Consider the following 230686-nt stretch of genomic DNA (forward strand, 5'->3'; position numbering starts at 1 on the left):
TTCATATATTAAAATCAGACGAACAATCGAGCTAAATCAACAGAAATATATTAAAACTGAATATTGTATCAGTCTATACGAAAATAAAATTACAACCTCAAGTAATCAATTTAAACTGGAAAGTGTATTTGATGTTTCTTACAGACCATTTTCCGACAAATTTGGTTTTCTATATTTACATACAAGTCAAGGAGTGTTCGCTTTTGAGATAAGCTCTGATCCATACTATTTTATGGAAAAGGTAAGACAGCTTATAAAAAGGATGGACTAGTTCAAAAGCCAATTAATTTTAGATAAACTCGTAAAATACGTTAAGAAACGACTTGTTTAATCAAACAGAAAAGATCAAGTAAAGTGACTAATCATAAACAACCATGCTCCGATAAAAATATCGATGCATGGTTGTTTAGTTTTTAATAGAGGGGAAGTTTCTAAAGTCAGAGAGTATCTACATTATTTCTTGTGTGATAAATCGTCTTGTACACTTCGCTCTGACATTTTTACACCTGTATGGTATGCCGCCCTGCTAATTAAATGACCAGCAACAGGGGCGGTAATAAAAATGAATATGATACCAAGGATGATCCTAGCATTGAATTCACCATCATTTGAATAAAAATAGATCAATGTTCCAAGAAGAGTAAATAATACACCGAGTGTAGTAGATTTAGATGCCGCATGGTTTCTTGTATACACATCAGGCAGTCTTATAAGTCCGATAGCAGCGACTATACTTAAGAAAGTGCCAATTAATATACAAATCGCGATAGTCCATTCAGCTATGGCGCTCATATTCGATGATCTCTCCTTTCTGTAAAAACTTAGAAAAAGCAACCGTTCCAATAAAGGAAAGAATCCCAAATAATAATATGACATCTAAGAAGGCTTTTGTGTGGAATATCATAGACATAAGTCCTGTAATAGCAGCTAAATTGATTCCCATTGCATCAAGAGCAACAATTCTATCAGGTGTAGAAGGACCTTTTATCACTCTAATTAATATGATCACAGACGAAATAGAGAATCCGATCAGGGCAATTTTTAATACAATATCCAACATTAGCGGCTCACCTCCATAATCGCTTTTTCAAAAGAAAGTCTAATACTATCTACAGCTTCATCTGCATCTTCAATATCCATGGCGTGGATGTAAAGAGTTTTATTATCTTTAGACAAATCGACAACAAGTGTACCAGGGGTTAATGTAATTAGATTTGCCAAAAGAGTAATTTCCCAATCAGATTCGAGGTCTGTTTCAAAAGCGAAAATTCCTGGGCGAATCGTTAATTTTGGATTCAAAACAACTTTTAAAACTGCCAGATTGGAAAGGAGTAATTCTTTTAGAAAAAGAAGAACGAGCCATATTACTGCAAAAACCCTATATAAATAAAACCTAGATGAGAAAAATCTACGCATCACAAAAATAATGAGCAATCCTAATACATAACCAATAATAAACGTAGACAATGTGACAGAGCTCTCAAAAAACATCCATAACGATGCCATGAAAACATTTAACAATATTTGAAAAGCCATCATGTATTCCTCCTTTGCTCCGCCAGAAAATTTGCATAAGCATGTTTACTTGTTTAAAACAGCCTCGATGTAAAGAGACGGATCAATGAGCACATCTACAGCCTGGGTAATATACATATTGACGTATTCGGAGAAAACTCCATAAGAAATGGAGGCGACCATTAGCATGATAATAGGAATAAGCAACTTGCCAACGGCAATATCATGGTTCACTTTACTACCACTCGCATCTCCCCAAAAGCTATTGATGAACACCCTCATCAACGAATACAACACGAAAAGACTGGAGAACAGAATGATCAGTGCACCAACAACGTCACCTTCCGCAAAACCTCCTCTTGCAATCAAAATTTTTCCGATAAAACCACTTAAAGGAGGGATACCTGCAAGTGCAAGAATCGATAGAAAGAAGGTCCAGCCAAGCAAAGGGTAATGCCGAATCAACCCGCTAAATTTCTGATAATTGCCCGTGCCAGTGATTGCAATGATGACACCTGCAATCATGAACAATGCCGCTTTGATGATCATGTCGTGGATTAAATAGAAGACAGACCCACTCAAAGAGTCAGCGTTCATCGTACCGATTCCATACGTAATGATTCCGATCGCAACAACAATATTATAAATGATAATCTTCTTCATATCTTTATATGCGATCGCAGCGATTGCACCAAGAACGATCGTTATGAGTGATAAGATAATGAGAAGCTCATGTGTAAATCCTTGATCATGATAGAAGAATAGTGTGTATGTCCTTAATATCGAATATACACCTACTTTTGTTAACAAGGCTCCGAATAACGCCATAATGGGTGCAGGTGGTGCATAATAAGAACCCGGAAGCCAAAAGAAGAGTGGAAATATACCTCCTTTTAATCCAAAAACAATCAAAAAGAGCACTGCAACGACTGTCATGATCCCTGGTTGGCCAGCTTCCGCAATTCTTTCGGAAATATGGGCCATATTTAATGTTCCTACCATCGAATATAAATACGCGACTGCAATAACAAATAATGCAGATGACGTCACATTCACAAGCAGATATTTAATGGATTCACGCAACTGAATTTTCGTGCCGCCTATGACAATAAGCACGTACGAGGACATAAGCATCACTTCGAAAAATACGAACATGTTAAAAATATCACCCGTAGTAAATGCTCCGTTCACACCTACCATTAAAAATTGAACGATGGAATAGTAATAAAATTTTTCACGTGCTTTTCCAATTGTGCCAAAGGAGTAAAGAATGCAGCAAAGTGCGATAAAAGAACCTGTAGCAACAAGCAAAGCGGACAGCATGTCAGATACGAGTGTAATGCCGAAAGGCGCAGGCCAGCTTCCAAGATCGAGCGTTTGAATGCCACGTTGATCGATTTTATGAATCAAAATTAATGAAGCAATGAATGTTCCAGCCATTGAGAAAGCGGAAATCCACCGCTGGATAGCGACCTTTTTTGCGAAAAACATTAAAATAACTGCAGTGATAAGTGGAATTCCAATTGGCAATATTAATAAATTAATCATCAGTTTCAGTACCTCTCATCTCATCAATATTGTCAGTGCCAAGTTCTTGATAAGCTCGATAGGCCACGACCAAGAAAAAAGCTGTTACACCAAAACTGATGACGATTGCTGTTAAAACAAGCGCTTGGGGAATAGGGTCTGTATATGCTTCAGCATTTTCTCCAAGTAGTGGCACAGAACCCCGCTTCAATCCAGCCATTGTCAATAGCATCAGATGGGCTCCATGACTTAAGAGTCCTGTGCCAATAATAATCCTTAGCAAGCTTTTTGAAAGCATTAAGTAAACGGCACTTGCAAACAGAAGGCCAATTAATACGGACATTAAAATTTCCATTATTCGCTCTCTCCAATCGTTTGAATAATGGTCATCGTGGCACCAACGACAACTAAGTACACACCGATATCAAATAATACAGCAGTATGCAGGGAAGTTTTTCCAAGAATAGGTAGTGTGAAATATCCAAAGGCATGGGTGAGAAAAGGAACATTAAATAACAGTGATCCGATTCCAGTTCCGATTGCAAATAACATTCCAACTGCGATCATAATTCTATAATTAACAGGCAAACTATTCGCCACCGTCTTTATGTCATAAGCAAGTAATAGCAACACAATGGCACCGGATGTTAGAAGTCCACCAACAAAGCCACCACCTGGATTGTAATGACCTGCAAAAAATATATGAAGGGAGAACAGCAGAATAATAAATGAAACGATTTTAGTAACGGTTTGTAAAATAAGATCATTTGTATTCATTCACTCTTCCTCCTTGAAAGCCTTAATCTAATCATTCCATAAATACCTAGAGCGGCTATACCTAATACGGCTATTTCAAACATCGTATCAAACCCGCGGAAGTCAACGAGAATGACGTTTACCATATTTCCTCCAGCAGCTTTATCTGCCGTATTTTCAATATAATATTGTGCAATCGAATCAAAAATCTTCGTACTATGTGCCGAGAGGGCGATTAAAGTTACAACAATACCCACACCAGCAGCAACAATCGCATTTGTTAGTTTAAATTTAATCCGTTCTTCTTTCCTGCTCAATTTCGGTAAATGAAAGAAGCAAAGAAGAAATAATGCAACAGATATCGTTTCAATAACGAGCTGGGTGAGAACAAGATCTGGTGCTCTGAACAACATGAAGAATAGTGCGACAGTGTATCCAATCGCTCCTAGTGCAACAATCGATGTTAGGCGTGACTTTGCCATTAAAATGGTGATTGACGCTCCGACAATAATCAGTGTAAGTACAACTTCATAAACACCAATTGGTGCTACATTGGTCGTGTCTAACAAAAAAGCATCTTTCTTAAACATTGAAAAACTAAGAATGCCGATAATGGCAATAAAGATATAAATCATATATGTCCTGATTGAACCCGTCATATAACGATTTGTCGCGTTCTTAGATCCCGATTCTATTTTAATTAATCCATTGTCATACATGTTATTTAACGTAAATTGATTAGAAAGTAGTCCATAAACTCTCTTCCATTTAGGCAAAGTGATGTAAAGTAATATACCAATTAAAATAATACCAATTGTCATAAATAGAGCGGGAGAGAAACCATGCCAAAATGAAATATTTACATTAATAACTTGTCCTGCATCTATAAGGCCAGGAACGATAGATGCTACAGCTGGTTCAATAATAGACGTAGAAAGTACATTAGGGAACAAGCCAAAACCGATCACAAGCGTAGCTAAGATGATTGGAGAAATAAGCATACCAATCGGTGCTTCGTGTGGCTTTTGCGGTAAATTTTCTACCTTGGACTTACCTGTGAATGTTTTGAAGAAGAGAATCATGCTGTAAATGAACGTGAAAACACTCGCAACCCAGGCAACTACAGGAAAAAGGACGCCCCAAGTTCCAAGTTGGAATATATTCAACGATAGCACGTCAACCATGCTTTCAAGAAACATTTCTTTACTTAAAAATCCATTAAAAGGAGGTAAGCCCGCCATTGAAAATGTACCAATTAAAGCAATAGTGAACGTAATTGGCATCATCTGCATAAGTCCGCCAAGTTTACGGATATCTCTTGTACCTGTTTCGTGGTCTACAATTCCTGCGACCATGAACAAACTCCCTTTAAAAGTAGCGTGGTTAATTAAATGGAAAACAGCGGCGACAGTTGCGGCCATGTAAATATTATTATCCATTTCCGTAAAGTGAAGGGCGGCAGCGCCAACACCGAGCAAAGACATAATTAAGCCGAGCTGACTTATTGTAGAAAATGCAAGAATCGCTTTTAAATCCGTTTGTTTTACAGCGTTGATTGAACCCCATAGCAGAGTCAATACTCCTATACCGCCAACGAGCCAAAACCAAGTGCCTTGTTCAGCAAAAATCGGACTCATGCGGGCAACCATATAAATTCCTGCTTTGACCATTGTGGCAGAGTGCAAATATGCGCTAACAGGAGTAGGTGCTTCCATTGCATCGGGAAGCCAAATGTGAAAGGGGAATTGCGCGGATTTCGTAAAAGCCCCAAGTAATACTAGCACTAATGCTGTAATGAACAGCGGTTCTGAACTAATGTCGCTAGTCATTGTAATGATTTCTCTTACACTAAAGGAACCTGTCATTACATGAAGAAGGAGGAAGCCGCCGAGCATAGCAAGTCCACCAAACACAGTTATGAGCATCGATTTTTGAGCACCGTAGCGTGAACGTTCGCGTTCATACCAAAAACCAATTAGTAAGAATGATGAAAAAGATGTCAGTTCCCAAAAGGCATACAGGACAATCAAGTTGTCTGAAAGCACAACTCCGAGCATGGCTCCCATGAACATGAGCAGATAAACATAAAAAGAACCGATCTTTTCTTTTTCTTTTGATAAATAAAAAATCGAATAAAGCACAACTAATGCACCAATTCCGGTAATCAGCAAAGCGAATAACAATCCAAGTCCGTCTACATAGGCTGTAAAATTAATGCCGAGCGAAGGAATCCAGTTAACGGTTTCTTGAATCGATCCTTGATTTTTCATGGCTGGAATAAGCCGAAGAAAATAAATGAACAACGCCGCGGGAAGTATGAGAACAAACCAGCCTGTATGAAGACCTGGTAATTTCTTATGTAGAAAAGGAACAAGAAATGCCAAAAGTAGTGGCGCTATAATAACAACATGCAAAACAGACAATAAAATTCCTCCTTAACATCTTCCTTTCAACAATACTTAGCACAGGATAAAGGTAAATGAGCCATTTGTGAAAGAACATTGAATAAATGTAAATCTCCGATTAACTAGCATTATATCTTAGTTTATGTTTATTTCATTCATAACGCAAAGGGATTGTAAAGTTACTTTGAAGTTAATAAATAAGAAGGAAGAGATCAATAAATTTAAATTTGTAATAATTTATTCACAATTGAGTTTAAATATTTATCAAAAAACGTCAGTAAATATGATTGATACTGTTCTTTAAAAACGACATTGATAAATTTAAATCTACAATATAATGAAGCATGTAAGTATAGTTACAAATACTAATGTGTTCATTATAATTGTTATTTTGTAACTATGATCTTACTGTGCCCATAATAAGACTATTTAAAGAAGCGTCATCTTCAAATAATGAGTTTGAATAAAATGCAGAAAAAAGCAGTGAATTGCCCACTGTGCTGGCATATAAACTTAAGGATCCAGTTCTCCTAGAGTAAGCATACAAAATAAGAAAAATATATAAAACTGTAACATTATCCAGACATATGCATTTTAAGTAAGGAGGGGTGAGGGCGAAGGTGAATAAAAAGAGAAATGATGACTTAGAAACGATTTATGTAGCTTTCGCTGAGCCTCTTTATTTTTATTTATTGAAATTAACAGGATCACATATAATGGCTGAGGAACTTGTGCAAGAAACATTTTATCGTGCCACTTTATCATTGGAATTATACGAAAACAGCCAGGTGAAAAGCTGGTTATTCAAAGTAGCCCGCCATACATATATGGATGAGTGGCGCAAAAGGCAAAGGTGGAAATGGGTGCCGTTTTATGATTATCTCTCAAATTCAACGGATTTCGAGAGTCCGTATGGAGTCCCGGAGGAAGCATTAGCTGAAAAAGAAATGAAGATAGAAATTGTTGATATTATGAAGCTATTACCTGAGAATTATCGCACACTTATTTATTTAAGAGAATATGAGCAATTTTCGTATGAAGAAATTTCGGAAACGATGGATATTTCACTTAATCAAGTAAAAGTAAGTTTGCACAGGGCGAGGCAACGATTTAAACGATTAGCTGAGCGATTAGGGAAAAACTTTGAAAGAGGTGTAGACGATGGAATGGAATGAACAGAAAGCACAGGAAATTATAAAAAAACATAAAAATCGTTTTTCGTTAAGATTAACTTTTAAAATAGTGCGTGTGCTTATTACGATATTCATTTTATATGCAATTTATATGATCGTACTATCGATTTCATATGACTTTAGTAAAGTTGGGGTACGAACGGAATTTTATCAAAAATTAGCTATTGACTGGACATATCCCGAATTAACGAGTGATCTTTCATTGGATTCTCCGAAAGAAATCACGCCTTTCCTAACACAGAAAATAGAAATTCCTTTAATTAGAAAAATTGGAAAGGAGGATTATGTCGTATCACAATTAAACTTAAATAAACCGATTTTGTCCGCATTTACTCATATAGATATAGCTGAAAGTTATCTCTATGATTCAGATGACCAAGGGTTTTGGTTTGGTTTACCTTATGATCCAGAGTCTGGCCGGAAATTGGCTGGTGATGAGGATCCGGGTGTGTGGGATACGCTGGATATGATTCACGAAGGTAATGTTGCTGACTTAGCATTTTCCACAGAGGAATATCAATCTCCGAAAGAAATACTAGAGCTCGTAGCTCCATATGATTTAACTGTTCTCTGGATGCCCTTGTATATGGGAGAATGGGAACAATTCAATGAAGGAGGCCTTAGTAGCGGAGGAGATTCGATGTCATTGATTCAACCATGGGGACTTTCTGGCGCTAGGCTGATTAATGAAGATTATAGAGGTGGCTCCTTGGTAAATGGGTTAGATAAAGGCACGATAGAAGAGAGTCAAGTAGCGATGCTGGATAATATGCAAACAATGTTAAAAGAAAATGAACGATTAGCAGAAAGATTACTAAAAACGGAACATCTGCAAGAAAGATATGATTACTTAAATGAGAAGGGATTCCAAGCATATGGTGCAATTGTCACTGGCCCAGTCAAAGAATTATTAAAGCTGCAAGAACTAGAAGGCATTCACAGTGTTACTTTAGGAAAAATAAAATATTGGAATTGGAATGAATAAATCTAATTTTATGAGCGTTTCTACCTAAGTGTAGAGGCGCTATTTTTATATGTAAAAATGGTTTGAAACCTTTGATCATATTTTAACGTAAATAATAGGAAGTGATAATATGGAGAGAGCTATCAGTCAATAAACTATTCTATTCCACCGTCGAATACAAATATTAAAGAGGGATAAGTATGAGCGTTTTCACATTTAAAAATGCAGTATTTACAGGTAGTACAAAGGTTTTGGACATATTCGATAATAAGCAGGAAAAAGTAGGATCTATCCAGAGAATTTTTCGCAATAAGTTCCAAAAAATAAGCGATGTTATTTTCGGAAATGATTTTATCATTAATGTTCATGCGTATGACGTTGATAATGATTTAGTTTGTGAAATTAATGAGGTATTAGGAATGAAAACGTTAGTGAAGTCAAAATGGGAAGGAAAATCGAATAATATAGGCGATTTTACCTTATATGACAAAACAAAAATAAAAACTAACCCTAGATGGGAAGTGCAGACTAGTGGAAGGACTTATAAGATTAAAAAAAATTTAGGGAATAAAAAGGTTATTATTAATGATGATGACAAGAACATCGCGGAGATTAGTTATGATAATCTATTCCAGCCATTAAATATCACGATCCAATCTTATTCAGAACAATTGACGTATCTTGAAATTGCTGCACTATACCTGTTAGTTACTATTAGATATAAGTAAAATATTGGAGGAAATTCGATGTTTAGTAGATTAAAAGCTTATTTTAAAAGTAAAGACTACAAAATTAATGAAAGTTATTTTTCTGATGGATTTGAGGTTAAAATACAAGAAGATGAAGAAGGGCAGCGAATTATTAGCTTGAGAACAAGTGTGCCTAACAGATTAATAAAAGTGAGCAAAGGTGAATCTAAGATAAAGCATGTAATAAATGATTCGTCTAATGGAACGATGGAAATTGAAATCCCCATACATGTTTATGAGAAACTATTTGCGGCGGAAAATGTAGCATCAAATGATGATACCACTGACTCTAACATGTAAATGAAGATTAAAGGGGGCGAAGAAATGAATAGTCACGTAATTTTGAAGAAGCATTTATATCAATAAGGAAGATGGCAAATGTTTTTCACCAAGGAACGATTATAAAACAATAAATATGTATATATGTCTATGAATATGGATGATTAAAAGGTAAGATTTAATATATATATATGTTTACATCATACTTTAAAGGAGCTTGTCAATGAAAGAACATACAAGGCGGGAAGTCTACTCTTGGATTAAATCATTCGCATTTGCCTTTATACTAGCGTTTCTATGCCGCCATTTCTTATTTTCTCCTACAACTGTGTTTGGTGAGTCCATGGAGCCTACGTTCCAAGATAAAGATAGGGTTTTGATAAGTAAAATTTCTGATGTTCAACGATTTGATATGATTGTTTTCCAAGCGCCAGATGCAGATGAAAAATATATTAAAAGAGTGATAGGTCTACCCGGAGATAGCGTAGTAATGAAAAATGACATCCTATATATAAATGGGAAAGCAGTTGACGAACCTTATTTAAAAGAAAATAAGGAAGAGGCATTCGGTAATCTGACTGGTGACTTTTCATTGAAGGAGCTTACAGGGGAAACGAGGGTGCCAAAACGGTTGCTTTTTGTTATGGGCGATAATCGTTTGCGTAGTAAGGATAGTAGGATCTTTGGATTTATATCTGATGATTCAATAATTGGAGAAGTGAAGTTTCAATTCTTTCCCTTGCAAGGAATAGGATTACCCAAATAATATATTTCTAGGAAAGAGAAATACCTTTTCACGGTTATACATGACATTCCGATAAAGATATAGTGAAAGGAATCAGCATGGGAAAGAAAAAAGTAAGTAAAGAGCGAGCAATAATAGTAAAAATAATGTTAGCGATCATCATGTTAATTGCTCCAATTTCTAATACATTTGGGTATTTTACTGGCCAATTGCCTGTCTTATATATCATTAGTATTGTCTGTGTCATTGGCTTTTTTATAGTGGAATATATTGCTGAAAAATAGAGATTCATTAGCGAGTGTCTCTATCTGGAGGAGCGGTTTATTATAGGAGTCAAACCGTTGATACATCAATATTTATAGAGGGAGGGTAACAATGGGTGAATATTGAAAAAGCAACATTGAATGACCTTGACTCTTTAACAGAACTTTTTGATTTGTACAGGGTTTTCTACCATCAAACGTCCGATCTTTAGCAGTGCAAGGATGTTTTTGAAAGAAAGATTAATTATTGAGGAATCAGTAGTTTTCATGGCCTATGATGGAGATAAACCTATAGGATTTGTTCAGTTATATCCATCATTCTCATCCGTTAGTATGAGGCAGGTATGGGTGTTAAATGATTTGTATGTGGAAGCCAGTGTTCGTAAAAAAAGGAATTGGGAAAAAGTTATTGGAAAAGGCAATTGCTTTTGTCGAAGAAACAGGTGCTAAAGGTGTTTTATTAGAGACGGACCAAGATAATCTATCTGCGCAAAGTCTATATGAAAAGACTGGTTTTATTAGGGAATCAAATTACTTTTACTTTTTCTCTATCTGAAACTGATAAAAAGGGAGTGAAAACAGGATGAATAAAATTATTGGTATTGATGCTGGCTGTACTAAAATGTTAATGACTGCAAAGTGGGATGGTAAATACATTGATAAAACGGTGCCAACAGGTTTGGAAGTAACTCCAGAATACTTAAAAGATGAAATTTTTGCATTTATTGATAGTCTACCTTTTGTACCTGAGGCAATTGGTATGGGCGTTGTGGGACTCGTTGAGGATAACACTTTAAAAATAAGTCATTTAAGACATTTATGCGGTATGAAAGCAGCATATTTTAATACTGAAAATTATAAGGCATATTTTATCAATGATGTTAAAGCCGCTATGGTTTATGAGGAACAGTTTTATAAAGAAGACATTACTTTTGCCCTGATAATGGCAGGTTCGGGGTTTGCGATGTCAGTTAGAACAGAAGGTGTGAATGTATTAGGTCAGAATGGCTGGGCGGGAGAACTTGGCTCCAACCCTTATCCTATTAATGGTGGCGTGGAAGGGTTAAATGAGATATCAGGTGGAAATGGGATTCTTAATAAGGCGGGGTGCGGTATTGGGGAGCTATTAACAGCTCTTGATAATAATGAAAAGTTTGCAATAGATGTCATAGAACAAGCAGGGTTTTATTTTGGCTTAGCACTCAGCGATGTGATTCATACATTTAATCCAGAATATATTGTTGTGGGTGGTAGTACTGCTACATTTAAAGGATATATGGATAAAGCGATAGCCGTAGCAAAACAGTACACATTAACAGCAATGTTTAATAATTGTAAAATTGTTACCCCGCGTGATGCGAAAAGGATTGTTGCATTAGGTGCGATTAAATTTGCCCAAATCCAAGCTGCATCACTAAGTAATGGTAAATGTCATGAAACTACTAGTGTAAAGAATTAATGAATGCAGATCCGTTAGCTTGCTTTGATGTTTTAGTTATAGGGATATAAAAATCGTAGCCGAATGCCGGTTATGAAATAAAGTTCCATAAAAATGAAACTATTTTGCTGATATAGCCGTATGAATAGATAAGTAGTAAAATAGAATGTAAGGGGTGGTTGTAATATTGAGTGAAAATTTATTGTAAAGGGATTGATGACCATGACATTATTTGGCATGTCAATTGAAACAATCTATTTTAGCCTGCTCATTATATCTGGAAGTTTGACGATTTTATATTTGTTTTTTGGTGATGTGCTTGAAGCTATAGGTGAAGCAACTGGATTATTAAACCCAGTATTGATATTGGCTTTTATTACATTTTTTTCTGCAGGCGGATTTATCCTCGAAAAAATAACATCTCTCAATAGTATAATTATTATCGTTATAGCCGCAATAGGGAGCTTTTTGCTAGACCTTTTATTAAATGTCTTTATTTTAATCCCGATGGCTTCTGCTGAACAATCGCTTAGTTATACGGAGAAATCCTTGGAGGGCCGAGTTGGAAAAGTAATTCTTACGATACCTGATAAAGGATTTGGTGAAGTATTTATTGAAAGTTATAGCGGAATGATTTCGAAGCCCGCCGCTAGCTTTGAAGATATACCGATTTTAGAAGGAACTGAAGTGCTCGTAATTGAAGTGAAAGAAGGCGTACTATATGTTTCGCCATATCAAAAAAGTTTTGTATAATTAAATTTATTATAGGGGGAAATTAAATGATTGAATATGGAGTTTGGATTGTTGTCGCTATTGTTGCTTTTATTCTACTTGCTTTGTTTGGTATATTTGTTACAAAATATCGGACATCGGGACCAGATGAAGCACTTATTGTAACAGGTAGTTATCTCGGCGGAAAAAACGTACATACAGATGATTCAGGAAATAGAATTAAAATTATTCGTGGTGGTGGTACGTTTGTACTGCCTGTTTTCCAACAGGCAGAGCCACTAAGTCTATTGTCTAGTAAACTTGAAGTAACGACACCAGAAGTTTATACAGAACAAGGTGTTCCAGTAATGGCTGATGGAACGGCAATTATTAAAATTGGCGGTTCTATTGGTGAAATTGCCACAGCTGCTGAGCAATTTTTAGGTAAAAAGAAAGAAGATAGAGAAAATGAAGCGAAAGAAGTTTTGGAAGGTCATTTACGTTCGATTTTGGGATCAATGACAGTCGAGGAAATATACAAGAATCGTGATAAGTTCTCTCAAGAAGTGCAGCGTGTTGCTTCACAAGATTTAGCAAAAATGGGCTTAATAATCGTTTCCTTTACGATTAAAGAAGTTCGTGACAAAAATGGATATCTAGATTCATTAGGTAAACCACGAATTGCGCAAGTAAAAAGAGACGCTGATATCGCAACTGCGGACGCTGATAAAGAAACTCGTATTAAGCGTGCGGAAGCTGCTAAAGATGGAAAAAAAGCCGAGCTTGAACGTGCAACTGAAATTGCTGAAGCTGAAAAAGTTAATCAATTAAAAATGGCAGAATACCGTCGTGAGCAAGATATAGCAAGAGCGACTGCCGACCAAGCATACGATTTAGAAACTGCTCGTGCCAAGCAAGAAGTAACACAACATGAGATGCAAATCAAAATAATCGAGCGTCAAAAGCAAATTGAGCTTGAAGAGAAAGAGATTTTACGTCGTGAACTTCAGTATGATTCAGAAGTGAAGAAGAAAGCGGATGCGGATCGTTATTCAGTAGAACAAGCCGCAAATGCAGAAAAGATGAAACAAATGGCAGAAGCAGATGCACATCAATATCGAGTAGAAGCGACAGCCAAAGCGGAAGCAGAACGAGTGCGATTAGATGGTGTAGCGAAAGCAGATGCACAACGTGCTCAAGGGGAGTCTGAAGCAGAAGTCATTCGCTTGAAGGGACTTGCTGAAGCAGAAGCGAAAGAAAAAGTTGCGGAAGCATTCGAGCAATTCGGTGAGGCGGCAGTTCTCGATATGGTATTAAAAATGCTTCCTGAATATGCGAAGCAAGTTGCTGCACCACTTGGTAATATTGACAAAATTACAGTTGTTGATACAGGTGGAAACAGTGAAGGCGGCGCAAATAAAGTGTCAGGTTATGCAACAAATCTCATGGCAACAATGCAAGAAACATTGAAAGCATCGTCAGGAATAGATGTAAAAGAAATGTTAGAAAACCTGTCGGGTAAACACAATGTAAAAGGAAGCATTGATGCTTTAACTTCCGAAATGCGTCAAGGAAACAAGCAAGAGGAAGTAATAGTAAATGAAGAAGATAAGAAATAAGCATGAATAAAGTGAAAATCCCTGAGGCGCTTCAAAGCGCTTCAGGGATTTTCTTGTTATCTTGCTGCTTTTTGTAGCTTATTAATAAATTTAAGTGATCTTCCAGTCCCAATTGCAACGGATTCTAATGGATTTGGAGCAATATGCACAGGAACAATAATTTCTTTGCTCAACCATTCTTGGATTCCGTTTAAAAGGGCACCCCCACCTGTTAATACAACGCCACGGTCAACAATATCACCGCTTAATTCTGCAGGGCAGTTTTCTAAAGTAGCTCTGATTGCTTCTAATATATGAAGCAATGATTCTTTTAAAGCATCTTGAATTTCTGTTGAGCTAAGTGTCACGGTTTGGGGGAGACCTGATACGAGATCACGTCCACGTATATCCATCATTTTTTCAGGATGCTCTATTAAGGCATGGCCAATTTCGATTTTTATTTGTTCGGCAGTACGTTCTCCTATAAGGAGATTATAATACTTTCTTACATGGTGGATAATATTTTCGTCTAATAGATCTCCGCCAACTCTTACCGTATTACAAGTTACAACACCACCATAAGAAATGATGGCTACTTCTGTTGTACCACCGCCAATATCGACAATTACATTCGCTACAGGCTCTTCTACTGGAAGATCCGCACCGATTGCCGCTGCAACTGGCTCTTCTATTAGATGTACATTTTTAGCGCCACAAGCTTTCACTGCGTCATGAATAGCCCTTCTTTCTACTGACGTTGCACCCGAAGGGGTACAAACAACAACATCAGGCTTGCGAAGGGTAAATCCTAGTGTTTTTCCGGCTTTTTTCATGACCTCTTTAAGAAGTTGACTTGTAATATCAAAATCGGCAATCACACCATCCCGTAAAGGGCGGACCGCAGAGACATTACCGGGGGTTTTTCCGATCATATTCTTAGCTTCTAAGCCAACTGCAAGTACTTTATTCGTATCAGTATTTATCGCTACGACAGACGGTTCATTCATAACGATTCCTTTATTTCTTGTGTAAATAAGTACGTTAGCTGTACCTAAATCAATTCCTATTTCAGTGTTCGAAAACATAAATTTCACCATACCTTTGCATTTTTTACATTAAAGATAATATAAGTTTAATCTTTAAAAAACTCTCATAGTGTCTAGCTGTATTCCTTTGAAGTTGCCAGGACGTGGCGGGTTTAGTCTAAGTCCCATTTCGCCATTACGACTCTTTCATGTCTCATCACTCAGTCTAGTCATACATCTATTTGCATTTCTTATATAAAAAATTAGAGATAGACTTTTTATAAGTATAGACAATTATGACACTGATTGCTTGTAACATAAAATGGAAGAGGGGAAATATTACAAGCAAAAGTGATAGAAATCCTTGCTAAACAATTGGTAGGATGGGCTTTATGTGAAACGGGTGATTGTTCTTGTTATGAAAACTTAACTTTCCTGTAAAAAAACAAACAATGGTGAAAATAGATAAAGAAGGCCAGATGGGATTTTTGAAGCAAAGTTAAAATCTGATGCATAGATATGAGAAAAACAGCCGTGGTAACTGGCTGTTTAGTGGTTGGAGTCATTATTTGAGAAAAAAGATACGAGGTCTTTACTTTCTTGTTTACGAATTTTTCGATGTGCAGCTCTTGTATTTGCTGTTTCATTTAACCAGCGTTCTTCATCCGTTTCAGGAACTACTTCCGGTACAGCTGTTGGCTTTCCATTCTCATCTAAAGCTACAAATGTTAAAAATGATAAAGCAGCTACAGCGCGTTTTCCAGTTAATAAATGCTCAGCCATAATTTTAACGAATACTTCCATTGAACTACGGCCTGTCCAAGTAACCATAGCTTCTAATGTTACGGCATCCCCAACCCGAATCGGTTTGATAAAGTCTACTGAATCTGTTGATGCTGTAACAACAAGATTTCTAGCAAATTTAAGAGCTGAAATCGATGCGACATCGTCAATATAGGACATAAGCTTACCGCCAAATAGAGTACCTAAATGGTTAGCATCTGGTGGGAAAACATGGCTTGTCTTAATTGTAATAGAATCTTTCATGAACTTTTTTTTAGGCTGTTCCACTACATTCACCTCTAATTAATTTAGCAATCACATTATTATAACACTTGTACCTAATAGATGCTTTTATCTGGTTTTTTCTTATTAAATTGTTTGACAGATTAGAAAGTGGGTAAATATTCAAAATAAGGGCAATTTTGCTTTGTGGCAGCAGCCAGATTTTGCGAGATTAATTTATATATTCTCAAGGAGGATGATGCTGTATGGATAAATGGACCCGGAGAATTAGATGTAACTCTGATGGTTCGTTTGTAATTAAACATGTGGATAATGCTCTAATGTTAAAAGATGGGATAAATATGGGAGAGAAAGTAGTTACCATAAAAGAGGGAGTATCCACATCAAAACAAGCAATTGCTAACGAAGAAGTATTGAATCATGGCTGGGAAACTGAAATTGAATATTATTAATTGAAAGAGCTTGGCAAAATGTATCTGCCAAGCTCTTATATTAACTACTTCCACTTTTATAATTAAAACGCCCAGTCACCTTTGCGGAAGATCGGTTCTACCTCACCTGAATTTGTTATTCCATCAATATCCATTTCTGCAGATCCAATCATGAAATCTACATGAGTGATGCTCTCATTAAGTCCATTATTCGCTAATTCTTCCTGAGTCATTTGTTTACCGCCTTCTATACAGAAAGCATATGCACTACCTATTGCAAGGTGATTTGATGCATTTTCATCAAATAAAGTGTTATAAAATAAAATATTTGATTGTGAGATCGGTGAGTTGAATGGCACTAACGCGACTTCACCTAAATAATGCGATCCCTCATCAGTTTCGACTAGCTGTTTTAAAATAGCTTCGCCTTCCTTAGCTTTCACATCGACAATTCGGCCCTCTTCAAATGTAATGGTAAATTCATCGATTATATTTCCGCCGTAGCTTAACGGTTTAGTACTTGCAACATAGCCATTTACTCCATTTTTATGTGGAACTGTAAAAACTTCTTCTGTTGGCATATTTGCCATGAATTCGTGGCCTTTTTCATTCACACTGCCAGCACCCGCCCATAGATGAGCTTGTGGCAATTCTATTGTTAAATCAGTTCCTGGTGCAGTGTAATGTAGTTTTTTATAATGCTTTTCGTTAAGATATGCGACCTTTTCATAAAGGGTTTTATCATGTTTTTTCCATACTTCAATCGGGTTTTCAGTATCCGTTCTTGTAGCTTTAAAAATAGCATTCCAAAGGTTGGAAATTTGATCTTCAGGTGTATCTTTAGGAAAAACTTTTGCTGCCCAATCTTGGGACGGTGCAGCAATGACAGTCCAGCTTACTTTGTCCGACTGCATATATTGACGATATTTAGTTAGAGCTTTCCCCGCTGCCTTTTGAAAATTAGCAATCCTTTCTGGATTTACACCTTTTAATAAATCAGGACCAGAAGAGACAACAGACATGAATGCTGCGCCGTTTTCAGATAGTTCCTCTAATTCACGTGCTCGCCAAGTTGGATATTCATGAAAAGCTTCGTCCGGTGCCAAATCATATTTTAATTTTGATACGACATCATCATTCCAATTGACGATTACATTTTTTGCGCCAGATTCATATGCTTTCTTGACAATAATTCTAATGAGTTCAGCGTTATCAAGGGTCGCATTTACAACAAGTGTTTGTCCAGTTTGAACATTCACACCGACTTTAACAGCCAACTCTGCATATTTATCGAGATTTTCTTGAAATTTGCCCATTTCTCATTCTCCTTTAAATTCAGAATCCTCACCTTCATTTTACCAATCTCCTAGGTGAATGCCAATTTTTCCAAAACATTTATTTTTATTTAATAAAGTTCCTTAAAGAAAAGAACTGTAGTATCGCAACTATTCAAATAATTAAAGAGATAATGCCGATTATTTTTCTGTATCTAGACCTAAAAGAAGGCGATAATCTTGTGGCGAGACAACTAGATCTGCTAGCGTATATTCGTCGAGAACAGATAAATAAGCCGTAAGAGCTCTATGAAGGGCATGTTTTAAACTACATACAGGTGAGATTACACATGCGTTCGACTCATCTCCAAAACACGGAACTAATTTAAAGTCTTCTTCCGTTTGTCTAACTAATAAGCCGATATTTATCTCTTCAGGAAGTTTTGATAAACGAATTCCTCCGCCTCGACCTCTAATTGTATCGATAACTCCATATTTACCAAGTTCATGAATGATCTTCGTTAAATGATTTTTAGATATCCCATATGCTTCGGAAATTTCAGTAATCGTTGATAATTCATCGGGACCTTTAGCCGCAAGATACATTAATGCACGTAATGAAAAATCGGTATAGTTAGTTAATCTCAATATAATCACCTACTTCTAAGTCATTATACCTATATCTATTTTGGAAAGAAACTAATTTGGTTAGTTTTCCAATCGTGAACAATTAAAGACGGCTTTGTGACAGCTTTTATAAACATGTATTTTAAATATTGCTTTGAAGTATTACACTCTGTAAACTAAAGGTGTATTATAAATATATGTTTAAAAGGAGAATGAATAATGACACTCTCAAAAAAAACAATGGATATTATTAAATCAACTGTACCTGTGCTTGAGGTACACGGAGTAACGATTACATCTGTATTTTATAAAAAGCTATTCGCAACTCACCCAGAGCTACTTCATATCTTTAACCATGCAAATCAAAAACAGGGTAGACAGCAAACGGCACTTGCGAATATGGTCTATACAGCAGCAAAAAATATTGATCGTTTAGAGTCTATTTTGCCAGCAGTAAAGCAAGTAGCACACAAACATCGTGGTCTTGGTGTGAAACCAGAACATTACCCAATAGTAGGAGAAAACTTACTAGAGTCGATAAAAGAAGTACTTGGCGATGCTGCTACAGAAGATATAATCTCTGCGTGGGCGAATGCTTATGGTGTTATTGCTCAAGTGTTTATTGATGTTGAAAATGAAATGTATGTAGCTAGTGAAACACAGGATAATGGTTGGGATGGATTTAAAAATTTTGAAATCATTAATAAACAGCAGGAAAGCGATGTTATTACATCTTTTTATATGAAGCCATTGGATGGAATGCAAGTACCAGTTTATAAAGCGGGTCAGTATATTACAGTTCGAGTTTACATTCCTGGAGAGGAATACGCTTTGAATAGACAATATAGTTTATCATGTGCCCCAGGGAATGATTTTTTCAGAATTAGTGTAAAAAAAGAGACGGAATTTAATCCAAACGGGAAAGTTTCCACATACTTGCATGAACAATTATCCATAGGTGATAAAATCGAAATTAGTGCACCTGCTGGAGACTTTGTATTGAATACAGAGGAATCTAATCCGGTAGCATTTATCAGTGGTGGTGTTGGTCTAACTCCAATGATGAGTATGTTAGAAACTTTGGCAAATGAAAGATCCTCCCGAACTGTCAAATTTATTCATTCAGCAAGAAATGAGTCCATACATGCCTTTGCAAATGAAGCAGCTGCAATTACTAGTCAACTTGCAAATGGTTCCGGATTTTATGGATATGAAGAGCCGGAAAATGCTAATGGGCAACATCATTTTACAGGTTATATAAACGAAGCTTTTTTAGCTGATAAAATAACAAAAGAAACGGTATGTTACGTATGCGGACCTGTATCATTTTTAAGAAGTGTGGTGGGGATGCTTACTAGTTTAGGAGTTTCTAAAAACAATATTCGTTACGAATTCTTTGGCCCAGCGATTCAGTTTGAATCAGAAGCAGTTAATTTATAAAAATTTAAAAAACGCTTTCTCTGTGTGAAGAGGGCGTTTTTTGTTTTGTCGTAGTCTAATGGCAATTGAAACTAATTATGAGAGAAGCTATACTTTTTGTGAATTATTGCATAATTTATTCGAGTTGCAATAATTTGATTTGCCATGTATGGTTTTATAGGGAAAATATGAAAGGGGAATTTGAATGTTGAAAAAAAGTAAAATAAATATAATACTTATTGGGCTCTTATTGCTATCCATTGCTTTACTTGGAGGATGTGGAGCAAAAAATGAGGAAAACAGTATAGGTAACGGAAAGCAGAAAAAAACTGCTTGGGAAAAGATTGAGGAAAAGGGGGAAATCATTGCAGGTACTTCTGGAACATTATTTCCAACATCTTATCATGAGAGTGGAACAGATGAATTAACAGGATACGATGTGGAAATTTTAAAAGAAGTGGCAGATCGATTAAATATTAAGATTACGTTTTTAGAGATGGGAATTGACGGCATGCTCACTTCACTTAATAGCGGAAAAGTAGATGTAGTAGCCAATGATATATCTATAACAAATGAGCGAAAAGAAAAGTTTTCATTATCAGAACCATATAAATATTCATTTGGAAGTGCTGTTGTTAGGAAAGATGATTTATCGGGAATTAAGTCTTTAAAAGACTTAAAAGGGAAAAAAGCAGCTGGTGAATCTACAACGATATACATGCAAATTGCTCGTGACTATGGTGCAAAAGAAGTAACTTATGACAATGTAACAAATGAGCAGTATTTGAGTGATGTTTCTATTGGTAGAACAGATATCATCTTAAATGATTATTATTTGCAAACTCTAGCATTGACGGCTTTCCCCGAATTAAATATTACGATCCATCCTGATATTCGTTATCGTCCAAGTGAGCAAGGCATTGTTGTGAAAAAAGACAATAATGATCTTCTCGAAAAAATTAACGAAACATTAAAAGGAATGCATGAGGATGGTACTATTACAGCATTATCGAAAAATTTTTATGCTGGTGCAGATGTGTCTGTGAAACAAGATTTGGATTTTGAGTAAAAGGGAGAATAAAAGATGAAAGATATCCAATGGCAACATATTTTCGATCTTCCACTAGCCATTGAATCCTTCCCATATATTTTTCAAGGTATTTGGTATACATTGCTCATATCATTTGCAGGAATGGGGATAGGTCTTATACTTGCCTTTTTTATAGCACTTGGACGCATGTCAAAGTTTGCTTTATTAAGATGGCCTGCACGGATGTACATATCATTTATGCGAGGAATACCGATGCTTGTATTCTTATTCTTATTATATTTTGGTCTTCCTAATGTTGGAATTGAATACGGCGCTCTTACTTGTGCTTTAATCGGTTTTAGTCTACATAGCGCAGCATACATGGCAGAAATAAATCGCTCTGCACTAGCTTCTGTTAATAAAGGCCAATGGGAAGCATCATCTGCTCTCGGATTGTCATATTGGCAGACAATGAGGTTGGTTATTTTGCCACAAGCAACCAGAATAGCAATACCACCGCTTTCTAATGTATTGCTAGATTTGATTAAAGCCTCATCATTAGCAGCAATGATAACCGTTCCTGATTTATTTCAACGAGCAAAAATCGTTGGCGGTAGAGAATTTGACTTCATGACCATGTATATTTTAGTAGCCTTGATTTACTGGGGAATTTGCACGATTGTAGCAGCAGGGCAGGATAGGTTAGAAAAAAAATATCAGTATACAGAATAAAAAATTTCGAGAATGCTGCTGTAAATCTTCATTTACAAATATAGAAGACATGAAATAACATACACATATGGTGTACTATTTCATGTCTTTATTGTGTTGTATATTGTTAAGTAAGAAACGTATGGATATAGGGGTGTATGATTAGAAAGGGAAGTAATGAAAACAAATTAAAATATTTGAAAATTGCTCGACTATATCACTGTGACAAAATTTATATAAGGGAGACAGTTATTTTTGATCTCGCAAGATGAACCTTGCCTTCATAGTATTCTATTAACCATAATGATAGTGATTATTGGATGGAAATAATGAAATTATTGTGAAATTTACTGAGATGCTAAATAATCGTTGAAATTTGTTTCAACTTGTCGATATATAGTTTAAGACATATATAAAGGTTTAGGGTGAAAAGAATGGATAAAACTACGCTGATTGGATTTATTTTAGGAATAGTAGCAATAGGAGTAGGAATGGTGCTAAAAGGGGTTGGTATCATTGCCTTACTTAACCCTGCTGCAATTTTGATCATTTTAGTAGGAACGGCGGCTAGTGTCATCACCGCTTTTCCAACATCGGAAATTAAAAAAGTACCTAAGCTTTTTGGTATTATTTTTAAAGACCGACAAACATTAAAGCCTAGGGAGTTAATCTATCATTTTTCGGATCTTGCACAATTAGCGAGAAAAGAAGGTTTATTGGCGTTGGAAAGTAAAATTGATGAGATAGACGAGCCGTTTATGAGACATGGCCTTAGTCTAGCTGTTGATGGTCAAAGTGCCGATTATATTAGGGATGTTTTAAATGAAGAAATTGATGCGCTGGAAGAAAGGCATGCCACAGGAGCGTCAATTTTTTCACAGGCGGGTACATATGCACCAACTTTAGGTGTTTTAGGAGCGGTAATTGGGCTAATTGCTGCTTTAGGAAACATGGATAATACGGAAGAATTAGGCAAGGCTATTTCAGCGGCATTCGTTGCTACTTTGCTCGGGATCTTCACAGGTTATGTTTGGTGGCATCCATTCGCGAATAAATTAAAACGTAAATCAAAAGAAGAAGTGCGCTTAAAGGAAATGATGGTTGAAGGTATTTTATCGATTCTAGAAGGAGAAGCACCTCGTGTAATTGAGCAAAAACTTGCTTCGTATTTACCATCTTCAGAACGCGTAGAATTATCAGAAGAAAGTGGTGAAGCTCAAGATGTCGAAGCGTAGAAGAAAAAAAAAGGAAGATAGTCATATGGATGAATCGTGGCTCCTTCCCTATGCGGATTTATTGACATTGCTTTTGGCGCTTTTTATTGTGTTGTTTTCTTCAAGTTCTGTAGATGCCCAAAAGTTTCAACAACTGTCGCAAGTGTTTAGTGGTATTTTTACTGGTGGAACAGGGCCGCTTGAATTTCAAAAACCTGCAGATAATGAAGAAGATCACAGCTCGGATCAGCCTGATAACGCACAGGGTGGAATGATGGATTCTGAAGAAATAACAGAAACAGAAAAAGAATTAGAAACAGAAAAAATAATAGATGAAATGAAAGATGCTTCTAAAGAGATATTTGAATTAGAAGATCGACAGGAATTGGAAGCCATACAAGCGAAAGTAAATACCTATATTCAGAAAAATGACATGAGCAATAAGTTTGATACAGCATTAACGAGTGAGGGGTTACTACTTACGATAAGAGATAATGTATTATTTCAATCTGGACGTGCTGAAGTAAGGGAAGCAGATAAAAAGACAGCAAGAGAGCTAGCAATATTGCTAGAAATGGATCCACCAAGAAATATTATTATTAGCGGACATACCGATAATATCCCGATTCGTAACGCTGCATTTAATTCCAATTGGGAATTAAGCGTAATGAGGGCAGTTAACTTTATGAAAATCCTCCTAGAAAACGAAGAACTCGATCCACGATTATTTAGCGCAAAAGGGTTTGGAGAATTTGATCCGATTGGAGACAATGGTACGGATGAAGGTAGGACCTTAAATCGACGAGTAGAAGTATTAGTTTTACCGCGAACAAAGGCAGATGAATGAATATAACAAGTAACGAAAAAGAAGGTGACTTAAATGAACGTCAAATGACGATCTCTTAAGTCACCTTTTTCTAATTCTTCGTTTGTGTATAAGTGTAATAGTCCCTATCATTAACCTAGTTAAAACTTGTCAGAATTCTAGATTGACTTATGTGTTGGGAATTTCTTGTTTTTTGTTTTCAATATCAGCGTGTAGATTTTGAAAGCGACCATGCAACAGATAATATAATCCGAGACACCCTAAAATGAAAAAGGCTAAGATAAAGTAAAGTTTGGCATATCCCATATTTACAGCAATCAATCCTAGAATAAATGATCCGAGGCCAATTCCGGTGTCAAAAAATGTAAAATAAGTAGACGTTGCCATTCCAATATTATGTCGAGAAGCTGTACGAATGGCAATTGTTTGTAATGCAGAAGTTATCGTTCCAAAGCCGATACCGATTAAAGCACCTGATAAAAGAAAGACAAAGGTTCCTTGCGCTTGGCTAAGAAGCAAAACTCCAATTCCAAATAAAAGAATGGCGGGATATATGATAATATTTTCACCATATTGATCGAACCATTTCCCTGTAAATGGGCGTGATGCTAGTAAAAATACGGCATATACAACAAAGAAGTAGCTTGCAGCTGATACAAGATCTAGTTCTGCTGCATAAACGGATACAAACGATAGTATACTTGCATAACCAATAGCTAGCGCACCTGCAACGATAGAAATAGGAAGTGCTCCTTTATAAATCAGTTGCTTGAATGAAAAACGTATTTTAGTTTCGGAAGCAGGTAGTTGCTCTATTTGTTTCATAGAGATAAAGGTAATGAAGAGAATGGATAAGAGTCCAAAGAACGTGCAAATGATGAATATCATTGTAAAATTTATATATTGAACCAATGTAAGTCCAATAAAGGGACCAAGTACCATAGCTAGGTTCATAAAAGTTGCGTAATAGCCCATACCTTCCCCACGACGGTTGTTGGGAATTAACATAGCAACGAGTGTATTAGTTGCCGTCGTCGCCATTCCAAAACCAATCCCATGAATGAAGCGAAAGATTAGTAGTGTGATAAGTGTGTGGGAGAAACAATATAAGATACTGGAGATAAGTATGAGAGTAAGTGCAATTGTAATCATTTTTCGTTCGCCCATACGTGCAATCCATATACCAGAAAATGGACGTACCATGATAGCTCCTATGAGAAATATAGTGACTACAAGCCCAATTTCAGCTGCACTTCCATTGAGCTGATCCATCGTATAGATTGGTAATGTCACCATTAATAAATAGAAGGTTAGAAATAAAAAGAAATTCGACATAGAAACACCTATAAAACTTTTTGTCCACAAAGATTGCTTTTTCAATTGTATATCACTCCTGAATATTCACATTGTTTAACATCTGTTGAAAACATACTTTTAAAGCGTTTTGCTCCGTTTGTGTGAAACCCTTCATAGCTGTCTTTTCAAATTGTGAAACAGCATTTTCCCATAAAGGGTAAGCAGTATATGCGGATTCTGTTAGCTCTATTAATTTTTCGCGATTATTTTTTCCGTCTTTTTTATACACCCAGCCTGCTGTTACAAGTCTCGTAATAGTTCTTGTCATTGTAGGAGCCTCTACATTTAAATACTGACAAATTTCAGCTTGAGTTGCGGAGCCGTATTGATGTAAATAATAAATAATTGTCCATTGTGAACTATATATACCAAGTTCAGATAGATGTTCATTTAAATTTTTGGATAACTGTCTAGAAGTTTGGAATAATTGATGGAAAAGTTCCTGATGCTGTGTCATAAAATTCCTCCTAACGCAAATAGTTACCTAGCTAAGTATAAGGCGTAATTATGGATATGTCTATAAAAAAACTTGATTTACCATTATTTCTTGGGAAATAACAAAAAAAATGACAGTACTCGACCGTCATCCTTCTATTTACTATGTTTTTGTCCTAATTTGCATCTGAAGTTGTAGAAACGTTTTTATTATTGGCTAGGTCCTCCATATTACATTCACGACCTTTCTAGATGCAAAAGTCAGGCATTATGCTGTTTTTCGAGTCATATACTATGGATCTTAACAATGTGAGGCGTATCATTGTTACCATATTGAAGGCGAAGCTTCAACTTTCCACTTTTAAGAATGTACAAGGAGATTGTCCTTATAAAATAGCTTTAATAAAATCGCGCGCAAAGTTATTGCATGCCTCTATATCTGAATCATCAGGTTGTAAATCAACTAATAAGCTATCTACAACGATTTCTGCACCTATACTATGAAGTTTATTTGTAAAAAGATGAATGGCGGCACCAAATGTAGATGTGTAATAAGAGTCTCCAGAACCGAAAACGGCTGCCTTTTTTCCTTTTAAGTCAAATTCGTCTAGCTCTTCATAAAAATCCATGAATTCGTCTGGTATTACGCCACCATCCCATGTATATGTTCCAATAAGTATTCCGTCATAATGAAGCAGTTCTTTAGGCTCTACATCAAATGCATCCTTAACAGAAAGGTGCAAGTTCGCTTTTTGGAGCGCAGCTATCATCATATCAGCCATTAATTCTGTATTCCCAGTGCTACTCGTATATATTAAAAGAACATTTCCCATGAATATCACTCTTTCTTAGTGTCCTTTTTATATTAACAAATATAGGACGAATAAATCACGGAACTGCTAATGGCAAATTTGTGAAATTTATGTTTTCTCAATTATAGATAGGGAAAGATAAAAAGGACTAGACATTTAGATGGAGGAGTTGGAAAAAGTTATGACAAGGAAGATTGCTACATTGATTACAGATTTATTCGAGGACACGGAGTATACGGAACCAGCCCTAGCCTTTAAAGAAGCTGGATATACTGTTGTTACGATTGAAAAAAAAGCCGGGAACAGGGTAATAGGAAAACAAGGTAATGATAAGGTGATGATCGATGTTGGTATTGATGATGTCAAACCAGCAGATTTTGATGCCTTGTTTCTTCCAGGCGGTTTTTCACCTGACCAACTAAGGGCTGATGAACGTTTTGTTAAGTTTACAAAATCATTTATGGACGAGAGAAAACCTGTTTTTGCTATATGCCATGGTCCGCAACTACTGATTACTGCAAAGTCATTAGAAGCTAGGCAAGCAACAGGATATATTTCGATTAAGGTAGATATGGAATATGCAGGTGCAGATTACAAAGATGAAGAAGTTGTTGTTTGCTCGAATCAACTTGTGACTAGTCGAAAACCTGATGATTTACCAGCATTTATAAGAGAATCATTAAAACTTTTGTAAATATATCATTTAAGCGGTGGCTCTCTCTCAAAAAAAGGGAAGCCACCTTTTTAGTTAATCCACTTTATGAAAGGCACCGCTGTTTTTTTGTATAACAATGATTATTGAAATATGTTAATATTATGTACAAATACGTGTTGTTTTAAGGAGTGCTATGAAAGAGATACTATTACTCATTGGTGCGTACGTATTCGGAAATATTTTAACAGGATACATACTTGCCAAAAACTTATATCGGAAAGATATTTATCAAGAAGGTAGTGGGAATGCCGGGGCACGTAATGCAGGTAGAATATTCGGGAAATGGGCATTCGTTTTTACCTTTTTTGGTGATGCAGGGAAAGGAGCACTTGTTGTATTGGTTGCAAGATGGCTTGGTTTTACAATGGAATGGCAATTATTAATTTTATTAGCAGTCATTATTGGGCATATATTTCCGGTCTTCCTTCACTTTCATGGTGGTAAAGGGATGTCTACGTATATTGGTGGTATGCTCGCTTTTCATCCGCTCTTATTTACTGCATTTGCAGGCGCCTTCATTTTATTTTATGTCATTTTTAAAAGCGTTACATTAGCCGGGATGGCAGCTATACTTATTTTTCCTGTTATTATGATACCTTTTACCTTTGAATGGTCATCCATACTAATCGCGTGTACTATTTCTGCACTTGTACTTTTTGCACATCGGCAAAATATTATTGAGAAAATTTTTAGTGAAAGGAAAATCAGCTAATGAGCTTTATCTATAAGATTGCTAATCAACCTGCGGAATTTGACCAAATAAAACAGTTGAATTACCGTACATTTGTAGAGGAAATTCCTCAACATGAAAAAAATGAAACACAAACATTAGTAGATAAATTCCATGAGGAGAATACATATATTATTTGTTTGAAAGAAGAACTGGTCATCGGTATGATTTGTGTACGTAGTAACCGTCCATTTTCACTTGATGGGAAAATTGGTGAAATAGAACGTCATTTGCCAGTTAAAGTGGATAATCCTTGTGAGATTAGATTGTTAGCAGTTGACCAGAAATATCGAAATGGAAGAGTATTTTTAGGAATAGCGCAAGCCTTAATTCGTTTTTGTTTAAAATTAGGCTATGATGCAGCAGTAATATCGGGGACAACAAGGGAACAAAAGCTTTATGGACAAATGGGTTTTCAGGATTTTGCTTTTATTACCGGGAATGAAGAAGCTGCCTTTCAACCAATGTATTTAACGAAATCCACCTTTGATGCTGGTATAGCTGGAAGAATTTTAAAGGAGCAAATTAATTTTCTTCCAGGGCCTGCAACAATTTCATCTGAGGTACAACTTGCTTTATCTACTACGCCACATTCACATAGGTCAAAGGAATACGAAATTTTGTTACATGATGTTCAAATGAAATTAAGAAAACTAGTGGATGCTAAATTTGTCCAGGTATTACATGGGACAGGTACTTTAGCAAATGACGTTGTAGCAGGACAATTAAGCTTAGTGGGTGGCAAAGGTTTAATACTTGTAAATGGGGAATTTGGAAAGCGTTTAGTTGATCATGCCGAACGATTTGGGCTTTTATTTGATACATTAGAAGCAGAATGGGGTACGGTATTCATAGAAGATGAGATTGAGATTAAAGTAAAGCAAGAGAAATATCGATGGATTTGGTTAGTACACTGTGAAACATCTACTGGTATTTTAAATGATTTAGAGGCATTAAAAACGATTAGCAAACATAATGGTAGTAAGCTCGCTGTTGATTGTATAAGCTCAATTGGGACACTACCGATTAATTTAAATGGTGTTGCATTTGCATCAGGTGTCAGCGGGAAAGCATTAGCGAGTTATACAGGTATTTCTTTCGTTTTTCATGAAGAAGATGTGAAGCAGGCAAGTAGCCTCCCACGTTATCTTGATCTAGGCGCATATGTAGAATCAGGTGGAATACCTTATACTCAATCCTCCAATCTAATACATGCATTAGCGGCAGCTTTAAAGAAATACGAATGTCCTGAGATAGTCTATGATCAAATGAGTCATCTGTTCAATGTGATTAGAAAAGGTGTGGAAGGAGTAGGATTTACTGTTTTAGCACAAAAGGGCTCTACTGCGCCAACGATAATGACAATAGTTCCACCCAAGGGAGAATGCGCACAGCAACTTGGCAATAATCTATATCTAAATGGGTTTAGCGTACATTATGAAAGTTCTTATCTATTAGAAAAAAACTGGCTGCAAATATCCTGTATTAATGATGTGAAGGAAAAGGAAGTATCAAGATTACTCCTAGTCATGAAAGGGTTATATCAATCTAATAGACAGCAAACTTTAAAGTAAAATAAAGCCGAATGGCCTATCACCACTGTAAATGAAATTTATTTTTAAATTAATAACAAACATTACTGAATACATTCCAAATCATGATGAGTAATGCAGAGGGGAACAATCCTTTGTGTTGCTCATCTTCATCATTTGTTCAGAATTGTTTCTAAGTTAAAATGAGCCAAGGAGACGATATGATACATGGAAATGATGAAATATAAAGCGTCAGATATCGAAGAGGTTGTTTCTTTATTCTATGAAACAGTTCATAAGGTGAATTCTAAAGATTATTCACAAGTACAATTAGATGTTTGGGCACCACTAGAAGAAAAAAATATGAAAGTTTCATCTTGGAAAGATTCATTAATTCAAAATATAACGTATGTTGTAAGGATGAATGAACAGATCATTGGATTTAGCGATTTAACCTCTAGTGGACATTTAGAAAGACTTTTTGTTCATAAAGATTTTCAAGGGAAAGGAGTAGCTTCAGCCCTAGTTGATAAACTTGAATCAGAAGCAGTAAAATTAAACATTTTAGATATTGATACAGAAGCGAGTATTACCGCTAAATCGTTTTTTGAGCGTCGGGGATACAAAATAATTTGCTCACAAACCGTTGAAAAAAACGGAGTCAAATTGATTAATTATCAAATGAATAAAAGGTTAGCATATTAATTCCATTATTTTTCTAATTTAAAAGCATGTTTAGAGTACTTTTACTCAAACAATACGAATGAGCATAAAGAAAAAATGAAATGAGTAATAATATGACCATCATACTATTAATGGTCATATTACTAAGGGTCATTTTGAACCTTACCTAATCTTGCCTACAGGCATGCCGCTCTCTTTTTCCCTAGATGCCATTGAATAAACTAGAAGCGAGACAGAGTGTTTTGTTTCTAAGATGGCAAGGTAATTTTAAAATATACCGAGTTTTGCTATTCTTTTTACAGCTTCCCGTAGGCGGTTTTCAGTAGTCAGGAGACCTACCCTAACGTATCCTTCTCCGTGCTCACCAAAACCAAATCCCGGTGCTACAGCGACATGCGCTTTTTCAAGTAATAAGTTGGCAAATGACTCAGAAGTGTATCCATTAGGTATTTTTAGCCAAGCGAAAAAAGATCCTGGTGGAGACTGGACATTCCAACCAATCTCATGCAAGCTTGAGATAAGAACATTTCTCCTATTTTCATATGTAGTATTTAATTGGATTACAGCTTCTTGCGAACCGGATAAAGCTTCAATCGCTGCATCTTGGATTGCCCCAAAAATACTTACATATAAATGGTCTTGTATTAGATTAATTGCTTCAATAACGGAAGGGTTTCCAACAGCAAAGGCAATACGCCAGCCTGCCATATTATATGTTTTTGACATTGTATATAACTCTATACCTATATCCTTTGCACCGGGAGTTTGTAAAAAGCTAATTGGCTTTTTTTCATCGAAACCGATAGCACCATAGGCAAAATCGTGAACAACACATACATCATTTTTTTTAGCGAAATCAACTGTTTTTTCAAAAAAGTCAAAGTTTGCAGTCGCTCCTGTTGGGTTATTAGGGTAATTAAGAATTAATAGTTTTGCTTTCTCTATAATATCCGCTGGGATTTTCTCGTAATCAGGAAGAAAGTGATTTTCGGCAGTGAGTGGCATCATTTCCATATGGACTTTCGCTAATGCTGCACCTGACCAATAATCCGGATAGCCTGGATCAGGGACAAGCATTGTATCTCCAGGATTTAAAAGACATTGCGGTAATTCGACGAGTCCAGCCTTTCCACCAAATAAGATAGCTACTTCTGTTTCGGAATCTAAATGTACGCCATATTCACGTTGATAAAATTGAGCCACCGCCTGTTTGAGTTCAGGCTTACCTCGAAAGGCGGGATATCGGTGATTGCTTGGCTTGTCGCCCGCTAATTTTAATCGATCTACAATATGGTTTGGAGTAGGTAAATCGGGATTGCCCTGTCCAAGATTAATTACATCATGTCCATCAGCAATCGTACGATTCACTTTTTGGACGAGTGATGCAAAAAACTGTTTTGGTAATTGTTTTAAAATATCTGAAGTATCGAATTTTTTCAATGTAGCACCTCAATAATCATGATAGGATTTCTCTTTCAATTATAGCTTAAAATGTTATAACGAAATATAATGTTTGTAAAGTACAGAATCTTTAAGGGGGAATTATGTATGAATTGGAAAATTGGCTGTATCCAAATGGACATAGCATTTGGAGAACCAAAGAAAAACTTTAAGCTTGCAGAACAATGGTTTGAGAAAGCAGCAAAGGAAAAATGTACCGTTATTGTATTGCCTGAATTATGGACAACTGGATATGATTTAGGGCGTCTTGATGAAATTGCCCATGATGATGGAGAAGATGTCATTTTATTTTTACAAGAACAAGCGAAGAAACATAACTTTCATATAGTAGGAGGTTCCGTAGCTAAACAAACGGATAATGGTGTGAAAAATACGATGTATGTCATTGATAAAGAAGGGCAACTTGTGCATGAATATAGTAAGCTTCACTTGTTCCAGCTGATGGATGAACATTTACATTTACAAGCAGGGGATGACGTACCGACCTTTACTTTAGAAGGAGAAGAGGCAGCAGGTTTTATATGTTATGATATTCGGTTTCCAGAATGGTTACGTAAACCAGTTTTAGAAGGCGCGAAAGTCTTGTTCGTAGTAGCTGAATGGCCAGCACCAAGACTAGACCATTGGCAAATACTATTAAGGGCACGTGCGATCGAAAATCAAAGTTATGTCATTGCTTGTAATCGAGCAGGGCAAGATCCGAATAATGTATTCGCTGGTCATTCGATGATTATTGACCCGTGGGGGGAAATAATTGCTGAGGGTGGAAATGAGGAAGAGCTTGTAATAGGCGACATTAATCCACAGGAAATAGAGGGAATCCGCAATCGAATTCCTGTTTTTGCTGACCGCCGTCCAAAGTATTATTGACAAGGGAGTTGTCTTCCTAGATAATAAGTATAATAAATTTAATATCTCCTACTTATCAAGAGAGACCGAGGGATCAGGCCCAATGACGTCCAGCAACCACCTATGGGAAAAGGTGCTAATTCCTGAGGAATGATATCATTCTTAGAGATAAGTCGAAACTTAATATTAATTTTCGATGCCTCTTTCAATGGAAAGAGGCATATTTATTTTGAAGTAGCAAAGAGGTGGGAATCATGATAGCAATAAGCAATTTAACGAAACAGTATCAAACAAACAAAGGAATGGTCACCGGCGTTGACAATGTTTCATTAACTGTTGATAAAGGGGAAATTTTCGGGATCGTTGGCTATTCAGGTGCAGGAAAAAGTTCCCTTATCCGTTGTATGAATTTACTAGAGACTCCAACATCGGGCTTAGTTAAGGTTGATGGCTTGGAATTAACAAAGCTTTCGTCAAATGACCTTCGTAAAGCACGATTAAAAATTGGGATGATTTTTCAGCACTTTTATTTAATTAGTTCTAAAACCATAATTGAAAACATCACTTTCGCTTTAAAAGCTGCTACATATCCAAAAGTAGATCAAAAAAAGAGAGCAGAAGAATTGCTTGAAATGGTAGGTCTTGCTGACAAGAAGGATGTATACCCAGCGCAATTAAGCGGTGGACAGAAGCAACGTGTCGGTATTGCTAGGGCACTTGCGAATAATCCTTCTGTATTATTATGTGACGAAGCAACTTCAGCGTTAGATCCAAGTACAACAAAATCTATATTGGCTTTATTGAAAAAGATAAACAAAGAACTAGGTTTAACGATTGTGCTAATTACGCATGAAATGGCGGTAGTGAAAGAGATTTGTGATCGGATGGCTGTCATGCAAGATGGACGAATTATCGAACAAGGCCAAGTATATGATATTTTTGCCACTCCTGAAACTGAACTTACTAGGCAATTTATTGGTGATGTTCTTCAACTGGATATACCTGAGAAATTGCTCAAGCAATGTACAGGCACCGTCGTTAAAATTCAGTTCAAAGGTTCAAAAGCAGGGGAAACAGTTGTTTCAGATATGCTACAGCGTCACCAAGTAAAAGGCAACTTTTTGCATGGGAACATTGAGTATATCCAAGAAGAACCTTTAGGGATTTTTATTATGGAATTGATTGGCGAGAAAAATGAAGTTGTGAATGCTATTCAATATTTACAAGAAAGAATTGGAAATGTAGAGGTGGTGACACATGGTGCTTGAGCATATGATTGAAATGTTACCAGACCTGAATAAAGCTTTCTTTGAAACGCTTTACATGGTCGCAATTTCACTTATTGTCTCGGTTATTTTTGGACTACCTTTAGGAATTCTTTTATTTATGACCGACCAAGGAATGTTGCTAGAAAAAAAGCTTGTTAATTCAATTTTAGGCTTTATCGTGAATTTAATCAGGTCTATTCCGTTTATTATTTTGCTTGTCTTACTTATTCCTTTAACAAAGCTAATTGCAGGCGGGGTAATTGGTCCTACCGCTGCGTCTGTTTCTTTGTCTGTTGCAGCTATTCCGCTTTTTGCAAGAATTGTAGAAACAGCTCTTCGAGAAATAGATAAGGGCGTGATAGAAGCTGCTATTTCTGTAGGAGCAACACCGTGGATGATCATCAAAGATGTTCTCATTACGGAAGCAAAGCCGGGTATTATTCAAGGTACGACGCTCACAGCGATTAGTTTAGTTGCATACTCAGCGATGGCTGGAACGCTTGGCGGAGGTGGAATCGGTGATTTAGCTATTCGCTATGGGTATTACCGCTATGATACAGTCATCATGTTCACAACTGTAATTGTTTTAGTTATTTTGGTTCAAATTATCCAATTTGCGGGAGATCGTTGGGCCAAGTTAGCAAATAAAAGATAAACATCAGGGGGAATATACAAATGAAAAAGTGGTTTATTGCACTTACGATTATTTTAGCAGTCGGGGTTCTTGCTGCTTGCGGCGGAAAAGATAATGCGGGGCCGAAAGAAGATACGAAAAATATTACCATTGGAGCGACAGCAGGGCCATTTACAGATATGGTAACGAAAGCAATCCAGCCAGGTCTTGAAGAGAAAGGCTATAAAGTAAAAGTAGTAGAATTCAGCGATTATATTCAGCCGAATAACGCATTATCTACCGGTGAAATCGATGCTAATGTATTTCAAAATTTAGTGTACATGGAAACATTTGCTGAACAAAATAAGCTGGAGCTTTCAGAAGTAATTACCGTGCCAACCTCACCAATGGTCATTTTTTCAAATAAATTCAATTCTCTAGATGAGATTACTGATGGTGCAACATTAGCCTTACCAAACGATCCAACAAATATGGGAAGGGCGTTATTGATTTTAGAACAAGAAGGTTTGATTACTCTTAAGGACGATGTAAGCCACTTAACAATTTCCGAGAAAGATATAAAAGACAACGTCAAAAATATTAAATTCCAGCCACTTGAAGCAGGTCAGCTTCCACGTGCGGTAGAAAGCACAGATATGGCAGCAGTTCCAGGAAACTTTGCGTTTGCAGCGAAGATGAATACTGACGAAGGTATTGCAATCGAAGATATGAAAGATGTCTTCAGAAATCGTGTAGTAATTGACACGAAAAATGTGGATGCCCAGTTTGCGAAAGATATGAAAGAAGTAGTAGAATCTAAAGGATTTGAAGATGTAATTGATAAAGAATTTGTAGGTTTCACGAAACCTGAGTGGATGGAATCTCGATAAAAAAAGCGCCCACCTATCCGAATTAGTAAAAACTAATCGAGAACAGGTGGGCATTTTTTAATCTAGAAGTTTTGATGAAAAGTAGCACGTATAAAAGAAAAGGCATTATCAGAAACATGTCCCAGAAACGGAGGCTGTTATGATAATTCCAATATTGAATTGGAATTGCGCTTTGCTTATTTTCTCAGCTGTCCAAGTTCTTCCGCAATAGCTTGCATCTCACTAGGACTGAAACTTGTTTTTTTCATAACTAATGCATAAATTTCATGAAGTTCCTCATACTTTTCTTCATTTAAACTATCAGATTTGATAGCACCTATATTTACCATCTTTAATTTTGTTACAATTTGATTGACCATATATTCAATATTTTCAAGCGTGTTTGTAGTTAAATCCAATCATCTCATCCCCCGGAGTTTTTATCATATCTCCCATAATTCCATTATTCACGTAGTTTGTCAAATTTTTTGAAAAATATAAAGGTTTATCATGGACGATGCGTAGAATCTATTAAAGAAAATACCTATTTAGAAGTTTAAGAATGTAGTTAACAATCATTTGACAAGTAGTATACCTGTTCTTTTTTCCTTGGGGGATATTATTAAAAATATCGTTTTCTTTCGATTGTGTGATGAATGATAACTTGCTGTGTTAGAGGAATAGGAATATCTCACGACATCTGATGCTATGATAGTGATAGAAGAATGAATGTTTTCCATAAGGATGGAGTTCCCCTTAAAGTGCGTGTTCAAAAAGGTGCCAAATTAGAAACAAGAAGTTCGAGGCGAGAAGGTTAAGAGGATCGGACTTGCACAGGATGTGAGATTTCTGTGTTGCTCACAGGACGTACTTGCCGACGTGCTGCTGACCTCTGTGTTGCTTACAGGACGTGAGCGATCTTAACAGAGGTTCCAGTTTTTTACTTAATAGAGGACCTTTTCCTTAGTAGAAGTACTAATTAGCAACGATGAAATTGTATATCAATTGGTGACTTTTTGAACAACCTCTTAAAGACATAGCTAAAATGTTTTACAATATGGAAGAGTGGTAAAGGATATAGAAAATCATAAAGGATTTTTAAATTAGTATGAGGTGGTTAAATGGGGAAAAGACAGTTAACAATTCTAGAAAGTTTAAAAAAAGTCATTGACTTTGTGAAGCTACTTATTAAAAAGATAACGGAAAACGATGTGCCTGGGATGGCTGCGCAATTGGCATACTTTTTTCTGCTATCGCTATTCCCTCTCCTAATTTTTATGGTCACACTATTACCATACACCCCTTTGACTCAGGAGGATATATTCAATGTCATTATAGACTATGCTCCCCAGGAGACATTGACATTGATCGAAAATACTTTAAAAGAGGTATTGGGAAATCGAAGTGGGGGGTTACTTTCCATCGGGATAATTGGCACCTTATGGTCCGCTTCTAACGGTATGAATGCGCTTATGAAATCTATAAATAGAGCATATAATGTGGAAGAAAAGCGCTCATTTATTAAAGCCCGTGGATTGGCAATATTATTAACGCTAGCTATGATATTTGTATTTATTCTAGCCTTGCTACTTCCAGTATTCGGTAAACAACTTGGAGTATTTATCTTTTCTAATTTTGGTCAATCAGAAATGTTTTTGAATATATGGGAAGTCATGCGGTGGGTGCTCAGCCCTGTTATCTTGTTCGCGGTCTTTCTTGGCATTTATTACTTAGCTCCAAGCATGAAAATTAAATGTCTAACAGCTGTTCCAGGGGCGATTTTTGCAAGTCTCGGTTGGATTATCGTTTCACTTGGATTCTCCTATTATGTAACAAATTTTGGGAATTACTCATCCACATATGGCAGTATTGGTGGAATAATCATTCTTATGCTGTGGTTTTATATATCCGCAATTATCATCATGGTTGGAGGAGAAGTGAACTCTCTGATGGGGGAACGAAATGGAGACTGTAAAGCGTAAAAAAACACCTGTTCTGGAAGAAAGAGCAGGTGTTTTTTGAGAAAGAAAGTCATGAGCGCAGCAGTCTTAATCCGTTTAAAATAACCAATATGGTGCTGCCTTCATGGCCAATTACACCAAAGGGTAGATCAATTAGTGCGAAGAAATTGGATGTAATTAGTATCAATATGACAGTAATGGAGAAAATGATGTTTTGTTTTATAATTAGGTTCATTTTTTTCGAAAGTCGAATGGCCTGCTCAATCCTTGTTAACTCGTTTTTCATTAACACAACATCAGCTGTTTCAAGAGCGATATCTGAACCTTGCCCCATGGCAATACCCACATCAGCTGTAGCTAGTGCTGGCGCATCGTTTATGCCATCTCCTACCATTGCAATTACTCCGTGCTTTTCCTTTAGTTGTTTAAGATGATTTACTTTTGTCTCAGGTAAACATTCAGCGATAAAGCTATCCAGATTGGCTTCCTTAGCTATAATACTTGCTGTATTTTCGGAATCGCCAGTTAACATGATGGTTTTTATTCCCATTTTATTAAGACTGGTAAGGGCAGTTTTTGTCTCGGAGCGAATCACATCTTTTAACCCAATCATTGCGACAATTCCGTACTTATCTTTAACAAAAACAATTGTTTTTCCTTCTTGTTCTAGTAAGTTTCCTGTTCCCGAAGCGAAAGTAGCGGCATCTTGTTCGCCAACAAAATCTTGCTTTCCAACAAGCCACTCTTCACCAGCAATCATTGCTTTAACTCCCCAACCAACTACATCTTCAAGATTATCGGGTGAGAATAGATTAAGCTCTATTTTGTCTTGCGCATAGCGGACAATCGCTTGAGCTAGTGGATGATTTGACTCATTTTCTATCGAAGCAATTATCTGTAATACCTGCCCATAATCTGTATTTTCCCTTGAAATAAAATCAGTTACTTCGGGGTGTCCTTTTGTTAATGTACCCGTTTTGTCAAAGGCGATCGCTTTTACATTACTAATATTTTCTAAATGCGCGCCTCCTTTAAACAATATACCGTTTCTTGCCCCGTTGGAGATCGCGGATAAGGAAGCGGGCATGATTGCTGCAACAAGCGCACAAGGAGAAGCTACAACGAGTAAAATCATTGCCCGATAAAATGTATCTGTCCAAGACCAGCCAAGAACAAAATGAGGAAGAAACATCATCAATAATACGATGAGTAAGACGATTTTAACGTAGATACCTTCGAATTTCTCAATAAAAAGTTGGGAAGGTGATTTTTCACTTTGTGCATTTTGTACGAGCTCAATTATTTTATGAAAAAGAGTGTCATTACTTTTTTTCTTGACCTCCGCAGTGAATGAGCCTGTTAAATTGACTGTTCCTGTGAAAATATTATCGCCGACTTTTTTATCTGCAGGTATAGATTCACCTGTTATTGTAGCCTCGTTCACTGTTGTGTGGCCTTTCGTAATTTTTCCGTCTGCAGGAATCCTTTCGCCTGCTTTAACTAAAATACGATCGCCAACTAAAAGATCAGAGATAGAAACAAGTTCTTCGATTCCATTTGTGATCTTTAAAGCATTTTCAGGTTGAATATTCATGAGGTTGGATATTTCTTTATGACTTTTATTCATCGTGTACGTTTCAAGGGCGCCACTTAAAGAAAAAATGAAAATTAATATGGCCCCTTCCGTCCAATAGCCAATTGCTGCGGATCCAATTGCTGCAAAAATCATCAGCATTTCAACATTAAGCTCTTTGTCTTTCAGTGTTTCTTCTATACCTTCTTTCGCTTTAGCAAAACCACCGATGAGGAAAGCGAAGAGAAGTATAATAATCGAAAGAGTACTATTATTGGATCTGCTAATAAGCCAACCGCATAAAATAAGTATCCCACTTGTCATAGCTGCAATTAATTCAAGATGAGGAAAAGCCTTCATTAAAAATGATGGTGGCTTTGTAGGTTGGGCTAATTTTCGTAAAATTAATGTTTTTCCTTGCGTCATAAATAAATCCCTCCTTTGTATGATTGAGAAGAATAATCATATTCAATACCCTTATTAAATGACGAAAGCTGCCGCCAAATTGGCGACAGCAAAACTAAATAGTAATTAAATATATTAATTATTATATCATAATAATTATAAACTGTGAATTAAAATTACAATTTTGTTTGTTTTTGTTTGAAAAAGATCAAGGCAAAGAAAATCATTAGCAACATTACTGAGATAATATGGAAAAAACTTTTTCCGCTTGTGAATTGTAATGCTATTCCACCTAGAACCGGACCCATCATGCTACCTAAACTAAATAAAATTCCACACATAATATTGCCAGCAGGCAGTAAATGTTTCGGTAGCAAATCTGTCATATAGCTAATACCAAGGGAGAAAGAGGAACCGACTGCCATACCTGCTATAAAGAAACAAAGAAAAATAACTAAGGTTGAATTTCCGAGGAAACCTACCGCTGCAAAACTAGCACATCCAATAAACATCGTCCATGTAAGAATATTGTGGCGCCCGTACTTGTCGCTTAATATACCTAAAGGGAGTTGAAATGCAATTCCTCCAATGGCGAAAGCTGGTAAAAGAATAGAGACAGATTCGATAGAAATTCCCATTCGTAATGCGTAAATAGGAAAGTTCCCATTTAATGATGCTTCTAAAAATCCGTAGCCAAAAGGAGGTAGAAAAGCAACCCAAGCATATGTAAATACTTGACCGAAGCGCTGAAATGTACCAAAAATGGACGTGTTTCCACTCCCGTGATCGGGATGTTCATTGTGAATAAAAAACACAGCTAACCAAGCGAGAATGGCGATGGCCGCCGAAATTTGAAATGGTAGGGCGTCATTTACATAGACAAGTCTTGTCATAAAAGGGCCGGCAGCAAAACCAAGGCCGAAGAACAATCCGTATAATGATATGTTTTTGCCTCTTTTTTCAGGTGGGGAAAAAGAGGTGATCCATGTTTGGGAAGCAAAATGTAGCATATGGTCACCAATTCCAATAAAAAAGCGAAGAGCAAACCAAAACCAGAATGATTGCCAAAGTGGAAAGAGAAATAAAGAAATAGCTACAATGAATCCACCAATTAAAATCATCGGTTTGTAACCGAGCTTTCTCAAAGGAATCTCCATTAAAGGTGATGCAAGCAAAATACCAATATATAATGCGATCGCGTTTAATCCATTTAGTGAAGAAGGTAAACCTGCCTTTTCCAAAATAATAGCAATTAATGGGAGTAGCATTCCTTGTGAAAAACCTGATATGGCTACAATCCCAATTAATATCCAAAATTGTAATTTTTGTCGTTTGTGCATCATCATTATCTCCTTCATTAACATGATTTTAGAGTAATAGCAAAAGAAGGCAATATCAAGCAAATGTGGAAGATTAAAATCGAAAATTAAGGGAAAAGTTGATATAAACATTAATAAAGGTGAAAAAAGGAAAGTATAAAGTGGAATTTAAGATGAAAGATGGCGGTTTTTATGGGGAATTTGCTTTTGGAAGACTCGATATTTCTGGGGAGGAAACGTATGGAATTAGGCCCTATCAACTACTCGTATCATCGTTAGCGGTATGTAGTGGCGGGGTGTTGCGTACAATATTAGAGAAAATGAGGATGGAAATAGAAGATATTCAGATTACAGCGGAACCGGTTAGAAATGGTGAGGCAGTTAATCGGATTGAAAAGGTATGTATTCATTTTAAAATAAAAGGTAGCTTACTGAATGAAAAACGCATTGAAAAGGCAATGAAATTAACGAGAAAAAACTGTTCGGTGGTTCAGTCAGTAATTGGATCGATTGAAGTGGTAGAAACATTTGAGATAATTGAATAGATGAAGATGTTTTGTTGGGAGGAAAAGCATGTATGATGAATAAAATATTTTTAATAATGATTGCGATTGGTTTTCCTTTATCTGTGATTGGTTCATTGCTTCATTTTCCAAGTGTTGTGATGTTTGGTGTGTATTGTTTAACTATTATTGCAATTGCTAGCATCATGGGAAGGGCTACTGAAAGTTTGACAATTGTTGCGGGACCGAGAATAGGCGGATTATTAAATGCAACTTTTGGAAATGCTGTGGAGCTGATCATTTCCATTTTTGCCTTGAAGGCGGGTTTGATCGGAGTTGTACTTGCTTCCCTAACTGGTTCCGTAATAGGTAATCTTTTACTTGTTGGTGGTTTATCCTTTTTCATAGGAGGTTTCAAGTTTAAACGCCAAACTTTTAATGTCTATGATGCTAGGCATAACTCGGGACTGCTTATGTTTGCCGTAATTGTTGGTTTTGTTATTCCGGAGATTTTTTCGCAAGGGATGAGCAATACGAAAACGATCAGTTTAAGTGTCGGTATATCTGTTATCATGATCGCACTATATTTGGCAGCATTATTTTTTAAGCTTGTTACTCATCGAGGGGTGTATCAGTCAAAAAATCAAGTGGAAAATATAAAGGATGAAGTACCGGAATGGAGTAAAACTAAAGCGATTATTATTTTGGCACTAGCAACACTTGCAGTAGCATATACATCCGAGCGACTTGTTCATACATTTGAATCAGTAGGTCAAAGATTTGGTTGGAGCGAATTGTTTATTGGAGTGATCATTGTTGCAATCGTCGGTAATGCGGCAGAACATGCTTCAGCCATTTTAATGGCTTATAAAAATAAAATGGATGTGGCAGTCGAAATTGCGATTGGCTCAACACTGCAAGTTTCCATGTTTGTTGCACCAATTCTTGTGATTGTATCCTTGTTTTTACCTACTTCGATGCCACTAGTATTTACGATGTCGGAAATCGTTGCAATGGTTACGGCTGTGCTATTAACTATCGTGATTGTAAATGATGGAGAATCAAATTGGTTTGAAGGTGCGACATTGCTTGCAGCGTATTTTATTATGGCAATTGGTTTTTATTTGCTTTAATAGGGATAATCAATCTGATTTCGGAAAATCATAAGGGTAGTAGACGGTTTATGCTGTCGTATGATGAAAGGAGTTTACCCTTATGAAGTGGCAAGTCAAAGCTTTTATGTTATGTATCATATTATTATTCGTCATTTGCTTCAGCTCTGACGCTTTTGCACAAACCAAATCGGCAAATGTAAAAATACCTGATTCAGTAGTAAATATTGAAAAAGAAAATACGATGCCACAGTCAGATGAAAATATACCTTATTTACAACCAAGTGAATTTACTAAGGAATTGCTTGAAACATCTGAAGTGACCATTGACAATCCGAATCTGATTAAAATTTTAAACGAATCCGCTATTAATAAATCCCCGTTTTCAATTGGAATGAGAGCTACGATTTATTTAGGAGAATGGCCATTGAATTATAAATCAGATGGCACGGATCCTAATTGGCAATTTCAAAAAATCAATACCAATTTTTACGATAATCGTGAAGGAACAGAAAATTATCAAATCAATTATGTGCAAGAGGCACAAAAATCGATCCAGGGCGGTCTAACAGCTAAGGTACCACAAGTAGAAGACGTACAAAAAATGATCTTACTCCATGCTATGAAAAAAACGAAATTGCCCTTGTCTTTTCAAACGGTGATTGGTAGAGGCACAAAACACCATCAAATATATAATATTGCGCAAGGTAAGCTTGGATATTTACATGCTTTTGCGCCAGCTGTCCATGAAAAAGGACAGGTCACATATGGTGAAGTATATTTAGTTATAAAGGGAACAAAAAGGAAAATTATTGTCAAAAACGTTACATCCCAACCAATAGGGGCTTGGATCCCACTTCAAGGGTATCTTAGCTTTTCATTCCAAGGATCAAACTAAATAGAAGGAGGTAAGTAAAATGTATATATGTACATATTTACTTACCTCCTATTTTTGTCAAGTATTATTTTGTGATATTGGAAAAATATAAGGAAAAGAGTGAAAGGCGGAACAAATAGATGAAAACATGGCAAATGATTATTCCTATTTTATTCCTTGTTTTATTTAAAGCAGTAAGTGTGCAGGCTGTGTCAAATCAGCCGATTCATTGGGGTTTTAATAAAGGCACTAATGAGCAACAGGCGGAAGCGGGAACTGAATATGACCAGCTACTTAATAAGTATGGTGCATTTTATAAAGGAAACAAAGATGAAAAAATATTATATTTAACATTTGATAATGGTTACGAAAATGGTTATACAGGAAAAATACTTGATATTTTGAAAAAAGAAAAGGTACCAGCTGCATTTTTTGTTACTGGCCATTATTTGAAAACTGCCCCTGACCTAGCGAAACGAATGGTTAAGGAAGGCCATATTATCGGAAACCATTCATGGAGCCATCCAGATATGACCCAAATAAGTGAGGAAAAAATAAAAATAGAACTTGCGAAGGTTAAGGATGAAACCAAAATAATAACAGGGCAAGCGGATATGATGTATTTGCGACCACCACGGGGAATATTAAGTGAAAGGTCCATGAAAATAGCACAAGAAGAAGGTTATGTTCATGTTCTCTGGTCGCTAGCGTTTAAAGATTGGCTGACTAATCAGCAAAAAGGTTGGAAGTATTCTTATGACAGTATTATGGCACAAGTCCATCCTGGCTCTGTCATGTTGCTGCACACCGTCTCCAAAGACAACGCTGATGCTTTAGAACGGGTTATTCAAGAGTTGAAAAAAAGGGGATATACCTTTAAAAGTCTAGATGATTATATGTTAAAAGAAAAAGTCAAAAGTCCATTGATATTTGACTGATATCCATGTGCAAAATGGAATAGCGTGGTGTATTCATGTATTGTCAGGAGTTGATAACAGCTCCTTTTTTTATTGATTTAAAGAAGGAAGGAGTTAGACATTATAGTAAGTGGTGGTTCATCATTAAAGTTTTTAGCATATAGGAAAAAAGCTTGACATGAAACCAAAGAGTTCTATATAATCTAAATGTGAAACTAAAAGGTTTTATATCCGTGGAGACGAAGGAGAATGATTATGGGTACAAACAACCAGAATACACTACAAGATGTTAAACAAACAGTTATATTTAAAGCATCTATTCAAAAAGTATGGAATACAGTATCGACCGCGGAAGGCATTGCATCATGGTTCATGCCAAACGATTTTGAACCAGAAGTAGGGCATGAATTCCACTTGCAATCACCATTTGGTCCATCTCCTTGTAAAGTAACAGAGATCGATGCCCCTAACCGCCTTTCTTTTACTTGGGATACAGACGGCTGGATTGTCACATTTATTTTAAAAGAGTTGGGTGATAAGACAGAATTTACACTTATCCATAGTGGTTGGAAACAACCTGACGCTATTCTTCCAAAAGCGAACGAAAAAAGCTCCGTTATTCGCGATAGAATGGCACATGGTTGGATAGATATTGTCAATGAACGTCTTAAAAAGGCTGTTGAGAACTAAGTGTCATTATCAGCAGTAAAGCATGATGTATTTCAAGCTATTGCAGACCCAACTCGCAGAGAAGTACTTAGGCTACTTACTGAAAAAGAATTATCTATAGCAGAAATAACTTCCCATTTTTCTATAAGCCGTACAGCTGTTGCGAAACATCTGTATATCCTTTCAGAAGCGGAACTAGTCAGCGGACGAAAGGTAGGTCGAGAAAAACTATATCAATTGCACCCAGAACCATTAACAGAATTAAAACAATGGCTTTCTTTTTACGAACAATTTTGGAATAACAAATTGTCCATACTCAAACATGTGGTTGAAGATAATAATGGGGAAAACGGGTTAAAATTGATGGAAACTGCACTTGATAAGCAGGATAAATAAAAAGACGTTTGTAAATGACTTTTACGTGAGATGTATGGATGTACCTTAAAAGCCGTCAATAGACGGCTTTTCTTATTGTTAATAATTACAGGATAATAGTTATAGGTCTATATGCACGTTGACACTTACTTGGAATTAACTTACACTATTCGCTATAAGTGGTGATCCAGATGTGAACCAATACTAAGCGGAGGAGGTTGTATAAATCTACATTTATTAGGCCGATATGTAAGCGATTTCAACAGAAAAGAAAGGTTTTTAGTTCAAACTTGAATAATGGGGTGAGGGTATGATAAAGAATGTGTTTCAACGAGCTGGGGTTATTTTATTTTGTTTTACTATATTGATAGGAATGCTACCAGCTTATCCGAAGCTAGCAGTTGCTGCTGATATCGATATTCCAATTGCTAATTCAAATTTTGAAGAGAGTATTCATATTCCTGGGTGGGAGGTTGAAAAAGGTAATGGGACGACCTCAGCTGATCGAAAATTAGAAGGTGAAAAGAGTTTGTCCCTAACTTCAGAGGAAGGGTCTGTTGATACAAAAAGTGTTCCATTTACTGTTTCTGAAGGGGAATATCAATTCCTTGCGAATATTTACTTAGATAATGTTAATACTGTCGATTTTAAATATGGAATGGTATTCTATGATTCTGAAGGCAAATCTCTAGGAGATGAAACGATTTGGACGGCTCCACATGAAATTGGTGAATGGATTAAATTGCAAAACGAGGTTCATGCACCAGTTGGAACGGTATCCGCTGCATTTGTGTTTAATGGTCACTCATCCTCACTGTTATCAGCTTACATTGATGACGTGAAGTTAGTGAAAAAAGATGATGGAAATGAAGTGCAAATAAAAAATAATAGTTTTGAAAGTGCTGTGGAAATTCCGGGCTGGCTATCGACAGGCTCATTGGTAACGGTTGCTTCTTATGAAAATTCTAAGCGCCTCCGCCTTCATGACTATTCTGATCAAATCCAAGCTCAGGTGAAATCAGAGCGAATTCCAGTCTTATCAGGAAAAAAGTATAAGGCGTCGGCTAAGATGAAAGTGATAAAGCAAAGTCATTCAGTTGAATTTGCCATCACATTCTTAGATAGTAAAAATAATCAGGTAGGTTTTAAAAATGAATTATATAAAGGCAAAGCTGGACTTGATTGGCTGGATATTAGCTTGGAAGAAGTTGCGCCGGCAAATGCAGTGACAATGCAAATTGCCTTTAATTCAGGAAAGATTAGTTTGACCGATGTGTATTTTGACGAGCTACTGTTGCAGGAGGGTGCAAGTTCAACGCCATCCGAGGAGATATCTGATAAGATTGTTAATCCTGGCTTTGAAAAGCCGATAAATGAAAATGGGTTGGTTCCAGGCTGGACAGCAGATAGTGGAACACCTGGGATTTCTATTAGTACATCTAATGTGAACAACGGAAGCCAGAGTTTGCATTTCAAAGATGATTCAGACCAATCTGGTTTGCGCGTTTTAAGCGATAAGATAGCAGTTGTGCCAGGGAAATCATACTTGGCGAAAGTGATGACAAATGTAGTTCATCAATCACATAACATCGTCTATGAAGTTCATTATTATGACAGTGAAGATAAAGAGATAAGTGATAAAGTGAAAATTGAACTTTTCGGTAATCTGCCTAAAAACCAATGGACAGAATTGAAAGCTTTTACAGATGTTCCGAATGAAGCGGCATATGCAAGACTTGCTTTTTATTCTGGTGGAATCAGTTTGACGGAGGCCTATTTTGATGATGTGTCTTTTGAATTGGCGGAGGAAGATATATTATTAGAACGCAAATATGCGGAACCTATTAATCTAGGAGAAATGGTTCAAGTGCAATTGGGCCAAGCGTCTGTCATCCAAGAAAATAAAATGGGAGATAATGAAATATATTATCATTCAAATGGTCTTCCAGGAACATTTTCGGTACTAGATGCGGAAACAGGAGAATTAAAATTTTCCGAAGTAATAAAAGGTACAGAAGCATTATGGGCAATGACAGTTGGTAATGATAAAAATGTGTATTTTGCCGGGACTGGCGATGGTAAACTATATCGTTATGTACCTGAACTTAAAAAAGTAGAAGAATTAGGTGTAAACCCTTCAGATGATTGGGTGTGGGATCTAGAGGCTACAGAAGATGGGAAAATTTATGGGTCTACATATCCCCATGCAAGTGTTTTTGAGTATGATATTGAAACCGGGAAGTATAGAAATTATGGAACGATAAAAGAAGGACAGCAATATGCTAGAGGAATTGCTGTTACAGATGAACATATATATGTAGGTATCGGAACAACCAAACATCTATTTAAAGTTAATAGAGTCTCTGGTGAGAAAGAAGAAGTGATGATTGAAGGTCATTCTGGAGAAGATGGCATGATTGAAAACATGTTTGTCATGAATGATAAGCTTCTTGTGTCTGTTGGTTCTATTACAATGCTTGTGATTGATCTTAAAACAAATGAGATCATCCATACATTTAAATATAGTAATATGATTTCAGAGCCATCGCCAGATAATCCTAATCTCATCTATTACAAATTTGAGAACCGTTTGTATCAATATGATTTTACCACGAATGACTCCAAGTTAATTGAAGGTATTCCTATGCTTCCAGACACCGTTCGTGTGAAGGATATGGAGTGGATCACTTTAACAAATGGAAAAAAAGCTTTGGCAATGATAACTCAATATGGTGAGTACATGCTTTACGAGCCAAAAACCAATGAGTTAACATTTATAGAATTAGATATTTCTTCGCAAGCTGTGGCTATTCAAGCACTTAAAACAGGAGAAGATGGGCAGTTATATATGGGCGGTTATCAGAGGGGGATGAGTGTTTATAATCCCTTTGCAAAAGAGCTAGAAGTGAACATCCCTTCCTTTGCGCAACCGGAAGGAATAGGATTTTTAAATAATAAAGTGTATTTTGGAACCTACGTCGGCGCTATTATGTACAGCTATGATCCACTAAAACCGGTTGATTTAAATAATAATCCTAATTTTGAATATGATATTGGGGATCAGCAGGACCGACCATTTGCTATTACATCAGGAGACGATAAATTATTTATTGGAACTGTTCCTGATTATGGTGTTTTAGGTGGCGTCCTAGCCATCTATGATGAAAAGGCGGATAAGTGGTCACAATATCGAAATATTGTACAAGATCAAAGCATCATTGGTTTGGCTTATAAGGATGGCAAACTATACGGTAGTACATCGGTCTGGGGTGGATTGGGAATAGAGCCAAAAGCAGCGGAAGCGAAAATTTTCGTATGGGATGTTGAAACAGGAAAGAAAATAGATGAATTTACGCCAGAAATTCCAGGGATAGATGAAACGCCGAAAATGATTGGTGAGCTTTCATTTGGTCCCGATGGAAACTTATGGGGAGCCGTAGATGGAACAATATTTGCAATGGATCCTGAAACAAAAGAAATAGTGAAAAGCAAAGTAATTCGCCCAAGCTTATATAATAGCAGTAAATGGTTCCCATATCGCTTGCAATGGGCTCCAGATGGCATGCTTTATACAACATTATCACGAAAGCTCATAGCTATTGATCCAGAGACTTTAGCCTATCAAGTCATTGTCGAAGATTTTATGAATAACATGACAATTGGCGAGGATGGCAGCATATTTTATGCTTTAGGAAGTGAGTTATTCCAAATAGCAATTCCAGAAACGGATGCAACATTAAAATCTATTAAGGTTGATGGGAAATTACTAACAGGTTTTTCACCTGGAATGATGAAGTATACAATTAGTTCAGCACAAAAAAATAATCTAGAAGCTGTAGCGAATCAACCAGGTGCACAAATAGAAATGGTAGATAAAGAAAATGCGACAATTATTCGTGTTACAGCAAGTGATGGAAAATCGATGAAAGAATATAAAGTAGCATGGGAAAAAGGGACTGAAGAACCTCAATATGCCATGAACGTAAAAACAGTCTTCTTAAATAAAAAAGGCAAGATGATTAATCATTTATCACCTAATGATATGGTAACTGCGGAAATCGATGTCACAAACCCGATAAATAAGAATCAAGATATTATCGTAGTGATGGAACTGTTGAACGAGCACGGTAAAGTAATAGATGTTTCCCATGCTTCAAGAACCATACCAAAAAATAAAACAAAAAAGATGTCGACAAAATTAAAACTTCCTTCCAATATAAGTGGTTATAAAATAAAAGTAACGGCATGGGAAGGCAAAAAGATGATAGAAGATATGGTACCATTATCCAATGAATTTGTGATTAAGGAGTAATTTGGAGGAAAGCCGTATGAGATGTACTCATCTTCATACGGCTTTTTCTGATTTTTAAAGAAAATTCTTATTGCTTTAGTTCAAGCGTTTTCCTTTCATGTATAATAAGGAGAAATTGGTTAAATAGGAGGTGAAGTTTATGTGGCAAGAGAAAATAGAAGTTATTGGTCCCTATCATTTTGATTTAGCGTTAAGCAGACTTGCAATTGATCCGCTTCATATTGTCGACCGCAAGGAAAGGACTGTAAAGGTTCCTATCTATGGGAAGATTCCGGAAGTCGCAACAGTACAGGCAGTTGGAACAACAGAAAAACCAGCTTTTCTTGTAAGTGGTTTTGATCATTCGACGAAAACGTATGTGCTTGAAAAAATTAGTTTTATTTTTCAGTTGCATACTTCACTTAATAAAATTCAAGAACATTTTTCAGAAACAGCGTTAAAAAATATTTTTGATATTCATCGCGGGACACCAATCGTACTTGATTTTTCTTTGTACACTACTTTAATAAAATCGATTATCCATCAACAGGTGAACTTAGCATTTGCGTTCTCACTTACCGAACAATTCGTAAAAACATTTGGCTTCCAAATCGACGGTATCCCTTTTTACCCAACAGCTAAAACAGTGTCTGGGTTACATATAGAGCAATTAAGGAAGCTAAAATTCAGCCAGCGTAAAGCGGAGTATATCATTGATTTATCGAAAAGCATTACAAACGGTGAGTTGAATCTAGAAGACTTATCGCAACAATCGGATGAATATGTAATGAAAGAATTAGTCAAGATACGTGGGATTGGTCCGTGGACCGCACAGAACTTTCTATTATTCGGACTTGGTCGACCTAATCTTTTTCCCTACGCTGATATTGGTATCCAAAACGCAATGAAGCAATTATACGGCTTAGAGCGAAAACCAACGATGGAGGAAATGCTGAATTATAGTATAGAATGGCATCCATATCTCAGCTTTGCGTCCCTTTATTTATGGAGAAGTATAGAACCCAAGAATGAAGGGTAATAAATTCCATATTTAAAGACAAAGTACTGATATTGTTTAGGTGAGATGGTTGTTACTATTATAATCTATTAAGTGAAAATGGTTTTTAACAACATTTATTTTATTCGGAATATATACTATACTTAATGGGGTTAGACAATAATAAAAGAGGTGGTTTTCTTGACAGGGATAATTACAGTTGTCATGATTTTTTCAATTCCAATTATTGCGATCATTACAGATCATATTCAAGAGAGCGCTAAGAGCAAAAGTAATATGCTTAAAGAAGAGTTGGAGCTAGAAAAACTTAAACATGAGAATTTTTTACTTGAAACAGAAAAACTTAGACTAGAACTTGAACAAATGCAGTTAGCCCATCCAACAGAAGATGCATATAAACTTATTAAATAATTATTATTTTGAAGGACGCGAGATATAGTCAGGCTTTTCTCTATGATGTGGAGAAGGCCTTTTTGAATTAATCGAGAATACAAGAAGGCAGGATATTAGCTAGATTTATGGAGATATTAATTGTATGTGTCATATTTGTGAAACTAATCACAATGTGTTGTTTTTAAATCAAAAACATAGTATATTAAGAGTGTAAAGAGAACGTGAATTAATTCACATATGCCGCAGTGAAGAACTAATATTTTTTTAATCAATCATGTGAATGAATTCACAATCGTGCAAAAACAGAATAAGGAGTGATTCAAATGATGACAAAATGGTATGAAAATCGGTGGATAGCAATTATTTGGGGAGCATTAAGAATTTGGTTAGGTGTTCAATGGCTACAAGCTGGATTGGGGAAAATGGGTACATTTGATGCAACAGGCTTTTTAACTGGAACGATTGCAAAAGCAGGTGGAGAAGCACCCGTCGTTCAAGGATGGTACGCAGGATTCGTAGAAACAGTCGCTCTACCAAACGTCAAGTTGTTTAACATTTTAATACCTTGGGGGGAAGTACTTATTGGTGTAGGATTAATTCTTGGCGCACTTACAATCCCTGCACTAATTGCAGGAGCCTTCATGAACTTAAACTTCTTAATGGCAGGCACGATCAGCACTAACCCGATGCTATTAGCAGTAGCAATTATTCTTCTATTCGTTGTAAAAGGCACAGCATATTATGGAGTGGACAGATTCCTAGTTCCAACAGCAATAAACAACTTGAAAGATAAAGGCATTTTTAAGAAAACGCGTGGAGCAACAGCACTATAAAAATACAGAGGAAACGAGAGGGGCCATTGGCTTTCTCGTTTCTTTTGTTCGTGAAACCTTGGTTTAGAACTTTACTTAAAGGAAATAGTAGACATATACCAATAAAAGGAGATGTTACATAATGGGAAATCAAAAAACAGCGGTTATTACGGGGAGTGCGCAAGGTATTGGCAAAGGCATTGCAAAACGATTAGCAAACGATGGTTTTGCAATCGTTCTAAGCGATATGAATGAAGAAGTGCTTCAAGGGACAGTTAAAGAATTCAAAGAGAAAAACATCAACGTTGCTTCATTTGTTGGGGATGTTTCCAACCCTGAGGATCAAATAGCTTTAGTTAATACAGCTGTGGAACATTTCGGTAGCGTGGACGTTTTTATTAATAATGCGGGAATTGAACAAGTTTCCCCCCTTGTTAATGTCCAGCCAGCTGAGTTAGAAAAAGTTTTTCAAGTGAATGTATTTAGTGTGCTATATGGAATTCAAGCTGCCGCTGAGCAAATGAAAAAGCAGGAATCAGGTGGTAAAATCATTAATGCATGTAGTATTGCGGGGCACCAAGCATTTTCCATGTTAGGTACTTATTCTGCTTCAAAATTTGCTGTTCGAGCATTTACACAGGCAGCCGCACAAGAGCTTGCAAAAGATAAAATCACTGTAAATGCGTATTGTCCTGGGATTGTTGGCACAGGAATGTGGGATAGGATAGATGCAGGCATGGTTGAATATATGGGTTTAAAAAAAGGAGAAGCCTTTAAAAAATTTGCTGAAGGCATAGCGTTGGGTCGTACACAAGAACCAGAAGACGTGGCAAACTTTGTTTCTTATCTTGCGTCTTCAGACTCTGACTATATGACCGGCCAATCAATTATGATTGATGGTGGTATTGTATATAATTAAACAATCGTCAGAGTATAACAAAAACGAGAGAGCATTTTCGCTTTCTCGTTTTTGTTTGTTTTATATGTAAAGGTTACTTGACGTAAAGGTAACTTTACATTATGCTGAAACTATCAATGTGAGGTGAAGAAGGTGAAGAAGTTTGCAAAATAACTTAGTCGAGTTTAGAAAAAAGTTTGGACTATCGCAAGATAAATTAGCTGAAACAGTCAAAGTTTCTAGGCAGACGATTATTTCCATTGAAAAAGGTAGATACTCACCTTCCCTACCACTTGCTTTCGAATTAGCGAAAACCTTTCACACGACGATCGAAGAATTATTCATTTATGAAGAAGAGAAATAAACAGTAATTGGAGGAGGATGGGGAATGGAAAATAAAGTAATTAAACAAATACTAGTGTTATGGATTCCAGCCATTGTTTTGATATTTTCTATTTATTTATTATTCACAGGTAAGAGCGGAATCGTAATCGGACTAGCTCTTCTTGGTATGGCATTAGATGGATTTGTTGATTATAAATTAAAAGGATTACATCTAGAAGGCGATGAAAGATATCGTTTAATCATACTAAAAGGTTCAGACTTTGCCCATCGACTTACTTTTTCAGCTATCATCATTTTAATTGTAATTCACTTTTTATATAAGCCACTCGAAACGAGTATCGTATTACTTTTATTACTCGTTATTACCTACGCAAGCTCAGCTGCAAGCACATTATTTTTGAGTTATAAAAATTAACAAGACAATATAGTTAAAGTAATGCTGAATATGTATCGATTTCCCCTACCCATTGGGAAAGTTGTTCCTGATTAGAATGGATGTGGTTGTTTAGATCGTTAGATTGACATCCTTCTTGGCAATATGCGTATATGTTTTCGAGAAGTGGCTGCATCTGTTCGGGTATCGCTTGATTTCCTAATAATGATTGAACGAGTCGCTCCAGTTGCTGACATTCAGAAACAGTTCCACAACAGTCTTCCAAATGATTATTTAAGATATCTTCTAATAATTGGACTTGATTATTATGTGTGAGGGACATTTTTATCTTCCTTTCTTGTGAACGTAATGCTAGTATGGAACAGTTGAGTAATGATTATTCGTAGATTAAATAAAGGTTTCATTTTATAAAAAAGGAGCATGAAAGATGCGTTTAAGACATAAACCATGGGCGAAAGAGAAAATTGAAACTCATCCGTATTACATTATTCCGAATCCAGAACAATATTATGGGAAATGGAGTACATTATTTGATAATGGGTTTCCAATTCATATTGAAGTGGGTACAGGGAAAGGCCAATTTATTACTGAAATGGCAAAAGCTAATCCGGAAATTAATTATATTGGAATAGAGCTACAGGAAAGTGTGATCGTTGCCGCATTAGATAGGTTGATTGAAGCGGAGCTGCCAAATGTAAAATTAATTAATACTAATGGAGAAGATTTGCGAAAGTTTTTTGCAAAAAGTGATGTGGAACGTGTCTATTTAAACTTTTCCGATCCATGGCCAAAGAAACGTCATGAGAAAAGACGGCTAACGTTTGCCGCCTTTTTAAATGTGTATGAAGACGTGCTTGTAAACGGAGGAGAAATCCATTTTAAAACAGATAATCGTGGGTTATTTGAGTACTCACTAACAAGCTTTTCAAAGTATGGTCTTTTATTAACATACGTAAGTCTCGATTTGCATAATAGTGAATGTGAAGGAAATATAATGACCGAGTATGAAGAAAAATTCTCTGCTAAGGGCCATCCAATTTATCGCTGTGAAGTAAAATATCAAAATGAGTTAACTGACGATCATTGATCGTCAGTTTTTTGCCATCTTTAGTGTTACAATCGAGAAAAGAGTTTGGAGGGTGGAAGAAGATGGAGAAATTGCAGCTTGGAAAACTAACGTTAACATGGCTAAATGGTGGAGACACTTATATGGATGGCGGTGCGATGTTTGGTGTGGTACCGAAACCTTTATGGACAAGAAAATATCCTGTAAATGAAAAGAACCAAATTGAATTAAGGTCAGATCCCATTTTGCTACAGTTGAACGGGAAAAATATTTTGATTGAAGCTGGGCTAGGGTATGGGAAATTGTCTGATAAACAAAAGCGAAATTATGGTGTGACAGAAGAATCAAAGGTGGAGCAATCTTTGGCGAAGCTTGGACTGGTACAAGAGGATATAGATATAATATGCATGACACATTTGCATTTTGATCATGCTGGTGGGCTTACGAAACGAGAAGGAGCTGGATTAGTATCGACTTTTCCTAATGCAGTTATTTTTGCATCTGAGATTGAATGGGAAGAAATGCGAAATCCAAATATTCGCTCCAGAAATACATATTGGAAAGAAAACTGGGAGCCAATTGTCGATCAAGTACAGACTTTTTCAAATGAAAAAGAAATTGAAGGCGCAATCAAGATGATTCACACTGGTGGTCATAGTGATGGCCACTGCATCATCACAATCGAAAGTAATGGAGAACGGCTCATACATATGGGAGATTTAATGCCTACACACGCACATCAGAATTCACTGTGGGTACTTGCCTATGACGATTATCCAATGGACTCCATCCGCGCAAAAGAAAAGTGGATACCTGAAACTGTAAAAGCTAGAGATTGGTTCACATTTTACCATGATGGCCATTATCGCGCGTTAAAATGGGATGAAGAAGGCAATATCATTGCGGCGGTAAAGCGGAAAAGAGCGGATACCGAGTAATGTGTTATGCAGTTCATGAGTGGCTGGTAAATCTGGTGAGTGGCATGTAAAACCGGTGAGCGGCTTATAAATCTGGTGAGTGGCTTATAAAGTTGGTGAGTGGCTTATAAAGTTGGTGAGTGGCTTATAAAGTTGGTGAGTGGCTTATAAATCTGGTGAGTGGCATGTAAAACCGGTGAGCGGCTAATAAATCTGGTGAGTGGCTAATAAAACCGGTGAGTGGCTTATAAAGTTGGTGAGTGGCTAATAAAACAGGTGAGCGGCTTATAAATCTGGTGAGTGGCTTATAAAGTTGGTGAGTGGCTCATAAAATTGCTAAGTGACCCGTAAAACAATCTAGTAGTTAGTAAAGCGCTGTGATTCTCCCGCAGTATTCGTAAAAAAACACCTAAAGTAGGTGTTTTTTCGCTATCTGTCCTTGGATGTCAGCGTTTGTCTTGAATTAGATGTGATAAACGTCAAGGACAGTTCCTGTGTATGCATCTGCAATGAATTCAAATTGCTCGCGCGTGCCGTTATTGTTCATAGTAATTCCACCACGATAGACTTTTGTTTTGATAGCATATTTTTGGTAGTGTTCTGGTTTCATTTGGAGCCAAGAGCCATCTACACGTCCCTCTTTTTTGAATGCATGTTTTACATTAGCAAGCACCTTTTCACCAGAGACAGTGATTTTTTCATTTGCTTTTGTACTAAGACAATATCCTGTAATTAACCCAGCAGCAGCTCCGCTTAGGAATGTTTTCCAATTCAAAATATACACCTCCACCGTTTCTCGGTAGGTTTAGTATACAGGAATTGCTCTATTTATTCGACTGAAATGATAGCTTTGGAGTTGAAACTTCTGTAAAATATGATCTATCAATCCCAATTTAGAAAGAGGTGGCAAGGAATGAATAAAGATACACTGGATTTATTTAAAACGCTAACAGAGTTACCTGGGACACCAGGAAATGAACATGCTGTTCGAATGTTTATGCGTGAACAACTTCAAACATATTCGGATGAAATTGTTCAGGACAAGCTAGGTAGCATTTTTGGCAAAAAGGTTGGAGATGTAAATGGTCCGACTGTGATGGTGGCTGGACATATGGATGAAGTTGGATTTATGGTAACGAATATTACAGAAAATGGCATGATTCGCTTTCAGACGCTTGGTGGTTGGTGGAGTCAAGTGCTGCTCGCCCAACGAGTACAAATTATTACAGAAAATGGTATAGTAGACGGCGTCATCGGATCAATTCCTCCTCATCTTTTAAGTGAGGGTCAACGGCAAAAGCCAATGGATGTAAAAAATATGCAGATCGATATTGGGGCAGATGATCGGGAGGATGCTTTACATATTGGTATTAAGCCTGGTCAACAAATTGTACCTATCTGTCCATTTACACCGATGGCAAATCCGAAGAAAATTATGGCGAAAGCTTGGGATAATCGTTATGGTTGCGGATTATCAATTGAATTATTAAAAGAACTCCAAGGTGAGACGCTACCAAATATTCTTTATTCTGGAGCGACTGTGATGGAGGAAGTTGGCTTACGCGGAGCTGCAACAGCTACCAAAATGATTAAACCGGACATTTTCTTTGCGCTTGATGCTAGTCCTGCAAATGATATGACAGGTGACGAGAATGAATTTGGACAGCTCGGCAAAGGTACGCTTCTGCGGATTTATGATCGCTCAATGGTGACGCATAAAGGAATGCGTGAATTTATTCTTGATACGGCTGAAACCAATAATATTCCATATCAGTATTTTGTTTCTCAAGGTGGAACAGATGCTGGTCGAGTACATATGGAAAATGAAGGCATACCAAGTGGTGTCATTGGTATTTGCTCGCGCTATATTCATACACATGCTTCGATTATTCATGTTGATGATTATGCAGCAGCGAAAGAAATGATCGTTAAACTAGTGAAGACTAGTGATCGTGCAACAGTTGATTCCATCATTCGGGGATAAAAAGTGGTTAATGACAAAGCCATATTTATTCATTTGGTTTTGGTGATTACATTATAGTACCCTTCGTCTAACATATTAGAGACCCATTTATGCTGAAGTTGCAGTACTTCACCGGTTTTCTAGATATATGTTGATTTACAGGCTTATTACTGAGTTGGTGAATTCGACTCAGTAATAGCTTAGTAACGGATCTCAAGACGAGTGGGCAGTAAGACTCAGAGTTTTTTTTCCATAGAAGGGTCACTATATTATCCGATCATAGTTGTAAGTCTACGTTTTTTATTGATTTTTGTTTATATCAAACAACGTGAAGCCAGTTCATTATTCCTCGATTAATCAATGTAAAATCCCCCCATTATACATACTAAACAACGTTATGTTAGTAAATATTTAACTATTTAGCCTTATTGAAATATTTGAAATGATCTGTTGACATCTATATTTTCGGAATGCTAGTATGGTAGTAGAGTAATCATAGTAGTAATCACTGAAAACGTGATAATCAGTAATGTAAGCGCTATATTTAGGAGCGTGGATTTAAAGGAGTGCAGTTGCTTCGTCCATATTAGACTGAAATCAATAGTATTAGGAGATTACAAATGCTTATGCAATTCATAAATAATATTTGGGGTAAGTTATTTTATGAATTTGTAAGATATAAAAATATGAAAAGGGGTATCAGTATGAAAAAGGTTGCGCTCACGATTGGTTTTCTGATATTAATTATTGGCCTAGTTGCATGCTCATCATCAGGTGAAAAGGCGAGTAAGGAAGGCTCTAAAGGGTCAAAAGATCAAATAGAATTAACAATGTGGTTATGGCCTGGAATGGGTATGGATGAATACATTAAGGAGTATCAGGAATTAAATCCCAATATTAAAATTAAAGTGCAAGAGACAGAGTATGCTGATCATCACCAAAATCTGCTTACAACACTAGCAGCAGGTTCCGGAGCACCGGATATTGCTGGTGTTGAATCAGGATATATTGAAAGGTTTAAAGAAAATAATAAACATTTTTATAATTTATTAGATTATGGTGCAGATGATATTAAAGAGGATTATCTTGATTGGCGCTGGAGGGAAGCGGCTACGAATGATGGGTCGTCTGTTTTTGGAATACCGACTGATGTAGGTCCAATGGCTATGGCTTATAGGGTAGATATTTTTGAAGAAGCTGGACTTCCAACCAAGCCGGAAGAAGTATCTGCGCAAATGAGTACATGGGAAGACTATATAGAAGCTGGTAGAAAGTTAAAAGCAGCTACAGGTAAAAATATGTTTAATCATGTTGTTGATTTATATGCTGCCGCAAGAGAACAGGGAGAAAAACAATATTTTGAAGAAGATGGAACACTAATTATTGAGGATAGTGAATTAATAAAAAACGCCTGGAATTATTCAGTCGAATCGATGGATATTCATAATAATACCGAACGAGGTACTACTGAATGGTCTGCTTCATTAGCAGCAGGTGATTTCGCTACTGTATTCCTACCACCATGGATGTTACAGAATATTAAGAATGATGCGCCTGATACAGCTGGATTATGGAATATTGCACTTATGCCTGGAGGATCGGGAAACTGGGGAGGGTCGTTATTATCTCTACCTTCGCAAGGGAAACATCCGAAAGAGGCTTATGAGTTTATTAAATGGCTAATGTCACCACAAACTCAATTGAAAATCTTTAAAGATAAAGGGAACTTCCCTTCTACTCCAGCTGTTTATGAAGAGCCTGAAGTACAAAATCTGGCTGATGAGTTTTTTAATCGTGATGATTTAGGGGCAATTTTTTCTGAGGCAGCTGAACAAGTAGAATATGTTTACCGCGGACCAGACACTGGAACGATTAATACCATTATGGGAGATGCATTAAAAACGATAGCGGACGGGCAGGCCAAAGCCGGTGAAGCATGGGATAAGGCAATGGAAGAAGTTAATAGACAGGTTGAACGTTAAAAATAACTAACAAATAAGAGGCTGTACATTACTGCCTCTTATTTGAAAAAAGTTGTTATCTGTAGAAGTTTCGTTACTTTCCGTTTTAAAGTCAGTGAATTAATACTATTAATATATCGACATTTATTGTAGGAGGTATTATGTGGAAAAAAATATAGATATTAAGGAAGGCTTTAATATAAGGGGTAGGAAATACAGTCAGAAAGCGGCGGATAGACGATCTGGCTATTTGTTTATATCTCCATTCTTTATTTTATTTGGTGTATTTGGGGTATTTCCTTTATTATTTACAGCATATTTGTCATTCCACAAATGGGATATTTTAGGATCAAAGGAGTTTATTGGTTTTCGTAATTATAAACTTTTATTTACGAATGATCCATTATTTTGGAAGGCTCTAGGTAATACATTTAGTATTTGGGCATTATCAACCATTCCGCAATTAATAGCTGCTTTAGTTATTGCATTCTTATTAAATCAAGCATCTTTAAAAGGAAAAGCATTTTTTAGGCTAGGAATATTTATGCCAAATGTAACTTCAATAGTTGCAGTAGCTATCGTTTTTTCCGCCATGTTTGGTACGAAGTATGGAATTGTTAACTATTTATTATCATTTGTAGGGATTGAGCCAATTCATTGGAGCGGCTCTTATTTCGGAACCCATATTGTTATTTCAGCAATGGTGATGTGGCGTTGGATAGGCTATAATGCGATTATTTACCTTGCTGGCTTACAAGGTATATCAAAAGATTTGTATGAGGCCGCGATTATTGACGGAGCGAATAAAATGCAGCAATTAATTTTTATTACTATCCCATTATTAAAGCCTATTATTATCTTTACTGTACTTCAATCCACGATTGGAGGAATGCAAATTTTCACCGAGCCGATGTTATTTGGTGTAGGAGGTAACAATCAGGGATTAACGGTAACGTTATATTTATACGAAGAAGCATTTACAAGATTTTCATTTGGATATGCTGCAGCAATCGCATGGTTATTGTTTATTATCATTATTATTTTCTCACTTATTAATGTTTTACTTACAAAAAGAATTAGATCAGCCTAAGATAGGGGGATGATATTGTGAAGGAAGTCGGAGAAAAAAAATTACCGAAAATATTATTGTATGTATTTATCACTATAAGTACCTTAATTTCAATCTTTCCTTTTTATTGGATGTTTGTGATAGGTTCAAATACTACGAGCGATATTAATAAATTTCCACCTATAGTCATACCAGGATCTAATTTTTTAGTGAATGCAAAACAAGTATTTGAACGAATTGACTTTTTTGGTTCTATATTGAATTCATTGATCATCTCAACTGCGATCACTTTATCTGTACTATTCTTTTGTTCTTTAGCGGGTTTTGCGTTTTCTAAGTTACATTTTAAAGGGCGCGATGGAATGTTTATATTTTTGCTTGCTACAATGATGATTCCTCCTCAATTAGGGCTTATACCTAATTTTATGCTAATCAGTTCATTGGGTTGGTTAGATGATATAAAAGCGGTTATCGTTCCGGGAATGGTATCAGCATTCGGTGTGTTTTGGATGAGACAATTTATTTCATCTGCCGTTCCGTACGAGCTTATTGAGGCATCGAGAATTGATGGATGTAGTAATTTCAGAACATATTGGAATATTGTTATACCCGCAGTTCGCCCTGGATTAGCAACACTGGGAATTGTCACTTTTATGGGAGCATGGAACGATTTTTTATGGCCCCTAATTGTCTTAAAAGATCAAAGTTCTCACACAATTCAAATAGCATTAAGAACACTTAACGATGTTTATTTTACAGATTACTCAATGATTCTTGCTGGTACATTTATGGCGACACTACCTATTTTAATTGTATTCCTTCTATTTAGTAAGCAATTTATCGCCGGTATTACAGATGGTGCTGTAAAAAGTTGAAATATCTATAAAAAATATGGAGATGTAGCTGTCGAGGAATCTCGACAGCTTTTGTCTTTTTAAAACTAGGTTATTAGTAAAACACTACATTCTACACAGAATAATAATGTTTAATTAAAGATTGTATCAATGAAGGTTTTCTCCATATGATTATCCACGGCAAAAAATAAACACATCAATTATCCTTTATTTAAGGTAAACTGTTGATAACGAATTTATAGTATATTCTATTCGATGGCATAATTTGATAAAAAATAGAGAAGGATTTTGTTATTTTCGATTGAAAGTGATCAGGGGAACAATTATTATCCAATTACAGGCAGGAATGTCCAGTAATATTTTGTGGGAAATACACATCTACATTTACGGGAGAATTGTCTCATTTCAATAATATGATCTATTAATATTCAAGAAGATAGTGTATAAAAAGGAGATTAGAAAATGAACATTGCTATAGGTTCCCGCAATACTGCAAAGGTAATGGCTGTGGAAATAACATTACTGGAAGCAGGGCATTCATCATCTATTGTACAGGTAGATGCACCATCAAATGTAAGCAACATGCCGTTTTCAGATGAAGAGACAATGCAAGGGGCTATCAATAGAGCAGAATTTTGTTTAGCAAACCCTGATATAGATATGGCGTTTGGTTTGGAAGGGGGGGTTATGGAGACCAAATTTGGCTTGTTTTTGTGCAATTGGGGAGCTGTCGCGGCAAGAGGAAAAGAGACAATCATTGCTGGAGGTGCGAGGATCAAGCTGCCCGAAGAGATTGCACAACGCTTGCGATTAGGTGAAGAATTGGGACCATTGATGGATGAATACAGTCAGCGGAAAAACGTACGGTCGAAGGAAGGAGCAATAGGAATTTTCACGAATGGAGCGGTAAATCGTTCAGATATGTTTATGCACATCATGAAAATGCTCGTTGGTCAATTGGAGAGTGTGAATCCGCAAGCTGCGGGTTACACCGGAATCGCCACAAAACGTGGCGATCTCAGCAGATGATCCTTGTTTATTCAAAAATATAAGCGAGTGCCTTAATTGCTTGGTTGACGGTTTGAACGGTTGCGTTTGCTTTTCCAGATAACTCTTTGAGCGGGTGATGTAATTCAGCTGGACGAATAAGGATGAGCGATTTACCAAGTGTAATCGCTGTACTCGCGTCCATAGCAGTATTCCATTGTTTATATTTTTCACCAAAAAAGGCGATGACAAGATCAGATTTCTTCATTAACAATTCTGTTCGCAAATTATTAAAGCTCGATGCAGCTGCATCATGAAAAATTGGATTAGGTTGTGCACCTAAAATTTCCGCTCCAATTCCATCAGAACGATCATGGTCCTCCATCGGTCCAACAAATTCTACAGGAAGTTGTAGTGTTTTCACTTTTTCTTTTATTTCAGAACGCCAAGTACTATGAATTTCACCTGCTAAATAGACTGTTAACTTCATTAAAATCTCCTCCAATCTGTAATACATTTCATTCTATCATTCGCGACAGAAAATGTCCTTTCACGCCAATTTAGGGTTGTCAAGTAGTTTTTCCGAGTAGTATGATAGGTGGGAAGTCGATAAAGGAAGGGGACACTTTTTATGAACAAAATCACTGTATGTCTAATGATTGCGATAACTGTGCTCTTCATTGCTGCATGTGGCAAGTCTTTTGAAAAAGAAAAAGTAAAAGCGGAAGATCATGCTGAACAAGCCTTTTTAAATATATCACCTATAAATGAAACTTTGGATACAATAGCATTTCATTTACCTACAGGCCTTAGCATTAAAAATGAGGAGCCAAACAATATTATTTTAGAAAAAGGAACACATCCATATATCCTTTTCTACAATCCAAATGAAGACATGAAAAGTGAAGAATTATATGAGATGGAGAAAAGTAACGCAGAAAATATTGTCGTTGATAGAACATTTAATGATGATAATCGATTTGGTTATTTGATAATTATAGAACAAGGAGAAGATCTTTATGAAGTCACTGTGGGTATAGGTGGTGTTAAGGCAACGACTGAGTCAAAATTAAACAATATTGTTACAGATACTGATGTATTGATGAAAATGGTTTCTTCAGCAAAAATAAAAGAATAAATCTTTGAATAAGTACTTCCAATTTATTACTGGGAGTGCTTATTTATTTTTAAAAAGTATAGACAAAATATACACATGTCTTTACACTAGTTAAGTAGAAGGAGATATTAAGGGGGATGAGCATGAAGGGTTTCTTAACTAGAAAAGGAGTACATGTTTCCACGAAAGCATATTTAATAGATGCGCTTAGCTATATGGCGCTTGGACTTTTTTCATCTTTAATTATTGGGTTGATTATTAAAACAGTTGGGGAACAGCTTAAATGGCCATTTTTTGTGGAGATGGGTCAGTTGGCGATGGATTTGATGGGCCCAGCGATTGGAGCTGCGATTGCTTTTGGACTAGGTGCACCTCCATTGGTAATTTTTGCTGCAGTTGCAACAGGCGCAGCAGGAGCTACATTTGGCGGTCCAGCTGGTGCTTACGTGGCTGCATTGATTTCGACGGAAATAGGAAAAATGGTGAGTAAGGAAACGAAAGTGGATATTATAGTGACTCCATTTGTGACGATCTTCACAGGCTTTGCGATTGCAAAATTTGTCGGAGCGCCAATTTCAGAATTTATGACGATATTCGGTGGATGGATTGTCTGGGGAACAGAGCAAAAACCAATTCTCATGGGAATTCTTGTTGCGACATTAATGGGGTTAGCTTTGACTGCGCCGATATCAAGTGCAGCAATTGCATTTATGCTTGATTTAAATGGGCTTGCAGCAGGAGTAGCAACAATAGGGTGCAGTGCCCAAATGATTGGCTTTGCAGTTGCAAGTTACCGGGAAAATAAATTAGGTGGTCTACTTGCGATTGGTCTTGGGACTTCAATGCTGCAAGTGCCGAATATTATTCGTTATCCTCTGATCCTAATACCGCCAACAGTTGCCGGAATGATAGTAGCACCGTTTGGGGCGACTGTTTGGAGAATGACGAGTAATGCCGCGGGCGCTGGGATGGGAACGAGTGGTTTCGTTGGGCAAATTATGACATTTACAACGATGGGGTTCTCAGGACAAATTTTATTACAAGTCATTGTACTCCATATTTTAGGCCCGGCTGTGATAAGCTTAATTATATCTGAGTTTATGAGAAAGCGTGGCTGGATTAAACCGGGCCAAATGCTAATCAACACTGGAGGGAAATAAAATGGAAAAATTGCAATCAATCGAACAATATGAGGAATTGAAAAAAGAAGAGCGAACAATATTTATGTTTTCTGCGGACTGGTGCCCGGACTGTAGAGTGATCGAACCAATTTTACCAAGACTTGAAGCAGATTATCCTGAATACACATTTATGGAAGTGGATCGCGATCGGTTCATTGATCTATGTGGTGAACTTGATATATTTGGGATTCCAAGCTTTGTAGCGTTCCATAGCGGTGAAGAAGTTGGAAGATTTGTCAGCAAAGATCGTAAGACATTGGAAGAGATAGAAGATTTTATTAATGGATTATCTGAATAAATGTATGGTAGCAGTCTGATGAGTTCTCGTTAGACTGTTTTTTTATTTTAATATATATCTTGAAGGCAAGTAGAAAAGAGTAATGGCTCAATAGAGAAATAGTAAATATTGGATGTTCAAAAAGCCAATAGGAGATTCCTTATCGTTAGTTAAAATATATTTTGACTCAAGTATATTTTAACTAAAGTCTGGCTAAATTGGTATTTTAAAAAAAGAAGAAACTCCTAGTGTTAGGCAGTTTCTTCTTGAATAGATGGTGTGAAAATTAAACAGCTACCTGTTTCCTCTTCAATACCCACTTCGTCAAATAAGCGAATATGGTTGCTGTTATTACAGATAATACTACTGCGACAATTGGATAAAGGACAGGGAATCCAAACATATTATAAGTTTCAAAGGCAATGAATTGATTTTTTACTTTCATTAAATGGTAGATTGATAGATTTAAGGTACTGCTGATCCAACCAAATTCCTCCAACCATTCAAATCCAGGTACGACATCTATCACAAACGGCAAACCGAATATGAAGCCTGAAACTAGAAGTGACATCAGTATTCTTTTGCAGATGGCGGATACAAACACTATGATTAATGCCAATGCGATCGCTGCTAGAAGATGCATGGATATCATGAGTGCATAAGACTCACCTAATGTGAAGGGATATGGTGCATTGAGATGTTCATGCATAGATTGCAAAGGCGCACTCCATCCGTGCGATCCGTAACTATAGATAGAGATAGCTGCACTATAAGCGATCCATCCAATGGCTATAGAAACGGTGAAAATAATCGCAGCAAGAAGTTTGGCAGTTACTAATTTGGAGCGCCCATATTTTGAACTAAGTAAAAATTGATCCATCCCAGAACTATATTCTTTCGAAAAAATTGGTGAGATACCGATGATTAACATAAAAGCAGTAATGACAAATCCAAACGTATAAATCATATCAATCATATTGCTAGGCCCTTTTTGATAATAAAAATTGGATGTATCGACTTTCCTTAACAAATCTGTATGTATTAGTGCATTCCTTTTTTTAAATGCAGATGGGGCATCGTTTATTAATGTAGTCAGTTTAGTAATTTCTTGCTCGCGTTCCATCATTTTTTGCTTTCGGATACTAAAGGATTCGGATATGCTGTATAAAACACTATCATCAAGGCTCATATTGTATGTTTCGTCATCCATTTTTTTCTCGATTTCTTGTTTATGAACATCTATTTGCGCTAATTTATCTGCAGTAATCTTTCCTTCCCATGGCTGATATTCCTGAAGAACTGCCTGTTCTCTTTCTCGATCAAAATTAAAGCTCAAACTAATGATCCCAATCAGAAGTGCAAACAAGATATATATACTTTTCTGCCTGTAAACTTTATATAATTCAAACTTGAGCAACCGTAGCATCATAATCCTCCTCGAAAAAATACAAATATAAATCTTCTAAATTTGCTTTTGCCGGAGCGGCGGAGCTAGATGGCTGTAAGTCGCTAATGATTCGCAATTCTGCTCCAGTTTCCGTTCGAATGATGTTTCCAACTTTAAATTCAGCCTGATATTTTACGATTTCTTGTTCACTAGCTGGTACAATCCATACCTTATCAGCTATTTCTGAAAGCAATTCTTGCGGATTGCGCTTATGTAACAGCTTTCCGGCTTTTAAAATTAAAATTTCCTTGGCAATGAATTCAATGTCTGACACGATATGGGTCGATAATAACACGATTCTATCTCCGCTTATCGATGAAAGCAGATTACGGAAACGAATTCTTTCTTTTGGATCAAGTCCAGCTGTTGGTTCATCAACTATTAATATTTTTGGGTCATTTAGAAGTGCCTGGGCGATGCCAACTCGCTGTTTCATGCCACCAGAGAATGATCCGACTTTCTTTTTTCGAACATGAGTGAGATTGACAAGTTCCAGCAATTCTTCAATTTTTATTGCAGCGCTTGTTTTATCCAGCCCTTTTAAGGCAGCGATATAATGGAGAAACTTTTCTGTAGTAAAACTTTTATAAAGTCCGATATGTTGAGGGAGATAACCAATTAAGTCCCGATAGTTATCTCCGAGTTCGAAAATGTTTTTACCATTGAGTTTGATCATACCTTCTGTAGGGGTTATGATCGTTGCGAGCATTCTCATCAATGTTGTTTTACCAGAGCCGTTCGCACCCAATATCCCGTAGACACCATTTGTGAATTGGCATGAAAAATGTTCTAGTGCAATGTGATTACCGTATTTTTTTGAAAGATTGTTAATTGTTAAATTCATGATAAGCTCCTTTATTAATCAATTTCACTGCCAAGCAAATCCCGATGATTGCACAAACAAAAAGTGCGAACGATACTTGTTCAAGTATTACTAAATCAATGTTTATAAATAGATAGACACTTGAGCCCAAGGTAAGGAATGTGGCAATTAAAATTGGTACTGCAAATATGGTTTTTAAATTAATTGATAAAAATAAGCTAAGCGCAATAATAGCTGTATAAGGTGCAGCCCAATATTGTAATAAATCAATTAAAATAAGTGGTTTAGCGAAAATATTAAAGACAATGATCAGGAATAAGGTGCAAGCTAAGTTAAAGATTCCAACAATGGTAAGCTTTGAAAGGATCAAATCAGAATGTGAGAACTTAAAAGATAATTCTAACTCGATCATACCCTCGTCCCTGCTGCGAAATATGTCTATTAGCCCAATTAAGACTGGTAAGGGAGCCAAGTAGAATAGTGTCATATAGGGGTTCGCATCGATTAAGAAAACAAAGCTCAAGCCGATTGCTAAATAAACGAGATTGCTGATCCAAAAGCTTCTTGAAAATTGTAATGAATCTATAAATGCATTCCGTAATGGTGTAGGAATGAACCGGGTTAGTGGATTCTTTTTCTTATTAGGTACATATTGGTGAAGCTGCATAATTGTTTGCTCTATTTCCTCTTCATCGGGATATTCAATGCTGAATTCGGTTAGCAAATCCTCTAGTTCATGATCTTCTAACTTCTTCAATATCATCACCTCTTTGTAATATTGCTTTCAATTTCTCCATCCCTTGCCGTAGTCGGGATTTTACTGTTGAGTCATTTGTTTGCATAATATCGGCAATTTCTGTGATTTTTAATTCATGATAGTATTTCAGAATAATCGTGGTGCTCTGGTATTCTGGCAATGATTTAATTGCTACCATGATTTCACGGCGTTTTTCTTTTTTCTCGAAAATATATGGAATATTATCATTAGAATGATAGGTATCGCCAAGTTCTTCTGTAATTTTTAATACTTGAAATGCCTTTGATCGAAAATAATCAGTACAATGGTTGACTGCTAGCGTATAAAGCCATGTTTTGAATTGAGCCTTTTCCTTATAGGAATGGATGTTTTTCATCATTTTAATAAACACTTCTTGTGTTAGGTCATATGCTGTATCTTTATTGCTAGTTCTCCGATAAATAAAGGAATAAATTTGTTTATAATAACGTTTAACGAGCACTTCCATTGCGGAACGGCTACCCGCCTTAATCTCAATGATTAAATCACTGTCAGGAATCAATATTTTCACCTCGTCTATTTAAACGGATTGGTTTATGGGAAAGTTTTAAAAGAATCAATTATTATTTATATTGTACTGGAATCTTTGAGACCTGACCTATTTTGTTGTAAAATGAAATGTAGCTTAAATGCGCCCAAGGAGGGTGAAAGATGAAGAAGAAGATGAATGAGAGTCAATTAAGAAAAGAACTCGAAAATCGTCTGGAAAAGCCAGGAAGAATATTCACATATGACAGGCAGAAAGAAAGCTTGCGTATTGAAAATGAAGAGACAGGCAAGGGAATTGATGTGGCATTGTCTGGGATTGTTGCGAAATGGCATGTTCAGAAGGAAAAAGCGATAGATGAAGTCGTATATTATGTAGAAGAAGCGATCGAAGTAATGGGGAAGGAACAAAGAGTAGCTGGAAGTGAGAGGAAAGTTTATCCTGTTATTCGCTCAACATCTTTTCCAACGGAATCTGAAGACGGAATTACACTTATGACGGATGAGCATACAGCGGAGACAAGGATTTATTATGCACTTGATCTCGGAAATACATATCGCTTGCTTGATGAAGATTTGATTAAAAAAGATGGCCTGGATCCAAAAGAAATCAGAGAAATGGCTCGCTTTAATGTTCGCTCGCTTCCTGCAGATATGAAAAAAGATACGGTGGCAGGGAATGATTTCTTCTTTTTGAACACGAATGATGGATATGATGCAAGTCGGATTTTGAATGAGAAGTTCTTGCAGGAGAAAGCGGATCAGATCGAGGGTGACATGGCTGTTGCTGTCCCACATCAAGATGTGCTAATCATTGCAGATATTCGCAACGAAACTGGATACGATATTTTGGCGCAAATGACGATGGGCTTTTTTGCTGATGGAAATGTGCCTATCACAGCCTTATCTTTTATTTACGAAAACGGCAAGCTTGATCCTATTTTTATTTTAGGGAAAAATCGCAAGAAGGACCAATGAGAGGGGAAAGAAACATGAATGTATTTTATAATGAAGAGGGAATTGGCGATACGCTAATCATTACGTTAAAGGAAATGGAAAATAAAACGTTTGATCGTAAAGGTGATGTAGCTCGTATTTATGATGAAGAAACAAATGAAACTGGTGGCTTCAACATTTTTAATGCATCGAATTATGTAAAAGTTAGTACTAAAGGTCAAGTGGAGTTAAATGAGGAAATCGTTGCGAAAATCAATGATGTGCTTGAAACAAATGGCTTTGAAGAAAAAGTGGAAGCTGATTTTACACCGAAATTTGTTATAGGTTATATTAAAGCAAAAGAAAAGCATCCAAATGCGGATAAATTGAGTGTTTGCACTGTTGATGTAGGTACGGAAGAATTACAAATCGTTTGTGGTGCACCGAATGTGGATGCAGGGCAAAAAGTTGTTGTTGCTAAGGTAGGCGCAGTTATGCCAAGCGGTATGTTGATCAAAGATGCCGAGTTACGTGGTGTACCATCTAGTGGCATGATTTGTGCAGCTCGTGAATTAGAGCTTCCAAACGCCCCACAGGAAAAAGGAATTCTTGTTTTAGAAGATGAGAAATATGAAGTTGGTCAAGCATTTACGTTTTAACTTCATTCAGCAGAAGTCCCCACTTCGTAAGTGGCGGGATGAATGTAATTTACCTTATTCAGCGGGAGTGCAAACTCTGGCTGAATGAAGTGAAAGCCATCGGCGGATGTCACAGATCTTCAGAGGAAGTTTATCGAGCGAGCTCGATAAAATCTGACGCATTCCTCCGAGGCGGAATTGATTGAAAAGTGTGAGCGGATTCCGTTCACATCTTTTTTTTTGAATATACGACGATATGTAAGGGCCTTGCACATTTCATAGAGAGCATTGGAAGAATTAATGTAATATTCTTTACAACGTATGGAATGCTTACGAAAAATATGATATAATTCTTGGGTCTTGCCTTCGATGAGAGTTCGAAGTCTATTTTATTTTTAAGGGGTGTTTTTTTGCAAGTTTTATCATTTAGAGAGCAATGGTTTGGTAATATTAGGGGCGATATTCTTTCGGGGATTGTTGTTGCATTAGCCTTAATTCCTGAAGCACTTGCATTTTCGATACTCGCGGGAGTAGATCCAATGGTCGGATTGTATGCTTCGTTTTCGATGGCTGTTGTCATTGCCTTCGTTGGAGGTAGACCAGCAATGATTTCAGCAGCTACTGGAGCGATGGCGCTCGTGTTTGTGTCGCTAGTTGCAGATCATGGTTTGCAGTATTTACTAGCTGCAACCATTTTGACTGGAATTTTTCAAGTGATTATTGGTTTATGTAAACTTGCACGGTTTATGAAATTTATTCCACGTCCGGTTATCATTGGGTTTGTGAATGCTTTAGCTATTCTGATTTTTATCGCGCAACTAGGGCATTTCGTTGATGAGAGCTGGCAGATGTATGTGATGGTAGCTGGTGCGCTTGTGATCATTTATATATTCCCTAAGATCACGAATGCTGTACCTTCACCATTAGTAGCGATTATCGTCATTACAATCATTGCGATTATGACGAATAGCGATGTGAGAACGGTTGGAGATATGGGGAAATTAAGCTCAGCTTTACCGACCTTTTTGATTCCGGATATCCCATTGAACTTTGAAACTTTGAAAATCATTTTTCCGTATTCGATTTCACTTGCGATTGTCGGTTTACTTGAATCACTTTTAACAGCATCGATTGTGGATGACATGACAGATACTACGAGTGATAAAAACGTGGAAAGCCGTGGACAGGGGATCGCGAATATCGTTACCGGTTTTTTCGGTGGAATGGCAGGGTGTGCGATGATCGGGCAGTCAGTCATAAACGTGAAATATGGTGGACGTGGCAGGTTATCTACCTTCGTCGCGGGCAGTTTCTTACTATTTTTAATTTTGGTGCTCGGGGATGTCGTCGTGCAAATTCCGATGGCAGCACTTGTCGGTGTGATGATTATGGTTTGTATTGGGATGTTTGATTGGGCATCATTAAAAAGATTACGTGTCGCGCCAATGACAGATTCGCTTGTCATGGTTATAACAATAGCAACAGTATTAGTCACTGGCGATTTATCAAAAGGCGTTCTGGCCGGTGTATTATTAAGTGCGATATTTTTTGTTTCAAAGATTTCGAAAGTAAAAGTACTTACGCATGTTGCTGGAAATAATCGGGTATATCAGGTTATAGGGCAAGTGTTTTTTGCTTCTGTTGAAGATTTTATTGCAGCCATTGATTTGAACGCTTCCGAAAAAGAAATAGAAATCGACTTCAGCCAAGCACATGTATGGGACGTTTCGGGGGTTGCAGCCATTGATAAAATCGTATTAAAATTAACTGACAATGGAGCGGAGGTCAAACTTGTGGGCTTAAATAAATCAAGCTCACAATTAGTTAATAGTTTGGCGATTAGTGGAAAAGCGCAAAGCTAGTGTTTGAGAAGAGAGGTAGGGGACGAAATGTATAATAGAATATTGATCGCCGCGGATGGTTCGAAAAATTCCATGCGTGCAGCAAGAGAAGCAATGAAACTCGCTTCGTTGTCTCAAGGGACAGTCGTGGAAATTGTTTATATTATGGATTACTCCAAAGCGAAAAAAGAAGTACTCTATAGCCAGAATTCTGAAACATTAGAGTTAGAACGACGAAAACAGCTACTACCAATCGAAAATACTTTTAAGGAAGCAAACGTAACATTTACAGTGACGATGTTACATGGAGAACCAGGCCCGACGATCGTTGATTACGCGAACAAACTAAATTGCGATATGGTGGTTATTGGTAGCCGTGGATTAAATAACCTTCAAGAAATGGTGCTTGGTAGTGTAAGTCATAAAGTAGCCAAACGAGTTAAATGCCCAGTATTAATAGTAAAATAATAGTTTATTAAAACAGCTGATTCCTTGTGGAAACTAGGGATCGGCTTTTTATCTTTAGGAAGCTGTTTTAGCAAATATTTGACACCAGTTCATATGAAATGTATTGGATGTGAGGACTTTACAAATTGAACTTTCGAAAAGTGGAAGAAAGCAGTTAATAATGGAATGCGACTGAAAATCATTTCCTACATTGCGAGGGACTCTTGTTGTTAAGTGAGCTATATTCATTTTTGCCACTGATGACATAGGGCAACAAATTTATTTCAGTGCCGCCTTATACAAAATGCAATACATCGTCGGAGTTATTCAACTGTTGTATTGCATTAATTTAGTGAATTTCTTTTTACCATTACTTTACGATGAGAACAGGACAATTCACTCTTTTCACTACTTTATGACTAACACTGCCTAATACCATTTCCTGAAATGCATTGAGACCGCGACTACCAATAACTACTAAGTTGAACTTTTCATTATTTTCGTACTCGATGATTTTTGGCCATGGCTCCCCACGTAAAATTTTAAATTCGTATGATAACTTTTTCGATTTCAATAGTTCCTCAATGTGGTAAAGTTTCTTACGTCGTGAAAGCTCCAGTTCTTCTTTTCCTTGGGAATGGAGTATTTCGTTTTTTGATTTTGAAAAGTCGGCTACATACACGACATGTATTATACATTTTGTGACTAAGGAAGCGAGCTTTACTGCTTCTTTCGTTGCTCGCAATGAGTTTTCCGAGCCATCTACAGCTAATAAAACTTTTTCGTACATTTTATCACCTCTAAAAGTAGATTAATGTGTCATTAATTTTGCACTTGATTTATTATATATGGCTAGTTTATCTACGATTTTTTTACTAGATGAATCCAAACCTCTGATAGTCACAGAATTATTGTTTTCTCGGTATTTAATAACCACTTTATCAACGGCACCCACAGCGGAATCATCCCAAATATGTGCATTCGAAAAATCGATGATAATTTTCTTATCCTCAACGTTAAAATCAAATGATTCTATAAAACTCTCTACAGATGCAAAAAATAATTGACCTTCTACTTTAAATATCATCCTTTCCTTTTCTTGCCGGTTTTCTATCTTAATCTTTGAAATTTTAGCGACGAAGAGTATGGCGCTTAGGATAACACCTGCAATAACTCCTTTTGATAAGTCATGCGTGGTCACAACAATAATGACTGTTACTAACATTACAGCAGCATCGCTCTTTGGAGCTTTTCTTAAATAAGTGAACGAAGACCAGTCAAACGTGCCAATTGATACCATGATCATAATTCCTACAAGAACAGGCATTGGGATTTGTATGACCAAATCACCTAATACAATAATTAAAAAGATCAAGAACAGTCCTGCAGTCAATGTTGACAGTCTACTGCGACCTCCCGACTTTACATTAATGACAGATTGGCCAATCATTGCACAGCCTGCCATTCCGCCAAAGAAACCTGTAATGATATTGGCTATTCCTTGTCCTCTTGATTCTTGGTTCTTATTGCTTTCTGTATCTGTCATATCATCAACAATGGAAGCTGTCAGTAAAGTTTCTAATAAACCAACAATAGCTAATGCAAATGAATAAGGAAAAATAATAGCTAAAGTTTCGAATGTAAATGGAATATTTGGAATGAAAAATTCCGGCAATGATTTTGTGATTGTTCCTAAATCGCCCACTGTCCGTAATTCAACATTTGAGAATAGAGCAACAGATGTTAATACAATAATCGCGATTAATGGTGCAGGGATGGACTTGAAAAAACGAGGCACTATATAAACAATGATTAACGTAATCCCAACAAATATATACGTCATTGTCGAAATGCCAAGGAAATGAGGCACTTGGGCCATAAATATTAATATGGCTAGAGCATTTACGAAGCCAATCATAACGGCCCGCGGAATAAATTTCATTACTTTAGCGACTTTAAAAACAGCAAAGATCACTTGTATTATTCCTGTCAGAACGGTTGCTGCTAACAAGTAATTAAGTCCATACTCTTTTACTAATGGAACCATTAACAACGCCATTGCACCGGTGGCTGCTGAAATCATTCCTGGGCGTCCACCGACAAATGCAATAATAACGGCAATACTAAAAGAAGCATATAATCCCACCATTGGATCGACTCCTGCAATGATGGAAAAAGCAATTGCTTCAGGAATTAAAGCTAATGCGACAACAATTCCAGCAAGAACATCAGATCTTACATTTGAAAACCATTCTTTTTTAATTTTTCTACCACTTTGTTCTACACCTCATTTATATGATATTTTTTGGCTTTTAACTCTCATAAAAGCCCAGCACGATTTGAGTAAAATTAGTTTATCATTAAAAGCCCCAAAATGGAACCATTTTGGGGCTTGATAAAATAAATTTATGTTATGATATAGAAAACTTCTTTATGGATAGGGGAGTCTATATGTTAATAGGTTATATGAGGCCTTATCATGAGGATCTAAATTGTGAAATACAGTTGAAAAAATTAACAGTATTTAATTGTAAAGAAATTATCACAGAAGAACATCAATCTGCAAAGAAAAGAGTGCAACTTAATAATATGATTGATAACCTCAAGCAAGGTGATAAAATAATTGTTACAAAACTATTTGCAGTAGCAGATTCAACACGTCATTTAGTTGAGCTTTTAGAATTGATTGAAGAAAAAGGGTCTTGTATTCAATCGATTAAAGAGGGAATTGATACGAGCGATGTAAGTGGATATCAATTTAGTCATATTGTGAAGCACCTTGTTTCATTCCAAAGTGATGTCATTAGTGAGAGAACTAAAAAAGGGCTACGCAGAGCACAACAAATAGGTGTCACTACAGGGCGACCGAGAAAACCGGACGAAAATGTACAACGTGCGATTATTATGTATGAAAGCAAAAAATACAGTTTGGCTGTAATTAGGGATGAGACAGGGATAAGTAAAACAACTTTATATAGATACTTGGAGAGTTAAGGGAAAGGAAATCGTATTGAGTTTGGGATATACATATCTACTTCCACATCTAAACTTGTTATTTATTACTTTACTTAACGAGTTATCAAAATGGCTACCTAAGGGTGGCCATTTAACTTTGTGGATGAAGAATAATTAAATTAGAAAAACACTCTTGCTTATATAAGTATATACTTATATGATGATATTGAAGAGGAGGTGGGATGGTATATGGTCGAAATAATATCGATTGATTTGCAGCGAGCATCACAAATATTAAAGTTGCTTGGAGATAAGACTCGTTTAACGATGATGAAATTGCTCCAATCCCATGATTGCTGTGTATGTGAGTTTGTCGAGATATTTAAAATGAGTCAACCTGCGATCAGCCAGCATTTACGTAAACTGAGAGATATTGAGTTAGTGAATGAAACGCGCAAAGGACAATGGATTTTCTATTCCATTAATGAGGAGCACGAAGATTATCCGTTGATTCAAAGTGTCCTTGAACATCTCCCAGAACAAGATGGATTAATAAAAGAACTGGAAGCGCAGGGATTGCGCATTTCTTGTTGTTAAGGAGGAGAAAGAGCGTTGGTTTCAGTTATTACAGCATCATTGATTTTTCTAATAACGCTTGTTTTTGTTATTTGGCAGCCTAAAAATTTATCTATTGGATGGTCTGCATGTATTGGTGCAATCGTCGCTTTGATAGTCGGAGTAGTTGATTTTCAAGATGTGATTGACGTTACAGGTATCGTATGGAATGCGACACTTGCTTTCGTTGCTATTATTATCATCTCATTGATTTTAGATGAAATTGGATTTTTTGAGTGGGCTGCCCTACATATGGCTAAATTAGCTAAAGGTAGCGGTATTCGCATGTTTATTTATGTGAGTATTCTAGGAGCTGTAGTTACTGCTTTGTTCGCAAACGATGGGGCTGCACTTATACTAACTCCAATCGTACTTGCAATGGTTCGAAATTTAAATTTTAATGAAAAAATGATTTTCCCTTTTATCATTGCCAGTGGTTTTATTGCGGATACGACTTCTTTACCACTAGTTGTGAGTAACTTGGTCAATATTGTATCAGCGGACTTTTTCGATATCTCCTTTGTTGAATATGCATCTCGAATGATTGTACCGAATTTATTTGCATTAGTTGCGAGTATTTTAGTGTTGTTGTTATTTTTCGGTAAAAGTATCCCTCAAAATTATGAAGTAGCAAATCTAAAAAAAACAAAGGATGCTATAAAAGATATAAAGTTGTTTCGTCTCGCTTGGGTAATATTAAGCGTATTACTTATTGGGTATTTCTCTAGTGGGTTTACGGGGTTGCCTGTATCTATTATAGCTGGGATTACAGCCATATTCTTTATGATTATGGCACAAAGAAGTCCTGTGGTTCAAACGAAACAAGTACTTAAAGGCGCACCTTGGGCCATCGTCTTCTTCTCTATCGGGATGTATGTGGTTGTCTACGGGTTGCGGAATGTTGGTTTGACGGGTGTGTTGGCAGATGTAATCCAAATGGCTGCAAATCAAGGATTATTTATAGGAACGATATCGATGGGCTTTATAGCTGCGATTTTATCGTCAGTCATGAATAATATGCCTACGGTCATGATCAATGCCCTAGCAATAGCGGATACCAATACAACAGGAACTATTCGTGAGGCTTTGATTTATGCAAATATCATCGGTTCGGATTTAGGACCGAAAATCACTCCGATCGGTTCTTTGGCCACCTTGTTGTGGCTGCATGTCCTGTCTCAAAAAGGTGTAAAAATTTCTTGGGGTACCTATTTTAAAATAGGTATCATCTTAACAATACCTACACTTCTTATTACACTAATAGGTTTATATGTATGGCTATTAATCATATAAAAAACACAGAATAGGGGATTTTCATCATGTCAAAAAAAACACTATATTTCTTATGTACAGGTAACTCATGCCGTAGTCAAATGGCGGAAGGTTGGGGTAAAAAGTATCTTGGCGAAGAGTGGCAAGTTCTTAGTGCAGGAATTGAAGCTCACGGAGTAAATCCGAATGCTTTGAAAGCCATGAATGAGGTTGGCGTTGACATCTCCAGTCAAACTTCTGATATTATTGATCCGCAAATCTTAAATAATGCAGATTTTGTCGTTACTTTATGTGGGGATGCTGCAGACAAATGTCCGATGACACCACCTCATGTAAAACGTGATCATTGGGGATTTGATGATCCTGCAAAAGTAGAAGGAACAGATGAAGAGAAATGGGCGTTCTTCCAGCGTGTACGCGATGAAATTGGTGCAAGAATTGAACGTTTTGCAGCAAAAGGAAAGTAATAGAATAAGTTGTGAGTAGGTGTTTGGTTTTATACAAGCACCAATCTCCCTTTATAATATTTTGATTATTCTTTAATTCAAAAACTTGAAAAAACAGCTGGGTTATGAGTGAATAAGGTAAGTGAGTAAATACATGAGTAAGAAAGGGCTGATTTTTTTGTTTAAGGACTTACGTATTCGTAGTAAGGTAATTAGTGAAGGTGTTAATCGTGTGCCAAATCGTTCAATGCTACGGGCAGTTGGCTTTACGGATGAGGACTTTAAAAAGCCGATGATTGGGATTGCCAGTACATGGACGGAAGTAACCCCTTGCAACGTACATATTGATGAATTAGCTAGGGAAGCAAAAGCAGGTGCCGCCAAAAATGGTGGTGCACCAATGATTTTTAATACCATTACAGTTGCTGATGGTATTGCAATGGGACATGAAGGAATGTTTTACTCTCTCCCTAGCCGTGAAATCATTGCAGACTCGATCGAAACCGTGATGAATGGGGAAAGGCTGGATGGAATTGTTGCCATTGGTGGTTGTGATAAGACAACGCCTGGGTGTGTGATGGCAATGGCGCGTTTGAACGTACCTGGAGTTTATGTGTACGGCGGGACGATTCAACCCGGAAAGTTAAATGGGGAAGACCTTGATATAGTTTCATCATTTGAGGCAGTTGGTCAGTATCAGGAAGGACTTATTGATGAAGATCGGTTGTACCAAGTCGAATGTCATGCATGTCCTGGTGCTGGTGCATGTGGTGGAATGTATACAGCAAATACAATGGCATCAGCTGTGGAAGCATTAGGGATGAGTATTCCGGGTTCCTCATCGACACCTGCCATTGCCAATTACAAGCAGCAGGAATGTAGACAAGCTGGTGAGATGGTAATTGATCTATTGGAAAAGGAAATCTATCCACGTGATATTATGACGAAAAAAGCTTTTGAAAATGCAATTACCATTGTAATGGTTCTAGGTGGTTCAACGAATGCAATTTTACACTTAATAGCAATGGCCCATTCTGCGGGCGTGGAATTAGATTTAGATGATTTTGAACGCATTCGCTTAAAAGTTCCACATCTTGCTGATATGAAGCCAAGCGGTAAGTATGTTATGCAAGATTTGTATGAAGTAGGTGGAGTCCCTGCAGTAATGAAATTATTGCTCGAACATAGGCTTTTACATGGCGACTGCTTGACTGTAACAGGAAAGACAGTGGCAGAAAATCTGGCGAACGTTCCTGATCTAAAAGAAGGACAGAAAATCATTAGACCGCTTAATGATCCACTCAAAAAGACAGGGCCACTTGTCGTTCTCCGTGGAAATCTTGCTCCAGAAGGAGCTGTTGCGAAAATGTCTGGACAAACAATCAGTCGTTTTGAAGGTCCAGCACGTGTATTTGATAGTGAAGAAGAGGCTGCAAAAGCGATCACGGATAATCAAATAAAAGCGGGCGATGTTGTAGTCTTACGTTATCTTGGGCCTAAAGGCGGACCAGGAATGCCTGAGATGCTTTCGCTTACAGCGATGATTGTTGGTAGGGGACTTGGAGGGAAAGTTGCACTTATAACAGATGGTCGTTTTTCTGGTGGCTCACATGGTTTCGTAATCGGTCATGTATCACCAGAAGCCCACGTCGGTGGACCAATCGGCTTATTACAAAACGATGACATCATTACAATTGATAGTGATACCCAAGAAATTAACTTTCATGTGACGGAAGAAGAGCTGAATAGACGTGCGGAAAAATGGACCAAACCTGCACCAAAACATAAGACAGGTATGCTTGCAAAGTATGCCCACCTCGTTTCTTCATCTTCAAAAGGAGCAGTTACTGATTTAGACCTATAATCTTTGTGACAAAAAACTGTCGAATATGTCGACAGTTTTTATATTTGGGGAAGAAGGATGGGCAAAAGTGTTTATCTTTGAGGAACAATAATGCTATATTAATAGTATTATTGCGTATGATTTTTTTGTGCGACTTCTTAGGGGTGTATATTAGTGGACAAAGATGGGATACTTTCCCAACATGAGGTTGAGAAAGATATATTATTAAAAACAGGAGATTCTCCTACTTTTATTTCTGATTTGAAGGCATTATTTAAGTTGAAAGTACTAATCCTTAATGTGTTACCTGTCTTTTGTGGATTTTGGTTAGCCCTATATTTCAATGATGTTTCTTTTAGCGTCAATTCAGTTACATTTTGGCTTACAATGATAGGAAGTACATTGGTAATGGCTGGTGCGCTTGTTCTCAATAACTGGTATGATGTCGATATTGATACAGTAATGGATAGAACGAAAAAACGACCAACTGTTACGGGGCATATCTCACTGAAAGTTACATTGTGGCTAGGAATAACCTTAAGTGTACTTGGATTAGTTTTGCTACTTTTTACTACCGTTGAGGCTGCAATATATGCATTTGTGGGGTGGTTCACCTATGTCATATTGTATACAATGTGGTCAAAGCGCAAATATACACTTAATACTGTAATTGGAAGTGTTTCCGGTGCTGTTACACCATTAATTGGCTGGGCTGCCATAGCGCCTAGTTCACATATTGTGCCAATAGTGCTAGCACTTATTATATTTATATGGCAAATGCCACATACATTTGCTATAGCGATGAAAAAGTGTGATGAATATAAACTAGCTGGGGTTGCGATGCTTCCAGTTGTACACGGATTTGCTTTTACGAAGCGACAAATAGTTGTGTATGTCGCATTCTTACTGCCATTTCCACTTTTTCTTGAACCGCTAGGTTTCATATTTATTATTACAGCTACATTGCTAAATATTGGTTGGTTAGCTTTGGCGATAAAGGGCTTTTTTACGAAAAATGACCTAAAATGGGCGCACATGATGTTTCTTTATTCTGTTAACTATTTAATGATATTGTTTATAATTATGATCGTTGTGACATCGCCAATTTTGAGGTAGTAAAAAGTACCTATCTCAAGTGAAGATGTTTTTTAAGCTATCGGGATTTCCCGGTAGCTTTATTATTGTTTAAAGCCAATGGCTCTCCGGTTCCTTTTTACAACAGGTCAACATCGAATAGTTCACGATCTCCATTCTTTCTTTATCTCAGTTCATTCACATTATAAATATTAAGCAGAAGCGCCTGGGAAACATATAAAGTTTGATTTATAATTAGTATATAAGAAACCCTAAATAGAAAGGATGATCCTAAATGACTCAGTTTGAATCAGTTAAACTTACTTCTTTATCAACGAAAGGCGGTTGCGGATGCAAGATTGGCCCCGCTGATTTATCGGAGGTGATTCGTATGCTTCCTCCTGCTGCTCCAAATCCTAATTTATTGGTAGGACTGGATACAAGTGACGATGCAGGAGTATACCGACTTAACGAAGAATTAGCGATTGTACAAACACTAGATTTCTTTACACCAATTGTAGATGACCCATACTCATTTGGACAGATAGCGGCTGCAAATGCTCTTAGTGATATATATGCGATGGGAGGTAAGCCTCTGACCGCACTTAATATTGTTGCTTTTCCCATTGCGACACTGGATAAAAAGATACTTGCGGAAATTATGCTAGGTGCTGCGGATAAGCTCCAAGAAGCAGGAGCGACACTTGTCGGAGGGCATTCCATTGATGATAAGGAGCCTAAATTTGGACTCGCTGTCACAGGTTTGGTTCATCCGCAGAAAGTAAGAACTAATGCGGGGGCAAAGCCAGGGGATAAATTAATATTGACGAAGCCTATTGGTGTTGGTATTTTGACTTCTTCCATCAAGAATAACTTGTTATTTGAAGATGAAATTACTCATGTCACAAAAATCATGGCGACATTAAATAAAACCGCAGCTGAAACAATGGAGGCATATACTGTCCATGCATGTACAGATGTTACGGGATTCGGCCTTTTAGGTCATACTTCCGAAATGGCGAAGGGCAGTGGAGTGGGGATTCGCATCATAAAAAACCAAGTACCCGTCCTTGATAGAGTGAGAGAGCTTGCCGAAAAAGGTGTAATCCCTGGTGGGACAAAAAATAATTTTGCTCATTTAACAGGTTCTGTTACTTTTCCGGAGACAATGGACCAAATCGACCGTTTGATTTTATGTGATGCAGTTACTTCAGGAGGACTTTTGATAAGTGTAGCGGGAGCTGAAGCTGATAAAATGGTAACTGAATTACAGACTGAAGGGGTAGAGGCACGGATTATTGGCGATGTGATAGAAGAGCAGCACGGTCATGTTGTCGTGGAATAAGTAAAATAAGAGAGGTGGAAAGAGACCATTGTTTAGCTCTGTAACCATTGAACATTTAGTAGCATTGGAAAACAAAAATAAAATGACTATCATTGATGTAAGGTCGCCGTCAGAATATGCGAATTCCACGATTCCAGGTAGCATTAATATTCCTATCTTTGATGATAAAGAACGGGCAGAAATTGGAACTTTATATAAACAAGTCAGTTCTGATGTAGCCCAAGAGCGTGGGCTTGAAATTGTTTCTGCCAAGCTTCCTGCTTTCGTTAAGCAATTTAAAGAAATTGAAGGAGAAAAGACCGTCTTTTGCTGGCGGGGAGGAATGCGGAGCAAGACGACTGCCACCGTGCTGGATTTAATGAATATCCATGTAAATCGCTTAGATGGTGGTGTAAGAGCATACCGGAAATGGGTCGTGGATAGGCTAACCAATCTGAATTTTACACCAAAGGTATATGTTCTTAACGGATATACAGGAACTGGAAAAACACTCATCTTGAGAAGGCTGGAGGAAGAAGGCTATCCCGTGTTGGATTTGGAGAAAATGGCCAACCATAGGGGGTCGATCTTTGGACAAATTGGCCTTGAACCGCATAACCAAAAAACATTCGATTCACTTTTAGTCGAACAGTTGCAGCAATTACAGCATTCACCTTATGTTTTGTTTGAAGGAGAGAGCAAAAGAATCGGTAAAGTGGTATTGCCTCCCTTGTTTAATGAGTTAAAGGAGGAAGGGTTCCAACTCATTATTCAAATGCCAATCGAAGAAAGAACACGCCATATTTTAGAGGATTATTGTCCTTGGGATCATCATGAAGCATGCATGGAGGCGTTCCGAAAAATAAAGCTTCGTATTCATACGCCAATTGCAGCACAAATTGAGGAGTCATTGCGATCAAAAGAATATGCTTTAGCAGTTAACTTGCTTCTTGAACACTATTATGATCCGCGTTATGAACATACTGCAGAAAAGTATTTAGAGAATCAAAAAATGAATTTGCAAGTTGAAAATGTAGAAGAAGCTATTCAAGCGATAAAAGAAGTCATTAGTCAGAGTCCTGAAAATGTAAATAATCTTAGAAAAATAAGGTCGTAATAGATTTTAAAAAGTGCAATTTAAAACTCAACAAAAAGTACTCCCTTATCCTAGGGGAGGGCACTGAAAAAGTCCCCTTAAAGTACAGGAACTGTTAAACTCAGTTGTTGATTTGCGCTTCAGGTGCTTGCTTTGCGCTTGCGGGGTCTCCCCAGCCCTGTATTCCCGCAGGAGTCTTCGCGCCTTCCTCTCCAATCAACAGTCTTATTCACTAATAATGACTTTTAACACAGTATTGTAATAAAGGTATATTCGCTCATAATTTGATTGAGTATTATACCTTTTTTTGTTGTATAATTATCGTATAAATTTAAACGGGTGGGTACTATGATACAAAACCAACAATCAATGGTTTTTAGTCCATATATGCATATTGATGTGAATTATTCCAAAGGATAATCTTTTACGTAAAATTAACGATCTAGTCGACTTCACATTTGTTTATGACTAGATTAAGAACAATTATGATAATGGTCGAAACGCTGTCGACCCTATTTACATGTTCAAATATTTATTGTTAAAAACAATCTACGACTTATCTGATGTCGACATAGTTGACCGTTCAAGATACGACATGTCTTTATATTAGTTAATGAAATCATGTCTTTTATATCGGAACAGCGGTAATGCAGATGATCATATTGCATTAAACAATAGAGTAAAGAAGGGCTGGATGATTAGGAGAATTATCCATGCAAGCAACACTGGAAATCTTATTTGCCTTTGAATTTATTTCAGAAATCATTCAATTATTAAGCGGAATATTGATATATGATTATCAAATATATATTTGCTTGCATGCAGAAGTGATGTTGTGGGGCAGAAGAAGTCTTCAACAAAATGTTCTATTTTTACATAAAAAAGCAATGACAGCGCATGATACACAAAAGGAAATGTTTTCTAAAAGTCATCCCATATGCATCTCTTTTTTTGAAAATAACCCCAAAACATTTTGTGAATTCTATTTTGAAAAAGTGTTTGGTTATAGTAAGCTAGATTGGAAAGCACCATATGAATTTAGTGAAATAATTATTTAAGTAAATAAGTACGAAGGACCAAAGTGCTGTTTATGACTTAAAATTGAGTTATTTACCTTCTAGTTGTCGCGCGACTTACTATCGGGTAGTATAATATAGAAGAAATAAGCTCAGTGCAGCCATAGTGTTGTAGCGAGCGCCTAAGCAATTTTTTAGAAAGAAATGAGGGCTTGTAAGTGAAAGAAAAATTACTCGATTTGTTTCCAGACTTTTTATTTAAATTTGATGAACCTTTGGAGCACTACACATATACAAAACTAGGTGGAAATGCAGAGTGTCTCTTTATCCCAAAAAATGAACAAGAATTAAAAGATTTATTGACTTATACACATGCGAATAAGGTTCCCGTATTTGTATTAGGTAATGGATCGAATGTAATCATTAGAGATGGTGGGATGAAGGGACTTGTCATATCTACGTCACAATTAGACAGGATCATACGAGATGGGGAAACCATCATTGCTGAAAGTGGCTCGAAAATCATTGATGTATCCTTTTTTTCGGCTGAAAATAATTTAACTGGTCTTGAATTTGCCTGTGGAATCCCCGGCTCCACAGGTGGTGCTGTATTTATGAATGCGGGTGCGTATGGAGGAGAAACGAAAGATGTCTTGGAAAAAGTTAAAGTGATGAATCTTAAAGGTGACAGTTTTTTTATGCAGGCTAGTGAGCTTCACCTAGAATATCGCCATAGTGTAATCCAAGAAAAACATTATATTGTGTTGGAGGCTTATTTTACATTACAAGCAGGGAATAAGGAAGATAGCTTAGCAAAGATGAACCATTTGAATGAGTTAAGAAAAAATTCCCAACCATTAGAATATCCTTCTTGTGGAAGTGTATTTAAACGCCCACCGGGGATGTTTGCAGGTAAGCTAATACAGGACTCAGATTTGCAAGGATGCACAATTGGCGGTGCACAGGTATCTAAGAAACATGCAGGTTTTATTGTGAATATTGAGCAATCAACTGCAACGGATTATATATCATTGATAAAACATGTTCAAAAAACAGTGAAAAATGAATATGATGTTGAGCTTGAAACAGAGGTCCGAATTATCGGAGAAATGTGATGTTTGGAAATGAAGATTGGGGAGCGAATGCTTCCCAATCTTCATTCAAACGCAGTCATGTAACTTCTTACCTTCATCATACTAATAGTGAGCAAATCAGAAAAAAGACCATCTTTGGTCTTTTTTTTATCACATAAGGAAACATGGAGAACCTATTTCGTTTGACAATTTTTACAAACTTGAATGATAGTATTTGTATCAGTTTTATGAGGGTACAACAACTTAATTCTTTTTCTTCCACATAACGGGCATTCCCCTCGTCCTTTTGAAGGGAGTTTTTTTAATGATTTTCCTCGGTTTCTTTTTGACACTTTCATCCATCCCTCAAATAAAATCTATAATTCATAAAAAGTTATGTAGTATCGTATGTTTTAGAAAAATGAAAAGTTCTTTTAATAGGTGAGTGAACTAAATTTTGGTGAGAATTATTAGTAAATGAATGAAGGAACAATCGGTTGTAATTCATCAAATTTTTCCCTTATACTTAAAAAGGATGTTCAAAAAGTCACCAAATGATAAACGGCGAATTTCTTCGAGGGTAATTAGGTACTTCTGTGGGCAACGTAGAAGTCAGCACATCCTGTGCAAGTCCGATCCTCAAAACCTTCTCGCCTCGAACTTCTTGTTTCTAATTTGGCACCTTTTTAAACACGAATTTAAAAGAAAAAGGTGGGAAATATTATGTATAAATTAAAAACAAAAGTAACGGATAGCAGTGTTACTGAGTTTATTGAAAATGTTGAAAGCCTAAAGAAGCGTGAGGACGCATATAAGTTAATAGATATCTTTTCTAAAACGACAGGATTTGAAGCGAAGATGTGGGGACCGAGTATTATAGGATTTGGTTCATATCATTATAAATATGAATCTGGTCACGAAGGCGATGCACCATTAGTTGGTTTTTCTCCGCGAAAGGCCAAAATCAGTTTGTACTTTGCGACAGGGGACGCGAAACGTGAAGAATTATTAAAGGACTTTGGAAAACATACAGCTGGAAAGGCGTGTATCTACATCAATAAAGTGGCTGATATTAATGTAGAGGTTTTAATAGCCCTAATTAACCAATCTATAACGTTTTTAAATGAAACCTATCCAAATAATTAGCTTAGTGGGAAAGTGGATGACATGAAATTTTGAGGCACCCACTTTTTTGTTTCGATCCTAACCCTATTTAATATCTATTTTTTTTCCTTTTACTTTTGGAATAGTAACTGTTAGTAAGCCATTTTCATATATTGCTGATACTTTGTGGGCGTTAATTGCCCTCGTGAGCGGTATGGTCCGAGATAATTGTTTATAGGTTTCTGCTCGATGGACTTGTTCTTTTTTATTGTTTTCATTTAATATTGTTTGGTTTTGCTGGACGGTAATAGTAATATGTTGTTGTATTACATCAATCTCAATTTGTTCTTTATTAATACCGGGTAACTTTGCTTGCACAATATATTCTCTTTCATTTTCATTCAGTTCTACTGAAAAACTACTATTAAAAGGCGTAGATGTAAACAATTCATCCATGCTATCGAGAAAGCCTTTTCCAGGACGGTGTTGAAAGAAATCATTCATCGCTTTCATCAAATGGTTAACTGGATCACGAGGACTTTTACCGGAGTCGTGCTCTGCCATCGCCGTTTTTCCTCCTTAAAAATGATACAGTATTGTATGTTTGAAAGTATTAAAAGTTCTTTGTATTGTGCCAATGGGTACATTTGTGCAGGGAATGCGGTTTGGTATGGACAGCACTCTTTAATTGGTGAATGTAGGTAAGATAGGAAAAGAGACCAAGATGAAAATATTAGCAATGTCCAAGAAATTGTTGTACACTTGCCAGAGAAAAAGTAAAGGACTGACATCACGTCAGTCCTTTACTTTGCTACATCTAAATAATATTCGACAAAAAACGAGCGATACTAAACATTTTATCGACTTTGGTTAGGGAATATGTCTTTGACAGTTCTCGTAAATTCTTCAAAGAAACCACTTACTGGATGGCCAGCGCGGATGTCATCACGGTAACTTTCCATGCGTGTATAGAAATCTGGATTTTCCGAGATGTATACATTATTGACATTTTTATCAACTTCTTTAACTTTGTGTTCAATTTTCTTTTCCACATTGTTTGTCAGTTCATTGTTCGCATTACCATTTAGTCTAACGGCAACATATGCATTATTGTCAGTGACAAGAACGTGTGCACTATCCACTTCCTTAATCTCGGTTACACGATCCGCGACATCTTCAGCTATATCAATTTTCCTATCGTCATCTTGATTTGTGTTGTTTGTCATGCCAACGCCATTTCTGTTGTCAGTGACATTACGATTATCATTGACTAAATCTGAAGTGGTATTATTAGTATTAGGTGTATAGCGGACACCAAGTGGCTCATTATTGTTTGTAATATTATCATTGTTTTTTGTTGCTCCACAACCCATGAGCATGACAGAAATCAATCCAATACAAAGAACCGGTTTTACGACATTCATTTATTTTCCTCCTTTTTAATAATCGTGATTCCCAATTAATGTTCCAAATGGCTCAATTATTATGCTTCGTTTTTTGATATAATAGGTAGATGGCAACAATTACAGTTTTTGTGAAAAGTTGATATGAAAGAAAGAGTGATAAAAATGAGTTGGTTTAAAAAGATTTTTTCAAACATAATGATGGATGATATAGAAGTAATTGAACAAAGAAAACAGGAAAAACGGCAACCAGAGCCTGATAAAATTGAAATGAAGACACGGATGACATATGAATATCCGAAAGGACAATTTCGGTTTCCACTTATTCAGGAACATAAAGACCGAGAACCTATTGAAAAGAAGATAAACAGACGATCAATAAGAGCAGAGCAACGACCGAAAATAGAGGAAAAAGATACATATGAACAGACTGAAAAGCCAAAGAAAAATACTCAGAAAATTAAACCGCAGTCGAAACGCCCATTTAAGCCAGAAGTTATTCCATCTCCTATTTATGGGTTTAAACGGCCTGAGAAATTTGCAGTTGACGAACAGGAAGAAAAAAAGATGGAATCACCATTACCTAACCTTGACGGAAGAATTGAGGAACAGAAAAAAATTAATCATCTAGCATCCATTTTGGGGTATGAAGACTTTGAGGTATTAGATCAACAAGATTCCGTTTCAGATGATATAACTCCTTTGACAAAGGTTAGTGAAACAATGGCCCCCGATGGTGATCTTGGTATAGAAGAAAATATGAGTGTAATGGATCTTAAGACGGATGAGGATAGTTCTGAAACGAATGTGGAGGAAAATAGGGAACAAGAACAGGAAGGTGGTACAGAGGAAGTACAGCAGGACGAAGTAAAATTAGAATCACAAATAGATGAACTGGTTAAGATAACTGAAGAGCATATAGATAATCCGGATCGTCTGATATTAGAACATGATGATATAGATGTAATAAATCAAAATCCTTTATCAGATGAATTTACCACGTCAGAAGCAAGTGCAAATGAAATAATCAACCATGATGGAACATGTGATGAAGAAGAACAAATGAATCAATTAGATTTAAAGTTAAATGAGGACCATGCTGAAGCAAATAAGGAAAAAGTCATAGCGCAAGAGCAGATTGCTGCTACAGTGAGCGAAGAGTTGCTGGTCGAAGAACCACCTGTTCAAAAAGCGGTTGAAGAAAGGGATATAGAAGAGGAGAAACCTATACCCAATGACACTTCTGCACAAGAAAGCAAGAAAGCTTCGCGGAAGCATATTCCTTTTAATGTATTAATGTTAAAAAAAGATCGTCAAGAGCTCGAAATACGAAATCAGAAGAATAAAGAGGAACGAAAAGAACGAGTAATACCATCCCATGAAGAAAAAGCGGAATACGTAGAGACAATAAATCAACATATATATCAATATCCGGATATTCAATTGCTTGAGCCTCCAGTATTGAAGGCGGAAAATAGCCAGTGGATTGCAGAACAAACAGCCTTACTTGATGAAACATTGACGAATTTCAATGTGAATGCGAGTGTGGTTAAAGTGAGCCAGGGTCCATCTGTTACAAGGTTTGAAGTGCAGCCGGAGCGTGGGGTAAAAGTAAGTAAAATAAAAAACCTAACCGATGATATTAAATTAAGTATGGCTGCTAAAGATATTCGGATGGAGGCACCGATTCCAGGTAAACGTTCAATTGGAATTGAGCTACCTAATCATGAAAGTAGACCCGTTCAAATCAGTGAAATAATTGGGAATGATACGTTCAAAAACCATGAATCTCCGTTGACAGCGGCACTTGGACTCGATATATCGGGGATACCTGTTGTAACAGATTTGAGTAGAATGCCCCATGGATTAATTGCTGGTGCGACGGGCTCAGGTAAAAGTGTATGTATCAACTCCATTCTTGTGAGCTTGTTATATAAAGCACGGCCGGATGAGCTGAAACTTCTACTAATTGATCCGAAAATGGTTGAGCTTACACCTTATAATGATATACCGCACCTCGTAAGTCCAGTTATCACTGATGTCAAAGCAGCAACAGCCGCTTTGAAATGGGCTGTAGACGAGATGGAGAGAAGATATGAATTATTTGCGCACGCAAGTGTTCGTGATATTAGTCGATTTAATGAACTAGTTAAGAAAAGCGGAAACCATGCAGAACTGCTTCCATTTATTGTAGTAGTCATTGATGAGTTGGCAGATCTAATGATGATGGCCCCAGCAGATGTAGAGGAATCAATTTGTCGAATCGCTCAAAAGGCAAGAGCATGTGGTATTCATTTAATCATTGCGACGCAAAGACCATCTGTTGATGTCATTACAGGCTTGATCAAAGCGAATGTACCAGCTCGAATTGCATTTTCTGTCTCTTCTCAAGTGGATTCCCGTACGATCATTGATATAAGTGGAGCAGAAAAGCTACTTGGTCGTGGCGATATGTTATTTTTGGATAGTGGAACTTCTAAACCTGTGCGTCTGCAAGGTACATTTGTGTCAGATGATGAAATTGATCGTGTCATTGCACATGCACGTAGTCAAGGAAAACCAAATTATTTATTCGAACAGGAAGAATTGTTAAAAAAAGCTCAGGTTGCAGAAGAAGAAGATGAGTTATTTATGGATGCTTGCGATTTTGTTGTGGAACAAGGATCAGCTTCAACCTCCTTATTGCAAAGACATTTCCGTATTGGATATAATCGTGCTGCAAGATTAGTTCTTATGTTAGAGCAGCGTGGAATCATTTCAGAACCCAGAGGAAGTAAACCAAGAGATGTGCTAATTGATGAGTCTGAACTCGAACAGTATAAAGATTCTCTAGTACAATGAGTGAAAAAGTGGTATTCTATTTGGGGCAATGGGATGGATATGGATGAAATATAGGTTTAACTTCATTCAGCAGAAGCGCCACTTCTATAAGTGGCGGGGTGAATGCGATTTACCTAATTCAGTGGGAGTGCAAACTCCAGCTGAATGAAGTGAAAGCCTCTGGCGGATGTCACAGATTTTCAGAGGAAGTTTATCGATCAAGCTCGATAAAATCTTTCCCGTCAAGGCGTAATTGACGTAATTGATTGTTACTAAATTCAGAATGTGATGATGGTTAAAATCTAAAACTTGAAAAGATAAGTAATTGTTGGCGAATTAGTCAGGATGAACGAAAAATGATATAATGTCTAAATATAAAAAAATATCTTAAAAAAACTATCTGGAAAAACTTTTTGTTTGGTTGACATATAAAGCGGTTTGTTGCTTATAATAATAAATACTTTTATAAGCATCTATGCAAGCGATTTGAGCAAAGCTTCGTCGACATACATATAATACAAACAGATAGAAGATTGCTGGAGGTTCTACTATGACTGTGTACCATTTCGTAGGTATAAAAGGCTCAGGAATGAGCGCACTTGCACAAATTCTTCACGATATGGGATATAAAGTGCAGGGTTCTGATGTGAGTAAGTATTTTTTCACCCAACAGGCCCTAGAAGATTCGAATATAAGGATTTTGCCTTTTCAAAAAGATAATATTAAACAAGGGATGATTGTTATTGCAGGAAATGCTTTCCCTGACACACATGAAGAAATCGAGGAAGCGATAAAGCAAGAAATCCCGGTCGTGAGGTATCACTCGTTTTTAGGTGACTTCATGAATAAGTTTACTAGTATCGCCGTAACAGGATCCCATGGGAAAACATCGACAACAGGCCTGCTGTCACATGTAATGGAGGGGGCAAAGCCAACTTCGTTCTTAATTGGTGATGGGACAGGGAAAGGGGAAAAAGACGCGGAATTTTTTGTGTTCGAAGCATGTGAATATCGTCGTCATTTCCTTTCTTATTACCCAGATTATGCAATTATGACAAACATCGATTTCGATCATCCTGATTATTTTGCAAATGTAGATGATGTTTTTGGTGCATTTCAGCAAATGGCTATGCAGGTAAAAAAAGCAATCGTTGCTTATGGAGATGACGAACAGCTACAAAAAATTCATGCGGATGTTCCTGTTTTATTTTATGGTTTTAATGAAGGAAACGACTTCCAAGCCCGTAATATTGAGAAAGCTACGACTGGGACGACATTTGATGTATATGTTAGGAACAACTTTTACGATACATTTGAAATCCCGACATATGGGGACCACAATATTTTAAATGCATTATCGGTTATTGCAATTTGTCATTATGAAGAGATCGGCTCTGCCGTGATTCAAGCCCAGTTAAAAACATTTGCCGGAGTGAAGCGTCGTTTTACCGAAAAGAAAATTGGATCACAAATTTTAGTGGATGATTACGCTCACCATCCAGTTGAAATTCAAGCTACGATAAGTGCGGCAAGACAAAAGTATCCTAATAAACCAATTATTGCTGTTTTTCAACCACATACCTTTACAAGAACTCAAACCTTCCTTCAAGAATTTGGAGAAAGTCTTGGAGAAGCAGATAAAGTATATTTATGTGAAATATTTGGATCTGCGCGTGAAAATCATGGCAAACTGACAATAGAAGATTTACAAGAAAAAATTGATGGTGCAGAAATTCTACATGAGGAGAATACAACTCCACTTTTGGATTTGCATGATTCAGTCCTTATATTTATGGGAGCGGGGGATATTCAAAAATTCCAATCGGCTTATGAAAACATATTACAACAACAACTAAAAAAGGCTCAATAGAAAACTGTCATTAGGCAGTTTTTTCTTTTGAAAACAAAATTCGGTTAAAACTGATATATTTTTCATTTTATGAAAAAATAGAAGGAGAAGTGCCATTCAATCACGAAGTAGTAAAAAGCTGTTTATGCAGCTGTGAATTAGGGAACGTTAATTGTATACATATCAGGAGGTGCTAGAAAACGTGATTATTATTCTTTATTTAAGCATTGCGCTTATTGCAATTGCTATTTTTATTCTTGTCATTGCTTTGATGAAAACTTTAAAAGCTACTACGGAAACATTGAAAAGTGTTTCGAATACGCTTGACGGATTTGAATCGCAATTACAAGGAGTAACGACAGAGACATCACTGCTTTTGCATAAAACAAATGCCCTTGCAGAAGATATTCAAGGTAAAGTAGAAAAACTTGATACTGTTGTTCTTGCAGTGCAGGATGTCGGAAAGACTATACAAGGATTGAATAACTCGCTACAAAACGTAACAACTTCTGTTTCTTCCAGTATGGTTAGAAATGAAGATAAGGTTGCTCAAATTGTTCAGTGGGCAACAGTTGTAAAAGAATTGAAAGATAAGTGGTTTAGCGATAAGCAACATAGTGAGAAAAGCAAACCAATTAATACAGACGTTACTATCCATTCATTAAGACGTGAAAGAGGATAAATAATATATTAATAATGAGGAGGATAATTATGAGTAATAATAACAATAATAATTCAGGGAATTTTTTATCAGGTGTATTATTAGGAAGCCTTGTCGGTGCTGCTACGGCATTATTGATGGCTCCTAAGTCAGGTAAGGAGCTTCGTAATGATATCAACGACCAAGTAGTAGCATTGAAAGAAAGATCAGATGACTGGACTGAAACTGTCAAGGAAAAAGGTTCGGAACTTACCTCAACTGCAATTGAAAAAACGGATCAAATTCGTCAGGTTGCCATCAATAAAGGTAGTCAACTTGCTGAATCTGTCAAAGAAAAGGCTGATCAGTTCCGTGAATCGGCGAAGGAAACTACTGAAAATGTAGCAGATACAACAAAAGAAAAAGCAGATGAATGGAAAGAAACTGTTAATGAATCAGTAGATATCGCGACAGCTCAGACGCAAGAAAAAGCGAATGAGGTACAAGCAACGGTTAAAAAGGCTGATGAAGTAACGAAATAAATTATTTGTAAAAGAAAAAAGGCAGCCATCATTGGCTGCCTTTTTTCTTTTCTATTATTAGATTAATGAGGAATATAAATTAAACACCACTGCGTCCAATGGCAACGTTGCTGCTAAATTATATTTCGAATCTCAATTTATTTTGCGTCAGTGGTGAGTGTCCACAGTAATTCAAGCTGGTCCCCATGACGAATAGGTGTGTAAAAGACCGCTTCTTCGGTATTGATTAGCAATTGGAAATTCCCTGTCGCATTTTCTGGTTTTTCTACTTCCACATATTTAAATACATCTTGGAATATAAATGGAGATACTTCTTGTGTACTCCATTTTAATTCGTCATCTGGAAATAAAAGATCCTGATTCGTTAAAACAGTATTGTCGCGGTTGAGCTCGATTCTAGCTTTTTCCAAAACGATCTCAGCACCATTAAATGTCACTGTTATTGATTTCTCAATTTGTTGTTCTTTCAAATTTAATAAATTTGTGACTGTTGGTTTGATTGTTTGTTGAATGGTAATGTTTGCATCATGTAATAAAGTATCAGTCGGTAGTGCTCGTTTACCATTCATACTAATATTGGCAGAAAAGCTTGGGATATGTACTTCTTTATTATTGAGAACAAGTCGAAATGGTTTAATCTTTTGAAGAAGTTCATGTAATTGAAGTGATTGTAGAAGATCTTCAATCGAATGAGGTACATGAACATTTATTCTATCCCGATCTTGAACAAAGTCATTAATTGTAGATTGTTGATTATTTCTAAGAATAGTCGGAACGACATCATACATTACATTATTAACTGTGACTGATATGGATGGAGACATTTTAAGTAGATCAGCAATCTTCGTAATGGATTCTTGCCCATCTTCCCCTTTTTGAACGTTTATTACATCGCCATTAATAATCGAATCTTCAATACTGCAGATTTGCCCATTTTTTTTGATTATAGGTGGCTCCCCATAACTTCCTGGTATTGTAATCATTTGTTCATTTATATGAAGCATTTTAGCCAGTCCTGGTTTACCATACAATTTTCCAATCGATATCCCAGAAGCAAGAATGCAATCACCAACAGTCAATTCCTTCGCTTCAAACATGCGCACAGTTTGCTCATTTACTGTTGCTGAGACGTAGTGAATTGGAGCATTGGTTGCAGAAATTGCGATTCCAATTGGTGTAATATATTCTGGTCCATCCGGAATACTTGCCGCCATCTTTAAACTTTGAATAGCATCCGCACCTCTAATTGCAACTCGATTATTCGGAAGCTCAAGCTTTTTCGCTAATCGACTAGGCAGCTCAGGGGTCATACTACCTCCACCAACAAGCATAACAGCGCGAGGAGATTGATGGTTGTTTAAAGCCGTAATCTCCTTGTAGATAGCTGTAGCAAGCCGTTCGATCGATGAATCAATCTCTGTTACGATGTCATTTTTGGAGAATTTATTTTCGAAACCTAGAATATCATTGGCAACTATTAAATCTTTTGTCGATAGTTCACGTTTTACCCGCTCCGCTTCTGGAAAGTCTAGTAGTAATTTATCACTTATCGCTTCAGTAATTTCATCTCCGGCAATAGGTACCATCCCATAAGCGACAACTGTTCCAGCATCGGTAATAGCGATATCTGATGTCCCAGCTCCAACGTCTACAAGTGCTACATTTAGCCTTCTAATAGAAGGAGGGACAAGAACATCGATTGCTGCAATCGGTTCAAGTGTGAGCGCCTCTAGTTCCAGCCCAGCACGTTGCAGAGTCTTCATCAATGAATCAACAACTATTCGTGGTAAGAAGGTAGCGATTATTTCCACTGCAGCTTCTTTCCCTTGTTGGTCAATTAAATTTCCTATTATCTCTCCGTCTAAATAGTAATGAAGAACAGAATAGCCCACACAATAATAAGAGTGAATATCATCAGCTGATTGTTTTTCAACTGCTGCCATCTGCGCATTTTGAACAGCAGTGAGTTCAAAATAGAGGATATCTTCTTTGGAAAGTATTGGTTTTCCAGTGATGGGAATGATGGAATTTGCTTTTTCGGTCTTTAAAGAACGACCAGCAGCTGCTACACATACTTTTTTCAGCGGTCCATGTATTTGTTCCAGTTGTTCTTTAATATTGATAATTACATCAGCAACAGCTGTTATATCATGAATTTGCCCGTCTAACATCGCTCGTTCTTGATGTTCCTTCACGATTAAATCAAGAACATGAAACTCATCCTGTATGACCTCAAGAACGATGCCAACAACGGAACGAGTACCGATGTCGAGTGCGAATATTTTTCTGTTTTTCAAGATGTTTCACCTACTTTACTATTCATGCTATAATTATGCAAAATATGTATAAGCTATAGATATCCTATATTTTAAAATGTATCATAATATGCTATTTAAAAGAAGTATTCTCCAAACTGTTTGCATTTTTTTTGTGAAAAAAGGGATATTCATTGTAAATTTGACAAAATGGTGGAGATTTTTAAATAAATATGATAAATCTTTCACAAACAAGGGGAAACGTTTGCAGATATAAGGGTTTTTATCGTATGATTATGTGAAGTAGCGAAAAGCGGAACTGTATTGTAAGACCAGATAGTTTAGGTTATTGTCGATATGCAAATATAGAATAGTTATTCTGTGTCTAGCTTTAGCATCTATAGATTAGTGTTATTTCACTTTTCTTTTAACCAGTGAATAGGAGTGTGATTTGGATGAATATTACAATATATGATGTGGCACGAGAAGCAAATGTATCTATGGCAACCGTGTCTAGGGTTGTGAACGGCAATCCGAATGTAAAACCAGCAACACGTAAAAAGGTATTGGATGTAATTGATCGCTTGGAGTATAGACCAAATGCAGTAGCACGTGGTCTAGCAAGTAAGAAAACAACAACTGTTGGTGTAATTATTCCTGATATTTCTAATATCTTTTATGCTGAATTAGCTCGTGGAATCGAAGATATTGCTACGATGTATAAATATAACATCATTCTAAGTAACTCAGATCAAAACAAAAACAAAGAGCTACATTTATTAAACACAATGCTTGGAAAACAAGTAGATGGAATCGTGTTTATGGGAGCAAATATTACAGATGAGCATGTGAAGGAATTTAAAAGATCACCAGCGCCAATCGTTTTGGCTGGATCTGTTGAACAATCAAATGAAATACCTTCCATTAATATTGATTATCGCCAAGCAGCATTTGACGCGGTAACGGATTTTATTGAAAAAGGTCATAAAAGAGTAGCTTTTGTTGTTGGACCACTTCACCATGTGATAAATAAAGAATATATGCTTGAAGGATACAAAGCTGCGTTAGAAGAAACAAATATTCCATTTGATGAAGAACTTGTCGTCGAAGGGGATGACACGTATGATTCAGGAATTGAAGCTTGGGATAAGTTAAGTAGCATAGAACAAAAACCTACAGCTGTCTTTGCAAGTAATGATGAAATGGCATTAGGAGTTATGCATGGAGCACAGGACCAAGGATTGGTCATTCCGAATGATTTAGAGGTCATTACATCGGATAACACTAGATTATCACTTATGGTAAGACCAACGCTTACTACAATTGCTCAGCCTTTATATGATCTAGGGGCAGTATCAATGAGATTGTTAACAAAGCTAATGAATAAGGAAGAAGTGGAAGAGCAATCTGTTGTTCTACCTCATAGGATAGAATATAGAGGTTCGACAAAGGAAAACTAAAATAGGACTGGCCAGGCTATTGTTGCCTGGTCAGTTTTTTATTAAACGTGACAACGCTATTTACAAATCTAATTTTCTTAAAAGGTGTTACTCTGTCTATTTTTATGTGCATTTTTAGAGAGTGAAGAAATAACTTGATTGCTCCATTAAGGCGATTGTCTATCTTTATTCCTCATCTGTTCCCGTTGTTGTCGCACAAAATATAATGCCCGATCAACTGTTTGGCGGTTTTTTTCTTCAATTTCTTTTTTTCGTGGAATAGGTTTGTACATATTAGCTGGGTCCTCCCATTGATTGGTCATTGTAACGGGGGATGAAGGCTGCCAGCGTTCTAGCCATTCAGCAGGAAGTGCACCAGATACATCTGCTTTCCCGTTCATTTCCAACCAAATAAGTGACCATGCTCTTGGTACAACGCGCCAAATATCATATCCCCCCCCACCTACTGCAATCCATTTACCTTCGCAATATTTATGAGCTAATTCGTGAGCAAGTTTTGGTATCGCTTTATATGTATCCATTGTTACCGATAAATGTGTTAAGGGATCTAAATAATGAGCATCGGCTCCATTTTGAGTAACGATAACATCAGGTCTAAATTGCTCAGCAATCTCTCTGAGAGCTGTAGAATATGCTTCTTGGAAAGATTCATCTTCAGTAAAAGCATCAAGTGGTATATTAAAAGAATATCCATAACCAGCTCCTTGACCCCATTCGTTCACATTTCCTGTACCAGGAAAAAGATATCTTCCTGTTTCATGCATGGAAAAAGTACAAGCAGTATCGTCATCATAAAAGGACCATTGAACACCATCTCCATGATGGGCATCTGTATCTATATACAAAACCCTCGCGTTATATTTTTCTTGAAGATATTTAATGGCTACGGCGCTATCGTTATAGATACAAAAACCCGAGGCTTTGCCCTTGAAACCATGATGAAGACCTCCGCCAAGATGTAGTGCATGATTGGCTTTCCCTTGCATCACGTAATCAACAGCAGTAAGTGTTCCACCGACTAAGCGTGCACTTGCCTCATGCATGTCAGGAAATATCGGTGTATCTTCTGTACCTATACCAAAACCTGCTGTTTTATCCGCTGGTAATTCACCTCGGCCTGCTTGTTTTATCGCTTCAATATAGGATGGTTCATGATTTAAAAGTAGCTCTTCGTCTGATGCAATTCGAGGTTTAATGATATCATCACTTGTAATGGCTCCCATTTCTGATAATAAGTCCAAGGTCAGTTTTAAACGCAATTGATTAAAGGGATGCTCATTTGAAAAATGATAATTTAGCAGTTCATCAGAATAGATGAAGACCGAATTTCTCTTCATGGTGTCATCCCAGGCCACAGTACATTTAGTCCTTCTTTTATCAAATTTTTGATTAGATTAAGTGGATTGATTGTGGCGACGCGAAAAACAAGAATTGTATAATTGGGATCGGTGGGGTCTGGGTAAACCAGTACACTATGTATGTTAATATAGTGCTTGTGAAAAACAGCTGTAACCTCGTAGAGAGAACCAGGCTTATTCTCTACCTTGATTTCAATTTGCGAACCAGGTTTGTTCGCACCAGTTAGCTCTACCATCGTATGAAGTAAATCTGTACTTGTAATAATTCCTACTAGTTTGCCACCACTTACGATTGGCAAGCAGCCAATTTTATGGTCATAAAAAATAACAGTTATTTCTTCGACGAAATCAAGTGGATGCCCTGTAATAATATTTTTTGTCATAACTGTTGAAAGTGGCATATCGATTATTTCATTTAATAAGTCAGCTTCTATAAGAATAGGTGTAGCAATCTTAATATCACGATCTGTTACTAGACCTATTAATTGCATTTCCTCATTTATGAGTGGAATATGTCTGATTTTTCGATCGCGCATGAGTTGCAAGGCTGTTTTAATCGAATCAGAGGGTGTAAGTGTGGCCACATCCCTAGTCATAATTTGCTCTAATATCAATTTACTCACTCCTTTTTGATGAAATTTGAAAGTATAAGTTGTTTCGCAATAGTGTGATAATAATCAATGAATTTTCCAATTAAAGATCATATGTTATTTCACCTTTATACAGAATGAAGTAATTAGTCACCTATATGCCAATTCGTTAGTATAACCAGCGATTCATAAAGCGAAGATTATCAAATTGTTCAATTGAAACAGGGCCCACACGTTTGCCGATCCGAACCATTAAACAATTAGCTGGATGAGAACTAATTTCTGGATCGTCTGTCGCATACCACTCTAATCCAGCAGAATTCATCATTTTTTCCATAATTTTCCGATATCCCCAAACATCTAAACCTGTTCCTTTCAAATCCCAATGCCAGTAATACTCCGTCGTAATGATGATATAATCTTCCATGGCATCATCCATCATAGATACTTTTAACAAACTTTTTCCAACTCCGCCACTTCGAAATTTAGGGATTACTTCAATTGCCCCAAGTTCGATTAAATTTAACATATTACCTTGGGACCATCTTTCAAGTGGGTCAGGATACACATATGTGACATAACCTACAACCACATTATTTTCACGGGCAATAATAATTCTTCCCTCCGGAAGATCAGCGATTTCTATTAAAGCTTTATGTTGCTGATGTGCTGGTCTGAAAGCAGTTAGATTTTCATGAAAATCTAGAGAAGCTAATTCAGCTGTAGGGATAGGTCCTTCAATGATTAATTCGCCATTTATAGTGTTCATTTCCAGAGAATTGTACGTTTTTTTATGTTTCACTGGATGCCCCCTCCATAAAATCTCATTCTGCTAAATGATAGAAAAAGTCTAGAACTCTGCTTCTTTTATTATACATATAAATAGAGATTGATGAAACGTTTTCATTTTTATTATAAAAAAATTGAGAATATTAATATTGTATATTATAATAGGAAATGTAATTTCTAGAAAAGTTTCTATGGATTGATCGGTTAGAGTAATCCGCTCATGGGAACTGGACGAAGAATAAAGGGGAGTTGTGAACATGAAGTTGGAAGCGTTGCCAGTCATCAAGGGAGAATATAATCTGCAAGACTATGACAAAACATACGAAAGCTTTGATTGGTCGGAAACGGAGCAACAATTTTCATGGCATCAAACCGGCCGGGTTAACATGGCGTATGAAGCAATCGATCGCCATGCAGAATCCTTCAGGGAAAATAAGATCGCCTTATATTATCGTGATGCAATCAGAGATGAGAAGTTTACTTTTCGTGAAATGAAGGAAATGTCGAATAAAGCAGGAAATGTTTTGAAATCGGTAGGGAAAGTAGAAAAGGGAGATAGGGTTTTTGTTTTCATGCCGAGAACACCTGAATTATATTTTGCTATTTTAGGAACTATTAAAATTGGTGCTATTAGTGGACCGTTATTCGAGGCTTTTATGGAAGGTGCAGTGAAAGATAGACTTGAAGACAGCGATGCTACAGTGCTAGTTACAACCCCGGAACTACTTAAAAGGGTGCCGGTAGATGAATTGCCGCATTTACAGCATATATTTCTTGTAGGGGATAATATAGAAGAGTCAGATCGCTATTTTGATTTTAATAAAAGAATGGCTGAGGCTGACAAAAATTTAGATATCGAATGGGTTGATCGAAAAGATGGGATGATTCTTCACTATACATCTGGATCAACAGGTAGACCGAAGGGAGTATTACATGTACATAATGCGATGATCCAACATTATCAAACTGCACGTTGGATTCTAGATATGCAAGAAGATGATGTCTATTGGTGTACAGCAGACCCTGGATGGGTGACAGGAACGTCCTATGGAATATTTGGTCCATGGCTAACAGGAACAACAAATGTCATTGTAGGTGGACGCTTTAAGCCAGAGACGTGGTACAAAGTATTGGAGGATTATGGAGTTACAATTTGGTATAGTGCACCAACTGCATTTAGAATGTTGATGGGGGCAGGTAATGAAGTCGTGAAAAAATTCGATTTATCTCAGTTACGACATATCGTAAGTGTAGGTGAACCGTTAAATCCTGAAGTCATTCGCTGGGGCATGGAAGTATTCAAAAAGCGGATTCATGACACATGGTGGATGACAGAAACAGGTGCATTATTAATTGCTAACTATCCTTGTTTGGAAATTCGACCGGGTTCGATGGGTAAAGCCATACCAGGTGTTGAAGTCGCGATTGTCGATGATCGAGGTAATGAGCTACCTCGAAATCGGATGGGAAATCTAGCAATAAAAAAAGGCTGGCCAGCAATGATGCACCAAATTTGGAACAATAAAGAAAAGTATGAATCATACTTTTTGCCGGGCGACTGGTATGTTTCTGGTGATTCTGCTTATATGGACGAGGATGGATACTTGTGGTTCCAAGGTCGCGTAGATGACGTAATAATGACAGCAGGTGAACGTGTCGGTCCATTTGAAGTAGAAAGTAAGTTACTTGAACATCCTGCGGTTGCCGAGGCTGGCGTTATTGGTAAGCCAGATCCAGTGCGTGGAGAAATAATTAAAGCATTTATTGCTTTGCTTGATGGCATTGAACCGACTGATGAATTGAAAGAGGATATTCGTCAATTTGTAAAAACCGGGCTTGCTGCACATGCTGCACCTCGTGAGATTGAATTTCGTGATAAACTACCAAAAACACGAAGCGGAAAAATTATGCGCCGTGTACTAAAAGCGTGGGAACTTAATCTCCCAACAGGTGACCTTTCAACAATGGAAGACTAGATTAGTAAGGAAGGTTCGAATAGAATGTAAAGCGTGACCCATATCGATGATGACCTAAGGTAAAGAGACCACTACTTGATGTGGTCTCTTTTGTGTGCCGATAATTGGGGATTAAGCAAACGTATGGATGGCAAATAGAGTGCCAGTAAAAAGATAGCATGAAATGTCAAATAAAGAAATGGGTGAGATGATTGTTAAATGATTGTCTAGAAATAAAAAAATCCCCTTAGTCACATTGTGATGAGGGGAGATTCTCTATGAATTATTGATTATCGGCCTCTTTCGAAGCTTCTTCTTGTTTTTTCTTTTCTTGTTCTTGCTTTTTTACTTCTTCCTGTTTCTTTTTTTCCTCAGCTAATTTCTTTTTCTCTTCGTCTTGTTTCATTTTTTCTTCATCCTGTTTTTGCTTTTGTTCTGCTTCTTCTTTTTTCTTTACCTCTTCTTCCTTTTTCTTATCTTCCTTTGTCTTGCCTACTTTATCAGAAGGGGATGATTCGCGGCCTGCTACATCAACTGCTACTACATAATATGCAGCATCTCCAACTTTACGAGAAAGTGTTTCACCAGATCGGATCGATGCTAATTTTTTACCATCTTCCGAATAAATACGATATCCGACCACATCATTACTCGATGATGCCGACCAATTAATAGTACTATCGGAGTGTGAAGCCTTAACGGCACTAGGCGCAGATCCATCATCCTTGAGCCTAGCATTAGCGACAAGTACATTCTTCCAAAGATCGTTATTTGGAATGAGTTGCGAAATGTCATTTACTCTACCTTGGGTAATTCGTTTAACGAAGTCTGGGTCAAGTAACATACCAGGATCCGTAAATTCTTTCGGCGTTGATTCAAGGGCCATATATTTTTTTCCATTTGCCATGACGTACCGCCCTGTTCCTAGGCTATCGTCACGTTTAGTCGGCACATATTTTGCATTGAAAATATCTGTTTTGACTAAGCCTGCTTTTGAACAAGCTTCAGATGGTAACATTCCTGAAACAGCACAAAATGATCTGCTGACAATTCCACCTGGCATTTTAAAGTTTTCATTTGGGTCAATAATATCAGGCGCTACATCATAGGCAACATTCATTAATTTGGCCCAGATTCCATAATTACGCCTACTTTCACTTCCATCACTTGAGAGAGGCTCTGGTTTACCATAACCAATCCATGTGCCAAATGTGACGTTTGGATTAGTAGCAACTAACCATGCATCATTAGGACCACTAGTTGTACCTGTTTTACCTGCCCAATCCGTGGAAAATTTAAGCATTCCAGGAAGCGCGGCAGCCGTTCCATAGCCTTTAAACACATCGCGCATCATATCAATCGTTAAGTAAGCTGTTTGTGGGCTAAATACATCGACAGGTTCCACTTTATGTTCGTAAATAATATTTCCATCATGATCGGTTATTTTATCTATCATATAAGCATCGATAAATTTCCCACCGTTTGCAAAAGTTGCGTATGCATTCGTATTTTCTTCTACTGTTACACCTTCCTGGATTCCCCCAAGTGCGGCAGAATAACTTTCATGGTCAACAGTAGTTAGGGATTGAAACCCCATTTTCTCCAAGTATTGAGTTGGTTTTTTATCTTTTATTTTCAAATAAGTATAGATGGCTGAAGCATTATAAGATCTCGCTAGTGCTTCCCTCGCTGTAACGAGACCATGATAAGTGCCCGCAAAGTTACCATTTGAATAGTTTTTAAAGGTATGTGTTCCGCTACTTCCATTCGCAACAGTGATTGGTACGTCGGCAACAATAGCACCAGGTGCGCTTAATCCAAGTTCCATCGCTGGAGCGTAAACCAAGAGTGGTTTCATTGTTGATCCATTTGGACGATGGGACTGTGTCGCATGATTCATCTCTTCCAGTTTGAAATCACGGCCACCGACAAAACTTAATATTTTTCCAGTTTTATTTTCCATAAGAAGGGCGCCAACCTGAACAGGATCATCGACAAGTTCAATTTTCCCTGTTTCTGGATTTTTCTTTTCTCTTTTTTTGGTATAACCATAATTTTGATATTCATCTTTCGCTTTATCCATCGCATCATACATTTTTTTATTGATTGTTGAATGAATTTGATAGCCGTTTTGACGAATATCACGATCAGCAAGCGTCCAATATTTACTGTATAGTTTTTTATCTTTTTTCAAATCTTCCTTAGAATGACCATCCTTTTCCGCAAGGACTTCGATCATTACTTTTACTGCTCTTTCTTCAATTTCGAAGGTAAGTGCAGGGTATTCTTCGAATGATCTAGGTTGTTTCTTAATAAAGTCAGCAGTGATATCGTAATTAACAGCTTCTTTATATTCTTTCTCAGAGATATATCCTTCACGATGCATTCTACTTAAAACTGTTCTTAATCTTTTCAAGCCAGGTTCCAACAGTTCGGGACTTTTTCTTTCGCCTTCGTTCGTAAACGGTGTATAGCCGAAGGGGCTTTGCGGTAAGCCGGCAATAAACGCTGATTGCGGTAAATTTAGATCTTTTGCATCTACACCGAAAATCCCTTGGGCTGCAGCTTGGACCCCACCAATATTTTGTCCAGAGGAATTACGACCAAATGTAGAAACATTTAAATATGCTTGTAATATCTCATCTTTTTTGAGGAATCGTTCTACTCTAAGCGCTAAGAGAACTTCTTTCGCTTTACGGTCAAATGACACTTCATTCGTCAAAATTTGGTTTTTGATTAATTGTTGTGTCAGCGTACTTCCGCCGGTTTGTACTGCAGAATTTGTAAATTCCTGAAATACCGCGCGCAGTAACGCCTTTGGTACAACACCGTTATGTTCATAAAAATATTCATCTTCAGTTGCAATTACAGCTTTTTTTAAGTTGTCGGATATTTGATCAATTTTTACTTCTTCCCGGTCAATATCTGAACGAAGTTTTCCAAGGAAAACACCATTGTCAAAGTATAGTTTAGAAGTTTCTTCAAATTGATTAATATCTTTAATCATGCTTTCTGCTGATCGGACCTTTTCACTTTTCACAAGAGACGCGAAATAACCTGCTCCAACACCGCCGGCAAAAGCACCACCAATAAGGAATACTACTAAAAGAAGGAGAACTAAATTCCAAGCTACTCCATAAGTGATACGCATTCCTTTAATGATTTTTTTGTATTTTAAAGCAGTAATGGATGACTTAATTCGACTCCATTTACTATTTTCTTGATTTGTCATATATTAAAATCCCCTCCAAAATCATTATTATTATAGCATAAATTACTAGTAATATAGACTAGTAATGGATAAAATCTAATGATATTTGACATTTCTTTTTCGATATGTGTAAAATAAAATATATCTAAAGTAAAATGAATGCGTAGATAGGAATAAGTAGTCAACTGTCCCTGTTCTTAGAGAGTCGATGCTTGCTGGAAATCGACACAAACAGTCTGATGAATTACCTCCTTGAGCTTTTGCTGTGAACAGTAAAGTAGCAGCAAACGGTGGGCTTTCACCGTTATCAATAATGAGCGGGGATTAATTTCCCAAGTTGGGTGGTAACACGGTGAATCATCGTCCCTTCGTATTATACGAAGGGGCGTTTTTTGTTTTTTATAAAAGAAAGTGAGGAATACACATGGAAAATTTAATGGATGATTTGAATTGGCGCGGAATTATATATCAGGAAACAGATGCTGAAGGAATGAAGGAAACGCTTGAGAAGGAGAAGATTTCACTATATTGTGGTGTCGACCCGACTGCAGATAGTATGCATATTGGTCATTTATTACCGTTTTTGACATTGAGGCGTTTTCAAAAGCATGGACATAGACCGATCGTCTTAGTTGGCGGGGCAACAGGGTTAATCGGTGATCCCAGTGGAAAGAAGGAAGAACGTCAGCTACAAACGACAGAGCAAGTAAACTTAAATGTGCAAGGTATTAAGAGACAACTGGAGCAAATATTTGAATTTGAAGGTGAAAATGGCGCAATCATGACGAATAATTATGATTGGGTTAGTTCTATGGACGTGATTACTTTTTTACGTGACTTTGGAAAGCATATCGGTGTAAATTATATGCTTGCAAAAGACATCGTTTCATCACGCTTGGATAATGGAATTTCCTTTACTGAGTTTTCATACACGATACTTCAAGCGATCGATTTCTTCCATTTATATACAAACTTTAATTGTAAAATGCAAATTGGTGGAAGCGATCAATGGGGGAATATTACAACCGGCTTAGAATTTATTAGGAAAATGGCTGGAGAAGGCGCTAAAGCATATGGGATGACCATTCCACTTGTGACAAAAGAAGACGGCACAAAGTTCGGTAAAACAGAAGGGGGCGCGATTTGGCTTGATCCGAAGAAGACGACTCCTTATGAATTTTATCAATTCTGGATTAATACTGCAGATGCAGATGTCGTGAAATACTTGAAAATCTTTACATTCCTTGAAAAGGAAGAAATTGAAGCATTAGAAGTATCAGTTAAGGAAGAACCACATATAAGAAAAGCACAAAAAGCATTGGCGGAAGAAATGACGCGTCTGATTCATGGAGAGGAATCTTTACAGCAAGCGATACGAATTACGCAAGCACTATTCAGTGGAGACGTAAAAAGTTTAACAGCTGAAGAAATTGAACAAGGCTTCAAGGACGTCCCTTCCTACACTCATGCTGGGGAGAATGTTGCTCTAGTCGACTTGCTAGTTACTGCGAAAATTTCTTCGTCGAAACGTCAGGCCCGAGAGGATATTCAAAACGGAGCAATTTCCATTAATGGTGAACGTGTAACAGATATTCAATATGAATTAGTAGAAAATGATAAACTAGGTGGAGCGTTTATTATTATCCGTCGCGGGAAGAAAAGATATTATTTAATTCAATATAAATAAGCAATATACAGCTAGCTTCCATGGAGGCTGGCTTTTTGTTAATTTAGAAATATTTTTAAAAATCCAAGAAAAAAGTCTCTATCAGGTAAAGACTATTCATAAAAGCATTATGAAAAAGGTCTTAACATGAAACAAACAATACCGAGAAGTTATGAGATTCCGGACCTAGCACAACGATTGAAATGCACTTTTAATAGATTTGATTTAAGTAACCGACTTCATTGACGCTGATTTAAAGTGGGACATCATAAAAAAGGAGCTGGTTGTGTGTTTGTTACGTTAAGAAAAATGGTCGTTACGGAAGGTAATGCCGATAAAGTTGTCCAACAATTTAGTAAGAAGGGCATTATCGAGGAGCAGGAAGGATTCGTTGATGTAACGGTCATGCAACAAAAAGCTAGACGTGGAGAAGAAGAGTTTGTTGTAATGATTCGCTGGGAATCAGAGGATCATTGGAAACAGTGGGAAAGAAGTGGTGCTCATTTAGCTGGACATAAAGCAAAACGTGGTCAGCCAAAGCCTGAATACTTGATTAATACAGAGGGCGGAAGATATGAAGTAAAAGCAGTCAAAAAAGTTATGGACTCCTAATCACAAAAAATGCTTTGAATACTGTTTATTCGAAGCTGGCAATCTATGATGTTCTAGTTAGAATGGAGGGCAGGAAAATGAGTAAGGTATTAGTAGTATATTGGAGCATGACAGGTAATACAGAACTGATGGCAAAAACGATGGGCGATTATCTGATCGAGAAAAAGCACAAGTAGTCACAAAGTCATTTGATTTTGATAAAGTAGAGGTTAAGGAACTTTTAGATTATGATGCTGTTTTAATTGGTACACTTACATGGGTTGAAGGTAGCCTTCCATTTGATGTTGAGGATTTTTACGAGGAATTAGAGCACGTAGATATAACAGGGAAAATTGTTGGTGTATTTGGATCTGCTGACTCACTATATGAGGTATATGGTGGAGCTGTTGACATCATTGCGGATCGTGCTGAAAGTTTGGGAGCAGACGTTATACCGAAACGACTGACCATTGATCTTAAGCCAGATGTGAATGATCTTGAGCAGTGTCTGGAGCTGGCAAAGATGGTGAATCAGGAATTGCTGGAAAAGGCTTTTTAATAAATAGATAATTAATCATTAGATTAGACTGTACAAGGTCTAGTCTATTTTTATGTCAGTATCTATTTTACTACCTGTTGGTTACTAAATCATACCATTTTGGAGTTTTCAATCTTTTACAGCTGTTATTTCAGAACTTTCACAGAGGTATCAATTAAATACTTTACTATTATAGTTTATTAAAATCTATTGAAAAGTAAGAGAAAGCATGATAGATTATAAATTGGTAAGCTTATCTACACAGTGTTCACTTATAATAGGTGGAGGACAGACTAAGTGCGCGAATGATCGAATCGCAACATCTTTTGTGTTGAAAGGTTTAAAGCTGAACCGAGTTTTCTTTATCGTGAAATTTAAAATGTATAACCTCAATAATATGGTTTGAGGGTCTCTACCAGGAACCATTAAATCCTGACTACACATCAACTTGTAGTCGGGGTTTTTTTTGTCTTTAAATTTCAGATATAGGGGATGTTAATAAATAGAAGTAAGAGAGGAGAAGATTTCGTGAACTTTAAAGTTTTTATACTTGCGGCATCTGCTGTAATTGTAGGTTTGGTGGAATTAATAGTAGGTGGCATTTTACCGATTATTGCAGATGATTTACATGTAACGATAGGAACTGCCGGACAATTGATTACTGTTTTTGCACTTGTCTATGCTATTTCTGGCCCTGTGCTTTTATCATTAACAGCAAAAATAGAACGTAAAAAGTTGTATCTTTTAGCGTTAACAGTATTTTTTTTAGGAAACCTTATGACTTATTTTAGTCCAACTTTTTCATTAGTGATGACTGCCCGGATATTTACAGCGATGAGTGCAGCTTTAGTTATTGTACTATCACTAACTATTACAACGAAAATCGTGAAGCCAACACATCGCGCAAAAGCATTAGGAGTTATTTATATGGGTATTAGTTCATCCCTTGTATTGGGGGTTCCTATTGGGATTCTTATTACAAATGCTTATGGTTGGCGTACTGTTTTTTTAGGAATTGCAATCCTTTCGATTGGTTCTATTATTCTCATTAATACATTTATAGAGCGAATTCCGACTGAGAAGGTTTTACCGCTATCTGCGCAAATAAAGGCACTTGGAAATATAAAAATTGTAGGCACTCATTTAGCAATGATGTTCATGTTAGCGGGGCATTATACCGTGTATGCTTATTTTACACCTTTTTTGGAAAATACATTACATCTAAGCCAAAATTGGATAAGCATAAGTTATTTTCTATTTGGTCTTGCCGCCGTATGCGGTGGTGCATTTGGAGGAGCCCTTGCAGATCGAATTGGTTCGACGAAAAGTATTTTAATTGTTATTGGTTCATTTGCTATTATCTTATTTGTACTTCCGTACTCAACGTTTTCATATCTCGTATTTCTTGTTGTAATGATCATATGGGGAGCGCTGAGTTGGGCTTTGGCACCACCTGTACAGAATTATCTCATCCAGACAGATCCAGATTCATCAGATATTCATCAGAGTATTAATAACTCAGCATTACAGTTAGGGATTGCATTAGGATCTGGAATTGGCGGAGTGGCCTTGGGATATACGGGATCTGTAGTAAGTACAGCTCACGTTGGTTCTGGGGTTGTGATTGTTGCATTTTTATGTGCTCTTTTTTCCTTAAAAATGCCTGCCAATGTCACTCAAGCAGAAACGCAAAAATGAAGTAGTAAAAATGAAGGTGGAAGAAGGTAGAAAAGGCTCTTTCCTGCATGATCTAACAGGTAGGATACAGCCGTTTTCGATCTTAAATGATATACAAAAAACAATTATATTATCAGATCATTATTCATCATCTGCAAAAGTTACTAATAAACCTATTTAGCACCAAAAACGGTCCAATCCTATTATAAAGTAACCGCGTTATTATATGTTATTACAAACCATAGAAACATCCCTAAACCCTTACGTATCAGATATAGGCACTTTTTAATGACTAGAAATAAATACTTGACAAGTTAGATTAAATATATTTCAGACTCTATATAAAATATGTTGATGGAGCTTTTATCGATTAATAATTGATAAAAGTTCTTTTTAATTATTCGGAAATTATTGCCCGTTCCTTGTGACACAGTTGTTTGATTGGTACTATTGTAATGACGAATTTACTCAGGGTACTTATTCTAGTCCTTCGGTAATGGTTGGTACCTAAAAATGGGGGAGAGTTAGATGAGGCATATACATAAACTATGTTTAATAGTATTTATAGCTATCTTATTAATGACAACGGGATTCGATAGTCGTAGTACCTCAGCGAAACAGTCCGATCCATTGGGGGTATTTGATTTTAGTGATAAGCTACAATCAAAAGAGCTGTATACAGCATTAGATGGAGAATGGAATTTTTTCGAAAAATTATTATTGACACCCTATGAAGTGAAAGAGCATTTAAGAACTGGAATGGGGAGAGTGGTTTCACTACCTAGCTCATTTCAGACACAAACAGGAGACATAAATTCATTTGGAACATATAGCGCAACAATCAAAGTCCCTGAAGAATATGTAGGAGAGACATTAGCAATTCATATTCCCTATCAATACAGTGCCTATACCCTTTTTGTAGATCAAATTGAGATATCTAGGAATGGCACAGTGGGGCAAGATCCCGCTTCACATGTTGCTGAGATGGCTCCGAGAACAGGTTATTTCATTGCGCAATCGGATAAGGTGAATCTTACCATCCAAGTATCGAGCTTCGACCATATTCGAGGGGGATTTGAGAACTCCATTTATTTAGGGGAATCTTCAATTGTGGCTCAAAAGTTTAATACAAATATGTTAGGCACTCTTTTTATGAATGGATGTATTTTTATCATAGGTTTGTTTATGATTTTATTTGCTTGGTACCGCAGACAGGAGCATGTGTTTTTTATATTTGGGATGTTTGCTATGCTAATATCTGTTCGTGCTTTATTTACTGTTCCCTTTTACTATACGCTCATATTTTTAGATATGTCTTGGCTCTGGGGCACTAGATTAGAATACATTTTAACAGAGGCAACTTCAATGATTTATGTTATTTTATTGTGGAAATGGCATGAAGAGGAGTTTTCCAAGAAAATAATGTACGGGCTAGTTACTATACATTTAGCACTCATTGTTACCACTTTATTTACACAACCTGTATTTTTTCAAGCTCTATTTTTCAATGTGTTTTATTTAACTATCCCTACCTTTTTCTACGTAATTTACGTTATTTCCAAGAGCATTCGCAATAACAACAGAAATGCAAAAATAAATCTAATCGGAATGGGGCTCATATTTCTGGCGTTTTTTAATGATTTTGCAATAGGGCAGAATTGGTATCAGTCATGGACGTTGATGTTGCCAGCAGTTGGGGTCTATGTAATGATTCATGTTATCCTGATGAGTAAAAGTTTTGCAGAGTCAGTTCGGAAAACAGAGCAGCAAAATAAGCAACTATTAGCTTTAAATGCCTCAAATGAAGATCTTGCTGTTCAACTTCAAAAAGAAATGAAGCAAAAGGATGATTTTCTTGCAAATACATCCCATGAACTTCGGAATCCATTACATGGCATTATTAATATCGCACAGTCTATTTTGTATAACAGACCCAATCACCTAGATAAAAAAACTCAAAATGACTTGAAACTTCAACTGACAATTGGGCATCATATGTCACGGACTTTGAAAGATTTACTAGATATTACGCGCTTAAAGGAACATAGGATTCATCTTCAAAGGGAGCGTCTTGACATACAGTCTATCTCTGCAGGTGTTGTTGATATGCTTAAAGTTCTTATTGAAAATAAAAATATTCAAATGGAAGTCCGAATCCCAAGTGACTTTCCTAGTGTAGCAGCGGATAAAAACCGGCTGATACAAATTTTGTTTAACCTTCTACATAATGCTGTGAAATATACGGATGAAGGAATTATTATGATCGATGCCGACATAAAAGATGGGTTGGCCCATATTCATATTACCGATACGGGCATAGGGATGAATGAAAAAACGGTACGTACAATTTTCGAACCATATGAACAAGGTGATTCCAGTATCACTGCAATTGGTGGTGGTCTCGGTCTAGGACTAAGTATTTGCCAACAGTTAGTGGAAATGCATGGTGGAATAATAAAAGTGAGTTCTGTCTTTGGCAAAGGTTCGGTATTTACATTTACCTTACCACTAGCAGAAGGCTCTTTTGAAGAGCAAATAGCAGCTTCAACATCCGCATATACGGATATAAGCGAACTACCTATTAAAGAAACACCGATTGCTCTGCATCATGCGATGATTGAAGCTTTTACTAAAAATATGGCATCATCATACAGACCGAGAATTTTGGCTGTCGACGATGATTCAGTGAATTTGCAAGTGTTGACTAACATTCTTTCTGAAGACCAATATGAGGTAGAAATCGTTACTAGCGGAAAAGAAGCATTAAAACAAATTGAATGGAAGGAATGGGATTTAATTATTTCGGATGTTATGATGCCTAACATGTCTGGGTATGATTTAACCCGTTCCATCAGGGAAAAATTTTCCATATCTGAACTTCCTATCCTTCTTTTAACAGCCCGAAGTAACCCGGAGGATATCTATACTGGATTTTTAGCAGGTGCAAATGATTACGTCACAAAACCAGTCGATGCGGTGGAGTTAAATGTTCGGGTGCATGCATTAACCGATTTACAAGCATCAATTAATGAACGATTAGGGATGGAAGCTGCATGGCTTCAAGCACAAATTCGTCCGCACTTTTTGTTAAACACGTTAAATGCGATTGTTTCATTAAGCGAGATAGATACATCGAGAATGGCCCTGCTTCTTGAGAAGTTCGCACATTATTTACAGAGTAGTTTCTATCTAAAAAACTTAGACAAGATCGTGCCTCTTAAAACTGAACTTGATTTACTTGAATCATATTTATATATTGAAAAGGAGCGTTTTGGGGATCGGCTACATATAAAATGGGAGATAGACGAAGTCAAAGATGTTATGATACCACCTTTATCTATCCAAACATTAGTAGAAAATGCAGTCAATCATGGGGTGTTGAAACGATTCGAAGGAGGCTTAATAACAATACGAATCCGCAAAGAAGACGGCTATACCGAAATTGCTGTTATCGATGACGGTGTCGGGATGGACGAAGAAAAGATAAAACAAATCTTTACAATCCAACCCGATCGAAAAAGAGGCATTGGACTAGTCAATACCGAACAACGTTTGAAGCGATTGTACGGCAAAGGTTTGCATGTTATAAGCACACCTGGTGTTGGAACAACAATGACATTTACTGTACCAACTAACTCATAGTTAGACGGCGGATTGCCTGGAAAGATGTAACATCCTTTACAAAAGAATAATTGGATATTCTTTACAGCACGTTATGATTTATCAAATAATAATGACTCTAAACCTAAAATTATAATGCTTTACGCTCCTCTCTTCAATGAGATGTTTATAAGTGTTCTTGAAATTTATGAGAAATATGGAGGAGAGCCTAAAGATAAACCTAATATTAATAGCCCTTTATGCGAAAAAAAACAAAGAACTCGTGCGCTTGGAATCTGAATAAACACGTTCACTTTCATGTGAATTTGATATTATGCAATAAATCAATTACGCCTTGGCGGGAATTTAGTCCAGATTTTATCGAGCTTGCTCGATAAAATTCATTCCTCTGAAAATCCGTGACATCTGCCGGAGGCTTTCACTTCATTCCGGAGTTTGCACTCCCACTGAATTAGGTGGACCGCTTTCATACCGCCACTTATAGAAGTGGGGGACTTCAGCTGAATGAAGTTAAAAGAACCCCTTCTCGATTGAGAGAGGGAATATTGTTTATGTAAAAGAGTGCGCCTGTCCACATATTTATTACCCAAAATCCTCCCCCAAATCTACCCCTAAATAGATAATTATCGATGGTTTATTCTACAAAGCACAATAAAATAGAAAAAACCCTAGAATCGTTGATATGACTCAACTTCTAGGGTTTTAAATAGTGCTATTTACTACTCAATTCAATTAACGTGAGTAGAACTCAACGATGAATGCTTCGTTAATTTCCGCAGGTAGTTCAGAACGTTCAGGTAAACGTGTGAAAGTACCTTCTAGCTTTTCAGCATCAAAAGAAACGTATTCAGGAACGAAGTTTGTCGCTTCAACTGATTCTTTGATGATGTCAAGGTTGCGGGATTTTTCACGAACACTGATTACTTGACCAGGTGCTACTTTGTAAGAAGGAATGTCAACGCGACTTTCGTCTACAAGAATATGACCGTGGTTTACTAGTTGACGTGCTTGACGGCGAGTACGTGCAAGACCAAGACGGTAAACGATGTTATCAAGGCGTTGTTCAAGAAGAACCATGAAGTTTTCACCGTGTTTACCTTTCATTTTTCCTGCTCTAACGAATAAGTTCTTGAATTGGCGTTCATTTACACCGTACATATGACGGAGTTTTTGTTTTTCTTGTAATTGAAGACCGTATTCAGAAAGTTTTTTACGTTGGTTAGGACCATGTTGTCCAGGCGCGTAAGGGCGCTTTTCTAATTCTTTACCTGTACCACTTAATGAGATGCCGAGACGACGAGAAATTTTCCAACTTGGACCAGTATAACGAGACATAAAGAGTCTCCTCCTCTGTTTTTATTTAGTTGTAAAATAAAAACCAAATATGAGATAACATAGTTGAGTATTTTATATTCATGCACCATCGCCCTAGCAGCGGCGGGTTACGCGATGCACCTCTTATAGAGGAATAAAATACGGGCAACAAGTATTCATTGAGGCTGCAATTATTTTACACAAAGATCATTGTATAATTATTGGAACACTAAGTCAAGCTCTGAATGGAAAAGTATAATTAATAGTTGTAGGTAAAAGGATTCATATATGGTATAATAATAACTAAAACTAAGTGTATTATTGTATTTTTCATGTTTTATTTAATGGTATTGGGTATTTAGTCATGTGTATAAAACATCATAAATGTGGCGGGTGCATATAAATGAACATTAATCGAACAAAACCCATTAAACATAAATCGCTTGAAGAAGTAAAATATAGAGAGTTATATAATGTTACGGAGAAGTTTCATTCGACGATGGACATTACGAGCGTGCTTGCGGAAATTATTCAAACTTTGCAAAAAGTTTTTCCCCGATATGAATATTGCTTGTTAATGTCTAATGATCATAATAATTCAGATGATCTACCGATAAAAGAGCTTGAATATAATTCGGAAAATGTAACTGCTATAGATTCCTATGTAAATGGTACTTTAAAATTGGAAAATGGCGAATGTCTTATTATATACGCACCATTAAAAGGAAAACAAGGTGTATATGGCGTATTACAAGTTCAAACGGATGGACCACAAACATTAAAAAATAGTGAAATAGATTTTATACGGCTTTTAGCTAATACAGCGGGCAGCGCATTAGAAAATGCGAAACTTTATCAGCAATCACGGAAATTGATTGATGATTTGAGGTTTATAAATGAGACGTCATACGAATTAAATACTATATCGAGCTTCAAGGAGACAATCCAATATTTAGCTACAAAGGTATCAAGCTTTTTCTCTGCATCGGCAATATGCTTTGTTTGTATCGATGAAGGAGTGAAAGTTTTGAAGCAAAGTTCAGATTACTTCCAAAAAGATGATGCAATAGCATTAATTGATTATGTTTACAACGCAGTTCAGGCAGAAAAAGACGGGATTTTTATTGGAGATACAGCTCAGCTGGATATGGACATAGCATGCCTATATGGAACAATAATGGCAGTGCCGATGGTTGACGGTGAAACAATAAAGGGAATAGCGATTGCTGTAGGTGTGGAGCCGTATAGTTTTACATTCGATATATTCAGATTATTCCAATCGCTTATTCATAGATCCTCATCAGCAGTTACTAATTCTTTATTACGGGGAAAATTAGAGAAAATGGTTGTGACGGACTATTTAACACAATTGTATGCACGAAATTATTTAAATGATGCGATTGCGCTTTCGATGAAATCGGATCGTGGAGGGACATTTATATTAATGGATCTTGATGATTTCAAGGATATTAATGATACATACGGTCATCAAGTGGGTGATGAGGTGCTAATTCAAGTTGCTAATTTAATTAAAGGTTATCTAAGATTAACTGATATTGGTGCTCGCTGGGGTGGAGAAGAAATGGCTGTGTATTTGCCTAATGTAGAACTAGCTATCGGTATTCAAATTGCTCAGCGCCTTCGTGAGGTGATTTCTAAAGCAACAAAGCCGAAAGTAACTGTGACTTTTGGTATTTCCAATTGGATATTTGGGCAAAACGATGAAGTGAAACATTTATTTAATCGAGCTGATACTGCTCTTTATGAGGCAAAACGAGCGGGGAAAAATAGAATAAATATAAAAGAAGTTCAATCTTTTAAAGAATAAAAACAGGCCTTAATCAACAATGGGCCTGTTTTTTATATTAATGTTAAATGTATTTTAGAAGTGTTTCCGTGAATTTTTCAAGCTGTACCTTATCAACATCATCGAACCGATTCTTCTCAGGGCTGTCAATATCTAAAACGCCAATTGTTTTACCGTCTATAACTAATGGGATAACAATTTCTGATTGAGATGCTGCGTCGCAAGCAATATGACCTGGAAATGCCTGAACATCAGGAACGACGATTGCCTTTTTTTGTGCTGCTGCAGTACCACAAACACCTTTGCCAAGTGGAATTCTTACACAGGCAGGTAGGCCTTGGAAAGGTCCTAGGACAAGTTCGCTTCCTTCAGTTAGGTAGAAGCCCACCCAGTTAATTCTATCTAAAAATTGACCCAATAATGCCGAAGCATTACTTAGATTAGCGATACGATTCGGTTCCCCATCAAGTAAGGCGTCTAATTGTTTAATCAAGAGATTGTAGCTTTTCACTCGGTCTTCACTATAGTCCTTTACTTCAAACAAATTTCTCATCCTCCTACAAAAATTTACAATATTCTCCTGTCTTTAAATAAACTGTCGAGAACTAAACAAAGGAATTTATCTAAACAAAGAGAAATTATTTATATATCGTTTTATTTTTGCATATAAATTTAAAATATTCAAGAAAAGAGAAGGGGAAGCAAATGACTGTACAAGGTAAAACGACAAAGCAAGCAATTATGGATGCCGCAATCGAGTTATTTAATACGAAAAGTTATCAAGGTACAACGATCAGAGATATTGCTAGTCGTGCAAATGTAAATGCCGCTAATATTTCCTATTATTTTCAAGGGAAACAAGGATTGCTAGAAAAGTGTCTTATCAGTTTTTTTGATCCTTATGTAGCATGTCTTGAGGAAGAGGCGGGAAAATTAAGAATCGATCATGCCAATGTATGTTTAAATAGAGCCCTCAAAAGAATTATTCAATTTCAAAGTGAAAATCATTTGCTAGCGCGGTTTATATGGCGGGAGGTTTCGATTGATTCACAGCTAACTCGAGAAGTCATTTCTTCCTATATGATGAAGGAACGCTTTTATTTTAAAAAAATGATCCAAATACTATTTCAAGATAAACGAATGCTATTCCCGATGGACCTATTTATAATTCAATTAAAAGGAATGCTAATGATGCCTTATTTGAACAGTCAGTATATTAGGGAAGTGTGGGGAATTATTCCGCAAGAGCGGTATTTTGCAGATAAGTATTTGGATGCAATACAAGGATGGATAGACGCTTCAATTAGCAATGCTAAGGAAATTTGCCACTTGAGTCCTGTACCTATACGGCATATGATCTAATGAAATCGTCATTCTAAAAGACGATTTTTTTCATTTATATAAATTAAATTGGACAATGATCACAACAATTCCCCCCGCAAAAGTCAGTTAGTCAGTTTATATGATGTACTGGTACTTTACCTTAAGTAATTATTTTCGTGGAATGTAAACATATATAGATCGAAAACCAATTTGGCTTTGTTAATCCTAAAAAAAACAGGAGAAAAATGCTTTTATTAGTCAAAACATGTCATTCTCATGGTATTATAGAAGAACATAACCTTAAATTAACGATTTTACTATATATTGCTGATTAGATTGATGGATGGAACAGGGGGCTTACAATGAAATACGGTGTAGAAATCATCATTGTTACGATAATTTTTTTACTTATTGTGTTTGCGGTGGGATACATATACAGGAAAAGGTATTATAAAGAAATAGATGGTCTTGAATCAAAAAAAATGGAGTTAATGCATCGTCCTGTTATCGAAGAAATGGGTAAGGTCAAAACATTAAATATGATAGGTGAAACAGAAGTATTATTCGAAGGCTGGCGGAAAACGTGGGATGATATTGTTGCGGTCAAGCTTCCGAATATTGATGAAATGTTATTTGACGCTGAAGATTATACTGATAAATATAGATTTAATAAGGCAAGGGATATATTTGAAAAAATTAGTGTAGTCAGTGATGAGATAGACCAAAAAATAGATGGAATCCTTGAAGAGGTAGCCGAGCTAGTCGCGAGTGAAGAAAAAAACCGAATAGAAATAGAAGAAATACTTAAGCAGTATCAACTGGCTAAGAAAAATATACTCGTGCATCGCTATACATATGGAATAGCTGCGGAACAATTGGAAAAGATGCTTGATACGACAGCAGAAAAGATAGCTGGTTACGAAGAGCTAACGAACCAAGGAGACTATTTATCAGCACGTGAACTAGTTCTTACATTAGCTGACGAAATGACCCAATTACAAGACAAAATGGAGAAAATACCTGATTTATTGACGGAATGCCAAACAGTAATTCCAACACAGAAAAATGAGCTTGCTGATGGATACAGGGAAATGATCCAACAAGGCTTTATATTGGAACATCTGCAACTAGAAAAGCAACTTCAAGAATTAGAAAAGCAACTAGAAACATATAGGGAATTTCTTAAGAATACAGAGGTAGAAGAAGTTGAAAATGGCCTCGACGATATGAAGGAAAAACTCGAAATGCTCTATGATATGTTAGAAAAAGAAGTGTATGAAAAACATTATGTGATGAAAGAAAATGAAAAAATCGGATTTGTTATCGAACAATTAGTGGATGTGAATAAGGAAATTGCAGCCGAAACAGATACGGTGAGAAATAGCTATCAATTACTTGATAATGATCTTGATGTTCCTAAATCATTTGAGAAAAGTTTAGGAAAACTTATGAAGCGTTATGATCTATTGAAAGCAAAAATATCTGAGGAGACATCCGCATTTTCTCTTTTAAGTGAAGATTTAAAGGAAATTGAGATGGAGTTGCAAACAATGCAGGATAAGCAATCGGAATTTACAGATCGATTGCAAAATCTACGTAAAGATGAACTAGAGGCTAGAGATAGTTTGAAATTTATTCAAAAGAAAATCAATGAAATTATCAGGATTGTACAAAAAAGTAAAATGCCAGGATTACCAAGTGATTTTGAATCTTTATATGATCAGTCTGAAGAGCAAATTGAAGATGTCTATAAAAGTTTAAATGAAAAACCTCTTAATATGAAGTCAGTTCAAAAGTATCTGACTGATGCGAAAGATACGGTTGATCACTTACATACACGTACAGTAGATCATATAGAAAATGCTCGTTTGGCGGAAAAAGTTATTCAATACGGAAATCGTTATCGCGTCCGGCATCCTGAATTGCGTTCTGGACTAGAACAAGCAGAGCAATCGTTTCGAAATTATGAGTATAAATCAGCGCTTGAACAGGCAGCCACAGCGGTTGAAGCAGTCGAACCTGGCGCATTAAAACGAATAGAAGAAATATTAAACGACGATAAAAACGTTTGATGATAAAGAAAAACGTAAGCCACCGTATGCAGGTTATGACAATGAATCCACTATAAGTAAAAAAGCAGTGAATTTCTAAACAGAAATTCACTGCTTTTTATATTAATGGCTCTGTTAAAGGTAAATGTTGATATTGTATGCCTGTCCGAACTCTTGATATAATCAATAACAGGAACAAACGTTCGAGTAAGGTTATCAAGGTGAGCAAAGCATTTAGCAACTTGTTAAAGTATATCGACAAATTACCACTTACAAAAAAGAACAAGTTTACCAATGAGTTAAACGCTATGTAGAACTTTCTTCCTTTGTTGGTGGTCGTTTAATCACCGCTTTAAAGGCGTGGCTACGAAATATCTTGATAATTAACCTTGCTTGGTTTTTTTTAACATCATTTGTATTTGAAATGAAAGACACATGTGACAGTTTGAGACTGCCAAAATTTAATGTGTAAATACTATTCAACCAACGGATGCAGGTTTGTTCAACAAGGACTCATGATAGCAATGTTCATCTACTGTAAAATATAATTAGATGTATTAATGTTCCAGAAAATCAAACAAAAATCAGAGGATTTGTACAACAAACTTATTTACCGAAATGGAGGACTATTAATGAAAACAAATACCGTTAAACAGAATAATATTGAAATTGCTGTTATAAGCAGTACCGAGATACTAATAAAAGATGTTCAGTCGGCATTGGATTTTATGGCGACAGTACAGTATGAAACTGGCTGTAACCGTATAATTTTGAATAAATCGGCAATATGTGAGGACTTTTTTCACTTAAGTACGAAACTTGCAGGGGAAATATTACAAAAGTTTATTAATTATCATGTGAAAATAGCCGTTGTAGGAGACTTTTCTGTATATTCAAGTAAGAGTTTGAAAGACTTTATCTATGAGAGTAATAAAGGGAAAGATATATTTTTCTTTCCAGATGAAAAGCAGGCAATTGAAAAATTAAGTATGGTGTAATCATTACTAATGAACATAATTCCTTTTATATATCGAAGATTGTGAAAGGTTGTACTTTAAGAGCGGAGTGCGTTAGTTGAACAAGAATGGAGGAAGCTTTTTAAATAGGGTTTCCTTTAATTTTCATCCAATTATCAACATAATATAAAGATAAGATATGATCCAAAAAAGTTGGAAAGACAAGGAAAAATTAATCTAGGGGGAGTATGTATAAAAAATGAATTGGAATATGTTTATCACGCTTGCTTTAGTCTTAGCATATATTCGCTGGGATAAAAAGAAACGGCGTTTTGGTCCGTATGTTAAGAATATTCTTATTCTACTAGTATTTGTGTATCTATATTCTATTATTAGTAAGTATTTAACGAATATGTTTAACTTTTCAATATTAAACTTTATACCGGAAACTATACCATTTTGGCTTAGTGGAATCATCTTTTATTCAATAATTTGTGCTATTTCTATTAAAGGATGGAAAAGTATACAAAGCCGAAAAGAATTTTTAGATTCTGACAGAAATTAATGAGGAATGTTGTCAGCAACGAATTCATACTTCTCAAGTAAAGCAAAAGAGTAATCATCTTTCTAAAGTAAATGTTTGTTTTCGGGGATAAAAATGTATGATATGATATAAAACTGCATAATGAATTTCACTTAGAAGGTGTTTATATTGATATATTTTGATAATAGTGCGACAACCAAGCCTCATCAAGATGTGCTGGATGCTTATATAAAGGTAAGTAGTGATATGTATGGGAATGCATCATCTCTTCATAATTTCGGTGGAAAATCAGAACAGTTGCTCACTCGCGCTCGTGAACAAATAGCGAATCTATGTGATGTAAAACCGGCAGAGATTTATTTTACATCTGGTGGAACAGAGGGAAATAATTTGGCGATCAAAGGTGCTGCTTTTATGCATAGAGGTAGAGGTAATCATATCATTACTACTGCGATTGAACATCCGTCAGTGAAAGAACCCTGTGAGCAGCTCAAATCAATGGGTTTTGATATCACTTATTTACCAGTAAATAAGAATGGTGTCGTGTCCGTTTTCGACTTAAAAGCTGCGATAACGGAACAAACGACGCTCGTATCAATCATGTATGTGAATAATGAAACGGGGTCTATACAACCGATAGGTGAAATAGGCCGACTATTAAAAAACTATCCAAAGATTCTTTTTCATGTGGATTTTGTGCAAGCTGCAGGGAAGTTACCCATTGATATATATGAATTGTTTCTGGATCTTTGTACGTTTTCAGCACATAAATTCCATGGTTTGAAAGGAACGGGCTTTTTATTTAAAAGACAAGGTGTAAAACTGGAACCACTCATTTCTGGAGGAAATCAGGAGCTAAAGATGAGAAGTGGGACAGAGAATACTGGAGGTATTGTTGCAATGGCAAAAGCATTGCGACTGGTTGAGTTAAATCGGAAAAACAAGGGAGCGGAGCTTTTACGAATTCATCGCTTCCTATATGATCGGTTACAAGCCATACCTAGCATCATTATTCATACTCCAGTAATCGCAGCTCCGCATATTATCAATTTTTCTGCTCAAGGGCTAAAAGGAGAAGTGCTCGTCCATGCTTTAGAAGAGGAAGGAATTGTTCTTTCTACAACAAGTGCATGTTCATCGAAGGATAAGCTGCCAAGCACTACATTAAAATCGATGGGAGTCAGTGGTGAATTAGCTATCGGTGCAGTACGAATCAGTCTATCGTATGGAAATACGCTAGAAGAAGCGGAGATCTTTTTCCAAGCGCTTAGCAAAATTTTACAACGATTAAATAAGGTAATGAGGCGAATATAATGAATTATGATCGAATTTTAATTAGGTATGGCGAAATGTCTTTGAAAGGGCGAAACAGAAAACATTTCGTCACTAAGTTAAAGAAAAATATTAAATTTATTTTACAAGATTTTGAAAAAATTAAAATTGAATCTGATTGGGATAGAATGTATGTGCTTTTAAATGGAGAAGAAGCGGAATCAGTCATTGTGGCTTTAAAAAAGGTATTCGGTATTCAATCATTTAGTCCAGCGATCAAAACGGAAAAGGAAATTGAAGCTATCCGGGCTGCTGCGTTACATATTATTCAGCAAGCCCATATTCCAGGAAATACATTTAAAGTCTCGGCACGCAGATCAGATAAAAAATTTGAATATGATTCAAATGGCTTAAATCATGCAGTTGGTGCACATATTCTCATCCATACAGAAGATATAAAAGTAGATGTGAAGAAACCTGATATTAACTTGATCGTAGAAGTAAGAGAAGAAGCTGCATATATTTCAGGAGAAGTGATTCAAGGTGCTGGTGGATTCCCTGTTGGCTCATCTGGGAGAGCAATGCTTATGCTATCAGGAGGTATCGATAGTCCAGTCGCAGGGTATTTGACAATGAAACGCGGTGTTATTGTAGAAGCAGTTCATTTTTATAGTCCACCTTTTACTAGCGAAAGAGCGAAGCAAAAAGTTCTGGATTTGGCTGAAAAACTTGGTCAATACAGTGGGAGCGTGAAAGTTCATATCGTTCCATTTACAGTTATTCAGGAAACAATACATAATGAAATTCCTGAAGCTTATTCAATGACTGCAACAAGAAGAATGATGTTACGCATAACAGATGAGATTAGAAAGAACCGTCAAGGACAAGCGATTGTTACGGGAGAAAGTCTTGGACAGGTAGCAAGCCAAACGATGGATAGCATGTTTGCAATTAATGACGTTACAAGTACTCCAATTATTCGTCCGCTCATTACGATGGACAAGTTAGACATAATAAAAATTGCAGAAGATATTGATACGATGGAAATTTCTAATCGCCCTTATGAAGATTGTTGTACTATTTTTACCCCACCTGCGCCAAAAACGCGTCCAAAATTAGATAAAATAACGATGTATGAAAAGAAATTTGACTGGGATCCTTTGTTGACGGAAGCGGTAGAGAAAACTGAAACGATTATTGTTAGTTGCCGAAAACGCTCGAAAATCGATTCTGAAGAAGATTTGTTTTAAGTGAATCTTAAAGAGTACAAAATCCTAAATGGCGAGTTTTTTTAAGCTTGTCATCTTTCCTTTACTTATATTGTTAAAGGATAAGGTTAATACTGAAGGGCATGGAAGAAAAATTACTAAGTGTAACGTCATCGGAAAAAATTTTCTTTTGAAGGAAGAAAAGGAAGAATTACCAACGTTTTTATTGCATGAAGGCATGTGTTTTCGCACAATCTATTTGTACAAGGAGGTGAAAACACATGCCAAACAGTAATAATCTTGTTGTACCTGGAGTTCAAAACGCTTTAGACCAAATGAAATTCGAAATCGCAACTGAGTTCGGTGTTCAATTGGGAGCAGATACAACTTCACGTGCAAATGGTTCTGTCGGTGGAGAAATCACAAAACGTCTTGTACAAATGGCTGAACAACAATTAGGTGGCCAATCACAGTAAACAAATTAATATAAATGGCTATAAGGAAGCGGGATTAATCCCGCTTCCTTTCTACGTAACATTTCCAGCTGATAATCCTTGGGTCCACACGATGTGGATCATATCGGCTTTGCCACACGACGTGGCGGTTTTGAGCCGATAATCCTTAATCATGTTCAAAGTATTCTTCCTTTTGTATAATGAAGTAATGAACGTGAAGGAGGATGAAGGATGAATACTGAAAATTTAATAGCGCCAGAAACATATAATATCATACAAGAGATAGAAAGATTCGCACAAGAACCGCAAAGACTTGCGATTAAATGGGAAGATGAACAAGGTGTTAAGAAAGAGATTACATATAAAAAACTACTAGAAAATGCGAATAAGATAGGTAATGTTTTTAAAGAAAAGGGATTTGAAAAAGGCGATACAATATTAGTTATGGTTCCACGGTTAATAGAAGCATATGAGGTATACACAGCGGCTTTGAAAATGGGGATTATAGTTATACCAAGTTCGGAAATGTTGAAGGCTAAGGATTTGGATTATAGGATATCTCATGGAGATGTAAAAGGCATTGTTTGCTATTATCCGTATATCGATCAGTTTCAAGAATTGGAAAATGCAAAGGGGCTAATAAAACTTGCTATAGGACCTTCAATTGATGGCTGGGAATCTTTGGAACAATTAGCAGAAACGGCTTCAAGCGAGTTAGAAATAGCGGATACTATGAATACTGATACTGCATTTCTTCCATATACTTCAGGAACGACAGGTAATCCAAAGGCAGTTGTTCATACACATGGTTGGGGATATGCCCATTTAAGAACAGCGGCACCAAATTGGCTATGTATTGAAGAACAAGACGTGGTTTGGGCAACATCAGGGCCAGGGTGGCAAAAGTGGATATGGAGTCCATTCCTTTCCGTATTAGGATCAGGGGCGACAAGCTTCGTCTATCATGGAAAATATGATGCTCAAAAGTATCTGACTCTTTTGGGAAAATATAATGTAAATGTTCTATGTTGTACACCTACTGAATATAGAATCATGGCAAAAGCAGATAATTTATCAGATTTTAAGCTTGATCATTTACGTAGTGCGGTATCGGCCGGCGAACCGTTAAATAGGGAAGTGATTGATACATTCCGCAAGCATTTTAATGTTGATGTTCGCGATGGTTATGGTCAAACGGAAAACACATTGCTTGTTGGGATAACTAAAGGCATGGAATTAAGACCAGGATCGATGGGAAAACCGACTCCGGGAAATCATGTGGAAATCATTAATGAATTTGGTGAACCATGCGAAATAGGTGAGGTAGGGGATATTGCTGTTCACATCAATACTCCTGCACTATTTAAAATGTACTATAAGGAACCGGAAAGGACTGCGATGCAATTTCGTGGTGATTATTATATTACAGGTGACAAAGCTAAAAAAGATGAAGAAGGTTATTTCTGGTTTGAAGGACGTGGTGATGACATTATCGTCAGCTCTGGCTACACCATTGGACCATTCGAAGTAGAAGATGCACTTGTAAAGCATCCATTTGTTCAGGAATGTGCAGTTGTCGCAAGTCCTGACGAAGTACGAGGAAATATTGTAAAAGCGTTCGTTATCTTAAAACCAGGCGTTAATAAAAATGACCTCGACATCGTATCCAATTTGCAAAACCACGTTAAAAATATGACTGCTCCATATAAGTATCCGCGGAAAATTGAATTCGTCGAAAAATTACCAAAAACTGCATCAGGCAAAATAATGAGGGTGGAATTAAGAAAAAGCGAACAGGATAGCCAATAGATAAAAAGAAAACAGACTGCTTTTTCGGTCTGTTTTTTAAAAAAACCACGTTAACGGGTAACATTATACGGCTTAACGTAACTACTTTTGTTATGTTAGTAAATAAAAAAATAGATAGATTAAATGGTAGATTAAATAGCATCTTAATAAGCTTGATTTATATAATGAATATTATTTCGAGACTCAAAATAGTAGGAGATTTTACAATGACAAATGATGAACGTAAAGGAATAATATACGCTGGGGTGGCATATTCCTTATGGGGAATATTAGCTATTTTCTGGAAGCAGTTAAGCCATATATCAGCAGGAGAAATTTTAGCAAACCGAATATTTTGGTCTTTTTGGTTCATGATCCTTGTATTAATTATAGGTAGACAATTTCCAATCTTATTAAATAATTTAAAACAAATACGTTATCATCGAAAAACATTTATTGCACTTGGTGCTGCTTCACTACTCATTAGTATTAACTGGTTTTTATTTATCTGGGCAGTAAATATGAACATGCTTGTAGAAACAAGTCTTGGTTATTATATCAATCCTCTAGTAAGTATTTTACTAGGCGTAATCGTATTAAAAGAAAAATTATCCTCCATTCAAGTCGTTTCCTTTTTTCTGGCATTAGGAGGTGTGTTAATTTTAACGATCTCATACGGCCAATTTCCGTGGGTGTCTTTTGGACTTGCATTGTCTTTTGGGGTATATGGCCTTGTGAAAAAAATGATTAAGGTAGACTCATCCATTGGACTTACACTTGAAACGCTAGTTATTATGCCTATTGCTTTTATATATATAATTATTCAAATGTTTAATGGGAGTAGTTCATTATTTTCCGGATCGATAGTGACAGATGGTTTATTAATCGCATCCGGAGCAATAACAGCTATCCCGTTACTTTATTTTGCAAAAGGTGTACAAAAAATCCCCTTATACTTAATGGGATTTATGCAATATATTGCACCCACACTTATGCTTCTTCTAGGGGTATTTCTATATGGTGAACCTTTTGGTACGATCCAGATCATTGCGTTCTCCTTTATTTGGGGTGCACTAGCTTTCATTACTTTTTCAACTATCAATTGGTCGGGAAAAAGTAAAACACAAAGCAGTAAAACAGCTTAAAATCAGGCATTAGCAATAAGAAACGAGCATCTACGCGATGCTCGTTTTGTATATTATAAAAATGTTCTTTTTACTTTTTCCCAGAATGAGTTGTTTTTTAGTTTAATGGTTTTGATGCGTTTGTCGGTTAATTGGATTTCGACTTTTTCAACATGTTGAATGCTTAAGGCATCATTGTCCATCCCCATTGTTGGATAATCATTTCCATCTTGTACAACTTTTAAAAGAAGTTTGCGTCCATCACTTAATATGAAAGATGATCCGAGCGTTCGATACAGATTGTTGTTTAACGATGCCATTTCACTCACTTGCATACAAGGGATTAGTGGATCGACGACTGCTCCTTTAACTGACTTATTATAGGCAGTACTTCCCGTTGGTGTGGAAATGACCATACCATCGCCACGGAATGTTTCAAAGTGAAAACCATCAATATAAACATCCATCACTAAGGTTTTGATAATTCCCGATCGAATCGTAAATTCATTCAAGCAGTAAAAAGATCCTTCTTCATCAATATCAACTTTGATAATTGGATATTTTCTTACTTCAATTTGCGCCATTGTCATGGCATCAACCATTTCATGCATATTATCAATATGAAAATCACAGTACAGGCCCTTTGTTCCATCAGTAGAAATACCTGCATACAGGCAATCCTGTCTAAAGCCAGTTTTCCTAACTGCTTGTAAAAAAGTGCCGTCCCCACCGATACTGGCAATAATATTTGCAGATTGTGAATTATCTACAACAGAAAACCCATGTCTTTCGGCTAATTCATGTAGGGCAGCGATTTTTTCCGCTTTAGTTGTATCATTTTTATGAAAAAAGAATATATTTTTACGTGATTCCATCTTAACTCCTCCTCGGATTAGCTTCTAATATTTGTTACAATAATATGTATGTCTTTATTTTACCATGAGTTTGAAACTTTTTAAAAGGAAGGCACGTATCTATATTAAGGTAGTATAGAAATGGAGGAGTTTTTATGAACGGGAAAAGATGGGCAGCACTTGGAATTGCTGCTGGAGTTCTATGTGTTTCACTTGTGATTAATTCAGCTAGTGCATTTTTGTTTACTGATTTTTCTAAGATAATTGAGGATAATTTTATTAGTGGTACTTCATTTGTGGAAGAAACAATTGAATCAGGAAATATGGCGAAAAAGATAGCGGTGCTTGAAGTGGATGGAGTGATCCAAGACACTGGTGAAACACCATCTATTTTTTCAAGCGGTTATATGCACAGGGAATTTATGGAGAAGCTTAATCATGTAAAGGATGATAAATCAGTTAAAGCGATTATGATTTATGTGAATTCTCCTGGAGGAGGCACAAATGAATCAGCTGAGATTCATAAGAAATTAGTAGATATTAAAAAAGAAACCAAAAAACCTATATACATATCTATGGGAGCAATGGCGGCATCAGGAGGCTATTATATTTCAGCACCCGCAGATAAAATCTATGCTAGTCCAGAAACGCTAACAGGATCTTTAGGTGTCATTATGCAAGGTGTGAATTTTAGTGAACTCGCTGATAAATATGGCGTTGATTTTATGACTATTAAAAGCGGTCCCTATAAGGATATTATGAGTTCTTATCGTGAAATGACGAAAGAGGAAAAAGTGATTTTAGAGTCAATGTTAGCAAATTCTTATGATGAATTTGTTCGAATAATCGCTGAGGGACGTGGCATGTCTGAAGCTAAAGTTCGCGAATTAGCTGACGGAAGAATTTATGATGGTCGTCAAGCAAAAGAAGTAGGCTTAATTGATGACTTCGGTTACCGCGAAGATGTTATAGCGCAATTGAAAAAAGACTATAAACCACTTAAAGATGCAGCAGTAGTAAGTTATTCATCAAGTGCTAGCGGACTTGGTTCATTATTCGGTGTGGCTGCACAAAAAATTGGCGGTAAGGAAGCAGAAATGTCTGGCATTCTGAAATTATTATCTCATCCGAATGCACCAAGATTGATGTATTTATATTCAGAATAATGGAGGTGGAATGATGACGAAGGAATATTCATTAGAAAAGAATCAGCTCGAGAATGAGGCTGTTGTAGATGTCCATGGCATGGGAGAAATCCCTATGGAATCAACATCCGTTATCGCAACACCGCATTATGCAGGATTTTGGATGCGCTTCTGGGCATATTTACTTGATTGCGTTGTTATCTTCAGTATTAATGGGATGCTCGTGAAACCGGTATTTCGGTTATTAGACATCTCCTTATCTAGGGTAGGCATTTTTTCTGCATATGCGATCATTTCGGGGCTTGTATTTTATTTATATTTTATCCTTATGACAAAATATTTAGGCCAAACCCTCGGAAAGATGGTATTTGGATTAAAAGTGATCTCGCTTAAAACACCTGGACTTTCATGGGGGACAGTTGTATTTAGAGAAGGCATCGGACGTTTTATATCAGTTACATTAAAATTTTTATATGCAATTGCCGCCTTTACTCCAAAAAAACAAGCATTGCATGATATGTTTGCTGATACCGCAGTTATTCATGATCGCATGTAAGAAAAGCGGAAGCGCCTGTTTGGGGCGACAAGCATAAAGGAATATTGGCTAACAACACAATGGTTGGTTTTGGCCAAATAACAACGAAAGATAAACTCGCTTCCTTTAGCGGGTTTATTTTTTTGAAAGTAGGAAATACTTTAATGCTGGAGGGATAATATGGTTCTTTCCGGTACAATACTTACATTAATATTGATCTTCGTTATCTTAATGACCATGGCAATTAAAGTGGAAATAAAGCTTCGTTTGGGATTTAAACATAATGATATAAAGATCCAAGTGAAAACATTGTTTAATCTTATTAAAGTAAAGAAGGAATTTTCATTAATAAATTTACAAAAAAGTGAAGATTCTCCAGAAACATATGATGATCTTCATTTTCTAAAGGAAAAAATAACTGGTATTCACACTGATATGAAACCGTTTATTAAAATTATCAGCCACTTTTTTCGAAAAGTCGTCATTAAAAAGTTAAACTGGCAAACGAAAATTGGGATGGGGAATGCATCTACTTCAGCAATTACTTCCGGTGTTGTTTGGTCTTTTAAAGGAGCAGTAAATGCTTATATTAATAGTCATTTCCGAGTGAAAAAAAGCCCCTTAATTAATGTTGTACCAGATTTTCATCAGTATGTAGTTATGACAGAACTGCACTGTATGATAACTGTAAGTGCAGGAAATACTATTAAAACAGGTTGGAAGTTATATCGAACTTGGAAGAAGCTAAATTTGTCTAATCAATTTCAACATGAAGTGGCTAAAAGGAGGACTGGCGATGAGCGAACATCCAATTAAAGGATTAATGACAACGGCAATGGAAAATTTAAAAGAGATGATTGATGTCAACACGATTATCGGAGACCCAGTTGAAATACCTGATGGAGGGGTTATCTTAACAGTGTCGAAGGTAGGCTTTGGGTTTGCTATGGGTGGAAGCGAGTTTAATGGTGGACAAAGTAGTAGTGATTCACAAGGGGAAGGTGGAGAACTTCCATTTGGCGGGGGAAGTGGCGGCGGTGTTTCGATTACGCCAATCGCTTTTTTGATCGTAAATAAAGAGGGAGTAAATATGCTCCACCTTGAACAAAACACGCATTTACTTGAAAAGTTAATCGATCTTGCTCCAGGTGCAATTGAAAAAGTGCAAAGGATGATAAGTCAAAAAAGCAGTAACAATAAAGAGAAGCACGCAGGTCAAAGTGAAAAGGATTTTGATTTTGATATTTGACCTATCGTTGAAAACTCGCTTATTTGAGCGAGTTTTTTACACTCTCGAATCATTATCCTTGCAACCTTAGTAATTATCGATAATGATAGATACATACTTATATTTAAGGAGGAATAGATTTATGGCATCAGTTACGTTTAAAGGAAACCCAATCACGCTAATTGGTAATGAAGCGACGGTGGGCGAGAGTGCGCCTGATTTTACAGTTCTTGCAAATGATCTATCCGAAGTGAAGTTAAGCGATAATAAAGGAACGGTTCGACTTATCAGTGTTGTTCCATCTGTAGATACTGGAGTTTGCGCACTGCAAACAAAACGCTTTAATGATGAAATTGGTAATCTTGGCAATGTTTCTGTTTATACAATCTCCGCCGATCTACCTTTTGCACAAGCGCGTTGGGCGAAAGAAAATGGGTTAAACGATGCAAAAATATTCTCCGACCATCGTGATCTTTCTTTTGGAGAAGCATACGGTGTTGTTATGAAAGAATTGCGACTATTAGCGCGCAGTGTTTTTGTGATTGATAGTGAAGACAAAGTTGTGTATGCTGAATATGTTGCTGAGGGAACAGATCATCCGGATTATGATAAAGCACTTGAAGCTGCTAAACAAGCAAAATAAGAAATGAATATATGCCCTGGATTACTTTCCGGGGCTATTTTTATGTCAGAATCCTTATTGAACTCTTCCGTTTTCACAGATTTATCACTGCTTCATTTGTTAATGTAGCTTATTTCTTGTTTGCAAGGGCACTGAAAGTTAAAATATAAATAAGGATAGAGATAGGAGGTTGGAACGATGATGACCCAAATAGAAATACTATATACAGTTTTTGATGAAACAGCAGAGATATTACAGGAAGAACTGGAATGTACATATTTAGAAGCACTAGCTGCAACAGGCGAAAATCTTTTTCATGAGGATATAGTGCAGGAAAATATAAATGATCTAACGAAAAAACGTCTTCGAAAAAAATATGAAGAAGTTACAATAGCTTCATTCTCTCCAGAGGAAATCCGCAAAGCTTATCAACTAGCCCTATTAAAAGGAACGAAAGATCATGTACAGCCGAATCATCAAATGACCCCAGATACGATCGGGCATATGATCAGTTACTTTACGGGGAAATTTTTAAATAACCGAACTGATTTGACGATGATGGATCCTGCTGTAGGAACAGGTAATTTACTATCAACGATTATAAATGGGTACAATAATAACATAAATATCCAAGCATACGGTGTAGATGTAGATGATCTACTGTTAAAGCTTGCATATGTTGGAGCAAGTCTTCAAGAACAGCGTATTGAACTCTTTTATCAAGATGCACTAGAATCGTTATTTATTGATCCAGTTGATGCAGTTGTTTGTGATTTGCCGGTTGGATACTATCCGAATGATGAGCAGGCAGCTTCATTTGAATTAAATGCTGAAAGTGGACACGCATATGCCCATCATTTATTGATGGAGAAAAGCATTAATCATACACTACCTGGTGGATATCTGTTTTTTTTAATTCCTAATGGATTATTTGAAACGAATGAAGCACCAAAGCTTCATAAATACTTGCAAAAAAATGTTCATATTCAAGGAATTATCCAGTTACCACTGTCCGTTTTTAAAGATGAGAATGCAGCAAAAAGCTTATTCATTCTTCAAAAAAAAATGCCGGGTTTAAAAGCGCCTAAGGAAGTCTTACTTGCGACACTCCCGAAACTATCTAATAAAAAAGCTCTAAATAAAATGTTATACGGAATGGAAAAATGGTTTAAAGAAAATAAAGAATAAAGGATGATAGTATTGGCTAAAATTTTCGCAGTAAATGCTGGGAGTTCATCAATTAAATTCCAGCTTTTTAATATGCCGAGTGAAGAAGTTATAACGAAAGGATTATTTGAACGGATTGGTTTACCTGATTCCGTGTTTACGATTTTCGTAAATGGAGAACACCATAAAGAAGTAAAGGATATAAAAAATCATGCAGAAGCAGTAGCTATTCTTCTGAATCGATTAACATCACTTGGCGTGATCGAATCCTTATCCGAAATCGAAGGAGTAGGACATCGTGTTGTACATGGTGGTGAAACCTTTAATGATTCGGTTTTGATTACAGATAAAGTGCTGGAGCAAATAGAAAACTTATCCGAGCTTGCACCCCTTCATAATCCAGCGAATGTTACGGGAATCATAGAATTCCAAAAAGCACTTCCAGATGTTCCATCCATAGCAGTTTTTGATACAGCATTTCACCAAACGATGCCAGAAAGCTCTTTTCTTTATAGTCTACCATATGACTATTATGAAACTTATGGTATCCGTAAATACGGTTTTCATGGAACGTCACATAAATATGTGTCACAGAGAGCCTCAGAACTATTGGAACGACCGCTTTCTCAACTTCGCTTGATTTCATGTCATCTTGGAAATGGAGCGAGTATTGCCGCAATTAAAGGTGGAGAATCAATTGATACATCCATGGGCTTTACCCCATTAGCTGGTGTTACAATGGGTACAAGATCCGGTAATATTGACCCTGCTTTAATTCCATATTTAATGGAAAAGACAGGGAAATCAGTCGATGAAGTATTGGATGTATTAAATAAAAAGTCTGGAATGCTCGGTGTTTCTGGATTTTCTAGTGATTTGCGTGATATCCATAATGAAGCAATAGCAGGAAATCACCGTGCGGAGTTAGCGCTCGATATTTTTGCAGATAGAATCCATAAATATATTGGATCTTATGCTGCACGTATGTCTGGTATTGATGCAATAATTTTCACAGCAGGTATCGGAGAAAACAGTGATGTTATTAGAGCGAAGGTTTTACATGGATTGGAATTTATGGGAGTTTATTGGGATCCGGATTTAAATAAAATTCGAGGAAAAGAAACATTCCTAAATTATCCTCATTCTCCTGTAAAAGTACTTGTTATCCCTACTGATGAGGAAATAATGATTGCTAGAGATGTTGTTCGCTTAGCAGAAGAACAGTAAAGGAAGAAATGAATAATGGATAACTCATAGCCCTAAAGGAGTGATTTCAATGAACTTGACAAAAAGAGATGAAAAGCTTTGGGAAGAATTACAGGATTGGCGCCAATCATTTTTTGAATATGAGTCTACGGATATAGAAAATGCATTTGATAAATGGATGGATCAAGTATTTACACTCCTTCCTCCCACATTACAAGCACAATTTTTCGAGAAAATGGATAATTGGTTTTTTCAAGTTAATTCATTGATTCGTGGAGCGCAATTTCAAAATGAAGCGAGTGCTAGAATTTTGCAATCAGCTAGATCAATGGACAGCGAAATTACAACTTTGGCAGATATGAGACAGATGCCTGTGGATCAGTTAACGTTTTTAGCTGAGCAACAGGCAGCGAAACATCGAATTTACTCCTTATTACAAGGTGGCGGAGCAGGCTCCGGACAAACACTATTAGTAGGGAGTGACTTTCTTGCCACACTTGTAATTAATCTACGGGCTGTTCAAGTTATCGCCATGTCATACGGGTATGATGTGCAAACCCCAGCTGGTTTATTAGAGACGGTCAAAGTGTATAACACTGCGACAATGCCGGATCGATTGAAAATGTTTGGTTGGGAAGATTTAATGGATGATTTGCAAAAAAGTGATGAAGAATTTTACTTCGATATTCATGAACGAATCATCGATCAAACATGGCTTGATGAACCTCTAAAACATTTATTGAAAATAAGTTTAATTTTCATGTTTTCAAAGAAGAAATTGTCCGGTGTGCCAATTCTTTCGATGGCGGTAGGAGCAGGGGTAAATTACAATACGACAAGAAAGATTACTCATTTTGCAGTGAAATATTATCAATATAAGCATTTGCTAGAAAAAAATGGTGAGTTTATATGAGTGTAGAAGCTCATAAACTGAAGCATTCATCTCAAGTATCCTGTGCCATTATCAAGCCATTATCACAGTTAGTGATGCAAGAACTGAAGTGACCGATAAAAGTGGAAAGCTAAGAAAACAGCTTCTAATGGCAGAAGGTCAATATGTTCGATGTTATTAAATTGTAGAAGATGATAGTAGAGTGATTCATTCAGCGGTTCAAACGGTCAGTAGAGAGAATAAAGGGAATGTTATTTTGCTCACAGGTGGCACAGGTATAGCTAAACGTGATGTGACAAATGAATCTGTTTCTGCTTTATTTGAAAAAGATGTAGTTGAATTTGGTGAATTGTTTAGAAATGCTTAGTTATACAGAAGACATTGGTTCTGTTGCGATGCTATCAAGGGCAGCAGCAGGAACTATGAAAATAAGGTGATTTCATCATGCCAGGTTCTGCAGGTGCAGTAAGGTTAGCATTGGAAAACTTATTCTCAGTGAGCTAGTTCATGTTGTTAGGGAAGTAATAAAAGACAAAGAGATTCGTTAGGATCTTTTTGTCTCATATAGAGAGACCCTCTTCTTCGAGATGTTCAAATTCGAGAGAGGGTTTTTGTATTTGAAATAGCAAATTTGTTGAGTATCAGCAAATTCCGTGAGTGGCTCATAAAAAAACTGATCGGCCAGTAATACATGTGAATTACAATTAGTTAAAGAATTTCAGTTGGAATTTACCCTGAGTGATCAGAATTTTACTGTGTCTTTTATCGATTTGTTAGTTATACAAATTGAGATACACTCGTAACATAAGGATGTTCTTTTCGACGTTTCTCGTCTTTGTTCTTCTCTTTAAATTAACCTTCGCATATTCCATCTACTTATTATAAGTATTTATACATTTTTATGAATAAGTATTGATATTATGAATTCTATGTGGTAATATCCTATATATTAAATGATTAAAAATAAATAATTATGTATAACTATACAATCATAAATAGGAGGCTATATTCATGAAAAAGAAAGTTGTTCTTGCATATTCCGGTGGTTTAGATACCTCTGTAGCAATTAAATGGTTCCTTGATGAAGGTTACGATGTTATCGCATGTTGTCTTGATGTTGGTGAAGGGAAAGATTTAGCGTTTATTCAATCGAAAGCATTAGAAATGGGTGCTTCGAAAAGCCACATCATTGATGCGAAAGAAGAATTTGCTAATGAATATGCATTGTTATCACTTCAGGCGCACACAATGTATGAAGGGAAATATCCACTCGTTTCTGCACTATCAAGACCATTGATTTCTAAAAAATTGGTTGAAGTGGCAGAACAAGAAAATGCAGATGCTGTTGCACATGGCTGTACTGGAAAAGGTAATGACCAAGTGCGATTTGAAGTTTCGATTAAAGCGTTGAATCCAAATTTAGAGGTATTAGCTCCTGTTCGTCAATGGAGTTGGTCACGTGAGGAAGAAATCGCATATGCGAAAGAAAAAGGGATTCCGATTCCTATCGACCTAGACAGCCCATATTCTGTAGACCAAAACTTGTGGGGAAGAGCAAATGAGTGTGGAGTTTTAGAAAACCCATGGGTTGCACCGCCAGAAGATGCGTATGATTTAACAACCGCTCTTGAAAACACACCAGATACTCCTGATGTAATCGAAATTGATTTTGTTAAAGGGGTTCCTGTATCTATTGACGGAAAAAAATATCCATTAAGTGAATTAATTTTAGAGTTGAACACAATTGCTGGAAAACATGGCGTTGGCCGTATTGACCATGTAGAAAACAGATTGGTTGGTATCAAATCTCGTGAAATTTATGAATGCCCTGGTGCTATGACTCTATTAACGGCGCATAAAGAATTAGAAGATTTAACGTTAGTAAAAGAATTAGCTCATTTTAAACCAGTAATCGAAAAGAAACTAACTGAGTTAATCTATGATGGACTATGGTTCTCAGCACTAAAACCAGCACTTACTGCATTCCTTAAAGAAACGCAACAATATGTAAATGGGACAGTAAGGGTGAAATTATTTAAAGGCCATACGATAGTTGAAGGTAGAAAATCGCCTAATTCTTTATATGATGAAAATCTTGCAACATATACATCTGCTGATGAATTCGATCAATCAGCGTCTGTAGGATTTATTAAACTTTGGGGTCTACCAACAGAAGTTCACAGTATGATTCATAAAAAGGATGGTATTAAAGCATGAAAAAAGCATGGGGAGGACGATTTTCAAAATCACCAGAGCAATGGATTGAAGAATTCGGTGCGTCTATCTCTTTTGACCAAGAGCTTGTTTTTGAAGATATTGAAGGCAGTATTGCCCATGTGAAAATGCTTGGAAAAACAAATATTATTCCGCTTCCAGAGAGTGAAATAATTGCAGAAGGTCTTGCGAGTTTGAAGATAAAAGCCGAAGCTGGTCAGCTTGAATATTCTGCCTCAGAAGAAGACATTCATTTGAATTTAGAAAAGATGCTAATTAAGGAAATTGGTGCAGTTGGTGGAAAGTTGCATACAGGAAGAAGTCGTAATGACCAAGTGGCAACAGATATGCATCTATATTTAAAAAAACAAGTTGAAGTGATTATTTCGCATATTAATGAATTACAAGTAGCGCTTGTGGAACAGGCGAAGAAAAATGTCGAGACTGTTTTTCCAGGATATACGCATTTACAGCGGGCGCAACCCGTTTCATTTGCACACCATTTACTAGCATATTTCTGGATGCTTGAACGTGATAAGGAACGTTTCACTGAAAGTTTAAAGCGTATCGACATTTCCCCACTTGGGGCAAGTGCACTTGCTGGTACAACTTTTCCAATTGATCGCCATTATGCAGCAGAGCTATTAGGATTTTCGAGCGTATACGAAAATAGTATGGATGCTGTGAGTGATCGAGATTTTATTGTGGAATTTTTAAGTAATTCCGCTTTGACGATTACCCATTTGTCCAGACTAGCGGAAGAATTCATTCTTTGGTCGAGCAGAGAGTTCAATTATATTGAACTTGATGATACATACGCCACTGGCAGTAGTATCATGCCGCAAAAGAAAAACCCAGATATGGCAGAATTAATTCGCGGTAAAAGTGGAAGAGTTGTTGGGAATTTGATGTCTATGCTCACCGTTTTAAAAGGTTTACCACTTACGTACAATAAGGATATGCAGGAAGATAAAGAAGGAATGTTTGACACAGTTCGCACGATTACTGGTTCATTGAAAATCTTTGCGGGCATGATAGAAACAATGTCAGTGAAAACAGATTCAATGGAAGTAGCTGTTCATCAAGACTTTTCCAATGCTACTGAACTAGCAGATTATTTAGCGGCTAAAGGAATTCCTTTCCGGGATGCACATGAAATTGTTGGAAAGCTCGTTCTTTCCTGTATTAATAAAAATTGTTATTTACTTGATTTAAAATTGGACGAACTTAAAGATGCATGTGCAGATATTGAAGAAGATGTATTCACAGTTCTGTCTCCGATTGAAGCAGTAAAAAGAAGAAATTCTTACGGTGGTACTGGTTTTGAGCAAGTAAAGAAACAAATAAATAAAGCACAACAATTGCTATAAGTGCGTGTTCAAAATGGTGCCAAAATAGAAACAAGAAGTTCGAGGCGAGAAGATTTTGAGGATCGGAACGTATGCTTTTAATACGTGAGAACCGGAAAAACCGAGCAAGAAGAAATTCGCCGTTTATCATTTGGTGACTTTTTGAACAACCTCTATAAAGGACACGATTAGGATGCCGATTAATTAAGTAATTTGAATCGAGTCAATCTCTATCTTTGAAGTCAAAAGCATCGACCGGTTAAATGATCGATGCTTTTTGACATTACATCAATATAAAATGCAAGTAAAAGCAGTCCAATTAAGATGCAATTGGACTGCTTTTGTTATAATTATTTAATGTTTGTACTTTTATTCTACTTTATCTTCCAGTTCAGTACGTATGACGAGAACATCGCAGTTGGCAGCTCGAGTAATATACTCAGAGACACTTCCAATTAATAATCTTTCGACGGCATTTAGCCCAGTCGCGCCACATATAATCAAGTCAGCATTTACTTGTTTTGCAGTATGCTTTGGAATGACACTTCTTGGTGAACCACGTTCAATAATCGTTTTTAAATTTTGAAGACCTTGTGTTTTGGCCTGTTGTTGATAACCATTTAGAAGGTTTTCCGCATAATTTACAGCTCGTTCTGCCATCGTTCCATCATATGATTCGATTGAAACATATGACCTCGTATCAATTACATGAACTAAAGTGAGTTGGGCATTGTTCCTTAGTGCAATTTGAACGGCCTTTTTGAATGCGCACTCGGCAGATTTAGAACCATCAACCGCAACTAATATGTTCCGATAAGCTAATTCCATTTGTAATCGCCTCCTTCTTTTTATTCTAACATGTTTACGCTAGTATTTCCGTTTTCAAATATCGAATAACAGAAAAAGGTGAAAAAAGGTAAATTATGAGTGAGTAGCTAAAGGTTCAATGAACAATCAATGAGGGTAAAAGAGATGCATACTGTTAGCATGGTGGAAGAAATAGATGAATAGTTAATCTTGATAAAAAAGTAATGTCAGGGGAGTAATTACTCGTATTATTTAACACAGCTAGTCTCTTATATTCATGAATCACTGAATTACCTCACTTTTAATGGAAAATTGCTGTTATCAATTGTCGAAAATGTTATATTGGTAAGGTAGGATTCATCGAACAGGAGGACGAAGTAATGCAGATCGGAATACCAAAAGAGATAAAGAATAATGAAAATCGTGTTGCGATGACCCCTGCTGGAGCAATGACGCTAACGGCAGCAGGCCATGAAGTTTATGTTGAAACTGAAGCCGGACTCGTTTCGGGATTCACTGATAAGGATTATAAAGAAGCGGGCGCGAAAATTGTCAACAGCGCTGACGAAGCTTGGTCATTTGAAATGGTAATGAAGGTAAAGGAACCGGCACGTGAGGAGTATCACTTTTTTCGTGAAGGAATGATTTTATTTACTTACTTACATCTTGCTGCTGAGCCAGAATTGACAAAAGCAATGATTGCTAAAAAAGTTACGGGTGTTGCTTATGAAACAGTTCAACTTGCAAATGGCAGCCTACCTTTATTAACACCAATGAGTGAAGTTGCTGGAAGAATGGCAGTGCAAGTAGGTGCGCAATACCTTGAGAAAAATTATGGTGGACAAGGCATTTTATTATCTGGGGTTCCTGGTGTCCAACGTGGAACAGTTACAATTATTGGCGGTGGAGTTGCAGGGTTAAATGCTGCTAAAATGGCAATCGGTTTTGGGGCGCAAGTGAATATTATCGACTTAAATCCGGGACGTCTACGTCAATTGGATGAGATATTTGGAAATAATGTTAGCACATTGATATCAAATCCATACAATATCGCCGCTGCTGTAAGCAAATCAGATCTTGTAATCGGTACAGTATTGATTCCGGGTGCAAAAGCACCAAAACTAGTTTCAACAGAAATGATTAAGACGATGGAACCTGGTTCAGTGGTAATTGATATTGCAATTGATCAAGGAGGCATTTTTGAAACGTCGGATAGAGTTACAACACATGATGACCCAACATATGTGAAGCATGGAGTAGTTCATTATGCGGTTGCAAATATGCCTGGAGCTGTTCCAAGAACTTCGACATTTGCTTTAACAAATGCAACTGTTCCTTATGCATTGAAAATTGCAAATAAAGGATTAAAGCTAGCTTGTTTACATGATGAGGCATTGTTAAAGGGTATAAACACGCTGAAAGGTCATGTTACTTACCGTGCAGTAGCTGAATCATTAGAACTTCCATATGAAGAAACAAAACAATTATTACAATAATGTAAAAAAAAACGAAAGCACCGATAGCACTGGTACGTCGTGGCTAGACAATAAAAAACAACCATCTAGAAAAAATTTAGATGGTTGTTTTTCTAATAGAGTTTGTTTAAACGATCTGTAGTGATTTGGGGAATTTTGTCAATATCTCTACACCGTTTTCTGTAACAAGTACATCATCTTCAATTCTAACTCCTGCCACTTCTGGTACGTAAATACCAGGTTCAATTGTAAAAACCATTCCAGATTTTATTATCAAATCATTGGTGGCAGTGATGGATGGATACTCATGTACACTGATGCCCATCCCGTGTCCTAAACGATGTGGAAAGTAGTCACCATACCCTGCTTCTTGAATAATCCCCCTTGCTATTAGATCTAAATCAGAAGCTGTGATACCAGACTTTACAGCTTCCACTGCAGCTTCTTCTGCCTGCAATACCGTATTGTAAATTTCTGCTTGTTTATCGGAAATATCGCCATAAGCGATTGTTCTAGTAATATCGGAGCAGTATCCTTCATAGACGACACCAAGATCGAATAAAACGAGATCACCTTTTTTAATTTTCGTGAGACCAGGTGTACCGTGTGGTAATGCAGCATTTGCGCCAGTTAAAACCATCGTATCAAAGGACATACCGGAAACACCCTTTTTCTTTACTTCATATTCGATCGTAGCAATCAAATCAAGTTCGGTTTTTCCAGTAGCGATTTCATTCATACCAACTTGGACAGCGAAATCAGCAAGTTCACATGCTGTTTTTATAAGGGCAATCTCATTGGGATCTTTCATCATTCTGAGTTCATGAAGAATTGCCTCTGCTCGGACGAAAGTTGCATCATTAAAACGATTAGCAAGTTCTTCGTATCTTTCCAAGTTTAAATGTTCTTTTTCAACCGCCCATTTGGTAATTTTAGTGATACGGCGTTTAATCGATTTTTCAACAAGGTCCCAGGTATTGTCTGTATCACTATAGTCCAAAATTTCGTGTTCCCAACCAGAATTCTTAGCATCAAGTGTTTCCATTGCAGGGCAAATGAGGATAGGTTCTTCCGTTTGAAAAACTGCTAGTCCTAATAGTCTTTCGTGTGGTTCACTACGGAATCCTGTTAAGTAAAAAACATTATCAGGTGAAGTGATAAATGCAGCATCAATGTTTTCTTGTTTCATCCAATTAATTAATTTATGCAATCTGTGAGTCATGAGTTCCATCTCCTAAATAATAAATTCACTTATAATCGTATCAGTTTTTATGATAAAAAAAAAGAAAAGCAGGTAAAAATCTAAAGTAGATAGAATTGATATAATAAAGGAAAAATAGCAGAAGGAGTGTTATTTCTAATGAAAGTATCTTATCACGGACATTCGGTTGTTAAAATTGAAACAAATGACAGGCAGATAATCATTGATCCATTCATTACTGGAAATGGGTTAACCGATTTACATGAGGAAAATGAAAATCCAGATGTTATTATTTTAACGCATGGGCATGGTGATCATGTAGGTGATACAGAGTCAATTGCAAGGCGTTCCGGTGCGCTTGTGATTGCACCAAATGAACTGGCAACCTATTTAGAATGGCAAGGATTACGAACACATCCGATGCATATAGGTGGTGCATATGAATTTGATTTTGGCAAAGTGAAATTAACTCCCGCTTTTCATGGCTCAGCAATCTTTACCGAGGAGAAGGAGATCATCTATTTAGGGATGCCTGCTGGTGTATTATTTATGGCGGAAGGGAAGACCGTATATCATGCTGGCGATACTGCACTTTTTTCTGATATGAAGCTGATTGGGGAACGGCATCCGATCGATATTGCTTTTTTACCAATCGGAGATAATTTTACAATGGGGCCGGAAGATGCATCGTTAGCAGCCAAATTTCTCGGAGCAAAGACAGTTGTTCCAATTCATTATAATACATTTCCGCCTATCAAGCAGAATCCGCAAATGTTTATAGATTTGTTAGAAAAAAGTATAAAAGGACAAATAATGAATCCAGGGGAGTCCATCGTGATCTGAGCCCACTGACAAAATACAGAAAAATCATCACTCCTGTGCAAGTCCTAATGGCTAGCTGCATATACTAACAAAAAGCTGTTAGGAGGCCTAATTATGCATAACCGTTATTTGATCTGTTTACTCATGTGTGCCGTCATGCTTTATTTCTTCGTGCCAGAATTACAGCCTGAATTTGCAGGGACGAAAGGAATGTTTTCAATTGTTTGGCTTATATTTGCGTTACTTGTTATAGCTGGTAATTTATCCGCTCTTTTATTTGCACCGAAAAGACAACGCAAAAAGAAGCTACCTACAAATACTGGAATGAAAAAAGAGAATAGAATTCGTGCTCGTTAAGTAGCCAGAAAATTGAAGATAGCGGCTTTTCTCGATATACTAAGAGTATGAGCTCGGTTATGAGAGAAGGGTGAAAAAGCTTGGCGACAAAGCATGAACAAATAATCCGCTATATTGATGGTTTACCTGTTGGTGAAAAAATATCCGTTCGGCAAATTGCCAGAACGTTAAATGTGAGCGATGGTACAGCGTATCGGGCAATTAAAGATGCTGAAAATAAAGGATATGTTAGTACAATCGAACGAGTTGGTACTATTCGAATTGAACGGAAGAAAAAAGAAAATATAGAAAAACTTACATTTGCAGAAATTGTAAATATTATTGATGGTCAAGTTCTTGGTGGTAAGGATGGACTACACAAGACATTAACTAAATTCGTGATCGGTGCAATGACACTGGATGCGATGATGAGGTATACAGGAGCAGGCAACTTACTAATCGTCGGTAACCGAACGAAAGCCCATGAAAATGCATTAAGAGCAGGTGCTGCTGTACTCATTACGGGTGGTTTTGATGCAGAAGAGCATGTAAAACTTTTAGCAGATGAATTGCAGTTACCAATTCTTTCAACCAGCTATGATAGTTTTACAGTGGCGACGATGATCAATCGCGCGATTTATGATCAATTGATCAAAAAAGAAATTATTCTCGTTGAAGATATTCTAACTTCTTCCGATCAAGCAGCGTGTATTAAAATAAAATCAACTGTTGCAGATTGGTATAGCATGAAAAAAGAGACGAATCATAGTCGTTTTCCAGTTCTTGATGATCGTATGAAGGTACAAGGGATGGTGACTGGAAAAGATGTGATTGGACAAGACCATTCCTTATCTATCGAAAAAGTAATGACTAAAAATCCGCTTACTGTAGGAAAAAAGACAAGTGTTGCATCTGTAGCTCATGCGATGATTTGGGAAGGAATTGAAGTGTTGCCTGTAGTAGATGAGCAGCAACGCTTTGAAGGGATTATTAGTAGACAGGATGTGCTCAAAGCTCTACAAATGATCCAACGTCAGCCGCAGGTTGGGGAAACGATTCATGATACGGTGTCAAATCAATTGACATCAAGTCAACAAAGAGGAGAAGGTTCCTTTGCCTTTGAAGTAACTCCACAAATGACAAACCAGCTGGGAACTATATCGTACGGTGTGTTTACAACGATTGTAGCTGAGGCCGCAAACAGAATGTTCCGCCAACAAAAGAAAGGCGAAGTTGCTGTTGAGAGTTTGACAATTTATTTCCTAAAACCAGTACAAATGGATAGTGTTCTGCAAATTCAGCCAAGAATACTAGAATCGGGTAGGAAATTTGGGAAAGTCGATGTAGAAGTATACATCGGAAACGAAATCGTTGGGAAAGCACTTATGATGTGTAGACTTATAGATAGATAAGAGCGCAACTCCGTTATGACTCACATCGTGCGAGCCTAAGTGCACGTTTTAGCTACGTATTAACTGTGCCCACAGGATGTGGGTGCATTCATGGCCTGGTTAGTATTCTATTCTTAATAGTAATAAGCCGCTTTACTTTGAAAGCGGCTTGTGGTCGACATGGCTTATTTTTTCATGTCTTCGGCTTCTTTTATTGCATAAGGGATATGGTAGCGGTATGCTTTGAGCCCTACCCAAGCGCTAAATCCTCCAAGTAGAATAAAAATGCTCGCAACGATATATGTAATTGTTGTGTCATTTAAAAATAGTTGATTAACACCAAACAAAGCTACAAATAATCCAAGAGCCATACTGGACTTTCCGTTTAACATTTTTCTTTCCATTGGACGTTTGCTTCTTACATATTTGATTTTATAATATACATAGAAAGACAATGAAAATACAATTAAAATCACTAGAATTTTCATGTTATATATATCCTCCGTTTCAAAAAAACTAGTTACTCTACTTATTGTAACGTAAAAACGTAGGATTACTACATTAGATAAATGTAAAATAAATGAACTTTATTAAAGAGGATGTTCAAAAAGTCACCAAATGATAAACGGCGAATTTCTTCGTTGCTCGGTTTTTCCGGTTCTTACGTATTAAGAGCATACGCTTCGATCCTCAAAACCTTCCCGCCTCGAACTTCTTGTTTCTAATTTGGCACCTTTTTGAACTCTCACTAAAAAGTAAATAAATAATTATAGAAACCTCGATAATCTTGTAGTATCACTGCAGGTTGAGAAAAGGAGTAAATTATGAAACAAGAAATATTAGAGACGATTAGTCGATTTGATACGATTATTATTCACCGCCATGTTAGACCGGATCCAGATGCTTATGGTTCACAAGGAGGACTTGCTGAAATTTTAAAAGCATCTTATCCTGAGAAAAGTATATATGCAGTTGGTGAACATGACTTCGGTCTCGACTTTTTACGAATCCCCGATGCCATTCCCGATGAATTATATAAGGGAGCACTTGTCATTGTTTGTGATACGGCTAATCAGGAGAGAGTTAGCGATGCCAGATATACCTTGGGCGAAATGACGATAAAGATAGACCATCATCCGAATGAAGATCCGTACGGTGATATTTTATGGGTAGATACAACCGTTTCCTCTACGAGTGAAATGATTTATGAGTTCTATTTGTTCGGAAAAGATCAGGGGCTTAAAATGAGTGATGAAGCAGCTCGGCTTCTTTTTGCTGGAATAGTTGGTGATACTGGACGTTTTCTTTATCCAAGCACATCACAACGTACATTTGAATTTGCAGGTGAATTAATTCGCTATTCTTTCGATCGTACAGAGCTTTTTAACCATATGTATGAACTTGAGCCAAATGTGATTAAGTTGCAAGGATATGTGTTGGAAAACTTTAAAATGAATGAGGATGGTGCAGCAATTATAGCTCTCACAAAAGAAATATTAGCTGAATGTGACGCTACACCCTCGGAAGCTTCTATACTAGTAAGTTCCCTTGGAAATATCAAGGGCATAAAAGCTTGGTGCTTTTTCATTGAAGAGGAAGATCAAATTCGAGTACGTCTACGCTCGAAAGGTCCAATAATTAACACCATTGCGATGAAACATGGCGGGGGTGGCCATCCACTTGCTGCAGGTGCATCCGTACATACATGGGAAGAGGCGATGCTTGTAAAAAGGGATGTTGAGGAAGTATGTAAGTGAACTCGTTTCAGCAAGCTGGAACATCGTGGGTTTAGGTGGGGATTATACCCACCATTGGTAAATCCTACCTTCGCTTCGAGGTGGGAGTCCTAACCCCTAAAGAAAGATCGGGATAGACACTAGTCGATGGCCCGCATATCGAAGTTGGGACAACGTGGAGCGTCTTAGCCATTTTCCATTTAATGTTTGGCTATAGCGCCTATCGCTAGCAGACTTCAGGGGTTCTCCCTATGATTGGTCAACATCAATTAGCCTTGCATGTCTAGCTCAAGTCGTAGAAGACATAAGTCAATCTATAAAGAAGGTAAAGCCCCTTCTTACAGTTTTGTTCTTATGCTTGTCGCTCCGCCTACTGCTTTTCTATTAAGCAAGTTTTATTTCTACTTCTATGCTAATGGTTGTGTAGTAATGAATTTCTTTTACAATGAGCTTATAGCGTTTTCCGTTGATAGGCATCGTCTTGTTTTCAATTGTTTTTTTGATAATGTCTTTGTTTTTATAAACTGAATCTACATCTTTGGCGAGTAGGGATTGTAAATCTTCTTTTACAGCCTCTTCGATATCAACGATACTTTGTTTATCGTTGATATTGTATTTTTCAAAATGAGTTAGTTTGACCTGGATATCTTGAATGGTAAGCAATTCTGCATTTTGTTCATTCAAATCCTGATAATCATCCTGCCATATTTTGATCTTCGCTTGCTGGTCAATAATGAGTTTAGCTTGCCTGTCCATAATGATGCTGTTTTTTTCCTGCAACGTCCCGAACATGAATAAAAAAATAATCCAACTTATGCAGCCTCCAACCGCAGCGCCAGCAAAGAAGCGTTGCCAAGTTGGCTTTCGGTAAAGAGGAGGGATTCTCATGATATATGTTCCAGTGTCAGCCAATCAATAATTAGTGCAGCTGTTTTGGCGCCACCCATTGCAGATAAAATGATTAAAAATTGTTTGAATATATCTTTTGTGCCCCCATCCAAGAATCCTCTTTCAAAACTGTAGACCGTATCAAAGGTTCCGCCAATCGCTGCAATAATGGCCCATATTCTAACCTTGCTAGCTATTTTTGAGATTTCCGTCAAAAGCGGCTCACCGGTTATAAAAGCCGCAAGACCCCCAATTAAGGAACCTCCTAGCATCACTCCGAAAGCTATAAAGAAGCTATTAAAAAAAGTTGGAAAAAAAGCTTCATTCATATTTACCATCTCCAATAATCAAGATATCTCTAATTTATATATATGGGACAAAGCTCAAATGTATGTAAGCGAACGTATGTATTTTCCTTTTCCAAGATCATAGTCCATAATAAAAAGAAAAGCGGAAGTTCTTAAATAATATAAATGAAAGGGGTGGGGTGTGTGACTTTTGTCCATTTGCAAATATCTACTGCATTTAGTTTATTATCGAGCACCATCTCTATTCCAAAGTTGGTGGAACAGGCGAAAAAATTAAATTACACCGCATTGTCCATTACAGATCGAAATACATTATATGGCGTGCTGCCATTTTATCAAGCATGTACGAAGGCAAAAATTAAGCCTATTATTGGAATGAGCGCTGATGTGGAGTCAGATAATGAAGGATTATGTCATCCAATCATTTTACTGGCGAAAAATAATGAAGGGTATAAAAACTTACTGAAAATTTCCAGCGCAATTAAAACACATCCAAAAGAAATGATCTCCTTGAAGTGGCTACGTGCATACAGCAGTGGCTTGATCGCTATGACACCGGGACTTCGAGGGGAGATTGAACAGTTCTTTTTACAAGATAAAAAGGAAGACGCAATACAAACTGCATTAAAATATAAAGAGATATTCGGAGAATCATTCTATCTTTCCTTGCAAAATCAAGGCATCGTCACGAATGTAAATGTAATAGCACAAATGAGAGAAATCTCTGAAGAACTAAACATTCCTTTAGCTGCTACAAATGATGTTCGTTATTTGGAGAAAGCAGATGCTTTTGCTTATGAATGTTTGACGGCAATCAGGGATGGAGAAAAACTTGCTGACAAAGACCAAATAGAATCTGTTCCACCCGAATTTTATTTAAAAAGTCAGGAAGAAATGTCTGTACTGTTTACTGATATACCAGAGGCTTTGTCGAATACCGTGGAAATTGTGGAAAGATGTAATGTAATGGTGGAAACTCATCAACAGCTTTTGCCGAAATACCCGCTCCCAAGTGGAGAATTATCTGTTGATACGTTGAAGAGATTATGTCTGACAGAAATAGAAAAACGATGTCCCACGGACGACAAACGTTATCTTGAACGATTACATTTCGAATTAGACGTTATTAATAAAATGGGTTTTAATGATTACTTTTTGATTGTTTGGGACTTTATGAAGTACGCAAGAGAGCAGGAGATTTTAACAGGGCCAGGACGTGGTTCGGCTGCGGGATCACTTGTTGCATATGTTCTTGGAATAACAGACGTCGATCCAATTGCCTATCATCTGTTATTCGAACGTTTTTTAAATCCAGAACGAATATCGATGCCGGATATTGATATTGATTTTCCAGATCATCGACGTGATGAAGTAATTGAATACGTGGTTAAAAAGTATGGAAAAGATAAAGTTGCGCAAATCATTACTTTTGGAACATTAGCCGCAAAAGCAGCAATGCGTGATACTGCACGTGTTTTTGGGTTTAATACAAAAGAAATGGAACAGATTTCGAAACTGATTCCTACAAAGCTTGGGATTACTTTAGCACAAGCATATAAAGAGTCTCCTGGATTACGTGAGTTTATTGCTACATCTGATCATAATAAGAAATTATATGAAACAGCTTTGAAACTTGAAGGCTTACCGCGTCATACATCTACACATGCCGCAGGGGTTGTCATGTCTGAGCAACCACTTGTTAGTCTTATCCCACTCCAAGGTGGGCATGCCGGCAGCTATTTGACACAATTTCCGATGGAGGATCTGGAGGAAATCGGACTGCTGAAAATGGACTTTCTAGGGCTTCGAAATTTAACATTGCTGGAACGGATCGTAAAAAGTATTCAAATTAGCACTGGGAAGAAATTGAATATAAAAGGAATTCCTCTTGCTGACGAAAAAACGTTTGAACTACTAAGAAGTGGTGAAACGACAGGTGTATTTCAACTTGAATCTGAAGGGATGAGGAAGGTACTTCAAGAATTAAAGCCGACTGAATTCGAAGATATAGTGGCTGTAAATGCATTATATAGGCCAGGTCCTATGGAAAATATCCCTGATTATATTGCAAGAAAGCACGGTGTAAAGCCTGTATTATTTCCACATCCTGATCTACGATCGATTTTGGAGGTAACATATGGTGTCATTGTGTATCAGGAACAAATCATGCAAATTGCTGCGAAGATGGCAGGTTATTCTCTAGGTGAAGCCGATTTATTACGTAAAGCAGTTAGTAAGAAAAGTAAAGAAGTGCTCGACCGTGAGCGTGAGCATTTTGTTACAGGAGCATTAAAAACAGGTTATGAAGAAAGCAAAGCGAATGAAACCTATGATTTAATTGTCCGATTCGCAAATTACGGATTTAATCGTAGTCATTCAGTTGCATACAGCATGATTGCTTGGCAGCTTGCATATTTAAAAGCAAATTACCCAGAACATTTTATGGCAGCATTGCTGACATCCGTTATTGGCAATGAAGATAAAATAGCGACCTATATGGCGGAAGCGAAGCAAATGGGATTGCTCATCCTCCCGCCATCCATAAACAGTAGTCATTACCCATTTAAGGTAGAAAAGGATGGAATACGTTACAGTCTTGCGGCTATAAAAGGGATTGGCGCTACTGCATTAAAAGAAATCATTCAGGTAAGAAAAACAAAATCATTTCAAGATTTATTTGGATTTTGTTTACGGGTTTCGCAAAAAGTGATCAATCGAAAAAATCTAGAGGCATTAGTGCATTCCGGCTGTTTTGATGAATTTGGAAAGGATAGGGCGGTCCTGTTGGCAACTTTAGATGTTGCTTTAGAGCATGCTGAATTGATGAAACCCTCTGAAACGGGTACAGATTTATTTGCAGAGGAAGAAATGTTTCAATTAAAACCTAGATATGTAGAGGTGGAAGCAATAGGTCTTGCAGATAAGTTGTTTTATGAAAAACAAGCGACAGGTGTCTATATTTCAGCACACCCTGTAAGTGCTTATGAAGATTATTTTCACAACCACGGCTGTCAGTCCCTGCATGTATTAAAGCCAAACCAAAGAAATGTATCAGCTGGTGTTTATATTACGTATGTAAAAACAATTAGAACAAAAAAAGGTGATGTGATGGCTTTTATACGTATGAGTGATGCGTCAGATGAAATAGAGGGAGTTGTGTTTCCTGATGTTTATCGTCGGCATAGTTCTATATGTAAAATCGGAGAAACGCTCCTAATCACGGGGAATATTGAAACTAGGGAAGAAAAGAGACAATTTCTCATACAAAAAATGCAAAAACCAGAAAAGAAAATATCGTCCTTAACGTTATTTTTGAAGATACCAAAGGAGTTACACCAGCCAGACAAACTAAATAAACTTCACGATTTATTAAAAGTTCATAGTGGAACGACCGCAGTTGTGCTTCATTACGAAGCAACGAAGCAAACTATTAGACTCTCGAGTGATTGGGTAAACCCATCTGAAATTTGCATAGATGATTTACGTAAACTTCTTGGTGCCGACTGTGTTATCTTAAAATAACTTTTTCAAACGGAACGATATATGATATATTATTTTAGAAGCTTACGTGGCCAGACCACTAACGAATACAAGAATAACTTAGCGGGTAAATGAAGGAGTGAATCTCTTTGACATTACGTGAGGAAGCATTGCATATGCATAAATTGCATAAAGGTAAGTTGGAGTCGAAATCAAAAATTGAAGTAAAAAATGCGAAAGATCTCAGCCTTGCTTATTCACCCGGTGTAGCAGAACCTTGTAAAGTTATTTATGAAAAACCTGAAACTGTATATGATTACACTATGAAAGGCAATATGGTCGCAATTGTTTCTGACGGAACAGCTGTTCTAGGATTGGGCAATATTGGTCCGGAAGCAGCCTTGCCTGTCATGGAAGGAAAAGCTGTTCTTTTTAAAAGCTTTGCTGGCGTAGATGCTTTTCCGATCTGTTTGAATACTACAGAAGTAGATAAAATAGTCGAGACGGTTAAATTACTTGAACCGACATTTGGAGGCGTGAATCTAGAAGATATCGCTGCCCCAAATTGCTTTGTTATTGAAGAACGCTTGAAAAAAGAAACGAATATTCCTGTTTTTCATGATGATCAACATGGAACCGCAATTGTGACAGTAGCTGGTCTTGTTAATGCATTAAAAATCACTAACCGAAATATGCAGGAAATAAAAGTTGTCATAAATGGTGCAGGTGCTGCAGGAATTGCTATTATAAAACTGCTCTATAGTTACGGTGTTAGGGATATTATTATGTGTGATTCAAAAGGTGCCATATACGAAGGACGCCCTAAAGGCATGAATGATGTGAAAGCTAAGGTTGCCCAATTTACGAATAGCAATAAGTTAGCAGGAAATCTATCAGATGTTATTCAAGGAGCAGATGTTTTTATTGGCGTTTCAGTAGCGGGTGCACTTACAAAAGCCATGGTTCAATCTATGAGTGTAGATCCAATTATTTTTGCGATGGCTAACCCGGAACCGGAAATACTACCGGCTGATGCGCTAGAGGCTGGAGCGAAAGTCATAGGCACAGGAAGATCAGACTATCCTAACCAAGTTAATAATGTCCTTGCCTTTCCAGGGATTTTTAGAGGAGCGCTAGATGTCCGTGCCACACATATCAATGAAAAGATGAAGCAAGCGGCAGTTGCAGCAATTGCTGGATTGATTACGGATGAGGAATTAGCCGCCGATTATGTTATTCCAGGCCCATTTGATCCACGGGTTGCACCCAATGTTGCAGCCGCTGTAGCAAAAACTGCAATGGAAACTGGAGTAGCAAGAATAAAAGTGGATCCTGAGGAAGTGCGGGAAAGGACTAAGCGGCTCGCTGTAATCGGAAAAGGCGAGTGATATTAGTATGGAAGAAAAACCAGAAAAGTCAAAGGTTTATTTGGCGATTGTTAAAGAAATCAGGCAAATTATATTAGAAGGAAAACTAGGACCAGGTGATAAAATACCTTCTGAAAGAGAGTTATCTGAACAGTTGAATGTAGGTCGTTCCTCCGTTAGGGAAGCTTTGAGGGCTTTAGAGCTATTGGGCTTGATTGAGACGCGACGAGGGGAAGGAACATTTTTACTTGATTTTAGAAACCATCATTTGTTGAAATGGTTAGGTATGTTCATATTGCAAGACCCGCAAATAAAGCAAGATGTTTTGAATACAAAGTTGATTCTGGAAAAAGATATCATAAGAAATCTTTGCGTTCATGTGGATAAAAATGATTTAACAAGATTTCAGGACCAACAATTAGTTGAACCTATATCGTTTGAAAAAGTATTAGATCTTTCGGAGAACCGTCTTTTATTTCGAATTTGGGAAATAGTGAAGAATTATTCAACAGAAGTGAAACAAGTGCATTCAGAAGATCAAATTGGCTTTATATCCGAATTACTCACTGCATTAATTGCAGGTGATGAGGTACAGGCATTATCTGTTTATAAACAATATCAAGAATTAATATAAATATTACAGTTAGGGGGGGAAAACTTGCTTAAGGATCTATTTTCTAAACCGAAAACGAAAAAAAGGAAGTATGCAGCAATACCATCTGATGCTGCGAAGCAAGATGTTCCCGAAGGGATTATGACCAAGTGTGCAGGATGCAAGAAAATAATGTATACAAAGGATTTACAAAAAAACCTAAAAGTTTGTTTGCAATGCGGTTATCATCATCCAATGACTGCGCTTGAAAGGGTAGACAGTTTGTTTGATGAAGGAACATTTCAAGCTTTTGAGGAAGGCATTACCTCTGAAAACCCATTAGGTTTTCCCGGATACTTAGAAAAACTGGAAGCTGACCGCAAAAAAACAAAGATGGACGAGGCCGTACTGACAGGGGCAGGAACCATAAAAGGGATACAAGTTGTTACGGCAATTATGGATTCTCATTTTCGAATGGGGAGTATGGGGTCTGTTGTTGGTGAAAAAATTGCACGAGCAATTGAAAAAGCGGGAGAACAACACGTTCCGTTTATTATTTTTACTGCCTCTGGGGGCGCACGGATGCAAGAAGGTGTGTTATCTTTAATGCAAATGGCGAAAACAAGCGCTGGTTTAAAGATGTTTAGCGACCAAGGTGGATTAATCATATCTGTGATGACTCACCCAACTACTGGTGGTGTTTCGGCTAGCTTTGCATCCCTCGGAGATTTCAACTTTGCTGAACCGAAAGCTTTGATTGGATTTGCTGGACGTCGGGTGATCGAGCAAACGATTCGTGAAGACTTACCAGATGATTTTCAAACGGCTGAATTTTTATTAAGTCATGGCCAACTAGATGCTGTTATCCATCGACTGGAAATGAAAGAAAAATTAGCAACGGTGCTTGAAATCCATCAGCAAGAAGGAGAAGTAGCATGGTAAATGGACTTGAATTTGAAAAACCGGTTTTAGATTTGCGAAATAAAATCCAAGAATTACGTGAGTTTACAAAGGATTCCGATGTTGATTTATCAGAAGAAATTGATCGCCTGGAATCAAGACTTGAAAAGTTAGAAAAAGATGTATATGAAAATATGTCTGCATGGGATCGGGTTCAAGTTGCTCGACATGCGAATAGACCGACGACGCTTGATTATATTAAGGAATTATTTACTGATTTTATAGAGCTACACGGTGATAGATTATTTGGTGATGACGAAGCTATTGTTGGTGGTATCGCAAGGTATAAAGGATTACCCATCACAGTTATTGGCCATCAAAGAGGTAGAGATACGAAGGAAAATATTCGCCGTAATTTTGGAATGCCACACCCGGAAGGATATCGAAAAGCATTACGACTTATGAAACAAGCAGAAAAATTTAAAAGACCGATTATATGTTTTATTGATACAAAAGGTGCATATCCTGGTAAGGCCGCGGAAGAACGTGGTCAAAGTGAAGCAATAGCAAGAAATCTTTTTGAAATGGCTGGGCTTAAGGTTCCAATTATTTGTATCGTTACTGGAGAAGGTGGTAGTGGTGGTGCACTTGCGCTAGGGGTGGGTGACCGGATGTACATGCTGGAGAACTCTACTTATTCTGTTATCACACCTGAAGGCGCAGCAACGATCTTATGGAAAGATGCGACACTAGCGAAACAAGCCGCAGAGGCAATGAAAATAACTGCACCGGATTTAAAGGAACTAGGAATAATTGATGAAATAATTCCGGAAATTAAAGGTGGGGCACATAAAAGTGTTGAAAGCCAAGCGAAAAACATTGATCTCGTATTGCAAAAGTCATTAAAGCAATTATTACCAATTGCAACAGATAAGTTAATAATGGATCGCTATTTGAAGTATAAAAAGATGGGGAAATTTACGGAGCAGAAAGAATATGAAAATAGTCATTCCTAAGGCATTACCCATATTCGGGTGATGCCTGCACTCGTTGGTAAGTGTTATCTTTCTTGTTTTGATATACATATGATCACTATTGATGCTACCTATGCCCTTGGTAATCCTGGCGCCTTTTGTTTTTAGTTAGTGGTTTCTACTTAGAATCTAGTACAGGCACAATATGATTCCATAGGTCTAAGAGAAATTCAAGTGCAATTCACCAGGTAATTGATAATTCAGAAATGTGTTTTTTTTGTTCAATATTTGAGAAGATAGCGATTAAATGGTATTTTTAATGTACCTATAGTCGCCAAAGTGTGAGGAACGGCACTGGGTTTTATATTATAATATCAATCAAAACAGCTGGGGTGAAAAGAATGAAAAAAATTGGTGTTTTAACGAGTGGTGGGGATGCTCCTGGCATGAACGCGGCAATTCGGGCTGTTGTTAGGAAATCGATTTATCACGATATTGAAGCATACGGTGTCTACCAAGGCTTCAGTGGCTTGATTTCAGGTAATATTAGCAAATTTGAGCTTGGCTCAGTTGGGGATATTATCCATCGCGGTGGAACAATGCTACGTTCTGCGCGGTGTAAAGAATTCGTAACAAAGGAAGGCCAGCAAAAAGGGATTGAACAATTACTAAAGTTTGGGCTAGACGGGCTTGTAGTAATTGGTGGAAATGGTTCCTATTTGGGTGCTAAGGCATTAACAGAGCAAGGATTTCCATGTATTGGAGTTCCCGCTACAATTGATAATGATATCCCGGGAACACAGTTTACAATCGGTTTTGATACCGCGTTAAATACAGTTCTTGACGCTGTCGATAGAATTCGTGATACAGCAACGTCACATGAGCGGACTTTTATTATTGAAGTAATGGGCCGTGATGCAGGGGATATTGCTCTTTGGGCGGGGCTTGCTGGAGGAGCTGAAACGGTTCTAGTTCCAGAAGAAGATTATGATCTAGATGATATTGCTGAAAGACTAAAAAGCGGTCAAAAACGTGGCAAGAAGCATAGTATCATCATTGTTGCAGAAGGTGTATCAAGCGGACCAAAGTTTGCCGAGGAGATATTCACGAAAACTAACATTGATACAAGGGTTTCTGTCCTAGGCCATATGCAAAGAGGTGGAACACCGACTGGATTTGATCGGGTATTAGCGAGTAGACTCGGTGCATTTGCTGTCGAACTGCTAATGGAAGGTAAGGGTGGACGTGCTGTTGGAATTGAAAAAGATATGCTTGTAGATGACGATATTTTGACTGTGCTAGAACAACCACATAATTTCCAATCTAGTATGTATAAATTATCAAAAGAATTGTCGATTTAACTTAATTCAGCAGAAGTCGCCAATTCTATAAGTGGCGATAAGAATGTAAATTTTCATTTTATTTAGTCGGGGGTTAAACCCCCGACTAAATAATAGAACGTTAAGATCGCCGCGTCCCGCGGCAACACCTGAGTAGCCAACATCCTGTTGGCCCAAGCCTCCGGCGGATGCACAGATTTTGAAGGGAGTTTCTCAATTCTCAATTTGGGGGCAATCAGCTGAAGCGCGATTGATCATGTTGTTAGATTTTTAGGAGGGTAATTTGATGAAGAAAACAAAAATAGTTTGTACAATTGGACCTGCAAGTGAAAATCCAGAAATACTAAAGCAATTAATAGAAGCAGGTATGAACGTAGCACGCTTGAATTTTTCGCATGGAGATCATGAAGAACATCGTTCGCGAATTGTTAACATTAGAAAAACAGCAAAAAAGGCTGGAAAACATGTTGGAATTTTATTAGATACAAAAGGTCCTGAAATAAGAACGCATGATATGGAAGGCGGTTCCATTGAACTTGAAGCTGGTACCGAAGTTATTATTTCAATGAATGAAGTTATCGGAACGGCTGAAAAGTTTTCCGTTTCTTATCCGGGTCTAATGAATGATATTCATACTGGTTCTACGATTTTGCTAGATGACGGATTGATAGCATTAGAAGTTATTAATACATTGATTGATAAAAGTGAAATTGTAACAAAGGTATTGAATAGTGGTACATTAAAGAATAAAAAAGGTGTAAACGTACCCGGTGTTTCTGTGAATCTTCCTGGTATGACTGAAAAAGATGCAAAAGATATTCTGTTTGGTATTGAGCAAGGTGTAGACTTTATTGCGGCTTCTTTTGTTAGAAGAGCAAGTGATGTATTAGAAATTAGAGAGTTGTTAGAGAAAAATGGCGGAATAAATATTGATATCATTCCTAAAATTGAAAATCAAGAAGGCGTAGATAATATTGATGAGATTTTACAGGTTTCTGATGGAGTAATGGTCGCACGTGGAGATCTTGGTGTAGAAATCCCGACGGAAGCTGTGCCACTTGTTCAGAAACAGCTTATTAAGAAATGTAATGAAGCTGGTAAGCCTGTAATTACTGCTACTCAAATGTTAGATTCTATGCAGCGGAATCCTCGCCCGACAAGAGCTGAAGCGAGTGATGTTGCGAATGCGATATTTGACGGATCAGACGCTGTCATGCTATCTGGTGAAACAGCTGCGGGTTCTTATCCTGTAGAAGCTGTCCAAACGATGCATAATATTGCATTAACTGCTGAACAAGCTTTGGATCATAAAGATATTCTCTCGGATTTTAGTAAGAATAGTGATCATAATATGACAGATGCGATTTGCCAGTCAGTCGCACACACAGCAATTAATCTGGAAGTTAGTGCAATTGTTACACCGACTGAAAGTGGACATACAGCAAGAATGGTTTCAAAATATCGTCCGAAAGCACCGATTGTAGCAGTAACTGCAAATGAACACGTTCTACGTAGATTAGCGTTAGTATGGGGCGTTTATCCTGAACTAGGACGCACTGTAGGTTCTACAGATGAAATGTTAGAGGATGCAGTGACAGAAAGCCTAGATACGGGTTTTGTTAAGCAAGGGGACCTTATTATCATTACTGGTGGTGTTCCAGTTGGTGAATCAGGTACAACGAATCTGATGAAGGTACATGTTGTAGGAGATGTCCTAGCAAAAGGCCAAGGTATTGGCAGAAAAACAGCTTTTGGAAGAGCAATGATCGTTACAAACGCGGCTGAGGCGAATGAAAAGGTAAAGCCAGGAGCAGTAATGGTTGCAATCGGCACGGATAAAGATATGGTCCCAGCTCTTGAGCAGTGCTCTGCATTAATAACAGAAGAAGGCGGCTTAACGAGTCATGCTGCTGTTGTTGGCATCAATCTAGGTATCCCTGTGATTGTTGGAGTGGAAGATGCATTATCATTATTTAAAGAAGGACAAGAAATAACTGTAGATGCAATTAGAGGCGTTATTTATAATGGACATGCTAGTGTCCTTTAAAGGTAAATGAAAAATTGTCTTGGACTTGCTAGCATGTCCAAGACAATTTTTTTAATATAATGATGGTTAATTGCAGGTTGTACAAACTTCGACATTATTCGCTAAGATAGATAGCAGGAACGTAGACAATTCTTCTCAGGATGTGGCAACTACTATCCTGTGGTGCAGTTTCGTTAATAATCAATGCATAAATTAGACAAAATCCATCATTTTTTTAAATATAGCTTTAGTAAAAGGATTAACGCCTATGTTATAATGAAAAAAAAGACGGGAAGTGATCCGTTTGAAATATTTATTCTTTGTTTTTATCATTGTACCAGCACTCGAAATTGGGTTATTTATTCTTGCTGGAAAATCAATTGGGGTACTTGCAACTGTGGCCCTTATTATTTTAACAGGTTTACTTGGTGCATATCTTGCGAAGCGTCAAGGTATGGAAGCATTGAAAAAAGTGCAAGAGCAATGGCGTCAAGGTCAGCCTCCGGGAAACGCAATGTTGGATGGGCTCTGTGTGTTAGTCGGTGGGATAATGCTATTAGCTCCGGGATTTATAACCGATATTATCGGTATGCTCTTACTTTTACCTATAACAAAAAACCTGATAAGACCACTATTGTTAAAAATGCTAAAAAAGCACTTTTTGCAAAAAAAACAAGTATATATATCGCTAAAAAAGAGCCAAACGGCTCTTTTTTTGCTGAGAAATTATTATGATCTTATGTATTGTAAAGTCGTTCTATTTTGAATATGAATCGAATCGAGGTGTTAGGCGCTTTTCTTAAGAACCATTAATATATGTCCATACATCACGAAAAACATTTGCTTTGTGTAAGGTAGTGATAAGCACGAGTGTAACGGGACCAACGATGAGACCGAGAAAACCAATTAACTTGAACCCGACAAATAACGCGATAAGCGTGGCGAGTGGGTTAAGTCCAATGTTGGAAGATAAAATTTTAGGTTCCATAACTTGTCGCTGTACAATGACTACCGTGTATAAAATACTAAGGCCTAATGCCAAACCATAATTACCGATGATTATTTGATAAATAATCCAAGGAATAAATACAAGTCCTGTTCCAAGATATGGCATTAAATCTACTATGCCAGTAATCAGTGCGATAGTAATGGCATAATTTATTTGCAATATCAACAATCCGACTAATACAATAACCAATGTAATGGAAATTAATGTGAGTTGAGCCTTTATGAAACCGAAAAGGGCTTTTTTCAAATCAATAAAGACTTTTCGACCACTTGTTTTTGCTTTTTCCGGTAGATAACGAGTGAATAAGTTGGAAAGTTTTTTCCAGTCTTTACTGATGAAAAACGTTGCAAGTAATGAAAAAATAATCACTGTAGCGGCATTGGGAATCCAAGATATGAGGGCAGGAAGTTTTACGAAAAAGTTTTGTAGAAACATTGTCGCGCTTTCGGTTATTTTATTTCCTGTAGATGTAATACTATTCATGATCGTATCTTGCCTGGCGCCATCCAAACCTTTTACCAAGCTTGCAAGTTTATTGTAGAATGGAATCACTTGACCGGCAAATAAATTTTCTAAATACGTAATTAAAGTACTTACTTGTTCAGGCACAACTTTAGATAAATAGGTTGTCCCATCTACAATTTCAGCAATTAATAATGTGATCAAGGCTGCAAAAATGGAGATCATCAGAAAAAGCGTTGTTACTACCGCGAGTCCACGTGGGAATTTCCATTTTTTTTCGAGAAATGTAACAGCTGGATTCAAGGCTAATGCTATGACTACAGCAATAATAAATGGATATGTTACTTTCCAAACAAAATATATGAGAATGACGGAAGTTAGTATTATTCCAACCACTAGAAAAAAACGGAATGCTTTAGCTAAATTTTCTCGTTTCATCAATTCTTCCCCACCTATTATATTCTTTTTGTATATAATAACATGATTGCTGGAACACAGTTAGTAAAAATGGGAAGGATGAGCAATTTGTTTAATCAATCACTTTTATTTTTAATTTTACTACTTACTATAGCACTTTTTGCGAAAAACCAATCGCTGATCATTGCGGTGGCAGTGCTACTTGTCCTTAAACTAGTTGGAGCAGATGAAAAAATCTTCACTACATTACAAACAAAAGGAATAAATTGGGGAGTAACTATTATTACAATTGCCGTCTTAGCGCCAATAGCAAGCGGATATATTGGATTTAAAGAACTAGGGTCTGCGATAAAATCTCCTTATGCCTGGATAGCACTCGGTGCTGGCATGGCTGTCGCAATTATTGCAAAATATGGAATCACACTGCTTTCCACAGATCCTCATATTACAACGGCGCTCGTAATAGGGACGATATTTGCTGTTGCCGTATTTAAAGGTGTCGCTGTTGGTCCATTGATAGGAGCTGGCATTGCATATATGGCCATGAGGTTGTTTGAGATATTTCGCGTTGGATAAAAATCGACGAAATTTTATCCTTTCTAAGCGTTTCCATTCCCAAAAGGTACAGAGTTGGTTATAATGGCAAGGGAAGCATTTTGCAGATGTTAAAAATAGACAAGATTTTTACCTCGTCTATAATAAATAATACATATTTATATGTATGTATTTCATGAGATTTTATATGGCAACTGCTCGATTGCTAAAAAGTTTGTATTACATAGCAATCTATTATTGCTCTGCAAATGGTGGGTGCAGTATTGGAAAAAGAATGATAAAAAGGAGAGATTTTTATTATGACAGCAACACGTGGACTGGAAGGCATAGTTGCAACTACTTCTTCTGTCAGTTCGATCATCGATGATACGCTTACATATGTTGGTTATAATATTGATGATTTAACTGAAAATGCAAGTTTTGAAGAAATCATTTATTTATTATGGCATCTTGAATTGCCAAATAAAGAACAGTTACAAGATCTAAAACAACAGCTTGCTAATAATATGGAGCTCCCAAAAGCAGTGATTGAAAGTTTTAAGACATTTCCAATCGATAAAGTTCATCCGATGGCAGCATTGCGTACTGCAGTATCTGCGCTCGGTCTTTATGATGATGAAGCTGATGTGATGGATAAAGAAGCAAACTATCGGAAGGCAATTCGTTTACAAGCAAAACTGCCTACGATTGTGGCGGCTTTTTCGCGCGTCCGCAAGGGGTTAGAACCAGTTGCTCCACGTATAGATATGGGCTTTGCAGAAAACTTTCTTTACATGATGAAAGGTGAACAACCAAAACCTATTGAAATCGAAGCTATGGACAAAGCATTGGTTCTACATGCCGACCATGAGCTTAATGCGTCTACATTCACAGCGCGTGTATGCGTAGCTACATTATCCGATGTATATTCAGGTGTTACAGCTGCAATTGGCGCGTTAAAAGGTCCTCTTCACGGTGGCGCGAATGAACAAGTAATGAAAATGCTTAGTGAAATAGGTACAGTGGAGAACGCCGAAGATTACATTCTAAATAAATTGAACAACAAAGAAAAAATTATGGGCTTTGGACATCGTGTGTACCGTAAGGGAGACCCTCGCGCGAAGCATTTGCGTGCTATGTCAAAAAAACTTACTGATATCACAGGTGAACCAGAATGGTATAATATTTCTGTAAAAGTAGAAGAGGTATTTACTTCACAAAAACCACTTCCGCCAAATGTTGATTTCTATTCGGCGTCTGTTTATCATAGCCTTGGAATGGACCATGATCTGTTTACACCGATCTTTGCAGTTAGTCGCGTATCTGGCTGGTTAGCTCATATTCTTGAACAGTATGAAAATAATCGACTTATTCGCCCGCGGGCGGAGTACACAGGCCCTGGATTGCGTAAATTTGTGCCAGTAAACGAGCGATAATAATTTAATCATTAGAAAATTTTACTTTTTTTTGATAACATATGTAGATGAGATTGAAACTGGAGGGAAAGTAATGTCACAAGGTGAAAAAATTACAGTAGAAAATGGTGTATTGAATACACCGAATAACCCAATCATTCCTTTTATTGAAGGAGACGGAATTGGTCCTGATATCTGGGCAGCTGCACAAAGAGTATTAGATGCTGCTGTTGAAAAAGCATATGCAGGAGAAAAGAAAATTGCATGGAAAGAAGTTTACGCAGGAGAAAAAGCTTTCGACAAAACTGGTGAATGGCTACCAGCAGAAACTTTAGATATCATCCGCGAATACTTTATTGCAATTAAAGGACCACTTACGACACCGATTGGCGGCGGATTCCGTTCATTGAACGTTGCACTTCGTCAAGAACTTGATTTGTTTGTATGCTTGCGTCCTGTACGCTATTTTGAAGGTGTACCTTCACCAATTAAACGCCCTGAAGATACTGACATGGTTATCTTCCGTGAAAACACAGAAGATATTTATGCGGGAATTGAGTATCAAGAAGGCTCTGCAGAAGTGAAAAAGTTAATTGAATTCTTACAAAATGAAATGGGCGCTGATAAAATCCGTTTCCCTGAAACATCCGGAATCGGCATTAAGCCTGTATCTTCAGAAGGAACGAAGCGTCTTGTTCGTGCAGCGATTAACTATGCGATTACAGAAGGACGTAAATCCGTTACACTTGTTCATAAAGGTAACATCATGAAGTTTACGGAAGGCGCGTTCAAAAACTGGGGATATGAACTTGCTGAAGAAGAATTCAGTGATAAAGTATTCACATGGAATCAATATGATAAAATTAAAGAAGAACAAGGAACAGATGCTGCAAATAAGGCACAATCAGATGCGGAAGCTGGTGGAAAAATCATCATTAAAGATGCGATTGCTGATATTTTCTTACAGCAAATCCTTACACGCCCGAAAGAGTTTGATGTTGTTGCAACAATGAACTTAAACGGTGACTATGTATCTGATGCACTTGCTGCACAAGTTGGCGGAATTGGAATTGCTCCTGGCGCAAACATCAACTACGAAACTGGACATGCAATTTTTGAAGCTACGCACGGTACAGCTCCTAAATATGCTGGACAAGATAAAGTAAACCCATCATCTGTTCTTCTTTCAGGCGTACTTATGCTTGAACATCTTGGATGGAATGAAGCAGCAGAATCTATCATCAAATCCGTTGAGAAGACAATTGAATCTAAAGTTGTTACTTACGATTTTGCACGTTTAATGGATGGTGCTACAGAAGTAAAAACATCTGAGTTTGCAACGGCATTAATTGAAAACCTATAATAACTTGAACAACGGCTAAGAACGCCACGTCGTGTGGCAAAGCCATCGTGCGAGCCTAAGCGAAAGCGCTCGTTAAGCGACGTACAAACTGCGCCCACATGATGTGGGATTGACTCCTAAGGTTTGGTAGCCGTTAAGCGTTCTAGCTGGTCAATAGAAAAACGCCTGTAGTTTAGTTTGGAGAATGATCCGCGTGTGTATGCCGTTACTTTCCGGCTGCACGCGCATCTTCATATTTTTTATCCTTTAGAAGGAAGGGAAAGTACCTATGACAATGAAACGGAAAAAGATTTCAATAATCGGCGGTGGCTTTACTGGTGCTACAACAGCATTTTTAGTAGCACAAAAAGAACTTGGAGATGTTGTACTCGTTGATATTCCACAAATGGAAAATCCGACTAAAGGAAAAGCTTTAGATATGCTTGAAGCAGGTCCAGTTCAAGGGTTTGATGCAAACATTACTGGGACATCTAACTATGAAGACACGAAAGACTCGGACGTTGTTGTCATTACAGCAGGCATTGCACGTAAACCTGGCATGAGTCGTGATGATTTGGTTCAAACAAACCAAAAAGTCATGAAAAGTGTCACAAAGGAAATTGTTAAGCATTCTCCAAACTGCTACATCATCGTTTTAACAAATCCAGTTGACGCGATGACATATACAGTATTTCAAGAGTCTGGTTTTCCAAAGAATCGTGTAATTGGACAATCAGGTGTTTTAGATTCTGCTCGTTTCCGTACTTTCGTTGCACAGGAATTAAACCTATCTGTGAAGGATATAACCGGTTTTGTACTTGGTGGACATGGTGATGATATGGTCCCTCTTGTCCGTTATTCTTACGCAGGTGGCATTCCGCTTGAGACACTTATTCCAAAAGAGCGTTTGGACGCAATCGTCGAGCGCACACGTAAAGGCGGCGGTGAAATTGTCAATTTATTAGGAAATGGCAGCGCATATTATGCACCCGCAGCATCGCTTGTCGAAATGGTTGAAGCAATTGTCAAAGACCAACGGCGTGTTATTCCTACTATTGCTTATCTTGAAGGGGAATATGGATATGATGGTATTTACCTTGGAGTACCAACAATCCTTGGAAAAGACGGCATTGAACAAATCATCGAATTAAAATTGACTGAGGAAGAAAAAGCAGCGTTGCAACAATCTGCTGACTCTGTTAAAGAAGTGATGAAAGTTTTAGCATAAAAGAAACAAGGTTAAGAAAAGTCGGCCGAATCATTCATTATAATTCGGCCGACTTTTTCTGTGTTATTATACATATATATATATAATTTGAAACCGCTTTAAAAAACATGGGGGTGCATATATTGTTATTGGGGAAAAAACGCAAGCTCGGTAGAAATCTGGAAGAAATATCTGTTGGTGAGAAATTGTCTTTAACAGAAAAAATAGAAGATAGAGACCTACTCCTGTTTTTAGGTTTAACTAATGATGCTAATCCTCTTTATATCCAGCATGATTATGCCTCACAAACAGATTATAAAAAGCCGATCGTGCCTGCCATTATGCTTACGGGAATCATTACTTCCGCTGTATCGAAATATTTACCTGGACCTGGATCGCATATTATAAAACAGGATATAGAATTTTTAAAACCAGTTTACCACTATGCTACTATCCAATTTTCATTTGAAGTAACTGAAGTACATAGAGAGAATAAAACTGTTAACGTACATGTGGAAGCGTTAGACGAAGCAGGTGATCGAGTGATCGATTCAAATTTACTTATTTGTCCGCCTCGAGCAATAGACAATAACTAGAAAAAAATAATGTTCATAATTTATTTAGGGGCCATGTTCATTTGAACTTGGCCTCTGGTATGTAAAGGTTAAACCTGAAAGAAAGATAAACATGAATATTTAAAATTAAAAGGTATTAAAGTGCGAGTTCAAAAAGGTGCCAAATTAGAAACAAGAAGTTCGAGGCGCGAAGGTTTTGAGGATCGGAGCGTATGCTTTTAATACGTGAGAACCGGAAAAACCGAGCAATGAAGAAATTCGCCGTTTATCATTTGGTGACTTTTTGAACATCCTCTTAAAGATATGAAACTTTATGATCAGTGTTTCGTATAGACATGAAGAGAGAGATTAAGAGAAAGGAAAGTGGCGTAATGAGTTTAAAAAGGGTTTATACAGTTACAGGACTTATTGTTACGATCATTGCACTCGTGATTATTTTATTTACATCTTGGTATACGCTAGATGAATCTGATCAAGCTGTCATTCTAACATTTGGTGAAGCGGAGGAAACAGTAACAGATCCAGGTCTACGCTTCAAACTTCCATGGCCAATCCAACGTGTGGAAAAGTTAGCACGTGAAACGCTTAAGCTGGAATTTGGATTTGAGGAAAGTGATGGCAGTAAAAGTGAAACGAAAATGATCACAGGCGATGAAAATATTGTATTAGCAGATCTTGTCGTCCAATGGAAAATAACCGATCCGCAAAAGTATTTGTTTAATTCTGAAGAACCAAAAAAGATCTTATCTAATGCAACGTCTGCTTCATTAAGAAGCATTATAGGTAGTTCCAAAATTGACGATGCATTAACGTCTGGTAAAGCAGAAATAGAGGGCAATGTTCGCGAACTTTTAACTACATTAATGGATAAGTATGATGTAGGAATATCGATTTTAGCAGTTACCTTGAAAGATGTTGAATTGCCAAATGAGGAAGTCCGCAGCGCCTTTACAGCCGTAACAGATGCGAGAGAAACGATGAATACAAAAATTAACGAAGCAAAAAAATACGAGAATAAAAGAATGAATGAAGCAAAAGGAGAGGAAGCAGCAATAGATTCAAAAGCGAAAGGGGAAAAAGCTGCTAGACTTGAAGCCGCACGAGGTGATGTAGCAGTTTTTAATAAGTTATATGAACAATATAAGACGAATCCTGAAATTACGAGAGAACGTTTGACGTTAGAGACGTTAGAACAAGTATTGCCTGGAGCTGAAATTTACATCATGAAAGATGATGGAAATACATTAAAATACTTCCCTATTCGTCCAGTAGAGCGAGAACAAGCTGTCGAAAAAGAAGAAGAGGGGAGCAAAGAATAATGGATAAAAAGGTAGTCAATTTAGATAGTAAAAAAACAATTGAATTGGAATGGAAAAAATACGCAAAGCTAGGTATGTTCTTCATTATCTTGATTGTATTATTCGCTCTTTTTTTGACGAGTGCTTTTATTGTAAAAGAAGGTGAATATAAAGTAGTTCGTCAATTCCAAGAAGTCGTAAGCATCAAAAGTGAGCCTGGTCTAGCTTTTAAGATCCCGTTTATTCAAACAGTATCAACATTACCTAAATATCAGATGGCATATGATGTTTCGCAAGCTGAAATTAATACAAAAGATAAAAAGCGAATGATCATTGATAATTATGCTGTTTGGAAGATTGATGACCCTGGAAAAATGATCACAAACGCAAGAACCGTGGTTAATGCAGAATCGCGTATGGAGGAATTTATTTATTCAGTTGTACGTGCTGAGCTGGGACAATTGGAATATGATGAGATTATTAACGATGAAAAGTCGTCACGTGGAAGCTTCAATGATAGAGTAACAATGAAAGTAAATGAATTACTTTCCAAAGATGAATATGGAATTATCGTTACAGATGTGCGGACGAAACGAACAGATTTACCTCAGGAAAACGAAAATTCCGTATATACAAGAATGGTTTCTGAACGAGAATCTAAAGCCCAAGAGTATTTATCAATTGGTGATGCTGAGAAAAACCGGATCACTGCAGAAACAGATCGGAAAGTCCGTGAGACTTTATCAAAAGCTCAAGCGAATGCGGAAGTCATCCGTTCTGAAGGGGAGGGAGAAGCAGCAAAAATGTATAATAACTCCTTTTCAAAAGACCGTGAATTCTACAGTTTATTTCGAACACTTGAAACATACAAGAAAACGATTGGAGAAGATACAGTTATTGTCATTCCATCTGACTCACCGTATGCTCGTTTGTTAATGGGTTATACAGAGTGAACTGGTTTCAGTACCTAAAACATCGGGAGGATCATCCTCACCTGATTGGTTAATTCTTAATGTGCCTACTGCACGGTCTTGTGACTGTGTAGTATTTTTGTTTTGAGTTCGAAGATAAGGAAATAATGGTAAGATTCCGGAATTAATAGGAAGGTCACAGAATAATTGTCTAATCTCGCGAAATGCATCACCAGTGTCACGGAATAGTAACGTTTCGTATATGTTCTAACATCATGTTTGAGCAAAAGATAGTTATTTTCACTTTAATGGTTCAACATGATAAAATAAAGATAACAAACGGATGAACGAATATGCTCCACTTGGGAGGAATATGAATGAAGAAAAAATTAATGTTAATTGACGGCAATAGTATTGCATATCGGGCTTTTTTCGCCTTACCACTTTTAAACAACGATAAAGGTATACATACAAATGCAGTGTACGGCTTCACTACGATGCTGATGAAAGTGCTTGAGGATGAAAAGCCGACACATATTCTAGTTGCGTTTGATGCGGGAAAAACAACATTCCGTCACAAAACATTTTCAGAATATAAAGGTGGCCGTCAAAAGACACCCCCAGAGTTGTCGGAACAGTTTCCGTTCATTAGGGAACTATTGGATGCATATGGAATTGAACGTTATGAACTTGAAAACTATGAAGCGGATGACATAATCGGTACACTTGCGGTGAAAGCAGCACAGGATGGCTTCGAAGTAAAGGTCATTTCTGGAGATAAGGATTTAACACAATTAAGTACGGATCAAGTTACGGTAGGTATTACGAGAAAAGGAATTACGGACATTGAAGTGTACACTCCCGCTCATATAATGGAGAAATATGGCCTTACACCTGAACAAATCATTGATATGAAAGGTTTGATGGGGGATCAGTCTGATAATATACCTGGTGTTCCTGGAGTAGGCGAAAAAACAGCTATCAAGCTTTTAAAACAATTCCCTACACTTGAGGAGTTACTTGAAAATATCGATAAAGTCGGTGGCAAGAAACTGAAAGAAAATCTAACTGAATTTAAGGAACAAGCTGTGATGAGCAAAGAGCTTGCAACGATTACAACGGAAGCACCAATTAAAGTAGATGTGGATAAGCTTCTGTTTGAAGGTTACGATACAGAAAAATTAACCGCTGTATTTAAAGAACTTGGTTTTAACTCATTGCTTGGAAAATTAGATGGAGCAGAAGATACAGAAATGATTGCTGATACAATGCTCGATGTTCCTTTTCAGACAGTAGAATCTATTACCGATGATATATTTGCAGTGGAAAATACTCTTTACGTAGAAGTTTTGGAAGATAATTATTATACAGCAGAGATCGCTGGTTTTGGTTTGTCCAATGAACATGGGCATTACTATTTACCAACAGATATAGCACTCCAATCAAATGCCTTTAAATCGTGGGCGGAAGATGTGACTAAAAAGAAACGTGTGTATGATGCTAAGCGCTCTGTAGTTGCTTTGAAAAGACATGATATAGATCTACAAGGGATTGATTTTGATTTATTACTCGTATCATACCTACTTAACCCTTCCGAAGCGACGGAGGATTTTGCTGGTGTGGCAAAACGACATCAGTATACAGATGTTCAGACAGATGAAGCTGTATACGGCAAGGGTGCAAAGAAAAAAGTGGCTGAAGGCGATATACTTGCCGAACATCTTGCACGAAAGGCAGTTGGGATTGCAGAATTATATGATCCATGTTTAGAGGAACTAGAAAAAAATGAACAGACAGATTTATTTTATGATCTGGAGCTACCCTTAGCACTGATATTAGCCAAAATGGAATATACCGGAATCAAAGTAGATGTACAGAGACTGGAAGAAATGAAAATAGAAATAGGTGGTCGCCTATCTGAAATTGAAGAGAAAATTCATCGTCTTGCGGGTGAAGAATTTAATATTAATTCACCTAAGCAGCTCGGAGTAATTTTATTTGAACATCTTGGCTTGCCGGCAATTAAAAAAACGAAAACGGGCTATTCCACTGCAGCAGATGTTTTGGAAAAATTAGAGCCTGAGCATGAAATTATTAGGGAGATTCTCGACTACCGCCAACTAGGGAAATTACAATCGACATATATTGAAGGCTTGCTGAAAGTGGTTAACCAAGACACGCATAAAGTGCATACTCGCTTTAATCAAGCATTAACTTCAACGGGAAGGCTTAGCTCCATTGATCCAAATCTCCAAAATATCCCGATTCGTCTCGAAGAAGGGCGGAAAATTCGTCAAGCCTTCATTCCGTCACAGGAAGATTGGGTATTATTCGCTGCTGACTACTCGCAAATTGAATTGCGTGTGCTCGCCGATATTGCGAAGGATGATAAATTAATTGAAGCCTTTACGAATGATATGGATATCCATACAAAAACAGCGATGGATGTGTTTCATGTAAGTCCAGATGAAGTGACATCAAATATGCGCCGGCAAGCAAAGGCAGTAAATTTCGGTATTGTTTATGGCATCAGTGATTATGGTCTATCTCAAAGCCTTGGTATTACAAGAAAAGAAGCCGGTCAATTCATCGATCGCTATTTAGACAGTTTTCCTGGGGTAAAAGATTATATGGATGACATTATTGCGGATGCAAGAGAAAAAGGGTTTGTGGAGACCCTTTTGCATAGAAGACGTTATATTCCAGAGATTACAAGCCGAAATTTCAACTTACGAAGCTTTGCAGAAAGAACAGCGATGAATACACCTATTCAAGGAAGTGCAGCGGATATCATTAAAAAGGCGATGATCGATATGGCTGCAAGGCTTGAAAAGGAAGGCTTGCAAACACGACTATTGCTTCAAGTACATGATGAATTGATTTTTGAGGCACCGAAAGATGAAATTGAGATTCTTAAAGAAATTGTTCCTGATGTAATGGAACACGCACTTAAGCTAAATGTGCCGCTTAAAGTGGAATATTCCTATGGGTCTACATGGTATGATGCGAAATAGGATTAATAGATTAGAGAGGATGTTCAAAAGGTTACCAAATGATAAACGTCGAATTTCTTCGTTGGCAATTAGGTACTTCTTCTAAGGAAAGAGGAACCTCTGTTAAGATCGCCCACGTTCTGTGAGCAACACAGAGGTCAGCACATCCTGTGCAAGTCTGATCCTCAAAACCTTCTCGCCTCGAACTAATTTGGCACCACTTTGAACATGCACTTAAAGAATATTCGGAGGTGACGGTGATGCCCGAATTACCGGAAGTGGAAGCCGTCCGCAAGTCTTTAGTTGAGCTTGTTGTCGGAAAAACAATAAAATATGTCACTATTGGTTGGCCAAAAATAGTAAAGAAACCATTGGAAATCGAACAGTTTCAAGATGCTTTACGAGGACAAACGATTCTCGATGTAAGTAGAAGAGGTAAATTTTTAATTTTATTATCAGATGATTATGCACTTGTTTCACATTTGCGAATGGAAGGTAATTATTCTGTGAGACATGAAAATGATCCTGAAGAAAAACATACACATATTGTGTTTCATTTCGTCGATGGAACAGAACTGCGTTATCGAGATGTACGTAAGTTCGGAACGATGCATCTGTTTACAAAAGGAACAGAACATACGGAGCTTCCTTTAGCTAAACTAGGACCGGAACCATTTGCTGAAGAATTTACACAATTATATTTTAAAGAGAAATTAATGAAAACGGACAGAATGATTAAGGCTGTGCTACTCGATCAAACGATCGTTACTGGTCTTGGGAATATATATGTAGATGAAGCATTGTTCAGATCAAATATTCATCCAGAACGTAGGGCGAAGTCACTTACTGATCAAGAAATCAAGCTTTTACGTGAGCAGGCTGGAGCGACATTGGTAGAATCAATCGAGGCTGGGGGCAGCTCCGTTAACACATATATGAATTCCCATGGTGAAATCGGAACATACCAGGAACGCCTTTTAGTATATGGAAAAAAAGGTGAAGGCTGTAAAGTATGCGGCATCCCACTTGAAAAAATAAGAGTAGCAGGTAGAGGAACTCATTTTTGCCCTAATTGTCAAAAAAAATAGACCTACACAATGTGGAGGCCCACGATGTGGGTTTGCTCGGTGTTGCCAAACGACGTGGCGTTCTTAACCGAACATCATTACTTTGAGCATCATTACTCTTCCACTAATTCATGCTTCATTGCTTCAGCAACCATTCAAAGAGCTTGCGCTTTTCTATTAACCACAATCAATCCTTTCTCATACAATGAGTTATCGACTTTGACTTATTTGTAAGGGAAGGGGCTTGGAAATGGGTTTTTCTTTAGCATTACTATTGCTTGCCGTCGCAATTAGTCTTGACAGCTTCAGTACTGGACTCGCATATGGACTTAGGAAAATGCGAATTCCATTGAAATCGATTTTAATTATTGCATTATGTACTGCAGTATCCTTAGGCGTGGCAATGCTAGCAGGCCAATTAGTTCAACAATTGCTCAGTGTGACATTTGCTAATCGGCTTGGAGGCAGCATTTTAATATTGATCGGTGCCTTAGTTATCTACCAGTTTTTAAAAAAAGAAAATGATTCGACTAATGTAAATGAAACCCTTGTTTTTAACTGGGAAATAAAAACACTTGGTGTCGTTATTCATATTTTAAAAAAACCGACTAGAGCAGACTTCGATAAGTCAGGAACAGTGACGGGATTAGAAGCACTTATGCTTGGAGTGGCACTGTCTCTTGATGCTTTTGGAGCCGGAATTGGTGCCGCTATGCTTGGGTTTTCTCCGATTTTATTAGCTGTTTGTGCAGCCCTCATGAGTGGAATATTTCTTGCTAGCGGATTACAAATCGGGCAAATATTTTCAAAATCAAGTTGGTTTCAAAAGTTGGCATTTCTCCCTGGGGTCTTATTAATGTTTATTGGATTATTAAAAATGTAAAATGAAAGAGGCACATTTATGGCACAAGTTATTGGACTAACTGGTGGGATTGCAAGTGGAAAAAGCACCGTTTCAAATATGTTAAATGATCTTGGTTTTACAATTGTTGATGCAGATCTGGCAGCAAGGGCTGTTATGGTACCAGGAGAAAAAGCGTACACTCAGACTGTTGATAGTTTTGGGAAAGGTCTACTTTTAAATGATGGGGAAATTAATAGGGAAAAGCTTGGATCCATCATTTTTCATGATGAGGAGAAGCGGAAATTACTGAATAGTATTGTTCATCCTGCTGTCCGGCAAAAAATGAATGAATGGAAAGAAACAGCGATCGCTAAGGGCAAGCAGACGATAATTTACGATGTTCCATTATTATTTGAAAGTAATGTAACTCATTTAGTTGGTAAAGTAATTTTGATATATGTTAATGAAGCCGTTCAGCTGGAAAGGTTGATGGATAGAAATAAATTGACCGAATTAGAAGCCAAAGCTCGGATTACATCACAGCTGCCTTTACGTGAAAAGCTAAAACTGGCAGATGCAGTTATTGATAATAATGATTCGATTGAAAAAACTAGACTTCAAATAGAAAAGTTAATTAAAAATTGGAAAATGCAACCATAAACCATTATCCTAACCGAGTGAACGCGTTTTAGCACCAGAAACATCGTGGAATCAGGAGGGGTCTTAACCCTAAAGCAAAATCGGGATAAAGATAGCATTCTTAAATCTGGAGTGAAAGTAACATGCACTCCTTTTTTTCTTGCTCATCGATGGAAAGCTTGATACGAAATTTTTCCAACTATGATGCCGAGGTCAATAGTTGCAACAGAAGATAGTGATCTTTATTCGAAAGAACCATATCGGGAATACTTATCCAACATAGGTTAATAAGTAAGAGATTTGTACTTTTGTTTTTTCTCCTTAAAGTAAGGTATAATATGAAGAAGTACTTTGAGGAACGGAGCGATTACAATGAAATGCCCTTCTTGTCATCACAATGGCACTCGAGTTGTTGATTCGAGGCCTGCTGATGAAATTAGATCCATTAGAAGAAGACGTGAATGCGAGAAATGTTCTTATCGATTTACGACATTTGAAAGAGTAGAAGAAACGCCTTTAATCGTCGTAAAAAAGGAAGGTATTCGCGAAGAGTTCAGTCGGGATAAAATATTACGCGGACTCATTCGTGCATGTGAAAAACGACCAGTTGCATTGAATCAACTTGAAAAAATCACGCATGATATTGAACGTGACCTGCGTAATCAAGGACAGGCGGAAGTAAACTCAGATAAAATTGGTGAAATGGTGATGGATAAACTAGCAAGAATTGATGAAGTTGCTTATGTAAGATTTGCATCTGTTTATCGCCAATTTAAGGATATAAATGTTTTTTTAGACGAACTAAAAGACTTGATTAAAAAAGACTAAATGAAAGTGTGATTGACATGAAGCAGCATTGGAATGAAGTTCAGCCAGTCGACTCATTTTCAGTTACAATGAATGGTACTTTGCATCAACATGACAAAAAAATTATTACGTTCTTATACCAGCCGTTGATCGGACCTATTTGTACAAGTTTCTATACTACACTTTGGCACGCAGTAGAAGAAAATAGATTGTGGTCCGAAGAATGGTCCCATTATCATTTAATGAATTTACTTGGATTAAACCTGCAAGATATTTACCATGCAAGACTGAAACTTGAGGGAATAGGCTTATTAAAAACATATATAAAAAGCGAAAGAGAAGCTAGATCGTTTGTTTATGAATTACAGTCTCCGCTTTCAGCTGAGCAATTTTTTACTGATGGTATGCTTAATATTTATTTATATCAAAAACTAGGTCAATCGCATTTTCTTAAGCTGAAAAAAACATTTACTGACAAGCAGATGGATACACAAGCATATCAAGAAGTTACCCGATCCTTTCAAGATGTATTTACCTCGTTGGGGGAACAAAGCCTTCAAAACATTGACGGTCATGAAGCAAGTGAGCTAGAACAAGGCCAAGCCTTTTTTAAAAAAGAAGAAGCAAGTCAGATTTATATTGATGGAAAAGGCTTTGATTTTGATTTATTACTTGCGGGACTTACTGAAATGATGGTTCCTAGAAAGTTTTTCACAGAGGCGGTAAAAGACTCTATTGCTAAGCTATCTTTTATATACGGAATCAATGCAATTCAAATGCAAAATATTGTACTTGCAAGTGTGACGGCTGACCATCATCTTGATATTGATGAGCTTCGTAAAGCAGCACGCGATTGGTATCAGATGGAAAATGAAGATAAACTACCACAACTAATTGATCGTCATCAACCACTTAATCATCGTGAAAGTAACACACAAAGGGATACACCAGAAAGTCGACTCGTTTATTATTTAGAGACTGTTTCTCCGCGGCAATTGCTTATTGACTTATCTGATGGTGCGACACCTGCAAAATCTGATCTTCACGCAGTTGAAGATATAATGTTTCAACAGAAGCTACTGCCAGGGGTCACTAATGTACTTATTCATTATGTAATGTTAAGAACGGATATGAAATTATCCAAAAATTATTTGGAAAAAATCGCATCCCATTGGTCAAGAAAAAAAATTACAACTGTTCAATCAGCGATGGAAATTGCCAAAAGTGAACATCGTCAATATCAAGAATGGGCAACAGGGAATAAAGACACGAAACAACGAAAAAACAAAGTTACACGTAAAGAAAAATTACCTGATTGGTTCGTCTCTAATGAGAAATCTAGTGAGACAGTAAAAAAAGTAGAATCTAAGGAATTAGAAGAGAAACGTCGACGAGCAGAAGAAATTCAAAGAAAATACAAGAAAAATGGAGGTGAAAAAGGTGGAGCGGATTAATGAGACGCTTAGCAAACTATCAAAATCACCAGGTTTTCAAGAGCGATACGAAGACTTAAAAGCAGAAGTTTTATCAAACTCGGAAATACAGTCTTTTATTAAGGCTAATCAAGGCAGTATTACAAATGAGATTATTGAAAATCATTTGATGAAACTTTATGAGTATATGACACAGACAAAAAAGTGTAAGGATTGTCCAGGCCTTGGTCATTGTGTAAATATGATGCAGGGGTATGAACCTTCTCTTGTATTGGAAGGTAATGTAATTGAAGTGCGATATCGTCCTTGTCCATCAAAACTCGTTCATGATGAACGTAAAAAAGCGGAAAAACTGATTAAAAGTATTTATGTGCCAAAAGAAATTCTGGCTGCTTCATTTGCGGATTTCTCATTGGATAGTCCTGGAAGAATACATGCATTTGAGTATGCAGAACAATTTGCATCTAAATATGATCCTGGAAGCGCGATGAAGGGATTGTATTTATATGGAAGCTTCGGTATCGGGAAATCTTATCTGCTCGGGGCAATTGCGAATCAGCTAGCTGAAAAGGAAATATCTTCTTTGATCGTATATGTCCCAGAATTTTTGCGGGAAATGAAACAATCTCTTGGGGATCAAACATTAAATTCCAAACTTGAAGCAGTGAAAAATGCCAAAATTCTTATGCTTGATGATATTGGAGCAGAAGCAATGTCAAGCTGGACAAGAGATGAAGTTTTAGGTTCCATTCTACAATTCAGAATGCATGAGCAGCTACCAACCTTTTTTACTTCTAATTTTGATTTCAACGGACTTGAGCATCATTTAACATATACGCAACGTGGAGAAGAAGAGAAAATGAAAGCAGCAAGAATTATGGAGCGTATAAAATATTTATCAACCCCTATTAAATTAGATGGGCCAAATCGAAGACATCAATGAGCACCTGCAAATTGCAGGTGTTTTTTATTTGAAATATCTGTAGTCGGGGACTTACCTTAAATTCATAGGTCTAGTCCGTCCTACCTCTCATATACATGTAACAAAGTAGTAAAAGGGGGGACGGGCTTGGAGTTGATATTTACTTCTATAAAGGATGCAATCCGTCTAAAAATATATTTATCTGCACATGGCGTAAAGGAAAAATTAAAAGAAAGCCAGAGCCAGTTTATTTATACATTTAGTAATGAAATGGAAAAAAGGGGTTTGTATGCGGAGGCATTGCTTCATTTTATAAAAGAAGCAAAAAGAAATGACTGGTTAAATGATACGTTACTGCAAACATATCATTATGAAAATGAAGATGAGCGTAGTCATATCATTGGAATTACTGCACAAATGTTTAGTGGAAAGCGCAAAGATTTATCCGATTTAGTTGGAAATGTGAATGAAGATCAGTTGCTTCATTCGGCAATTGATGATTTGCTAAGTTATGGAGGGCCGATTTTATTTGATTCTTTTTCAAGGTTTAGGCTTAAGCCTTATTACAAGCAAGTAGGTAAGTATCTTGAGGTCGCCATCGATGAATATAAAATGGAACAAGAATACCAGATGTTTGTCAGCATGCTAAGAGACTACTTGAAAAATCGTGGCTCAAGAAAAAATACGATTCATCTGCTCATGGATGATTCAAATTTATTTTTTGATGAAAATATCCAAGAAATATCTCATCAAGATATGAAGGCAATGATTGATCAACGCCTGCTCGCCAATCACCCAATTTATGTAGATTCAGGAGTCATAGCACCGCTTTTATCAATGGCCCCTAAGAAAATTTATCTTTACACTCTTAATGAAGAGCAAGCACTTGTTAGAACGTTACGTAATATATTTGAAGAACGAATCTTTATTTTGCCTCCAACTCATTTTCACATATTAAAAAAAGCTTATGTCCATAAACCTTGATTTTTTTTTCGCAACTAGATATAATAACCTACATAATCAATCAAGCAAACAGTTGCGATAAGGACATGAGTATTTTGTTACGGTTCACAGAGAGGGAAGATGGAGCTGCGAGCTTCCCAACACGGACTAGATACTTACCCCCTTTGAACTCCAATCATGAACCAGTGAGTAATGATTGGCGGGCCAAATCCGTTACAATGAATCCAAGTCAATATGCTTTTTTCGTATGTTGAAAACTAGGGTGGAACCACGTGTATATAAACTCGTCCCTTTCCAGGAGACGGGTTTTTTGTATTTTTATTTAGAAAGGTGTAAGCCACTAGTACATCATATACGCCGAAGTTAGGCAATAAAAAAAGGAGTGGAAAAATGATGTCAAATCAAATTCAAATTACTTTCCCAGATGGGTCTATAAAGGAGTTTCCAAAAGGGACAACAACAGAAGAAATTGCAGCATCCATCAGTCCAGGCTTAAGAAAGAAAGCACTTGCTGGAAAACTAAGTGGTGCACTTATTGACTTGAAAACACCGATACAACAAGATGGAGCGATTGAGATTATTACAGCAGATAGCGATGAAGCACTTGAGGTAATGCGACACAGTTCTGCTCACTTAATGGCACAAGCAATGAAAAGATTGTATCCAGATGTTCAATTTGGTGTTGGTCCAGTTATTGAAGGCGGATTTTATTATGATATGGATCTTGAACATGCAATTACACCAGAAGATTTACCTGTTATTGAAAAGGAAATGAAGAAGATCATTAATGAAAATATGGAAATCGTTCGTAAAGAAGTGTCACGCGATGAAGCGAAAGATCTGTTTGCTGCAGATAAATATAAGCAAGAACTAATTGACGCCATTCCTGAAAATGAAAAAGTAACGATTTATACACAGGGTGAGTTTTCAGATCTGTGCCGTGGCGTTCATGTCCCATCTACAGGGAAAATTAGAGAATTTAAATTGCTTAATATTGCAGGCGCATATTGGCGTGGTGACAGCAAAAATAAAATGCTTCAACGCGTATATGGAACAGCTTTTTTCAAAAAGGAAGACCTTGCAAATCATTTGAAAATGCTAGAAGAAGCGAAAGAGCGTGATCACCGCAAACTTGGTAAAGAGCTAAGCTTATTTACAAACTCACAAAAAGTAGGGCAAGGGTTGCCACTTTGGTTACCAAAAGGTGCGACAATTCGTAGAATCATCGAACGTTACATCGTTGATAAAGAAGTTGAACTAGGATATGACCATGTGTATACACCGGTTATGGGAAGTGTTGACCTGTATAAGGCAAGTGGTCATTGGGATCACTATAAAGATGATATGTTCCCTGTCATGGATATGGACAATGAACAACTTGTTTTGCGCCCAATGAATTGCCCTCATCATATGATGGTATATAAAAATGATATCCATAGTTATCGTGAATTGCCGATTCGAATTGCAGAACTTGGCACACAGCATCGATATGAAATGTCTGGCGCTCTTTCGGGCCTACAGCGTGTTAGAGGAATGACATTGAATGATGCGCATATATTTGTTCGACCAGATCAAATCAAAGACGAATTTATCCGTGTTGTGGAACTTGTTAAGGAAGTGTATAAAGATTTCAACATCGAAGATTACTCTTTTAGGCTTTCTTATCGTGATCCTGAGGATAAAGAGAAATATTTTGATGATGATGAAATGTGGGATAAAGCACAGGCGATGATTAAAGAAGCAATGGATACTTTTGGCGATGAGTATGTGGAAGCTGAAGGGGAAGCGGCATTCTACGGACCCAAATTAGACGTTCAAGTCAAAACTGCATTAGGAAAAGAAGAAACACTTTCTACTGTCCAACTGGATTTTCTTTTACCTGAAAAATTAGATTTGACATATGTTGGTGAAGATGGCAAACAGCATCGTCCAGTCGTTATCCACCGTGGTGTTGTGTCAACGATGGAACGGTTTGTAGCCTTCTTGATTGAAGAATATAAAGGCGCATTTCCGACTTGGCTTGCACCTGTTCAAGTTCAAGTTATCCCAGTTTCTCCAGATGTGCATTTTGACTATGCTAAGAAAGTTCAGGATAAGTTAAAATCACTCGGTTTCCGCGTTGAACTTGATCAACGTGAAGAAAAAATTGGTTATAAGATTCGTGAAGCGCAAATGCAAAAAGTGCCATATATGCTTGTTGTCGGTGACAATGAAATTACAGAAGAAGCTGTTAATGTAAGGAAATATGGAGAGAAGAAGTCAGAAACTATTTCCTTTAAAGAGTTTACAGAATTACTTAAAGCAGAAGTGAATAATAGAGATTAATGAATAAAACACCAAAGGGGCTTCAGTTAGCCCCGTTTGGCGTTTTATTTTTTATCTTCCAAATCTACTTTAGTTCCGTCTTTCAACATATAATCCAAATCAAATTCTGTATAATCTTTATCTAATTGAAAAATAGCTAGGACTTTTTGAATTACCTCTTCTTGTGATAATCCAGTCAGTTCAATATCTTTCAATAAAACGTATACGGTTTGAAAAGCTTCCATGCCCTGTAATATTCTATCATTTATTTCATCATCTACTATTGCTTCATACTTCCCATTGCCACTTTTTTGTTCATACTCAACAGAGTATTTTTTATTTGGACCATATTTAACTTCTAAATCAAATTCGGTATAAGGTAGTTCTTCCATTTGTTCTATCGCGTTTGTATCATCTACATTTCCATCGGAATTTACGCCACTGTTATCCTTTTGGTTGGTATCAGGCGTCCTCACCTCTTTAGGAACCACCATCCGTTCTTTCGGATGATCATCGATGGATGGATCATTAGAGCATGCTGTAAATCCAAGCATTAAGGTAATTCCAGCAATAGAGTAAAATATCTTTTTTAACATACGCGAAACCTCCAAAGTATGAGTTCTTATAACAAAGTGTTACCTTTTCCTACGTAATTAAACATTTTATCCAAAAGATTGATTGATTTATGTAACATAATTTGTTATGATAATAAGCGTTGCAAATATTACATGATTATTGACAGAGTTATCTACCTGTGATATATTAATAAGAGTTAATTGAATACTTGTTTGTGGAAGAAGAGGCTCCCGCTTCTCGCCTGATTGACGCAATAGTGCTGTTGACAGGTTATTGATTTCATTGCCATTTTTGACTATTTGTGCGTGATTTTGGTGCGGGTTGCTATATGCCTCGCACTTTTTTTGTGGCTTAAATACGGCTTTATAAAAGTGCAGCATGATTATTACTCAAACTATGTGTTCCTTATAAAACTTGGAGGTGGCTAACTATTAGCAAAGATATGATGGTAAATGAAGGCATCCGTGCCCGTGAACTTCGTCTTGTTGATCATAATGGAGAGCAGCTGGGAGTTAAATCCCGCAATGAAGCACTTGAAATTGCTGCACGTGTAAATCTAGATCTCGTTCTTGTTGCACCTAACGCAAAACCACCTGTGGCCCGAATTATGGATCATGGAAAGCATCGTTTTGAACAGCAGAAGAAAGAAAAGGAAGCGCGCAAAAACCAAAAAGTGATCAATTTGAAGGAAGTTCGATTAAGTCCTACTATTGATGAGCATGATTTCAACACTAAGCTTCGCAATGGCCGGAAATTCCTTGAAAAAGGCGATAAAGTAAAAGCTTCGATTCGTTTTAAGGGACGTGCTATTACGCATAAAGAAATTGGCCAGCGTGTATTAACTCGCTTTGCTGAAGAATGCGAAGATGTAGCGACTATTGAGTCCAGACCGAAAATGGACGGAAGAAGTATGTTTTTAGTATTAGCACCAAAAATTGAAAAGTAATGTTTTGAGGAGGAAAACTCTATGCCAAAAATGAAGACCCACCGAGGCTCAGCAAAACGCTTCAAAAGAACAGGTTCTGGTAAATTGAAACGTTCACAAGCTTATACAAGCCATTTATTTGCAAATAAATCAACAAAACAAAAACGTAAACTACGTAAGTCAGCAATGGTGTCAAAAGGTGATTTCCGCCGTATTCGCCATATGCTTGACAATGTGAAGTAATAAATCGAGATCCAACTTAGGAGGGAATTAATATGCCACGTGTAAAAGGCGGTACAGTAACCCGCAGACGTCATAAAAGAGTTATAAAATTAGCAAAAGGTTATTATGGTTCCAAACATAGATTATACAAAGTTGCTAACCAAGCAGTAATGAAATCTTATAATTATGCATATCGTGATCGCCGTAACAAAAAACGCGATTTCCGTAGACTATGGATTACACGTATCAATGCAGCAGCTCGTATAAATGGTCTTTCTTATAGCCGTTTAATGTTCGGATTGAAAGAAGCTGGAATTGAAGTAAACCGCAAAATGCTAGCTGAACTTGCTATTTCTGATGAACAAGCATTTGCAGAAATTGCAAACAAAGCAAAAGCAGCACTTTAAGAGGATGTTCAAAAAGTCACCAAATGATAAAGGACGAACTTCTTGTTTCTAATTTGGCACCTTTTTGAATACGCACTTTAATCTAGATATATTTAAAACAACGAGGCTATCCCCCCAAGTGTTAAACCCTTGGATTTTGGGATAGCCTCGTTTTGTTTTTATGGGAAGGAGTGTTAGAAATGCTTAGATTTTTGTTAATTAGCTATTTTATTGTAATAAATGTTTTTGGTATTCAAATCATGGGAAATGATAAAAAAAGAGCACAGCAAAGAAGGCAGCGTGTAAGTGAACGCAATCTGTGGCTTCTTGCTTTTGTTGGTGGGGCCCTTGGTATGACGATTGGCATGAATAAATATCGACATAAAACAAAACATTTTACATTTAAATATGGATTGCCTCTTTTACTTATTATCGATATTGTTATATTTTATCTTCTGCTTGACCGTCTGTCATAACAGCAGAGGAAGAAAATATACTAGTAGTATGGAAGGCAGGTGGCTACATGAGTGAACAAATGTTAATCATGCTTGCTTTTATGGAAGGTAGCGGAACACTGGCACCGTTTATGTTTATCATATTTCATGTCGTTAGACAGTTTATGTTCATCCCTGTAGCACTTGTTTGCATTGCTGGTGGTATACTCTTTGGAAGTTTTCTAGGGACATTGTATTCTATGGCTGGTTTATTATTATTATCTGCCCTCTTTTATTTTTGTATCGATAAAATGCCTGGTACACACGCTAAATTGATGGGGATAAAATACAAATGGTTTGGTCGCTATACAAAAATGACTGTAGGTCAAATTGCCATATTACGGCTTATCCCATTTTTTCATTATCACTTGTTGAATATCTGTTTGCTGGAAAGAAGACCTGATTTTAAGGGATTCATGAAGGGAGCTTTTGCTACAAATCTGCCTCTTGCCTTTTTTTATACGGTGTTCGGGCAGTTTATTACACGTTTCTCTCCAGGGATGGCCGCAATTATTATCCTCTCACTATGTATCTTGGTTTATGTCCTACGTGAAAAAATAACAATTGTCACATGGGATGAGTTCTTCTCACATAGACAAAAACAATCCAAAAACCCATGCTAGATTCTGTGCAAACAGTCGTAATCATGACTTTTGATCATGATTACGACTGTTTTAATTTCATAAAATTGGCTATTAAGTAGTGTTCAATTTTTATGACCACTTTTAGCACTTAACGCCCTCTAAGAATGTCTTCTTCAACCGACAGAAACTCCAATTCCTAATAATATTGTTGAGAAAGCCTCTATCACTAATCGATCATAAAAAGCTCTATATTAGTAAGGATCGGCTTCTTTTCCTTTGTCCTGGGCTTGATCGACAGCTTTGTCTGCTTCAATTGTACTCGTATGTTCTTTAGACTCTTTTTTTGCAATCTCTAAACTTTCTTTTATTCTTCTTCCGTATTCTTCGTCGGCTTTTAAAAGATGCTCGATCATTAGCTTCTGAATATGTGGTCGGCACACGGATAAAGCGTCTGTTAAGTTGGATATCAATTCATCTTTTTCCCATTCTTCGAAACTACGGTACGTATCGCCTGTTTGCCCAAAATTATTTTCGCGATCAATTCTTTCCCTTGTCAAATTTGCATTATAATGTGGTTGATGTTCTTTTCCAGACTGTTCGGCTTGTTTAAACCCACCGAGAGAGGAAGGTTCGTAATTTACATGTGGATTTTTGCCTTTCGTATACTCTGTTTGGTAGCTCATTTGCCCCCCATGTTGGTTTGAACCTACATGTTTTTTCGCCGCATTTATAGGGAGCTGTAAGTAGTTAGTTCCTACACGATGTCTCTGTGTATCTGAATAAGAGAATGTTCTACCTTGCAACATTTTATCATCAGAAAAATCAAGTCCATCGACAAGAACGCCTGTACCGAATGCCACTTGCTCCACTTCATTAAAATAGTTTTCCGGATTTTTATTCAATACCATTTTTCCAACTGGAAGGAATGGAAATTGTTCTTGTGGCCATAATTTCGTATCATCAAGAGGATCAAAATCCAGCTCTAAGTGCTCATCGTCACTCATGATTTGTACATTTAATTCCCATTCGGGATACTCGCCATTTTCGATTGCTTCATATAAATCCTGAGTTGCGTGGCTGACCGTTTTTGCTTGAATCTTTTCGGCATCTTTTTGTGTCAAATTCTTAATATCATTATTTAACGGTTCCCAATGATATTTGATTAAAACGGCTTCACCTTGCTCATTTACCCATTTATACGTATTTACACCAGATCCTTGCATTTGCCGATAGTTCGCTGGAATCCCCCACGGAGAAAAAACGAACGTAATCATGTGAAGTGTTTCAGGTGACTGCGAAACGAAGTCAAACATTCTTTCCGGATCTGGTAAATTTGTGACTGGATCAGGTTTGAAGGAATGTATCATATCTGGAAATTTGATGGCATCACGAATAAAAAATATTTTTAAATTATTACCAACTAAATCCCAGTTTCCATCTTCGGTATAGAACTTAACGGCAAATCCACGTGGGTCACGTGCTGTTTCCGGTGATTCCATACCACCTATAACAGTAGAAAATCGGACGAAGACAGGTGTTTGTTTTCCAGCTCCTTGGAATACTTTTGCCCGAGTGTAACGAGAAACATCTTCTTCTCCAGCTTTTCCATATGTTTCGAAATAGCCATGTGCGCCTGCTCCTCTAGCATGGACAACTCGTTCCGGAACACGTTCCCGGTCAAAATGGGTAATCTTTTCAATAAAGTCATAGTTCTCAAGTGTTGCAGGTCCCCTATTGCCAATTGTTCGAGTATTTTGGTTGTCTGTGATAGGATGTCCTTGTCTCGTCGTTAACATATCATTGTTTTCATCTGTATTCACATTTTCATTTGAATTATCGATACTTGTCATTTTACTTTACTCCTCCTATATATGTAAATGGAACCCTTGTATCTGTAATAGGATGAGCATATATAATCAATAATATTAAAAAAGAGTCAAAAAGTATCTTTTGACTCACTTAATGTTTATTTTTAGCGATTAATTCTTTAATTGGGCTTTTCCAATCAATAACTGCATTCGGGTATCTCAGCTTAATTTCATTTTCAATCATCATAAAATCATCGTAAGATATGCCTTGCAGTACATCTTGATTATGAGGCCAGATAAAAATAGATACGACATCAAAGGCGCGCTCAGTCGAACCCAAGTACTTTTCTCCTTCAAACATGGCTCCTTTATGTGTGACGAGAAAATTTTTGCGAATATTATCTGGAATATCATAGAAATAAAATTTATTTTGTTCATGAGCAGATTCTAGTTTGCGTTTGGGATCTAAAATAAATTTCACTATTTTGTATAAAAAGTATATGATAAGCGCAAAAATTGCAATTCTTAATAAAATGATCATCGCAAAGCCTCCAATTGGTTCATTTACTTCAGTATACGGACAAGGAATCAAAAAGTTTCATTTTTTGTTATAATTAATTTGAAGAGGATGTTCAAAAAGTCACCAAATGATAAACGGCGAATTTCTTCGTTGGCATAGGTAACGTACTTCTACTAAGGAAAAGGAACCTCTGTTAAGGAAAAGGAACCTCTGTAAGGAAAGAGGACCCTCTGTTAAGATCGCTCACGTCCTGTGAGCAACACAGAGGCCAGCACGTCGTGTGCAAGTACGTCCTGTGAGCAACACAGAGGCCAGCACGTCGTGTGCAAGTACGTCCTGTGAGCAACACAGAGGCCAGCACGTCGTGTGCAAGTACGTCCTGTGAGCAACACAGAGGCCAGCACGTCGTGTGCAAGTACGTCCTGTGAGCAACACAGAGGTCAGCACGTCGTGTGCAAGTCTGATCCTCAAAACCTTCTCGCCTCGAACTTCTTGTTTCTAATTTGGCACCTTTTTGAACACGTACTAAAAGGAGTGAAAAAATCATGACATTACAAGAATGGTTTGCAATACAAGATAAACTAGATCGTTATATTGAAGATGAACATGGACTACAAAAAGAAAACTTAGTAGAGAAAAAAATCTTAGCATTGCTTGTTGAAATTGGTGAGTTAGCGAATGAAACGCGATGCTTTAAATTTTGGAGTAAAAAAGATGCTTCCGAACAAGCGGTTATTTTAGAAGAATTTGTGGATGGTGTCCATTTTATTCTATCGCTAGGAAATGAACTTGGATTTTCAGATAGAGATATTTCTATTGTATCTTCGGAAGCAAATGAAGAATTAGTGCAGTGCTTCTTGAAAATTTATCATCTTGTAGATAAGCTAAGGCAAACAAGAGCAGGAGAAGATTTTGAAGGGTTATTACGTCAGTATTTTATACTTGGACAATCACTAGGTTTTTCAATTGATGATGTACAAACAGCGTACAAGAAGAAAAATGAAGTGAACTATAAAAGACAGCAGGAAGGTTATTAACTTCGGAAAGACTGGCAGTTGGCGTAATTTAGCCGCTGTCAGTTTTTTTAGTTTAATAAGAAGTGTTCTATGTCTAACCTTGGCACACGGGATACAGTATACTTTTTTGTTACGGCTCTTATGATATATCTACAATGAATAAGCGCACGCGCTACGTATTCATGCGTCCCATTTTTAGACTCCTTAGTATTGTGCTAATGTTCATTAGCTTTGTCTATGTTAATTTTTTTAGATAAAAATATAATTAGCATTAGTTATGAAAAAATGAAATATTCACAAGGGAGATGGAAAGATGATGAATCAAGCGCCAGTTTTATTGACAGACGAACAAATGCGAGAGTTTATTACAAAAGGTTATCTTGTGTTAAAAACTGACTTTTCACCAGAGTTTCATGAGGAACTGATGGAACAGCTAAATCAAGTTTACGAGAAAGAAGGAAATCCAGGTAATAATTTATTGCCGAGAGTGCCAGAAATACAAGAAGTATTCAAACATCCTGCTATTGATGGAGCATTACAAAGTGTTATAGGGCCAAATTATTTAATGCATACACATCGCCATGGGCATTTTAATGCAACTCCTAAACCTGGTGGATGGCATAAGGATAGTTACTGGGGGTATAACAGAATGCGCAATCATCATCCGTGGTGGGCGATGATTATGTATTTTCCGCAAGATACGCCTCCAGAATTGGGACCTACAGCTGTCATGCCAGGCACACAAAATTATGAATCACGTGTTTTTCAAGCCGATGATATGAAAGAAGAAGCACTGGCAAGTGGTGAAGCAGGAACATTTATTTTGATTCATTATGATATTTGGCATAGAGCAACAGCTAATACACTTGGCCAGCCGCGTTATATGCTGAAGTTTGAATTTATGAGAACGGAGGCGCCTACTACTCCGAGCTGGAATAATGAAAACGCTAAATGGCAAACACCATCATCAGCAAGCGAGTTGTTCTACCAACACGAAGATATGTGGGAAGAAACATGGAATTGGCTTACAGGAAAAATTGGTAGTATTGCTGAAACGAAATTAACTAGCGATATAGATCAGCTTTCAGAAATATTAGTTGCTGGAAATGAACCAGATGCGATCAATGCAGCATATCAATTAGCCGGTTCAGGGGATGAAGGAATTGATATTTTGGCAGAAGCGTTATATGCTGCACGATTAAAAGATTCTAGACTTGCTGCTTATGCATTGTCTGTCGCAGGGAAAAAAGCTATCCCACATTTAGAAAGTGCATTGGAAAGTAAGCAAGATCATACAGTGGCAAATGCTGTATTTGCGCTTGGGGAACTTCGTCAACATGCATCCTCAACTATTCCGAAGCTAAATGAATTGATCGGTCATTCTTCTTTACATGTTCGTCACACAGTCGTTGATGCGTTAAGCATGATTCAAGAGCCGACAGAAGCTGCGATTGTTGGATTAATTCGTGCATTAAAAGATGAAGATGTTCAAACCAGATTTACTGCTGGACTCGCACTTTGTCGCTTTGGTGTGGAAGCAGATGCAGCGGTTCCGTATCTAGCAGAAGCATTGAAAGATGAGGATCGATATGTAAGAGGTCATGCTGCTGAAGCACTTTATTTTATTAATACAGAAGCAGCAAAAAAAACATTAATTGATTTCCTACTTGCGTCAAGATGGTGCCCATCCACCACCCCGGCAAGCACATTTTAAGAATTTAAGTGGAAGTGCCCGTTGATAAGGTATGCGAGGGACCTGCACGATACAAGTCCCTCGACATTACCACAGGATGTGGCGATATATCCTTAATGATCCGAGGCGAAGGCAACACGAAGAACGGAAGCGGCTTACAGATATTTCAATGAGTAAACCACTTCTGTTTTTTCTATAGACCATATAAAACCATTTCTCGATATTGTGAAGGTGAAAAGCCGATTTGTTCACGAAACATCCGCGAAAAATAAGAAACTTCCATTCCGATCGCATCTGCAACATCTGAAATATTTTGATCTGTAGTAGCGAGAAGATGCCTTGCTTTTTCCATGCGACGTTGATTCAAGAAACGAATGGGAGAGGTACCAGTGAACTGCTTAAATAGTTGAATAAAATAATTTGGGTGAAAACCAGCTATCGACGCCATTTTTTCAATCGATAAATTCTCAGCTAAATGAATTTCTACATAATTGATCATTTGATCTATTTTTTCAAAAGATGGGTTAGAAAAAGGCTGCGATTTCATCTGTCCACTATTTTCCAGCATTAAAGCTATTAATTGTAATAAAATAGAATGCATACGAAACAAAGAGGAAAGAGAATGTTCTCTTGAAAGACGTATTAGCTGCTCAAATAATTTTTTTATGTATATGCGGTCATCTACCTTTATAAAAAGAGGTGCTTCTACTAAGTTAAATAAGTCTGAATCCCCTACTTTTGCGGTAAAATGACACCAATATTTATCAAACGTATTATCAGTTGTAATACCATATGATTGCTTTGTACCAGCGGGCAATAAATAAAGCTCGTTGGGATTTGGGTAATATACTTGATTGTCCACTTTCACAAAGCCAGTTCCAGATTTAATAAAATAAAGTCTATTAAAATCGGGAATGTAGTCTGCTGCCCCCCATGTAAGAGGTACTTTTGTTGTTTCAACAATGGAAACATGGAGTTGGACATTTGCAATATACTTTTTCCAAAAGAGCGTGTCGGTTTTATCCATCATATCATTTCATCCTGTTCTTTTGAAATATCGTTTGTAATAGTAATATTCGTGACTTTTCGATAAATTCCTGTTTTTTTCTTTTGGGATACCTTAAGCATATACTTTTTAGCTAGGATATTAGCTTCTTTTTTGTGTTCCACCTGGGATTATCATTATAATAGAAGGTGATCAAATCTTGAAAAATAGGGAGGGCCTAAGATGACTAAGCTTGATGACACATTAACAATGCTCAAAGATTTAACAGATGCTAAAGGAATTCCTGGTAATGAATATGAGCCACGTGAGGTAATGAAGAGATACATAACGCCATATGCGGATGAAGTGGATACCGATAATCTTGGAAGTTTGATTGCCAAGAAAAGTGGTGAAGCAAACGGCCCGAAAGTAATGATTGCAGGTCATTTAGATGAAGTAGGTTTTATGATTACACAAATCGATAAAAAAGGCTTCTTGCGTTTTCAAACCGTCGGCGGTTGGTGGTCGCAAGTAATGTTAGCACAACGGGTTACAGTTGTTACAAAAAAAGGCGATATTACTGGTGTAATTGGATCAAAACCACCGCATATTTTAACTGCCGAAGCTCGTAAAAAACCTGTTGAAATAAAAGATATGTTTATCGATATTGGTGCATCTAGCCAGGATGAAGTAAAAGAATGGGGTGTACGACCAGGGGATATGGTCGTTCCTTACTTTGAATTTACTGTCATGAATAACGAGAAATTATTACTTGCCAAAGCATGGGACAATAGAATTGGCTGTGCAATTGCCATTGATGTATTGAAGAATTTAAAAGATGAAACACATCCAAACGTTGTCTATGGTGTAGCCACAGTGCAAGAGGAAGTTGGACTCCGTGGAGCAAAGACAGCAGCTAATAAGGTGCAACCTGATATTTCAATTGCTGTTGATGTGGGTATTGCCGGTGATACACCTGGCGTATCAGATAAGGAAGCACAAGGAAAAATGGGCGATGGACCACAGATCATTTTATATGATGCATCTATGGTGTCGCATAAAGGATTACGTGATCTTGTTACAAATGTAGCTGACGAACTAGGGATACCTTATCAGTTTGAAGCAATTCCAGGTGGTGGAACAGACGCTGGATCACTTCATTTAACTGGAGAAGGTGTACCGTCGCTTGCGATTACGATCGCAACTCGCTATATTCACACACATGCTGGGATCCTTCATCGCGATGATTATGAAAATGCGGTCAAATTGATCACAGAAGTAGTAAAGCGTCTTGATATCGACACAGTGAATAAAGTCACATTTGGATAATTGACTGGAGCCGGAAAAAGCAGAAGTTTTGCTTGATTCCGGTTTTTTCTTTTCATCTTGAGGAAAATCCTGTATTGTCAAAGAAGACTATCTTAAAAGGGAGATATATATGGGGATTTTATGGGAATACATAGTTGTATTTTTACTTGCCGCTACACCATGGTTTGAAATTGCTGCAGTTATTCCGCTTGGTATATTGCGGGGGCTTCAACCAATAGTTGTCGTCATCCTTGCTTTTATTGGAAACCTATCGACCATTATTTTGGTCATATATTTATTTGAAAAGATTAAAGATTTCTTAGTCAAAAAGAAAGGTGGCTTAAAAGAAAATAACAAGCGCCAAGATCGTGCTAAGAAAGTATGGAATAAGTATGGTTTGCCGGGACTTGCCATTTTGGGGCCTGTCCTGATTGGAACGCATATCGCGGCATTTATAGGGATGTCATTGGGAGCTACGAAAAGGTGGACTATGCTATGGATGACCATTAGCCTTGTACTTTGGTCAGTTATTTTTGGTGTAGCTGCTTTTTATGGAATTGGGATTTTCAAGACGATGCTTGGATAATGGAGAGTAGGAAGACGCTGAGGATAGACATGTAAAAAGCGGCTACAAATGAGCCGCTTTTTCTACTTTAATCCTTCTTCTAACGTTTCTAGCATCATACTTTTTTCTTGTTCATCTGCGTGCTGCCAAATCACTTCAAATAGCACGCCCAATCCGGGAAGCATTTTTTCTTCGCCACGTTGGATAGCATCAACGATTGTGTCTTTCAACTGCGATTGGTCATTTCCTGACACGTTGTGAATGATTGCATTTCGTAAATTTAAATTCATCATCACAGCTCCTTCCGAATGTTACTTCCTTATCTTTTCGCAAAATGTCTGAAATATGTATAATGGAACAAGAATGTATGTGAAAGGAAATGAATACTTTGGAGCATATTCAATCAACTAAAAACCCAAGAGTGAAAGAATGGAAAAAACTACTTACTAAAAAAGGCCGTGACAAATCAGGCTTATATATAATTGAAGGTTTTCACCTTGTTGAAGAAGCGCTAAAAAATCAAGCAATTGTAGAACTGATGATAGTGGAAAAACTTAAGCTTCCTGCCGATCAATCACTGGAAAATATACAGATTATCACAATTGCGGCAGATATAAGCAAATCAATATCCGAGACTGAAACGCCACAAGGTATATTTGCAGTTTGTCGTAAAACCCAGTCGAAAGCCGATATATCTGGTCATGAACGTTTGCTTTTACTTGATCGTGTGCAGGATCCTGGAAATATCGGTACGATAATTAGAACGGCAGAAGCAGCAGGGATTGATGCAGTTATTTTTGGGGAAGGATCAGGTGACTTATACAATCCAAAAGTCATTCGTTCCGCCCAAGGAAGCCACTTTTATATTCATACAGAGATAGGAGATTTACAGGATTGGATGGAACGATTAAAAGAAACGGAGATCCCGGTATATGGAACAGCGCTTGAAAATGCAGTTCCATATAAACAAGTTCACGCTACAGAGTCCTTTGCACTAGTTGTCGGTAATGAGGGTGCAGGAGTAAGTCCTAGCATACTTGAGCAAACGGATAAAAATTTGTATATTCCTATCTATGGACAGAGTGAATCACTAAACGTAGCAATAGCAGCTGGGGTACTTCTTTACCATTTACGAAAATAAATTTGAAATTACGAATACAAACGTCTATAATAATATTTATCTGAATAAAGAAAATGACTATGATGGAGAAAAGTAACTAGAGAAAGCTTTAAGTGTATGTTCAAATTCGCTGTTAATTATTTGGTGATTATTTGAATATTCTCTTTAAGGGAGAAAATGCCTTGACTGTGAGCATTTTCAGTGGAATCTAGATGAAGTTCACCTCCTGAGTCGGCATCGGGACCGTTTATTAACAATAGACGTAAAGATGCTCCGGCATGCCGTTATGACAATGAAGTGAACATGCGAATGTTTATAAGGGTGGTACCGCGACCAAAGCCTCGTCCCTTTTTGGGGGGAAGGCTTTTTTTGTTGCCTAGATTTAGTAGCAATAGGGCTTGAGTTACTCCTGGAGTACTACTTTCCCGGAGACTTACACCATTCTATTTTTGTTAGAAAATAAGGGAGGAACGAACAAATTGGAACAAAAACTAAAACAATTAGAAACAGAAGCTTTGCAAAAGATTAAAGACGCTTCGTCCTTAAAAGCAATAAATGAAATCCGGATAGCTTATTTAGGAAAAAAAGGACCAATCACGGAAGTATTACGTGGTATGGGGAAGCTGTCAGCTGAAGAAAGACCGAAAATGGGGACCCTTGTCAATCTAATTAGAGAAACGATCACGAAAGCAATTGAAAACAAACAAAAGCAATTAGAAAATGAAGCAATAAATAAACAGCTGGAATCAGAAACGATCGATGTTACTTTACCAGGCAGACCCATAAAAACCGGTAGTCGCCATCCTCTAACACAAGTAGTGGAAGAAATTGAAGATTTATTCATTGGAATGGGCTATAAGGTGGCTGAAGGTCCTGAGGTTGAACAAGATTATTATAATTTTGAAGCATTAAATTTACCAAAAGGCCATCCAGCGCGTGATATGCAGGATTCATTTTACATTACAGAAGAGCTTTTGTTGCGTACACAAACATCGCCAGTTCAAGCACGGACGATGGAAAAGCATGAAGGAAAGGGACCTATAAAAATTATTTGCCCTGGAAAAGTGTATCGTCGTGACAATGATGATGCGACACATTCCCATCAGTTTACACAAATCGAGGGACTTGTCATTGATGAAAACATTACAATGGGTGATTTAAAGGGAACCCTAGATGTGTTTGCGAAAAAAATGTTTGGAAAAGATCGTGAAATCCGCCTCCGCCCAAGCTTTTTCCCATTTACTGAACCATCTGTGGAGATGGATATTTCTTGTAAAATATGTGGTGGCGATGGGTGTCGCGTCTGTAAACAGACAGGCTGGATTGAGATTCTAGGTGCGGGTATGATACATCCACGCGTACTTGAAATGTCAGGATTTGACTCGAAAAAATATACTGGCTTTGCATTCGGAATGGGTCCAGAAAGAATTACGATGCTAAAATATGGTGTAGATGATATTCGCCATTTCTATACAAATGATCTTCGTTTTTTACAACAGTTTGCGGTGCAAGAATAATTTTAGGAGGTAACATACATGCTTGTTTCATATAAATGGCTACAGGAATACGTTGATCTTGATGGCGTTACAGCAAAAGAACTTGCAGAAAAAATTACGAGAAGCGGAATCGAAGTAGATGGGGTTGAACAGCTAAGCAAAGGTGTCAAAGGAGTCATCGTTGGCCATGTGTTGGCATGTGAAAAACATCCAGAAGCTGACAAATTAAATAAATGCCTTGTTGATATTGGAGCAGAAGTGCCTGTTCAAATTATTTGTGGAGCACCAAATGTCGCAAAAGGTCAAAAGGTTGCAGTAGCAACGGTTGGAGCAGTGCTCCCAGGTAATTTTAAAATCAAAAAGGCAAAGCTTCGGGGCGAAGAATCGAATGGCATGATATGCTCGCTGCAAGAATTAGGAATTGAATCTAAGCTAGTTGCAAAAGAATTTGCAGATGGCATTTATGTTTTTCCAACTGATACGGAAGTCGGTGCAGATGCCCTTCCACTTTTAAACTTAGATGATGAAGTGCTCGAGCTTGATTTGACGCCGAACAGGGCTGATGCACTCAGCATGCTCGGGATGGCTTACGAAACAGCAGCAATTCTTGGGAAAGATGTTAAGCTACCAGAAATTGATACAGCAGCAACAGCCGAAAAAGCTTCCGACTATATTTCTGTTAAAGTAGATGCACCGGAAGATAATCCACTTTATACAGCAAAAGTGATTAAAAATGTAAAAATTGGTCCGTCACCACTTTGGATGCAAACACGACTTATGGCTAGTGGGATCCGACCACATAATAATGTTGTCGACATTACGAATTATATTTTGCTTGAATATGGTCAGCCTCTCCATGCGTTTGACTATGACCGATTTGGTTCGAAAGAAGTTGTGATCCGTCATGCACATGAAGGTGAAACAGTAATTACACTAGATGAAACTGAGCGGAAATTGACAAAGAAACAACTCGTGATCACTAATGGCACAATTCCAGTTGCATTGGCAGGTGTGATGGGCGGTGCTGATTCCGAAGTAGGCAGTGATACAACAACAATTTTATTAGAATCTGCTTATTTTGCTGGACAATCAATTCGTGATACGTCCAGATATCATGCATTACGTAGCGAAGCTAGTAGCCGTTACGAAAAAGGAGTAGATCCAGCTAGGGTTCGTCCAGCAGCAGAACGTGCAGCACAATTAATCGCCGAGCTTGCAGGTGGCGAAGTATTGGAAGGTCTAGTTGAAGCAAATCATTTAACACTAGAGCCAGCAGTTGTTTCTGTCTCACTTGAAAAAATTAATCGCGTGCTAGGCACAGAAATTAGCGAAAAAGAAGTAGGCGAGATTTTCCATCGCTTGAAATTTCCTGTAACAGTGAAAGATGGAATTTTTACTGTCACTGCTCCGACACGACGCGGTGATATTACAATTGAAGAAGACTTGATCGAAGAGGTAGCCCGTCTTTTTGGCTATGATAATATTCCGAAAACATTGCCAAAAGGTGCTGCAACTGCAGGTGGTTTGAACACCATCCAAGAAAAACGTCGCGTCACGAGAGGTTTTTTAGAAGGTGCTGGTTTGTATCAAGCGATCACATACTCGCTAACTTCGGAAGAGAAAGCAACAAGCTTTGCTATCGAAGCACGGGAGGCTGTAAAACTCGCTATGCCAATGAGCGAAGAACGGAGCAGTTTGAGATTAAGTATCGTTCCACAATTACTTGAATCTTTATCGTATAACTTAGCACGCCAGCATAATTCAGCTGCATTATACGAAATTGGTTCGGTGTTCTTAAATGAAGGAAAAAATGTACAACCTGAAGAGCGTGAGCATATTGCAGGCGCGATTACTGGACAATGGGTTGAAAACGAATGGCAAGGTGAGAAAAAAACTGTTGATTTCTTTGTAGCCAAAGGTATTTTGGAAGGGTTATTCATAAAGCTAGGTGTAGCTGATTCTATCGAATGGCAAGCAGCTCAACTAGATGGTATGCATCCGGGACGTACAGCAGAAATCCTTCTTGGAGGCGAAGTGATCGGCTTTATCGGTCAAGTGCATCCAAATGTTCAAAAAGAATTGGATCTAAAAAACACTTATGTATTTGAAGTGAAAGCAAGTCCAATATTTACTTTTGAGCTACCTGAACTCCAATATGTTGCCATTCCGCGCTTCCCATCGATTTCAAGAGATATTGCTCTCGTTGTTGATAAATCAATAACAGGAGGAATATTGGAAAAGGTGATTCATGAAGCTGGTGGAAAACTGCTGAAAGATGTTCATATGTTTGATCTGTACGAAGGAGAGCATATGGAATCAGGCAAAAAATCTATCGCATTCTCATTAACCTACTTAGATCCGGAAAAAACACTCACGGATGAAGAAGTTGTAAGAGCACATGAAAAAGTACTTGCTGCAGTTAAAGAAAAAGCAGGTGCAGAGTTGAGAGGATAAAAGCCTTAAGAATTAAAAAGTCAGCCCACATAGCTACAAGCATTGGGCTGACTTTTTATTTATTTGTTCAAATCTTCAATCGAGTCAATGTCTTCCATATAAGTAGGAATAGCTAGTCCCTGTTTTACATTAACCATATTCACACCAATATCGTCTAATTTACCTTCGAATTTCTCTACATACGTTTTATGGGTAATAGGGAGCCATGCAGCGAATGTCGCGTCAGCACTTCCATCAGCGATAGCAGAGAACATTGGACCAGGTTCTACCACAGATAAAGTAACGTCATAGCCAATATCTTCAAGAACAAGCTTTATCATATTATGGCTAGCAATCTCACTATCCCATGGGGCATATACAAGTTTGATTTGATCGCCATCCACTTTTGATACGCCATCTGTCCATTCTTTTACTTTGTCTTGATTACTGTCAATCCAATCTTGAGCTGCTTTCTCTGGCTTAACTCCGTCTTCAATCTCAACCATGATTTCACTCATGTCGTCTATATCCCACTTAAATCGCTGGAAAATGGTATAAGCTTCAGGTAGATCTTCTTTCAAACCAATTCGTCCAATCGAATGAATCTCTTCAGAGTCACCATAAAGCAATTTAGGATCATCTAAATACTTTAAGTCAAATTTGGAAAATTTCCAGTGTGGGCTCCAGGCAGTTATGATAATAGGTTCTTCCTTATCATATGCTCTTTTCAAGGCTGCTGTCATTGCAGCACCTGAGCCAGAAATGAGATTCCAATTTGTTAATTCATATTCTTTTAGGGCTTTCTCTGTGGCTTGCATTAATCCAGAGCCAGGATCAGTTCCTATAATTTTATAATCAACGGAATCACCGACTGTTGTTTTTGCTCCAGATGCCTCCACAGCATCATTTTTGGAGTCGTTGCTACCGCACGCTGCAAGTCCTAGCGCCAAAAGTACGGCTGTTCCGAGTCCAGTTACTTTTTTGAAAAGTTTCATGATTTGTTCCTCCTCGATGTTTTCCTTTTATGGATTAAAAATGAATTCGGATGAATGAGCACAAAGGGTATAGTCAGAAGAGAGGTTTATTAAGCCCTCGAATGAAGAATATTGGCGAAGCAAGCGCTATATTTTTACAGTCACTACGTTCGCATTTGTGCATTTTAGGGGATTTTAATAAACAGCTAATAATATTTTTTACGTTTATTTTTCTTACTATCATTCAAGTAAATGACACTCCTTTGTCTATGTATAAAAAATGAAACGGCATATACATAACTATAGTAATAGAAAATATGTAATACAAATGTCATATATTTAGTTAAAACGCATTCACATTGTGTGAGATAGAGCCTGTACCAATATAACCGTATTATTCTTACAAATCCTCTTGTATGCTCCGTGAATCTATTAGAGTATGTTCAAAAATTTACCAAATGATAAACAGCGAATTTCTTCGGTGGCAATGCAATCCAATATAAAAGGTTGTCCAAAATCATTACTCTGATTTTAAGGACAACCTAATTTTTTTATCGCAGATTAACGGTCAGTAAAACCCCCACTGATTGAAGTTTCACTTTATTTCCCAGCTATTCTTTTCGCTTTCCCTGTATTCGCAAAATGTTCTTTTGTAAATTCGTTTAACGATTTAATACCTTTTTGTTTAATCAACCTTGCAGCAGCTTGATCGACTTTTGCACCGGCGCCTTTAGGGAGTGTAAATCCTGCCTTTTCGCTTAAGTCATCAAAGGCTTTTAGGAAAGCGTAACGCGCTAATATGGAAGAAGCTGCAACAGCAAGATGTATGCCTTCTGCTTTCGTACTAAATAAAACATTTTCTCTGCAAATAGATTTTTGTCCTTGTAGATGACGAAAATAAACACCCGCCTCCGCAAACTGATCAACAAGAATGGCTTCCGGTTTTTCCGGTTCGATTTTTTCAAGTAAAAAATTCAAAGCTTGATTATGTAGAATAGCTGTTATTTTTCCTTGTGTCATACCAGATGCTTGTAGTTGATTATACTTTTCATTAGGCAATGTTAATAGACTATATGGAATAAATGTGAGCAGGTCTTTGGCGATTATTATGATCTGTGGATCTGTAAGATGTTTGGAATCTTTAACACCAAGTTCTTGTAGCAAATGAATTTGATCCTTTTTTACATATGAGGCCACTACAGTCATTGGTCCGAAATAATCACCTTTTCCGACTTCATCTGACCCAATGATAGACATCGTTGAAATATTAGGTGGAAGTGGAAGACCTGAAGTTTTTGACATTGTTGTTTTACCCACTTTTGCAGTTGGATTTCCCCATCGCTTTGCTTCAGCTTCATTACCAGCGCCTTGGAACATTACCTTTCCTGAACGGTATGCTGTAATAGCACAGCCATTCTTCTTTGCGGCAAAGACACCTCCTGGCGGGATCTTACCTGTGTGGTATGCTTGATAATATACTTTCATTTTTTCGAGATCTGCTTTAGTCACTTGGATAACAATATTTGCCAATGGAAAACTTCCTTTCTTTAATGAAACAGTTTTTTGTATAAAAAGAGTTAAATCGGTAGTAATGAGCCGACAATCGATAGTAACATATGTTAATGGATAGTAATAATTTAACAATCGGTTATAAACAAATTTCGACTACCAGTATTTCTAATTCTCCGCCAAGCTTCAGACAAAATATTCCCATCCGTTTTCTTTCATGTTATGATATAGCTTAGGATTCTATAGAAATGGGGGCAACCGGATTGGGTAATGGTCAGAAGGTGCGGACTCAAGTTATGATTCATGGACAACATTATACCATTACAGGAACAGAGCCAACAGGGCATATGGAAAAAGTAGCTAAGCAAGTAAATGACAAAATGAGCGAAATCCGTTCAATAAATCCCTATCTGGATACAAGTAAATTAGCAGTACTTACTGCAGTTAATGCAGTTCATGATCTTATAAAATTAAAAGAGCAATATGATCATCTTGAACAAGAATTCCAAAGATTAAAGGACTGAAATATTTATGTTAGACATAGGAATAGTAATTATTTTGATATTTGGTTTCCTCATTGGTTTAAAAAGGGGTTTCATACTACAACTTATACATATGATTGGTTTAATCATTGCATTCATAACAGCATTTATGTACTACGACGATCTAGCGCCTAAGCTTCGGCTTTGGATTCCATATCCAGGTGTGAATTCGGAAAGTACAATCAATATGGTGTTGGATGGGGCAGGGTTTGATGAAGCTTTTTATCGAGCGATTGCATTTGCCATTATTTTTTTAGCTGTGAGAATCGTCCTTGCGATTATCGGATCTGCTTTAGATATTGTAGCTAGCTTACCAATCTTAAGAACTCTTAATATTTGGGCTGGCGGTATACTTGGATTTTTAGAAATATATTTACTTTTGTTTGTTATTATGTATATTGCGGCATTACTACCGATTGAGAATATTCAAGTCGCACTAAATAACTCAATACTCGCACAAGGTATATTAGAAAAAACACCGTACTTTTCAAATGAAGTACATAAAATGTGGTTTGACTATATTCAAAAGTAACTTCTCTTCTTGATAAGAGAAGTTTTTCTTTTATCGGCCAAATTTGTTAAAATGTGTATAAGAGGATGTTCAAAAAGTCACCAAATGATAAACAGCGAATTTCTTCGTTGGCAATTAGGTACTTTTACTAAGGGAAAAGATCCTTTGTTAAGTAATGGAGAAGGAACCTCTATTAAGGTCGCTGACCAGAGGCCAGCACATCGTGTGCAAGTACGTCCTGTGAGCAACACAGAAGTGAGCACATCCTGTGCAAGCACGCCTCGAACTTCTTGTTTCTAATTTGGCACTTTTTTGAACACGCACTATAAGGGGATTATAAAGAACGGTTGGTGGAATAAATGAAAATAAATAAAAAGGATATCATTCGTTTATTAGAGAAAATTGCGATATATATGGAACTTAAAGGAGAAAACCCCTTTAAGACTGCTGCATTCAGGAAAGCAGCGGGTGGGTTAGAGACGGATGATCGAAGTTTATCGGAAATATCAGTGTTTACTGACATACCTGGTATTGGGAAAGGGACAGCTTCAGTTATTGATGAGTACATACAATCAGGATTTTCAACTGTACTAAAAGAACTACAAGAACAAGTCCCGAAAGGTCTAATTCCACTATTGCATCTACCTGGTCTAGGAGGTAAGAAAATAGCACGCCTCTACAAAGAACTTGGTGTAGAAGACATGGAATCTTTAAAAGAAGCGTGTGTAAATGACAAAGTTGCACAATTAAAAGGTTTTGGCAAGAAAACCCAAGATAATATAATTGCGTCTATAACACATGCAGGTACACAGCCTGAAAGATTGTCAATTGCATATATTCTGCCAATTGCTATACAGATTGAAAAACAACTTGGTGGGATTCAAGCAATCGAAACCTTTGCACGTGCGGGAAGTTTACGACGGATGAGAGAAACAATTAAGGATCTGGACTATATGATCGCAACAGAAGAACCAGCCCTGGTAAAAGAAAAACTACTCGAACTAGAAGGCTTTGGGAAAGCAACGGCAAGTGGAGATACGAAAATAACAGTTTTGCATGAAGGAAGCTATATTGTCTCAGTGGACTTTAGAATTGTAAAACCTGCTGAATTTGCAACTGCATTGCATCATTTTACAGGTTCAAAAGATCATAATATACGCATGCGTCAGCTCGCTAAAGATCGTGGAGAAAAAATCAGTGAGTATGGTGTAGAAAATACAGAGACTGGAAAAATTGTCACATTTAAAACGGAGCCAGAGTTTTTCAACCACTTTGGATTGCCTTTTATTCCACCAGAAATACGGGAAGATGGTTCAGAGGTAGATAATTATAAAGGTGATGAAGAATTAGTTAGCATACAAAAGATAAAAGGTGACCTGCATATGCATACAACTTGGTCAGATGGTGCCTTTTCTCTAGAAGAAATGATAGATGCATGCAGGCGAAAAGGTTATCAATATATGGCGATCACAGATCATTCCCGATATTTACGAATAGCAAATGGCTTAACAGTAGATCGCTTAAAAAAACAAAATGAAGAAATTCGTGATTTAAATGAAAAATACAAAGACATATTAATCTTATCGGGAATAGAAATGGATATATTACCTGATGGGACATTGGATTATGAAGATGATCTTTTGGCAGAGTTGGATATTGTCATTGCATCTATCCATTCAAGTTTTTCCCAGCCACGGAAGAAAATAATGGAAAGGTTAAAAGCAGCATTTGAAAATCCGCATGTAGATATAATCGCGCATCCTACTGGAAGGCTGATTGGCAGACGCGATGGTTATGATGTTGATATGGAGCAGTTAATTCAAATGGCTAAAGCAACGAACACTGCGCTAGAGCTAAATGCAAATCCCGAAAGATTTGATCTTTCAGCGAAATATCTGCGAAAAGCACAAGAAGCTGGTGTAAATATTATTATCAATACCGATGCTCATAATATAAAGTCTTTGGATTTTATGGATTTAGGCGTTTCAACTGCTAGAAAAGGCTGGATTCGATCTACTTCTGTGCTTAACACATTGGATGCAGAAGGATTCATGTCTTTTCTGAAACGCAATGATTAGCGATTAAAAAGATGCTTAGCTATAGGTGCCATCTCTCGGGTCCACTGGGGGGAAGTTAGATCGCCAGACTGGGTTAAACGGTACCTATCGCTTCTAAATGAAAGGGGATGGAGGTATACTCCATGAACGATAAAATTTTAAAAACACTAGAATTTAATAAGATTATTGCTGAGATGGAAGGCTTTGCTTCATCTAGTCTTGGTGTTAAAAAAGTTCAGGCACTAAAACCATCTACAGATTTTGAAGAGGTAGTTAAATGGCAGGAAGAAACAGACGAGTCTGCAAATGTGCTAAGACTAAAAGGACATGCTCCTCTTAGTGGGATTTTCGATATAAAACCACATATTAAACGGGCGCAAATTGGTGGGATACTAAATGCAGTTGAACTAGTACAAACAGCAAGCACGATCTATGCAAGCAGAATGATGAAAAACTTTATTGATGATCTGCTAGAAAATGAAGTGGATATTCCTATTTTAGAAGAGAAAACAACTAAGATGGCAGATCTTACACCATTAGAGCGTCAAATCAAACAGGCAGTTGATGACAATGGAGATGTGCTTGATTCTGCAAGTGACACGCTGCGAAATATTCGCCAGAAAAGAAGAAGAAATGAAGGTAGAATTAGAGAGAAATTAGAAAGTCTCACTCGATCTAGAAATGCCCAAAAAATGTTGTCGGATGCAATTGTGACAATTAGAAATGATCGTTATGTAATCCCAGTGAAACAGGAATATCGTTCACATTATAATGGTATTGTTCATGATCAATCCTCATCAGGCCAAACTCTATTTATTGAGCCGCAGGTAGTAGTTGAGCTAAACAATGAGCTGAAAGAACTGCAATTGAAAGAAAAACAAGAAATCGATCGGATATTGGCCGAACTTTCAGCGGAAGTGGCAATTGGATCAGAAGATTTACTAACCATTGTTTATACAATGGCGGAACTTGATTTTATGTTCACAAAAGCACGATATAGTAAGGAAATAAAAGGCTCAAGTCCTAAGATTAATCAAAATGGTGTAATACGTCTTAATAAGGCACGTCATCCACTGCTACCAATTGATGAGGTGGTAGCCAATGATGTCATACTAGGAACGGACTTTTCGACGATTGTTATTACTGGTCCAAATACAGGAGGAAAGACAATTGCGCTTAAAACAGTTGGTCTATGCACATTAATGGGGCAGGCAGGAATGCATATTCCAGCTATGGAAGATTCAGAAATTGCCGTATTTAAGGAAGTATTTGCTGATATTGGTGATGAACAATCAATCGAGCAAAGTTTAAGTACTTTTTCTTCCCATATGGTGAACATCGTTGATATTTTAAAACAGGTAGATCATGAAAGCCTAGTTTTATTTGATGAACTTGGATCAGGAACAGATCCGCAAGAAGGAGCGGCACTAGCAATTTCTATTCTTGATGATGTTTATCAGCGGGGAGCACGAATGATTGCAACTACCCATTATCCAGAACTAAAAGCGTATGGCTATAATCGTCCAGGGGTTACGAATGCAAGCGTCGAGTTTAATATCGAAACATTACGTCCTACGTACAAACTATTGATTGGGGTGCCTGGTCGAAGTAATGCTTTTGAAATTTCGCGAAGGCTTGGGCTTTCAGATAGTGTAATTACACATGCAAAATCAATGATTGATTCGGAAAGTAATGAAGTAGAGAAAATGATTGTTTCGTTAGAAGATAGCCGTCGTGAGGCGGAGCGAGATTACGAAGAAGCCCACGATTATCTAAAAAGCACAGAGAAGCTGCATCAGGAGTTACAACAACAAGTGATTGAGTTTGATGAACGTAAACAAGCCTTATATGAAAAAGCAGAAGAAAAAGCTGCCAAAATTATTGAAAAAGCAAAAGTCGAAGCAGAAGAAGTAATGAAAGAACTTCGACAAATGCGTTTCGAAAACGGTTCGCAAGTAAAAGAACATAAACTCATTGAGGCAAGACGTAGATTGAATACTGCTGTGCCAAATGGAGAAAAAGGTAAAACTACAGTAGCGAATAATAAGCAAAAACGTGAGTTTCAGCCAGGAGATGAAGTGAAAGTTACGACATTTGGACAAAAAGGACATCTCATTGAAAATCTCGGTGGCACGGATTGGCAAGTACAAATTGGTATTATGAAAATGAAAGTAAATGAAAAAGATTTAGAGTTTATCAAAGCGGAACAAAAGAAAGAAACAAAGCCACTTGCAACGATTAAAGGTAGAGATTACCATGTCAATTTAGAACTTGATCTTCGAGGCGAGCGTTTTGAAGCTGCTTTAAGTAGAGTAGAAAAATATATTGACGATGCGTTGTTAGCAAACTATCCACGTGTCTCGATTATACACGGCAAAGGAACAGGGGCGCTTCGAACGGGAGTCACAGAATATTTGAAACAACATCGGTCTGTCAAACGTATAAGATTGGGAGAAGCTGGTGAAGGCGGCAGTGGCGTGACAATAGTAGAATTTAAATAGTGTGCCCTTCCCCTTTAAGAGGATGTTCAAAAAGTCACCAAATGATAACCGGTGAATTTCTTCGTTGCTCGGTTTTTCCGGTTCTCACGTATGAAAAGCATACGCTCTGATCCTCAAAACCTTCTCGCCTCGAACTTCTTGTTTCTAATTTGGCACCTTTTTGATCACGTATTTTAATGGAAAAAAGGAGATGATAAAAACATGGACTCTTTTTGGGAAAATTCGTTTGTACAGACTGCGGGCTATTATAGTGTGACAGTGCTTTGTGTTGTGATGTTTTTATTTATTTTTGAAATTGTAACAAAATATAATAATTGGGATGAGATAAAAAAGGGGAATCTTTCCGTTGCTATGGCAACTGGTGGAAAAATATTTGGGATTTCGAATATCTTTAGGCATTCCATTCTTCATCATGATTCATTATTTGTTATGATTGGCTGGGGAGTATATGGTTTTTTTCTACTACTAACTGGTTACTTTATATTTGAATTTTTAACTCCAAAATTTAAAATTGATAAAGAAATAGAAAATGATAACCGCGCTGTCGGTTTTCTATCGATGGTCATATCAATAGGACTGTCGTATGTAATTGGCGCCGGAATAAACTAAGGAGGAAACTGTGGAGAAGCTTGCGAAAGTGCTATTTGTTGTTTGCGGTATTTTTATTCTTGTTGGAATTATCTATATCATACGTACTTAAAAGGCTGCTTTTTTGCAGTCTTTTTTCTTTACAGATAACTAAGAAATGTTGACTAACATCAATAGATCCTACTGTTCCAGCCGTACCTCGAAATCCAAGGCGTTTTGATTTCTGAATTAACTTAAAGAAAAAACTGATTTAAATTGTATGAAATATCCCGGTGTACTATAATATAAAGAGAAGTTGCAATTTTCTAATAAGAAATGGGGGATTGTATGGAAACGAAACCGTGGTTAAACCTCTATCCTGACGCTATATCGCCGACGTTGAATTATGAACATAAGCCAGTTCATTCATATTTAACGGAAGCAGCCGAAAAGTATCCTGATAAAGTAGCTGTGCATTTTATGGGCAAGGAACTAACTTTTAAGGAAGTGTATGAATGTGCGTTGAAGATGGCCAATTATTTACAGGATATTGGGATCAAAAAAGGCGATCGAGTTGCTATCATGCTACCGAATTGTCCACAGGCTGTGATCAGTTATTATGGGATTTTGTATGTAGGGGGAATCGTTGTTCAAACAAATCCACTCTATACGGAACGGGAACTGGAATATCAAATGAAAGATTCCGGCGCGGAAGCAATTATTGGACTCGATCTGTTATATCCTCGTATTTCTAAAACAATGAAAAATACTAATCTCAAAAACATCATTGTAACCGCTATCAAAGATTATTTACCATTTCCTAAAAATATGATCTATCCATTTATTCAGAAAAGGCAATCTGGAGTCGTTGTAAACGTCAAGCATGAAGGCAGCCAGCATTTATTTAAGAAAGTGATGGCAGAAGGAAAAGTAGAATCGCTACAAACAGAGTTTGACTTTGAAAATGATCTCGCCTTACTACAATATACAGGTGGTACAACTGGATACCCAAAAGGTGTCATGCTTACTCATAAAAACCTAGTTGCCAATGCAACAGCTTGTGATGCATGGCTATACAAGGCGAAAAAAGGAGAAGAAAAAATTCTTGGTGTTTTGCCGTTTTTCCATGTATATGGGATGACGACTGTTTTGATTTTAGCGATTATGCAAGGGTATAAAATGATCCTAGTACCAAAATTTGATGTAGAAACAACGTTAAAAGCAATTCATAAATTACGTCCTACTATATTCCCTGGAGCACCAACCATTTATATTGGACTCTTAAGTCATCCAGAGTTAAAAAAGTATGATCTTACTTCCGTAACATCCTGTCTAAGTGGTTCTGCCCCACTTCCATTCGAAGTTCAGCAAGGGTTTGAAAAGGTCACGGGTGGTAAGCTTGTTGAAGGTTATGGACTAACAGAATCTTCGCCAGTTACACATGCAAACTTTTTATGGGAAGAAAAGAGATCAAAAGGAAGTATTGGCGTACCTTGGCCAGATACAGATTCGATCATTATTTCAGCAGAAACGGGAGTAGCGGCAGTACCTGGGGAAATAGGTGAAATTGCGGTAAAAGGTCCGCAGATCATGAAAGGGTACTGGAATAGGCCAGAGGATACAGCTGCAACTTTTAAAGATGGTTGGTTGTTGACAGGTGACATGGGTTATATGGACGAAGAGGGATTCTTTTATATCGTCGATAGGAAGAAAGATATGATTATTGCTGGGGGATATAATATTTATCCGCGTGAAATAGAAGTGGTACTTTATGAACATCCTGCCATACAAGAAATGGTCGTAGCGGGAGTGCCAGATCCATACCGTGGTGAAACAGTTAAGGCATATATCGTACTTAAAGAAGGGGCAAGCGTAACGGAAGAAGAACTTGATGCATTTGCAAGAAAGTATTTGGCGGCCTATAAAGTGCCGAAAGTGTATGAATTCCGCGAAGAATTGCCAAAGACAGCAGTAGGTAAGATTTTAAGGCGTGTATTAATTGATGAAGAGAAAAAGAAAATGGCGGACGACAAGAAGCTCGGATAAATCTTTAGAGCCGAAATGGGCTCTATTCTTTTTAGCCGCCTTTGCTTGACAGACCAGCTATCCATGTTTTAATATGAAATCAATAATGAGTGATCATTCATTCAATATATTCATATTATTAAAGTAGTAGGTGAAGGTCGTTGAAAAGAAATAAACCAAAGTATAAGCAAATTATTGATGCAGCCGTGATCGTTATTGCTGAAAATGGTTATCATCAATCACAGGTTTCAAAAATAGCCAAACAAGCAGGGGTGGCTGATGGCACAATTTATCTGTATTTTGATAACAAAGAAGATATTTTAATATCCGTTTTTCGAGAGAAAATGGGAATGTTTGTGGAGAAAATCGAGGAAATGATAGCAGAGAAAAATACTGCTGCAGAAAAGTTATACGTAATGGTGGAAAGACATTTTCAAATTTTATCAGCAGATCATCATTTAGCAACTGTTACTCAATTAGAATTGCGACAATCCAATAAAGAATTACGACATAAAATTAATGAAGTCTTAAAAGAGTACTTACATTTAATTGATAAGATACTCGAATACGGCAAAGAAAATAATGAGTTTGCAGCAGATTTAGATATTCGACTTGGTAGACAAATGATTTTTGGAACGATGGATGAAACAGCGACTTCATGGGTAATGAATGAACAAAAATATGATTTGGTAGCTTTAGCTCCAGCGGTGTTTCATCTTATGCTAAGTGGCTGTGGATCAAAATAAATAATAATTGTATACCCAAAGCAGGAGGGGTTGTAAATGGCATTTTTAACAATTTCTAAAGAAGAGGATATCGCAATTCTTACGATTAATCGTCCTCCAGCTAATGCACTTTCTTCAGACATGATTCGTGGGATTTCACAAGTAATGGATGACTTAAAAAAAGATGATCAGGTTCGAGCCATTCTCATCCATGGAGAAGGACGTTTTTTCTCAGCAGGTGCTGATATAAAAGAATTTACGGAAATTAAAAGTGGTGAGGAATTTGCGGAATTAGCGGCACGGGGACAAAAGGCCTTTGAGAGAATTGAAAACTATCCAAAGCCTGTCATCGCTGCGATACATGGAGCTGCTTTAGGAGGTGGCCTTGAGTTGGCAATGGCTTGTCACATAAGACTTGTTAGTGAGGATGCTAAGCTCGGTTTGCCAGAATTACAGCTTGGTTTAATCCCGGGATTTGCAGGGACACAACGTTTACCTAGGCTTATAGGTGTAGCAAAAGCCGCAGAATTACTATTAACTAGCGAATCTATTACGGGAGTCGAAGCGGTACAGTATGGTCTTGCTAACCACGCCTATCCAGAAGATCAATTATTAAAAAAGGCAAAAGAAATGGTAAGGATAATCGCAAACAAAAGTCCTGCTTCAGTAAAAGCAGTTATTGAATTGCTCCAATATAGTAAAACCGATCAATTTAATGAAGGTGTCAAACAAGAAGCAGAGAAATTTGCAGTTGTCTTTGATTCTAATGATGGTAAAGAAGGAATCCAGGCATTTATAGAAAAAAGAAAGCCAATATTTACGGGGAAATAAAAATTAACAGTGCGTGTTCAAAAAGGAAGCCAAATTAGAAACAAGGAAACCGAGCAATAAAGTAATCCGCCGTTTATCATTTGGTGACTTTGAACATTCATTAGTTTCTGCTCCTAGCTACTCGGCCAGGTTGCACCAAACTAATTTTCTGGGGAATTCAAGCGCCTATACAATAGATTTTTGGGAGGTTAAATCGATGAATATCTTTGTAATTATGAAAAGGACATTTGATACCGAAGAAAAGATTTCTATCTCAAGCGGTTCAATTAACGAAGACGGTGCTGAATTTATTATTAACCCATATGATGAATATGCCATTGAGGAAGCGATTCGCGTGCGGGATGACCACGGCGGGGAAGTAACTGTACTTACGGTTGGTGAGGAAGAAGCTGAAAAGCAGTTACGAACTGCACTTGCGATGGGTGCTGATAAAGCAGTAATTATTAATATAGAAGATGTCGTGGAAGAATGTGATCAATATACGGTTGCAACGATTATCGGTGAATATTTAAAAGATAAAGCGGTAGATTTAATTCTTGCAGGCAATGTCGCTATTGACGGTGGATCAGGACAAGTCGGGCCTAGGGTAGCGGATATATTAGATATTAATTATATTACTACGATTACAAAGTTAAATATTTCAGGTGAAACAGTAACTGTTACGCGAGATGTTGAAGGAGATTCTGAAATTATTCATACAACGCTTCCATTGCTTGTAACGGCTCAACAGGGATTAAATGATCCTCGTTATCCATCGCTTCCAGGTATTATGAAAGCAAAGAAAAAGCCATTGAATGAATTGGAGCTAGATGATCTTGGTTTAGATGAAGATGATGTAGAAGCGAAAACAAAAACAATGGACATTTTCCTACCTCCTGCAAAAGAAGCCGGTAGAATTCTGGAAGGCGAGCTAGAAACACAAGTGAAGGAACTGGCAGGTTTGTTAACGAAAATAATTTAAGAGGATGTTCAAAAAGTTACCAAATGATAAACGGCGAATTTCTTCGTTGGCGGTTAGGTACTTCTACTAAAGAAAAGGAAACTCTGTTAAGGTAAGAGGAACCTCTGTTAAGATCGCTCACGTCCTGTGAGCAACACAAGTCAGCATATCGTGTGCAAGCCCGATCCTCAAAACCTTCTCGCGCCTCGAACTTCTTGTTTCTAATTTGGCACCTTTTTGAACACGTAATTTAACAAATTTTTTCGGAAGAATAGGAGGTAATAAAATGGGGAAAAAACTACTTGTATTGGGAGAATTGCGAGATGGAACATTAAGAAATGTCTCTTTTGAAGCAATTGCAGCGGGGAAAAAAATAGCTGGTGATGGAGAAGTGGTAGCTGTGTTGCTCGGTGACTCAGCACGAACAAACGCGGAAGAAATGATTCATTACGGAGCAGACCGCGTGATCATTGTAGAAAATGAAAAGTTGGGACATTATACTTCAGATGGATTCTCTCAAGCATTTTTAGCTGTCATAAAGCAAGAAAAACCTGATGGCATCGTATTTGGCCACACTGCACTCGGAAAGGATTTATCACCGAAAATTGCAAGTAAATTAAATAGTGGTTTAATATCGGATGTGACTTCGATCGAAGTAGATGGAGAAGAGTTAGTATTTATTAGACCGATATTTTCGGGAAAAGCTTTTGAAAAGAAAGCAATTTTAGCAGGTACCACTTTTATCACAATTAGGCCAAACAATATTGAACCGCTGCGAAAAGATGACTCAAGAAGCGGAGATGTGGCATCCATATCAGTTGATATCAAGGATTTACGAACAATTATTCAAGACATTGTAAGGAAGACTAGTGAAGGTGTGGATTTATCTGAAGCGAAAGTGATCATCGCTGGTGGGCGTGGCGTAAAAAGCGCAGAAGGTTTCGAGCCTCTTCAAGCACTAGCCGATGTACTCGGTGGCGCTGTTGGAGCATCACGTGGAGCTTGTGACGCAGATTATTGCGATTACTCATTACAAATAGGCCAAACTGGGAAGGTCGTCACGCCTGATCTATACATTGCATGTGGGATTTCCGGTGCCATTCAGCATATAGCAGGTATGTCTAACTCTAAAGTAATTGTGGCAATTAACAAGGATCCTGAAGCATCAATATTCACTGTTGCAGATTATGGGATTGTTGCTGATCTGTTCGAAGTTGTTCCTTTGTTAACGGAAGAATTTCGCAAAATCAAAGCCGCTTCGTCTTGAAAGATTAGACTGAGTATGTGCTATTAATAGGGTATATTAAAAATGAAGCAAATAATTAGCGTGTTTCCACACCTGATGATATACTGTCGTTAGCTTCAGATTGATATTTAGGAGGTAATTAAATGGCAATAATACATGCAACAGACCTAGACTTTGCTACTGAAATTGGCGAAGGTGTCGTATTAGTAGACTTTTGGGCTCCATGGTGTGGGCCTTGTAAAATGATTGCACCGGTTCTTGAAGAACTTGACGCTGAATTGGGCGAAAAAGCAAAAATTGTAAAAGTAGATGTTGACGATAACCAAGAAACAGCAGGTCAATATGGAATCATGAGTATTCCAACATTAGTTGTTTTTAAAGATGGTGAGCAAGTCGACAAAGCAGTTGGCTTTCAATCTAAAGATCAACTTGCAGAGTTACTGAATAAACATATGTAACAGAAGAATCTAAAATCCGGGCTAAATTGCCTGGATTTTTTTAAATAATAAAAGGATTAGATGATACAATAAAAAAGAATATGTCCATGTTTAGAATGGCACCGGCGCTTCAGGACGTGGTGAATTTTGCCAAGGTTCAATGTCCACATAGTCGCAAAACAAGCGTTTTCGCTTTTCTTATCAAGGGGATGAGGTTATGAATGAAAGAATCGGCCATAAATTAGAGATTTTGCCGGATCAACCAGGTTGTTATTTAATGAAAGATCGGCAGGGTACGATTATTTATGTTGGAAAGGCAAAAGTTTTAAAAAACCGGGTACGTTCTTATTTTACAGGTTCACATGATACAAAAACACAGAGACTTGTTAGTGAAATCGTTGATTTTGAATATATCGTTACATCTTCAGATATTGAAGCACTTATTTTAGAAATGAATTTGATTAAAAAGCATGATCCTAAATACAATATCATGCTCAAAGATGATAAAAGCTATCCATATATAAAGTTAACGAATGAACGTCATCCAAAACTAATTATTACACGTAAAGTAAAAAAAGATAAAGGTAAATATTTTGGCCCATATCCGAATGCGCATTCAGCAAATGAAACGAAAAAACTGCTTGATCGGCTGTATCCATTAAGGAAATGCCAGACACTACCAGATCGAGTTTGTTTATATTATCATCTGGGACAATGTCTAGCTCCATGTGTATATGAAGTGAAAACAGAAACATATAAAGAAATGACGGATGAAATTACTCGTTTTCTAAATGGTGGATACTCGACGATCAAAGTGGATTTGCAGAAAAAGATGCTGGAGGCTTCTGAAAATCTCGAGTTTGAAAGGGCATCAGAATATCGTGATCAAATATCTCATATAGAGGCAACGATGGAAAAACAGAAAATGATGACATCTGATTTTACAGATCGAGATGTTTTTGGATATGCGTTGGATAAAGGGTGGATGTGTGTCCAGGTATTTTTCATTCGACAGGGAAAATTAATTGAGCGAGAGGTGTCACTGTTTCCTGTTTATGGTGAAAAAGCGGAAGAGTTTCTCACATATCTAGGGCAATTTTATTCCATTCCAGAAAACTTTAAACCGAAAGAGATATTAATACCAGAAGCCGCTGACGAAATGTTAGCGGAACAATTATTACAAGTTAAAGTACTAAAACCAAAAAAGGGTCAAAAAAAAGAATTAGTTAAACTAGCGTGTAAAAATGCACAAATTTCTTTAGGTGAGAAATTCTCTCTTATTGAACGTGATGAAGAGCGAACTGTCCATGCAATCGATAAACTAGGAAATGCTATGGATATATACACTCCATATAGAATTGAGGCATTTGATAACTCGAATATTCAAGGATCCAATCCCGTTTCCGCCCTTGTCGTATTTATTAATGGGAAGCCAGAAAAAAAGGAATACCGAAAATACAAAATTAAAACAGTTAAAGGGCCTGACGATTATGAGTCAATGAGGGAAGTTGTAAGAAGAAGATATACAAGAGTGTTACGAGATAAACTCCCGCTTCCTGATTTGATACTGATTGATGGTGGGAAAGGTCAAATTGATACGGTAAAAGAAATTATCGAAGACGAGCTTGGCTTAGATATTCCTGTCGCCGGGTTAGCAAAAGATGATAAGCATCGTACATCACAGCTGCTATTTGGTAATCCGCTTGAAATTATTCCACTTGATCGTAATAGTCAGGAATTTTATTTATTACAAAGAATTCAAGATGAAGTCCATCGATTTGCAATTACCTTCCACAGGCAATTGCGAGGAAAGTCAGCATTTCAGTCAGCATTAGATGATATAGATGGTATTGGACCTGTTAGAAAGAAAAAGCTACTTCGCCATTTTGGTTCATTGAAAAAAATGAAAGAAGCTGAGGTAGAGGATTTTATAGAACTGGGCTTGCCAACTAAAATTGCGGAGGCACTAAAGGAAAACTTAGAACAATAAGTTGATAATTCTAAATCTAGATGCTATAATGATTGAAAATTAATAATAATGATAGAGGTGCAACCCTCAAGAGTAAAGATCCAGAGAAGTACGGGCTTCAATGAAGGATTTTGAAAGGGATGGTTTGCCGAAGTGGAGAAAAACCCTTACTATTTTCCGCTGGTCCTGGATTTAAGAAATGCAGGATTGTCAAAACAGTATATATACTGTTTTGGAGGGCTATCTCATGATGTTAGTGAATGAATTGAGTGTAATTATGCGATTCACAGGCAATGAGATTAACCTCTCATTGTCTTTTTTTATATCATTCAGAAAGTGGGCAGGATAATGGGAACAATTGTTATCAAGTTTGGTGGTTCATCGCTTAGTACCACAGATAAAATTAAACAAGCGGCGGAGCGAATTGCAAATTATAAGAAAAGTGGAAAAGAAGTGGTAGTGGTTGTTTCAGCAATGGGGAAAACAACAGACCAACTGCTACATCTTGCAGGGCAGATTACTGATAACCCGGCCAATAGAGAAATGGACATGCTTTTAACTACTGGAGAGCAGGTTTCTATTTCGCTTTTATCTATGGCTCTTACGGAAATGGGAATGCCTGCGGTATCTTTCACTGGTTGGCAGGCTGGAATTGTGACAGAACAAGTTCATTCCAATGCAAGAATTGTGGATGTGAAAATAAAGCCTATCGAAGAAAAGTTAGCAGAAGGTAAAATAGTTGTTGCTGCAGGATTTCAAGGCGTGACAGAAGATGGAGAGATTACAACGCTGGGTAGAGGTGGATCAGATACAACTGCTGTTGCTCTAGCAGCTGCTTTAGGTGCTGAACGTTGTCTTATTTGTACAGATGTGACAGGAGTGTATACATCTGACCCGCGCTATGTATCCCAGGCTCGTAAATTATCCGTTGTCTCATATGATGAAATGCTAGAACTCGCTAATTTAGGAGCTGGCGTTTTACATCCGCGTGCAGTTGAATTTGCAAAAAATTACAATCTAGTGCTTGAAGTACGTTCAAGCACAGAAGATGAAGATGGAACCGTAATTAAGGAGGAAGTATCCATGGAAAATAATTTAATCGTTCGAGGTGTTGCTTTTGAGAAAGATATTACAAGACTGACTATTTTTGGTTTGAAAGATGAAATAACAGGCTTGTCTTCGATCTTTTCAGTATTGGCTAAAAATGCAATAGACGTAGATATTATTATTCAAAGTCAAATAGATGGAAATAAAACAAATTTATCTTTTTCAATTAAAAATAAAGATCGCCAAGCTACTGTCGATATTCTTGAAAGTCAAAAAGAGACTCTTGGATTTGAAAGTATTGAATATGAAGCAGGTCTGGCGAAAGTGTCGATCGTTGGTTCGGGTATGGTCTCTAATCCTGGTGTTGCTGCTCATATGTTCCAAGTATTAGCAGATGAAAATATCCAAATTAAAATGGTTAGTACATCGGAGATTAAAGTATCAGCAGTAGTAGAAGAAGATAAAATGACTTCTGCAGCGCAAACATTACATGAAGCGTTCGATCTTGGTGCGGTAGTGGAAGAAGTAAAATAAAGCTCAAATGTAAAAGAGGTTGTCTCGAATAAAAATTTGAGACAACCTCTTTTGGTTAATTGTTACAACAGTGGAAATATAATTAATTATGGTATAGTCCCGCTAACATGTACAGATACCGGCTACCTCTCGAACACGCACACCTTATTCAATCGGATCTTTTGGGTCCCATCTAACTGTAAAGATAACTATATTTTGCTTTTTAACTATCTCTTCATAGGCTTCGGTCATCACTTGTTTTTGGATTTGTACCTGTTGAGCGATAAAGCCTGCTTCAAGACGAAATGATGGATCGGTTAACATTTGTAATCTTCTTTGCACGATATCGCCACTAAGTTCAAACTTCATTTCGTTTTTACTTTCGCTACTCAGGCGTAATTGTCCCCAGCCAGCATCTTGAAAAAAAGATTCACTTTCTTCTTTAGAAAGAACAGGAAACTTACGTGCCAAATGTTTTCCTGACCAATATGTAATTTCAGGAGTGTCTTTGCCCAATAAATCAGGAATAAGAATATCCCGAAGTAATTCATAGCCAAATATCGGTACAGTATAGCTTTCATCTATATCATTTTGCGTTGCAACTTTTTTTTCTATGGAAGATTTCAATTAATTCCCCTCTTTCTTTATGCACCTATTATATACAAAAATCAGGGCGAAAAGAAAAAAAAGTGATAAATATTCCACCTGAAAAGTTTTCAGAATGTAATTAAAACAATAATAAAATATGTAAACGTTGCCTTGACGCTTCTGATAGTGAGGAGTAGAATAGATATGTCACATAATTGATGAAAAATACTTTATGCAGTTTTGGTATTTAAGTGGTTTTCACTCTATACTGACTGCCGCATAGAGGTTGAACAATTAAGGGGGGGAAATTGTGGCAGGGAAAAATGAATTTTATTGGCGCAGATTGCACTCATTATTGGGTGTTATTCCGGTGGGCCTTTTTGTAGTGCAGCACTTAATCATTAATCACTTTGCTACGCAGGGTGAAGAAGCATTTAATAATGCTTCGGCATTTATGGGAAATCTTCCTTTTGTAATTTTCCTTGAATTTGCAGTAATATACATACCAATTTTGTTTCATGGAATTCTTGGAATTTATATCGCGTTCACTGCAAAAAACAATCCAGTCAAGCTAAGTTACTTTCGAAATTGGATGTTTACCATCCAACGTTATACAGGCGTGCTTTTATTGGCATTCATTGCATGGCATGTATGGGAAACTCGTATTCAAAAGGCATTCTTTGGTGTAGAAGTTAATTTTAAAATGATGGAAGATATTTTATCAAACCCGTTAGTATTGATCTTATATTTAATCGGTATTCTATCTGCTACATTCCATCTATCAAATGGTCTTTGGTCATTCCTAGTTAGATGGGGAATTACGCAATCACCTAAATCACAACGTATTTCATCTTGGGTAATGGTTGGAGTATTTGTCATCATTTCAATTATTGGTGTCCGTGCGGCATTTGCATTCGTATACCCAGATCTATTCTTCTAATATTGATATAATTTGAACAAATGATAGTACATCGGTAAAAAAAGGAGTGAATCACACGATGAGCAAAGGTAAAATCATCGTGGTCGGCGGTGGATTAGCCGGCTTGATGGCTACAATAAAAATCGCAGAAGAAGGTAAACAAGTTGACCTTTTTTCATTAGTACCTGTGAAACGATCCCATTCTGTCTGTGCGCAGGGCGGAATTAACGGAGCTGTAAATACAAAGGGTGAAGGAGACTCTCCTTCCATCCATTTTGACGATACAGTATACGGTGGAGACTTTTTAGCAAACCAACCACCAGTTAAAGCAATGTGCGATGCTGCACCAGGAATTATTAACTTGCTAGACCGTATGGGTGTTATGTTTAACAGAACACCTGAAGGATTGCTAGATTTCCGTCGTTTCGGTGGAACACAGCATCACAGAACGGCATATGCAGGTGCAACCACAGGACAGCAACTTTTATATGCACTTGATGAGCAAGTACGTCGCCATGAAGTTGCAGGTCTTGTTAGTAAATATGAGGGATGGGAATTCCTTGGTATTATCAAAGATGATGAAGGTAATTGTCGTGGAATTGTTGCACAAAATTTAACGTCTATGGAAATTAAATCGTTCCCTGCAGACGCCGTTATTATGGCATCAGGTGGACCAGGTATTATTTTTGGGAAATCAACAAATTCAGTTATCAATACAGGTGCAGCTGCATCCATCGTATATCAACAAGGTGCAGCGTATGCAAACGGAGAGTTTATCCAAATCCATCCAACGGCCATTCCTGGAGATGATAAACTTCGCTTAATGAGTGAATCTGCACGTGGTGAAGGTGGACGAGTTTGGACTTATAAAGACGGAAAACCATGGTATTTCCTTGAGGAAAAATATCCAGCATATGGTAACCTTGTACCTCGTGACATTGCAACACGGGAAATTTTTGATGTTTGTGTCAATATGAAGCTTGGTATTAACGGAGAAAACATGGTATATCTTGATCTATCTCATAAAGATCCACATGAGCTTGACGTGAAACTTGGTGGTATCATCGAAATCTATGAGAAATTTACAGGTGATGACCCGCGTAAAGTTCCAATGAAGATTTTCCCTGCGGTCCATTATTCAATGGGTGGTTTGTGGGTTGATTTTGATCAACATACGAGTATTCCAGGACTGTTTGCCGCTGGAGAATGTGATTATTCACAACATGGGGCGAATCGCTTAGGTGCTAACTCACTACTTTCAGCTATTTATGGCGGAATGGTCGCTGGACCTGAAGCTGTTAAATATATTGATGGTCTTGAGATAAGTGCAGATGCCTTACCATCTTCATTGTTTGACGATGCAGCTAAAAAAGAACAAGAAAAATGGGCAGACATCATGTCACTTGATGGTACCGAAAATGCGTATGTTCTTCACAAAGAATTAGGCGAATGGATGACAAACAATGTAACTGTTGTTCGTTATAATGATAAATTGCAACAAACAGACGATAAAATTGTTGAGTTAATAGAGCGCTATAAAAATATTAACATTAATGATACAGCTAACTGGAGTAACCAAGGGGCTACGTTCACTAGACAATTATGGCATATGCTTCAATTAGCGCGTGTCATCACTATCGGTGCTTTAAATCGTAATGAGAGTCGTGGAGCTCACTACAAGCCAGATTATCCTGAGCGAAATGATGAAGAATTCTTGAAAACAACGATGGCGACATATAATCCGGTTACGAATTCTCCAGAATTCAGTTATGAAGATGTGGATGTATCCCTTATTAAGCCTCGTAAACGCGACTATTCTAAACAGAAAGAGGAGAAATAAGGATGAGTGAAAATAAAAAAGTTACCTTTATCATAACTCGTCAAGATAACCCTGAATCACAGCCATATGATGAATCATTCACACTAGACTATCGTCCGAACATGAATGTAATTTCGGCTTTAATGGAAATTCGTCGTAACCCGATCAATGCAGAAGGGAAAAAGACTACTCCGGTTAATTGGGATATGAACTGTCTTGAGGAAGTATGTGGAGCGTGTTCGATGAACATAAATGGAAAACCACGTCAATCTTGCACAGCGCTTGTCGATAAACTAGAACAGCCTATTCGCCTTGCACCGATGGCTACATTCCCTGTTGTGCGTGATCTTGTAATCGACAGAAGCAGAATGTTTGATTCCTTAAAACGCATCAAAGCATGGATTCCAATCGATGGAACGTACGATCTTGGGCCAGGACCACGGATGCCAGAAAGAAAACGTCAATGGGCATATGAATTATCAAAATGTATGACATGTGGCGTTTGTCTGGAAGCATGCCCAAATGTAAATAGCCAATCTGAGTTTATTGGACCTGCATTCCTATCCCTTGTTCGTTTATATAATGCGCACCCAACGGGTGCGATGAATAAAGACGAACGCTTAGAAGCATTAATGAGTGATGGCGGTATTTCTAACTGTGGAAACTCACAAAACTGTGTGGAAGTATGTCCTAAAGGCATTCCACTTACAACTTCAATCGCATCAATGAACCGTGCAACAAACATACAAATGTTTAAAAACTTCTTCGGAAGCGATCATATGGTGGACTAACCTTCTCGACTAAAGAAACATTTTTCTTTTGGAAACTGGAAGTTAGTTGAAAAAGAGGATCTGCCTTTAAGGCAGATCCTCTTTTTGACGTGCGCGATATATGATATATTAAAAGAATGAGTAACCATTCATTTAATAAGGAGTGAAGAAATTGAAGCTTATAACATATATTAAAGATATGGCGTCATGGAAAAGTGAATTTACATTTTTCCATGAAATAAAAGTTCGCTTTTCTGAAACTGATATGTTTGGTCATATGAATAATACCGTGCCGTTTGTTTATTTTGAAGAGGCAAGGATCGAGTATTTCAAACACCTTGGTTTTATGGATAACTGGTTAAACCTCGATAATGATACAATCCCTGTTGTAGCAGATCTACAATGTGATTTTCATATGCAAGTTTATTTTGGAGAAAACTTGAAAGTATACGTGAAATCAATGAAAGTAGGCACAACATCTGTTGATCTTCATTATATGGGAGTCAAGGAAGACGGATCGGTTTGTTTTACTGGGCGTGGAAGAATGGTCCAATATTCGAAAAAAAACGGAAAGGGCGAGCCGTGGACGAGAGAAATGAAAGAAAAATTACAATGATGATCAAAAAAAATTAACTTTTTTGCCTAATTAACTAATTGTACCCCTCATCATGTCACTTACATAAAACAATTCACATATGATAAGGTGACAATCAAAATACCCATCCCGCGGTTTAAAGCTGGCGAAGGCAAGGAGGGTTACAATAGTTGAAGGAGAATGAATACACTCACAAACCGCTGCTCACAAAGAGAGAAAAAGAAGTATTTGAACTGTTGGTACAAGATAAAACAACAAAAGATATTGCTAAAGAACTGTTTATAAGTGAAAAGACAGTTCGAAATCATATATCAAACGCCATGCAAAAGCTCGGAGTCAAGGGAAGATCTCAAGCTGTCGTAGAATTGCTGCGCATGGGCGAATTAAAGTTATAAAAGCAAAACCGGCTGTCCTAATTGGAGGGCCGGTTTGTTTGTTTGAAAAATAATTGAAATACATCAGACTTGTGTAGCAGAAAGAAACAAACTTGTAAATATGGTTAGATGGAATCACGGAAGGTGATGTTAAACTTCCTAGATAGAGCAAAGCTTGCATGGTTGTATCAACGTATTTTTCTACAATAATAATATATAAACAAAAATACACATTACATGTAAATTTAATGAATCTAATATACTGGTAATTTAGAACTACTTAGATGAGTTTTGGAGAGGACTTAATGAGTCTTGATGCATCTTTATGCATCTTTATGCTGATTTTCAAAGGTAGTAAATTATGTTAATCTAATATGAGTTTGAAAAAATCGGAGGTTGCAAAATGACAAAAAGGTTTTTCATGTTATTTACCACTATGCTGTTAGCTGCATTAATCGTTAGTGCATGTGGTAAAAGTACCAAAGAAACGAATAAAGACGCATCTACAAGCCAGTCAGAAGAAAATAGTGAGGTGGAAAAAAAGAAAACTGAAGAAGAGACAGACCAAGTAGCAGTAGAAAAAGAAGAGGCAGAAGAGGAAGTCAAAGAACAAAGTAATACAGGGGATAATTCCTCAAATGACTTTTCAGGATTAATTACATATATGGAAAAAGAAACGGAAGGAACGGCAAAAGTTCTTTATGAAAATGCCCAACCACAAGTACATGTTATGGAAGGGATATCAGTTTCTTTGGACTCTTATGTATTAGTAGAATTAAATGACTTTCACACTGATTTTAATATTCCATTCAATGATCAAACAGATGGCGGTGTCATTATTGCTAAATACACAGTGAAAAGTGACCTAGATAAAGATGCATATTATATGCCTGCTTTCTATATGTCCTTTACTGGTGCCCAAAAAGCATATAATAATTATAGATATCTACTTCCACAGGAAGATCAATTATCAGAAAAATTATCACCTCCAAATGATTATTTAATAAAAGCAGGGGAATCAGTAACAGGCTATTTTGCTTATCCATTTGGCAAAGACGATTTAGGTAAAATTTTAGATTTGTCAACAGTAGTAGTTGAAGTCCCTAAACCACATGCTGAAAAAGGTGACGTTAATTCTAATTTTGGTAAAGAGGGTAAATTTACATTAAGCTTGAATGAAGCCGGCGCCGCAAAAGTAGCAGACAATCAAGCTTTTTACCAAGATCGAGCTACAAGGGAAGATATGGGAACAAAGAAGATGCTAAAGGAAAAGAATGGAATCAATAAAAGTGAAAAATTAGGAGATGTTGATGTTAAATTGGAAGGATATCAGTTTACAGAATTCACTCCAAATTCGGAAGAAGCGCCACGCTTTTCATCCTTTACTAATGGGCTAGTCTTACTAACTATTAAAATGAATTTAGATAATAAAGGAACAGATGATATTGGGTTGTCGTCAATGAGTTCTAAATTAACAGTTAATGATGGCTCTCAATACTTGCTTAATGAGGGGATGTTACTTAACTTCCGTTATGATGACCTCATTAAAGATGGCGAATCAGGTGAATTGTTGCAAATATTCGTATTAGATCAAGAACAATATGAAAAAATTTGGAAAGATAAAGCTTTTGAGTTTGAAATCGGTCCAATAAAAAATCAAGAAGCAAAAGATATATCTAAAGGAAAAAAAGCTACATTTACTTTACCAAAGTAGTAATATAAAAAATGAAGACATCTAAAATACCTTGAATACTAAGCATTTTAAAAGCTCAGTATTCAAGGTATTTGTTTTTTCTAAATGATTCCTTTTTATTTTCCTTGCAAAGGTGGATATCATAAAGCGCATACAACAAAAAGATTTGGAGAAAATAGTTCAGAATTGATAAATGTACTGGGGGAATATAGAATATGACTGAGAATAGGAAAAGTGATCACAAACAGGAAAATGACGACCATAAAGTTGAAGCGGATCTGCAAGGAAAACCACATAATGATAAAAGTGAAGAAGACATGATTCTTTCTGAAAAACTTCGCTTCAAAAACGCAGATGATATATATAAGTAAATGGGAAAATGGCTTATTCGTTAGTATGTATTGAAACGTGAATTTTTGAACACTTTTAAAAAGCACCTGAAAAAGAATACAAGTATTCTTTCAGGTGCGTAAACTAAATTAATCCACATGATTTCATCAGTCGTCAGTGTATAAAGTAAAACTAATATTCTACTGTAGATCGGAAATGAGTCTTACTGAATTCCGCTTCATCAGGATCAAAATAATCTTCCGTGTATTTTGCTACAAACATGTCTTTGTCGACATATCCAGAGCCCCATGTTGGATCCATTATAAGCCACTCGCCGTCTACTTTTACTTCTACCCAGGCGTGGCGAGCTCGGTTGAATCCAGAGCCCGCATGGCCAGTTACGAATCTTGCTTCCTTGCCACTGGCACGGAGCAGTGCGATAGCGAGATAGGAATAATCTTGGCAAACACCAGTTTTTAAATCGAGTACTTTCAATGCACTATCATCCCAGTCAAACTCATCATTTTTTAATTTTTTTACATCATAGGAAATTGTTTTGGCTGTATACTCATAAACTGCCTTCGCTACTTCTCTATCTGTTTTCTTATCTTTTGAAAGTTCATTCGCGATTGCAATGATTTTCGGTGAATCTGATTGCACTCCTCTTGAGGGTAATAGATCTCGACTATCCGCAGTTGCTGTATTTTCAACATTGAATTTAGCGACGCCGAAAAATTTAAAATGACTGCTGTTTTCTTCCATTATTTCTGGAACACTGACAACTACCTCATACTTACCTGGACCGAAACGCAAGTAGAATGCGGCGTCGAATGAATAGTCGTGGATAGGAATAACATCCAGCGCTTCATCGCCATCCTTTTTGGTTGAAATGTAAAGATGGGTCGTATCTTTCGCGTATGGCGCATTCTTATCGATAGTTCCTTTTATTTTATAAGAAAGATCTGTTTCATCCCCTCCGAATGAAGGTGAATCAAGCGTGACACCTCTTTCATCATATTCTGTAAAATAGGTAACGGGTTCAGTAATAAGGCCTGATTCGTTCTCTATATAAAGAGTGGTTGCTTCCTGGTAATAATTGCTTTTTTTCTTGTCAGGTACATATACTTTTAATCGATGAACGCCTTTGCCATAAAACAGAGGGATATCGTAAGCGAACTTTCCATCTATCACAGGTATCACATGTTTCCAAGTTTCCGTGTCTTTGTTGAGTTCAATCATTATTTCATTGTTTTCTTCTATCAGGTTGCTTTCCCCTTTTAAAGAAAAAACTTCATTTCCTTTTATATAGCCACTACTTGGGGCTTGAATCTTGAGTTCAGCATCTTGAGCAAAAGGGCTATACGTAATATCGCGATGTACAGTTGGATTTACGTTGATAACTTGAAAGTTTGCTATATCATGATAATAATTTTCTTTATCTTTACTAGGTAGGAGTATGGTTACTCTGTATTCTCCTACCCCATTGAAAAGCGTCGTCTTTTGTTTGAATTTCCCATCTTCTATTGGCGCATAATATTCGAGTGAGTTATTAGTAGTGGCATCTCCAATGAATTGAATTTTTATCCAAACATAGCTTTCTTTCAGTTGCTGATACTGCTCTATACTACCTTCTATAGACATTGACTCATTGATAGCAAACTTTTGATATGTTGGCTTTTTTACCGCGGCACCAATTTCCTCACCATAGGTAGTTAATGAAAGAGGCTCAAGCTCTAATTCAGCATTTTTTTCTTTTGCTACAAGTTCATATTGATTTTCTTGTTTTTGTTCCTCGGATTGTTCATTAATCTTTGTTGTTGCTGAATCTTTTGTACATGCTACAAATAGAAACAAACTAATAATTATTAAAATAAGTCGAGATGATCTTCTTATAGACATATTTAACCTCCTGTATGTGGTCCAATAGATTGTGATTTTAAGATACTATTAATTATTGTATGCAGTTGGTTAGTAGTTAAAAATATTAATCGTATTTTTTAACCGATTGTTTTCATCTATTTTTAAATAACCGTTAAATTTCGGGTGCAAAGTACCATATACATCAGCGTTATATTTTTTGCGATTTTTCTTACTCTCAACTTCAAAATCTTCCGCATCTATAGAAATAGAATATATTGCAAGAGGAAGTCCATCAATTAAAAGTAGATTATCCAAAAGCGCATCCATTTTGTCATTACTAAATACGCCATTGTATGAATAATGGATACTTATTTTAGGCAAAGTTAATTTGCCTTCTTCTCCAACATTAAGAATCATCAGTTCATCGATTATTTTTTTTGCTAGTACTTCGCTGGGATTCTCAAGGTCATTATTCATATAATATGTAAATAGCGCATTCATTTTAGATTCGTTAAGCTTTTCTTTATCCAGATCAATGCGAACGTATAATCCTATACCGTCATTAACAGATGAATGTTCTTCAAAGTGTAAAGCTGGAAAATCATCAAATGTCCTGATCTTTGAAAGAGATGTACGGTATGCAAAAGGAAAGACATGCCCGATCAAATGATCGTATAAGTCATAATCGTATTTGCTAATAATTCCATTCTTAACAACTTTTTTTAGTTTTCTCGGTTTACTGTCTAAATCAACTTGAACGATGGCTCTATTGCTATATATCGGTTTACTCTTCGTTTTATAATTAACGATAATTTTATCTTCAAGTTCACCTCCTTTTCCTATCGGTTTATAAAATACATTATCAGAATTTGCTGTTACTTGGACACCATTATCCATAAGTGTTTTTTCTACTAAATATTTAGCCTGTGTTTGTGTTTCAGGATTTTCGATAAACTTCTTACCTTCTTTAGAAACACAACCTGACAAACAAAAAAGTAATAAAACAAGGATGCTACACTTCATATAGTTTTTTATTGTTATCAATCCTCTTTCAAAAATGTTTTAGAATTAAATTAGTACATTTGCTTTTTAACTTATCATAGCAGATGACTATGAAACTAGTTTCTACAACAAGTATATGTGGCATATTTATTTATTCTAAATAAGGATCTGTTATAAGAAAATTGATGCATAATAGGCGGAAAACCTAGATAAACATATGATAAAGTTATCCTTGCCTTTTTTCATTCATTCAAATTATAAGAAGGCATTTATATTGGATAAAAAATTGATACCTTATTATAGATATGTTAATGAGGTCGAATGTTTGATTTACCATACAGGGAAAGTATATTTATTGTCGAATAGTATTATAGATTATCTAAATTATAGGAAATGAAGGTGTAATCGATTGTAGGTGATTTTTTATAGTAACCGGTAAAGTACTGAATGTTAAGGAGGCGTCCATGAAATCATCTGGAAAGATATTATTTTATGTAGTAACAATGATGTATTGGTTTTCGATGTATACATATGTGCCAATACTTTCTCCATATGTAGAACATCTTGGTGGATCTATTTTTATGATTGGTCTCGTAGTTGGAAGCTATGGATTTACTCAGCTTCTTGTTCGAATACCGTTGGGGATTTGGTCGGATCGGATTGGTAAGCGCAAGCTGTTTATTATTGCTGGGATCGCATGTGCAGTATTAAGTAGTTTAGGTCTAGCATTGACTTCAAACGTTTGGGTGATTTTTGGTTTTCGCTCACTTGCTGGAGTTGCTGCAGCAAGTTGGGTGGCTTTTACTGTTTTATTCGCAAGCTATTTTGATCCAGATGAGGCACCAAAAGCGATGGGAATTATTAGTTTTTACACAAGTATGGGGCAGATGGCCGCAACGACAATTGGTGGATTCTTAGCTGAATATATTAGTTGGAGTGCCCCGTTTTATATGGGAGCTTTGGTTGGTTTAATTGGTTTAATTCTTGCATTGAAACTCGTTGAGCAGCCCGCAGAAGTTAAAAAGAAACCTGTTGAAGTGAAAGATCTTATAAAAATGGGTGGGGAAAAGTTATTATTATCTGTTTCATTACTAGCTATTATCGTGCAGTGTATCACATTTACAACCATGTTTGGCTTTACACCGCTACATGCGGTGACCTTAGGAGCATCCAATGCTGATTTAAGCATCTTAACTTTATTATCTACTTTGCCAAATGCGATAGCTGGATATATGAGCGGAAGTTTTTTTGTCCGAAGATTAGGTGAAAGACAAACTATTTTGCTTGGATTTTTAGCTGCTGCGATATGTACGATCATTCTACCTTTTACAAATAGCTTTACCTTGCTAGTAATTACACAGGCATTTAATGGATTTGCTCAAGGATTGATGATGCCAGTATTGATGGGGCTTGCCATTCAATCTGTAAGCGAAGAAAGAAGGGCTTCAGCTATGGGCTTTTTCCAAGCATTATATTCACTTGGAATGTTCGGTGGTCCATTTATCGCGGGATGGATCGGAGAGTATGCTAGTCTCTCAAGCGGTTTTATCATGATTGGCTGTCTAAGTTTCATTGGTGCTATTTTATGTTACAAGTGGATGCCAAATAGTAATTTAAAGCATAAATTGGGTAATTGATATATATTGGAAGAGCACATGGTAGAGTGCTAGTATTTTAACTATACATGAATAACGCTGTTTACCGGTTTTGCTGCTTTTTTATGAAAGTGATATCTAACCTTAATTTAAAGGTAACTTAGTCATCCTATTGGTATAGACTAGAAAGTTTAGTGAAGTCAGGAATAATGTAGTAAAGGAAGTAAAGAGTTATGATCCAAAAGTGTATTCTTTTGATTCAATTAATTCGAAAATACTGACAGAAGTTTAGAAGTAATTTAAAATGAAGTAAATAAAATACAATGGAAATTACCACAAAAATATATTAAAAGATACTATTTCGTGTGTTTTATTGTATTAAAGGAGAGGAAAACATTATTACTTCAAAGCCGATAGAAAAACCTATACTTCAGTTTGTTGCAATGTCAGATATACATGTAGGATCACATAAAAAATGTGATGCAAGATTCGAAAGTTTTTTTGACACAATCGCGTCGATCTTTCCGCAACCTGACGCCATATTAATAGTAGGAGATATGATCAACGACAATGGTTTTGATAAACCGGATGATCATAAAATTGTAAAAGAAATACTTCAATATAATTTATCAAGAAAAAGTATGACAAATACAAAAATACAGCTAGCAATTGGTAACCACGATGCAAGTGTTGCAAAATTGCAAGAGCATTACCCAGCTAGGTGGTTTACGAGCCATAATAATGGATACTATGAGACACAAATTGGGGGGTATCCTTTCATTTTCCTAAATGGAAATAATTATAATGGAGATATGGAGCAACGAAATTGGTTGAGTGGTAGATTAGCCGGAATTACATCAGATCCAAATAACAGAAATAAACCTATTTTTGTAAACGTGCATCAACCGATTTCTGAGACTGTAATGGACGGTCAACAATCTTCCAATCCAAATTTATATACTGATCTCCAAGATTATCCGCAAGTTATCACTCTTTCTGGTCATTCGCATTATAATATAAATGATGGTCGTTCGATCTATCAGAAAGATTTTACTTCTCTTAATCTGGGCTCTATGTCCTATATAGAGTGTGAGCAAGGATACAAATCTATCACCGATGCAGGATTAGCTGATAGATTTGAATTCCCTGTATCTCAAGCCTTGTTTATAGAAGTTTTCAAGAACCGGGTAGAGGTAGACAGAGTCTCGTTAAATGCAGATCACGGTGATATTTATATAGACGGAAAATGGTCTGCAGAACCTCAACCACCATTCATTAGCGCGGGTGTACTTGCGGGGGAAAAGTGGGTGATTGATTTGAAAGGGAAAGCCAATGGAGAAATAAGATGCAATTTCAAGTATACACTCGTAGATAGAAATAAAATAACTACTCCATTTAGAGGAAATAGACAACTTAAAATTGAAAATCTAAATGCCGTTCCTAAATTAGTCCTTTTACAAGTTAAAGATGACCAAGTGGTCCATCATTATGAGGTGAAGGTACAAAAAGAAAGTACTGGCTCTATAGTAAACAGTTTAAAAGTATTTTCTGATTATATGTTTTCACCAATTCCTGATAAGTTGAGAATACCCCTAGAAGGTCTAAAACCTCGAACAAATTATAAGGTGGAAGTTACTGCTGTTGATTGTTATGGTAATAAATCATCGTCTATTAAAGAGACTTTTAAAACAGGGAATACGAGCGTTCCGTCAAACATCAAGAAGTAAATGGAGATTTCCAATCATTTAAGCAATGATGAAGAAAAGAAAGTAGTTTTAAGTACATAATGAAGTCGAAAAATTCGCTAGTATAGATTAAACCATCAATTATTATAGGAAAACTATAGTAATAAAAGAATTTTTAGTCTTATTAATGTATACAAAATAAGGAGTAATTCAGGAGGAAAACTAATGAACAAACTACTGATGAAAGCAGCAGTGCTTAATAAGCCCCAATCAATTGAAATAAAAGAAATTACTATTCCAGAGCCCAAAAGTAATGAGGCATTATTAAAAGTTCATTGTATTGGTATATGTGGATCGGATTTGCATTATTATGAACATGGAAGAATTGGGCGGTATGTGGTAGAAAAGCCAATCATTTTAGGGCATGAAGTATCTGGAACAGTGGTGAAAGTTGGATCTGAAGTTACAGACTTAAAAGTAGGGGATCGGGTTGCAGTTGAACCAGGAATTCCTTGTGGGCAATGTGAATATTGCCGATCTGGTCGATATAATCTTTGTGATGAAGTAGAATTTATGGCTACACCGCCATTTGATGGAGCTTGGGCAGAATATGTCACAGTTAGAAGCGATTTCTTATTTAAACTTCCAGATCATGTAAGTTATGAAGAGGGGGCACTAATTGAACCTTTGTCTGTTGGCTTTCATGCAATGAGAAGAGGAAAAGTAGGTCCTGGAGATCGTTTAATCATTACTGGTTTGGGACCAATAGGATTGTTAACTATTGAAGCCGCTAAAATGTTTGGTGTAACAGAAATATACGGAAGTGATGTGGTCGGTTTTAGAAGAGAGCTCGCTATGCAGATGGGAGCTAAGGGTGTAATCGATCCATCTAAAGGATTCGTTCAGGATCAGTTAGAGGAATTGAGTGGTGAGAAAGGATTGGATGTGCTGATTGAAACTTCTGGAAATGCCCACGCTATAAGTGAAACGATCAAGTTGGTAAAGCGTGGAGGTAGGATTGTGTATGTTGGTTTACCGATAGCTGATAGTATTCCAATGGACATGACTTGGATGATTGATGCGGAGCTCGATATGGTAGGTGTATTTCGATATGTCAATACATATTCAGATGCTATCAATAGTTTAGGCCATCCTACAGTAGATTTAGAGAAAGTGATTACTGATCGGTACTCATTAGATGACATACAAAAAGCGATAGACGTAGCCTTGACTGAGAAGGATAAAAGCATCAAAGTGATGATTTATCCGAACCAGGAAGATATGACAAGAAGGTAATGCGATCCTTAGTATGCTGATGTGCTATATGATCAACAATCCAGTGTGTAACTGAATCTCTCACCTACGAATATAGTGTAGGATTGATATCTATTTTATATTCGGGAGGTGTACACAATGGCAATAAAACCGCCTATTCTGCAGCCAGGTGATACGATCGGCATTGTCACTTTGGGGAGCCCGCTGGCTGCAAGCACCATTAATAATAGAATTGAAATATTGCTGAATTTAGGATTCCAGGTTGAGTTGGGGCAATATGTTTATGCAGAAAATGGTTTTCTAGCTGGTACGAATGAGCAGCGTGCCTTTGATTTAATGAATATGTTCGATAATGACCGGGTGAAAATGATACTACCTTCCAGGGGAGGGGTTGGCGTCGCAGGGATACTTCCTTATCTGGACTATTCCTTTATTCAAAGTCACCCGAAGATATTATCCGGGTACAGTGACATTACGGTATTATTGAATGTGCTGTCACAGTATGCAAATTTAATTACGTTCCATAGTTTGTTGTTAATTGATTTTACCATGAATACGCCGTCATACAATTATGATCAGTTTTTTGCAGCAACATCAACATTAACTTCTCCCAGGCAAATCCAAAATCCTTCGGGGATACCTCAGGTTAGCAGAGTTCCTGGTAATGTGACTGGACAGATTGTTGGTGGAAACCTTACATCATTTGTAGACACACTGGGAACCCCTTATGAAATTGATACGAAAAACAGAATCCTGATTCTCGAAGATACTCATGAGCCGATTAATACTGTCTATCGGTATATGGAAGCACTTAAACTGGCGGGTAAATTTCAAGATTGTATTGGAATTGTTATGGGACAATGTACGGAATGTCCAATTTCTTATGGAGTATCCTATGAAGAGTTGATAAATGACTTCATCGTGCCGCTTGAAAAACCACTGATGACCAATGTTACTACCGCACATGGTGTCTATAAAGCGGCTATTCCTATTGGTGCTACGGTTAATCTGGATACCGTAAATAATACTTTAACAGTGCTTGAAACAACAGTCAGTCTGTCACCACAGTAAAGTCTGAGATGTCTTAAGCTAGTGTTGTTGTCGTATAAGTAGGTAATTTACCATATGTTAATTGGAGTTTATTTCCTCTGATCAACAAATAATGATAACCCTTATATTATTGACCCAAAAGGTAAATAGGTTCCTTTATTAAGACGGGCAGTCTCCTACCCAAACCAAAATACTTTGCACCTACTCCTTTTTCCCATATGATGTAGGTATTGATTTATACTTGACAACATATAAAAGGTGATAATAATGACAGAAAAGCTGAGGAAACCTTGGCTATTTATTTTAACAATTGGGCTTGGAACATTACTTAATCCTTTAAATTCATCCATGATTTCGGTGGCATTAACACGATTGCAGCATGAATTTTCGCTAACATTTGCTGATGCCACCTGGTTGATCTCTATTTTTTACCTCGCTAGTGCTGCAGGGCAACCAGTGATGGGGAAATTAAGTGATATGTTTGGCCCGAAAAAGCTTTTTTTAGGTGGCCTTATTATTGTAGCTGCAACATCCATGTTGGCACCATTTTCACCAAACTATCCCTTTTTATTGGGATGCAGGGCATTACAGGCGATCGGAAGTTCGACTCTATTTCCTAGTGGAATGAGTATGGTTCGAACCCATATTACAAAGGGACAAGGGAAGGCACTGGCTGTGTTGTCAATTTTTGCTTCAACATCTGCCGCATTTGGTCCTTCAATTGGTGGATTTCTCATATCGTCCTGGGATTGGGCAGCTATTTTTATTATTAACTTTCCATTTATTGTACTGTCCTTTGTAATGGCTATTTTTATTTTGCCTAATACAGGTCAAGGGAAGTTTGAGTTAAAGCGAATTGATTTCGTGGGAATCAGTTTATTTACTATATCAATTATAGGATTAATATTATTTTTATTGTCACTCGATCATCATATTCGATGGTGGGCATTGATCGTTTTTTCAGTGGGAATTGTAGGATTTTACTTTTATGAACTCAAACATCAAGATCCCTTTATTGATATGAAGGCGTTAAAGACAGATCATAATGTTACATTCATTTACTTGCAGTTCATGAGTATTAATCTGATATATTATTGCTACTTTTTTGGATTCCCAACGTTTTTACAACAAGTTCGGCATTACAGTGAACTGCATACTGGGTTAATTATGCTGGCTTTGGCAGGTTTTGGGGTGATTGTTTCACCACTCGCAGGCCGTATGATTGATATTTACGGTTCAAAACTGCCAATGGTTATCGGGGCAACCTTGCTGTTAATTGGTACGGGTTTATTATTAACCTATCATGAATCCTCGCCACTTATTTGGTTGCTTGTCATTATGGCAGTACTTGGAATGAGTAATGGCTTTAATAATCTCTCGATGCAGACAGCTCTTTATGAACATGTCAGACCGGAGGACACGGGTTCGGCATCAGGTCTATTTCAAACCAGTCGGTATCTTGGTTCCATTTTATCCTCCAGCTTACTAGGTTTGACATTTAATCGTCATTTGGATGTTGCAAATCTTCATATCGTAGCGATTGTATGTTTTATCTTCTGTATTTTTGTACTTGCTTTAGCATTAAGGCTGCCGGGCCGAATACAAGTAAAAGATCACTAATCTCCCATTGATGATAGAAATCATTGTGTAGTTGATGAATAAACCCCCGATTCCCTTTAAAGGAATCGAGGGTTATCCATTTATTGCTTTCCATCGTGTCTGCAAATCTCCATATTTTTTTAGCTATTTCCCTGGCCTCTGATTCATTGGTCAGCGACTATAGAATCATTCTATGGATGGTAATTTTTTTTTTGATTTGGCTATGTTAATCAATATCACGGATTAGAAGATATTTGGTTCATTCTGAGAAAATGCAGTTTTCAGCATAGTTAAAAAGAGCCGAAGACCAACAGCATCATATTACATAGCTTTTGAAAGAAGAATCACAATAAAATTTTATATATTTTATGCTATCATGTAATAAGAAGAACAGTATATTGAAAAAATAGTGTAGGTGAGAAAAGTGAAAGTAACAGCAAAAATGATTGCGGAAGAACTAGGAGTTTCAACAGCAACTGTCGATCGTGTCTTAAATAACAGGAAAGGTGTTAGTGTGAAAACAATCAAGAGGGTTAAAAGAAAAGCAGAAGAATTAGGGTATAAACCAAATACTGCTGCGAAATATCTAGCGACTCAAAAGAAAACCAAGGTAGCTTTTATTTTACCGATCGTACCTAATTACTTTTGGGATGAAATCGAATCTGAA

At 37.1% G+C, this 230686-nt stretch carries 214 protein-coding genes, 5 pseudogenes, 3 riboswitches and 2 other annotated features (2 of these 224 only partly in view); of the genes and pseudogenes, 166 read left to right on the forward strand and 53 right to left on the reverse strand.

Annotation, left to right across the window (positions count from 1 at the left end):
• On the forward strand, nt 1-271 hold the 3' portion of the coding sequence (locus tag MHB53_RS23325) for a hypothetical protein (RefSeq protein ID WP_340923068.1). The gene continues 35 nt to the left of window position 1, outside the view; only the last 271 of its 306 coding nucleotides appear in the window; its start codon lies beyond the left edge, outside the window; its stop codon occupies nt 269-271.
• 182 nt (nt 272-453) lie between these two features.
• On the opposite strand, the gene mnhG is transcribed toward MHB53_RS23325, so the two are convergent.
• From mnhG to MHB53_RS23360, 7 genes are read right to left on the reverse strand one after another with little or no spacing between them, the layout of a single operon-like run.
• Nucleotides 454-792 carry a monovalent cation/H(+) antiporter subunit G gene (gene mnhG / locus MHB53_RS23330; RefSeq protein ID WP_340923070.1) on the reverse strand — a complete coding sequence of 113 codons (339 nt, stop codon included), beginning with the start codon at nt 790-792 and terminating at the stop codon, nt 454-456.
• On the reverse strand, nt 776-1060 hold the full coding sequence (locus tag MHB53_RS23335) for a Na(+)/H(+) antiporter subunit F1 (RefSeq protein ID WP_340923073.1): 285 nt from the start codon (nt 1058-1060) through the stop codon (nt 776-778). Before MHB53_RS23335 ends, mnhG begins: the two co-directional genes overlap by 17 nt.
• A complete protein-coding gene (locus MHB53_RS23340; RefSeq protein ID WP_340923075.1) occupies nt 1060-1536 on the reverse strand; it encodes a Na+/H+ antiporter subunit E in 477 nt (158 codons plus the stop codon). Before MHB53_RS23340 ends, MHB53_RS23335 begins: the two co-directional genes overlap by 1 nt.
• A gap of 45 nt (nt 1537-1581) precedes the next feature.
• A complete protein-coding gene (locus tag MHB53_RS23345) occupies nt 1582-3063 on the reverse strand; it encodes a Na+/H+ antiporter subunit D (RefSeq protein ID WP_340923077.1) in 1482 nt (493 codons plus the stop codon).
• Nucleotides 3056-3397, reverse strand: coding sequence for a Na(+)/H(+) antiporter subunit C (locus MHB53_RS23350; RefSeq protein WP_340923079.1), 342 nt, complete (start codon nt 3395-3397; stop codon nt 3056-3058). Before MHB53_RS23350 ends, MHB53_RS23345 begins: the two co-directional genes overlap by 8 nt.
• A complete protein-coding gene (locus MHB53_RS23355; protein WP_340923081.1) occupies nt 3397-3819 on the reverse strand; it encodes a Na(+)/H(+) antiporter subunit B in 423 nt (140 codons plus the stop codon). Before MHB53_RS23355 ends, MHB53_RS23350 begins: the two co-directional genes overlap by 1 nt.
• Nucleotides 3816-6221, reverse strand: a complete 2406-nt coding sequence (locus MHB53_RS23360) for a Na+/H+ antiporter subunit A (protein ID WP_340923084.1) — start codon at nt 6219-6221, stop codon at nt 3816-3818. Before MHB53_RS23360 ends, MHB53_RS23355 begins: the two co-directional genes overlap by 4 nt.
• Nucleotides 6222-6823: 602 nt before the next feature.
• Here MHB53_RS23360 and MHB53_RS23365 point away from each other — a divergent pair.
• The 10 genes and pseudogenes from MHB53_RS23365 (at nt 6824) to MHB53_RS23410 (ending at nt 14164) form a co-directional block, all read left to right on the forward strand.
• Entirely contained in the window at nt 6824-7378 is a 555-nt protein-coding gene (locus MHB53_RS23365) for a sigma-70 family RNA polymerase sigma factor (protein ID WP_340923086.1), read from the forward strand.
• On the forward strand, nt 7365-8381 hold the full coding sequence (locus tag MHB53_RS23370; RefSeq protein ID WP_340923088.1) for an anti-sigma factor: 1017 nt from the start codon (nt 7365-7367) through the stop codon (nt 8379-8381). Before MHB53_RS23365 ends, MHB53_RS23370 begins: the two co-directional genes overlap by 14 nt.
• A gap of 179 nt (nt 8382-8560) precedes the next feature.
• The gene (locus tag MHB53_RS23375; protein ID WP_340923090.1) at nt 8561-9088 is read left to right on the forward strand and encodes a tubby C-terminal domain-like protein; all 528 of its coding nucleotides are present in this window, start codon (nt 8561-8563) and stop codon (nt 9086-9088) included.
• An 18-nt stretch (nt 9089-9106) separates the two neighbouring features.
• Nucleotides 9107-9409, forward strand: a complete 303-nt coding sequence (locus MHB53_RS23380) for a hypothetical protein (protein WP_340923092.1) — start codon at nt 9107-9109, stop codon at nt 9407-9409.
• 202 nt (nt 9410-9611) lie between these two features.
• Nucleotides 9612-10154 carry a signal peptidase I gene (gene lepB / locus MHB53_RS23385; protein ID WP_340923094.1) on the forward strand — a complete coding sequence of 181 codons (543 nt, stop codon included), beginning with the start codon at nt 9612-9614 and terminating at the stop codon, nt 10152-10154.
• Between the two features lie 77 nt (nt 10155-10231).
• A complete protein-coding gene (locus tag MHB53_RS23390) occupies nt 10232-10417 on the forward strand; it encodes a hypothetical protein (protein WP_340923095.1) in 186 nt (61 codons plus the stop codon).
• Between the two features lie 95 nt (nt 10418-10512).
• Nucleotides 10513-10952, forward strand: a pseudogene (locus MHB53_RS23395) (GNAT family N-acetyltransferase).
• Between the two features lie 27 nt (nt 10953-10979).
• A complete protein-coding gene (locus MHB53_RS23400; RefSeq protein WP_340923097.1) occupies nt 10980-11855 on the forward strand; it encodes an ROK family protein in 876 nt (291 codons plus the stop codon).
• Between the two features lie 201 nt (nt 11856-12056).
• Nucleotides 12057-12587, forward strand: coding sequence for a hypothetical protein (locus MHB53_RS23405; RefSeq protein ID WP_340923099.1), 531 nt, complete (start codon nt 12057-12059; stop codon nt 12585-12587).
• 26 nt (nt 12588-12613) lie between these two features.
• The gene (locus MHB53_RS23410) at nt 12614-14164 is read left to right on the forward strand and encodes an SPFH domain-containing protein (RefSeq protein ID WP_445661475.1); all 1551 of its coding nucleotides are present in this window, start codon (nt 12614-12616) and stop codon (nt 14162-14164) included.
• 56 nt (nt 14165-14220) lie between these two features.
• Here MHB53_RS23410 and mreBH read toward each other — a convergent pair whose 3' ends face one another.
• The gene (gene mreBH, locus MHB53_RS23415) at nt 14221-15228 is read right to left on the reverse strand and encodes a rod-share determining protein MreBH (protein WP_340923102.1); all 1008 of its coding nucleotides are present in this window, start codon (nt 15226-15228) and stop codon (nt 14221-14223) included.
• Between the two features lie 489 nt (nt 15229-15717).
• Complete coding sequence (locus MHB53_RS23420) at nt 15718-16239, reverse strand: acyl-CoA thioesterase (protein WP_340923104.1); 522 nt, start codon at nt 16237-16239, stop codon at nt 15718-15720.
• 200 nt (nt 16240-16439) lie between these two features.
• Here MHB53_RS23420 and MHB53_RS23425 point away from each other — a divergent pair, with 200 nt between their 5' ends.
• Complete coding sequence (locus tag MHB53_RS23425; protein ID WP_340923106.1) at nt 16440-16646, forward strand: hypothetical protein; 207 nt, start codon at nt 16440-16442, stop codon at nt 16644-16646.
• Nucleotides 16647-16708: 62 nt separating this feature from the next.
• On the opposite strand, the gene MHB53_RS23430 is transcribed toward MHB53_RS23425, so the two are convergent.
• Together MHB53_RS23430 and MHB53_RS23435 are read right to left on the reverse strand one after the other, a co-directional pair.
• A complete protein-coding gene (locus tag MHB53_RS23430; protein ID WP_340923107.1) occupies nt 16709-17941 on the reverse strand; it encodes an aminopeptidase in 1233 nt (410 codons plus the stop codon).
• Nucleotides 17942-18100: 159 nt separating this feature from the next.
• A complete protein-coding gene (locus MHB53_RS23435; protein ID WP_340923110.1) occupies nt 18101-18547 on the reverse strand; it encodes an Rrf2 family transcriptional regulator in 447 nt (148 codons plus the stop codon).
• A 198-nt stretch (nt 18548-18745) separates the two neighbouring features.
• Between MHB53_RS23435 and hmpA the strand changes: the two genes are divergently transcribed.
• From hmpA to MHB53_RS23460, 5 genes are all read left to right on the forward strand, one after another.
• Nucleotides 18746-19966: an NO-inducible flavohemoprotein gene (hmpA, locus tag MHB53_RS23440; protein WP_340923112.1), complete on the forward strand. Its 1221-nt coding sequence runs from the start codon at nt 18746-18748 to the stop codon at nt 19964-19966.
• A 184-nt stretch (nt 19967-20150) separates the two neighbouring features.
• Entirely contained in the window at nt 20151-21014 is an 864-nt protein-coding gene (locus tag MHB53_RS23445; protein ID WP_340923115.1) for a transporter substrate-binding domain-containing protein, read from the forward strand.
• 15 nt (nt 21015-21029) lie between these two features.
• Complete coding sequence (locus tag MHB53_RS23450; RefSeq protein WP_340923118.1) at nt 21030-21707, forward strand: amino acid ABC transporter permease; 678 nt, start codon at nt 21030-21032, stop codon at nt 21705-21707.
• 413 nt (nt 21708-22120) lie between these two features.
• Nucleotides 22121-22921, forward strand: a complete 801-nt coding sequence (motA, locus tag MHB53_RS23455; RefSeq protein WP_340923121.1) for a flagellar motor stator protein MotA — start codon at nt 22121-22123, stop codon at nt 22919-22921.
• On the forward strand, nt 22908-23747 hold the full coding sequence (locus MHB53_RS23460; RefSeq protein ID WP_340923125.1) for a flagellar motor protein MotB: 840 nt from the start codon (nt 22908-22910) through the stop codon (nt 23745-23747). The genes motA and MHB53_RS23460 overlap by 14 nt, the downstream gene beginning before the upstream one ends.
• Nucleotides 23748-23894: 147 nt before the next feature.
• Here the strand turns inward: MHB53_RS23460 and MHB53_RS23465 are convergent, their stop codons facing one another.
• From MHB53_RS23465 to MHB53_RS23475, 3 genes are all read right to left on the reverse strand, one after another.
• Nucleotides 23895-25106: an MFS transporter gene (locus MHB53_RS23465; RefSeq protein ID WP_340923128.1), complete on the reverse strand. Its 1212-nt coding sequence runs from the start codon at nt 25104-25106 to the stop codon at nt 23895-23897.
• A gap of 7 nt (nt 25107-25113) precedes the next feature.
• Entirely contained in the window at nt 25114-25539 is a 426-nt protein-coding gene (locus MHB53_RS23470) for a MarR family winged helix-turn-helix transcriptional regulator (protein WP_340923131.1), read from the reverse strand.
• A gap of 364 nt (nt 25540-25903) precedes the next feature.
• Nucleotides 25904-26350: a flavodoxin gene (locus tag MHB53_RS23475; RefSeq protein ID WP_340923135.1), complete on the reverse strand. Its 447-nt coding sequence runs from the start codon at nt 26348-26350 to the stop codon at nt 25904-25906.
• A 160-nt stretch (nt 26351-26510) separates the two neighbouring features.
• Between MHB53_RS23475 and MHB53_RS23480 the strand changes: the two genes are divergently transcribed.
• From MHB53_RS23480 to MHB53_RS23495, 4 genes are all read left to right on the forward strand, one after another.
• Nucleotides 26511-27023, forward strand: a complete 513-nt coding sequence (locus MHB53_RS23480; protein WP_340923138.1) for a type 1 glutamine amidotransferase domain-containing protein — start codon at nt 26511-26513, stop codon at nt 27021-27023.
• A gap of 154 nt (nt 27024-27177) precedes the next feature.
• On the forward strand, nt 27178-27756 hold the full coding sequence (locus MHB53_RS23485; protein ID WP_340923141.1) for a glycerol-3-phosphate acyltransferase: 579 nt from the start codon (nt 27178-27180) through the stop codon (nt 27754-27756).
• Nucleotides 27756-29348 carry an aminotransferase class V-fold PLP-dependent enzyme gene (locus MHB53_RS23490; RefSeq protein WP_340923144.1) on the forward strand — a complete coding sequence of 531 codons (1593 nt, stop codon included), beginning with the start codon at nt 27756-27758 and terminating at the stop codon, nt 29346-29348. The genes MHB53_RS23485 and MHB53_RS23490 overlap by 1 nt, the downstream gene beginning before the upstream one ends.
• Before the next feature lie 186 nt (nt 29349-29534).
• Nucleotides 29535-30011, forward strand: a complete 477-nt coding sequence (locus MHB53_RS23495; protein ID WP_340923147.1) for a GNAT family N-acetyltransferase — start codon at nt 29535-29537, stop codon at nt 30009-30011.
• A gap of 246 nt (nt 30012-30257) precedes the next feature.
• Here the strand turns inward: MHB53_RS23495 and MHB53_RS23500 are convergent, their stop codons facing one another.
• On the reverse strand, nt 30258-31430 hold the full coding sequence (locus tag MHB53_RS23500; RefSeq protein WP_340923150.1) for a pyridoxal phosphate-dependent aminotransferase: 1173 nt from the start codon (nt 31428-31430) through the stop codon (nt 30258-30260).
• Between the two features lie 108 nt (nt 31431-31538).
• Between MHB53_RS23500 and MHB53_RS23505 the strand changes: the two genes are divergently transcribed.
• From MHB53_RS23505 to MHB53_RS23520, 4 genes are all read left to right on the forward strand, one after another.
• Entirely contained in the window at nt 31539-32321 is a 783-nt protein-coding gene (locus tag MHB53_RS23505) for a carbon-nitrogen family hydrolase (protein WP_340923152.1), read from the forward strand.
• 49 nt (nt 32322-32370) lie between these two features.
• Nucleotides 32371-32475, forward strand: a riboswitch (SAM riboswitch).
• A gap of 79 nt (nt 32476-32554) precedes the next feature.
• Nucleotides 32555-33568: a methionine ABC transporter ATP-binding protein gene (locus MHB53_RS23510; RefSeq protein WP_340923154.1), complete on the forward strand. Its 1014-nt coding sequence runs from the start codon at nt 32555-32557 to the stop codon at nt 33566-33568.
• Nucleotides 33558-34223, forward strand: a complete 666-nt coding sequence (locus tag MHB53_RS23515) for a methionine ABC transporter permease (RefSeq protein WP_340923156.1) — start codon at nt 33558-33560, stop codon at nt 34221-34223. The genes MHB53_RS23510 and MHB53_RS23515 overlap by 11 nt, the downstream gene beginning before the upstream one ends.
• Before the next feature lie 20 nt (nt 34224-34243).
• Complete coding sequence (locus MHB53_RS23520) at nt 34244-35071, forward strand: MetQ/NlpA family ABC transporter substrate-binding protein (protein ID WP_340923159.1); 828 nt, start codon at nt 34244-34246, stop codon at nt 35069-35071.
• 176 nt (nt 35072-35247) lie between these two features.
• On the opposite strand, the gene MHB53_RS23525 is transcribed toward MHB53_RS23520, so the two are convergent.
• Nucleotides 35248-35469 carry a DUF1128 domain-containing protein gene (locus MHB53_RS23525; protein WP_340923161.1) on the reverse strand — a complete coding sequence of 74 codons (222 nt, stop codon included), beginning with the start codon at nt 35467-35469 and terminating at the stop codon, nt 35248-35250.
• Nucleotides 35470-36171: 702 nt separating this feature from the next.
• On the opposite strand from MHB53_RS23525, the gene MHB53_RS23530 reads away from it, so the two are divergent.
• Nucleotides 36172-37032: a YihY/virulence factor BrkB family protein gene (locus tag MHB53_RS23530; protein WP_340923163.1), complete on the forward strand. Its 861-nt coding sequence runs from the start codon at nt 36172-36174 to the stop codon at nt 37030-37032.
• Nucleotides 37033-37081: 49 nt separating this feature from the next.
• Here the strand turns inward: MHB53_RS23530 and MHB53_RS23535 are convergent, their stop codons facing one another.
• Nucleotides 37082-39010: a heavy metal translocating P-type ATPase gene (locus MHB53_RS23535; RefSeq protein WP_445661476.1), complete on the reverse strand. Its 1929-nt coding sequence runs from the start codon at nt 39008-39010 to the stop codon at nt 37082-37084.
• A 155-nt stretch (nt 39011-39165) separates the two neighbouring features.
• A complete protein-coding gene (locus tag MHB53_RS23540) occupies nt 39166-40329 on the reverse strand; it encodes an MFS transporter (protein ID WP_340923166.1) in 1164 nt (387 codons plus the stop codon).
• Nucleotides 40330-40469: 140 nt separating this feature from the next.
• Here MHB53_RS23540 and MHB53_RS23545 point away from each other — a divergent pair, with 140 nt between their 5' ends.
• From MHB53_RS23545 to MHB53_RS23605, 13 genes are all read left to right on the forward strand, one after another.
• A complete protein-coding gene (locus tag MHB53_RS23545; RefSeq protein WP_340923169.1) occupies nt 40470-40853 on the forward strand; it encodes an OsmC family protein in 384 nt (127 codons plus the stop codon).
• 35 nt (nt 40854-40888) lie between these two features.
• Nucleotides 40889-41944, forward strand: coding sequence for a calcium/proton exchanger (gene cax, locus MHB53_RS23550; protein WP_340924942.1), 1056 nt, complete (start codon nt 40889-40891; stop codon nt 41942-41944).
• Between the two features lie 82 nt (nt 41945-42026).
• Entirely contained in the window at nt 42027-42821 is a 795-nt protein-coding gene (locus MHB53_RS23555; protein ID WP_340923172.1) for a YfkD famly protein, read from the forward strand.
• 119 nt (nt 42822-42940) lie between these two features.
• On the forward strand, nt 42941-43738 hold the full coding sequence (gene pdaA / locus MHB53_RS23560; protein ID WP_340923175.1) for a delta-lactam-biosynthetic de-N-acetylase: 798 nt from the start codon (nt 42941-42943) through the stop codon (nt 43736-43738).
• A 234-nt stretch (nt 43739-43972) separates the two neighbouring features.
• On the forward strand, nt 43973-44407 hold the full coding sequence (locus tag MHB53_RS23565) for an SRPBCC family protein (protein ID WP_340923177.1): 435 nt from the start codon (nt 43973-43975) through the stop codon (nt 44405-44407).
• Nucleotides 44408-44782 carry an ArsR/SmtB family transcription factor gene (locus tag MHB53_RS23570; protein WP_340923180.1) on the forward strand — a complete coding sequence of 125 codons (375 nt, stop codon included), beginning with the start codon at nt 44408-44410 and terminating at the stop codon, nt 44780-44782.
• A gap of 289 nt (nt 44783-45071) precedes the next feature.
• Nucleotides 45072-49073, forward strand: a complete 4002-nt coding sequence (locus tag MHB53_RS23575; RefSeq protein WP_340923183.1) for a hypothetical protein — start codon at nt 45072-45074, stop codon at nt 49071-49073.
• A gap of 139 nt (nt 49074-49212) precedes the next feature.
• Entirely contained in the window at nt 49213-50091 is an 879-nt protein-coding gene (locus MHB53_RS23580; RefSeq protein ID WP_340923185.1) for a DNA-3-methyladenine glycosylase family protein, read from the forward strand.
• 159 nt (nt 50092-50250) lie between these two features.
• Nucleotides 50251-50481: a hypothetical protein gene (locus tag MHB53_RS23585; RefSeq protein WP_340923187.1), complete on the forward strand. Its 231-nt coding sequence runs from the start codon at nt 50251-50253 to the stop codon at nt 50479-50481.
• A 305-nt stretch (nt 50482-50786) separates the two neighbouring features.
• The gene (locus MHB53_RS23590; RefSeq protein WP_340923189.1) at nt 50787-51296 is read left to right on the forward strand and encodes a Crp/Fnr family transcriptional regulator; all 510 of its coding nucleotides are present in this window, start codon (nt 50787-50789) and stop codon (nt 51294-51296) included.
• Between the two features lie 121 nt (nt 51297-51417).
• A complete protein-coding gene (locus MHB53_RS23595; RefSeq protein WP_340923191.1) occupies nt 51418-52194 on the forward strand; it encodes an acetoin reductase in 777 nt (258 codons plus the stop codon).
• A 142-nt stretch (nt 52195-52336) separates the two neighbouring features.
• On the forward strand, nt 52337-52537 hold the full coding sequence (locus tag MHB53_RS23600) for a helix-turn-helix transcriptional regulator (RefSeq protein WP_340923193.1): 201 nt from the start codon (nt 52337-52339) through the stop codon (nt 52535-52537).
• 24 nt (nt 52538-52561) lie between these two features.
• Complete coding sequence (locus MHB53_RS23605) at nt 52562-52933, forward strand: hypothetical protein (RefSeq protein WP_340923195.1); 372 nt, start codon at nt 52562-52564, stop codon at nt 52931-52933.
• Nucleotides 52934-52946: 13 nt separating this feature from the next.
• On the opposite strand, the gene MHB53_RS23610 is transcribed toward MHB53_RS23605, so the two are convergent.
• On the reverse strand, nt 52947-53234 hold the full coding sequence (locus tag MHB53_RS23610; RefSeq protein WP_340923197.1) for a YtzH-like family protein: 288 nt from the start codon (nt 53232-53234) through the stop codon (nt 52947-52949).
• A 105-nt stretch (nt 53235-53339) separates the two neighbouring features.
• On the opposite strand from MHB53_RS23610, the gene trmB reads away from it, so the two are divergent.
• Complete coding sequence (trmB, locus tag MHB53_RS23615) at nt 53340-53999, forward strand: tRNA (guanosine(46)-N7)-methyltransferase TrmB (protein ID WP_340923200.1); 660 nt, start codon at nt 53340-53342, stop codon at nt 53997-53999.
• A 62-nt stretch (nt 54000-54061) separates the two neighbouring features.
• Nucleotides 54062-54916: a YtnP family quorum-quenching lactonase gene (locus MHB53_RS23620; RefSeq protein ID WP_340923203.1), complete on the forward strand. Its 855-nt coding sequence runs from the start codon at nt 54062-54064 to the stop codon at nt 54914-54916.
• Between the two features lie 442 nt (nt 54917-55358).
• Here the strand turns inward: MHB53_RS23620 and MHB53_RS23625 are convergent, their stop codons facing one another.
• On the reverse strand, nt 55359-55670 hold the full coding sequence (locus MHB53_RS23625) for a PepSY domain-containing protein (RefSeq protein WP_445661477.1): 312 nt from the start codon (nt 55668-55670) through the stop codon (nt 55359-55361).
• Between the two features lie 138 nt (nt 55671-55808).
• Between MHB53_RS23625 and MHB53_RS23630 the strand changes: the two genes are divergently transcribed.
• The 5 genes from MHB53_RS23630 (at nt 55809) to MHB53_RS23650 (ending at nt 61771) form a co-directional block, all read left to right on the forward strand.
• Nucleotides 55809-56879 (forward strand): M42 family metallopeptidase, encoded by a 1071-nt coding sequence (locus MHB53_RS23630; protein ID WP_340923207.1) that lies wholly within the window; start codon nt 55809-55811, stop codon nt 56877-56879.
• Nucleotides 56880-57562: 683 nt separating this feature from the next.
• The gene (locus tag MHB53_RS23635; RefSeq protein WP_340923211.1) at nt 57563-58840 is read left to right on the forward strand and encodes an ABC transporter substrate-binding protein; all 1278 of its coding nucleotides are present in this window, start codon (nt 57563-57565) and stop codon (nt 58838-58840) included.
• A 142-nt stretch (nt 58841-58982) separates the two neighbouring features.
• On the forward strand, nt 58983-59909 hold the full coding sequence (locus MHB53_RS23640; RefSeq protein WP_340923212.1) for a carbohydrate ABC transporter permease: 927 nt from the start codon (nt 58983-58985) through the stop codon (nt 59907-59909).
• Between the two features lie 17 nt (nt 59910-59926).
• Entirely contained in the window at nt 59927-60763 is an 837-nt protein-coding gene (locus MHB53_RS23645) for a carbohydrate ABC transporter permease (protein ID WP_340923215.1), read from the forward strand.
• Between the two features lie 441 nt (nt 60764-61204).
• Complete coding sequence (locus tag MHB53_RS23650; RefSeq protein ID WP_340923218.1) at nt 61205-61771, forward strand: DUF84 family protein; 567 nt, start codon at nt 61205-61207, stop codon at nt 61769-61771.
• 7 nt (nt 61772-61778) lie between these two features.
• Here the strand turns inward: MHB53_RS23650 and MHB53_RS23655 are convergent, their stop codons facing one another.
• Nucleotides 61779-62219: a YtoQ family protein gene (locus tag MHB53_RS23655; RefSeq protein WP_340923221.1), complete on the reverse strand. Its 441-nt coding sequence runs from the start codon at nt 62217-62219 to the stop codon at nt 61779-61781.
• Nucleotides 62220-62360: 141 nt separating this feature from the next.
• Between MHB53_RS23655 and MHB53_RS23660 the strand changes: the two genes are divergently transcribed.
• From MHB53_RS23660 to MHB53_RS23670, 3 genes are all read left to right on the forward strand, one after another.
• Entirely contained in the window at nt 62361-62867 is a 507-nt protein-coding gene (locus MHB53_RS23660) for a hypothetical protein (protein WP_340923223.1), read from the forward strand.
• 122 nt (nt 62868-62989) lie between these two features.
• Nucleotides 62990-64006, forward strand: a complete 1017-nt coding sequence (locus MHB53_RS23665) for a PTS transporter subunit IIC (RefSeq protein ID WP_340923227.1) — start codon at nt 62990-62992, stop codon at nt 64004-64006.
• Between the two features lies 1 nt (nt 64007).
• Entirely contained in the window at nt 64008-64325 is a 318-nt protein-coding gene (locus tag MHB53_RS23670; protein ID WP_340923230.1) for a thioredoxin family protein, read from the forward strand.
• Between the two features lie 265 nt (nt 64326-64590).
• On the opposite strand, the gene MHB53_RS23675 is transcribed toward MHB53_RS23670, so the two are convergent.
• Genes MHB53_RS23675 through MHB53_RS23690 form a run of 4 tightly spaced genes read right to left on the reverse strand, consistent with a single transcriptional unit; the run spans nt 64591 to nt 67881 of the window.
• The gene (locus tag MHB53_RS23675; protein WP_340923232.1) at nt 64591-65730 is read right to left on the reverse strand and encodes a hypothetical protein; all 1140 of its coding nucleotides are present in this window, start codon (nt 65728-65730) and stop codon (nt 64591-64593) included.
• On the reverse strand, nt 65708-66595 hold the full coding sequence (locus MHB53_RS23680; RefSeq protein WP_340923235.1) for an ABC transporter ATP-binding protein: 888 nt from the start codon (nt 66593-66595) through the stop codon (nt 65708-65710). The genes MHB53_RS23675 and MHB53_RS23680 overlap by 23 nt, the downstream gene beginning before the upstream one ends.
• Nucleotides 66579-67331: a hypothetical protein gene (locus MHB53_RS23685; RefSeq protein WP_340923238.1), complete on the reverse strand. Its 753-nt coding sequence runs from the start codon at nt 67329-67331 to the stop codon at nt 66579-66581. Before MHB53_RS23685 ends, MHB53_RS23680 begins: the two co-directional genes overlap by 17 nt.
• Nucleotides 67309-67881 carry an RNA polymerase sigma factor gene (locus MHB53_RS23690; RefSeq protein ID WP_340923241.1) on the reverse strand — a complete coding sequence of 191 codons (573 nt, stop codon included), beginning with the start codon at nt 67879-67881 and terminating at the stop codon, nt 67309-67311. The genes MHB53_RS23685 and MHB53_RS23690 overlap by 23 nt, the downstream gene beginning before the upstream one ends.
• Nucleotides 67882-68033: 152 nt before the next feature.
• Here MHB53_RS23690 and MHB53_RS23695 point away from each other — a divergent pair, with 152 nt between their 5' ends.
• The 4 genes from MHB53_RS23695 (at nt 68034) to MHB53_RS23710 (ending at nt 71739) form a co-directional block, all read left to right on the forward strand.
• A complete protein-coding gene (locus MHB53_RS23695) occupies nt 68034-68834 on the forward strand; it encodes a DUF1444 domain-containing protein (RefSeq protein ID WP_340924946.1) in 801 nt (266 codons plus the stop codon).
• A 14-nt stretch (nt 68835-68848) separates the two neighbouring features.
• Nucleotides 68849-69451 (forward strand): YtpR family tRNA-binding protein, encoded by a 603-nt coding sequence (gene ytpR / locus MHB53_RS23700; RefSeq protein WP_340923244.1) that lies wholly within the window; start codon nt 68849-68851, stop codon nt 69449-69451.
• Between the two features lie 389 nt (nt 69452-69840).
• Nucleotides 69841-71292: a SulP family inorganic anion transporter gene (locus tag MHB53_RS23705; protein WP_340923245.1), complete on the forward strand. Its 1452-nt coding sequence runs from the start codon at nt 69841-69843 to the stop codon at nt 71290-71292.
• A gap of 27 nt (nt 71293-71319) precedes the next feature.
• On the forward strand, nt 71320-71739 hold the full coding sequence (locus tag MHB53_RS23710; RefSeq protein ID WP_340923247.1) for a universal stress protein: 420 nt from the start codon (nt 71320-71322) through the stop codon (nt 71737-71739).
• Between the two features lie 349 nt (nt 71740-72088).
• Here the strand turns inward: MHB53_RS23710 and MHB53_RS23715 are convergent, their stop codons facing one another.
• Together MHB53_RS23715 and MHB53_RS23720 are read right to left on the reverse strand one after the other, a co-directional pair.
• A complete protein-coding gene (locus MHB53_RS23715; RefSeq protein WP_340923250.1) occupies nt 72089-72508 on the reverse strand; it encodes a universal stress protein in 420 nt (139 codons plus the stop codon).
• Nucleotides 72509-72529: 21 nt separating this feature from the next.
• The gene (locus tag MHB53_RS23720) at nt 72530-73981 is read right to left on the reverse strand and encodes a SulP family inorganic anion transporter (RefSeq protein WP_340924949.1); all 1452 of its coding nucleotides are present in this window, start codon (nt 73979-73981) and stop codon (nt 72530-72532) included.
• Here MHB53_RS23720 and MHB53_RS23725 point away from each other — a divergent pair.
• The 13 genes and pseudogenes from MHB53_RS23725 (at nt 73884) to MHB53_RS23785 (ending at nt 85578) form a co-directional block, all read left to right on the forward strand.
• Nucleotides 73884-74114, forward strand: coding sequence for a hypothetical protein (locus MHB53_RS23725; RefSeq protein WP_340923252.1), 231 nt, complete (start codon nt 73884-73886; stop codon nt 74112-74114). The two genes, MHB53_RS23720 and MHB53_RS23725, sit on opposite strands and share 98 nt — an antisense overlap.
• Before the next feature lie 55 nt (nt 74115-74169).
• A complete protein-coding gene (locus tag MHB53_RS23730; RefSeq protein ID WP_340923254.1) occupies nt 74170-74712 on the forward strand; it encodes a recombinase family protein in 543 nt (180 codons plus the stop codon).
• Nucleotides 74713-74922: 210 nt separating this feature from the next.
• Entirely contained in the window at nt 74923-75270 is a 348-nt protein-coding gene (locus MHB53_RS23735) for an ArsR/SmtB family transcription factor (RefSeq protein ID WP_340923256.1), read from the forward strand.
• Between the two features lie 15 nt (nt 75271-75285).
• Nucleotides 75286-76581, forward strand: a complete 1296-nt coding sequence (locus tag MHB53_RS23740) for an arsenic transporter (protein ID WP_340923259.1) — start codon at nt 75286-75288, stop codon at nt 76579-76581.
• A gap of 26 nt (nt 76582-76607) precedes the next feature.
• Nucleotides 76608-77027 (forward strand): arsenate reductase (thioredoxin), encoded by a 420-nt coding sequence (gene arsC, locus MHB53_RS23745; protein WP_340923261.1) that lies wholly within the window; start codon nt 76608-76610, stop codon nt 77025-77027.
• Nucleotides 77028-77160: 133 nt separating this feature from the next.
• Nucleotides 77161-78870 carry a dihydroxy-acid dehydratase gene (gene ilvD / locus MHB53_RS23750; RefSeq protein ID WP_340923264.1) on the forward strand — a complete coding sequence of 570 codons (1710 nt, stop codon included), beginning with the start codon at nt 77161-77163 and terminating at the stop codon, nt 78868-78870.
• 153 nt (nt 78871-79023) lie between these two features.
• Nucleotides 79024-79965, forward strand: a complete 942-nt coding sequence (gene cyoE / locus MHB53_RS23755; protein ID WP_445661478.1) for a heme o synthase — start codon at nt 79024-79026, stop codon at nt 79963-79965.
• A gap of 253 nt (nt 79966-80218) precedes the next feature.
• Entirely contained in the window at nt 80219-81268 is a 1050-nt protein-coding gene (selD, locus tag MHB53_RS23760; RefSeq protein ID WP_340923267.1) for a selenide, water dikinase SelD, read from the forward strand.
• 28 nt (nt 81269-81296) lie between these two features.
• Nucleotides 81297-82364 carry a tRNA 2-selenouridine(34) synthase MnmH gene (gene mnmH, locus MHB53_RS23765; protein ID WP_340923270.1) on the forward strand — a complete coding sequence of 356 codons (1068 nt, stop codon included), beginning with the start codon at nt 81297-81299 and terminating at the stop codon, nt 82362-82364.
• Nucleotides 82365-82691: 327 nt separating this feature from the next.
• Nucleotides 82692-82944 (forward strand): annotated as a pseudogene (locus MHB53_RS23770) (transposase); the annotation flags it as partial.
• Nucleotides 82945-83056: 112 nt separating this feature from the next.
• Nucleotides 83057-83401: a hypothetical protein gene (locus MHB53_RS23775; RefSeq protein ID WP_340923273.1), complete on the forward strand. Its 345-nt coding sequence runs from the start codon at nt 83057-83059 to the stop codon at nt 83399-83401.
• A 176-nt stretch (nt 83402-83577) separates the two neighbouring features.
• Nucleotides 83578-84474, forward strand: coding sequence for a UDP-N-acetylmuramate dehydrogenase (gene murB, locus MHB53_RS23780; protein WP_340923275.1), 897 nt, complete (start codon nt 83578-83580; stop codon nt 84472-84474).
• A gap of 681 nt (nt 84475-85155) precedes the next feature.
• The gene (locus MHB53_RS23785) at nt 85156-85578 is read left to right on the forward strand and encodes a DUF1801 domain-containing protein (protein ID WP_340923277.1); all 423 of its coding nucleotides are present in this window, start codon (nt 85156-85158) and stop codon (nt 85576-85578) included.
• A gap of 63 nt (nt 85579-85641) precedes the next feature.
• On the opposite strand, the gene MHB53_RS23790 is transcribed toward MHB53_RS23785, so the two are convergent.
• Entirely contained in the window at nt 85642-86100 is a 459-nt protein-coding gene (locus tag MHB53_RS23790; protein WP_340923279.1) for an Hsp20/alpha crystallin family protein, read from the reverse strand.
• Nucleotides 86101-86393: 293 nt separating this feature from the next.
• Nucleotides 86394-86960 (reverse strand): YhcN/YlaJ family sporulation lipoprotein, encoded by a 567-nt coding sequence (locus tag MHB53_RS23795; RefSeq protein WP_340923282.1) that lies wholly within the window; start codon nt 86958-86960, stop codon nt 86394-86396.
• 144 nt (nt 86961-87104) lie between these two features.
• Here MHB53_RS23795 and MHB53_RS23800 point away from each other — a divergent pair, with 144 nt between their 5' ends.
• The 4 genes from MHB53_RS23800 to MHB53_RS23815 all read left to right on the forward strand — a co-directional run bounded on the left by MHB53_RS23800 (nt 87105) and on the right by MHB53_RS23815 (nt 92790).
• On the forward strand, nt 87105-89780 hold the full coding sequence (locus MHB53_RS23800) for a DNA translocase FtsK (protein WP_340923284.1): 2676 nt from the start codon (nt 87105-87107) through the stop codon (nt 89778-89780).
• 529 nt (nt 89781-90309) lie between these two features.
• The gene (murC, locus tag MHB53_RS23805; protein WP_340923287.1) at nt 90310-91629 is read left to right on the forward strand and encodes a UDP-N-acetylmuramate--L-alanine ligase; all 1320 of its coding nucleotides are present in this window, start codon (nt 90310-90312) and stop codon (nt 91627-91629) included.
• A gap of 181 nt (nt 91630-91810) precedes the next feature.
• The gene (locus MHB53_RS23810; protein WP_340923290.1) at nt 91811-92290 is read left to right on the forward strand and encodes a DUF948 domain-containing protein; all 480 of its coding nucleotides are present in this window, start codon (nt 91811-91813) and stop codon (nt 92288-92290) included.
• Between the two features lie 29 nt (nt 92291-92319).
• Nucleotides 92320-92790, forward strand: a complete 471-nt coding sequence (locus tag MHB53_RS23815) for a YtxH domain-containing protein (protein WP_340923293.1) — start codon at nt 92320-92322, stop codon at nt 92788-92790.
• 137 nt (nt 92791-92927) lie between these two features.
• Here the strand turns inward: MHB53_RS23815 and MHB53_RS23820 are convergent, their stop codons facing one another.
• Complete coding sequence (locus MHB53_RS23820; protein ID WP_340923296.1) at nt 92928-95087, reverse strand: cell division protein FtsA; 2160 nt, start codon at nt 95085-95087, stop codon at nt 92928-92930.
• A gap of 413 nt (nt 95088-95500) precedes the next feature.
• Here MHB53_RS23820 and ccpA point away from each other — a divergent pair, with 413 nt between their 5' ends.
• Entirely contained in the window at nt 95501-96505 is a 1005-nt protein-coding gene (gene ccpA / locus MHB53_RS23825) for a catabolite control protein A (RefSeq protein ID WP_340923298.1), read from the forward strand.
• Nucleotides 96506-96651: 146 nt separating this feature from the next.
• Here the strand turns inward: ccpA and MHB53_RS23830 are convergent, their stop codons facing one another.
• The 3 genes from MHB53_RS23830 to MHB53_RS23840 all read right to left on the reverse strand — a co-directional run bounded on the left by MHB53_RS23830 (nt 96652) and on the right by MHB53_RS23840 (nt 99255).
• Entirely contained in the window at nt 96652-97842 is a 1191-nt protein-coding gene (locus tag MHB53_RS23830; protein ID WP_340923301.1) for an acetoin utilization protein AcuC, read from the reverse strand.
• Nucleotides 97839-98477, reverse strand: coding sequence for an acetoin utilization AcuB family protein (locus MHB53_RS23835; RefSeq protein WP_340923303.1), 639 nt, complete (start codon nt 98475-98477; stop codon nt 97839-97841). Before MHB53_RS23835 ends, MHB53_RS23830 begins: the two co-directional genes overlap by 4 nt.
• A gap of 145 nt (nt 98478-98622) precedes the next feature.
• The gene (locus MHB53_RS23840) at nt 98623-99255 is read right to left on the reverse strand and encodes a GNAT family N-acetyltransferase (RefSeq protein ID WP_340923306.1); all 633 of its coding nucleotides are present in this window, start codon (nt 99253-99255) and stop codon (nt 98623-98625) included.
• Between the two features lie 244 nt (nt 99256-99499).
• On the opposite strand from MHB53_RS23840, the gene acsA reads away from it, so the two are divergent.
• Nucleotides 99500-101218 (forward strand): acetate--CoA ligase, encoded by a 1719-nt coding sequence (gene acsA, locus MHB53_RS23845; RefSeq protein ID WP_340923309.1) that lies wholly within the window; start codon nt 99500-99502, stop codon nt 101216-101218.
• A gap of 262 nt (nt 101219-101480) precedes the next feature.
• Here the strand turns inward: acsA and MHB53_RS23850 are convergent, their stop codons facing one another.
• Nucleotides 101481-104429, reverse strand: coding sequence for a transglycosylase domain-containing protein (locus MHB53_RS23850; protein WP_340923312.1), 2949 nt, complete (start codon nt 104427-104429; stop codon nt 101481-101483).
• Nucleotides 104430-104563: 134 nt separating this feature from the next.
• Nucleotides 104564-104779 (forward strand) — a binding site (T-box leader).
• 53 nt (nt 104780-104832) lie between these two features.
• On the opposite strand from MHB53_RS23850, the gene tyrS reads away from it, so the two are divergent.
• The 5 genes and pseudogenes from tyrS to MHB53_RS23870 all read left to right on the forward strand — a co-directional run bounded on the left by tyrS (nt 104833) and on the right by MHB53_RS23870 (nt 112522).
• Nucleotides 104833-106095, forward strand: coding sequence for a tyrosine--tRNA ligase (tyrS, locus tag MHB53_RS23855; RefSeq protein ID WP_340923314.1), 1263 nt, complete (start codon nt 104833-104835; stop codon nt 106093-106095).
• Between the two features lie 267 nt (nt 106096-106362).
• Nucleotides 106363-106686, forward strand: coding sequence for an antibiotic biosynthesis monooxygenase family protein (locus MHB53_RS23860; protein ID WP_340923317.1), 324 nt, complete (start codon nt 106363-106365; stop codon nt 106684-106686).
• Nucleotides 106687-106912: 226 nt separating this feature from the next.
• A pseudogene (locus MHB53_RS26510) lies at nt 106913-107224 on the forward strand (flavodoxin domain-containing protein); the annotation flags it as partial.
• Nucleotides 107225-107562: 338 nt separating this feature from the next.
• Nucleotides 107563-107662: riboswitch (purine riboswitch) on the forward strand.
• Between the two features lie 69 nt (nt 107663-107731).
• Nucleotides 107732-108901 (forward strand): MFS transporter, encoded by a 1170-nt coding sequence (locus MHB53_RS23865; RefSeq protein ID WP_340923319.1) that lies wholly within the window; start codon nt 107732-107734, stop codon nt 108899-108901.
• A 507-nt stretch (nt 108902-109408) separates the two neighbouring features.
• Nucleotides 109409-112522, forward strand: a complete 3114-nt coding sequence (locus tag MHB53_RS23870) for a hybrid sensor histidine kinase/response regulator (RefSeq protein WP_340923322.1) — start codon at nt 109409-109411, stop codon at nt 112520-112522.
• A 711-nt stretch (nt 112523-113233) separates the two neighbouring features.
• Here the strand turns inward: MHB53_RS23870 and rpsD are convergent.
• Complete coding sequence (rpsD, locus tag MHB53_RS23875; protein WP_340923325.1) at nt 113234-113836, reverse strand: 30S ribosomal protein S4; 603 nt, start codon at nt 113834-113836, stop codon at nt 113234-113236.
• Between the two features lie 382 nt (nt 113837-114218).
• Between rpsD and MHB53_RS23880 the strand changes: the two genes are divergently transcribed.
• The gene (locus MHB53_RS23880) at nt 114219-115643 is read left to right on the forward strand and encodes a sensor domain-containing diguanylate cyclase (protein ID WP_340923328.1); all 1425 of its coding nucleotides are present in this window, start codon (nt 114219-114221) and stop codon (nt 115641-115643) included.
• A 43-nt stretch (nt 115644-115686) separates the two neighbouring features.
• Here MHB53_RS23880 and MHB53_RS23885 read toward each other — a convergent pair whose 3' ends face one another.
• Nucleotides 115687-116166: a GAF domain-containing protein gene (locus tag MHB53_RS23885; protein WP_340923330.1), complete on the reverse strand. Its 480-nt coding sequence runs from the start codon at nt 116164-116166 to the stop codon at nt 115687-115689.
• Between the two features lie 161 nt (nt 116167-116327).
• On the opposite strand from MHB53_RS23885, the gene refZ reads away from it, so the two are divergent.
• From refZ to rarD, 10 genes and pseudogenes are all read left to right on the forward strand, one after another.
• Nucleotides 116328-116984: a forespore capture DNA-binding protein RefZ gene (refZ, locus tag MHB53_RS23890; RefSeq protein WP_340923333.1), complete on the forward strand. Its 657-nt coding sequence runs from the start codon at nt 116328-116330 to the stop codon at nt 116982-116984.
• 323 nt (nt 116985-117307) lie between these two features.
• Nucleotides 117308-119017, forward strand: a complete 1710-nt coding sequence (gene ezrA / locus MHB53_RS23895; protein ID WP_340923335.1) for a septation ring formation regulator EzrA — start codon at nt 117308-117310, stop codon at nt 119015-119017.
• A gap of 200 nt (nt 119018-119217) precedes the next feature.
• Nucleotides 119218-119354: pseudogene (locus MHB53_RS23900) on the forward strand (IS1595 family transposase); the annotation flags it as partial.
• Nucleotides 119355-119628: 274 nt separating this feature from the next.
• Nucleotides 119629-119994 (forward strand): DUF4180 domain-containing protein, encoded by a 366-nt coding sequence (locus MHB53_RS23910; protein WP_340923338.1) that lies wholly within the window; start codon nt 119629-119631, stop codon nt 119992-119994.
• Between the two features lie 217 nt (nt 119995-120211).
• The gene (locus MHB53_RS23915; protein WP_340923341.1) at nt 120212-120517 is read left to right on the forward strand and encodes a hypothetical protein; all 306 of its coding nucleotides are present in this window, start codon (nt 120212-120214) and stop codon (nt 120515-120517) included.
• A 147-nt stretch (nt 120518-120664) separates the two neighbouring features.
• A complete protein-coding gene (locus MHB53_RS23920; protein WP_340923344.1) occupies nt 120665-121810 on the forward strand; it encodes a cysteine desulfurase family protein in 1146 nt (381 codons plus the stop codon).
• A complete protein-coding gene (thiI, locus tag MHB53_RS23925) occupies nt 121810-123018 on the forward strand; it encodes a tRNA uracil 4-sulfurtransferase ThiI (protein WP_340923346.1) in 1209 nt (402 codons plus the stop codon). Before MHB53_RS23920 ends, thiI begins: the two co-directional genes overlap by 1 nt.
• Nucleotides 123019-123257: 239 nt before the next feature.
• A complete protein-coding gene (locus MHB53_RS23930; protein WP_340923349.1) occupies nt 123258-123452 on the forward strand; it encodes an alpha/beta-type small acid-soluble spore protein in 195 nt (64 codons plus the stop codon).
• Between the two features lie 210 nt (nt 123453-123662).
• Nucleotides 123663-125240, forward strand: coding sequence for an acyl-CoA synthetase MbcS (gene mbcS, locus MHB53_RS23935; RefSeq protein ID WP_340923352.1), 1578 nt, complete (start codon nt 123663-123665; stop codon nt 125238-125240).
• Nucleotides 125241-125446: 206 nt separating this feature from the next.
• Entirely contained in the window at nt 125447-126364 is a 918-nt protein-coding gene (gene rarD, locus MHB53_RS23940) for an EamA family transporter RarD (RefSeq protein ID WP_340923355.1), read from the forward strand.
• 53 nt (nt 126365-126417) lie between these two features.
• On the opposite strand, the gene MHB53_RS23945 is transcribed toward rarD, so the two are convergent.
• A complete protein-coding gene (locus MHB53_RS23945) occupies nt 126418-127218 on the reverse strand; it encodes an NAD kinase (protein ID WP_340923358.1) in 801 nt (266 codons plus the stop codon).
• Between the two features lie 134 nt (nt 127219-127352).
• Here MHB53_RS23945 and sppA point away from each other — a divergent pair, with 134 nt between their 5' ends.
• The 11 genes and pseudogenes from sppA to argH all read left to right on the forward strand — a co-directional run bounded on the left by sppA (nt 127353) and on the right by argH (nt 137576).
• On the forward strand, nt 127353-128363 hold the full coding sequence (gene sppA / locus MHB53_RS23950; RefSeq protein WP_340923361.1) for a signal peptide peptidase SppA: 1011 nt from the start codon (nt 127353-127355) through the stop codon (nt 128361-128363).
• A 13-nt stretch (nt 128364-128376) separates the two neighbouring features.
• Nucleotides 128377-128898, forward strand: a complete 522-nt coding sequence (locus tag MHB53_RS23955) for an RDD family protein (RefSeq protein ID WP_445661479.1) — start codon at nt 128377-128379, stop codon at nt 128896-128898.
• A 159-nt stretch (nt 128899-129057) separates the two neighbouring features.
• Nucleotides 129058-129693, forward strand: coding sequence for a DUF2953 domain-containing protein (locus MHB53_RS23960; RefSeq protein ID WP_340923364.1), 636 nt, complete (start codon nt 129058-129060; stop codon nt 129691-129693).
• A complete protein-coding gene (gene ytfJ / locus MHB53_RS23965) occupies nt 129674-130126 on the forward strand; it encodes a GerW family sporulation protein (RefSeq protein ID WP_340923369.1) in 453 nt (150 codons plus the stop codon). Before MHB53_RS23960 ends, ytfJ begins: the two co-directional genes overlap by 20 nt.
• Nucleotides 130127-130247: 121 nt before the next feature.
• Nucleotides 130248-130748, forward strand: coding sequence for a thiol peroxidase (tpx, locus tag MHB53_RS23970; protein ID WP_340923372.1), 501 nt, complete (start codon nt 130248-130250; stop codon nt 130746-130748).
• Nucleotides 130749-130925: 177 nt separating this feature from the next.
• On the forward strand, nt 130926-131915 hold the full coding sequence (locus MHB53_RS23975) for a class I SAM-dependent methyltransferase (RefSeq protein ID WP_340923375.1): 990 nt from the start codon (nt 130926-130928) through the stop codon (nt 131913-131915).
• 12 nt (nt 131916-131927) lie between these two features.
• Nucleotides 131928-133121 (forward strand): acetate kinase, encoded by a 1194-nt coding sequence (locus tag MHB53_RS23980; RefSeq protein WP_340923378.1) that lies wholly within the window; start codon nt 131928-131930, stop codon nt 133119-133121.
• Between the two features lie 49 nt (nt 133122-133170).
• The gene (locus tag MHB53_RS23985; RefSeq protein ID WP_340923381.1) at nt 133171-134013 is read left to right on the forward strand and encodes an EcsC family protein; all 843 of its coding nucleotides are present in this window, start codon (nt 133171-133173) and stop codon (nt 134011-134013) included.
• 28 nt (nt 134014-134041) lie between these two features.
• Nucleotides 134042-134540, forward strand: a pseudogene (locus tag MHB53_RS23990) (MogA/MoaB family molybdenum cofactor biosynthesis protein).
• A 457-nt stretch (nt 134541-134997) separates the two neighbouring features.
• Nucleotides 134998-136209 carry an argininosuccinate synthase gene (locus MHB53_RS23995; protein ID WP_340924957.1) on the forward strand — a complete coding sequence of 404 codons (1212 nt, stop codon included), beginning with the start codon at nt 134998-135000 and terminating at the stop codon, nt 136207-136209.
• The gene (gene argH / locus MHB53_RS24000) at nt 136206-137576 is read left to right on the forward strand and encodes an argininosuccinate lyase (protein WP_340923384.1); all 1371 of its coding nucleotides are present in this window, start codon (nt 136206-136208) and stop codon (nt 137574-137576) included. The genes MHB53_RS23995 and argH overlap by 4 nt, the downstream gene beginning before the upstream one ends.
• Nucleotides 137577-137924: 348 nt before the next feature.
• On the opposite strand, the gene MHB53_RS24005 is transcribed toward argH, so the two are convergent.
• Nucleotides 137925-138383, reverse strand: coding sequence for a universal stress protein (locus tag MHB53_RS24005; RefSeq protein ID WP_340923387.1), 459 nt, complete (start codon nt 138381-138383; stop codon nt 137925-137927).
• A 359-nt stretch (nt 138384-138742) separates the two neighbouring features.
• On the opposite strand from MHB53_RS24005, the gene ald reads away from it, so the two are divergent.
• Nucleotides 138743-139858: an alanine dehydrogenase gene (gene ald / locus MHB53_RS24010; RefSeq protein WP_340923389.1), complete on the forward strand. Its 1116-nt coding sequence runs from the start codon at nt 138743-138745 to the stop codon at nt 139856-139858.
• Nucleotides 139859-139964: 106 nt separating this feature from the next.
• Here the strand turns inward: ald and MHB53_RS24015 are convergent, their stop codons facing one another.
• Entirely contained in the window at nt 139965-141059 is a 1095-nt protein-coding gene (locus MHB53_RS24015; RefSeq protein ID WP_340923391.1) for a M24 family metallopeptidase, read from the reverse strand.
• A 138-nt stretch (nt 141060-141197) separates the two neighbouring features.
• Here MHB53_RS24015 and MHB53_RS24020 point away from each other — a divergent pair, with 138 nt between their 5' ends.
• The 3 genes from MHB53_RS24020 to MHB53_RS24030 all read left to right on the forward strand — a co-directional run bounded on the left by MHB53_RS24020 (nt 141198) and on the right by MHB53_RS24030 (nt 143608).
• On the forward strand, nt 141198-141881 hold the full coding sequence (locus MHB53_RS24020) for a metal-dependent hydrolase (RefSeq protein ID WP_340923393.1): 684 nt from the start codon (nt 141198-141200) through the stop codon (nt 141879-141881).
• A 93-nt stretch (nt 141882-141974) separates the two neighbouring features.
• Nucleotides 141975-142217, forward strand: coding sequence for a hypothetical protein (locus MHB53_RS24025; protein WP_340923396.1), 243 nt, complete (start codon nt 141975-141977; stop codon nt 142215-142217).
• Between the two features lie 80 nt (nt 142218-142297).
• Nucleotides 142298-143608, forward strand: coding sequence for a CBS domain-containing protein (locus MHB53_RS24030; protein WP_340923398.1), 1311 nt, complete (start codon nt 142298-142300; stop codon nt 143606-143608).
• Nucleotides 143609-143772: 164 nt separating this feature from the next.
• On the opposite strand, the gene MHB53_RS24035 is transcribed toward MHB53_RS24030, so the two are convergent.
• The gene (locus MHB53_RS24035) at nt 143773-144075 is read right to left on the reverse strand and encodes a YtpI family protein (protein ID WP_340923402.1); all 303 of its coding nucleotides are present in this window, start codon (nt 144073-144075) and stop codon (nt 143773-143775) included.
• 336 nt (nt 144076-144411) lie between these two features.
• On the opposite strand from MHB53_RS24035, the gene MHB53_RS24040 reads away from it, so the two are divergent.
• The gene (locus MHB53_RS24040) at nt 144412-145344 is read left to right on the forward strand and encodes a DHH family phosphoesterase (protein WP_340923405.1); all 933 of its coding nucleotides are present in this window, start codon (nt 144412-144414) and stop codon (nt 145342-145344) included.
• Nucleotides 145345-145707: 363 nt separating this feature from the next.
• Here the strand turns inward: MHB53_RS24040 and ytrI are convergent, their stop codons facing one another.
• Both ytrI and MHB53_RS24050 read right to left on the reverse strand, forming a co-directional pair.
• Nucleotides 145708-146211 carry a sporulation membrane protein YtrI gene (gene ytrI, locus MHB53_RS24045; protein WP_340923407.1) on the reverse strand — a complete coding sequence of 168 codons (504 nt, stop codon included), beginning with the start codon at nt 146209-146211 and terminating at the stop codon, nt 145708-145710.
• A complete protein-coding gene (locus MHB53_RS24050) occupies nt 146208-146540 on the reverse strand; it encodes a YtrH family sporulation protein (protein WP_340923408.1) in 333 nt (110 codons plus the stop codon). Before MHB53_RS24050 ends, ytrI begins: the two co-directional genes overlap by 4 nt.
• Before the next feature lie 162 nt (nt 146541-146702).
• Here MHB53_RS24050 and dnaE point away from each other — a divergent pair, with 162 nt between their 5' ends.
• The 8 genes from dnaE (at nt 146703) to MHB53_RS24090 (ending at nt 157964) form a co-directional block, all read left to right on the forward strand.
• Entirely contained in the window at nt 146703-150041 is a 3339-nt protein-coding gene (dnaE, locus tag MHB53_RS24055) for a DNA polymerase III subunit alpha (RefSeq protein WP_340923410.1), read from the forward strand.
• 107 nt (nt 150042-150148) lie between these two features.
• The gene (locus tag MHB53_RS24060) at nt 150149-151387 is read left to right on the forward strand and encodes an NAD(P)-dependent malic enzyme (RefSeq protein WP_340923413.1); all 1239 of its coding nucleotides are present in this window, start codon (nt 150149-150151) and stop codon (nt 151385-151387) included.
• A gap of 7 nt (nt 151388-151394) precedes the next feature.
• Nucleotides 151395-152000 carry a FadR/GntR family transcriptional regulator gene (locus MHB53_RS24065; RefSeq protein ID WP_340923415.1) on the forward strand — a complete coding sequence of 202 codons (606 nt, stop codon included), beginning with the start codon at nt 151395-151397 and terminating at the stop codon, nt 151998-152000.
• A 24-nt stretch (nt 152001-152024) separates the two neighbouring features.
• Complete coding sequence (gene accD, locus MHB53_RS24070) at nt 152025-152900, forward strand: acetyl-CoA carboxylase, carboxyltransferase subunit beta (protein WP_340923417.1); 876 nt, start codon at nt 152025-152027, stop codon at nt 152898-152900.
• Nucleotides 152894-153874 (forward strand): acetyl-CoA carboxylase carboxyl transferase subunit alpha, encoded by a 981-nt coding sequence (accA, locus tag MHB53_RS24075; RefSeq protein WP_340923420.1) that lies wholly within the window; start codon nt 152894-152896, stop codon nt 153872-153874. Before accD ends, accA begins: the two co-directional genes overlap by 7 nt.
• 359 nt (nt 153875-154233) lie before the next feature.
• Nucleotides 154234-155193, forward strand: coding sequence for a 6-phosphofructokinase (gene pfkA / locus MHB53_RS24080; RefSeq protein ID WP_340923421.1), 960 nt, complete (start codon nt 154234-154236; stop codon nt 155191-155193).
• A 265-nt stretch (nt 155194-155458) separates the two neighbouring features.
• Nucleotides 155459-157219, forward strand: a complete 1761-nt coding sequence (gene pyk / locus MHB53_RS24085) for a pyruvate kinase (protein WP_340923423.1) — start codon at nt 155459-155461, stop codon at nt 157217-157219.
• 283 nt (nt 157220-157502) lie between these two features.
• Nucleotides 157503-157964 carry an FxsA family protein gene (locus MHB53_RS24090; protein WP_340923425.1) on the forward strand — a complete coding sequence of 154 codons (462 nt, stop codon included), beginning with the start codon at nt 157503-157505 and terminating at the stop codon, nt 157962-157964.
• Nucleotides 157965-157997: 33 nt separating this feature from the next.
• Here the strand turns inward: MHB53_RS24090 and ytvI are convergent, their stop codons facing one another.
• A complete protein-coding gene (gene ytvI / locus MHB53_RS24095; protein WP_340924960.1) occupies nt 157998-159107 on the reverse strand; it encodes a sporulation integral membrane protein YtvI in 1110 nt (369 codons plus the stop codon).
• 87 nt (nt 159108-159194) lie between these two features.
• Here ytvI and MHB53_RS24100 point away from each other — a divergent pair, with 87 nt between their 5' ends.
• The 16 genes from MHB53_RS24100 (at nt 159195) to thrS (ending at nt 178361) form a co-directional block, all read left to right on the forward strand.
• Nucleotides 159195-159662, forward strand: a complete 468-nt coding sequence (locus MHB53_RS24100; protein ID WP_340923427.1) for a DUF441 domain-containing protein — start codon at nt 159195-159197, stop codon at nt 159660-159662.
• Nucleotides 159663-159940: 278 nt separating this feature from the next.
• Nucleotides 159941-161056 (forward strand): citrate synthase, encoded by a 1116-nt coding sequence (citZ, locus tag MHB53_RS24105; RefSeq protein ID WP_340923429.1) that lies wholly within the window; start codon nt 159941-159943, stop codon nt 161054-161056.
• Nucleotides 161057-161129: 73 nt separating this feature from the next.
• Complete coding sequence (gene icd, locus MHB53_RS24110) at nt 161130-162398, forward strand: NADP-dependent isocitrate dehydrogenase (RefSeq protein ID WP_340923432.1); 1269 nt, start codon at nt 161130-161132, stop codon at nt 162396-162398.
• 268 nt (nt 162399-162666) lie between these two features.
• On the forward strand, nt 162667-163605 hold the full coding sequence (gene mdh, locus MHB53_RS24115; protein WP_340923434.1) for a malate dehydrogenase: 939 nt from the start codon (nt 162667-162669) through the stop codon (nt 163603-163605).
• A 122-nt stretch (nt 163606-163727) separates the two neighbouring features.
• Complete coding sequence (locus MHB53_RS24120; RefSeq protein WP_340923437.1) at nt 163728-164180, forward strand: MaoC/PaaZ C-terminal domain-containing protein; 453 nt, start codon at nt 163728-163730, stop codon at nt 164178-164180.
• Between the two features lie 350 nt (nt 164181-164530).
• On the forward strand, nt 164531-165478 hold the full coding sequence (gene hflK / locus MHB53_RS24125) for an FtsH protease activity modulator HflK (protein WP_340923440.1): 948 nt from the start codon (nt 164531-164533) through the stop codon (nt 165476-165478).
• Nucleotides 165478-166410, forward strand: a complete 933-nt coding sequence (hflC, locus tag MHB53_RS24130; protein ID WP_340923443.1) for a protease modulator HflC — start codon at nt 165478-165480, stop codon at nt 166408-166410. The genes hflK and hflC overlap by 1 nt, the downstream gene beginning before the upstream one ends.
• A 335-nt stretch (nt 166411-166745) precedes the next feature.
• Entirely contained in the window at nt 166746-169382 is a 2637-nt protein-coding gene (polA, locus tag MHB53_RS24135) for a DNA polymerase I (protein WP_340923445.1), read from the forward strand.
• A 239-nt stretch (nt 169383-169621) separates the two neighbouring features.
• Nucleotides 169622-170449 (forward strand): DNA-formamidopyrimidine glycosylase, encoded by an 828-nt coding sequence (mutM, locus tag MHB53_RS24140; protein ID WP_340923447.1) that lies wholly within the window; start codon nt 169622-169624, stop codon nt 170447-170449.
• Between the two features lie 229 nt (nt 170450-170678).
• Complete coding sequence (ytaF, locus tag MHB53_RS24145; protein WP_340923449.1) at nt 170679-171311, forward strand: sporulation membrane protein YtaF; 633 nt, start codon at nt 170679-170681, stop codon at nt 171309-171311.
• 18 nt (nt 171312-171329) lie between these two features.
• Nucleotides 171330-171932: a dephospho-CoA kinase gene (coaE, locus tag MHB53_RS24150; protein WP_340923451.1), complete on the forward strand. Its 603-nt coding sequence runs from the start codon at nt 171330-171332 to the stop codon at nt 171930-171932.
• Nucleotides 171933-172283: 351 nt separating this feature from the next.
• Nucleotides 172284-172739 (forward strand): transcriptional regulator NrdR, encoded by a 456-nt coding sequence (gene nrdR / locus MHB53_RS24155; protein ID WP_340924963.1) that lies wholly within the window; start codon nt 172284-172286, stop codon nt 172737-172739.
• A gap of 17 nt (nt 172740-172756) precedes the next feature.
• Complete coding sequence (locus MHB53_RS24160) at nt 172757-174172, forward strand: replication initiation and membrane attachment family protein (protein ID WP_340923454.1); 1416 nt, start codon at nt 172757-172759, stop codon at nt 174170-174172.
• A complete protein-coding gene (gene dnaI, locus MHB53_RS24165) occupies nt 174159-175094 on the forward strand; it encodes a primosomal protein DnaI (RefSeq protein WP_340923456.1) in 936 nt (311 codons plus the stop codon). Before MHB53_RS24160 ends, dnaI begins: the two co-directional genes overlap by 14 nt.
• A 126-nt stretch (nt 175095-175220) precedes the next feature.
• Nucleotides 175221-176057, forward strand: coding sequence for a putative sporulation protein YtxC (locus tag MHB53_RS24170; protein ID WP_340923458.1), 837 nt, complete (start codon nt 175221-175223; stop codon nt 176055-176057).
• Nucleotides 176058-176102: 45 nt separating this feature from the next.
• Nucleotides 176103-176331 (forward strand) — a binding site (T-box leader).
• A 98-nt stretch (nt 176332-176429) separates the two neighbouring features.
• Nucleotides 176430-178361, forward strand: a complete 1932-nt coding sequence (thrS, locus tag MHB53_RS24175; protein WP_340924966.1) for a threonine--tRNA ligase — start codon at nt 176430-176432, stop codon at nt 178359-178361.
• 44 nt (nt 178362-178405) lie between these two features.
• Here the strand turns inward: thrS and MHB53_RS24180 are convergent, their stop codons facing one another.
• Nucleotides 178406-178936: a YusW family protein gene (locus MHB53_RS24180; RefSeq protein ID WP_340923460.1), complete on the reverse strand. Its 531-nt coding sequence runs from the start codon at nt 178934-178936 to the stop codon at nt 178406-178408.
• Nucleotides 178937-179358: 422 nt separating this feature from the next.
• Between MHB53_RS24180 and infC the strand changes: the two genes are divergently transcribed.
• The 5 genes from infC (at nt 179359) to MHB53_RS24205 (ending at nt 181566) form a co-directional block, all read left to right on the forward strand.
• Nucleotides 179359-179862 carry a translation initiation factor IF-3 gene (gene infC, locus MHB53_RS24185; RefSeq protein WP_340923462.1) on the forward strand — a complete coding sequence of 168 codons (504 nt, stop codon included), beginning with the start codon at nt 179359-179361 and terminating at the stop codon, nt 179860-179862.
• 21 nt (nt 179863-179883) lie between these two features.
• Nucleotides 179884-180084 carry a 50S ribosomal protein L35 gene (rpmI, locus tag MHB53_RS24190; protein ID WP_340923464.1) on the forward strand — a complete coding sequence of 67 codons (201 nt, stop codon included), beginning with the start codon at nt 179884-179886 and terminating at the stop codon, nt 180082-180084.
• A gap of 32 nt (nt 180085-180116) precedes the next feature.
• On the forward strand, nt 180117-180470 hold the full coding sequence (rplT, locus tag MHB53_RS24195; protein WP_340923466.1) for a 50S ribosomal protein L20: 354 nt from the start codon (nt 180117-180119) through the stop codon (nt 180468-180470).
• Between the two features lie 179 nt (nt 180471-180649).
• Nucleotides 180650-180925 carry a DUF1294 domain-containing protein gene (locus tag MHB53_RS24200; protein ID WP_340923468.1) on the forward strand — a complete coding sequence of 92 codons (276 nt, stop codon included), beginning with the start codon at nt 180650-180652 and terminating at the stop codon, nt 180923-180925.
• A 47-nt stretch (nt 180926-180972) separates the two neighbouring features.
• Nucleotides 180973-181566: a TVP38/TMEM64 family protein gene (locus MHB53_RS24205; protein ID WP_340923470.1), complete on the forward strand. Its 594-nt coding sequence runs from the start codon at nt 180973-180975 to the stop codon at nt 181564-181566.
• Nucleotides 181567-181778: 212 nt separating this feature from the next.
• Here the strand turns inward: MHB53_RS24205 and MHB53_RS24210 are convergent, their stop codons facing one another.
• Nucleotides 181779-183377 (reverse strand): catalase, encoded by a 1599-nt coding sequence (locus MHB53_RS24210; RefSeq protein WP_340923473.1) that lies wholly within the window; start codon nt 183375-183377, stop codon nt 181779-181781.
• 109 nt (nt 183378-183486) lie between these two features.
• Nucleotides 183487-183876, reverse strand: a complete 390-nt coding sequence (locus MHB53_RS24215; protein WP_340923475.1) for a sigma-w pathway protein ysdB — start codon at nt 183874-183876, stop codon at nt 183487-183489.
• Nucleotides 183877-184400: 524 nt separating this feature from the next.
• On the opposite strand from MHB53_RS24215, the gene MHB53_RS24220 reads away from it, so the two are divergent.
• Nucleotides 184401-184892: a dUTP diphosphatase gene (locus tag MHB53_RS24220; protein WP_340923478.1), complete on the forward strand. Its 492-nt coding sequence runs from the start codon at nt 184401-184403 to the stop codon at nt 184890-184892.
• A 292-nt stretch (nt 184893-185184) separates the two neighbouring features.
• Nucleotides 185185-186585: a HEAT repeat domain-containing protein gene (locus MHB53_RS24225; protein ID WP_340923481.1), complete on the forward strand. Its 1401-nt coding sequence runs from the start codon at nt 185185-185187 to the stop codon at nt 186583-186585.
• A gap of 172 nt (nt 186586-186757) precedes the next feature.
• On the opposite strand, the gene MHB53_RS24230 is transcribed toward MHB53_RS24225, so the two are convergent.
• Nucleotides 186758-187594 (reverse strand): AraC family transcriptional regulator, encoded by an 837-nt coding sequence (locus tag MHB53_RS24230; protein WP_340923484.1) that lies wholly within the window; start codon nt 187592-187594, stop codon nt 186758-186760.
• Nucleotides 187595-187792: 198 nt separating this feature from the next.
• Between MHB53_RS24230 and MHB53_RS24235 the strand changes: the two genes are divergently transcribed.
• Both MHB53_RS24235 and MHB53_RS24240 read left to right on the forward strand, forming a co-directional pair.
• Nucleotides 187793-188878, forward strand: coding sequence for a M42 family metallopeptidase (locus tag MHB53_RS24235; protein WP_340923487.1), 1086 nt, complete (start codon nt 187793-187795; stop codon nt 188876-188878).
• A 109-nt stretch (nt 188879-188987) separates the two neighbouring features.
• Entirely contained in the window at nt 188988-189443 is a 456-nt protein-coding gene (locus tag MHB53_RS24240) for a small multi-drug export protein (protein WP_340923489.1), read from the forward strand.
• 62 nt (nt 189444-189505) lie between these two features.
• Here MHB53_RS24240 and sspI read toward each other — a convergent pair whose 3' ends face one another.
• Nucleotides 189506-189712, reverse strand: coding sequence for a small acid-soluble spore protein SspI (sspI, locus tag MHB53_RS24245; protein ID WP_340923491.1), 207 nt, complete (start codon nt 189710-189712; stop codon nt 189506-189508).
• Between the two features lie 98 nt (nt 189713-189810).
• Between sspI and MHB53_RS24250 the strand changes: the two genes are divergently transcribed.
• The 3 genes from MHB53_RS24250 (at nt 189811) to pheT (ending at nt 194492) form a co-directional block, all read left to right on the forward strand.
• Nucleotides 189811-190563: a TrmH family RNA methyltransferase gene (locus MHB53_RS24250; RefSeq protein WP_340923494.1), complete on the forward strand. Its 753-nt coding sequence runs from the start codon at nt 189811-189813 to the stop codon at nt 190561-190563.
• Between the two features lie 458 nt (nt 190564-191021).
• Nucleotides 191022-192059, forward strand: coding sequence for a phenylalanine--tRNA ligase subunit alpha (gene pheS / locus MHB53_RS24255; RefSeq protein ID WP_340923497.1), 1038 nt, complete (start codon nt 191022-191024; stop codon nt 192057-192059).
• Nucleotides 192060-192077: 18 nt separating this feature from the next.
• A complete protein-coding gene (pheT, locus tag MHB53_RS24260; RefSeq protein ID WP_340923499.1) occupies nt 192078-194492 on the forward strand; it encodes a phenylalanine--tRNA ligase subunit beta in 2415 nt (804 codons plus the stop codon).
• Between the two features lie 59 nt (nt 194493-194551).
• Here pheT and MHB53_RS24265 read toward each other — a convergent pair whose 3' ends face one another.
• Both MHB53_RS24265 and rnhC read right to left on the reverse strand, forming a co-directional pair.
• A complete protein-coding gene (locus MHB53_RS24265; RefSeq protein WP_340923501.1) occupies nt 194552-195466 on the reverse strand; it encodes a glycine betaine ABC transporter substrate-binding protein in 915 nt (304 codons plus the stop codon).
• Between the two features lie 579 nt (nt 195467-196045).
• Nucleotides 196046-196975, reverse strand: coding sequence for a ribonuclease HIII (gene rnhC / locus MHB53_RS24270; RefSeq protein ID WP_340923504.1), 930 nt, complete (start codon nt 196973-196975; stop codon nt 196046-196048).
• Between the two features lie 242 nt (nt 196976-197217).
• On the opposite strand from rnhC, the gene zapA reads away from it, so the two are divergent.
• The 13 genes from zapA to MHB53_RS24335 all read left to right on the forward strand — a co-directional run bounded on the left by zapA (nt 197218) and on the right by MHB53_RS24335 (nt 212886).
• Nucleotides 197218-197478: a cell division protein ZapA gene (zapA, locus tag MHB53_RS24275; RefSeq protein WP_340923507.1), complete on the forward strand. Its 261-nt coding sequence runs from the start codon at nt 197218-197220 to the stop codon at nt 197476-197478.
• A 7-nt stretch (nt 197479-197485) separates the two neighbouring features.
• Entirely contained in the window at nt 197486-198028 is a 543-nt protein-coding gene (locus tag MHB53_RS24280; RefSeq protein WP_340923510.1) for a CvpA family protein, read from the forward strand.
• A 338-nt stretch (nt 198029-198366) separates the two neighbouring features.
• A complete protein-coding gene (polX, locus tag MHB53_RS24285) occupies nt 198367-200085 on the forward strand; it encodes a DNA polymerase/3'-5' exonuclease PolX (RefSeq protein WP_340923512.1) in 1719 nt (572 codons plus the stop codon).
• 122 nt (nt 200086-200207) lie between these two features.
• Complete coding sequence (locus MHB53_RS24290; RefSeq protein ID WP_340923515.1) at nt 200208-202565, forward strand: endonuclease MutS2; 2358 nt, start codon at nt 200208-200210, stop codon at nt 202563-202565.
• Nucleotides 202566-202766: 201 nt separating this feature from the next.
• Nucleotides 202767-203174: a DUF350 domain-containing protein gene (locus MHB53_RS24295; RefSeq protein ID WP_340923517.1), complete on the forward strand. Its 408-nt coding sequence runs from the start codon at nt 202767-202769 to the stop codon at nt 203172-203174.
• Nucleotides 203175-203480: 306 nt separating this feature from the next.
• Nucleotides 203481-205178: an AMP-binding protein gene (locus MHB53_RS24300; RefSeq protein WP_340923520.1), complete on the forward strand. Its 1698-nt coding sequence runs from the start codon at nt 203481-203483 to the stop codon at nt 205176-205178.
• Nucleotides 205179-205318: 140 nt separating this feature from the next.
• Nucleotides 205319-205903 (forward strand): TetR/AcrR family transcriptional regulator, encoded by a 585-nt coding sequence (locus tag MHB53_RS24305; protein ID WP_340923521.1) that lies wholly within the window; start codon nt 205319-205321, stop codon nt 205901-205903.
• Between the two features lie 36 nt (nt 205904-205939).
• Entirely contained in the window at nt 205940-206713 is a 774-nt protein-coding gene (locus tag MHB53_RS24310) for an enoyl-CoA hydratase (protein WP_340923523.1), read from the forward strand.
• Nucleotides 206714-206909: 196 nt separating this feature from the next.
• Complete coding sequence (locus MHB53_RS24315; RefSeq protein ID WP_340923526.1) at nt 206910-207674, forward strand: electron transfer flavoprotein subunit beta/FixA family protein; 765 nt, start codon at nt 206910-206912, stop codon at nt 207672-207674.
• A 265-nt stretch (nt 207675-207939) separates the two neighbouring features.
• Nucleotides 207940-208920: an electron transfer flavoprotein subunit alpha/FixB family protein gene (locus MHB53_RS24320; RefSeq protein ID WP_340923527.1), complete on the forward strand. Its 981-nt coding sequence runs from the start codon at nt 207940-207942 to the stop codon at nt 208918-208920.
• Nucleotides 208921-209042: 122 nt separating this feature from the next.
• A complete protein-coding gene (gene trxA, locus MHB53_RS24325) occupies nt 209043-209357 on the forward strand; it encodes a thioredoxin (protein WP_340923530.1) in 315 nt (104 codons plus the stop codon).
• A 196-nt stretch (nt 209358-209553) separates the two neighbouring features.
• A complete protein-coding gene (gene uvrC / locus MHB53_RS24330) occupies nt 209554-211326 on the forward strand; it encodes an excinuclease ABC subunit UvrC (protein WP_340923532.1) in 1773 nt (590 codons plus the stop codon).
• 44 nt (nt 211327-211370) lie between these two features.
• Nucleotides 211371-211556: riboswitch (Lysine riboswitch) on the forward strand.
• Between the two features lie 97 nt (nt 211557-211653).
• On the forward strand, nt 211654-212886 hold the full coding sequence (locus MHB53_RS24335) for an aspartate kinase (RefSeq protein WP_340923535.1): 1233 nt from the start codon (nt 211654-211656) through the stop codon (nt 212884-212886).
• 144 nt (nt 212887-213030) lie between these two features.
• Here MHB53_RS24335 and MHB53_RS24340 read toward each other — a convergent pair whose 3' ends face one another.
• Nucleotides 213031-213492 carry a YslB family protein gene (locus tag MHB53_RS24340; RefSeq protein WP_445661480.1) on the reverse strand — a complete coding sequence of 154 codons (462 nt, stop codon included), beginning with the start codon at nt 213490-213492 and terminating at the stop codon, nt 213031-213033.
• A 271-nt stretch (nt 213493-213763) separates the two neighbouring features.
• Between MHB53_RS24340 and MHB53_RS24345 the strand changes: the two genes are divergently transcribed.
• The 7 genes from MHB53_RS24345 (at nt 213764) to MHB53_RS24375 (ending at nt 219994) form a co-directional block, all read left to right on the forward strand.
• Nucleotides 213764-214393 (forward strand): succinate dehydrogenase cytochrome b558 subunit, encoded by a 630-nt coding sequence (locus MHB53_RS24345; protein WP_340923538.1) that lies wholly within the window; start codon nt 213764-213766, stop codon nt 214391-214393.
• A 58-nt stretch (nt 214394-214451) separates the two neighbouring features.
• Nucleotides 214452-216212 (forward strand): succinate dehydrogenase flavoprotein subunit, encoded by a 1761-nt coding sequence (gene sdhA, locus MHB53_RS24350; protein ID WP_340923539.1) that lies wholly within the window; start codon nt 214452-214454, stop codon nt 216210-216212.
• A gap of 2 nt (nt 216213-216214) precedes the next feature.
• Nucleotides 216215-216982 carry a succinate dehydrogenase iron-sulfur subunit gene (gene sdhB, locus MHB53_RS24355; protein WP_340923540.1) on the forward strand — a complete coding sequence of 256 codons (768 nt, stop codon included), beginning with the start codon at nt 216215-216217 and terminating at the stop codon, nt 216980-216982.
• Between the two features lie 151 nt (nt 216983-217133).
• Complete coding sequence (locus MHB53_RS24360; RefSeq protein WP_340923541.1) at nt 217134-217577, forward strand: acyl-CoA thioesterase; 444 nt, start codon at nt 217134-217136, stop codon at nt 217575-217577.
• Between the two features lie 149 nt (nt 217578-217726).
• A complete protein-coding gene (locus MHB53_RS24365) occupies nt 217727-217951 on the forward strand; it encodes a helix-turn-helix domain-containing protein (RefSeq protein WP_340923543.1) in 225 nt (74 codons plus the stop codon).
• 382 nt (nt 217952-218333) lie between these two features.
• Nucleotides 218334-219644 carry a DUF5068 domain-containing protein gene (locus tag MHB53_RS24370; protein WP_340923546.1) on the forward strand — a complete coding sequence of 437 codons (1311 nt, stop codon included), beginning with the start codon at nt 218334-218336 and terminating at the stop codon, nt 219642-219644.
• 194 nt (nt 219645-219838) lie between these two features.
• Nucleotides 219839-219994 carry a hypothetical protein gene (locus MHB53_RS24375; RefSeq protein WP_340923549.1) on the forward strand — a complete coding sequence of 52 codons (156 nt, stop codon included), beginning with the start codon at nt 219839-219841 and terminating at the stop codon, nt 219992-219994.
• A 151-nt stretch (nt 219995-220145) separates the two neighbouring features.
• Here MHB53_RS24375 and MHB53_RS24380 read toward each other — a convergent pair whose 3' ends face one another.
• Complete coding sequence (locus MHB53_RS24380; protein ID WP_340923551.1) at nt 220146-221852, reverse strand: transglutaminase domain-containing protein; 1707 nt, start codon at nt 221850-221852, stop codon at nt 220146-220148.
• A 69-nt stretch (nt 221853-221921) separates the two neighbouring features.
• Nucleotides 221922-222857, reverse strand: coding sequence for a hypothetical protein (locus MHB53_RS24385; protein ID WP_340923553.1), 936 nt, complete (start codon nt 222855-222857; stop codon nt 221922-221924).
• Between the two features lie 422 nt (nt 222858-223279).
• Between MHB53_RS24385 and MHB53_RS24390 the strand changes: the two genes are divergently transcribed.
• The 6 genes from MHB53_RS24390 to MHB53_RS24415 all read left to right on the forward strand — a co-directional run.
• On the forward strand, nt 223280-224452 hold the full coding sequence (locus MHB53_RS24390) for an MFS transporter (protein WP_340923556.1): 1173 nt from the start codon (nt 223280-223282) through the stop codon (nt 224450-224452).
• A gap of 401 nt (nt 224453-224853) precedes the next feature.
• Nucleotides 224854-226137: a metallophosphoesterase gene (locus MHB53_RS24395; RefSeq protein WP_340924971.1), complete on the forward strand. Its 1284-nt coding sequence runs from the start codon at nt 224854-224856 to the stop codon at nt 226135-226137.
• A gap of 183 nt (nt 226138-226320) precedes the next feature.
• Complete coding sequence (locus MHB53_RS24400) at nt 226321-227391, forward strand: NAD(P)-dependent alcohol dehydrogenase (protein ID WP_340923559.1); 1071 nt, start codon at nt 226321-226323, stop codon at nt 227389-227391.
• 117 nt (nt 227392-227508) lie between these two features.
• The gene (locus tag MHB53_RS24405) at nt 227509-228441 is read left to right on the forward strand and encodes a S66 peptidase family protein (RefSeq protein ID WP_340923562.1); all 933 of its coding nucleotides are present in this window, start codon (nt 227509-227511) and stop codon (nt 228439-228441) included.
• Nucleotides 228442-228687: 246 nt separating this feature from the next.
• Nucleotides 228688-230040 (forward strand): MFS transporter, encoded by a 1353-nt coding sequence (locus tag MHB53_RS24410; protein WP_340923566.1) that lies wholly within the window; start codon nt 228688-228690, stop codon nt 230038-230040.
• Between the two features lie 403 nt (nt 230041-230443).
• Nucleotides 230444-230686 carry the start of a LacI family DNA-binding transcriptional regulator gene (locus MHB53_RS24415; protein WP_340923568.1) on the forward strand. 792 nt of this gene lie beyond the right edge of the window, so 243 of the gene's 1035 nt are visible here — the first part of the coding sequence; its start codon is at nt 230444-230446; the stop codon falls past the right edge of the window.

Source organism: Bacillus sp. FSL K6-3431, assembly GCF_038002605.1.
Taxonomy (GTDB): domain Bacteria; phylum Bacillota; class Bacilli; order Bacillales; family Bacillaceae_C; genus Lederbergia.

Coding starts and splice junctions, on each gene's coding strand:
- rplT (WP_340923466.1), top strand. CDS start 180,117: ATGCCACGTGTAAAAGGCGGTACAGTAACCCGCAGACGTCATAAAAGA.
- mreBH (WP_340923102.1), bottom strand. CDS start 15,228: ATGTTTTCGAACACTGAAATAGGAATTGATTTAGGTACAGCTAACGTA.
- MHB53_RS24205 (WP_340923470.1), top strand. CDS start 180,973: ATGAGTGAACAAATGTTAATCATGCTTGCTTTTATGGAAGGTAGCGGA.
- MHB53_RS23495 (WP_340923147.1), top strand. CDS start 29,535: ATGGAAATGATGAAATATAAAGCGTCAGATATCGAAGAGGTTGTTTCT.
- polX (WP_340923512.1), top strand. CDS start 198,367: ATGAAAATAAATAAAAAGGATATCATTCGTTTATTAGAGAAAATTGCG.
- trmB (WP_340923200.1), top strand. CDS start 53,340: ATGCGTTTAAGACATAAACCATGGGCGAAAGAGAAAATTGAAACTCAT.
- MHB53_RS23430 (WP_340923107.1), bottom strand. CDS start 17,941: ATGGGCAAATTTCAAGAAAATCTCGATAAATATGCAGAGTTGGCTGTT.
- MHB53_RS24370 (WP_340923546.1), top strand. CDS start 218,334: ATGACAAAAAGGTTTTTCATGTTATTTACCACTATGCTGTTAGCTGCA.
- MHB53_RS24220 (WP_340923478.1), top strand. CDS start 184,401: ATGACATTACAAGAATGGTTTGCAATACAAGATAAACTAGATCGTTAT.
- MHB53_RS24210 (WP_340923473.1), bottom strand. CDS start 183,377: ATGACAAGTATCGATAATTCAAATGAAAATGTGAATACAGATGAAAAC.
- citZ (WP_340923429.1), top strand. CDS start 159,941: ATGACAGCAACACGTGGACTGGAAGGCATAGTTGCAACTACTTCTTCT.
- mnhG (WP_340923070.1), bottom strand. CDS start 792: ATGAGCGCCATAGCTGAATGGACTATCGCGATTTGTATATTAATTGGC.
- MHB53_RS23580 (WP_340923185.1), top strand. CDS start 49,213: ATGTGGCAAGAGAAAATAGAAGTTATTGGTCCCTATCATTTTGATTTA.
- MHB53_RS23445 (WP_340923115.1), top strand. CDS start 20,151: ATGTTGAAAAAAAGTAAAATAAATATAATACTTATTGGGCTCTTATTG.
- MHB53_RS24310 (WP_340923523.1), top strand. CDS start 205,940: ATGGCATTTTTAACAATTTCTAAAGAAGAGGATATCGCAATTCTTACG.
- MHB53_RS23870 (WP_340923322.1), top strand. CDS start 109,409: ATGAGGCATATACATAAACTATGTTTAATAGTATTTATAGCTATCTTA.
- sspI (WP_340923491.1), bottom strand. CDS start 189,712: ATGAATTTAAATTTACGAAATGCAATCATTCACAACGTGTCAGGAAAT.
- MHB53_RS24005 (WP_340923387.1), bottom strand. CDS start 138,383: ATGGAATTAGCTTATCGGAACATATTAGTTGCGGTTGATGGTTCTAAA.
- MHB53_RS23985 (WP_340923381.1), top strand. CDS start 133,171: ATGAACTTGACAAAAAGAGATGAAAAGCTTTGGGAAGAATTACAGGAT.
- MHB53_RS23485 (WP_340923141.1), top strand. CDS start 27,178: ATGAAAGAGATACTATTACTCATTGGTGCGTACGTATTCGGAAATATT.
- MHB53_RS24335 (WP_340923535.1), top strand. CDS start 211,654: ATGGGAACAATTGTTATCAAGTTTGGTGGTTCATCGCTTAGTACCACA.
- MHB53_RS23555 (WP_340923172.1), top strand. CDS start 42,027: ATGAAGTGGCAAGTCAAAGCTTTTATGTTATGTATCATATTATTATTC.
- MHB53_RS23515 (WP_340923156.1), top strand. CDS start 33,558: ATGGTGCTTGAGCATATGATTGAAATGTTACCAGACCTGAATAAAGCT.
- MHB53_RS23675 (WP_340923232.1), bottom strand. CDS start 65,730: ATGCTACGGTTGCTCAAGTTTGAATTATATAAAGTTTACAGGCAGAAA.
- pdaA (WP_340923175.1), top strand. CDS start 42,941: ATGAAAACATGGCAAATGATTATTCCTATTTTATTCCTTGTTTTATTT.
- MHB53_RS24280 (WP_340923510.1), top strand. CDS start 197,486: ATGTTAGACATAGGAATAGTAATTATTTTGATATTTGGTTTCCTCATT.
- MHB53_RS23670 (WP_340923230.1), top strand. CDS start 64,008: ATGGAAAAATTGCAATCAATCGAACAATATGAGGAATTGAAAAAAGAA.
- MHB53_RS23815 (WP_340923293.1), top strand. CDS start 92,320: ATGAGTAATAATAACAATAATAATTCAGGGAATTTTTTATCAGGTGTA.
- MHB53_RS23405 (WP_340923099.1), top strand. CDS start 12,057: ATGACATTATTTGGCATGTCAATTGAAACAATCTATTTTAGCCTGCTC.
- MHB53_RS23425 (WP_340923106.1), top strand. CDS start 16,440: ATGGATAAATGGACCCGGAGAATTAGATGTAACTCTGATGGTTCGTTT.
- MHB53_RS24300 (WP_340923520.1), top strand. CDS start 203,481: ATGGAAACGAAACCGTGGTTAAACCTCTATCCTGACGCTATATCGCCG.
- MHB53_RS24035 (WP_340923402.1), bottom strand. CDS start 144,075: ATGAAAATTCTAGTGATTTTAATTGTATTTTCATTGTCTTTCTATGTA.
- mdh (WP_340923434.1), top strand. CDS start 162,667: ATGACAATGAAACGGAAAAAGATTTCAATAATCGGCGGTGGCTTTACT.
- arsC (WP_340923261.1), top strand. CDS start 76,608: ATGTCAAAAAAAACACTATATTTCTTATGTACAGGTAACTCATGCCGT.
- ytaF (WP_340923449.1), top strand. CDS start 170,679: ATGGGTTTTTCTTTAGCATTACTATTGCTTGCCGTCGCAATTAGTCTT.
- MHB53_RS23775 (WP_340923273.1), top strand. CDS start 83,057: ATGCAAGCAACACTGGAAATCTTATTTGCCTTTGAATTTATTTCAGAA.
- MHB53_RS23955 (WP_445661479.1), top strand. CDS start 128,377: ATGACGAAGGAATATTCATTAGAAAAGAATCAGCTCGAGAATGAGGCT.
- MHB53_RS23540 (WP_340923166.1), bottom strand. CDS start 40,329: ATGCACAAACGACAAAAATTACAATTTTGGATATTAATTGGGATTGTA.
- MHB53_RS24040 (WP_340923405.1), top strand. CDS start 144,412: ATGAAACAAGAAATATTAGAGACGATTAGTCGATTTGATACGATTATT.
- trxA (WP_340923530.1), top strand. CDS start 209,043: ATGGCAATAATACATGCAACAGACCTAGACTTTGCTACTGAAATTGGC.
- MHB53_RS24215 (WP_340923475.1), bottom strand. CDS start 183,876: ATGATCATTTTATTAAGAATTGCAATTTTTGCGCTTATCATATACTTT.
- coaE (WP_340923451.1), top strand. CDS start 171,330: ATGGCACAAGTTATTGGACTAACTGGTGGGATTGCAAGTGGAAAAAGC.
- MHB53_RS24400 (WP_340923559.1), top strand. CDS start 226,321: ATGAACAAACTACTGATGAAAGCAGCAGTGCTTAATAAGCCCCAATCA.
- tpx (WP_340923372.1), top strand. CDS start 130,248: ATGGCATCAGTTACGTTTAAAGGAAACCCAATCACGCTAATTGGTAAT.
- MHB53_RS23355 (WP_340923081.1), bottom strand. CDS start 3,819: ATGAATACAAATGATCTTATTTTACAAACCGTTACTAAAATCGTTTCA.
- MHB53_RS23530 (WP_340923163.1), top strand. CDS start 36,172: ATGGGGAAAAGACAGTTAACAATTCTAGAAAGTTTAAAAAAAGTCATT.
- MHB53_RS24295 (WP_340923517.1), top strand. CDS start 202,767: ATGGACTCTTTTTGGGAAAATTCGTTTGTACAGACTGCGGGCTATTAT.
- MHB53_RS23510 (WP_340923154.1), top strand. CDS start 32,555: ATGATAGCAATAAGCAATTTAACGAAACAGTATCAAACAAACAAAGGA.
- tyrS (WP_340923314.1), top strand. CDS start 104,833: ATGGAAAATTTAATGGATGATTTGAATTGGCGCGGAATTATATATCAG.
- MHB53_RS24375 (WP_340923549.1), top strand. CDS start 219,839: ATGACTGAGAATAGGAAAAGTGATCACAAACAGGAAAATGACGACCAT.
- MHB53_RS23695 (WP_340924946.1), top strand. CDS start 68,034: ATGAATGAGAGTCAATTAAGAAAAGAACTCGAAAATCGTCTGGAAAAG.
- ytpR (WP_340923244.1), top strand. CDS start 68,849: ATGAATGTATTTTATAATGAAGAGGGAATTGGCGATACGCTAATCATT.
- MHB53_RS23655 (WP_340923221.1), bottom strand. CDS start 62,219: ATGAAGTTAACAGTCTATTTAGCAGGTGAAATTCATAGTACTTGGCGT.
- MHB53_RS23610 (WP_340923197.1), bottom strand. CDS start 53,234: ATGTCCCTCACACATAATAATCAAGTCCAATTATTAGAAGATATCTTA.
- thrS (WP_340924966.1), top strand. CDS start 176,430: ATGTCAAATCAAATTCAAATTACTTTCCCAGATGGGTCTATAAAGGAG.
- rpsD (WP_340923325.1), bottom strand. CDS start 113,836: ATGTCTCGTTATACTGGTCCAAGTTGGAAAATTTCTCGTCGTCTCGGC.
- MHB53_RS23785 (WP_340923277.1), top strand. CDS start 85,156: ATGTATAAATTAAAAACAAAAGTAACGGATAGCAGTGTTACTGAGTTT.
- MHB53_RS23975 (WP_340923375.1), top strand. CDS start 130,926: ATGATGACCCAAATAGAAATACTATATACAGTTTTTGATGAAACAGCA.
- MHB53_RS23595 (WP_340923191.1), top strand. CDS start 51,418: ATGGGAAATCAAAAAACAGCGGTTATTACGGGGAGTGCGCAAGGTATT.
- pyk (WP_340923423.1), top strand. CDS start 155,459: ATGAAGAAAACAAAAATAGTTTGTACAATTGGACCTGCAAGTGAAAAT.
- MHB53_RS24405 (WP_340923562.1), top strand. CDS start 227,509: ATGGCAATAAAACCGCCTATTCTGCAGCCAGGTGATACGATCGGCATT.
- motA (WP_340923121.1), top strand. CDS start 22,121: ATGGATAAAACTACGCTGATTGGATTTATTTTAGGAATAGTAGCAATA.
- MHB53_RS23480 (WP_340923138.1), top strand. CDS start 26,511: ATGACAAGGAAGATTGCTACATTGATTACAGATTTATTCGAGGACACG.
- MHB53_RS23680 (WP_340923235.1), bottom strand. CDS start 66,595: ATGAATTTAACAATTAACAATCTTTCAAAAAAATACGGTAATCACATT.
- MHB53_RS23390 (WP_340923095.1), top strand. CDS start 10,232: ATGGGAAAGAAAAAAGTAAGTAAAGAGCGAGCAATAATAGTAAAAATA.
- sdhA (WP_340923539.1), top strand. CDS start 214,452: ATGAGCAAAGGTAAAATCATCGTGGTCGGCGGTGGATTAGCCGGCTTG.
- MHB53_RS23910 (WP_340923338.1), top strand. CDS start 119,629: ATGAAAACAAATACCGTTAAACAGAATAATATTGAAATTGCTGTTATA.
- pheT (WP_340923499.1), top strand. CDS start 192,078: ATGCTTGTTTCATATAAATGGCTACAGGAATACGTTGATCTTGATGGC.
- ilvD (WP_340923264.1), top strand. CDS start 77,161: ATGAGTAAGAAAGGGCTGATTTTTTTGTTTAAGGACTTACGTATTCGT.
- MHB53_RS24380 (WP_340923551.1), bottom strand. CDS start 221,852: ATGTCTATAAGAAGATCATCTCGACTTATTTTAATAATTATTAGTTTG.
- MHB53_RS23630 (WP_340923207.1), top strand. CDS start 55,809: ATGAATAAAGATACACTGGATTTATTTAAAACGCTAACAGAGTTACCT.
- MHB53_RS23410 (WP_445661475.1), top strand. CDS start 12,614: ATGATTGAATATGGAGTTTGGATTGTTGTCGCTATTGTTGCTTTTATT.
- hflK (WP_340923440.1), top strand. CDS start 164,531: ATGAGTTTAAAAAGGGTTTATACAGTTACAGGACTTATTGTTACGATC.
- MHB53_RS23660 (WP_340923223.1), top strand. CDS start 62,361: ATGAACAAAATCACTGTATGTCTAATGATTGCGATAACTGTGCTCTTC.
- ytvI (WP_340924960.1), bottom strand. CDS start 159,107: ATGAAACGAGAAAATTTAGCTAAAGCATTCCGTTTTTTTCTAGTGGTT.
- MHB53_RS23915 (WP_340923341.1), top strand. CDS start 120,212: ATGAATTGGAATATGTTTATCACGCTTGCTTTAGTCTTAGCATATATT.
- MHB53_RS24320 (WP_340923527.1), top strand. CDS start 207,940: ATGGGGAAAAAACTACTTGTATTGGGAGAATTGCGAGATGGAACATTA.
- rpmI (WP_340923464.1), top strand. CDS start 179,884: ATGCCAAAAATGAAGACCCACCGAGGCTCAGCAAAACGCTTCAAAAGA.
- MHB53_RS24410 (WP_340923566.1), top strand. CDS start 228,688: ATGACAGAAAAGCTGAGGAAACCTTGGCTATTTATTTTAACAATTGGG.
- polA (WP_340923445.1), top strand. CDS start 166,746: ATGAAGAAAAAATTAATGTTAATTGACGGCAATAGTATTGCATATCGG.
- MHB53_RS23710 (WP_340923247.1), top strand. CDS start 71,320: ATGTATAATAGAATATTGATCGCCGCGGATGGTTCGAAAAATTCCATG.
- MHB53_RS23345 (WP_340923077.1), bottom strand. CDS start 3,063: ATGATTAATTTATTAATATTGCCAATTGGAATTCCACTTATCACTGCA.
- mbcS (WP_340923352.1), top strand. CDS start 123,663: ATGAATACTGAAAATTTAATAGCGCCAGAAACATATAATATCATACAA.
- MHB53_RS23650 (WP_340923218.1), top strand. CDS start 61,205: ATGAACATTGCTATAGGTTCCCGCAATACTGCAAAGGTAATGGCTGTG.
- MHB53_RS23340 (WP_340923075.1), bottom strand. CDS start 1,536: ATGGCTTTTCAAATATTGTTAAATGTTTTCATGGCATCGTTATGGATG.
- ytfJ (WP_340923369.1), top strand. CDS start 129,674: ATGAGCGAACATCCAATTAAAGGATTAATGACAACGGCAATGGAAAAT.
- MHB53_RS24390 (WP_340923556.1), top strand. CDS start 223,280: ATGAAATCATCTGGAAAGATATTATTTTATGTAGTAACAATGATGTAT.
- MHB53_RS23795 (WP_340923282.1), bottom strand. CDS start 86,960: ATGAATGTCGTAAAACCGGTTCTTTGTATTGGATTGATTTCTGTCATG.
- thiI (WP_340923346.1), top strand. CDS start 121,810: ATGAATTATGATCGAATTTTAATTAGGTATGGCGAAATGTCTTTGAAA.
- MHB53_RS24315 (WP_340923526.1), top strand. CDS start 206,910: ATGAATATCTTTGTAATTATGAAAAGGACATTTGATACCGAAGAAAAG.
- mutM (WP_340923447.1), top strand. CDS start 169,622: ATGCCCGAATTACCGGAAGTGGAAGCCGTCCGCAAGTCTTTAGTTGAG.
- cax (WP_340924942.1), top strand. CDS start 40,889: ATGAATAAAATATTTTTAATAATGATTGCGATTGGTTTTCCTTTATCT.
- MHB53_RS24200 (WP_340923468.1), top strand. CDS start 180,650: ATGCTTAGATTTTTGTTAATTAGCTATTTTATTGTAATAAATGTTTTT.
- MHB53_RS23335 (WP_340923073.1), bottom strand. CDS start 1,060: ATGTTGGATATTGTATTAAAAATTGCCCTGATCGGATTCTCTATTTCG.
- MHB53_RS24230 (WP_340923484.1), bottom strand. CDS start 187,594: ATGATGGATAAAACCGACACGCTCTTTTGGAAAAAGTATATTGCAAAT.
- MHB53_RS23520 (WP_340923159.1), top strand. CDS start 34,244: ATGAAAAAGTGGTTTATTGCACTTACGATTATTTTAGCAGTCGGGGTT.
- MHB53_RS24235 (WP_340923487.1), top strand. CDS start 187,793: ATGACTAAGCTTGATGACACATTAACAATGCTCAAAGATTTAACAGAT.
- MHB53_RS23930 (WP_340923349.1), top strand. CDS start 123,258: ATGCCAAACAGTAATAATCTTGTTGTACCTGGAGTTCAAAACGCTTTA.
- MHB53_RS23605 (WP_340923195.1), top strand. CDS start 52,562: ATGGAAAATAAAGTAATTAAACAAATACTAGTGTTATGGATTCCAGCC.
- MHB53_RS23735 (WP_340923256.1), top strand. CDS start 74,923: ATGGTCGAAATAATATCGATTGATTTGCAGCGAGCATCACAAATATTA.
- acsA (WP_340923309.1), top strand. CDS start 99,500: ATGAAGTTGGAAGCGTTGCCAGTCATCAAGGGAGAATATAATCTGCAA.
- MHB53_RS23945 (WP_340923358.1), bottom strand. CDS start 127,218: ATGGAATCACGTAAAAATATATTCTTTTTTCATAAAAATGATACAACT.
- MHB53_RS24225 (WP_340923481.1), top strand. CDS start 185,185: ATGATGAATCAAGCGCCAGTTTTATTGACAGACGAACAAATGCGAGAG.
- hmpA (WP_340923112.1), top strand. CDS start 18,746: ATGACACTCTCAAAAAAAACAATGGATATTATTAAATCAACTGTACCT.
- hflC (WP_340923443.1), top strand. CDS start 165,478: ATGGATAAAAAGGTAGTCAATTTAGATAGTAAAAAAACAATTGAATTG.
- MHB53_RS23370 (WP_340923088.1), top strand. CDS start 7,365: ATGGAATGGAATGAACAGAAAGCACAGGAAATTATAAAAAAACATAAA.
- MHB53_RS23635 (WP_340923211.1), top strand. CDS start 57,563: ATGAAAAAGGTTGCGCTCACGATTGGTTTTCTGATATTAATTATTGGC.
- MHB53_RS23830 (WP_340923301.1), bottom strand. CDS start 97,842: ATGAAGAGAAATTCGGTCTTCATCTATTCTGATGAACTGCTAAATTAT.
- MHB53_RS24020 (WP_340923393.1), top strand. CDS start 141,198: ATGAAAGTATCTTATCACGGACATTCGGTTGTTAAAATTGAAACAAAT.
- MHB53_RS23575 (WP_340923183.1), top strand. CDS start 45,072: ATGATAAAGAATGTGTTTCAACGAGCTGGGGTTATTTTATTTTGTTTT.
- murC (WP_340923287.1), top strand. CDS start 90,310: ATGACTGTGTACCATTTCGTAGGTATAAAAGGCTCAGGAATGAGCGCA.
- MHB53_RS23725 (WP_340923252.1), top strand. CDS start 73,884: ATGATGGAAAAAGCAATTGCTTCAGGAATTAAAGCTAATGCGACAACA.
- ald (WP_340923389.1), top strand. CDS start 138,743: ATGCAGATCGGAATACCAAAAGAGATAAAGAATAATGAAAATCGTGTT.
- MHB53_RS23565 (WP_340923177.1), top strand. CDS start 43,973: ATGGGTACAAACAACCAGAATACACTACAAGATGTTAAACAAACAGTT.
- MHB53_RS23850 (WP_340923312.1), bottom strand. CDS start 104,429: ATGACAAATCAAGAAAATAGTAAATGGAGTCGAATTAAGTCATCCATT.
- MHB53_RS23960 (WP_340923364.1), top strand. CDS start 129,058: ATGGTTCTTTCCGGTACAATACTTACATTAATATTGATCTTCGTTATC.
- MHB53_RS23620 (WP_340923203.1), top strand. CDS start 54,062: ATGGAGAAATTGCAGCTTGGAAAACTAACGTTAACATGGCTAAATGGT.
- MHB53_RS24290 (WP_340923515.1), top strand. CDS start 200,208: ATGAACGATAAAATTTTAAAAACACTAGAATTTAATAAGATTATTGCT.
- MHB53_RS24050 (WP_340923408.1), bottom strand. CDS start 146,540: ATGAATGAAGCTTTTTTTCCAACTTTTTTTAATAGCTTCTTTATAGCT.
- sppA (WP_340923361.1), top strand. CDS start 127,353: ATGAACGGGAAAAGATGGGCAGCACTTGGAATTGCTGCTGGAGTTCTA.
- selD (WP_340923267.1), top strand. CDS start 80,219: ATGACTCAGTTTGAATCAGTTAAACTTACTTCTTTATCAACGAAAGGC.
- pfkA (WP_340923421.1), top strand. CDS start 154,234: ATGAAAAAAATTGGTGTTTTAACGAGTGGTGGGGATGCTCCTGGCATG.
- MHB53_RS24160 (WP_340923454.1), top strand. CDS start 172,757: ATGAAGCAGCATTGGAATGAAGTTCAGCCAGTCGACTCATTTTCAGTT.
- lepB (WP_340923094.1), top strand. CDS start 9,612: ATGAAAGAACATACAAGGCGGGAAGTCTACTCTTGGATTAAATCATTC.
- ezrA (WP_340923335.1), top strand. CDS start 117,308: ATGAAATACGGTGTAGAAATCATCATTGTTACGATAATTTTTTTACTT.
- MHB53_RS23590 (WP_340923189.1), top strand. CDS start 50,787: ATGATGACAAAATGGTATGAAAATCGGTGGATAGCAATTATTTGGGGA.
- rarD (WP_340923355.1), top strand. CDS start 125,447: ATGACAAATGATGAACGTAAAGGAATAATATACGCTGGGGTGGCATAT.
- argH (WP_340923384.1), top strand. CDS start 136,206: ATGAAAAAAGCATGGGGAGGACGATTTTCAAAATCACCAGAGCAATGG.
- MHB53_RS24180 (WP_340923460.1), bottom strand. CDS start 178,936: ATGTTAAAAAAGATATTTTACTCTATTGCTGGAATTACCTTAATGCTT.
- MHB53_RS23470 (WP_340923131.1), bottom strand. CDS start 25,539: ATGACACAGCATCAGGAACTTTTCCATCAATTATTCCAAACTTCTAGA.
- MHB53_RS23665 (WP_340923227.1), top strand. CDS start 62,990: ATGAAGGGTTTCTTAACTAGAAAAGGAGTACATGTTTCCACGAAAGCA.
- ccpA (WP_340923298.1), top strand. CDS start 95,501: ATGAATATTACAATATATGATGTGGCACGAGAAGCAAATGTATCTATG.
- MHB53_RS24025 (WP_340923396.1), top strand. CDS start 141,975: ATGCATAACCGTTATTTGATCTGTTTACTCATGTGTGCCGTCATGCTT.
- MHB53_RS23375 (WP_340923090.1), top strand. CDS start 8,561: ATGAGCGTTTTCACATTTAAAAATGCAGTATTTACAGGTAGTACAAAG.
- nrdR (WP_340924963.1), top strand. CDS start 172,284: ATGAAATGCCCTTCTTGTCATCACAATGGCACTCGAGTTGTTGATTCG.
- sdhB (WP_340923540.1), top strand. CDS start 216,215: ATGAGTGAAAATAAAAAAGTTACCTTTATCATAACTCGTCAAGATAAC.
- MHB53_RS23490 (WP_340923144.1), top strand. CDS start 27,756: ATGAGCTTTATCTATAAGATTGCTAATCAACCTGCGGAATTTGACCAA.
- accA (WP_340923420.1), top strand. CDS start 152,894: ATGGTAAATGGACTTGAATTTGAAAAACCGGTTTTAGATTTGCGAAAT.
- ytrI (WP_340923407.1), bottom strand. CDS start 146,211: ATGAGAATCCCTCCTCTTTACCGAAAGCCAACTTGGCAACGCTTCTTT.
- MHB53_RS24065 (WP_340923415.1), top strand. CDS start 151,395: ATGGAAGAAAAACCAGAAAAGTCAAAGGTTTATTTGGCGATTGTTAAA.
- MHB53_RS23505 (WP_340923152.1), top strand. CDS start 31,539: ATGAATTGGAAAATTGGCTGTATCCAAATGGACATAGCATTTGGAGAA.
- infC (WP_340923462.1), top strand. CDS start 179,359: ATGATGGTAAATGAAGGCATCCGTGCCCGTGAACTTCGTCTTGTTGAT.
- MHB53_RS23475 (WP_340923135.1), bottom strand. CDS start 26,350: ATGGGAAATGTTCTTTTAATATATACGAGTAGCACTGGGAATACAGAA.
- MHB53_RS23730 (WP_340923254.1), top strand. CDS start 74,170: ATGTTAATAGGTTATATGAGGCCTTATCATGAGGATCTAAATTGTGAA.
- MHB53_RS23800 (WP_340923284.1), top strand. CDS start 87,105: ATGAGTTGGTTTAAAAAGATTTTTTCAAACATAATGATGGATGATATA.
- MHB53_RS24015 (WP_340923391.1), bottom strand. CDS start 141,059: ATGACTCACAGATTGCATAAATTAATTAATTGGATGAAACAAGAAAAC.
- MHB53_RS24240 (WP_340923489.1), top strand. CDS start 188,988: ATGGGGATTTTATGGGAATACATAGTTGTATTTTTACTTGCCGCTACA.
- MHB53_RS23790 (WP_340923279.1), bottom strand. CDS start 86,100: ATGGCAGAGCACGACTCCGGTAAAAGTCCTCGTGATCCAGTTAACCAT.
- MHB53_RS23450 (WP_340923118.1), top strand. CDS start 21,030: ATGAAAGATATCCAATGGCAACATATTTTCGATCTTCCACTAGCCATT.
- MHB53_RS23715 (WP_340923250.1), bottom strand. CDS start 72,508: ATGTACGAAAAAGTTTTATTAGCTGTAGATGGCTCGGAAAACTCATTG.
- uvrC (WP_340923532.1), top strand. CDS start 209,554: ATGAATGAAAGAATCGGCCATAAATTAGAGATTTTGCCGGATCAACCA.
- MHB53_RS23350 (WP_340923079.1), bottom strand. CDS start 3,397: ATGGAAATTTTAATGTCCGTATTAATTGGCCTTCTGTTTGCAAGTGCC.
- MHB53_RS23460 (WP_340923125.1), top strand. CDS start 22,908: ATGTCGAAGCGTAGAAGAAAAAAAAAGGAAGATAGTCATATGGATGAA.
- MHB53_RS23880 (WP_340923328.1), top strand. CDS start 114,219: ATGAACATTAATCGAACAAAACCCATTAAACATAAATCGCTTGAAGAA.
- MHB53_RS24265 (WP_340923501.1), bottom strand. CDS start 195,466: ATGAAACTTTTCAAAAAAGTAACTGGACTCGGAACAGCCGTACTTTTG.
- MHB53_RS23400 (WP_340923097.1), top strand. CDS start 10,980: ATGAATAAAATTATTGGTATTGATGCTGGCTGTACTAAAATGTTAATG.
- MHB53_RS23535 (WP_445661476.1), bottom strand. CDS start 39,010: ATGACGCAAGGAAAAACATTAATTTTACGAAAATTAGCCCAACCTACA.
- refZ (WP_340923333.1), top strand. CDS start 116,328: ATGACTGTACAAGGTAAAACGACAAAGCAAGCAATTATGGATGCCGCA.
- MHB53_RS24395 (WP_340924971.1), top strand. CDS start 224,854: ATGTCAGATATACATGTAGGATCACATAAAAAATGTGATGCAAGATTC.
- MHB53_RS23380 (WP_340923092.1), top strand. CDS start 9,107: ATGTTTAGTAGATTAAAAGCTTATTTTAAAAGTAAAGACTACAAAATT.
- icd (WP_340923432.1), top strand. CDS start 161,130: ATGTCACAAGGTGAAAAAATTACAGTAGAAAATGGTGTATTGAATACA.